Origin of the sequence: Kribbella amoyensis (assembly GCF_007828865.1) — a bacterium.
Classification (GTDB): domain Bacteria; phylum Actinomycetota; class Actinomycetes; order Propionibacteriales; family Kribbellaceae; genus Kribbella; species Kribbella amoyensis.
In genome coordinates this window covers 1,637,226-1,866,455 of record NZ_VIVK01000001.1, presented here as the reverse complement: position 1 = coordinate 1,866,455, position 229,230 = coordinate 1,637,226, and the positions used below count along the sequence as shown (strand labels likewise).

The window sequence follows — 229,230 nt, the reverse complement described above, 5'->3', positions numbered from 1 at the left end:
GAGGCCGGCGTGATGCAGGTGGTCGCGGTCACCGACCCGCTCGAGCTCGGGTTCGCCCGGCAGGCGATGGTCGGGATCAAGGCCGAGGGCGCGCTGGAGCCGATCGCCGCGAAGCTGGCCGAGATGGACGAGATCGAGTACGTGGTGATCACGGCCGGTTCGTTCGACCTGCTGGCCGAGGTCCTGGCCGAGAGCGACGAGCAACTGCTCCGGGTGCTGTCGGAGCGGATCCGCGCGATCGACGGTGTGAAGGTGACGGAGACGTTCGTGTACCTCAAGCTGGTCAAACAGACCTATTCCTGGGGAGTGCGCTGATCACCGTTCCGCTCTGGTCCGACACCGGGGAGCCGAGGCCGCCGCGGCCCGCGCTCCCGGGGGACCGGACGGCCGATGTCGTGATCATCGGCGCCGGCTACACGGGCCTGTGGACGGCGTACTACCTGGCGAAGGCGGATCCGGGCCTGCGGATCGTGGTCCTCGAGGCCGAGGTGGCCGGCTTCGGCGCCTCCGGCCGGAACGGCGGCTGGTGCTCGGCGTTGTTCCCGACCTCGACCAAACGCCTCGCCGCCAGGCCCGGAGCCGGCCGGGACGCCGCGATCGCGCTGCACCGGGCGCTCCAGGCCACGGTGAACGAGGTCGGCCTGGTCACCGCGGCCGAGGGCATCGACTGCGGGTACCACAAGGGGGGCACCGTGGTCCTGGCCCGGACGCCGGCCCAGCTCGCCCGGGCCCGCGCCGAGGTGGCCGCCGCGCCCGAGTGGGGTCCGGGCGACCTGCGCTTCCTCGAACCGGACGAGGTGGCCGAGCGGATCCGGGCCACCCAGGTGCTCGGGGCAACGTTCACCCCGCACTGCGCCGCGCTCCACCCCGGCCGGTTGGTCCGCGGCCTGGCCGACACGGTCGAGCGACTCGGCGTGACGATCCACGAGCAGACCACGGTGACCGAGCTCGCGCCGGGCCGGGCGACCACCCGGTACGGCGTGGTGAAGGCGGACGTGGTGGTCCGGGCGACCGAGGGATTCACGGCGCGGCTGGCCGGTCATCGGCGGACGGTCGCGCCGGTGTACTCGTTGATGGTGGCCACCGAACCGCTCGACGCGGCCACGTGGGACCGGATCGGGCTGGCCGGGCGGCCGACGTTCAGCGATTACCGGCACCTGATCGTGTACGGACAGCGCACGGCCGACGGGCGGATCGCGTTCGGCGGGCGCGGCGCGCCGTACCACCTGGGCTCGCGGATCGCGCCCTCTTTCGACGGCCGGAACCGCGTGTTCGCGGGGCTGCGGCGGGCGGTGACGGACCTGTTCGACGGGCTGGACGGGGTCGAGTTCACGCACGCCTGGGGTGGTCCGCTCGGGGTCGCGCGGGACTGGTTCGCGTCGGTCGGTCTGGACCGCGCCTCCGGCCTGGCCTGGGCAGGCGGGTACGTCGGCGACGGCGTGGCCACGGCGAACCTGGCCGGCCGGACCCTCACCGACCTGATCCTGGAGCGCGACTCCGACCTGGTCCACCTGCCGTGGGTCGGCCACCGCTCACCGGAGTGGGAGCCCGAACCGTTGCGCTGGCTCGGTATCAACGCCGGCCTCCGCGCGATGACGGCCGCCGACCTGGAGGAACGCGTGACCAAGCGCCCGAGCGTCGTGGCTCGCCTGGTCTCGCCCTTGATCGGCGGTCAGTGAACCAGGGCGTGCAGGCGGGTGAGCAGGCGGCCGAGGTGCGGGCCGTGCAAGAGGATCGCCTCGTCGTGCCAGGTGTCGACGAGTGGATTGTCGGTCCTGACGTGGATCGCGAGCTCCGGTAGCGAAAGGTCGTGGACCTGGGCCGGGTTCCCGGTCATGTCGACGACGGTCTGCAACAGCTCGGCGGTCTGGTGATCCCACAGGCGGTTGTCGGGGGCAACGTCTTCCGGGCGGATCAGCAACAGGTCGACGTCGCTGTCGAGATCACCGTCACCGCGCGCGGCCGCGCCGTACAGGCCGGCGTGGACCGGTGGGAGGGACCAGGTCGCGAGCTCGGCGCGCAGGCTCTGCACGAACGTGCCACGGAGCCCGGCCAGCAGTTCGACGGCCTGGGCCGCGAGGTGTTTGCGATTGAGGGTGTAGAGCAACGAATTGCCCGCCTCGGTGACGTGCACCAGCCCGGTCGAGGTCAACCGCTGCAGGACAAGGCGGACCCCGGCCACGCTGCCCACTCCGGCGAGACCGTGCACCTGCCGCCCGGACAGCCCGTGGTCGGCGCCGGCCAGGACCTCGAGCACAGCACCGTCGAGGGACGGCACCACTGTGCCGATCGGCCTACCGAAGTCCATCGAATCCCTCCAGAAAACCAGCCACCCGGTTACCCTAGTGATCGCTGTGACGGGACGCCTACTTTCCGTGATCGCTCAGCTTGATCCGTACGACCGGTTCGACCGCCCGGCAGGAGGTAGCCACCGCACCATGTCCACCGGCAACGACCCCTCCTCGGCCATCGTCGTCGGCGCCGGGATCGGCGGACTGACGGCCGCGGTCGCCCTGCGCCGGATCGGCTGGTCGGTCACCGTCCTGGAGCGCGCGCCGATCATCGCCGAGGTCGGGGCCGGCCTCACCCTGTGGCCGAACGCGGTGAGCGCCCTGGACGCCCTCGGGCTCGCCGACGCGGTCCGGGATCGCGCGGTCCGGACCGTCTCCCGCGGCAACGTCCGCACCTCGAAAGGCCGCTGGCTCCGGCGTAGCCACCCCGACGACGTCCGCGTCCTGGCGATCCACCGCGCCGCCCTCCACGACGTACTGCGGCGCGCGTTGCCCGAGTCGACGCTGCACACCGACGCCGAGGTGGTGTCGGTGGCCGAGGACGGCAAGGTGGTTTGCCGCTGCTCGGGCGAGGAGCACGACCTCGCCGCCGACCTCGTCGTCGCCGCGGACGGCGTGAACAGCGCCATCCGCCGATCACTGTGGTCCGGCGACCCCGTCTTCCAAGGGCGCAGCGTCTGGCGTGGGGTGACGCCGAGCGGTTCGGTCTGGCCGGTGGAGGAGTCGTTGTCGCTCGGCCGAGGCGAGCAGGTCGGCCTGCTCCCGTTGCCGGACGAGCGGGTGTACTGGTTCGTCATGGCGAACGCCGATCGCCCGAACCAGCTCTCCACCGACGAGCGGGCCGACGCCCTCCGCCACGTCGAAGGCTGGCACGACCCGATCCCCGAGCTCGTCCGCGCGACCCCGCCGGACCAGGTGCTGCACAACGACGTCGTCGACATCGACCCGGTACCGTCCTTCGTCCGCGACCGCGTCGTCCTCCTCGGCGACGCCGCCCACGCGATGCCCCCGGACCTCGGCCAAGGCGCCTGCCAAGCCATCGAGGACGCCGTCGTCCTGGCCGCCGCCCTCGCCGCCGACCCCGACACCACAGCAGCCCTGGCGAGCTACGACGACCAACGCCGGGCGCGCGTCCAGCCGATGGCCACAGCAGCCCGCGAATCCGTCCGGCGAACCGCCAACACCAACCCCCTGACCCACCTCGCCGTCACCCTCGCCGCCCGCCTGGTCCCCCCGAAAGCCTGGCGCAAAGCCACCGCCCGCTGGTCCGACTGGACCGCCCCACCCGTCCCGCAGCAGGAAAACAAGCGCTCTTGATTCTTTTTGGTGGGGGTGGGAGGCTCGGACGACTGGGCTGCTGAGGCAGGGAGTCGTTGGTGTCTTCTGAGGACGTACTGGCTGCTGTGCTGGCTGATCTCTGGGCTGAGAGTACTGAGCTCGACATGCTCGTCGGGGGGCTGGCTGCGGACGGTTGGGCTACGCCGACTCCTGCTGAGGGGTGGACGGTCGCTCATCAGATCGCTCACCTGGCTTGGACCGACGAGGCCGCGTTGCTGGCGGCGACCGACCCGGACGCTTTCCAGGAGACGCTGCGGAAGGCCGCCGCCAATCCGGCCGGGTACGTCGACGACGGGGCCGCGGAGGGCGCCGCTTTGCCGCCGGATCAGCTCCTGCCGTACTGGCGGGAGACGCGGGCCGAGTTGGCGGATGCGCTGAAGCAGGTTCCGGCCGGGACGAAGCTGGCCTGGTTCGGGCCGCCGATGAGCCCGGCTTCGATGGCGACCGCTCGGCTGATGGAGACGTGGGCGCACGGGCAGGACGTGGCCGACGGGCTCGGGGTGACCCGGCAGCCGTCGAGCCGGTTGCGGCACGTCTCGCATCTGGCGGTGCGGACCCGCGACTTCGCGTACCTGGTGCACGACCGGAAGCCGCCGGCCGCACCGTTCCACGTGGAACTGACCGGGCCCGACGACCAGGTGTGGACCTGGGGGCCGGAGGACGCCGAGCAGCGGGTGACGGGGCCGGCCCTCGACTTCTGCCTGCTCGCCACCCAGCGCCGGCACCGCGACGATCTCGCTGTCCAGGCCGTCGGGGCGGACGCCGAGGAGTGGCTCGGCATCATCCAGGCCTTCGCCGGGCTGCCCGGCCAGGGACGCGCCGCCGGTCAGTTCGGGTGACTCGATGAATGCCGGGAACCCGATCCGGATCGGGAACGCGTCCGGGTTCTACGGCGACCGGTTCAGCGCGTTCCAGGAGATGGTCACCGGCGGACCGCTCGACGTCGTCACCGGGGACTATCTGGCCGAGCTGACCATGCTCATCCTCGGCCGCGACCGGATGAAGGACCCGTCGCTCGGCTACGCCCGGACCTTCCTCAAGCAACTGGAGACCGGACTCGGCGAGGCGCTCGATCGCGGCGTCAAGGTGGTCAGCAACGCGGGCGGCCTGAACCCGTCCGGCCTGGCCGCCGCGATCCAGGCGCTCGCCGACAAGCTCGGCCTGCACCCCAAGATCGCGTACGTCGAGGGCGACGACCTCCTCGGCCGCACCGACGAACTCGGATTCGGCAAGCCGCTCACCGCCAACGCGTACCTCGGCGCCTGGGGGATCGCGGAGGCGCTGCAGTCCGGCGCGGACGTCGTCGTCACCGGCCGGGTCACGGACGCCTCCGTGATCGTCGGACCGGCGGCCGCGCATCACGGCTGGAAGCGGGACCAGTACGACGAACTCGCGGGCGCCGTCGTCGCCGGGCACGTGATCGAGTGCGGTTGCCAGGCGACCGGCGGCAACTTCGCCTTCTTCACCGAGCTGCCCGATCTGCGCCGGCCCGGGTTCCCGATCGCGGAGATCCACGCGGACGGGTCCAGCGTGATCACCAAGCACGACGGCACCGGCGGCGCGGTCACGGTCGACACGGTCAAGGCCCAGCTGCTCTACGAGATCACCGGCGCCCGGTACGCCGGACCCGACGTGACCGCCCGGCTGGACGCGATCGAGCTCGCCGCCGACGGGATCGACCGGGTCCGCATCACCGGGACCCTCGGTGAGCCGCCACCTCCGCAGTACAAGGTGTCGCTGAACAGTCTCGGCGGCTTCCGCAACGAGGTGGACTTCGTGCTCACCGGGCTCGACCTGGAGGCGAAGTCCGAGCTGGTCCAGCGGCAGCTCGAACTCGGGCTGCGGCTGAAACCGGCCGAGTTGAAGTGGTCGCTGACCTGGACGGAGCGGCCGAACGCGGAGACCGAGGAGCAGGCGAGCGTGCTGCTCCGGTGCACGGTGAAGGACCCTGATCCGAAGGTGGTCGGCCGCGCGTTCTCCAGTACGGCGGTCGAGCTGGCGCTGGCGAGCTACCCGGGGTTCCACGTGACCGCGCCGCCCGAGGACGGTTCGCCGTACGGGGTGTTCACGGCCGGGTTCGTGGACGTGGACGAGGTCGAGCACGTGGTGGTCCTGCCGGACGGGTCTCGCCGGGTGATCGAGCCGGCCACGCGGACCCTCGAGCTCGAACCGGTGGCGGACACCGAGTTGCCGGTCCCGTTGCCGATGCTGGTCGCCGCCGGACGGCCCGCGCGTTCGCTGACGCGGGAGGTCCCACTCGGCCGGATCGCGGGGGCGCGGAGCGGGGACAAGGGTGGGGACGCGAACGTCGGGGTGTGGGTGCGCAGCGAGACCGCCTGGCGCTGGCTCGCGAACACGTTGACGATCGGCCTGTTCAAGGACCTGCTGCCCGAGACCCGGCCGCTCCGCGTGACCCGATACGTCCTGCCGAACCTGTGGGCGGTGAACTTCGTGGTCGAAGGGCTGCTCGGGGAAGGGGTCGCGGCGCAGGCCAGGTTCGACCCGCAGGCCAAGGCGGTCGGTGAGTGGCTGCGGTCGCGGTACGTCGACGTCCCGGAGATGCTGTTGTGACCGCCGAGCGGGAGGCCCTGCGGGAGACGGTCCGGCGGTTCGTGGCGTCGGACGTTCTGCCGGAGCTGGCCGCTTGGGAGCGGGCTGGTGAGCTGCCGCGGGAGTTGCACGAGAAGGCGGGCAAGCTCGGCCTGCTCGGTGTCGGGTTCCCCGAGTCCGCGGGTGGTGGCGGTGGATCCCTTGCCGACGCGGTCGCGGTGGTCGAGGAGCTGCACTACGCCGGCGGATCGGGCGGACTGGTCGCGTCGCTGCTCACCGTCGGGATCGCCGCCCCCCATATCGTTGCCGCTGGCAATCAGGTGCAGATCGACCGCTGGGTCCGGCCGACGCTGGAAGGGCGACTGATCGGTGCGCTCGCGATCACCGAGCCGGACGGCGGATCGGACGTCGCCTCGCTACGGACGACAGCCCGGCGCGACGGCGACGAGTACGTGGTGAACGGGGCGAAGACGTACATCACCTCGGGGTGCCGAGCCGACTTCGTCACGACCGCGGTCCGGACCGGCGAGCCGGGTGCGCACGGGATCAGCCTGCTGGTGATCGAGCGGGGGACGCCCGGATTCGAGGTCTCTCGCAAGCTCGACAAGCTCGGCTGGCTCTGCTCCGACACGGCCGAGCTGTCCTTCACCGACGTCCGGGTCCCGGCGGCGAACCTGGTCGGTGCCGAGGGCACCGGCTTCGTCCAGCTCGCGCAGAACTTCGTCGCCGAGCGGCTGACGCTCGCGGTGCAGGCGTACGCCGGGGCCCGGCGCGCGCTCGATCTCACGGTGGCGTGGTGCCGTGATCGGGAGACGTTCGGGCGGCCGCTGATCTCGCGGCAGACGGTGCAGCACACGCTGACCGAGATGGCCCGGCGGATCGACGTCGCCAGGGTGTACGTGCACGAGGTGGTCCGGCGGGCCGAGGCCGGGGACGACGTGATCGCCGAGGTCTGCTTCGCGAAGAACACCGCCGTCGAGGCCGGCCAGTGGGTCTGCGACCAGGCCCTGCAGTTGCACGGCGGCCTGGGGTACATGCGCGAGGCGGAGGTCGAACGGCAGTACCGCGATCAGAAGATCCTCGCGATCGGCGGCGGCACCACCGAGATCCTGACCGGGCTGGCGGCGAGACGACTGGGGTTCACCGGATGACCGTGACCGAGAACCGTGAGGCCATGCTGGCGAAGCTCGCCGCACTCGACGCCGAGCACGCCAAGGCGCTGGCCGGTGGCGGCGAGAAGTACGTCGACCGGCATCACCGGCGGGGCAAGCTGCTCGCCCGGGAACGGATCGAGCTGCTGCTGGATCCGGACTCGGCGTTCCTGGAGCTGTCCCCGTTGGCCGGCTGGGGTTCCGACTTCACCGTCGGCGCGAGCCTGGTCACCGGAATCGGCGTCGTCGAGGGCGTCGAGTGCCTGATCACCGCCAACGACCCGACCGTCAAGGGTGGCGCGAGCAACCCGTGGACCTTGAAGAAGGCGCTCCGGGCCGACGAGATCGCCCGGGCGAACCGGTTGCCGGTGATCAGCCTCGTCGAGTCCGGCGGCGCGGACCTGCCGACGCAGAAGGAGATCTTCATCCCCGGCGGCGCGATGTTCCGCAACCTGACCCGGTTGTCGGCCGAGGGGATCCCGACGATCGCGCTGGTGTTCGGCAACTCCACCGCCGGCGGCGCGTACATCCCCGGCATGAGCGACTACGTGGTGATGGTCGACGGCGGTGCGAAGGTGTTCCTGGCCGGGCCGCCACTGGTGAAGATGGCGACCGGTGAGGACGCTGACGACGAGTCGCTCGGTGGAGCCGCGATGCACGCGCGGACGTCCGGCCTGGCCGACTACTTCGCCGTCGACGAGCCGGACGCGATCCGGCTCGGCCGGCAGATCGTGTCCCGGTTGAACTGGAAGAAGCTCGGTCCCGCGCCCGCCGCACAGTACGAGGAGCCGTTGTACGACGCGGACGAGCTGCTTGGGATCGTGCCGGGGGACCTGAAGATCCCGTTCGATCCGCGGGACGTGATCGCGCGGGTGGTGGACGGGTCGGTGTTCGACGAGTTCAAGCCGTTGTACGGCTCGTCGCTGGCGACCGGGTGGGCATCGCTGCACGGGTACCCGGTCGGCATCCTCGCGAACGCGCGGGGTGTGCTGTTCAGCGAGGAGTCGCAGAAGGCGGCGCAGTTCATCCAGCTGGCGAACCAGTCGAGCACGCCGCTGATCTTCCTGCACAACACCACCGGGTACATGGTCGGCCAGGAGTACGAGCAACGCGGCATCATCAAGCACGGCGCGCAGATGATCAACGCGGTCTCGAACTCGCGCGTCCCGCACCTCTCGATCCTGCTGGGCGCGTCCTACGGCGCCGGGCACTACGGCATGTGCGGCCGGGCGTACGACCCGCGCTTCCTCTTCGCCTGGCCGTCGGCGAAGTCGGCCGTGATGGGCCCGCAGCAACTCGCCGGGGTGCTCTCGATCGTGGCACGCGCCGCCGCGGCCGCGAAGAACCAGCCGTACGACGAGGACGGTGACGCCGCGATGCGCGCGTACGTCGAGGGCCAGATCGAGGCGGAGTCGTTGCCGATGTTCCTCAGCGGCCGCCTCTACGACGACGGCGTGATCGACCCCCGCGACACCCGCACCGTGCTCGGCCTCTGCCTCTCCGCCATCCACTCGGCCCCGGTGGAAGGCACCCGCTTCGACGGCGCCAACTTCGGCGTCTTCCGGATGTGATCCGCGTGATCAGCTCAGTGCTCGTTGCCAATCGGGGAGAGATCGCGCGCCGGGTGTTCCGGACCGCGCGGGCGCTCGGGGTGGAGTGCGTGGCCGTGCACTCGACCGCGGATGCGGAGGCGCCGTACGTCGGGGAGGCGGACGCGGCCGTTCACCTTCCAGGGAACACGCCTGGTGAGACGTACCTGCGGGCCGAGCTCGTCGTCGAGGCGGCTCGGCGGGTGGGGGCGGACGCGGTGCATCCCGGGTACGGGTTCCTGTCGGAGAACGCGGAGTTCGCGCAGGCGGTCCTGGACGCCGGGCTGACCTGGATCGGACCGCCGGTCGCGGCGATCTCGTCGATGGGGTCGAAGATCGAGGCGAAGAAGCTGATGGCGGCGGCCGGGGTTCCGGTGCTCGCCGAGCTGACACCCGCGTCGGTCGAGGCCACCGACCTGCCCGTGTTGGTGAAGGCGTCGGCCGGCGGCGGTGGGCGCGGGATGCGGGTCGTCCATCGGCTCGAGGATCTCGCCGCGGAGATCGATGCCGCATCCGCGGAGGCACTGTCCGCGTTCGGGGACGGGACCGTGTTCTGCGAGCGGTACCTCGCGACCGGGCGGCACATCGAGGTGCAGGTGCTCGCGGATCAACACGGCACCGTGTGGGCCGTCGGTGAGCGGGAGTGCTCGATCCAGCGACGGCACCAGAAGGTCGTCGAGGAGGCGCCGTCGCCGTTGGTGGAGCGGATCCCGGCGATGCGGGCGGAGTTGTTCGCCGCGGCCAGGACGGCAGCCGAGGCGATCGGGTACGTCGGGGCGGGCACGGTCGAATTCCTTGCCGACGACAACGGTGCCTTCTCCTTCCTGGAGATGAACACCCGGCTCCAGGTCGAACACCCGGTCACCGAGTCGACGACCGGACTGGACCTGGTCGCCTGGCAGTTCGCCGTCGCGTCCGGAGAAGCGTTGCCGCCGGAGCCACCGGCCGCGGTCGGTCACTCGATCGAGGTCCGCCTGTACGCCGAGGATCCCGCGAACGACTGGCAGCCGCAGACCGGACGCCTCCACCACTTCTTGTTGAGCGACCGCGTTGCCGAGTTCGGGCCGGGCGGATCGCGGGAGGAAGCGCCGTGGATCCGGGTCGACTCCGGCGTGGTCAGCGGGTCGGAGGTGTCCCCGTACTACGACGCGATGCTCGCCAAGGTGGTCGTCTGGGGTGCCACTCGGACCGAGGCCGCGCACCGGCTCGCGGCCGAGCTCGCGCGAGCCCGGATCCACGGCGTCCGGACGAACCGGGATCTGCTGGTCCGGATCCTGCGGCATCCGGCCTTCCTCGCCGGTGAGACCGACACCGCGTTCTTCGACCGGCACGGCCTCGACGCCCTCGCGGAACCCCTGGCGGACAAGGCGGCCGTGGAGCTGTCGGCGCTCGCGGCCGCGTTGGCCGACGCGGCGTACCGGCGGACCACGGCGCCGGTCCAGGGCCGGCTCCCGAGCGGGTGGCGGAACCTGGCGTCGCAGCCGCAGCGGAAGTCGTACGTTGCCGGGGACGTTGCGTACGAGGTCGAGTACCGGCTGACCCGGGACGGACTGGTTGCTTCTGGCAACGTCGTCTTGATCCGGGCCGAGGCGGACGAGGTGGTGCTGGAGCTCGAGGGGGTTCGGCGGAGGTTCGGCGTCGCGGCGTACGACGGGCTGGTCTGCGTGGATTCGTCGCTCGGGAGCGTCGCGTTGACGCCGGTCGAGCGGTTCCCGGATCCGGCGCACCAGCTCGCGGCCGGATCGTTGCTCGCGCCGATGCCCGGCACGGTGATCCGGGTCGGGGTCGCGGTCGGCGACGAGGTGAAACAGGGCGAACCGCTGGTCTGGCTGGAGGCGATGAAGATGGAGCACACCATCGCCGCCCCGGCCGACGGCGTGGTCGCCGAGCTGGACGTCGCGGCAGGTCAGCAGGTCGAGATCGGCACGGTTCTCGCGGTCGTTCGTGTACCAGGGGAGGATTGATGACTTTCACCGAGTCAGACGAACGCCGCGCACTGCGGTCGGCGGTCGGCGAGCTGGGGAAGAAGTACGGGTATGCCTGGTTCACCGAGAAGGCGCGGACCGGCGGGCAGACCACCGAGCTCTGGCAGGAGGCGGGCAAGCTCGGCTATCTCGGCGTCAACCTGCCCGAGGAGTACGGCGGGGGCGGTGGCGGCATGGCGGACCTGTCCATCGTGCTCGAGGAGCTCGGCGCGGCCGGGTGTCCGCTGTTGATGATGGTCGTGTCGCCCGCGATCTGCGGCACGGTGATCAGCCGGTTCGGTACCGATGAGCAGAAGGCGCGGTGGTTGCCCCGGCTCGCGGACGGGTCGGTCACGATGGCGTTCGCGATCACCGAGCCGGACGCGGGATCGAACTCGCACAACATCACCACCACCGCCCGGCGGACCCCGGACGGCTGGTCGTTGTCCGGGCGCAAGGTGTACATCTCCGGCCTCGACGTCGCCCAGGCGGTCCTGGTGGTCGGCCGGACCGAGGACGCGCGGACCGGGCGGTTGAAGCCGGCGCTGTTCATCGTGCCGACCAGGGCGGCCGGGGTCGAGTACCGGCAGATCGAAATGGACCTGATCAGCCCGGACAAGCAGTTCGCGTTGTTCCTCGACGATGTCGCGTTGCCTGCCGACGCGCTGGTCGGGTCGGAGGACGCCGCGCTGCTGCAACTGTTCGCGGGGCTCAACCCGGAGCGGATCATGGCGTCCGCGTTCGCCGTCGGGATCGGCCGGCACGCGCTCGACAAGGCGGTCGCGTACGTGAAGGAGCGCCAGGTCTGGAAGCAGCCGATCGGTGCCCACCAAGGCCTGGCGCATCCGTTGGCGCAGATCAAGATCGAGCTCGAGCTGGCCCGGCTGATGATGCAGAAGGCGGCCGCGCTGTACGACGCGGGCGACGACCTGGCCGCCGGGGAGGCCGCGAACATGGCCAAGTACGCGGCCGGCGAAGCGTGCGTCCGGTCCACCGACCAGGCCGTGCAGTCGCTGGGCGGCAACGGGATGACGGTCGAGTACGGCGTCGCCTCGCTGGTCGCCGCGGCCCGGGCCACCCGGATCGCCCCGGTCAGCCGGGAGATGATCCTCAACTTCGTCGCCCAGCACTCCCTGGGTCTACCGAAGTCGTACTGATGTCCGCCACAGTCTGACCACCACCGGAGCGCGTATCGCCGAGAGGATCCGCCGATGATCATCACCAGTGACTTCCCGCCCGTCGAAGTGCTCGACCTGCCGATCCACGACGCCGTCCTCGGCCGTGCCGCGGAGTACGGCGACCGGCCCGCGCTGGTCGACGGCGTGACCGGCCGCGAGATCACGTACCACCAGCTCGACCAGATGAGCCGGCGGATCGCGGCCGGGTTCGCCGAGCTGGGGATCCGGCACGGCGATGTGATCGCGCTCTACAGCCCCAACACGATCCTGTACCCGGCCGTGTTCTACGGGGCGACCCGGGCAGGTGCGACGGTGACCACGGTCAACGCGCTGTACACCGCGGACGAGTTGCACAAGCAACTGGTCGACTCGAAGGCGAAGTTGCTGGTGACGATTTCGCTGTTCCTGCCGGTGGCGACCGCGGCTGTCGCCGGGACCGACGTGGAGCAGATCTTCGTCTGCGACCAGGCCGAGGGGTACCGGTCGGTGCTGGAGCTGATTGCGAGCACGGGGCCGGAGCCGGTGGTGGAGATCGACCCGGCCGAGGACGTCGCGGTGCTGCCGTACTCGAGTGGGACGACGGGTGCGGCCAAGGGCGTGATGCTGACGCACCGCAACATCGGGACGAACATCTCCCAGGCGGAGATCACCATCAACGTGACCGAGGACGAGCGGATCATCGCGATCCTGCCGTTCTTCCACATCTACGGGCTGACCGTGCTGATGAACCTGCCGCTGCGGCTCGGCGCGACCGTGGTGGTGCTGCCGAAGTTCGACCTGGAGCAGTTCCTCCGCACCCTGGACGAGCAGAAGATCACCCGCGCCTTCGTCGCCCCGCCGGTCGTGCTGGCGCTGGCGAAACACCCGGCCGTCGACGGCGTCGACCTGTCCGCGCTGAAGTACGTGACCAGCGCCGCGGCACCGTTGGACGGTGAGCTGGCGGAGGCTTGCGCGAAGCGGCTCGGGCTGCACGCGGTACTGCAGGCGTACGGGATGACCGAGCTCTCGCCGGGGACGCATGCCGTTCCGCAGGACGACCAGGACCCGCCGCCCGGGGCCGTCGGCAAGCTGTTCCCGTCCACCGAGATGCGGCTGGTCGGTGCCGACGGCAACGATGTCGAGGACGGCGGCACCGGCGAGATCTGGATCCGCGGCCCGCAGGTGATGAAGGGGTACCTCGGCCGGCCGGCGGACACCGACGCCACCATCGACCCGGACGGCTGGCTGCACACCGGCGACATCGGCCGGGTGGATCCGCGCGGCTACCTGTACGTGGTCGACCGGGTGAAGGAGCTGATCAAGTACCACGGGTACCAGGTACCGCCGGCCGAACTGGAGGCCGTCCTGCTCACCGACGACCGGATCGCCGACGCGGCCGTGATCGGGGTGCAGTCCGAGGGCAACGAGGTCCCGAAGGCGTTCGTGGTACCGATGCCCGGCGCCACGCTGACCGAGCAGGACGTGATCGACTACGTGGCGGCCCGGGTGGCACCGTACAAGAAGGTGCGGCAGGTGGAGTTCATCGAAGCCGTACCGAAGGCGGCGTCCGGCAAGATCCTGCGCCGCGAGCTCAGAACCCGGGAGGCCGCGCGTGAGTGATGCGTTGCGGGCGCCTCAGCAGGACCGCAGCCGGGCCACCCGGCAGAAGCTGCTGGAGGCGTCGCTGGAGTCGCTGGCCGAGGTCGGCTACGCCGCGACCACGGTCGCCGTGGTCGCGGCCCGGGCCGGTGTCTCCCGTGGTGCGGCGCAGCACCACTTCCCGACCCGGGCAGACCTGTTCGCGGCGGCGGTGGAGTACATGACCGAGGTGCGGCTGGCCGAGATCCGCTCGCAGGCGGCCGCCCTGCCGGAGGGGGACGGCCGCACCGAGGCGATCGTGTCGATGCTCGCCGACGTCTACACGGGACCGCTGTTCCGTGCTGCGCTCCACCTGTGGGTCGCAGCGTCGACGGAGGAACCGTTGCGGCAGCAGATCGTGCGGCTGGAGTCGCACGTCGGGCGGCAGGCACACCGCGCGTTGCTGGAAGTGCTGGACGTGACCGAGCGGACGCCCGGGGTCCGCGAGACGGTGCAGGGCGTACTGGACATGGCTCGCGGGTTGGGGCTTGCCGATCTGCTGACCGACGACAGTGCGCGGAGGCGGGGGATCGTACGTCAGTGGTCGAAGATCCTGGACCAGGCGCTGGCGCACTGACCGGTTCGGCCTCTGGTCTACACGGCGCGGCGTTGGTAGACGGTGAGCAGGGTGCTGTCGCCGTACACCGTCGCTTCGCTGAGCGTCCACGCGGTCTTGTCGGGCGTATCGGTCCAGAGCCGGCGGCCGTGGCCGAGAACGAGCGGTGAGGCCATCAGGTGGATCTCGTCGACGAGGTCGAGGGCGAGGAGTCCCTGGGCGAGCTGAATGCTCCCGGCCACGGAGATCTCACCGTCGACCTCTTGCTTGAGCCGGGTCACCTCCTCCTTCAGGTCGCCAGACAGCACGGTCGTGCCTGCCCACTTGGGGTCGGTGAGGGTACGGGAGACGACGTACTTGGGCATGCTGTTGTACTTGTCGGCAAGCTCGCCCTCGTACTGGGGCCAGGCGCCGGAGAAGCCTTCGTAGGTCTTCCGTCCCAGCAGGAGCGCCGTGGCCCCAAGCGCTTCGGCCTCCTTGTATCTTTCGCCGTCTCCGCGGTCGAACTCGAAGGTCCAGTTCTCGTACCTGAAGTTCTCGCCGCCGGGTGCTTCCACGACGCCGTCGATGGAGATGAACTCGGTGAGCACGATCTTTCCCATCTCAGTTCTCCTTGATGAACGAGCGCAGCGCGGCGGCCAGCACGTCGGCGGTGGTCGAGTGCTCCGCACCGGGGACCGGCGCGAGGGTGGAGGTGGGCAGGTGCGCGGCGATGGCGCGGGAGCCCGCGGCCAGGGCCGGCCAGGTGTCGATCCCGTGCATCACCAGGACCGGGACGGCGATCCGCATCCACAGCTCGGGGCGCAGCGGCTTCCCGGAGAGGGTGTCGCCGACCTGACGGGCGTCATAGGCGATCGTGGGGGCGACGGCCTCCAGTCCGGCCCAGAAGTCCTGCTCGCGCATCCCGGCGACCATCTCCTCGGGCATCATGGCCGCGGCGGTCATGAACAGGGCGACCGCATCGCCCGGCCGGCCGGCGGCGACGGCCGCGTCGAGGCGCTCGACGTAGTCGTCGGGCAGCGGGGGACGAGTGTCGTCGATGGCCGCGTTCGGCTCGAACAGCGCGAGACGTGCGATCGGCACACCGTCCTGGGCGGCGTTGAGCGCGAGATTGCCGCCGGAGGACCAGCCGAACACGGTCGCCGGGCGCCCCTGACCGACCTGTTCGAGGATCGCCTCGAGGTCCTCGAACTCGCGCTCGACGACGTAGGGCGGGGTGTCGCCGCTCTCGCCGCGACCGCGCCGGTCGTAGTTGACGACCAGGAAGTCGTCGGCGAGCAGTTCCGCCGTCTCCTGGTTCAACGGGTTCGCGGCGCGATAGGCGGTCGAACCGTCGATCATGACGATCGGGTCGCCGGCGCCCCACGCCGTGTAGGCGATGGTGGTGCCGTCGGCGGAGGTGACGGTGCCATCTGGCATTGGAGTGGCCTTTCATCGGGTGCGCGGTGACGTTCACCGCACGCACACGACGCTATGAGCCGTCCGGATGCTCGGGCTTGTACAGAAGCGACAGTGGATCGGCAGTGGGGTCCGGCTGCCGCAGTTGGGTGGCAGTTCGGCCGATGAACCGTTGCAGGGAGCGGGCCAGGTGCGGCTGGTCGTAGTAGCCGAGCCGGTGCACGACATCCAGCGCGGGGACTCCCGCCCTGAGCAGCACCGCAGCCTCGCGCGCCCGTTCGATCTGACGGATCGCGCCCTGGGTGAGCCCGGTGGCCGCGGCCACGCGGCGCTGCACTGCCCGCGATCCGACCCGTGCGGCGCCGCCCCAGACCACGTCGTCCACGAGCGGATCACGCACCAGAACGCCGGCGCGTACCAGCTTCTCCACCAGCAACTCCGCGTCGTCGAAGTCGGGGATCTGCCACTCCTCGTCGCGCAGGCGGAACGTCCGTGCGGTCACGTGCGGACTGTCCCGGCCGCCGTCGACGAGCGCACCGATCGGGAGATGGGGCATCGAGGTGCCGTGCGCGAAGGTGATCCCGAACGACTCCGAGTCGCCCCCGGTCTCGGCACTCGACGCTCTCGTCTCCGGTCCGCTCACGGCGGCGTGCATGACGCCGCGCTCCTCCCAGAAGACCAGTTCCCAGGTCGACGTGGCGATCGAGGTCATCCGGTGCACGCCGGACGTGCGGCCGCGCCAGACCCGTGCGACGTAGGGCGAGTCCGACCCGCGATGGTCGCTCTCGATCGGCATGATCCACCCCCTGACTGATCACCGTGCTCGTACTGTACGAGGTGGCCTAGAGTCGCGGCGGGTGGTGATGCGGTGGTCCACCTTGGCGGCGAGAGCGTCGGGGTCGCATTCGGCCAGGTGGTCGCGGACGAGCAGGTGGATGAACGCGTACTCCCCGCGTCCGGTCCGCGACAACACGAAGCGATCCGCGGCGTACCGGAGAAACGCCCGGCGACGCCACGGCAGGTACCCGGTCCAGCGCAGCAACAAGCCGTGCAGCAGCCGCGACGTCGGACCGGCGAACAACGGCGGCCGCCGACGCCACGCCTTCGCGGCGACCACGCCGGCGATCACCCCGAGCACGCCCTCCGGCTCCGGCGCACCGAGCTCCGCGCCGAGTCCGACCGCGACCACGATCGCCGCCCCGAGTCCGGCGACCACCCACAGGTCCATCAGGTCCCGGCCGTCCTCGCGATCGCGGGAGTACACCAGGTGGTCCATCGGCAACGCCTTCACCAACCGGATGCCTTGGGCAACGATCAACCCGATGGCGACACCGCTGACGTACGCGCCTGGGCGATCGGTGACGGCGAGCACGACCCAGCTCCCGGCGGTGACCACGGCCAGCCGCAACAGCAACCACCACCTGCGCCGATCGCCGTGCGACACGATCAGCTCGACCCCGTACGACGCTCCGATCGCCGCTGCTTCGACGACCAGACCGAGCCAGGTCGGCAGGACGGTGAGCAACCAGATCGTGCCGAGGACCGCAGCGCAGCCTGCGACCACGCCGGCCATCACCATCACCGCCGCCAGCAGAAACGGTGGTCGCTCGGATCTCTCCCGGAACGTGCGCCACGGCCGTGGCCGAATGTGGACCAGCAGCAGACTCATCACCCCCACGGCCAGCCCTGCCGGCACGCCGTACAAGGCGGAGGCGGCGAGCGCCGAACCACCGACCAGCCCGGCGAAGAGCGCGGGGAGACACACCTTGTGGGCGAGCGAACCGACAGCGGGAAGGACCAGGCCGTACCAGCCGTTCGGGGTGAGCCAGCGCGGTACCGCGATCCGATCGCCGGCGCGACTCCGGGTCCACCACGCGAGGCACCACAACGAACGAACAGCGGTCCGCGCGTCGTACTGGGTGCCGACCGCGCGTTGCCGGGAGAGCACCTCCGCGACGTACGTGTCGAACAGCTCCCGCCGATGGTCGGCCACCGCACCGGCAGCGATCTCGCGAGCGTCGCGGCCCTGGTACGCGAGGGCCATGACGTTGAGCATCAGCGGTGAGTCGACCAGGTCCCACAGATCGTCGTCCTGTTCGACGGCGGCCCGCGCACCGGCCAGGTCGTCGCCGGCCGCGGTGAAGTAGTCGAGCACCTGTCGACGGCTCAACGGGCGGATCCGCACCGCGCCGTACAAGCTGAGCGGCTCGGGGAGTTGCTCGTAGTCCTGAATCCGGCAGGTGATCGCGAGCTGCCCGATCAGATAGCGCCGCCGGAGTTCGTCGAGTACTTGGGCGAGCTTGTCGCGGTAGGAGGGCGTGATCTCGTCGACCCCGTCGAGCAGGAGCGCCAAACGTCCCCGGCTGAGCCAGACCCGGCCGACCGGGGCCGGGATCTGGTACCGCGCATCCAGCTCGTCGAGCAACCAGGCAACGAAGTTCGCGAGCAGAGGACTGTCGGCAGGATCGTCGTCGTCCTCGGGCCGGGCAGGCGTCGCACCGGTCCACCCGGCGAGATCGACGAGCACGGGCAGAGGTTGCTCGTGGTCCCGGTCGGCCTCGTCGGCGAGAGAGCGAGCGAGGTCGAGAAGCAGCGTGCTCTTGCCCGAACCAGGGGCGCCGAGGATGACCATCGAGTCCTGCAACTCATCGAACGCGGCGGCGATGTCGGCGTCTTCGTGAACCTCCGCGACGGTGCTGTGCAGGGGTCTCACGAGCAGGTCGTACGGGCGGACGACGGCAGCCGAACTCTCGTCCAACGCGAGGGCCAACCGGGTACGGGAAGCGAGCGATCCGGCGAACCGCTGACGGTAGTACCGCTCGATGTGGGCCAGCGCGTTGGGGCGGTTACGCGGCTGGTCGGCGGACCGGGCGGTGCGGGTGACGATCCGCCGACTGCGGTACTCGATCACGCCGGTGAGGATCGCGGCGAGCCAGAGAATGCCGACCGCGGGCCACGTCCAGCGGACGTATTCGGCGAGGAAGTCGGGGGCGGTCCCACCGGTGCCGACGTTGATGGCGATCGGGAGCAGTACGAGCGTGAGCGAAACCGTGAAGACAAGAAAGCCAACCCGCAAAACCCCACGCATCCTCACCCCGCCGAGCGTACCGATCCCCAGGCTCCCCATAACCCACCGAAGGCGAGGGATGAGTACAACGGTCAGGCGGTAGATAGCTGGAGACGCGAGCAAGCTCGTAGCAGTAGTTGAAGCAGGCGGTCAGCCGAGCAGCCGCACCCGCCGCCGTCGCTGTCAACAGCAGCCGCCAGCACCCCAGTGCCGCCGCTCGCCTACCTCAACCACAACCGCGAGCTTGCTCGCGTACCCAACCAGGCAACGACCGACCGACAAACAACTGGCGGACCGAGGCAGCCGTACAACCAACCGCCAGCACGTGGCCGGGGACGCGAGCAAGCTCGCAGCAGACGTTGAGGTAGACAATCAGCCGAACAAACCACGCCGGCCGCCGCCGCCAGTACCCCAGTGCCGCCGCTCGCCTACCTCAACAACAACCGCGAGCTCGCTCGCGCACCCAACCACGCAACGACCGACCGACAAACAACTGACGGGTCCAGGCAGCTGTACAAGTCACCGCCTGCACGTGGCCGGGGATGTGAGTAAGCACGTAGTTGTTGGTGCCGGCAGCAAAGACCGCCAACCGCCTCAGTCCGCCAGTACCGCCGCAGTTCGGGTTGCCTCGCGTTCTTCCAGGCGGGTGTTCACCCGCGCCGCCAGTTCGTCGGGGTCGCAGTCGGCCAGGTGGTCGCGGACGAGGAGGTGGATGAAGGCGTACTGCTCGCCGGCGAGGCGGTCGAGTTGGCCTGTGGGGGCGAGGAGGTGGCGGTCGGCGGCGAAGCGGAGGAAGGCTCGGCGGCGCCAGGGGAGGTAGCCCGTCCAGCGGAGGGGTGCTCCGTGGAGGATTCGGGAGACTGTTTCGGTCAGGCGGTAGCCGACGACCTGCCAGCCTTGGGAGGCTGTTGCGCCGAGCAAGAGCCCGAGGAGTGGTTCCGGTCCGGTTCGCAGCTTGCCGCTCAGGATCGCGGCGACCACGACCGCCCCCACGCCCACCGGAATCACCCAGCGCGCGATCGCCCAGCGGAACCGCGGTCCGTCCACCCACTCGGTGCTCGGATCACGCGCGACCAACTGGTCCATCGGCAGTCTCGCGATCAGGCGTACCCCTTCCGCGCCCACCAGGCCGACGAGGAACGCCTCCAGCAACACCTCGGGCGTACTCACCCGGGCCAACGCCAGTCCGGTCAGTACGCACAACATCACCAGTCGCAGCCGGACCAGGTACTTCGTCGGCCGGTCGTCCCCGCCGACCAGGAAGACTTCCCGCAACGACGCCGCCACGACCCCACCCACCACGAGCAGAGTCGCCAGCCAAGTCGGCAGGATCGCGACCACTCCCGCACCGATCGCGGTCAGCGCGAGTCCGGTCAGTAGAGCACCACCAACGATGAGGGCCGCGATCGTCCCGACCGGACCCGGTGGACCCTCCCGGAAGACGCGCCACGTTCCGCGTTGCTGGATCAGCACGAGCGCGACCGCGCCCGCCGCGACCCCGGCCGGTACGCCGAACAGCAGTGTCGCCGTCATCGCGAACCCGGCCACGAATCCCGCGAACAACGCCGGCAGGCAGATCAGGTGGGCGAGCCGGCTGACTTCGGGCAGCACCATCCCGTACCAACCACCCGGCGGCAGGCGGCGCGGCAGCATGATGCGATCGCCTTCGCCCATCCGGGTCCAGCGAGCCAGGCACCACAGGGACCGCAGCACGGTCCTGGACGGGTACTGGCCGCTGCCGGACCGATGCCGGACCAGCACCTCGATCACGTACGTGTCGAACAGTTCGCGCCGATGGTCAGCGACCGCCCCCGAAGCCACCTCGCCGGCGGCGCGCCCTTGGTACGCGAGGGCGACCACGTTGAGCATCAGCGGTGAGTCGACCATGTCCCACAGCTCGGCGTCCCGCTCGACGGCGGCGCGCGCACCGGCCAGGTCGTCGCCGCCGGCGGTGAAGTACTCGAGCACCTGCGCGCGGCTCAACGGCCGGATCTGCACCGCGCCGTACAACCCGAGCGGCCGCGCGAGATCTTCGTACTCCTTCGTGCGCGACGTGATCGCGAGCTGGCTGACCAAATAGTTCTGCCGGAGCTGCTCCAGGATCGCGGTCAGCCGCTCCCGCTGACCGGCGGCGACCTCGTCCAACCCGTCCAGCAACAACGCGAGCCGCCCGTCCCGCAGCCACACCCGGCCGACCGGCGCGGGAATCCCGTACCGCGAGCTGCACTCGTCGAGCAACCAGCGAACGAAAGCCGCGAGCGGAGCAGTGTCCGCGGGATCGTCGTCCGTCGGCCGGCCAGGCGCGGTACCGGGCCCGGTCCACCCGGCGAGATCGATGAGCACGGGCACGGGGCGGGACGGATCAGCGTTCGCCTGGTCGAGGAGGGACCGGGCGAGGTCCATCAACAGCGTCGTCTTCCCGGCCCCAGGAGCACCCAGGACGAGCATCGAATCCTGCAACTCGTCGAAGATCCGCGCCACGTCCGTCCCCCGGCGCACGGTCCCGGACCCACTCTCCAGAGGCTGCACGAGCAGGTCGTACGGCCGAACCGCCTCCGGCCGTTCCTCGACCGACAACGCGAGCCGCAGCTTGGACCGAAGCGAGCCCGCCGACCGCTCGACGAGATACCGATCGACCCGGCCGAGCGCGTTGGGACGATTGCGCGGCTGATCGGCGGATCGCGCGGAAGTGGTCGCGAACCGACTCCGGTACTCGATGACACCGGTGACGATCGCGGCGCACCAGAGCAGGCCGATGACGGGCCAGGTCCAGTCGACGTACCTGGCGAGGAAGTCCGGGGCGGTACCACCGGTGCCGACGTTGATGGCGATCGGCAGCAGCACGAGCGTGAGCGAAACAGTGAAGACAATGACGGCAAACCTCAACAGCCCGCGCATCCTCACCCACGGAGCGTACCGACCCGCCGGGCCCCTGAACCCCAAGGTTTACCCAAATGGTCTAGGCCGCGGGCCGACTCCGGCCCAGGTGACGGCGACGCGAGCCCGCAGCTGAGGCGCCCGGCCGAGCCGAGCGGGGGACCGCCACCACTCACCAATGTCGGCTCCGACGTCAGGTCGGGGGTGCTCCTACGGTCCGACCTTGCAGGGGAACAGGAGTTGGTGAGTGGTGTGCGTCCGCGCTCACCCCTTGGGCCTGGCTTGCGTCCAGCCGGCGAACCGGGGTTCGTGGAATCGTTCGGTTTTCAGTTAAGTTGCGGTTTGTCATGACTACTGAGCGGATCGACCGGGCGAGTGTGGGGCTGCGGTCGGAGCGGGGTCCGATTCTGCTCGCGGTGATGTTGAGTATCGGGCTGGTCGCGATCGACGCCACGATCCTCGCGACCGCGGTGCCTTCGGTGGTCGAGGATCTTGGCGGGTTCACGCAGTTCCCCTGGTTGTTCTCGATCTACCTGCTCGCCCAGGCGATCTCGGTACCGATCTACGGCAAGCTCGCCGATCTGCGCGGGCGGAAGCCGATCATGTTGCTCGGGATCGCGCTGTTCGTGCTCGGATCGGTGCTCTGCGGATTCGCCTGGAACATGCCCGCGTTGATCGCGTTCCGGTTGATCCAGGGCCTCGGCGCCGGCGCGATCCAGCCGATGGGAATGACCATCGTCGGCGACATCTACACGGTCGCCGAGCGCGCCAAGGTGCAGGGGTACATCGCGAGCGTGTGGGGGATCTCGTCGTTCGTCGGGCCGACGCTCGGGGGTGTGTTCTCCGACTTCATCTCCTGGCGCTGGATCTTCTTCGTGAACATCCCGCTCGGGCTCGCCGCGGCGTGGGTGCTGCTGCGCCGGTTCGAGGAGAACGTCGCGTCGACCACGCGGCACAAGATCGACTACTGGGGCACGATCCTGCTCGCCGTCGGCGGTTCGCTGCTCCTGCTCGGGCTGCTCGAGGGCGGCGTGATGTGGAACTGGGACTCGGTCACGAGTATCGCGATCCTGGCCGTGTCCGCGGTGCTGCTGATCGCGTTCGCGCTGGTCGAGCGCCGGGCCGCCGAGCCGGTGCTGCCGATGTGGGTGTTCGGGCAACGCGTCCTGAACTCGGCGAACTCGTCCGCCCTGCTGGTCGGCGTCCTGATGATCGGCCTGTCCACCTACGTACCGCTGTACGCGCAGGGCGTGCTCGGGACGAGTGCCCTGGTGGCCGGGTTCGCGCTGGCCGCGATGACGCTGGGCTGGCCGATCGCGGCTTCGGTGGCCGGGCGGATCTACCTGCGGCTCGGGTTCCGGACCACGATGGTGTTCGGCGCGGCGATCGTGATCGTCGGCTCGGTGCTGCTGTTGACGGTGACCTCGGACAGCTCGGTGCTGTACCTCGCGTTCGCCTGCTTCGTGATCGGGATCGGGCTCGGCTTCTCGGCCTCACCGGGTGTCGTCGCGGCCCAGTCCTCGGTGGACTGGCGCAGCCGTGGCGTGGTCACCGGGGCCAACATGTTCGCCCGGTCGGTCGGCAGCGCGGTCGGCGTCGCCGTCTTCGGCGCGGTCGCGAACGCGGTGGTCGCGTCCCGCCTCGGCTCGTCCCACGAGGACCTGGAGAGCCTCCCGGGTTCGGTCCTCGCCCCGGCGATCCACGACGTGTACTACGGCGCCGCGGCGGCTGCGGTACTCCTCATCGTGGCCGTCCTCTTCATGCCGAACCGCGTCACCGAACACCCGCGGACCTGAGCGACTCCGCGCTCAGGGCGTCTTGCCGACCAGGGCGACCACCAGGCCCGCCGTGGTGAGGACGCAGAAGGTGGCCGCGAAGGTTCGGCCGAGCTTGGTGAGCGTGGACTTGCTCGGGGTGCGGCCGCTCTTGCGGAGGATCAGCAGGCCGATGACGGTGAGCGCGAGAGTGGCGAAGATCGGCAGGATGCCGGCCGCCCAGCCGTAGCCGAGGAGTTTGGCGTCGGCGGCCGCGGTCCCGAAGCGGTGCTCGATGGTGCTGAGGCGTCTCGGCAGCAGGAACGCGCCGCTCGCGATCCAGACGACGAGGACGTAGGTCAGGGCCGGCCGGGCGCCGCGGGAGAGGCGTTCGCGGAGTACGACGGCGGTGGCCGCGACGACGAACGGGAGGCCGCCCCAGCACCAGCCGAGCAGGCGGAGCGGGAGTTCGCGGTGACCGACGGTCCGGCCGAGGGCGCCGACGACGTCCTCACCGATGAAGCCGCCGCCGATTCCGCAACCGACGGCGACGCCGAGGAAGAGCAGCGCGGAGCGGGAGACGACGGGCGACGGTTTGGCTGCGGACACGGGTCGGCACTCTGCCACGGCCGCGGTCTACGTTGCTCGTATGCGTGAGGTGGATTGTGTCGGGGCGCTGATCCGGGACGACCGGCAGCGGGTGTACGTCCAGCGGCGGAGCGCGACCCGGCGGTTGCTGCCGGGAATCTGGGACATCGTCGGCGGCCATGTCGAAGCCGGCGAGACGCCCGAACAGACGCTCGCCCGCGAGGTCGAGGAGGAGACGGGGTGGAAGGTCCGCGAGATCCTGGCCCCGATCGCCGACTGGGAGTGGGAGTACGAGGGCCGCGTCCGCCGTGAACTCGACTACCTGATCACCGTCGACGGCGATCTCACCCGGCCCTGGCTGGAGGAGGGCAAGCACGACGCGAACGCCTGGGTCGGGCCGGACGACCTGGAGCTGCTGATGGTCGGCCGGACCGACGGGGACCGCCGCCTCCGCGACATAGTGGCCGCCACGGTCCGGACCAGGCTCACCGAACGCCTCCGCCTCGAACCGGTCACCGGACCAGGCGAGGTCCACACCGGACATGCGGAGGACCTGGTCCGGGTTTTCGCGGACCCGTGGGTGGCGCAGTGGTACGGCGAACCGTGGTCAGCCGCCCAAGCCGTACGCCGTGCCGCAGCGATGCAGCGTGGTTGGGAAGAGGACGGCGCGAGCAAGTGGATGGCGTACGAGCGGGACGGTGGCTCCCTGGTCGGGCGCGGCGGGCTCTCGCGGATCCCGGCCGGCTCCTCGGTCGCCGACCGCATCGCGGATCTGCTCCGGACCGCGCCCACCGGTGGGGAGGCGGTTGCGGCCGAGTGGACCGCTGGGCGGGTCGAGGTCGGGTGGTCCTTGGTCACCGAGGCGCGCGGACGCGGGTTGGCGACCGAGATCGGGCGGGCCGGGCTGGCGTACGCCTTCGAGACGCTCGGGGTCGCGTCGGTGATCGCTTTCACCGAGCGGCACAACGCGGCCTCGCGGGCGGTGATGGAGCGGCTCGGCATGACCGAAGTCGGCGAGATCGCCGCCGAGGGCCTGGCCGAGGGGTCCGCGGAACTCCGCCCGGACGCGCCGTTCGCCGTCTACCTGGCGGACCAGAACCGGACCTGAGCGGTCCTGCGGAGGACCGGCGGCGGGTTGTCCACAAGTACGGGACTTATCCACAGGGCCCAGAAATGGCTCCGCTGTGTGACCACCCAGGCGCGGCGGTCACACAGCGGAGTCGACCACCGTGGCGGTGGCTCGTGGTGAGGTTCGCGAGCCACCGGTTCGCCCGGCCCGAGGTGTCGGCCAGGAGGTGGTGGGTTGGAACGGCTGGGCGGCGGCGAGACAGGGACTCAGCCGCCGGCCCAGCCGGGCTGTGGGCGGTGCGGTCCGGAGCTGAGGAGTGCTCCGGACCGCACCTGGGGTTTCGCCCAGGGCTGAGGATTGCCCCGGACCTTTCCAGACGCTGCTCCTGGACGTGAGGAGTCTCCAGGTGCAGCCGCCAGGGCCTTGAGGAGGGACCCAGGCGCGATCAGGTGTCCGCTGTCAGTCCTGCGGACCGAGGAGGTCGTTCGTGACCCGGAGACCGGCGAACCGGCGCCGCATGGCCTGCTCGTACCGCGCGGCCAACGGCGCTTCCGCGACGTACTGCGCGATCACGTGCTCGCCGAACCAGACCCGCACCCTGCGGCGCTGCTGCCTGGCCGTCATCTCCGCGACTGTCACTACTTGCTCACCCCGTAACTCTCAGGCCTTGCAACCAGTTGGACTTACTGGTTGTCATGGCAGTAATGGTGCACAAGCCGACCGTGACCGCTCTAGGACCTGGAGAGGACCTTTGCCGGACCTCTTCCGGACCTCTGGCGGACATCTGGAGGACTGCACCTTGTCGTGGGGCATGAGTCGAGACAACGTCTCTTTCTGACGTGAACGGGAGGAACGATGGCGAGTAGGTTCGCGCCAAAGACGGTCCTGGCGCACCTGATCCAGCGCCGGAACCAGACCTACTCCGAGATCGTCGCCGAGTTCGTCGAGCTGGGTGGAACCATCACCGAGCGGCACCTGCGGCGGCTCGCATCGGGCGAGCGCGCAGGCACCACTCCTCAGACCCGGCGCACCCTGCAACGCATGTTCGGCAAGCCGGTCGAGGAGCTCCTCGCGCCGTACGTCGCCGAACAGGCCGCCCAGGTGGTGCCGGCACCTGCCGCGAGTGGACGGATCACGACAGGTACTGAGATGGAGGTTCTCGACATGGCTGCCAGCCGAGCACGGGCGTTCGCCCTCGCGGCCCAGTCCGGTCTCGGAAGCGAGGCCATGGAACAGGTGTACGACGACGTCCGGCACGTCGCCACGGCCTACCCGCAGCGCCCGCTGCCGGAGATCCTCGGCCAGCTGGTCGAGACCCAGGATCTGGTCTTCGCCCTGCTGGAGAGCCGGCAACGCCCCGAGCACCTGCGGCAGCTGTACTTCCTCGGTGGTGTCACCGGTGGTCTGCTCAGCAAGGCGTCGCACGACCTCGGCAACCCGCACGCCGCGATGACGCAGGCGCGGACCGCGTTCCTGTGCGCCGACAACGCCGACCACAACGGCCTGCGCGCCTGGGTCCGCGGTCTGCAGTCCCTGGTCTCGTACTGGGCCGGCAACCCGCACGACTCGGTCCGGTACGCCCAGCTCGGCGCCGGGTACGCCGAGCAGGCGAACAGCACCACCAGCGTCTGGCTCCCGGTGAGCGAGGCGCGGGCGTGGGCCGCGCTGGGCAACTCCGACGCCACCCGGGCCGCCCTCGAGCGGGCCGAGGAGGCGTGGACCTCGGTGCGCTCCGACGAGCTCGACGAGATGGGTGGCCTGTGCACCTTCGGCCGCAACCGGCAGCTGTACTACGCGGCCGACGCGCTCGCCTGGTTGCCCGGCGAGGTGGACACCGCCGAGCGGTACTCCAGCCAGGCCGTCGACGCGTACACGGACCAGTCGCACCCCGAGTGGGCCTTCGGCGACGCCGCCGGCAGCCACGCCGCGATGGCGATCACCCGGATCGTCAGCGGTGAGCTGGACGGGGCCGCGGACGCGATCGCGCCGGTGCTGACGCTGCCGACCGAGCGCCGGATCAACGGCGTGGTGCACTCCGCCCGCCGGGTCCACCAGGCGCTGCGGCAGTCCGGCCGGGCCGAGGACGCCCGGGAACTGCAGGAGGAGATCGAGAGCTTCACCCGGACGCCGATGCAGACGTTCCCGCGGTGAGGCCGCTCACCGGTGACGGCACCAGGCTGCGCGAGGTCCGGTCCGAGGACCTCGACGCCTATCTGGCCGTCGTCGGTGACGACCGGGTCACCAGCTGGCTGTCCTTCGACAGCTACGACCCGGACCGGGCCCGGACCAGTCTGGCGAGCATCGTCGACCGGTCGGCCCAGGAGGACCGCCCCGACTATCTGCTCGCCGTCACCCGCCTTGACGACGACCGGATGATCGGGTTCGTCCGGCTCGGCCCGACCGGTGTCCAGGCCGCCCACCTCGGGTACGCGATCGCCTTCGACCACTGGGGCCACGGGTACGCGACCGACGCGGCGCGGACGCTGCTCCGGTTCGCCTTCGAGGAGCTCGGCCTGCACCGGGTCAGCGCCGCGATCGGCCCGGAGAACCAGGGGTCCGTCAAGGTCGCCGAGCGGCTCGGCTTCAGCTACGAGGGCCGGATCCGGGACCACGTCTTCACCAACGGCACCTGGCGCGACTCGCTGCTGTTCTCGATCCTCGTCACCGAGTGGACGACCGCCTGACACCACCGCCCGACCGGCCCCCGGGTGACCGGGCTGGTGCGACTGGGGAGACTGGTCGTATGGCCGCCTCCAGTGCGCAACCCACCGAAGGCCTGCTCGACCCGGTCCGGGACGGGCTCGCCAAGATGATCATGACCAAGGTCGCCGGCCCGGATCCGCGGGCCGAACGGCACCGGGTGCACAACACCCCGGGGCCACGCTGGTTCGCGCCCGACCGCCCGATCCGCCGGGTCCACGGCGACGCGTCGATGTTCACCGGCGGACTCCGCGCGCTCCTGCTCCAGTCGCTCCACCCGCTCGCGATGGCGGCCGTGTCCGCCCATTCCGGCTACCGCGGTGACCCGTGGGGCCGATTGCGCCGTACGAGCTACTTCCTCGCGATCACCACGTACGGCGCTGCCGCCGACGCGGAGGAGGCCGTTGCCCGGGTCCGTGGGGTCCACCAGCGCGTCCGCGGGACCAGCCCGGACGGTACGCCGTACCGCGCGGGTGACCCGCATCTGCTGAAGTGGGTGCACCTGGCCGAGGTGGACAGCTTCCTGGCCGCGCACCAGCAGTACGGGGCGGACCCACTCGACTCGGCCGAGCAGGACGCGTACGTCGAGGACACGGCGCTGGTGGCTCGCGCGTTGGGCGTCGTGGATCCACCGACGACGCTCGTGGACCTGCGGCAGATGCTGGACGCGTACAAGCCGGAGCTGCGCGGGACCACCGAGGCACGGCAGGCGGCGCGGTTCATCCTGGTCCACCCACCGGTCCCGTGGGCCGCGCGACCGGCGTACGGGGTGTTGACGGCGGCCGCGGTCCGGCTGCTGCCCTGGTGGACGCGTTGGCCGTTGCGGTTGCCGTACCTGCCGTTGGCGGAGGCCACCGTGGTCCGCGCGGCCGGGGACGGGCTGACTCGGACCATCCGGTGGGCGTTGACCTCGCCGACGCTGGGTCATATCGACATATCCACACCCTGACCGGGTCGGCGTGCACGTTTTTGCGCGAGCCTGCGCACCCGGCGCACGGGAATGCCCGGTTCGCCGGTAGTTTGCTGCCATGTCACCGCGCCCGAATCCCGCACTGCCGCTGGCGACGCCGGCCGGGGTCGAGGTGCTGACCAGGATCCTCACCCAGGGCCCGATCCCGCGCGTCGAGATCGCCCGCCGGGCCGGATTGTCGCAGGCCGCGGTGACGAAGGCGGTCGCACCGCTGATCGAGGCCGGGTTCGTCACCGATCAGCCGGTCACGGCGCGGTCCGGTGAAGTGGTGGAGGCGCAGCTGGGGATCGGCCGGCCGGTGAGCCCGCTGACCGTGATCCGGAACAGCGTCTCGGTGATCGGGCTGAAGGTGACACCGACCGCGCTGATCGGCGTGACCACGGACTTCAGCGCCGGCATCATCACGGCACGCCAGCAACCACTCCCGGATCACTCGGTCGAGACAGTGCTGCAGCGACTGACCGATCTCGCGAGCGAACTGATCGGCACACTGGGCGACGATTCAGGTCCGCTGATCGGCATCGGCGTCGCGGTCTCGGGGGATGTGGACGCGGAGCACGGCGTCGTCCGGGACTCGCCGTTCATGGGCTGGCGGGACGTCGGAGTGGGCGAGCTGCTGACCGAGAAGCTCGGCGTACCGGTCGTGGTGACGAACGACGTGCGCGCGCTGACGGTGTCGGAGCACTGGTTCGGCGTCGGGGTGAACGCGGACTCGTTCGCGGTGGTGACGATCGGGTCGGGCGTGGGCTGCGGGCTGTACATCAACGGCGAGGTGGTGTCCGGGGCGCACGGCGTCTCGGGCGAACTCGGCCATCTGCCGCTGGCGCCTGGTGAGTTGGTGTGTACGTGCGGCCGACGTGGATGCGTCGAAACGGTGGCGTCCTCGGACGCGATCCTCAACCGCACCCGGGAAACCACCGGCCGGCCCGACCTGGATCTGTCCGGCGCGATCGAGCTGGCGCACGGCGGCGACGAGAACGCCCGCGAAGCCTTCGACCGAGCCGGCGAGGTGATCGGGTCCGCCCTCGCCGCGATGGTGAATCTGGTCGGCCCGGAGCTGGTGGTCATCGCCGGCGAAGGCGTGGCCGACTACGACCTGTACGAACAAAGAATGCGAGAAGCCTTCGCAGCCCACGCCTTCGGGGCGGCCGGAGACTGCCGCCTCATGCTCCGCTCCCACACCTTCAACGATTGGGCCCGCGGCGCAGCAGCAACAGTCATCCGCTCGTACGTCCGCGGCGAACAACCATTTCAGAGATAAGAACCTTCGAGAACTGCCCCGCTGAGGTAAGCAGTAAGAGATTCTGCGACCTGTAGCCGGGGACGCGAGCAAGTGTCCTGTGTCAACGTGGGTGGTTGGTTTGGGGTGTGAGTAGGCGTTGGAGTGCGTGGTGGTGGGTGGGTTGGTAGGGGGTGTGTTGTTGCCAGCAGTGCCAGATGATGTGGAGCCAGGCGCGGGCGAGGATGCGGACGGCGTGGGGGTGGGTGTGTCCGCGGTTGCGGGCTTGGTGGTAGAGGTTGGCGGCCCAGGGGTTGGTTTTGCGGGAGTCGGCGGCGAAGTCGCAGATGGCGTCGCGGAGTTGTTTGTCGGCGGCGAAGCGGTAGTGGACGGTGCGTTGGGTGCCTGATTGGCGGGTGGTGGGAGCGACGCCGGCCAGGCAGGTCAGGGCTTGTGGGGTGGGGTAGCGGGCGCGGCAGTCGCCGAGTTCGCTGAGTAGGCGGGCGGCGCGGATGGTGCCGGAGCGGGGCAGGCTGGTGAAGATGTGCGCGTCGGTGTGGTGGGCGAGTTGGGTGGCGATCTGGTCGTTCAGGGTGGTGATCTGGGTGTTGAGACAGGTCAGGACGGCGACCAGGGCGTGGGTGATGTGGCGGTTGGCGGTGCTGGCGGGGCCGGTGGTGCCGCGGGGTGCGGTGGTTAGCCGGGTGTGCAGGACGGCGGGGCTGGTGCGGCCGCAGTAGCCGGTCGAGCGGAGCCAGGCGGCCAGCCGGGTCGGGGTGAGCCAGTCGGCGCGGTCTTGGCAGTCGAACCGGGTCAGGAACCGCAGGCTGATCGGGGCGTCGATCCGGTTGAACAGTCCGACCGCGCCGGGGAAGTTGATCAACAGGTGGGCGCGTAGCTGGTTGGCCACGGCCACGCGGTGTTCGACCAGGTCTTTGCGGGCCCGGCAGGTCTGGCGCAGGGTGATCGTGGCGGGGCTGTCAGGGGTGAGTGGCCGCAGCCGGGCCCGGTCGGTGCGCAGGGTGTCGGCCAGCACGAACGCGTCGAACCGGTCGTCTTTGTTCCCGGCCGATCCGTACCGGCCGCGCAGGTTCCTCAACTGGTTCGGGCTGATCACCACCACGGTGAGTCCGGCCTCGAGCAGTGCCGCCACGACCGGGCCGTCACCGCGTTCGATCGCTACCTCGGCCACGCCCAGTTTCTGCAGCCGCTCGACCAGCCGCCGCAGCTGCGGGCCGGTGTTGGGAACCGTCCAGCGCTCACACTCGACACCGCGGCCATCGACCACCGCGACCGCATGATCATCACGCGCCCAGTCCAGACCGGCGGTCACACCGTTGAGTGGTTCCTCGGACAGGGTGTTTCTGGCAGACTCCACGTCAGCCTCCTCGCTGCTAGTCCCAGTGGGGAGGCACCCCTTTTGGGTGCGGGGTCCAGGCCACGACTGCCGCATCGCTCACTGTCGGCGCTCCACGGCGCAAAGCCCTGTCGACGGTCGGCATGACCCAGAAACCGCCGAACCCCGCACAACTTGCTCCGGACATCCCCCAGCATCCAGCTCGCACGGCGATGATCCGACGGCCCCCAGGGGTGCATCGGTAACCATCCACGGCCACCAACACCACCAGGGTCCACCAGTGAGCTCGCAGCAGTTGTTTAGGCAAGCGTTGAGGTTTAGCGCGCCCGAACGTGGCGGGCGGATGCGAGACACCACAGGCCTGGGTGGCGGGTTGTGTGATGGGTGGCGGGCTGTAACACGTCATTCATCAAACAACCTGGGGGTCAGCTGGGCGTACGACTGCTTCTCGCTTGTGGTCGGGCGCGCGAGTGAGCTCGCAGCTATTAGGTTGGCGGTGCGCGGGTGGTTGATCGACCACCCGCGCGCCTCCGCTTGGCCTGCTGCCCCGACAACTGCTGCGAGCTAGCTCGCGTGCCCAGCCCGAGACTGCGAACCTTGTTGCCGCCGACATCGAGGACCAGCCGCGAAATCCAGTCCTTGGTTATTCCTGAATCCGACCCTCAGCTTCGGGCTGCGGCCAGGACTTTTCGCCAGACTTTTTTGTAGGAGTCCAGGCCGTCTGGGGCGAGGGGGCCTGCTGGGCCGGCGGTGATGCTTACTCTTTCGGGGATGGTGCCCCAGACCGGGATGTTCTCGGAGGCGTACTGCTGCATGGTTTCCTGGTACGCCCTGGTGTAGGTGCGGGCCGAGCAGATGACCAGGCCGACTGGGGTTTCGTCCGGGACCAGGTCGAGGACTGCTTTGACTCGCGGGGTTTCGACGCCGCCGACCCTGGTCGGGATCAGCACGATGCGGGCGCGTTCCAGGGCCTTGTTCAGCAGCCTTTCGTGCGACGGCGGCATGTCGACGACGCCGATGCCCTCGGGTGGGACCTTGTCCAGGGCTTTGGTGAGCAGCCGCTCGGTCGGTGCCTCGGCGATCTCGATCCGGTCCAGGTTGTCGTCGTCGGACGCCTCGATCCAGTCCGCCGCGCTGCCCTGCGGATCAGCGTCGATGAGGGTGGCTGTGCGGCGGTTGGAAGATGCCAGCGCGGCGAGGTACACCGACGTGGTTGTCTTGCCGACCCCGCCCTTCAGTGCAGCTGTCACGATGATCATGGGACCGACGCTACCGGGTTTCGGCCGATTTCCGGCGTGTCGTCGGCGTTGCCCGTGGCCCCCGTGATAGTTGCCGGGGGCCTCGAACACCGTCCTCGGGTCTAGGCGACCGGCTTCCGGATCGACTCCACCACCGAGGTCAGGCCCTGCCGGCCGTGTCCTTCGGCGTCCGCTCGGGCGAAGAGCGCGGCCAGCGCACCCGGCATCGTCGTGTCCAGACCGTTCTGCGCGAACGTGTCGGCCAGGTGCTCGGCGCCGACGGCCTGCATGTGCAGGTTGTTCTGCTCGCCCGGGTACTCGCCGCGCTCGAGCTCGGTGGTGATCAGGTTGAGGAAACCCATCGGGCCGTCCTCGGTGACCTCGGTCAGCATCGTCGCGACGTACCCGCGGAGGCTGCCGAGGTCGACGCCCGCTGTACCGATCAGCGCGGCGGAGTAGAAGTAGCTGGTGAGTGTCGTCCAGAAGATGTTCAGCATGGCCTGGTAGAAGAGCATCGCCAGGCCCGGGTCAGACCCGACGTACTCGACCCGGCCGAGCACCTCCAGCGTGGCGCTGTGCCGGTCGAGCGAGTCCCGCGGTCCGCTGTAGAACGAGTACGCGGTGGGCTGGCCGATACCGGGCGGCGGGACCATGATGCCGCCGGTGACGAGGGTGGCGCCGTGGTCCGTGGCCCAGGTGCTGGCCGCGCGGAGACGTTCAGGGCTGTCGGAGCTGAGGTTGACGAGGACCTTGCCGGTCAGGTCCGCGTCGGCGACGGAGTCGAACATGGCGTTGTAGTCGACCTGGCTGATCACGATCAGGCTGGACGCCGCGACCGCCTCGGCCGCGGTGGGTGCTTCGACGGCGCCGGCCGTGACCAGGCGGTCGGCGCGACCGGGAGTGCGGTTCCAGACGGTGGTGGGGTGGCCGGCGGCGAGCAGGACCTCCGCCATGGTCGAGCCCATGGCGCCGAGGCCGATGACGGTGACTGCTTCTCGGGTACTCATGGCTCGATGCTCGGCGAGCGCGCTACGGATTCCCTACGGGTGTCGTTCGGGCTGGCTACTGTTGCGGCGTGTACTTCGAGGTGCTCGGGCCGCTCGTCGTGCGGACCGACGCCGGCGAGCCCGTCGTCGTGCCCGACACCAAGGTCCGCACGTTGCTGCTCGACCTGCTCGTACACCGCGGGCGGCCGGTGCCCGCGGACCGGCTGATCGACGACCTCTGGGGCGCCAAGCCGCCCCGCAACGCGATCGGGACGTTGCAGGCGCGGGTCTCGCAGTTGCGGACCGCGTTCGAGCGGGCCGAGCCGGGTGCGCGGTCGCTGGTCCGTCACGGCGCCGGTGGGTACACGCTGGACGTCCCGGAGGACGTTGTCGACAGCAACGAATTCGAGCGGCTCCGCGGAAACGGCGAGCTCGCGGCCGCCCTCGGGCTGTGGCGGGGACCCGCGTACGCCGATGTGGTGGACGCCGAGTTCGCGAGGACGGCCCGGGATCGGCTGGAGGAGCTGCGGCTGACGACGCTCGAGGATCACCTGGAGCTCCGTCAGACCCAAGGGGACGAGGTCCTCGGCGAGGTGGTCGCGCTGGTCTCGGACCATCCGTTGCGCGAGCGCCTTCGCGGGATCCAGCTGCGCGCGCTCTATCGGGCCGGTCGCCAGGACGAGGCGCTGCGGGCCTTCGCCGAGCTGCGCGAGCTCCTCGCGGACGAGCTCGGCGCGGATCCCGGTCCGGAGCTGGCCGCGATCCACGAGGCGATCCTCCGGCACGATCCCGGTTTGTCGGCTCAGCCGCGTTCGACCGTGCCGATGCCCCTGGATCACCTCATCGGTCGCGACCAGGCAATGAAGGACGCCGCCCAATTCCTCAAGACCAACCGGCTGGTGACCCTGATCGGTCCGGGCGGCGTTGGCAAGACGCGGCTCGCGGTCGAGCTAGCGACCAAGGCGACGGCGTACTGGGTCGAGCTGGCCGGTGTCGGGGCGGCTGACGTGGTGGGCGCTGTCGCTGCGGTGGTCGGGGTACGGGACGACAGCTCGGACCTGCCGGCCCGGGTCGGGCAGGCGTTGCGATCGCGACCCGGTTTGGTTGTCCTCGACAACTGTGAGCACCTGCTCGATGCGGCGGCCGACACCGTACGCCAACTGCTGGCCGAGGTCCCGGAGATGCGGGTGCTGGCCACGAGCCGGGAGGCGCTCGGGCTCGTGGGCGAGCGGCTGTTCGAGGTTGTCCCACTCGACGACGACTCGGCGGCCGAGTTGTTCACCGCTCGCGCGATCGCGGCCGCCGGGGTCGTGGACGACGCCGAGGCGGTCACCGCGATCTGCCGGCAGCTCGACGGGATCCCGCTCGCGCTCGAGCTGGCCGCGACCCGGGTCCGCGGACTCGGGCTGGCGAATCTCGCCGCCGGGCTCGACGACCGGTTCCGCCTGCTCGCCGGCGGTCGGGGCGTACCGGAGCGGCAGCGGACCCTGCGGGCGACGCTCGACTGGAGCTGGGAGTTGCTCGGTGCGGACGAGCGGACGATGTTGCGCCGGCTCGCGGTCCACGCCGACGGCTTCACCCTCGAGGCGGCCGCGGAGGTCGGGGACCAGCCGGCCGAGTTGGTAGGGCGACTTGTCGACAGGTCGCTCGTGGTCCCCACCGGCGACCGGTACCGCCTGCTCGAGTCCGTCGTCGCGTACGGCCAGGAGCGTCTCGCCGAAGCCGGTGAGACCGCCCGGACCAGGACCAGGCACGCGGCGTACTACGCGGCCCTCGCCGAACGCGCCGAGCCCCAACTTCGCGGCGACAACCAGTGCACCTGGCTCGAACGCCTCGACCAGGAGAGCGCCAACCTCCGCCTCGCCCTGCAGTACGCCTCACCACAGCAAGCCCTCCGCCTGGTGAACGCGGCCGCCTGGTACTGGTACCTCCGCGGCCGTCTCGGCGAGGGCCGCCGCGCCCTCGCGACCGCGTTGGAGCGGAACCCGGATCCCAGCCCAGCCCGGGCCGCCGCGATGGTCTGGCAGGTCGGCTTCACCGCCACGGCCGCCGACGGCAGCAACCTCACCGAGGCCAGCGAGAGCGCGCTCAGCTCGTACGACGAGTTCGACGAGCCGATCGGCCAGGCACGAGCACTGTGGTTCCTCACCGCGACGCAATGGGCGTACGGCGATCCGGAGCTGCTGATGCGGCGGATCGACCAGGCGATCGCGACGTTCACCCGGGCGGGCGACAAGTGGGGGCTCGCGGCAACGTTGAGTACCCGGGCCCAGCTCGCGATCACGCACGCGGATCTCCCGGCGATGCGGCGGGACGGTGAGGAGAGCCTGCGACTGTTCGGCGAGATCGGTGACGGCTGGGGACGCCTGCAGGCCGGGTACGCGTTGATCGTCGCGGCCGAGATCACCGGCGACTACCCGAAGGCCACCGGGTACCTGCAGGAGTCGCTGCGCTTGGCGGAGTCGCTGGGACTGTGGACCGAGGTCTCGTTCCGTACCTCGGGTCTCGGCCGGATCGCGTTGCTCACCGGGGACTACGCGCGCGCCGACGAGTTGCACGAGGCGGCTCGGCGGATCGCGATCGAGCACTCGAACAAGTCCGCCGAGGAGTACGCCGAGGTCGGGCTCGGGCTGGCCGCACGACGCCAGGGCCGGCTGGACGAGGCCGAGGAACGGCTGGGGAAGTGGCTGACCTGGCTGACCCAGGTCGGCGGGATCGCGGGAGTCGCCTTCGTCACGGCCCAGCTCGGCTTCATCGCCGAACAACGCGGCGACCACGAACGGGCGGCCGAGCTCCACGAACGCGGCCACCAGGCGGCGCGGGAGCTCGGCGACGAACGCGCGATCGCGCTCGCCCTGGAGGGCCTGGCCGGGGCGAAGGCGGCCGCGGCCCTGTCCCGACCGGACGACGCCTCAGCCGCGGTGTTCACCGAGGCCGAAACCCTGCTGGCCGAGGCCGAGGCTCTGTTGGCCGAGGCGGAAGCGCTCCGGCGGGCGGTCGGTCTCCCGTTGCCGCCCGCGGAGCGGTTCGACGTCGATCGGATCGCCGGGGTTATTTCCCGAGCCAGGCGTCGACCTTCGCCCGGTTGTCGTTGACCCACTTCTCGGCCGCGGCGTCCGGGCTCAGCTTGTCCTCGGCGATGTACTTCGCCACCTGGTTCTGGTCGTCGTTGGTCCAGCTGAAGTTCTTCACCAGCTCGTACGCCGGGCTGCCGGAGTCGGCGAACTTCTTCGCGACGATCTTGTCCAGGTCGTACGCCGGGTAGTCGCAGGCCACCTTCGCCGGGTCCGCGTCGCAGCCCTTGGTGTACGCGGGCAGGTCGACCTTGACCAGCTTGAGCTCGTTGAAGAACCACTGCGGCTCGTAGAAGTAGCCGATCACCGGCTTCTTGTTCTTCTCCGCGTCCCGGAACGCCTGGATCAGCGCGGTCTCGCTGCCGGCGTAGACGACCTTGTAGTCCAGCTTGAGGTTCTTCACCAGCGCCTCGTCGTTGGTGACGAAGGACGGGTCGCCGTCGAGCAGCTGGCCCTTGCCGCCGGACTCGGTGGTCTTGAACAGCGCGGCGAACTTGTTCAGGTTCTTCCAGTCCTTCAGTTCCGGGCGCTCGGCGGCCAGCCACGGCGGCAGGTACCAGCCGATCACGCCCTTGTTGCCGGACGGCCCGACGACGACGGCGACCTTCTGCTCGTCGACGTACTTCTTCTTCAGGTCCTCGTGGCCCCAGTTCTCCAGCACCGCGTCGACCTCACCGGTGCCGAAGCCCTGCCAGGAGATCTCCTCCTTGAGATTCTTCTTCACCACCTTGCAGCCGAGTTCCTTGGTCGCCACGTACGCGACGACGGCGGCGTTCGCCTCGTAGCCGACCCACGGGCTGACGGCGAGGTTGAAGCTGCCGCACTCCTTGCCACCACCGGCCTCGGGCTGCTCGGCGTCGCCGACCTTCGCACCACCACACGCGGCCAGGCTGAGTGCCAGCGCCGTCAGTACCCCGACGGAGCGGAGCTTCTTGGTCACCACTTGTCTCCTCCGACTGTTCCTCTGAACTTCCGCGGCCGGGCTGCGGCCTGCGTGATGCGGTCGAGCATGACGCCGAGCAGGACGATGGCCAGGCCGGCCGCGAGTCCCTTGCCGTACAGCTCGCTCTGCGCGAAGCCGGCGGCCACGTCGTACCCGAGGGCGCCGGCGCCGACCAGGCCGCCGACGACGACCATCGACAGCACGTAGATGAGGCCCTGGTTGACCGCCAGCGTGATCGCCCGGCGGGCCACCGGCAGCTGGACCTTGCTGATCACCTGCCAGCTGCTGGAGCCGACCGAGTTCGCCGCCTCGACCGTCGCGACCGGGACCGCGCGGATCCCGTCGGCCACGATCTTGGTGGTCACCGGGACCGCGAACACGACGGCCGCCGCGATCGCGGTGAACCGGCTGGTGCCGAACAACGCGAGGAACGGCACCAGGTACACGAACGGCGGCATCGTCTGTCCCGCGTCCAGGACCGGCCGGATCCAGCTGTCGATCCGCTGGTTCCGCCCCGCCCACACACCGAGAACGAGGCCCACGGCAACCACAACCACGGTCGCCAGCAGCGTCGACGCGAGCGTCACCATCGCGTCGTGCCAGACCCCGGTCCCGACCAGCAGGCCGAGGCACGCCGCCGCCGGAACCGCGGCCCGCCAACCGCCGAGCACCAACGCGAGCAGCACGACCACGACCGACACGAGCCACCACGGCGAATCGGTGAGCAGTGTCTGGAGCGGATTGAGTACGCCGGTGGTGACCGCGTCGCGGACGCCGTAGGTGAAGCCGCCGAAGACGTCCTGGACCCAGGTGGTCACGTCGGTCGCGACGACCGCGATCCGGGAGCCGACGTCCGCCGTGGCCGGGAACTCGGCCGCCCACACGTACGTCCGGGAGAACCAGATCGCCACCAGTACGCCGGCCGCGCCCGCGCCGAGCAGGGCCTTGCGCCGGATGCTCGCGGTTCGCCAGGGCCGGTCGCCCGCGGCGGTGGTCACCCGGTCGAGCACGATCGCGAGCACGACGATCGCGAGTCCCGCGTTGAACGCGACCCCGACGTCGAGCGTCTGCAGCGCCTTCAGCACCGTCTGGCCGAGACCGGGCGCGTCGATCAGCGCGGCCACCGTGACCATCGACAACGCGGCCATGATCGTCTGGTTGATCCCGACCACGACCGTGCTGCGGGACAGCGGCAGCTGCACCTTCGTCAGGGTCTGGCCGCGGGTGGAGCCGAGCGACCGGGCCGCCTCGACGCTCTCGGTCGGCACCGAGCGCAGCGCGTGCGCGGTCAGCCGGACGACGGGCGGCGCCGCGTAGATCACGGTCGCGATCGTCGCCGCGGCCGGGCCGATCGCGAAGAACAGCGTCAGCGGCGCGAGGTATACGAAGGTCGGCAGCGTCTGCATCAGGTCGAGCACGAGCTTGGTGACCCGGAACATCCGGTGCGACAACCCGGCCCAGATCCCGAGCGGGATCCCGACCAGCAGCGCGAGCAGCACCGCGGCGAGGGTCAGGGCGAGCGTGTCCATACTCTGCTGCCACAGCCCCTGCAGGCCGACGAACGTGAGCCCCGCGGCGGTCAGTACCGCGACCTTCCAGTTGCCGAACGCCCATGCCAGATACGCCGAGACCGCGACCACGCCGAGCCAGCCGATCACCGGCACGGGCCGCCCGTACGACGGCTGGGCGATCACGTCCTGCAGCAGCACCACGAACTGGCCGACGGCGACCCGGATCGTGTCGAAGACGACGTTCCCGGAGCCGAGGACGTCGGCCTGTTCGGTCAGCCAACGGTGCAGCCGGGTGGTCTCCTGGCCGCCGAGGACGAGGGTGTCGATCCCGCGGAGCAGGAAGAACGCGGCGAGCCAGCCGACCAGCAGGATCCCGACGAGGACCGCACGCCGCGGCCGCCGGACCTCGAGCTCGACGGACCCGGTGATCGCCGCCATCAGGCGGGGTCTCGCCGGTCCGGACCGCGGACCGGGTCCACCGGACGGCCGGCTTCACCCTGAGTTCCGAGCCGCGCGTCGACCGGCGCAGTGACTCCGGCATCGACCCGGGCGCCGGCCGGCAGGTCGAGGCGGCGGCCGGACTCGGGTGCCTTGTCGGCGACGACGGCGAGGATCTCTTCGTCGCCGACCACGCCGAGCAGTTGCCCGTCGGCGACCACCTTGACCGGGCGGTCCGCCTCCAGCACCAGCCGGGTCGCCTCGCGGACCAGCACGTCGGGACCGAGCTCCGGCCCGTCGAGCTGCTCGTCCGGGCGCGGCTGCCGCACGATCCAGCGCAGCGTCAGCACGTCGGCGCGCGGGACGTCCCGGACGAACTCGCGGACGTAGTCGTCGGCCGGTGCGCCGACCAGCTCGTCGCCGGTCCCGAGCTGGACGGGGGCGCCGTCGCGCAGCAGCAGGATCCGGTCGCCCAGCTTGAGCGCCTCGGACAGGTCGTGGGTGATGAACACCATGGTCTTGCCGACCTCGCGGTGCAGCCGGACCACCTCGGTCTGCATCTCCCGCCGGATCAGCGGGTCGAGCGCGGAGAACGGCTCGTCGAAGAGCAGCACGTCCGGGTCGTTCGCCAGCGCGCGGGCCAGGCCGACGCGCTGCTGCATGCCGCCGGACAGCTGCTCGGGGTAGAAGTTCTCGTGTCCGCGCAGGCCGACCAGGTCGATCACCTCGTGCGCGCGGCGCCGGCGGTCCGGCTTGCTCTCGCCGCGGATCTCCAGGCCGTACGAGACGTTGTCGATCACCTTGCGGTGCGGCAGCAGGCCGAAGTGCTGGAAGACCATCGAGAACTTGCTCCGCCGCAGCGTCCGCAGCCGCTTCTCGTCGGCGGCCCGCAGGTCCTCGCCCTCGAACACGATCCGGCCCGCGGTCGGCTCGATCAGTCGGGTCAAGCAGCGGACCAGGGTCGATTTGCCGGAGCCGGACAGCCCCATCACGACGAAGACCTCACCGGGTGCGACGTCGAAGCTCAGGTCCCGGACGGCCGCGGTACAGCCGGTCCGCCGGTACAGCTCGGCGCGGCTCAGGCCGGCCAGCTCGGGGCGGTGCGGAACCCGGCCCGCCTTCGGCCCGAAGACCTTCCACAGACCTTCGATCGACAGCAGCGCGTCGGCGCCGGCCTCGGGAGACTCGAGCTGAGCGGTCACAGTGTTCACCCTCGCGTCCCGGGGTCGTCGTGAACCGCGACTGTACCGAAACCATGGTTCCCCGGTCGGCCCCCGGGTGTCTTCGGAGTCAACCAGTCCCGGGTCAGGGCTGGTACGGCGGCGCCTCGCCCCAGCCCCAGCGCGGTACCGGTGCCTCCGGCGGCGGGGTCACCCCGGGCTGCGAGTTCGCCAGCGCGATCCGGGTCCCCCACTCGACGTACGCGACGAAGGCGGACCGGAACTCGGGATCGTCGGGCAGCCCGGCCGGGTCGGCGCTGGCCGCGATCAGGGCGGCCCAGCGAGCGCGCTGCTCCTCGGTGAGGCCGAGGTTCAGGTGGTGGGAGAGCATCGCCGGGTACCCGCCGAGCTCTTCGGTGTACCGCTTCGGGCCGCCGAACACCTCACCGAGCCAGATCGTCACGTGCTCACGGTGCTGCGGGCTCATGTGCGCGAACACGGGCGCGAGCAGCGGATCCTCGAGGACCCGGTCGTAGAACTCCTCGGTCAGCCGCCGGAACGCCTGCGCCCCGCCGGCCCACTCGTACACGGTCGGTGTGCTCACCTTGATCCCCTCCTGAAGCCCGCGAGGTAATCATGTAATCAGGCGGCCGGTTCGAGCAAGGCCCCCGCGATCTCCACCTGGACCGGCTCGATCCTCGTCTCGCCGGCTTCGACGTCCCAGAGAACGTTCTGCAGGATCCGGCCGAGCGTCCAGCTGATCGTGCGGTCCCGTTCCAGCCCGACGATCTCGGTCATCAGGTCGAACCGCCGCCGGATCGCCCGCGGCAGGTCGCCGCTCGCGACCAGGTCGTCCCACCGGTTCTTCAGCGCCGCGAACACCTCGAACCCCGGGTCCCCGGCCAACGGCTTCGGGTCGATCACCAGCCACGGCGCCCGGTCGGCGGCGAGCACGTTGTCGTAGTGCAGGTCCCAGTGCAGCAGCCGATCACCCGGTTCGGTCGCCACCTCGGCCAGCGCGGCCGCGCATCGGTGGGCGAGCTCGCGATCGACCGGATCCGCCAGCTTCGGGATCAGCGTGGGTGCGTCCGCGAGCATCTCGGCCGCGACGTCCCCGAGTCGGCGGACGACGGCCGGAGCCGGTACCGCGGTCAGCCGGGCGAGCAACTCGGCCAGGATCCGGGTCGCCTCCTCGTGGTCCGGGACGTCGCTGAGGGTCCGCAGGTGGAGTCGCTCGATCAGCAGGGTGGCCGTCGACCGGTCGTCCTTGAGTACGCGCACCACGTCGTCCGGGTTCCAGGTCCGCAGGGCGAGCGCCTCCTCGGCGTTCTCCTCGTTGAACGGCTGGAGTTTGAGGACCGCGGAGGTCCCGTCGATCTGGCGGACCGGCAGGACGAGCGAGCCGGCGCCGTGCATGGACGGCCCGTCGAGGGTGAGCTCCCAGCGGTCCAGGTACTCGGTCGCCTGCTCGGGTAGAGCCTCGAGCCAGGCCCGCGTGGTCTCGTCGCCGCCGTAGCTGTCCCGCAACGTGGGCGGAATCACGAAGGAGTTCATCGGTCAGCACAGTAGGGGTTCGGGCCCGTGGTGTGCTTGGGTTTTCGCGTGATCAATGCGGAGATGGCGCGCCGGCATCGGCAGGTCCAGCTGGTCGTGGGACTCGTGTACGTCGGGCTGCCGCTGGCGTTCCTCGGCCTGGTGCTGTGGATGGCGTCGACGGCCGGCTCGGCGGCGTGGCTGGGCGCGGTGATCCCGGTGGCGATGCTGGCCGCCGGGCTCGTGCTGCGGAGGCGGCATCGGTACCAGCCGCAGCTCTGGGGCGTGGTGGGCGCGTTGTTCGGCGCGATCGCCGGGTTGGTGCTGACGCTGTTCCCGGTCGCCCTTGGCGTGTACTGGCTCGCGTTCCTCTTCCTGCCGGGGATGTGGCTCGGCATGGTCATCGGCGTCGCGCTCGCCCGGTACGCCGAGCGCGTGCTGCTGGTCCCGCTGGAGCCAGGGCTCGCGGACACGCCGTACGAGCTGGGCTTCCGGTTGCGGGGCGTGCGGCTGACCACCTTGACGCTGGGGAAGTCCACCGTGTCGATCAAGGGGCAGCCGGTCCTGCGGGCGGCGCGGAGCGGGCTCACCTCCGACGACCTCGGCCGGACGTATCCGCTGAGCAAGGTGACCGGGGTCTTCGAGGTGGAGCTGAGCGGGGCCGAGCGGCTGAAGTTCCCGATTTCGTTGCCCTACGCACCGATCGGTACCGCCGGACCGGCCGTCATCCTGCAGGCGTCCGGCCAGGACTGGGTGCTCCCGACGGACCAGGCGGCGACGTTGGCGGAGATGCTGAACCGTCGGATCGCCGCCGGCACGACCTAGTCGCGCGAGTCGGTCCAGCTCATCGCCAGGGCGAAGCCGAGGTCGTCGTACCGGGCGCCGGGAAACACCTCGTCGTGGACCTGCCGGAACTGGTCCCGGGTCAGGTACACGTCGCTGGCAAGGTGGTCGAGCGTTCGCCGCCGCGCCGGAAACGGTTCAGCCGGCGTTGCGGAGATCGGCGGCCGGGTGCATCGCCGGGCGTGCGGACGGATCGCTGGTCGGCTCGGTGGTCGGGCCGCTGAAGAGCTGGCGGATTCGTGCCTCCGCGATCGCCTCGGCGCCGACGACCGCGACCCGCGGGAGGCCGGACCGCTCGGTGTCGCGGACCTTGCGGCGCATCCGGCGGCCGCGCAGGGTGAGCAGCCGCCACCGGTTCACCAGGCCGCGCTGGATCAGCGAGGCGCGCAGTTCCGTCATCGCCGGGGTGCGGACGATCGCGTCGACCACCGCGTCCAGGTCGAGCCCGGTCGCGGGGACGGCGTCGAGCACGGCGCGCTCCAGCTCGTTCGAAGCGGTCGGGCTGAGCACCGTGACCCGGCGGGCCGGGCTGATCGCGATCGCCCGGTGCTGGATCAACGTCAGCAGCGTGGTCAGCGCCGCCCGGCGGGGTCCGCCGCACAAGTAGGCGAGCTGGCTGAGGTCGAGCGGATTCTCCGTGAGCATTCCGAACACCTCCTCGACTCCGGCGGTCCGACGCCGCCGGTTCCTGCCCCTTACGACGGAGCTCCACCGCTTCCGGTTGCGTACTGCGACGAACCTTACAGACAGCGACGAATTCGGATCAGGACGTGGCGGACTCGCGTTCCTTGCGGGCGGTCTCGGCCTTCTCGGCCTGCCAGCCGTCCTCGTTCTTGCCGAGCCGCCAGTAGCCGGACAGCGAGACCCGGTCGCGCGCCAGGCCGCGGTCGGCGAACAGGTTGCGCCGGATCTTGTACACGAACCCGGCCTCACCATGGACGAACACGTGCACGTCCCCCGGTGGGAACTCCAGCGACGTCACCGCCTCGACCAGCCGCTCGCCTCGCTCCACGCCCGCACCGGCCCGGTGGTACCAGGTCAGGTCGACCTCGCCGAAGCCACCGAACTTCTGCTCCTCCGACTCGTCCTCGACCTCGAGGAACACCTTCGCCTTCGCCCCGGCCGGCAACGCCTCGATCGCGGAACCGATCGCTGGCACCGCGCTCTCGTCCCCCACCAGCAGGTGCCAGCCGGCCTCGGCGTCCGGCGCGTACGCCCCGCCCGGCCCGTTGAACCACAGCTTGTCGCCCGGCTGCGCGCTCGCGGCCCACGGCCCGGCGATCCCCTCGTCCCCGTGGTGGACGAAGTCGATCGCCAACTCCTGCGCGGCCTCGTCCCACGACCGGACCGTGTACGTCCGCATCGTCGGCCACTGCTCGGCCGGGAACTCCTCGCGGACGACGCCCATGTCCAGGGGATCCGGGTACTCGACGCCGGGCTTCGGGAACAGCAGCTTCACGTACCGGTCGGTCATCCCGTTGTCGGTGAAGTCGGCACAGCTGAGCACGACCCGGATCATGTGCGGCGTGACCCGCTCGGTCCGGCGCACGACGGCCAGCTTGGCGCGACGGTTACGGGGTGCGGGTGCTGGTCTGCTGCTCACGCGACCACGGTCCTCTCGGCAGGGCGGAAACTTAGGCTCACCTAACTCACCATAACCGACCCGGGAAAAGCGCCGGCCGGGCGTCGGCGGTCACGGAGTGTTCACCTGGTCGTTGCCTTCAGCCCGCTTCACCGACGAGGCCGCGGGTGATCGTGGTGCGATGACCTCGGTGTTCGGGACCGCGCGGCGACCGGCGTACACGGTGACCAGGACGGACGAGCAGGGCCGGCCGATCTCGCTGGACCTGCGTGCGCCGGGCGGCAATTCGGTGCTGTTCACCGGTGGACCGGGGATGGGCAAGACGCTGGAGCTCGACCGGGCCCAGCAGCTCGCCCAGGAGAACGGCTGGACCTGTGTCCGCGTGAAGGCGGCGCCGCGGGAGCCGCTGGAGGACCGCTTCGTCCGGGCGATGAACGAGGACCTGGGCGATCTCCGGAAGCGGTTCGGGCACCGGGCCGCCCGGCAGCTGAAGAAGATGCTGAAGGAACTGATCCCGCGCAACCGCAACCGGCAGAACGGCGCCGAGGTCCGCGTCAGCCCCTTCGTCGTGCCGGCCATCCAGTTCGTCGGCAAGACCCAGTGGGACGCCGGACCAGGGGGCTCCGTCGGCACCTCGATCAACCAGCTCGCCGACCGGCTGGGCGACCTGGCCGCCCAGAAGAACCAGCCGGTGATGCTGATGATCGACGACCTCGACGTCGCCAGCGACCGCGACCTGGCCGCGGTGACCGAACTCTCCGAGCACCTCGAACGCACCGGCAGGCCGATCTACCTGATCGGCGCCGGCGGCGAGATGACGATGAGCCGGCTGATGAGAGCCTCCGGCGGGGTGTCCGGCATCGCGACCGAAGCGGCCCGGCGCTTCGACATCCGCGAGTGCAAACCACTGACCGCCGACGAGCTCGCCCCGGCAGTCGTCGAACCACTCCGGCAGGCCGGCATCCAGTACGAGCAGGAAGCAGTGACGAACCTCGTCAACGCAGCCGGGGGCAGCCCCAGCCGGCTCCGCGACCTGGCGGACAGCGCAGTACAGCTCGCCCAGCAGCCGGACGGCCTCACCACCGAGGTGGCGAAGACGGCGACCGCGCGGGTGTACGCCCAGTCGCGGGTCGTGTACCAGGCAGAGTGGAACAACTGCTCCCCCGCGGAGAAGGACCTCCTGGCGAAGGTTTCGCTGCGCGGCTCCCGTGGGGTGTCGATGCAGGGCGAGATGCGCAAGGCCGGCGAGGACAGGTGGCAAACGGTCGACGCCGCTCGCGCACAGCTCGTCGCGCGAGGGTTGCTCCGGGAGAGCCCGAACGGGGATCGCGTGACCGTGTCCGATCCCGGTATGCGCGACTGGGTCGAGACCCGCATCGGGGTTTCGGCCGCGCAAACGGGAATCGCAGCAGCCGGATCGCAGGCGCCGGTATTGGAGCAGCCCCGAGGACGTCACGCGGAGACGGGCAAGACCTCGCCTCGCACCGTCGGGAACACGACGTTCACGGTCAATCGCTGACAGCAGCCGGAGTCATCGGTACTCAGCATCGCGGCCGGCACCAGCATGGTCGGGCCGCGAAGGCCCTGCTCAGGAACGCGCGCTCTCGTAGAAGCTCGACTGGGGCCGAGCTCCAGATTTCGAAATACGATCAACGTATAGTACTATACGAGATGTGGCTACTAGGCCGTCAGCGTTGATGCCGATCTTCCGCTCGGAGGCCCAGGCGAGGATCCTCGCCTGGCTGTTCCTCGTGCCGGACCGCGAACAGCCCATCGCGACGCTGGCGCCGGTCGCTGGTGTTGCGCAGCCCAACACACTGCGTGAGGTGAACCGGCTCGTAGAGGGAGGACTGCTGCGCGAGCGGCGGGCCGGGAACACCCGGCTGGTCGCCGCCAATACTGACAGCCCCTACTACGAGCCCTTGATGCAGATTCTCGGCCGGGCCTACGGACCGGCCGTCGTGGTACCGCGAACACTGACGGACATCCGCGGCATTGAGCGAGCCGTGATCATCGGCTCCTGGGCAAGGCGCTACCAGGGTGAGGCCGGACCTCCCCCGAACGACGTGGACGTGATCGTGGTTGGCTCCCCCTCGCCGCGCGAACTGCGCCGGGCCAACGCGCGGCTGGAGGAACAACTCGGCGTACCGGTCCAGCTGACCGTCGTCAGCCCGGAGGACTGGGCCGGGCAATCCACCGGTTTTCTCCGGAACGTGCACAGCAGCCCTCACCTGACCGTCCTTGACAACAGCGGAGCCGAAAAGTGAACGCAGCAGCCCAGGCGACGATCGCGAGCCTGATCAGTGCAGGTGAGATCGAGCGCGTCTTGGCCGACCAGGAGGTTGTCGCAAACCTCCTGCGGCAGGCGGGCAACCACCTGCGTACAGCAGCCGCAGGTGCCGACGCCGACGATCCCGAAGGCGCGTTCCAACTGGCCTACGACGCATGCCGCAAGACCTGCCTCGCGCTGGTGATGGCCACCGGTCTTCGGCCGAAAGGCCAGTCCGCCCACGTTGCGACTTTCGCGGCCGCGGGAGCGATCGCGGCCACCTTCGGTGGCCGTCAGATCGTCACCGACGCAGGCCAGCTGCGCTACGTTCGCCACGGTGCCGAGTATCGGGCCGAAACCGTCAGTGCTGCCGACGTCGCCGATGCCCTCGCGATCGGGGACGAGCTGATCCAGGCGCTCGAACCCGCCATCGATCGGATACTCCACGCCTCACCGTGAGTCGCTGCGCCGACGCAGCGCACGCCCGGCCGGCCGGCGACAGAGGTACGGCACAACTTTGCAGGTCGTACTGACCGATCACCAGTACTGGAACAGCCGCCAGGCTCAGCAGCAGTCGGCGTCGCCGGGTCGAGCAGCAGCCTTTGCCCTGCCAGGCCTGGACGCCTTCGCGGGCGGCGACGACCGCGATGATCAGAGCCGCGACGGGGTCGATCCAGAACCAGCCGAGCGTCGCGTTCAGCAGCAGACCGAGCAGGAGTACCGCCGAGAGGTAGGTACAGAGCGGAGTTTGCGTGCCATCGGCAACGACCGCGTTCGAGTTGAGCGCCCGCCCGGTCCGCCGTTGGGCTGTTGAGAGCACCGGCATGATCAGAAGCGAGGCGATCGTGAGCCCGATCCCGACCCGCGAACCGTCCGGGGCGTCCTGGGTGATGAGAGCGCGCGTGGACTCGACGGCGATGTAGGCGGCCAGGGCCAAGAAGGAGATCGCGATGGCCCGAAGCGCCTGCCGCTCGCGCGATTCCGGAACCGGGTGGCGGAACTGCCAGAGAATGATCAGCCCACTGGCGACCTCGACGACCGAGTCGAGCCCGAACCCGACCAGCGCGATCGAACCGGAGACGGCGACGACGAAGGAGCCGCGCGACACCGTCGCCGGGTCCGCCGACCACCTCGCATTACGAGAGCACGGCGACGGAGGAGTCGCGGGTGGGCTTCTCCGTTGCCGTGCCGACCGGCCTCACGGCCAGATGGACGTGACCCATTCGGGGTGGTCGATGAAGGGGTTCCGGTTGTGCTGCCAGTTGTCGTAGATGACCTGGTTGCGGCGCTTCTCGAAGGCGTCCGGCGGGTCGGCGGCGCTCCAGGCTTTCAGGACGGAGATCTTGCCCATGTACGGCGCGGAGCCGTTGTTCACCGAGTCGTTCGGCTCGAGGTTCGGCCAGCCGTCGCCGCCTTCGTATCGGACCGCCATGTACAGGATCATCCGAGCCACGTCACCGCGTACCGCGGCCCGCGGGGCGAACGAGTCGCCGTCGACCGTGCAGCCCGAGCACTCGGAGACCGCGGATCCACCGTTGTCGAAGTCGAGGTTCCCGCGAGCCGAGTTGACCGACACGTCTTCGGGGCGGAGGTGGTGGACGTCGGTACCAGGGCCGGTCGCGGTGCCGAAATCGCCGTGGGACTTGGCCCAGACGTGTTCGCGGTTCCAGTCGTTGGCGCCGCCGCCGTTGGTCGACTTGCTCTGCGAGCGGCCCGAGTAGAGCAGGATCACGTTGTTCGCGTTCGCGGGGTCCTGGTCGGTGTCCTTGAGCGCGTCCCACACCTGGTCGTACGAGAGCTTGGTCTGGTTCGAGATGATCGAGTGCAGCGCGGACTTCAACGCCGGCCCGGTCTTGCCGATCGCGCTCGCGTAGTAGTCGCCGGGATCCGGGCCGGGATCCGTCCCACCTCCGGTCCCACCGCTGAACGCCGTCCCGTCCTTCAGCCCGGCGTGCGAGAAGTACGCCGCCAGGGTGCCGGTGACGGTGAGCTTCTTGCCCATCAACCCCGGGTTCGACTTGAGCCCGTACTGCGCGCGGAAGGCGCTCGGGATCTGGACGTACAGCATGCTTCCCGTACTCGTCTGGCTCGCGCTGTCGGCGAGGGCCAGGGCGTAGTCGTTCGGGAAGGAGCTGCGGACGACGGTGGAGGTCGCGGTCGGCTGTCCGACCACGTACCCCTCGACCGTGCCGACGGAGCCGTCCTGTCGTTGCAGGGCGGACGCGACGGTGAGATTGGCCGTGGTCGCGGCGGGCGCGGGGGTGATCCCGACGCCGAGCAGTGCCAGCAGGACACCAAGGACCAGGACGGGGCGGAACGTACGACGATCGGGGCGGAAAGCTCTCACGGCGGATCTCCCACGGGGCGGTGGAATCACGGACAGTGTGGAACGCTTCGCCGGTCAGTCTGCCCGATTGGACCGGTCCGGAACACCCGGCAACGGAAATGTTGTCCGACGATCCGGCGAAGTCCGAGTGGCAACATGCGGTCTCGACACGCGGACCGCACCCTTGGTCAGTCAGACTTCAGCTTCAGCACCTTGCCCGAAAAACTGCTGGGGAAGTGGGAGCGAATGCGTTTCAAGGGGAGATCGCTGTCGTTGGCGGTCGCCGCGGTGTCGGTCAGCGTCGGCGGGGTGGTGCTCGCCGGTCAGCCGTCGGTGGCCCAGCCGCTCGATACGACCGTCGCGGTGGCCGATCCGGCACTGACAGCCGCACGAGCGATGAAGGAGGAAGCCGCCGCCAGCGCGCCCGACGGGCCGCAGACGGCACTGGAGAAGAAGTTCAGCCAGGTCGACGACTACGCCACGAAGGCCGGTGGTCTGGGCGTCTACCTCGACAAGGCGACCGGGAAGTACGTGGTCCGGATGCCGCGGACGGCGAAGGCCACCGCGAAGTCCGTCCGCGTCGCCGGCGCCGAGACCGGGGTCCAGCAGAGCCGCACCACCGAGGCCGAGCTGACCGCGGTTCGTACCGAGCTCGAGGGCCGGCAGTGGAAGTCCGGGGCGAAGAAGTACAGCTACGGATTCCACTACGACGCTCAGCGCGACAAGGTGTCGGTGACGACGAACGCACCGGCCGCGGTGATGCAGCCGCTGCTGGCGAAGTACCCGGCGCTGCTGGAGGCGAAGTACGGGAACGTGGGCCGGGACACCCGGCAGAGCGACCCGGCTCCGCACCGCGGCGGCGCCTCGATCACCAACGGCACCAGCGTCTGCACCAGTGGCTTCACCATCACCTCGACCGCGCGGTACATGGTGACGGCGGGCCACTGCTTCGCACAGGGGCAGCGGGTGTACTCCAGCGGCGGTGAGCAGCTCTGGGGCACGGTCCGGAACCGGGCGAGTTTCCCGTACTACGACTTCGAGGCCATCGGTGGCGGCACCTACGGCTCGGTGATCTACGTCGGCAACTCGACCGGTCGCACCATCCTGGTCAGCGGCGCGTCCGACCCCGCGGTCGGTGCGGCGTACTGCCGGAGCGGCCAGACCACGTACGAGAAGTGCTCGCAGGTGGTGACCAGCCTGCACGCGCAGTTCTGCGACGAGTCGGGCTGTACGCCGGAGCTGATCTCGTACGAGGGACCGGCCGGTCAGGGTGGTGACTCGGGTGCCCCGATGTACCAGTACGTGAACGGCACGGTCCAGATTCGCGGCATGCACATCGCGCACGCGAACGAAGTGCAGTACGCCGAACGCTGGACGACGATCAGGTCGGTCTTCAAGGCCTCGATCGCCATCAAGTAGGACCCCGGGGTCAGCTGGTCATCACTTCAGCTGCACCGTCCAGGGACCGCCCTGGACCTCGGTCGCCGCACCGCCGTCGGCCGGGTTGAACACCTTGGTGGCGTAGAGCTGGTAGCTCCCCGCCGCCAGCCGCTCGCCGGTCTGCGTCGATGCCGCACCGCATCGGCGCAGACTGACGGTGGCCTGGTACTTCGCCGACTGCCCGGGCTGCAGCTTGACGGTCTCACCCACCCCACGAGCCGGCACCGGTACCGCGACAACCACCCCCTGCCGCACCACGGTGACGTCCGACTTCCCCGCGACCGCGTCGACCGGAGCGGTCCCCGCGTTGGTCACCTCGACGTCGATCGTCGCCAACTCCGGCGTGGGGCCCGCCTTCAGGTCTCCGACCGCCGCGAGCCGCAACGGCGCATCCGCCCGCGGCTCACCACTCACCGCGCCACCGCACCCGCTGATCGCGATCCCCAGGCCCTGCTCGCCCGACGCCACCGGCGGCTCGTCGCTGACGAGGTTGGGCACCACGGCCACGGCCGCGGCCGCGATCACGGCGGCGGTCGCCAGTCCCGACGCGGCCACGATGATCCGGCTCCGGCGCCGCTTGGCCCGGATCCGGCCGACCAGCTGCTGCTCACCCAGGTCGACGGTGTCGCGCCCCTCGGCCGCCACACCTTCGAGGAGGTCCCGCAGGTCCTTCGACGTCATCGCACACTCTCCTCTGTCACGCCCAGCTGCGAGGCCAGCCTGGTCCGAGCGTCGGCCAGGTGGCGTTTCACCGTGCCCTCGGCGCACCCGAGCTGGTCCGCGATCTCGAGGACGGTCAGGTCCTCGTAGTACCGCAACACCACACAGGCGCGCTGCTTGGGTGACAGGCCGGACAGTGCTTGGCGTACGGCGTTGGCGTCGACCAGGTGGTCGTCGCCCTGGACCGGTTCGTCCGCGAGCAGGTGGCGGGTGTCGTTCCAGCGTTTCGCCCGCCGGCGCTCGTCGACGTACAGGTTCAGGATGACGCGGCGCACGTACGCCTCGAGCTGGTCGATGTCGGTCCCCAACCGCAACCGGCCGAAGACGCGCAGCAGAGCCTCCTGCACCAGGTCGCCGGCCGTGGCCGGGTCCCCGGTGAGCAGATAGGCGTGCGCGCGCAACGCCGGGCCGCGGACCGCGACCAGCTCGGCGAACGTGCTTTCCCAGTCAGCCACAGCACCGTCCCTCGATGTTCCTGTCGCCAAGCTAGACGACCGACGGGTCGGGTGCGTTGGGGGAGGAGTTTGAGCCGGTGGGGCGGGGAGCGCGATGGTCGGATGACCGCGCTCGGCCCGCCCCACCTGGGTGTATGGGCCCCCATCAGCTCCCGGCTGGCCGCCTTGAGCTGCTCTGCCCATCCACCAGTGAGGCGCTACTGGCGGGCAGCACCTCACCGTCCGGTGAGAGCCGGCCCGAGGGCCGGCTTGAGGGGCGTGGTGCGGACGCCGCTACGGACCGTACTCAGTCCGGGACAGAAAGTCCATGGCTCAGCCGAAGCCGTCTCACAGTGCCGACACTTGACTGACCCGGCAGCCACCCGCCACCAGAGTTGGTCATCTCGTACCCGGGGTCAGGCGCCGGCGCTGATGTGCAGGATCGCGTCGGCGCCGTCGACGGTCGCCTGGTCGAGTGGGAAGTACCCCTGCTCCGGGGTGGTTTCGGTGCGCGTCCGGGCGGGCGGGACGTCCTTGGCCGGGATCAGCCCCCAACTCGTGGTCCGACTTTGCAGGAAGCTCTCGTACGTATCCGGCGCGGGCTCGCCGAGTCCGACAGCCTCACTGCGCCCCAGACTGCCGGCGACGAACGCGTACTGCCTGCCCACCAACCGCGCCACGATGGAGCCGGCGGAGGACCAGGTGTAGTCCATCCCGCCCAGCCGCCAAGCACTCGTGTTCCGCTGCAGATGAAGGTTGTTCGCGAAGACCAGGGTCCCACCACGACCGGCCTCGACCCGACGGATGTCGAGAAGGTTCTGCGCCATCAGAGCATCGCGAACACTGGACAGCCGGGAGATCCGCTCCTGCTGTTCAAGGCGCTCCGCGGACTGCTTGTGATAGCGCAGCAGACCGAGCCCCGTGGTCAGGTGCGTCTCCGCCCGGTACCAGTCGGCGCGCGAGGTCTTCGCGATCAGCTCGGGCGCCCGCGTGTAGAGCACCGTGAGCAGGTCGTCGGCGATCACCCGCAACCGATCCGCCTCAGCACTGTCACCGGGCGAACTGGCCGGATCCATGATCGCCTCGGTACAACTCCACCGCTCGTCCGGACCGGCAAGTCCGGCGACGTCGAGCTCGAGTCCCAGGTAGTCCCGCCCGAATTCGAGATACCGCCGCGGACTCGGCGCACTCATCATCTCGGTCGCCGCGTCGAACCCGTGAAACCCCACCCGCCGCTCCACTGGCACCCCCGCGTTGTACTCCCGCAGCCAGCGAACCAGCGCCCGATTCGTCTCCAACTCCCCGAAAGTATGCGAGAACCCGTCCCGCATCACCGCGTCGAGATCACCGATCCCGGTGCGGACGAAGTCGTCCACGAGCAACGCGGCAACCCGATCCGTCTCCAAGGCGATCGAGCTGAACCCGGTCTCGACCAACCCCGCGAAAACCTCGTTCCGAACCCACCCGAAAGCCGGCTCCTGATGAGTCGGCTCCCCGAACCCCAACAGCTCACAACCCGCACCGACGAAGGCACTCATGTCCCGATCCATAAGATTCAACCTTATCGTTGAACCTTGATGTTGAGACTTTTCGCAGATCGTCAGACTCTGCCACGTCGCCAAAGCATCGAACCGTTACTCATCCCGCAAGCGGTCAACTACCTTGTGTGATCGGCATTATTGTGTGGATATCGGTAGATTAGTGCCGATATCGGCAGTAGAACGAGGTGCTGAGATGGACCTTTCTCGACCAATCACCACAGTCATCACCACGCTGGACGGCCCCGTACTCACCGTTCTGGCGCGAACCACCCAGCCACTCACCGGGCGAAAGGTCCACCAGTTGGTCGGCGGTGGCAGCGAAACCGGGATCCGGAACGCGCTCCGGCGACTAGCGACGACTGGTCTGGTCAGTGCTACCGAGGTCGGAGCCAGCACGGCGTACCTGCTCAATCGCGACCACCTGGCAGCGCCGGCCGTGCTGGAACTCGCCGACCTACGCCGCCGGCTCATCGTGCGAATCCAGACCGAGATCGAGGCCACCTGGTCAGCCCGGCCGCTGCACGCGAGCTTGTTCGGTTCGGTGGCGCGAGGTGATGGCGATCTGCGGAGCGACATCGACCTTCTAGTCGTTCACGAGTTCAGCCAGTCGCCGCCGGACTGGGACGAACAACTCGGCTCCTTGGCTGAACAGGTCCAGCTGTGGACCGGGAATCATCTGCAGACCTATGCGCTGACCAGCACCGAACTGCTGACCCACATCACGACCGGAGAGCCGATCGTCAAGGACTGGTTGCGCGACTGTGTCACCGTCTTCGGACCGGACTTCCGAAATCTCCGACGTCAGCTCACCTCCGGGGCGATGCCTCAGTGACGACGCGAGGCGGCCGGACCGAGGACTGCAACCGCGCCCAAGCAAGCGTCAGGCTCAGCCAAGCACGCGCGTTTCTCGATGTCGCCCAACTCGTCGGCGCCGAGGACGACGAGCTTGCCAACGACAACGTTGCTGCCGCCCTCGCCGTGCTGGCAGGCATCGCTGCGGCGGACGCGGCATGCTGCGCATCGCTCGGCAGACGGTCGCGAGGACAAGATCACCGCCAGGCCATCCAACTGCTTGCCCAAGCAGGGTCTGAAGGCAAGGCCATGTCTCGGGCGCTTGTGCGACTGCTCGACGTCAAGGACAACGCGCACTACGGAATGGTCTACGTCGGACCTCAACAGGCCAGGAACGCGATCCGGAGCGCGACCACGCTCGTAGACGGTGCCGCTCGACTCCTGGCTCCCTGACGCAGAGTTTGGATGGAGGACGTTTGATCCGGTGTCCTCTGCGATCCAGGGATCGATACTGCCCACGGCATGAGACGCGCGGGCGGATACTCTCTGCTGCCCCACCGCCGCGCCCGGAATCACCGCACGGTCAGCCACTGCGTCCATACCGCGAGTGCTTCTTCGGGGCCCTGTCGGCCGACGCCGATTCGGAATCGGTCTGCTGGGACCTGGGTCAGGTCGGAGCGGTAGATGCTCGCCGGGAGCAGCAGGACGCCCGCTTCGGTGACCAGGTTCGCGCACATCGCCTCGACGCCGTCCGCGCCGAGGTACCGGGGGAAGCAGACGCATCCACCTTGCGGCGGCTTCCACTCGAACAACTCCGGGAAGCGGCCGAAGAACGCGTCGAAGCTCGGGACGTTCGCGGCCACGATCCGGCGGTTGCGTTCGAGCAGGTGATCGCGGGCCCGCAAGGCGATCAGCGCGAGGATCTCGCTCGGCCCGGAGTTGCAGATCGAGGTGTAGTGCTTGGCTCGTTCCAGCCGGTCCAGCAGCGCCGGATCACGGCAGGCGATCCAGCCGATCCGGAGACCGGGCAGCCCGTACGCCTTGGACATGACGTTCAGCGACACCGCGGCCGGGGACAGGTCGACGGCCTGCGGCAACGACGGCCGGTCGAGCTCCAGCCCGCGGTACACCTCGTCGCTGAACAAGATGATCCCGCGTTCGTCGCACAACCGGACCAGCCGCAGCCAGGTGGCGGGATCGGGGACCGCGCCGGTCGGGTTGTTCGGGAAGTTCACCGAGACCAGGCGGGTGGTCGGCCGGAGCGCGGCCTCGATCGCGTCCACGTCGAGCGCCCAGTCGTCCTCGGACCGCAGCGCGACCCCGGTGACCTCGGCGACCGACAACGGGATCGTCTCCGCCGCCTGGTAGTTCGGGGTGAGGACGACCGCGTGATCGCCCGGCCCGAGCAGCACGCGCATCGCCAGGTAGATGGCCTCCTCGGCGCCGGCGAAGCAGAGCACGTCCTCGGCGGCGACCTGCTCGTACGTCGCGGCGATCTCCTCCCGCAACGCGGGCAGCCCGCGGGTCTCGGTATAGCCGAGCTCGAGCGCCTCCCAGCGGCGCCGGCCGTCGTCGTCGGCCAACTCGAGCAGGTCGGCCATCGGCAGCGTCTGCGCGTCCGAGGCGGTCAGGTGGTACCGGGCGCTGAACTCCCAGCGCGAGAAGTACGTCTCCAGCTTGAAGTCGGGCAGCATCGGGTCAGGCGGCGGCCGGTTCACGGCTGTCGTCGCGGCGGGCCCGGCTCAGACCGAACAGCAGCAGACCGATCGAGATCGCGGCGACCACCACGTACGTGATCAGGCCGCCGATGCCGTCCCAGGTGGTGTGCAGCGCGACGGCCACGGCGTACAGGCCGAGGAAGGCGAGGAACCTCTTGCCGGTCGGCTCGACCACGAACCGCCACAGACCCCAGCAGGTCAGGCCGGTCCAGGCCGCGTGGCCGGCCGGGGAGAGCAGGCCGCGGACGAACAGGGTCTCCTCGGCAGCCCCCACGTTGCCGCCCGACTTCAGCAGCGCGACGAACGCGTAGCCCATCGTCTCCAGGACCGCGAACCCGGTGCCGACCGCGACACCGATCACGATGCCGGTGCCGATCGAGTGCCGGTACCGATGCCCGAAGAAGAGCACCAGCGCGATCGGCACGATCAGCTTGGCCGCCTCCTCGATCATGCCGACCCCGAGCATCGGCAACGCACCGAGCCGCCGCATCGCGTCGTACTCGAGCAACCCGGCGACGACCACGCCGATGACGCCGCCGAACACCAGCGAGCCGCTGAGCGTCGGTCCGTCGATCAGCCACTGCCCACCCCGGCCGGCCGCGAACGTGACGAACGTCAGCGGTACCACCAGCGCACCGAGCAGGATCATCGTCGGGAAGAGATTCGGGTTGCTGGTGTCGGTGAGGACGGCGAGCACCAGCAGGTACAGCACCGCCCCGACGACGAACGTCCCGACCCAAGCCCACCTACGCACCACCTGTGGCCCCCTCATGAACCGATAGTGCACCCAGGAAGGCGGGAAAGCAGCCGTTCGGCGCAAGGTGGGCGACAACTCTTCGTGACAGATCGACTACGGAATCGGCTGGCGCGCATGCGTCATGTCACAGGGACGGCAGCTGTGGACAGGGCATACCGGCGGTCGTGGCCCGCAGACTCCTTCGGAAGAGGTGCCTGCCCCCAACCTCTCGAAGGAGCCCATCCATGTCCTCCCCCGTGAAAAGTGCCGCCATCCTCGCGGCCGCCCTGGCCTTGGGCAGTACGACGATGCTCCAGGCCACCGCCGCGCCACCGGGAACCCCGGCGACGCCCGCATCCGCCGCGGCGTCCGGCGGTACCTCGCAGAAGGTCACCCTGATCACCGGTGACGTCGTCGAGGTCACCGACGCCGGTGCCGGCCGGAAGGCGGCGAGCGTCCAGCCCGCCGCCGGTCGTGAGCGGATCGCGTTCCACACCGTCGAGGTCGACGGCGGACTGCGCGTCCTGCCGAGCGACGCGGTCCCGTACGTCTCGTCCGGTGTCCTGGACGTCGACCTGTTCGACGTCGAGGAACTGCTCGCCGACGGGTACGGCGACTCGGCGACCGGCAACCTGCCGCTGATCGTCCGGTACACCAGCGGCGCCCGGACCCGGTCCTCGCTGCCCGGGACGACGACCACCCGGTCGCTCGACTCGATCAACGCGGCGGCCGTCAAGGCGACCAAGTCCGAGCTGACGAACCTCTGGGACTCGCTCAAGCCGGCGCAGAACGCCCGGGCGCTCGACCAGGGCGTCAGCAAGGTGTGGCTCGACGGCCGGGTCCGCCCGGTGCTCGACAAGAGCGTCCCGCAGATCGGCGCCCCGGCCGCCTGGCAGGCCGGGTACGAAGGCAGCGGCGTCGAGGTCGCGGTGCTCGACACCGGCGTCGACTCCACCCACCCGGACCTGGCCGGCAAGATCCAGCAGGCCCAGGACTTCTCCGGCAGCCCGACCGGCCCGGTCGACCACTTCGGCCACGGCACTCACGTCGCCGCCACCATCGCCGGGACCGGCGCGGGCGCGAACGGGACTCGCAAGGGCGTCGCGCCGAAGGCGGACCTGTTGGTCGGCAAGGTGCTCGGCGACGACGGCTACGGCTACGACTCCTGGATCATCGCCGGGATGGAGTGGGCCGCGGCCGAGGGCGCCAAGGTGGTCAACATGAGCCTCGGCGGCGGCGCCACCGACGGCACCGACCCGCTCAGCCAGGCGGTCGACGACATCACCGCCCAGACCGGCACGCTGTTCGTCGTGTCGGCCGGCAACGAGGGCCAGGACCAGTCCATCGGTACGCCGGGTGCGGCCGCCTCGGCCCTGACCGTCGGCGCCGTGGACCGCAACGACCAGCTGGCCGACTTCTCCAGCCGCGGCCCGCGTCTCGGTGACGACGGCCTGAAGCCGGAGATCACCGCGCCGGGTGTGGACATCGTCGCCGCGCGCGCCGCGGGGACCGCGATGGGCGCGCCGGTCGACAACCTCTACACGGCCGCCTCCGGTACGTCGATGGCCGCGCCGCACGTGGCCGGGGCCGCGGCCCTGCTGGCCCAGGCGCACCCGGACTGGACCGCGGACCAGCTGAAGAACGCACTGGTCAGCACCGCGAAGACCACGCCGGACCTGAGCGTGTACGCGCAGGGCGCCGGCCGCGTCGACGTGGCCCGGGCGATCCAGCAGAAGGTGTACGCGACCGGTGTCGCCGACTTCGGCCTCGCCGGCACCGCCGCCACCAGGACGGTGACCTACCACAACACGGGTGACGCGCCCGTCACGCTGACCGTCACCGTGGACGTGGACAACCTCGACACCAAGCAGCCCGTGACCGACGGGATCACCGCGCCGTCGACGGTGACGATCCCGGCCGGTGGCACTGCCGACGTCCCGGTCGGGCTCGACCCGGCCAAGCTGGGCCGCGGCCTGTACAGCGGCTGGATCGTTGCCACCGGCACCGATGGCGTCAGCACCCGGACCGCGGTCGGCGCCTTGCGGGCCGGCCCGAAGCACAAGGTCACCCTGCGCGCCGTCGACCTGGACGGGCAGCCGACCGGCGTCCCGGTGGTCTCGCTGTACGGCGACAACTCCCGCTCGGACTCGCTCGCCTGGATCCCCGACGGACAGTCGTTCACCGCCGAGGTGGAGGAGGGCAACTACCTGCTGCACTCCATCGTCGACAGTGGTGGCGCGCAGGACGAGAAGGTCAGCCTGTTCACCGACCCGAACGTCATGGTCACCAAGGACACCGAGATCGTCATCGACGCCCGGAAGGCGGCCCCGATCACGATCCACACGCCGAAGCCGTCGGAGCAGCAGGCGATCCTGAGCTACTACGTGCACCGGCAGTACCCCAACGGCCGCCGGATCAGCCACGGCGTGATGCACTTCAGCACCCTCCAGCAGCTCCTGGTCACGCCGACCGCGAAGGTCCGTGACGGCAGCTTCGAGTTCTCCTCGCGCTGGCAACTGGTGGCGCCGCTGGTCCAGGCCTCGGTCCAGGGCGTCAGCGGTCCGCTCGACATCAACCTGCTGCACCAGTCGCCGTCGTACGAGGGCAAGCGCCGGTTCAGCCTGGTCGCGGCGACCCCGGACCTGAAGAACGTCAAGGGCGCGGTGGCCGTGATCGACTCCAGCGAGGACGGCTGGGGCAACGGCAGCGAGAAGCAGCAGATCGCGGCCGCGGCCCAGGCCGGGGCGGCAGCAGTGATCCTGGTCCGTCCGGCCGACTGGTCGGCGTGGACCGTCTGGCGTCCGGTCGGCGATCGCGAACCGATCCCGGCGATGGTGACGACCGCGAAGGACGGCACCAAGCTGGTCACCCGGGCCAGGGCCGGCCGGGCCACCATCGACCTGACCCTGACCACGTCCAGCCCGTACCTGTACGACGTCCAGCAGGTCTCGGCCGGGCAGATCCCGACCAAGATCGACTACACGGTCAGCCCGTCGAACAGTGCGCGGGTGACCACCTCGTACCGCGACAACGGCGGCTTCCCGTGGGCCAAGGAGCAGCGGTTCGGCTGGCGGCCGTGGCAGGAGTACGCGTGGAACGACTCCCAGCGGTTCGTCGAGACCCCGAAGGTGCGCGAGGAGTGGGTGACCGCGGGTGACTCGCTCTGGCAGCACCGGGTCCACCACCTCTACACCTGGGACACGATGAACCCGCTGAACGGCGGACTCACCACGCTGCCGCGGAGCTACGCCAAGGGCACGTCGTCGGAGAGCTGGTTCGAGCCGGTGGTCCGTCCGGCCGCGGCGCCGGGCATCGTCTCCACCCGGACCGGCGACCGGCTGTCGCTGCGGATCCCGGCGTTCGTGGACGCGGCCGGGCACTACACCGTCGGCGAGACCACCAAGGCGTCGGCCGTACTGAAGCAGAACGGCGCGGTGGTGGCCGAACTCCCCGACGCGTGGGAGGACGTGGTCACCAGCAGCGGCGACGCGGCGTACCGGCTGGAGCTGAACACCGAGCGGATCGACACCACGGGTGAGTGGAACTGGGCGACGAAGACCCAGACCGCGTGGGACTTCCGGTCGAAGAAGGTGGCCGAGGACCAGGCCGTGGCGCTGCCGCTGCTGCAGGTCGACTACGACGTCCCGGTCGATCTGAACGGCAAGGCGCTCGGACTCGTCCCGCACGTGCTCGGGCTGAAGGTCCGCCAGCAGGCCGGGGCGCCGGCACCGCGGTCCACCTCGCTGCGGACCGAGGTCTCGTTCGACGAGGGCACGACCTGGCGCAAGGTCGCCACGGTCGGCGCGTACGGCCAGTACGTCGCGATGATTCCGGCCGGCAAGGGCACGGTGTCGTTGCGAGTGGTTGCCGGGGACAACGCCGGTAACAAGGTCACCCAGACGGTGATCAGGGCCTACGGGCTGAAGTAGTACCCCGTTGATGGAAGCCCGGGCCGGGAGCAGCCGGCCCGGGCTTTCGCCTGCTCAGAGCCACTTGCGTTTGGCAGCCTGGAACGCGAGCCCGGTCCGGGTGTCGACGCCGGCCAGCGCCATCATCCGGTCGAGCCGCCGCTGCACGGTCCGGCGGCTGATCCCGAGCTGCGACGCGATGGACTTGTCCGGGACCCCGGCGACCATCAGCGACAACAGGAACCGCTCCGAGTCGTCCAGCCCCTCGACCACCTCGTCCTGGTCGGACTGCAGCCGTACCGGGGTCGCGGCCTCCCAATGCGTCTCGAAGAGCGCGAGCAGGGCGTCGAGGAGCTGGCCCCGGTTGATCACAGCGGCGGTCGGCTGACCGATCCCGAGCTCCTCGTCCCGGACCAGGGGACACACCGCGGTCGCCCGGTCCACGATCGCGAGCCGGACCGGGAGCGTGGGCAACGTCCGCGCCTCCTCGCCCCAGCTGACGCCCTCGGCGATGGTGTCCAGCTCGCCCGGCGTCTCCAGCAGCGCCCGCTCGTAGATCGCCCGGTACCGGACACCGCGGCTGAGCGCGCCGTACTCCTCGGTGTTCTCGGCGCCCTGCATCGCCAGCGGGTTCGCCCGGCAGAACCAGAGGATCTCCTCGCGCGCCGACTCCTGCAGATCGCGCAGGCGTTCGCGCAGGGCCTCGGCGCCGACCAGGACCTCGACCAGGTGGTGGGCGTCCCGGCGGCCGGCGCTGGCGCGGAACTCCTCGCTCAGCGCGGCCACGGTCTGCCGGGCCGACTCGAGCGACTCCTGCCGGCGGAGCAGCGTGGTCCCGAGCGCGACGTCCGGTGGCAGCGGCCGGAAGACGGGATCGTCGCCCGGCTGGACCGCGACCAGCCCCTTCGCCTGCAGCCGCTGGAGGACCTCGTGCGCGTCCGGCTGGGTCAGCTTCGCCACCTCGGCCAGGTCCGCGGCCCGGGCGACGGACAGTCCGACCAGCAGCCGGTACGCCTGCTCCTCGTGCGGATCGAGCAGAGCCTCTTCGTGCACCGCACACCTCCCGTGGTCCAGCACAACCTATGCAGCCGCTGCCGCCCTGGCGAGCGGGAATGTCCAGCATTCGGCACAGCTGAGCCACGAGCGATCCGTCCTGACGGATGGCACCAAAGTGCCATCACGTTCGCCGGCCGGGCCCGTCCCCACCGTGAATGGCCAGAAGCTCACCGCCCGAGCCCACCGAGAGAGAACGACATGACCGTGACCGACTACGCCGGAGTCCTCGGCCTCGTAGCCGCCGCCCTCGTCGCCTTCTGGATGCTCACCGGCACCCACGGCCCGCGAGCGAGCGCCCGCCACTCCGCCCCGCCCACCGACGAACCGCACCAGCCGATGGCTTCGGCCGGTGCCGCTCGTCATCGAGCCACGTCAGGAGGCCTGCTGCAGCGGATCCTGCGCTGACGTCCGGTCGGTCGAGTCGGGGCGGGCCTTCAGCTTGCTCGCCTGGTAGTAGATGAAACCGCCGTACGCGTACATCCCGAGGCCGAGCGCCGCCATCCCGGCGATGATCGGCCACTGCCAGACCGACGGCGCGTACAGGGCCAGGAACCAGACCTTGGCCGGGTTCTCCGTCAGTTTGAAGACCGCGGGCACGATCGCCTGCGGGAACAACGGGATGGCGCCGAAGCCGAGGCAGAAGTTCGCCAGGTGCCGCTTCGCGCGCGGTAGCTGGTCCAGCTTGGCCGTCCAGGAGGACTTACCCGTCTGCTCGCCCGTCGTACGGCCGTGCCGAAGCAGGGTGACCAACTCGGGACCGCGCTGGTCCAGCCGCTCCGCCGCGGCCTTCCCGCCCCACCACCACGCGAGTACCGCGGACGCCAGGCCGACCGGGACACCCCACCAGGACGCGAACAGCGCCACGACGAGTGCGGGGGCCGCGGTGAGCGCGATCAGGACGATCATCACGTACGCCAGGCCGGTCGCCTCGCCCGCGTTCTCGCCGGCGTTCAACGGGTTGCCGGACCGCTTGTGCGCGTCCGTGGTCGGCACCGCGGCGTAGACCGACGAGAGGACGATCAGTCCCGCGGCACCGCCGAGGAGGGCGGGGACCACGGTGAGCACGATCGGCCAGGTGTCGGTCCCGGACCACCAGGTCAGCAGCACGCTGATCAGGGCGACCGGCGGTCCGAAGACGAGCAGGAACGCTCGCTGCCGAGCCCGGACGTCCGGCAAGGAGGATCCGGGCACCATCAGCGTCGACCAGTACGCCGTGCCGTCCGCGCCGTACAGGTTGGCGAACATCGAGCCGCCCATGATCACGGCGGCCGCACCGGCCCACGGCAACATCGCGTTCCAGCCGACGGCGAGCGGCATCATGCAGAAGAACAGGCCGTACGCGATGGCGAAGACGGCACGGTGTCCGTAGAGGAGATCGCGCGTCCACGACCGCACCTCCTTGGCCCCGGCGGCACCCGACGCACTCGATGCGGTGAGCAACCGGCGAGGACGTACGCCGGAGCGCGTGGCCGTGGTCCGCCGGACGAGCAACGCGGACCAGCCGGTGAACATGGCCCCGGCGAGTACCACCAGGCCAGCGAGGCACGCCAAGCTGTGCAGCCAGTCACCGCGACCGGCGGACTCCACGGCCACCAAACCCCAACCGGACGGGGCGATCCGGGCTCCACTGGCCATCGCGCCCTGCACGTCGGTGGTGATGTACGCCGCGATCAACGCCCAGCCCTGCGCGGTGAACGCCAGGATGAATGCGTTGACGAGCGCGGCCAAGATCGCGCCGGTCCGCACCTGCAGGAGTAGGCCGTACACCGCGACGGCGAGGCGGGAGAGGAGTACGAAGCACAGCAACTGCAGCAGGATCGCCGGGATCGCGATCAGCAGGGCGCCGATCGACAGCTTCGCACCCGCGACCGCCAGGCTGAGCAGCGCGACCAGGCTCACCGCGGGCGCGACACCGGCGAGTGCGGCGGACAGCAGACCGGCCGACAACGTGCGCGGCGGCAGCGGGAGCATGGTGAAGTACTCGGGTTTGACGGTCTCGTCCCCGCCACCGGCGAAGAGCGGACCCACCACCCAGCCGAGCATCCAGACCGCGAGCGCGACGACGAGCAGGTCGTTGTCGCCGCCGGCGGAGACCCAGATCGTGCCCCCGGCCAGCACCAGGCCGACGACGGCGCCGCTCGCGATCCAGCTGACCCTGTTCTGATCGCGCAGGTCGTGCTGGAGCGTTGCCAGCCGCATCCGGACCAGGGTGTCGGCGGTCGAGGTCAGGCCGACAGCCACGTCAACCCCTCCGCACCGCGCGTCGACGCGCCGACCAGGGACACGAACGCGTCCTCCAGCGATCCGCCCGCCTGCACCTCGGAAACGGTGCCAGCGGCAACGACCTTGCCGCCGGAGACGACCGCGACCCGGTCACACAGCTGCTCGACCAGGGCCATCACGTGACTCGACATCACCACCGAGCCACCGCCCGCGATGAACCGGTTGAGGATGGTCCGGATAGTAGCGGCCGACACCGGGTCCACCGCCTCGAACGGTTCGTCCAGGACGAGCAACCGCGGTGCGTGCAGCAGCGCGACCGCGAGGCCGAGCTTCTTCCGCATGCCGGTCGAGTACCCGATGACCTGCTTGTCGTCCTCGCCGTCCAGCTCCAGCACCTCGAGCAACTCGGCCGCCCGGGCCGCGACCTCGTCCCGGTCCAGCCCGCGCAACAACCCGAGGTACGTCAGCACCTCCCGGCCGGTCAGCCGCTCCGGCATCGCCAGCCCGTCGGGGAGTACCCCGACCAGCGCCTTCGCCTCCTCCGGCGAGGCCCACACGTCGACCCCGAAGACCCGGGCCGTCCCCGCGTCCGGCCGCAACAGCCCGACCGCCATCGACAACGACGTGGTCTTCCCGGCCCCGTTCGGCCCGAGCATCCCGAAGAACGACCCACGCGGTACCACCAGGCTCAACGAGTCGACGGCCCGCTGCGCCCCGAAAACCTTCGTCAGCCCATCCAGCTCGAACGCCGCACTCTCCACAGCCGGCTTCCTTCCACTCCACGACCAGGCAGCCGAACTGTCTCACCCACCACCCCCCACCAGCGTCAACCTCCAGACGGACACCCCAGATCACCACCCAGCGGGAGGTGCGGTCAGGCCATCCAGAGCGGCTGGACCTCCCAGTCCCGGGGGAAGCCCATACCGGCGACCGGCGAGAGGTTGCCGGTCACCGGAAAGGTACGGACGTGAGCAAGCAGCGCGCGAGGCCAAGTGCTGTCCGGGACGACTGCTTCGGACAGGTAGGCGGCGACAGCCAGGCTCGAGTAGACCTTGTCCGTCGGCACCGCACCGGCAAGATGCTCCAGCCCCGGACCGACCTGGTGGCGGTTGAACCGACGGATCTTGTAGGTCATCGAGCGGTTCCACAACCGCGCGTGATGCGCGGACACGTTGCGTAGGTAGTTGACCGCCTCCAGCCAACTGCCGACCAGGCCGCCGCCCTTGACCCTGAACTCTCCGGCGATCGCGGTCCGGTCCTCCGGCCGCATCAGGTTGAAGAGCCTGACCAGGGCTCCGAAGGTGAGGACCTCGACGGCGATCCAGACCGGCAGCTCGCGGTACTTGTGCAGGTTGTGCCGGATGAAGTCCTCCCGGCCCGCGTCGCGAAGAGACCGGTCGTAGTTCCGCAGCCAGATCTGATGCCGCGTCTCACGCCGCCCGCCGCGACCGACCAGTTCCCGGCAGGCGGACCCGTCGAGCGAACCGATCCGCAGATGGCCGAAGGCGTCCCGGTCGCCGAGAACAGAGGCGATCTTGGTCCGCAACCCGATCTCGATCGTCTCGATCGCATCGAGGACCAGGAGCCGCAGGTCCCGGTCGAACCGCCAGAGGCTCGCCACCTGGTCGAAGGTGGTGCCGGCCGCGATCGTGTCCGCCCGGTAGTGCGCCGGACTGGCGACAGCCGCTGCTCGGCCGGGAGCAGCTCGCGGAACGGGTAGACGTAGGCCGACAGGCGGTAGTAGCCCACGCCCTTCAGCAGTTCGAGTGCGGCGGCCTCGTCGTCGATCTCTAGTCCGCGGCTGCGCAGGAGCTCCAACTGTTGGTCGTACGAGAGATGCGGTTTGGTGTAGGGGACTGCCACCGGTCGGACGCTCCAAAAGAAAACCGGCCCTTGCAGCCTTGACGGCTAGCAGCGGGACCGGTGTTGATGACCACAGCGTAACAGAGCGTGGCGATGAGCCCCACCGCCGAGGTCCGGGAAAACAAAAATCCCGGTCCAAAGACCGGGACTGTTGTGCGCGAGGGGGGAGTTGAACCCCCACGCCCTTTCGGGCACACGGACCTGAACCGTGCGCGTCTGCCTATTCCGCCACCCGCGCGCTGGTTGCTTCTGAAGTGCCATCTGCAACCGAGTGAGAACACTAGCATGCCTTTCGGTGGACTCTTGCATTGCGGGTTGGGTCGAACCTCCCGATACGATCGATCGTCGTACCTGTGTGCGCACCGACCTTGGTGGGTGCGGCGTGCGGCGAGCCTCTGGAGGGCGCCGTACCGCAAGCACGATCGTTGGACCCAGCCGACGACCGACCGTGGAGGAGGACGCGTGCGACCGCTGCAGCGCTTCGAGCGACGCCTCGAGGGCATCGTGAGCGGTGTCTTCGCGCGCGCGTTCAAGGGAGACGTGGAACCGATCGAGCTCGCCGCCGCACTCAAGCGTGAGATCGACAACACCGCGCGGATCCTGTCCCGGGACCGCCGGCTGGTGCCGAACCACTTCAAGGTGGAGCTCGGCCCGGACGACTTCGAGCGGCTGAACGCGTACGGCCGCACCCTGAACCACGAACTGGCGAACGAGCTGCGTGATCATGCCGACATCCAGCGGTACACGTTCTCCGGTCCGGTCGAGATCGAGCTCACCCAACGCGACGACCTGCCGACCGGCAAGTTCCACGTGGTCAGCTCGACCCAGGGATCGCCGAACCGGCGCCCCCAGCCGCCGCAGCAGCAACCGCCCGCGCCGGCTCCGTACCCGAACGACGGGCAGACCGTGATGCAGAGTGCCCCGCCGCCGCCTCCCGGACCGCCGCCGGTCCGCCGGGGGCACCCGCAGGTCGCGCTCGAGGTGAACGGCCGGCGCCGTCCGATCAACCCGCCGGGTGTGGTGCTCGGCCGGGGGACGGACGCCGACATCCAGATCAACGACCCTGGGGTGTCCCGGCGGCACGCCGAGATCCGGCTGATGCCGGAGGGTCCTGGCGGTGTGCGGGTGGTGCTGGTCGATCTCGGCAGCACCAATGGCACGCTGGTGAACGGCCGCCGGACGGCCGAGGCCGAACTGACCGACGGATCGACCGTGAGGATCGGGAACACGACCATGACGCTGCGTTTGGTGGACGAGCCGATCGCCCAGCCGCCGAGCAGCGGGTGGTGATCGACCTTCCATGTCGGAACTGACACTGACCCTGATCAAACTGGGGTTCCTGGCCCTGCTCTGGATGTTCGTCCTCGCGGTGCTCTCCGTGATCCGGTCGGACCTCTTCGGCGCCAAGGTGGACAGCCGGGCGATGGCCCCGGCCGTCCAGCAGAACGGCCGCACCCCGAAACCGGCGAAGCCCGCCAAGAAAAAGAAGGGCACGCCGGGGTCGGTCACGATCGCGGACGGCCCGCAGGCGGGGGTCGGCGCGACGCTGACCGCCGAACCGGTGGTGATCGGCCGCGGCTCGGACTGCCAGATCCGGCTCGACGACGACTACTCCTCCACCCGGCACGCCCGGGTGTTCCAGTCCGAGGGCCAATGGTGGGTCGAGGACCTGGGCTCCACCAACGGCACCTATCTGGACGGTCAGCGGGTGACCCGCCCGGTACCGGCCGAGATCGGCGGGTCGATCCGGATCGGCCGGACCACGCTGAACATCGCGAAGTAGGCCCTCCCCATGACCTTGTCGCTCGACTACGCCGCCCTCTCCGACGTCGGACGGGTCCGCCGCAACAACGAGGACTCCGCGTACGCCGGTCCCCACCTGCTGCTGCTCGCCGACGGAATGGGCGGCGCCGCGGCCGGTGAGGTGGCCAGCTCCGCCGCCGTCCAGGTGATCCGCAAGCTGGACAAGCCCGGCATCTCCGGCGAGGACATGATCGAGGCCCTCGCCGGCGCCGTGCACCGCGCCAACGAACGGCTCTCCGAGCTGGTCGAGGAGGACCCCGAGCGCGAAGGCATGGGCTCGACCGTGACCGCGCTGATGTTCGACGGCGAGCAACTCGGCCTGGCCCACCTCGGCGACTCCCGGGCGTACCGGATGCGGGACGGTCAGCTGCAGCAGCTGAGCCACGACCACACGTTCGTCCAGTCGCTGGTGGACGAGGGCCGGATCTCCGCCGAGGAGGCCTTCACCCACCCGCACCGGAACCTGATCCTCCGCGTCCTCGACGGCCGGCCGGACTCGGACCCGGACCTGGGCATGCTCGACGTCCGGGCCGGCGACCGGCTGATGCTGTGCAGCGACGGACTGCCCGACTACGTCAGCGACGAGGTGATCGCGGCGTCGATGGCCGACGGGACGCCGGACTCCGTCGTGGTCGAGCTGATCACCCACGCGCTCGAGGCGGGCTCGAACGACAACGTCACCTGCGTCGTCGCCGACGTGGTGGAGACCGACCCGGGCAGTGGGACCACCCCGCAGCTCGTCGGCGCCGCGGCCGAGCTGGCCCAGGGGTCGACCGGCCGGGGTGAGCCGACGATCGCCGTCCGCGGTGGCGCCGGCGAGGAGGGCGCCGGTGGTTCCGCGGCCGGTGCCGAGGAGCTGGACCCGGAAGAGCTGCGGTACGCCCCGCGCGCGCCGAAGCGGTTCCTCTGGCTGCGCCGGCTCGCCGTTCTCGCCGTGGTGGTCGCGTTGATCGGCGGCGGCGCCTGGTTCGCGTACGGCTGGACCCAGAAGCAGTACTACGTGGGGACCGACGGCGACTACGTGGCCATCTTCAAGGGCGTCGACCAGGAGATCCCCGGGCTCACCCTGTCGAACGTGTACGAGAAGCAGGCGCTGCAGGTGGACAAGCTCCCGACGTACAGCCGGGAGCAGGTGGAGGGCAACATCCAGGCCGACGACCTCGGCGCGGCGAAGCAGATCGTCAGCGAACTGCAGCGGACCGCGGAGGAGTGCGCCGCCAAGCAGAACCCGAAGCCGTCACCGCGTCCGTCCACGCCGCCGGCCTCCGGCAAGCCGCCGGTCTCGGTCCCGCCGAAGCCTCCGGCGACCACGCCCGCGGCGACGCCGGGCGCGAGCACCACGCCGGGCGACGGGACGACCGGCCCTGACGACTGCGACGGGGTCCGATGAGTATCGCGTCCACCTCGATGATCCAGATCATCCCGCGCAGCCGGCGCGGGGTGGAGCTGATGCTGCTCATCATCGCGATCGCGGTGTCGGTCGGCGCGTACGTCAACATCGGCCTCACCGTGCAGGACAAGGTCCCGGCCAGCACCGGGTACTACGCCGCCGGGATCGGCCTGCTCGCGCTGATCGCCCACCTCGCCCTGCGCTACCGGGCGCCGTACGCCGATCCGGTGCTGCTCCCGTGCGCGGTGCTGCTGAACGGCCTCGGGGTCGCGATGATCCACCGCGTCGACCTCGGTCTGCAGGCGGCCGCGGAAGCCGCCGGCCGGGAGCCGCGTGGTCCCGCTGCGCCGCAGCAGATCACCTGGACCGCGGTCGGCATCATCCTGTTCCTGGTCGTGATCCTGGTGATCCGGGACCACCGTCGGTTGCAGGCGCTGACGTACACCGCGGGCCTGGCCGGTCTGGTCCTGCTGATCCTGCCGCTGGTCCCCGGACTCGGCGTCGACATCAACGGCGCCCGGATCTGGGTCCGGCTGGCCGGGATGTCGTTCCAGCCCGGTGAGTTCGCCAAGCTCTGCCTGGTTGTCTTCTTCGCCGGCTACCTGGTGGTCAAGCGGGACGTGCTGACCCTGGCCGGGCACCGGTTCCTCGGCCTGGACCTGCCCCGGGCCCGCGACCTCGGCCCGATCCTGATCGCCTGGGGCGTCAGCCTCGGCGTGCTGATCTTCGAGAAGGACCTCGGCTCCTCGCTGCTGTTCTTCGGGCTCTTCCTCTTCCTGCTCTACGTCGCGACCGAGCGGGCCGGCTGGCTGCTGATCGGCGGCCTGCTGTTCGCCGGCGGGGCGCTGTTCGCGTACTCCACCTTCGGCCACGTGCAGAAGCGGGTGGCCGACTGGCAGGACCCGTTCCAGGAGGTCGGCGGCCAGGTCTCGAACGCGCTGATGGGCCAGGCCTGGGGCGGCGTGCTCGGCCGCGGGCTCGGCCAGGGCCGGCCGGAGATCCTCGGCTTCTACGGGCAGAGCGACTTCATCATCTCCTCGTTCGCCGAGGAGCTGGGGCTGACCGGGATGATCGCGATCATCCTGGTCTTCACGCTGATCGTGGAGCGCGGCCTGCGCACCGCGCTCGGCTGCCGGGACATCTTCGGCAAGCTGCTCGCGACCGGTCTGGCGATGTCGTTCGCGGTGCAGGTGTTCGTGATCGTCGGCGGGGTGACCGGACTGATCCCGCTGACCGGTCTGGCCACGCCGTTCATGGCGCTCGGCGGGACCTCGCTGGTGGCGAACTGGGCGATCGTCGCCCTGCTGCTGCGGATCAGCGACCAGGCCCGGCGGCCGCAGACCCCCGCGGCGCCGGTATCCGACGACACGATCGCCATGGCGGTGCAGAAGCAGTGAACTCAGCGATCCGACGACTGGCCGTGGCGGCGATCATCCTGATGCTCGCGCTGATGGCGAACTCGACCTACCTGCAGGCGTTCCGGGCGAACGACCTGAACGGCCGCAACGACAACCGCCGGGTCCGGGACGCGCAGTTCTCGGTCGACCGGGGCGCGATCCTGGTCGGCAGTACGCCGGTCGCGCAGAGCAAACCGTCGAACGACCGGTTCGAGTTCCAGCGCTCGTACCCGGACCAGATCGCCACGGCGTACGCGCCGGTGACCGGGTTCTACTCGTACCTGTACGGCCGGGCCGGTGTCGAGCTGACCTACAACTCCGAGCTGAACGGGTCCGACCCGTCGCTCGCGTTCCGCCGCGTCGTGGACGTCCTGACGAACCGTCGTCAGCAGGGCGCGAGCGTCTCGCTCACGCTGAACGCGGCCGCCCAGCTCGCGGCGTACTCCGGGCTGTCCGGCAAGAAGGGCGCGGTCGTCGCGATCGAGCCGAAGACCGGCAAGGTACTCGCGCTGGCGTCCCGGCCGTCGTACAACCCGAACGACCTGGCCAGCCACGACCTGGACAAGGTCGGCGCGACCTGGAAGAAGCTCAACGAGGACAAGACCAAGCCGCTGTCGAACCGGGCGATCAAGGAGCTGTACCCGCCGGGTTCCACCTTCAAGCTGGTCACCGCGGCGGCGGCGCTGTCGAGCGGGAAGTACAACCCGGACAGCAAGGTCCGCTCGCCCGCGTTCCTGGAGCTGCCGCAGACCACGGTCGGCCTGGTGAACGAGGACCGGAAGAACTGCGGCGGCAGCGACAACGCGACGCTCACCGTGGCGCTGCGGTACTCCTGCAACACCGCGTTCGGCACGATCGGCCTCGATCTCGGCGCGGACGCGCTCCGCGAGCAGGCGGAGAAGTTCGGTTTCGGCGAGCGGCAGTTGCCCGAGCTGGGCGCGGCCGCGAGCCGGTTCCCCGCCGACCCGAACGCGCCGCAGACCGCGCAGTCCGCGATCGGTCAGTTCGACGTCCAGGCGACCCCGCTGCAGATGGCGATGGTGTCGGCCGGGATCGCGAACGGCGGCGACGTGATGAAGCCGTACCTGGTCCAGAACGTCAAGACGGCCGATCTGAAGACGGTGTCGGAGACCAAGCCGGAGTCGCTGCACCAGGCGGTGTCGCCGGAGGTCGCGAGCAAGCTGACCCAGATGATGGTCGACGTCGTCGAGAACGGCACCGGCAAGGCAGGCCGGATCAACGGCGTCCAGGTGGCCGGCAAGACCGGGACCGCGCAGACGTCGCCGGAGCGGCCGCCGTTCGCCTGGTTCACCGCCTTCGCGCCGGCCAACGACCCCCAGGTCGCGGTCGCCGTGATGATCGAGGACGCGAACGTTCCGCGCACCGACATCGCCGGTGGCACGCTGGCGGCGCCGATCGCCAAGAAGGTGATGGAGGCGGTGCTGGGGCAATGACGACGATGCGGAATGATGCCGTGACAGTGCGTCGAGCGAGCGGGGGTTCACGGGTGGCCAGGGCTACCGTGGGCAGATTGAGTGTGTTTTGGCCAGTAATTGACCGCGCAGCTTGGAAGGCAGAGCAATGACATCGCAGGCACGTCTCGTCGGCGGGCGCTACGAAGAGGGCGACCCGCTGGGCCGAGGTGGGATGGCCGACGTCCGCAAGGGTGTCGACAACCGGCTCGGGCGCACGGTCGCGATCAAGCGGCTCCGCGTGGATCTGGCCAGCGACGCGACCTTCCAGGCCCGGTTCCGGCGCGAGGCGCAGTCCGCCGCGTCGCTCAACCACCCGACCATCGTCTCGGTCTACGACACCGGCGAGGAGCCGGACCCGAACGGCTCCGGCGTCACCATCCCGTACATCGTGATGGAGTACGTGGCCGGCAAGACCCTGCGGGACCTGATCCGCGAGGGCCGCAAGATCATGCCGGAGCGGGCGCTGGAGATCACCTCCGGCGTGCTCGAGGCGCTCGACTACAGCCACCGGGCCGGCATCGTGCACCGCGACATCAAGCCCGGCAACGTGATGCTGACCCCGCAGGGCCAGGTCAAGGTGATGGACTTCGGCATCGCCCGTGCGGTCGCCGACACGTCGTCGACGATGACCCAGACCGCGGCCGTCATCGGCACCGCGCAGTACCTCTCGCCGGAGCAGGCCCGCGGCGAGACCGTGGACGCGCGGTCCGACCTCTACTCGACCGGCTGCCTGTTGTACGAACTGCTCACCGGCCGGCCGCCGTTCGTCGGTGAGTCGCCGGTGTCGGTCGCCTACCAGCACGTCCGGGAGCAGCCGGCTCCGCCGTCCTCGTTCGACCCCGACATCCCGCCGGAGGTCGACGCCGTCGTCCTGAAGGCGCTGGCGAAGAACCGCGAGGACCGGTACCAGAGCGCTTCCGAGATGCGCCAGGACATCCACCGGGTGCTGTCCGGCCAGCAGGTCACCGCCCCGATGGCCGCCGTCGCCGAGACCCGCGCGATGGCCGGTACGGCGGTCGCCGCCGCGCCGACCCAGGCGTACCGGCAGGGTGCGGGCGACGACCTGCTGCCGCCGGACGACGGGATGGACGAGGCCGAGGCGGCCCGGGCCCGGCGCAACCGCGGCCTGGCGTACTTCCTGCTCGGCCTGGCGATCGTCGCGGTCGCCGTGGCCGCGTACCTGATCATCACGAACATGGGCAAGGACGACACCAACGGCGGCGGGACCACCCCGCAGCAGGTCGCCGTCCCGTCCGTGGTCGGGCAGACCCAGGCGGCGGCGACCGCGCTGCTCAAGGAGAAGGGCCTGACCGCCACGGCGACCACGCAGGCCAGCACCGAGGTCCCCAAGGGCCAGGTCATCTCCCAGGACCCGACCGCCGAGACCATGGTCGACCCGAACACGGCCGTCAAGCTGATCGTCTCCGGCGGACCGAGCACGTTCCCGGTCCCCGACGTGGTCGGGCTGTCCGAGTCGCAGGCGCGGAACAAACTGGAGGACTCGGCCGGCAACTTCAAGGTCGCCGAGAAGACCGAGGTGACCGACAGCGAGCAGGACAAGGGCAAGGTCCTCAAGATCAGCCCCGAGGGCAGCCCGCAGCCGCCCGGCACCGTGTTCACGCTGACCGTCTCCAGCGGTTCGGTGAAGGTCGAGGTCCCGGACGTCACCAAGCAGACCGCTGACGATGCTGCCAACACTCTCAAGGAACTCGGCCTCGAGGTCGGCTACGACGAGGCGCAGGACGCGAACGCGCGGGAAGGCACCGTACTGAAGCAGAGCGTCGCCCCGCAGAGCAAGGTCGCCAAGGGCACGAAGGTGATCCTGACGATTGCCAAGAAGCCCGTGGAGCCGACCCAGCCGACGCCCACGCCGACCCCGACGCCGACCGACACCCCGGACAACCCGGAGTCACCGCCGACCATCGGCTTCCCCGGTGGCGGGGCCGTGACCGGCCGCCAGCCGTGACCCTCTGATCGACGAACGAAGAAGACCGCGGATCCCCGACTCGGGATCCGCGGTCTTCTGCTTGTTCCGGCCCGTCAGCTGACGACGGGCGCCATCCCGGCCGAGCGGGCGACCGCGTCGGGGTCGCCGCAGATCGTCAGCCAGTTGGCGAGCATCCGGTGCCCGCCCTCGGTGAGCACCGACTCGGGGTGGAACTGCACACCCTCCACCGGAAGATCCTTGTGCCGGGCCGCCATGATCACGCCGGCCTCGGTCCGCGCGGTGACCTGGAGCTCGGCCGGCACGCTGTCCTGCGCGATCGCGAGCGAGTGGTACCGGGTCGCGGTGAACGGCGACGGCAGGCCGGCGAGCACGCCGGCGCCCTCGTGGAAGACCTGGCTGGTCTTGCCGTGCAGCAGCTCGTCGGCGCGGCCGACCACCCCGCCGTACGCGACCCCGATCGCCTGCAGGCCGAGGCAGACCCCGAAGATCGGCACCCGGCCGCCCTGCTCACGGACGATGTCCACACACGCGCCGGCCTCCTCGGGCGTCCCGGGACCGGGCGAGAGCAGCACCCCGTCGTACTCCGCGGCCTGCTCGGGCGTCACCTCGTCGTTGCGCAGCACCGTGGTGTCCGCCTGCAGCTGCTGCAGGTACTGGACCAGGTTGTAGACGAAGGAGTCGTAGTTGTCGACGACGAGGATCCGCGGCATGCGGACCATTGTGGCAGGCCGCTGACCGCGTGGTCAGCGGCCGCTGCTGGTCGGACTGGCCGACGGGGTCCGCTCGAACCCGGGCACGGTCGCGCTCTGCAGGTCCAAGGTGCCCTCGTAGGCCGGCATCGCGACGTTGGACTCGTTCTTCACCTCGTACCCGAGCTGGAACTTCACCACGTAGTCCTGCAGGTTCTCGATGTACTTCGAGTCGTTCAGCGCCCGTTGCAGCTTGCGCCGGTCCCCGATCGCGGTGATCTTGTACGGCGGCAGGTACGGCACGCCGTGCAGGACGACCGAGTTCCCGACGCACTTGATCCCGGTGGTGGAGATGACCCGGTGGTTCTGGATCGAGATCGCGTCCGCGCCGCCGGTCCAGAGCGCGTTCACCACGGCCTGGATGTCCTGCTGGTGGATCACCAGCCAGTCGGCGTCGACGTCCGGGTTGTCCTTGACCACCTCGGGCGGGGCGTCCTTCAGCGTCACGGTGAGCCCTGGTCCGGTCACCGGCGTGGTGCCGACCGCGACGGAGAGATCCTTGAGCTGCTTGGCCAGCTTCGGCTCGATCGAGCCTTGTTGCGTCTGCAGCTTCTCGATGTCACCGCTCAGTGCGGCGTGCTGCCGGGTCAGGGTGGCGCTCCGGCGGCTTTGTTCTTCCACGAGGCCGGCCAGCGTAGTGTTACGACTAGGACGGAGATCAGTGCCTCGGGCGTTGGTTGCACTGGTCGCGAAGAGCAGGCCGGCGCACAGCAGCGCCACCGGCGCACCCGCGCGCCAGAGCGAAATACGCCGCAGCCTGCTCACCCGTGAACCCCTCGTTTCCGTCTGCACTACGCTAACCGAGGCCAGACCCCGTCCGTGTGGCTGGTGACAGCCTCGCGAACCGAGGCGGCACCACTCACCATAGTGTCCGCTACAAGGAGCCAAGCCGTGCCCGAGTCCAGCAGTCGTAACAAGAAGAAGTCGACCGCGGAGAAGCCGCAGAAGACTCCGAAGAAGCCGCGCACCACCAGCCGGCCGTGGGTGGCGCCGGTGATGCTGGGCTGCTGGCTGCTCGGCCTGATCTGGCTGGTCGTCTTCTACGTCGCCGGCCAGGACATCCCGTTCATGAACGACCTGGGCAACTGGAACCTGCTGATCGGCATGGGCCTGATCGCGGTCGGCTTCGTCGTCTCCACCCAGTGGATCTGACGCTCTGACAGCGCTTTCACAGCGGACCTGAATCGGCCATCGGGCGCGGCCGGTTCGGGTCCGCTGCTGTGCTTGTGGACAGCCGTGGTCGGCCGGACGAGCGCCGGATCGGCCGAGTTATCCACACCCGTATCCCCAGCTGTGCACAGATTTGGCGCGACTTGTCCCCAGGTTGTCCCCGGGTTTTGAACCGATTCGGGCCGAAATCGCCGAAATCTGTGGATTGTTGAGGTTTGATCACCGACTTGTCCACAGCTGGGGAGGACCGGGATCGACGGCCGGTCGGCGTCGGCGTACGGTCGGAAGGGCCTGGGGGACGCACCCGCACGGGAGACAAGGGAGGGTCTCGCGATGTTCGTTCAGGTCATTCAAGGCCATGTGAGGGACGCCGAGCAGGTACACGCCGCGCTCGACCGCTGGGTGGAGGAGCTGGCGCCGGAAGCGAGCGGCTGGCTGGGGACGACGGCCGGAGTGACCGACGACGGGGAGTTCATCGCCCTGGCCCGGTTCGAGTCGGCCGAGGCCGCGGCACGCAACAGCGACCGTCCGGACCAGGACGCGTGGTGGCGCGAGGCCGCCGCGTTGTTCACCGAGAACGTCACGTTCCACAACACCGACGACGTGATGACGGATCTACCCGGTGATCCCGACCGGGCCGGGTTCGTCCAGGTGATGCAGGGCCGCGGCTCCGATCCGGACCGCGCCCGCGAGCTGATGAGCGAGGACTCCGACGAGTGGGCCGAGTTCCGCCCGGAGATCATCGGCAGCGTCGCCGCGCAGTACGACCAGGGCGAGTACACGATGGCGATGTACTTCACCTCCGAGGCGGAGGCGCGCGCGGGCGAGAAGAAGGAGGTCCCGCCCGAGCTGCAGCGGCAGATGGACGAGATGGACAAGCTGGCGATCGGCCAGCCGGCCTTCTTCGACCTCAAGCACCCGTGGCTGTACTCGCCGAGCTGAACGCGGCCCGGAGCGGACCGAAGTCCGCCGGGAAGGCGTGACCGAGGCCGGTGAGCTTCTCGATCGTCAACCCGGACGACGTCAGCTGCCCGGCCGCCTCGTCCACCACCTCGACCAGGTCGTCGTCCGTCCCGATCAGCACGACCGCCGGGGCCAGTACCCCGTGCGCCTCCGCGGGCAGCGACCGCAGCGCAGGCGCCAGCACGACCACGCCGGCCACCGGGACCGGCGTACCGGTGAGCGCCCAGTCGAGGGCGACCCGGCCGCCCGCCGAGAAGCCGGCCGCGATCGTCGGCAGATCGCGGAGTTCCAGCGGCAGTTCGGCCAGCACCCGGGCGATGTCCTCGCGCGCCTTCTCGGGGTCCGGCCAGGTCCGGTACATCGGCGACATCAGCTGCGACGACTCGACGCAGACCAGCGCGTACCCGAGCTCGAGGACGCCGGCCCAGTCGCGAGCCGCGTGCATCGAGCGTTGCCCCGCACCGTGCAGGGCCACGACCAGCCCGGTCGGTTTCGCGGCCGGGAGGGAGACGTGCGGCGGAGTCGGGTCGGCCGTCCGGCGGGTCTCCGACACCTCGACGATCCGCTGGAACTCCGGCCGGTCCTGGAGGTCGGCCAGGTCGTCGTCACCGACCAGGATCTGCTCGGCCCACCAGGCTCCCGCGTCGCTAGCGTGCCTCAGGGCGTCGAGGGCCGCGTCCGCCTGGCCGCTCGCGCCGAGCAGGCAGGCGCGGAGGTGGGCGAGTTCGGCGAACCACGGCGCGAGGTCCTCGTCGGCGGCGTCCAGTACCGCCAGCGCGTCGGTCGGCCGGCCCTCCTCGTAGAGGACCTCGACGCGGTCGACGAGCTGGTCGTAGCGAGCTTCGGCGGTCTCCATCCCCTGATCCTGACAGGCGGTCAGGTCTCTACGTAGGGATATACGTAGACAACTACGTAGCCTTCTGCGTATAGTTCTACGTAGGAGGAGAGAGATGCCGAACAAGACGATCTATGTGTCCGACGACGACCTGGCCCTCTACAAGCGCGCCCAGGAGATCGCCGGGAACCTGTCTTCGGCCATCTCGACCGCGCTCCGGCGCTACGTCGAGGTGGAGGAAGGCCGGCTGGAGGGCTACGACGAGATCACCCTGCGGGTGGGTCGCGGCGCCGGCCGCAAACAGCGGTTCGTCGGCGTCCTGATCGCCGAGGGCGGCCGGTCCAGCAAGTCCGGCTACGAGGCGTTCAAGGTCTACCGCAGCCGGACCGGCAAGTTCGTCCTGCACGCCGACCGGCGCCAGCAGTACCAGACCGGCGGCAGCGCCAATCCCGAAGGCGCCACCGGCTGGCGGGCCTGGCTCGGCGACTGGAGCTCGGACCAGTCCTGGAGCATGGCGCAGGGCGAGGCGACGCTGGACGTGATCGACACCGTCGAGCAACTGCGCGACCTGATCCCGGCGGACCTGTACGTCCTGGTCGAGGAGGCCGCCCACCAACCGGCGGTCGAGGACCTGGACATCTGACCCATCCCCTGACCACGCACTGAACAGCACCACCCGAACCGGCGGCCGACGGCCGCCCGGGTAGCCGAGTACGCCCTCTCTCGTCTCCCCACACCTCATCGCCGGGCGCGAGCCTGCCCGGAATCACTTCCCATCACCCCCGGCCGGCGCGAGCCTGCCCGAAACCAAGCGAGGAACCATGTCAGCAGCGATCGAGGTCCGCGGACTGCGCAAGTCCTACGGCGACAAACTCGTGCTCGACGGCATCGACCTGACCGTTGCCAAGGGCACCATTTTCTCCCTGCTCGGCCCGAACGGCGCCGGCAAGACCACCGCGGTCCAGATCCTGTCCACGCTGAGCACCGCCGACGCCGGCGAGATCCGGGTCGACGGGACGGACCTGCACCAGGACCCGGAGGCGGTCCGGGCCGCGATCGGCGTCACCGGCCAGTTCTCCGCGGTCGACGGCCTGATGACCGGCCGGGAGAACCTGATCCTGATGGCCGACCTGTACCACCTCGGCCGGAGCGAGGCGCGCCGCCGGGCCGACGAACTGCTGGAGCGGTTCGACCTGGTCGAGGCCGGCGGGAAGATGGCGATGACGTACTCCGGTGGGATGAAGCGCCGGCTCGACCTGGCGATGACGCTGGTCGGCCGGCCCCGGATCATCTTCCTGGACGAGCCGACGACCGGGCTCGACCCGCGCAGCCGGCACGACATGTGGACGATGATCCGCGACCTGGTCGCCGGTGGCGTCACGGTCTTCCTCACCACCCAGTACCTGGAGGAGGCCGACGAGCTGGCCGACCGGATCGCCGTCCTCGACCACGGCCGGCTGGTGGCACACGGCACGGCCGCGGAGCTGAAGCGGCTCGTCCCCGGCGGCCACGTCCGGCTGCGGTTCACCTCGCCGGCCGAGTTCGCGCTGGCCGGTCAGGCGCTGCCCACCGCGGTGGCGAACTCCGAGTCCCTGGTCCTGCAGGTCCCGAACGACGGCAGCGTGCACTCGCTGCGCGACCTGCTGGCCCGGATCGACGACGCCTCGCTCGAGGTCGACGAACTCACGGTCCACACCCCCGACCTGGACGACGTGTTCTTCGCCGTCACCGGTCAGTCCACCCAGCACGAAGCGGCTCTCAGCACAGACGGGACGACGAAATGAGCTACGCACTCCAGGACACCGCGACCATGCTGCGGCGCAACCTGCGCCACGCCCAGCGGTACCCGGGCATCAGCCTCGGCACGCTCGCGACCCCGGTGGTCATGCTGCTGCTGTTCGGGGTCGTGTTCGGCAAGACGTTCAAGGCCGGTCTCGGCGGCGACGGGTTCGACTACATCGACTTCCTGGTCCCCGGGCTGCTGCTGGTCACGGTCGCGTCCGGGACGATGTCGCCCGCGATCGGGGTCTGTATGGACATGACCGAGGGCATCGTCGCCCGGTTCCGGACGATGGCGATCTTCCGGCCGGCCGTGCTGGCCGGGCACGTGCTGGGCAGCGTGGTCCAGACCGTCGCCGGCCTCGCCCTGATGATCGGCTTCGGGCTGCTGATCGGCTTCCGCTCGAACGGATCAGTACTGGACTGGATCCTGGCGATCGGCTTGCTGATCGCGTGGACCTTCGCGCTGACCTGGTTCGCGGTGGCGCTCGGGCTGATCAGCAAGACGCCCGAGGGCGCGAGCAACATCATCCTGCCGATCAACCTGGTGTTCCCGTTCCTGAGCTCGACGTTCGTGCCGCTGGACTCGCTGCCGGCCGGCCTGCGCTGGTTCGCGGAGTACCAGCCGTTCACGCCGGTGATCGAGACGCTCCGGCACCTGCTGCTCGGGACGCCCAGCGCCGCCGGCAACGGCTGGCTCGCGATGGCCTGGTGTGTCGCCGTCGGCATCGTCGGCTATGCGTGGGCCCAGAAGAGCTACAACAAGGGGACCGCGGCCTGATCTTCGCAGCGCGGAACCGCCGGCGACCACCTGGTCGCCGGCGGTTCGGTGTCAGGAGGGCGCGCCGAGCTGGTTCGCGCGGGTCCGGATGTGGCCCGGGACGAGCAGGTCGCAGTCCGGGTTCGTGACGGGCTCCTCGGCGACCACGCGGAGCGGGATGACGCCGGTCCAGTACGGGAGGTCGAGGTCCTCCTCGTCGTCGTTGGCCGCACCCGCCCGGGTCTTCACGGACGCCTCGGTGAGGGACAACGCGAGCACCGAGGTCTTGGCGAGCTCCTTGCGGTTCGGTGGCCGGGTCGCGGAGGAACGGCCGGGGACCAGGTGGTCGACGATCCGGTTGAGGCCGTGCAGCTTCTCGTCCGGATCGGTGACGAGCCGGGGAACGCCGAAGATCACGGCCGACCGGTAGTTGACCGAGTGGTGGAACGCCGACCGGGCCAGGACCAGGCCGTCGGCGTGGGTCACGGTGACGCAGATCGTCTGCTCCGGCGCGGCCACCACACTCCGGGCAGCCACCGAGCCGTGCAGGTACAGGGTGCCGTCCGGCCCCAGGTCCAGGTCGACGCCGTACGCCGTGGGCAGGACGACCGGGGCGTCGTCGACGACCACGCCGAGGTGGCAGAACATGCCGTCGCGCAGGACGTCGTGCAGCGTCTCGCGGTCGGTCGCAGCGCGTTCCTTGGAGCGGCGCAGGGAGGTCCGGGCGGTCGGCTGCAGCGGCGTCGTGATGGTCATGTGGTCGAGCCTGGCAGCGCAGTGGCATGCTGGCACGGTCCATTGCCGAGCGAATCAGGTAGTCCACTTGGACATCTCGTTGCCGTTGACGGTCGACCGGTCCGCGAGCACGTCGTTGCACCTGCAGGTCGCCGAGCAGTTCCGCGCGGCCGTCCGGGACGGGCGGCTCCAGGCGGGTCACCGACTGCCGTCGACCCGGGATCTCGCGAAGCAGCTCGCCGTCTCCCGGTCCGTCGCGCAGGCGGCGTACGACCAGCTGCACGCGGAGGGGTGGATCGCGGGACGGACCGGCTCGGGCACGTACGTCGCGGACGTCGTACCGCTGCAGCCGGCGACCCGGCAGCGTCCTCGGCCGATCGAGTCAGAGGGACCGCGGTTGCTCAGCCTGCGCCCGGGCATCCCGTACATCGAGCCGCGCGTGGACGCCGGTTGGCGGCGCGCCTGGCGCGAGGTGTCCGCGCAACCGCCGCCCCGTGGGTACGACGAGGCCGCGGGGTCGCCGGCGTTGCGGGCGGCCCTGGCCGAGCACGTCGGCCGGGTTCGCGGGATCGCCTGCGGACCGGAGAACCTGCTGATCACCAACGGCACCACGCACGGACTCCGGCTGCTGCTCACCGTGACCCAGCAACGCGGTCAGCGGATCGCGATCGAGGATCCCGGGTATCTCAACGCGGTCGTCGCGGCCCGGGACCACGGGCTCGAGATCGTGGACGTCCCCGTCGACGCGGACGGGCTCCGGGTCTCGGCCCTGCCGGACGACGTGGCCGCCGTGTACGTCACGCCGTCCCACCAGTACCCGCTCGGCGGCCGGCTACCTGTTGCCCGACTCAACGAACTCGTGCGCTGGGCAAGGCGGACCGGGGCAACGCTGATCGAGGACGACTACGACAGCGAGTTCCGGTACGACGTGGCGCCGTTGCCCGCGCTCGCCCAGCTCGACCTGGACCGGGTCGTCCACCTCGGCACGCTGTCGAAGATGCTCAGCCCGGCGCTCCGGCTCGGTTGGCTCGTGGCCTCCGCCGAGACGGTCGACCGCCTCGCCGTGGCTCGCGCGGCCACCGGCGACTGGCCCGGCTGGCCGATGCAGGCGGCGCTGCTCGCGATGCTCCGTGACGGGTACTTGGACCAGGTGGTTCGCCGGCATCGTCGTCTCTACGCGGAGCGCCGCAATCACACCTGCACCACGCTCGCGGCGTACGGCAGCATCATCGGCCAGGACGCGGGGCTGCACATCACGTTGCTGCTGCCCGACGGGATCGACGACCAGGCCGTGGCCGACCGGGCTCACCGAGCCGGGCTGGTCGTCGCCCCGTTGTCGGAGTACCGCCGGACGATCCCCGGTCGCCCTGGTCTCGTGATCGGCTACGCAACGCCGACCGACGAGGACTTCACCAGGGCCCTGGGGATCCTCACCGAGGTGCTACGGGCGTGACGGGTTCTCCCGGAGCGGCGGTTGGACGACGGGCTTGTCGCCGTCCCAGGTGAGTTCGGAGAGCCACATCGTCCGCCCGGGCGGATCGCTGCCGACGCTCGCCGGGTCCCACGCGTGGTAGACGAACCAGTACCGGTTGTCCTTCACCAGCACCATGTTGTGCCCCGGGCCGGCGGCGTCCTCGCTCGTGGTGAGGATCGGGTCGCCGGACTTGTTGCACGGACCGGTGGGGGACTCGCAGAGCGCGTGACCGACGGCGTAGTCGGCCTTGTCGAACGCGTTCGCGGAGTAGAACAGGTGGAACTTGCCCTCGCGCTCGACCAGGTACGGCGCCTCGACCAGGTTGCCCTCCCAGGGCAGGTCCTGCTTGATCAGCCGGGTGGTCTCGCCGACCAGGGTGAGACCGTCGTCGGAGAGCTGGGAGACGTAGATCCAGGTGTCGACACCGATCGCGTTGCCGTCGTTCTTCCAGTACAGCCAGCGCTTCCCGGTCGAGTCCTGGAACGGGCTCGCGTCGATCGAACCACCCTCGTCCGGCTGGCAGACGAGGGGCTTCGTGGATTTGTCGACATAGGGACCTTCGGGCTTCTCGGCCACCGCGACGCCGACGCACTGACGGCCGGACGCGTCGTCCGCGGTCGTGTAGTACATGACGTACCGGCCGGCGCCGTGCACCGCGACCTCGGGCGCCCACACCTTGCCCGGCGTGGACCAGTCCGGCAGCGACGGCAGCGCGTCACCCACCTGGTCCCAGGACACCAGGTCCGTGGACTTCAGCGTCTGGATCTTGCCCAGCGAACCGTTGGTGGCGAAGGCGTAGTAGCCGCCGTCCACCGCGATCACGTGGGGATCGGCGAAGTTGTTGTCGTAGACCGGGTTGGTGAAACCCATCCTCATCCCTTCCGGAGTGCCGTCGGCCGCGGCACCGCCGGGGCTGTCACCACCGCAGCCGGCCAGACCGGTCAGGCCCAGCAGCAACAGCAGCGACAACCCCGATCGGCGCAGCATCACTTGCTCTCGTAGAACCGCAGGTAGTCGAACGTGGCGACCGGTGCCGGGTTCGCACCGGTGAACTCACCGTGAGCGTAGAGCCCCAGCTTCGGGGTCTCGCCGGCCGGCAGCACCCATGACGCGCCCCAGGTCCACGACTTCCCGTCGACGCTGGTACCGGCCCGGAACACGTTCTCGCCGGCCGCGTTGCGGTGGTACGCGAGCCGCATCCACAGGTCCGTGGCCGACCGCCCGATCGCGGCGCCGCCGTAGCTGGTCGCGCCGTCGGACTCCCGGGCGACGAGCTCCCGGCCGAACTCGGTCTGCCGGGTCCGCCAGATCGCCACGTTGCCGAGCCGGGCGAAGTCGTTGTCGTTGCGGTACGCGATCATCCCGGCCTGCTGGTAGTTGCGGATGTCGCCCTCACCCAGGTCCAGGTGGACCTTGGTCTCCGCGATCCACCGGTCCCCGGCCGGGGCCTGGTGGAAAAGCAGCCCGGCGTTGTTGCCCGCGCCGACCATGTCCGCGTTCTGCAGCGGCCACGACAACTTGCCGTCAGCAACTACCGCCTTGGCGTCCGGCCGCAGCCAGGACCACGCGGGCCCGAGGCCACCGTCGAACTCGTCGGCCGCGAGCAGCTTGCCGGTCTTCGGTCCCGGTGCCAGCTCGCGGACCGGCTTGGCGACCGCGCGCACGGTGAGGTTGTCGAGTTCCGCGGTACCGATCCAGCGGACCGGGGCCGCCTTGAGCTTCAGCCCCGGGACCGCGAGCCGAGCCTCCGCGTACAGGTCACCGAGGCCGCCCGAGTCGTTCACCCGGGCCGTGACCACGCCGTCGGCGACCTGGACGCTCAGCCTGTTCCACTGCGACCGGTCGAAATCGGCGGGCAGGACAGCGGACGCCGTCTTGCCACCGGCCACCACGGTGACCTTGTTCCCCGTCACCGACACGACCACGGACCCACCGACCACGGTGGTGAAGCTGTTCCCGAGCCGCACGTCGGCGTCGACGCGGACCGAACCGGAAGGCGCGTCCTTGCGGGTCGACGCGGCACCACGGATCGATGCGGTGGCACCGCCCAGCGAGTCACCAGCTTGCCGAGTCGCGCCGAGCAGGCCGCCGTCCGGGTCGGTCGAGTCGATGCCCGCACCCGAACCCGTCACCGGCGCCGGCTGCGCGGTGTCCGACGGACCGAGACCCGCGCGGGTCCGCGGCCAGCCGTCGATCCAGTCGATCCGGTCGATCAGCATCGGCCGCCGGTTGATCCCGAACGGGTTGGTCAGCCACGGTGTCTTGCGGTCGATGGCGTGGTAGACGATGTGGTCCTGGCCGGCCGCGTCGGTCATGAACGCGTGGTGGCCCGGACCGATCCACTTGTTGCCGTTCTGCGTGATCACGGTGGTGCCGCCGACCCGGGACTCGTCCATCCGGACGCCGTTCGCGTCGACGAACGGACCCTTCGGCGACTTGGACCGGCCCGCGAACACGGAGTACCCGGTGGTCGGGCCGGCGCAGCAGTTGCTGGACGAGCCCATCAGGTAGTACCAACCGTCGCGGTAGACCACGTACGAGCCCTCGTACCGGTCGCCGACGGTGACCTGGGTCGGCGCACCGACCGCCTGCAGGCCGTCAGGGGTGACCTCGGTGACGTGCAGGCCACCGTAGAAGCCGCCGTAATACAGGTAGCGCTTGCCGTCGGCGGCGGTGAGCAGGGCCGGGTCGATGGTGCCGAAGTAGCCGCCGTTGCCGTCCGGCTTCGGGGTCACGACCGGGCCGTCGGTCGCCGTCCACGGTCCGGCCGGCGTCGGCGCCGTGGCCACGCCGATCGCGGGATCGCCACCAGGGTTGGCGGCCGTGTCGGTGACGGTGAAGTACATGACGTACCGGCCGCCGAAGTACCGGATGTCCGGCGCCCAGAAGAACGATCCGGGCGCGGCCCACTTCGGTTTCGTGCTGTCGGAGAACACGGTCCCGAGGTACTCCCAGGACCCGAAGTCCTTGGTCCGGGCCATGTGCATCAGCCCGAACGGTCCGCCGGAGACCAGCGGGTCGGAGGTGGCGTAGGCGTACCAGTAGCCGTCGCGGCCCTGGATCACGGCCGGATCGGCGAACGTGTCGGCGAAGCTCGACGAGATCGCGTTCGTCGTCTTCACCTGCGGATCTGGAGCTGCGGTCGAGGTGGTGGCGGCCGTGGTACCGGCGGCCATCGCGGCCACGGCACAGGCCACGGCGAGGAATCTTCCAGGAGGCACGGGCGGGGTCTCCTTCCAGAGGGTGGGGTCAGCCTTTGATGCCGCTGCGCGCGACACCTTCGATCACGTAACGCTGGACGAAGATGTAGAGGATGAGGACCGGGACCGACGCGATGGTGGCGCCGGTCATGATCACCGGGTAGTCGGTCGTGTAGGCGCCCTGGAGCAGCTTCAGACCGGGTTGCAGGGTCAGCCGCTCGGGCGAGAACAGCACGTAGAGCGGCCAGATGAAGTCGTTCCAGTTGGCCAGGAACGACAGCACCGTGAGGGTGGCGATCGCGGGTTTCGCGTTCGGCAGGATGATCCGGGTGAACACGGTCCACGCGTTCGCCCCGTCGATCATCGCGACCTCCTCGAGCTCCCGGGGCAGGGCGAGGAAGAACTGCCGCATGAAGAACACCCCGAACGCGCCGGCCGCGCCCGGGACGACGAGCGCCCAGAGCGTGTCGAGCCAGGCCAGCTTGTCCATCAGCAGGTAGTTCGGCATCAGGAAGACGAACCCGGGCACGAACAACGTCGCCAGGATGACGACGAAGATCGGCTTCTTGAACCGGAACTCCATCCGGGCCAGCGCGTACCCGGCCATCGACGCGACCAGGACCACCAGACCGGCGTGCAACGAGGCCGCGACCAGCGAGTTCAGGAACCAGCGCAGGACCGGGTTCTGGCCGCCGACGGTCAGCACCTCGCCGTACGCGCGGCCGGTCGGCTCCTGCGGGACGAGCGTCGGCGGCACCTGCTGGGACTCGCCGATCGTCTTGAACGAGGTGATCATCATCCACAGCAGCGGCGCGACGAACACCACCGTCAGCACGACCACCAGGACCCAGAACACCGGGGACTGCCGCCGCCTCATGACTTGCGCTCCCTCAACAAGGCGAAGTTGATCAACGAAACGATCGCCAGACAGGCCGCGAGCAGGTAGCTCATCGCCGTCGCCTGGCCCATCCGGAACTGCGACAGGCCGGTGTCGGCGATCACCATCAACGCGGTTCGGGTGGTGTCACCCGGTCCGCCCTGGGTGACCAGGACCGACTGGCCGAACATGTTGGCCGAGGCAAGCACCGTGATCGTGACGACGAAGGCGACCACCGGCCGCAACCCCGGCAACGTGACGTGCCGGAACTGCTGCCAGGTGTTCGCGCCGTCCAGCGCGGCCGCCTCGTACTGCTCGGCCGGGATGTCCTGCAACCCGGCCAGGTAGATCACCGCGTTGAACCCGATCGTCCACCACACCGTCATCCCGACCAGCGCGACGAACGCCCACGGCTGGTCGTTGGTCCAGCCGATCTCCGGCACCCCGAACAGCCCGAGGAAGGCGTTCAGGATGCCGAAGCTGGTGTCGAGGATGTAGCGGAACATCAGCCCGACCACCGCGACCCCGAGCACGTACGGCGCGAAGTACACGGCCCGGAAGAACGTCCGGCCCGGGAACCGCCGGTTCAGCAGCACCGCGAGACCGAGCGGCAGGGTGACCAGGAACGGGACCGAGGCGACCGTGAAGATCGCGGTCGCCCGCATCCCGTGCCAGAACGGTTCCGCCGTCGTCGACAACGGGTCGAACAGGTCCTTGTAGTTCTGCAGCCCGACCCACGGTTTGCCCGGCAGCTGGAAGTCCCAGTCGTGCAGGCTCATCCAGAAGCCGAAGATCGCCGGCCCGACCACGAACAACAGGAACAGCACCAGGTACGGCGCCAGGAACAGGTACGGCGTGGCCCGCCCGTACCCGCGGACGGCGCCACTGCTCCGGCGTACGCGGGTGCGGGGTGCGGCGACGGCGTCAACCGCCACCGGTCAGGCTCCGTACTTCTTGCGGTTGGCCTCGAGGATCTTGTCCGCCCGGGCGGCCGCGTCGGCGAGCGCCTTGCCCGGCTCGGCCTTGAGCAGCACGGCCTCGTTGACCGCCTTGTTCAGCTCGGCCAGCGCGTCGCCGATGCCGGGGACCGGCGGCGGGAAGTGCAGGTCGTCGATCTGGGTGGCCAGCGACGCCTGCTCCGGCAGCGCCTTGAACTCGGCCGACTCGCGGACCTGCTTGCGGGCCGGCACCTGGCCGCCCTTGGCCCACTCCAGCGACTTCTGGCTGACGTAGTTGACGAACACCCGGGCCGCGGTGGACTTGTTCTCGTCCGGCGTCTTCAGCTTCGGCAGGCAGAACTGGTGCGAACCGGCCCACGCCGCGTTGGTCCCGCCGATGTTCGGGATCGGGGCGACCCCCCACTGCAGGCTGGTCTTCTCCTTCAGCGTGTTGATGTTCCAGATGCCGTTCCAGTTGAACGCGGTCTTGCCGTTCTGCAAGGCGATCGCGTCCGCGTCCTGGGCGACGTTCTTCGGGCTGTGGCCGTTCTTCACCAGGTCGACGAACCACGACAGCGCCTTCACGCCCGGCTCCTCCTGCCAGACCGTCTTGGCCGAGTCGGGGCTGAACAGGTCACCGCCGAACTGCCAGATCAGTGCCTGCACGCTGAGCACACCGGTGAACTGGAACGGCGACGCCCAGTGTCCCTGCATGCCCTTGCCCTTCAGCGCTTCCAGGGCGGCGGCGTACTCGTCCGCGGTCGCCGGCGGCTTGGCCGGGTCCAGGCCGGCCTTTTCCATCAGCGTCTTGTTGTAGAAGAACCCGAGCGGGTGCACGTCGAGCGGGATGCCGTACCGCTTGCCGTTGTACTCGCCGGCCTTCCAGACGACCTCGGCGAAGTCCTCCTGCTTGAGCTCCAGCGCCTTGGCGACGTCGTCGAGCGGCTCGATCACGTTCCGGGCGGCGTTGGTGGCGAGCGAGTCGACGTGCATGATCGCGACCGCCGGGCCCCGGCCGCTGCTCACCGCGGTGGGCAGCTTGGTGTAATAGTCGGACCACTGCATCACGGTCATCTTGACCTTGATGTTCGGGTGCTCGCTGTTGAACTGGTCCACCAGCTTGCGCATGAACGGGCCGTCGCCGCCGGTGAACCCGTTCCAGAAGTCGAGTTCGACGTTCGGGCCCTCGTAGCCCTTCGCGCCGCCGTCGCCGGTGGCGGACGCCGCGCCGCCGGGCTTGCCGGCCGAGCCGGCGCCACAGCCGGCCAGGACGCCGGTGGCGCCGAGCGCGCCGATGCCACCGAGCACGAGTCGCCGGTTGATGGTGTTCACCGTGTACCTCCAGGGGAGAGCCTGATCAGGTGCCACGAGGCCGGAGCCAGCGTGGCGCGGCAGATGCCGTTGTCGATGCCGGTCCCGTCGACCGGCCGGGGCACGACCCGGTCGGGCTCGTCGGCGGTGTTCACCGCGGCCCGGTCGTCGTCGTACAGCCCGAGGTGCTCGATCACGTCGAGGTCACCGAGGGCGTGCAGCGGTACCTCCAGGTCGACCTGGTCGGTCTCGCTGCGGTTGACCACGAAGAGCGCCACCTCACCGGTGCTCTCGTCGTAGGTCGCCGTGCTCCACAGCGCCGGGACCCGCCCGTACGCCGCGGTCTCGATCATGGGTCCGTCGATCTCGGTCCGCAGCACGGTCGGACCGGCGTACCGGGCGGTCAGCGCGAACGGGTGGAAGATCGTCTGCCGCCAGGCCCGGCCACCGGGTTCGGTCCGGATCGGGCCGATCACGTTGACCAGTTGCGCAAGGCAAGCGATCTTCACCCGGTCGGCGTGCCGGAGCAGGGTGATCAGCAGGCTGCCGACCACCACCGCGTCGTCGACCGAGTAGGTGTCCTCGATCAACGGGCTCACCTCGCGGACGTCGAGTCCGAGCTCGCCGGGGAAACGCTGCTGGTACCAGACGTTCCACTCGTCGAACGACAGGGTGATCTCCTTGTCGCTGCGCTTGAGCGCCTTGACGTGGTCGGCGGTCGCGACGATCGAGGTGATGAAGCGGTCCATCTCCTCGGCCGACGCGAGGAAGCTCGCCTGGTCGCCGTTCTTCGGCTCGTAGTACGCGTGCAGGCTGAGGTGGTCGACCAGGTCGTAGGTGCGCTCCAGGACGGTGCGCTCCCAGTCGCCGAAGGTCGGCATCTGCGCGTTGCTGGACCCGCACGCCACCAGCTCGAGCGTCGGGTCCACCCGGCGCATCGCGTTCGCGGTCTCCTCGGCCAGCCGGGCGTACTCGTCGGCGGTCTTGTGGCCGATCTGCCAGGGCCCGTCCATCTCGTTGCCGAGGCACCAGACCCGGATGTCGTGCGGTTCCTTGGTGCCGTTCGCGATCCGGCGGTCGGGCAGCTCGGTGCCGGCCGGCAGGTTGCAGTACGAGAGCAGCTCGACGGCCTCCTTGATCCCGCGGGTACCGAGGTTGACCGCCCAGATCGGGGCCACCTCCGCCTTCCGGGACCAGGCCACGAACTCGTCGGTGCCGAACTGGTTCGGCTCGATCGCGCGCCAGGCCAGGTCGAGCTTGCGCGGCCGGTCCTGCTTCGGGCCGACGCCGTCCTCCCAGTCGTAGTTCGAGACGAAGTTGCCGCCCGGGTACCGGACCGTGCTGACGCCGAGCTCGCGGACCAGCTCGAGCACGTCCTGGCGGAACCCGTCCGCGTCGGCGGTCGGGTGGTCGGGCTCGTAGATGCCGGTGTAGACGCAGCGGCCCATGTGCTCGACGAACGAGCCGAACAGCCGCCGGTCCAAGGCGCCGACACCGAACGCGGGATCGACCGCGAGACGTGCCACCAGTGGTCCTCCAGGTTCCGTTTACAACGTTTGACGTGGATTTCTACAACGATTGACCTCGGCTGTAAAGAGGTGACCACCGGCTCTGGTGGTTAAGACCCGAATCGTGATCGACTGCGGTCGTCGCGGAGTGCTCGGGCCACTCTGGAGCGTGATCACCGGCGGACCGCGCCGGTCCCGCGCCGTCCCGCGGTACGGCGTGGCAGACTCGGCTGGCGGAACTCGGGAGGGGAGGAGAGCGGATGGCGATCAGGCTGAGCGATGTCGCGGCGCGCGCCGGGGTCTCGGTGAAGACGGTCTCCAACGTCATCAACGACTACCCGCACATCACCGAGCAGACCCGGGCCAAGGTCGAGGCGGCGATCGCGGCCCTCGGCTACCGGCCGAACGTCAGCGCCCGCTCCCTGCGCAAGGGCCGTTCGGACTTCATCGCGCTGGCGATCCCGGAGATGGCGTCGCCGTACTTCGCGGAGCTGGGCGCGGCCATCTCACGTGCGGCCAAGCGCCGGGGTATCACTGTCCTGATCGACCAGACCGAGGGCGAGGCGGAGGCCGAGAAGCTGGTCCTGGACGGGATGCGCGGCCAGCTGATCGACGGCATCATCTTCTCGCCGATCACCACGGCGCCGACCCGGATCGACCTGGCCGAAACCGCGAAACCCCTGGTCCTGTTGGGTGAACGGCACGCGGGTGGCGGGCTCGACCACGTCGCGGTCGACTCGGTACAGGCCTCGTTCGACGCGACCACGCACCTGATCTCGCTCGGTCGTCAGCGGATCGCGGCCATCGGTGTCGGCGGTGGCGCCGGGACCGGATCGGTCCGGCGCAAGGGGTACCGCCGGGCTCTCAAGGCGGCCGGACTGCCGCACGATCCGAGCCTGGAGCTGGCCGGCACCGGGTACCACCGGGACGACGGCGCCGCCTCGATGCGCGAGCTGCTGACCCTGCCCGATCCGCCGGACGCGGTGTTCTGCTTCAACGACCTGCTCGCACTCGGCGCCCTTCGGACCCTGGCCGAGGCGGGGTTGAAGGTCCCGGACGACGTGGCCGTGGTCGGGTTCGACGACATCGAGGACGGCCGGTACCACTCGCCCTCGCTGACCACGATCTCGCCCGACAAGGAGTGGCTCGCGGACAACGCGGTCGCTCTTCTGCTCGACCGCATCGCCGGTACGGGCGAAGCCGCCCGCTGCGACCTGACCGTCCCGTACACCCTGCAGATCCGCGAGTCGACCTGCGGCTGAAACCCTGCCGCCGTCGGTCCGCTCCTCAGTTCTGGGCGAGGCCGGCCAGTCTGCCGGCGAGGGCCCGACGGAACGCCGGCACGTTGGCGAGGATGCGGAGGACGGCGTTGCGGAGCGGCCGGAGGGCGGCGGGGGCGGTGGCCAAACGGGTCAGGCGGCCGGCCAGGGAGACCACCTCGAGCGCCTCGGCCCGGCTGGCGGCCGCGTAGGCGTCCAGGTCGGCCTCGTCGCCGTTCTTGAGGGCTGTGGACAACGCATCGCCGAGAGTCACGGCGTCGCGCAGACCGAGGTTCATCCCCTGACCACCGGCCGGGCTGTGGGTATGAGCCGAGTCACCGGCGAGCAGGACGCGGCGGTCGCGGTACCGATCGGCGACGCGCTCGTGGATGCGGAACCGCGATCCCCAGATCACCTCGGTGACCCGGACCGTCGTACGCTGCGGCCCGCGGGCGTTGAGCAACTGCTGGGTGTACGCGAGGTCGGGCTGTTCAGGAGCGTCGCCGACCTCGGCGACCAGGCGGAACGAACCGTCCGGCAACGGTGCCGACACCAGGATCCCGGCCGTCGAGAAGAACAGCAGCACCTGGTCCGCCGGCAGCCCGCTCTCGACCCGGACGTCGGCCAGGCTGAACGACAACTCGAGCGTGGTCCCCGCAGCGGTCCCGAGGCCGGCGAGGTCGCGGATCGTGCTGTTCATGCCGTCCGCGGCCACGACGTACCTGGCCCGGACCTCGTCGCCGGTGTCGAAGCTGACCACCGCACCCTCCGCGTCCTGGGTCACCCCGGTCGCGGTGTACGGGCGGTGGACCTGGCCACCGAGCTCCGTGAGCCGGTCGAGCAGCACGTCCTCGGTGACGTTCTGCGGGATCATCAGCGTGTACGGATACTTGGTCGGCAGCCGGTCGAACCACACCGGGACCAGATCCCGGTCGCGGTCGCGGATGGTGAACCGCTTGGCCTGGATCCCGAGTCCGGCCAGCCGCTCGGCGACCCCGATCCGCTCCAGCATCTCCAGCGTCCGCGCATGCACGACGGCGGCGCGTGAGGTGTTCGCGCCCGCCGCTTGCCGGTCCACCACGGTCACGTCGTGGCCGTGCCCGGCAAGGGTCGCGGCGACCGCCAGCCCAACCGGGCCCGCGCCCACGACCAGTACGTCGGTCCGCTCCGGAAGTGTCGTCATCGGTCTCACTCCTGTCAGGTCAACAACTGTTGGCCAACGCTTGTTGACTTGACTGTACGTCGCCACTCCTTGGAGGTCAACAAGCGTTGACCTAGGCTGGGGACATGACCGAACAGACCGGGCGACGGCGGACCGCGGACCAGACCCGGGCGGTGATCCTGACCGCGGCCCGCGAGCGGTTCGCCGCCGACGGGTACGAGCGCGCGACGATCCGGTCGATCGCGGCCGACGCGGCGATCGACCCCGCGATGGTGATGCGCTACTTCGGCTCGAAGGAGAAGCTGTTCGCCGCGGCGGCCGAGTTCGACCTGCGGCTGCCCGATCTCACCGAACTGCCGCGCGACGAGCTGGGGGCGCGGCTGGTCGAGCACTTCCTGGACCGCTGGGAGGGCGACGACACACTGATGGCGCTGCTCCGGGCGAGCGTCACCAACGAGGCCGCCGCCGAGCGGATGCGGCAGATCTTCGCTGGCCAGCTCGGCCCGCTCATCGCTCACCTGCACCCAGGCGACGCGGGCGATCCGGCCGCCGCTGTCCGCGCGGGGCTGCTCGCCACCCAGACGCTCGGCCTCGCGCTCTGCCGATACGTCCTGCCGATCGGCCCGGTCGCCGACCTGCCCAGGGCGACGGTCGTCGCGTGGATCGCACCAGTGGTCCAGCGCTACCTCATCGCGCCTGACCCGACCGCCTGAAACGCGGAACCGGCCGCTCCCGCGGGCGGGGACGGCCGGTCCAGGCGCTACTGCTGTGAGGTGTGCGCGCGATTGCGCCGGCGTTTCGTGTCCTGCAGGAAGAGCCAGGCCACGGCGGCACCGGTGACGAAACCGCCCAGGTGACCCTCCCAGGAGATGTTCGGGAAGGTGAAGGAGATGACCGCCGTGATCGCGATGTAGACCAGGATCCAGGTCACGTCCATGCCCCGGGCCCGGCTGATCACGAGCAGGGCGCCGACCAGGCCGAGGACCGCGCCCGAGGCGCCGAGGGTCGCGCTGAGCGGGCTACCGAGGATCCAGACCGCGACGCCGCCGCCGAGCGCGGACAGCAGGTACAGGATGGTGAAGCGGAGCCGGCCGAGCATCTGCTCCAACGGCGGGCCGACCTGGTAGAGCATGAACAGGTTGGCGAAGATGTGGAACAGCTGGACATGCAGGAACGCGGAGGTCAGCAGCCGCCACGGCTCGGTCTCCACCAGCGCGGGGACCAGGACGAAGTCGTTGACCAGGTTGCGCTCGCCGGCCCGGACCACGATGAAGACCAGCAGGTTGAGCGCCAGCATCACCATCGTGACGACCTGGGTGTTGCCGCGGGCGATCCCGCCGAGGGACGTCCGGGTCCGCGGTACCGACTTCACGCCCGCGGAGAAGCAGTCCGGGCACTGGAAGCCGACGGCCGCGCTGTTCATGCAGGCCGGGCAGATCGGCTTGTCACACCGCTGGCAGCGCACTCCCGCGGGCCGATCCGGGTGCCGGTAGCAGACGGTCTCGGTCAACGCCGGTCCTCTCTGGCTGAGTCACGCGCGGCCCGTCGCCCGAGCAGGCTGCTCGGGCGTCCGGGCCGATCGGACAGCCGGCCGGGTGGTCACCCGCCGGCCAGGGGAATCAACTGTTCCGGGTCTCGATCACGACGCTGTTGATGACGACCGGCTCGAGCGGGCGGTCGCTCTGGTCGGTCTTGGTGGTGGCGATCGCGTCGACGACCTTCTTCGACTCGTCGTCGGCGACCTCGCCGAAGATCGTGTGCCGGCGGTTCAGGTGCGGGGTCGGCACCACGGTGACGAAGAACTGCGAGCCGTTCGTGCCGCGGCCGAACTGGATGCCCGCGTTCGCCATCGCCAGCAGGTACGGGCGGTCGAACTGCAGGTCCGGGTGGATCTCGTCGTCGAAGCTGTAGCCCGGCGAGCCGGTCCCGGTCCCGAGCGGGTCGCCGCCCTGGATCATGAACCCGTCGATCACCCGGTGGAAGATCAGCCCGTCGTAGAACCGCGCGTTGCTCGGCTGGCCGGTCTCCGGGTCGGTCCACTCCTTGGTGCCGTCCGCCAGTCCCACGAAGTTCTTCACCGTCGTCGGCGCGTGGTGGGGGAACAGCCTGATCACGACGTCGCCCTTCGTCGTCTTCAGGGTCGCGAACAGTTCTTCGGCCACGGGAGTCACTCCTCATCGGTTACGACTGACGTCCTCGATCCTGTCACGGGGCACCAAGAGGACCGGCACCGACCGGCCGAGGGGCCGATGGACAGCGCTTCCCAGCCGATCGGCGCGGTCCGCCGCCCGGTTTATCGGCTGGGTACGACGTACGATGCAGACGAAGCCGGATTTGTCCAGAGCCGTACAGGTCGTCCATTCCGCCGATGGGCCGACGGAAAGCCCGCGCCGCGGGCGACCACCGAGGAGGAACCGTGGGTTTGTTGAAGTCCAAGGGCAGGGTCGAGACCGCGAAGGACCGGGTCCGGCCGCTCGCCGAGTCGGCATCGCACAAGGTCGGGCCGGTCGCCGGCCAGGTCCGGGACCACATCGGCCCCGCGGTGGACACCGCACGGGAGAAGGTGTCGCCGTACGCCGAGAAGGCCGTCGAGAAGGGCGCCACCCTCGCGCAGTCCGCGGTGGAGAAGGCCAGCCCGGTGATCGACGACGCGCTGAGCAAGGTCGGCCCGGCCACCGAGCACGCCGCCGAGAAGGCGCGGGAGCGGCTCAACGACGACGTCCTGCCGAAGGTCACCGCGGCCCTCGCGACGCTGGCCGCGGCCGCCGAGCCGGTGGTCGAGGAGGCGGGCCGCCGGGGCAAGGCCACCAAGGCCGCGCTCAAGGGTGAGCTCGAGGTGCCGAAGAAGAGCCACAAGCTGCGCAACGTGGTGCTGTTCCTCGGGTTCGGCGCACTGGCCGCCGCCGCGGTGAAGAAGCTGCTCACCCCGCCCGAGCCGGCCTGGCAGTCGACCCCGACCAGTGGCCGCGACTACAGCTCGGCACCCGCCGGGTCGAGCTCGCGCCCCGCGGACAAGCCGGCGGCCTCCGCGCCGACCGCCGCGAGCAAGCCGGCCGAGGCCAAGACGGACACCTCGCCGTCGAACGGCAAGACCGACGCCGAGGCGAAGAGCGACGCCAAGGAGGAGGAGGAGGAGGCCAAGGCCGCCGCCAACGGCGCCGCGAAGAAGGCCACCACGGCGCGCAAGTCGACCGGCTCGAACAGCGCGAAGCCGTCCGACAGCTGACCACCCACGCACCGCAACGGCGAAGGCCGCGATCCCCTCGGGGTTCGCGGCCTTCGTTTGTCCCGGACCGGGAGATTGCTGTCACCTGATCAGCAGTTCCCCGTCGTCAGCTCTGCTCGGGGCGCCCGTCCTTCTCCTCGGAGCGCTCCGGCTCCGCCTCGTGGTCGGCCGACCTGGTGGTGGAGATCCGGCCGGCCGAGAGCAACTGGGTGGCGTACCGGTGAGTGATGCAGGGGTAGCTGCTGCCGCAGTGCCGGCAGTGGGCGTCGTTGCGGTGCAGCCAGGGCAGGACGCCGAAGCGCTTGATCCAGGTCAGGGGCTCACGGTCGGGGGCGTGCAACTTGAGCGCGGACCGGGCCGCGTCCTGGATCTCGGGCGCCGACCATTCCTCGGCGCTCTTGTTCATCAGGGCACTCAAGTCCGGGTGGTCGGAGCCGGTGGCGGGGGGATCGGCAGGGGACTTGGTCATCGTTGGTCTCCGGGCAGGGGTGGCCGAGGCGGGGCGTGTCCCGGCCAGCTGAAGCGAATGTTTCAAGCGTGTCAGTCTGGTCGCTGCCTGCGACACTAGCGCCTGCGCGGCCTACTCCTGCCACTGCCGGGCGGTACCTGCGAGTAAGGGTTTCGTCAGGTCCAGAAGTTCTCCAGGGCGACCCTGGCCTCGAGCTCCAGCAGGTGCCGTTTCCGCGGGATCCCGCCGCCGAAACCGACCATCTTGCCGCCTGCGCCGACCACCCGGTGACAGGGCACCACGACGGCGTGCGGGTTGCGGTTGCAGGCCACGCCGACCGCCCGGGCCGCGCCCGCGTCGCCGACCGCCTTGGCCACCTCGCCGTACGTCCGCATCTCGCCGTACGGGATCCGCCGGAGCTCGGCCCAGACGGCGCGCTCGAACGCGGAGCCGGCCTGGGTGGAGATCGGCAGGTCGAAGTCGGTGAGCTCGCCGGCGAAGTACGCCTTGAGCTGCTCCTGGGTCGCGGTCAGCACGTCGTCGGGCTCCACGCTCGGCTCCACCTCGACCGCGCCGAACCGGAGCCGGCACAACCCGACCTCGTCCACCGCCAGGGACAGGTCGCCGACAGGGGAGTCGATCACGATCCAGCGCATGGACCCATCCTCTGCCGTCGCACCGACACTTTCCTCCCACAGTCGGCAGAATGAGCCTCAAGCACCGCAACCGGGCGAAGCCTGCACACAGGGTCACCCAATGTCCTCGCCCGATCACACCCGGTTGTGCTATGTCTGATACGCCGCCGCACCTGGCGGAACCGCCCGGTCGCTCATCCCTGGCACCGGGCCCGGCGAACGAGGGGTTCACGTGACCGGACCGACCGCGGCGGACCCATCGGGGCGGCCCGGCGCCGAGCAACGGCCCGCCGGCGGCGGCGACCTGCCGTCGTACCAGCCGGACTCCTACCTCGCCCACCGGTACCAGCCGCCGCCGTTGCAGATCCCCTCGTACCAGCCGAACGCGTACGACGGTCCGCCGACCGTGCCCCCGACCGGGGCGGCGCAGGTCCCGGGACCGGGGGACCAGGATCCGGCCAAGCCGCCGCAGCCGCCGCTCGACCGGTGGTTCACCTCGGAGCAGGCGATGGGGCTTGGCGCCTCGATCCTGATCGGGCTGGTCACCGTGATGAGCTGGGCCACCGCCTGGTCGGACTGGCACTCGTACCGGATCGTCGAGGCGGTCCGGGACGACCAGGACAAGCTAGACCAGGCCGACCTGATCGCCGGCTCGTTCGGCATCGTCGCCGCGCTCGCCCTCGCCGCGGCCGCCGCGGTGTTCATCGTCTGGCTCTGGCGGGTCCGCTGGAACGCGGAGATGTTCTGCCGCGGCGAGCACCGGCTGACCCGGGGCTGGGTGCTCGGCAGCTGGATCTGCCCGGTGCTGAACCTCTGGTACCCCAAGCAGGTGGTCGACGACATCGTCGCCGCCAGCGATCCGCGGACCTCCCCGCACGTCACGACGCTGCGGGGCATCCCCGGTACCCGGCTGGTCTGGGCCTGGTGGCTCACCTGGGTGGTCGGCCTGGTCCTCGACAACGTCACCCAGCGGACCGTGCTCGACCAGGACACCGACCTCGGCACCCTGCTGCAGAACGGGATCCTCTCCAGCATCTCGGCGGTCAGCACGACAGCGGCGGCGGTCCTCGCGGTCCTGCTGATCCAGCGCGTCAACGACCTGCAGATGCGTCGGCCGTGGACGCCGTGGTGGGCGTTCGAGCCGTCACCGGAACCACCTGTTCGGTAAACAAAACCGTCACGCCCCGTCCATTCGGTCGTTACCAATGGTGATGGCCGTTGGAAAAGAACGCGTTAAGTCGACACCCTCCGTGCTGGCCCCGACTCCCCACGGGTACTTACCTCGTGGTATCAATGTGGCTCGGTCACGCGGGGGCAGGTTACGACCGAAACGCCGAACAGACGGAGTTCCAGCAACGCGAGGGACGCGAGACGTGAGCCACCCGCAAGCAGCGGTCCTGACCGCTGTCCAGGACAACGAAGACGAGTGGCAGCCGCATGCCGCCGAGGAGTTCCAGGAAGTCGGCACGGTCGGCAAGATCGCGATCGGCCTGCTCGGCGCCTCGACCGTCACCCACTTGCTGGCCACCTGGTCGGACTGGAACACCTACGGGGTCGTCAACCAGTACCTCGGCGGCGGACTCAACGTCGACGATGCGGACCTGAACCGCGCCGACACGATCTCCCGGCTCACCTCGATCCCGAACGTCGTCGTCTCGGTCGCCGCCGCCGTGGTCTTCGTGATCTGGCTCTGGCGGGCCCGGGTCAACTCCGAGGTGTTCTGCCAGGCCGATCATCGCCGCGGCCATGGCTGGGTCCTGGCCAGCTGGTTCTGCCCCGGACCGAACCTGGTGTTCCCCAAGCAGATCGTGGACGACGTCTGGCTCGCCAGCGATCCGAAGACCCCCGTGTACGCCGACGACCTGCGCCGGCTCAGGACGCCCCTCCTCACCAAGGTGTGGTGGTGCACCTGGGTCGGCGCTCTCGCGTTCGACGTGGTGATCCGCCGGTTCCTGATGTGGATGGACCCGACGGTCGGCACCCTGCGCGGGATCGCGCTGGCCGGGACCGCGTCGCTGCTGCTGACCGTGATCTCCGCGGTCGGCGCGACGCTGATCATCCGCAAGATCAACGACATGCAGACCAGCCGCGAGTGGATCCCGTGGTGGGACCAGCGCGAGCCGAAGCTGACCGCCGTCCCGACCTACGCCGACGACGACACCTCCGAGCAGCCGGCCGTCTCCGAGCCGATCGCGGCGCCGCAGCTGCGGCTGGAGCGCTCGCCCGAGTTCGTCGCTCCCACGCCCGCCCCGGCCCCGGCCGAGGAGGAGGCGCCGCAGTGGAGCCCGTTCGCCTCGGTGGTGGAGACCTGGCAGGACAACGGCGGCCAGGACACCCAGCAGTTCAACGCGGTCGAGACCTGGCAGGAGGAGCGCGGCCCGGTCGAGGAGGCCACCCCGTCGTACCAGCAGACCGCCGCGGGCCTGGACGCGCCGAGCTGGTCGACCCCGTCGAGCCCGTACCAGCCGGCCGAGAACGACGTGCTCTCCGCGCCGCTGCCGAGTTGGCAGGCCGAGACGGTCACGCCGCCCTCGCTGTCCGTGGTCCAGCCCGACCCGTACGCGTACCAGCCGGCCCCGACCACTCCGGAGTTCGTCCAGCCGGCCTACGACCAGCCGGCGGCGTACGACCAGCCGAAGCCGGCCGCGCCCGAGTTCGTCGAGCCGGCCCAGCCGTCCTGGTCCGAGTCGTACTCCGAGCAGCCGTACTCGTACCAGAGCTCGTCCGACTACCTGACGTCGTCGGCGCCGATCCCCGCACCCGAGCCGGAGCCCGCACCCGTTGCGCGCGCTGGTCGCCGGGCCGCTCGGGTCGCGGTGGACAGCCCGTCGACGATCCAGCCGGCCGTGACCTCCTCGCACTACCAGGAGCCGGCCCAGTCCGAGCCGGACGACTACCTGACCCCGTCGAAGCCGCTGCCGCCGGTCCCGGCGTACGAGCCGGAGCCGACGTACACACCCGAGCCGACGTACTCCGCGTACGACGCTCCCGCGGAGTCGCCGAGCGCGGAGCCCACGTCGTACGGCACCGACTACGGCACCTCATACCAGTCCGGCCAGACGTACTCCGAGTACGGCTCCTCCCCGTCGTACGACTCGTATAGCTCGACCTACGACCAGTCGTCCGCCTCCTACGGATCGACCTCGTACAGCGACAACGGGTACGGCTCGGAGACCTACAGCGACTACAGCCCGAACTACACGCCGGAGTCGTACTCGGCCGACTACTCCACGGACTACGGCTACCCGCAGGAGCCTGCGGCTCCGCAGTACCAGCAGCAGACGCCGTACTCCTACGAGCCGGCCCAGCCCCCTGCGCAGCACCAGCAGGAGGAGCCGGAGTCCGCCACCGTCCCGAGGACCCACCCCCGCCGCCGCTGGGTCTGACCCGTGAGCGGCACCCTCCCGAAGGCCTGATCCCACCCCCGGGGTCAGGCCTTTCCTCTTCGACCGGCCGTGACCGGGGAAGCTGGTGCCATGACCGATCCGCATCCCGCGCTCGCGCTGACCGACGAGGTCCGGACCGCGCTGGCCGAGGGCCGGCCGGTGGTCGCGCTGGAGAGCACGATCATCAGCCACGGCATGCCGTACCCGCAGAACGTCGCGATGGCGGTCGAGGTCGAGGGCATCGTCCGCGAGCACGGCGCGATCCCGGCGACCATCGCCGTCCTGGACGGGACACCGCGGGTCGGCCTCGGCCCGGACGGCCTGGAGAAGCTGGCGAGTGACCCGGACGTGGTCAAGGTCAGCGTTCGCGATCTCCCGTACGTCGTCGCGCGGGGTCTGCACGGGGCGACGACAGTGGCCGCGACCATGCGGCTCGCGGCGATCTCGGGCATCCGGACGTTCGTCACCGGCGGCATCGGCGGCGTCCATCGCGGGGCCGAGCTGACGATGGACGTGTCGGCCGACCTGACCGAGCTCGGCCGGACCGACGTCGCGGTGGTGAGCGCCGGGGTGAAGAGCATCCTCGACATCGGTCTGACCCTGGAGGTGCTGGAGACGCTCGGCGTGCCGGTGCTGGTGGTCGGCCACGACGAGTTCCCGTCGTTCTACTCGCGCTCCAGCGGGTACGGCGCGCCGCTGCGGGTCGGGTCCGCGGCCGAGGTGGCCGGGGTGATGCGGGCGAAGTGGGACCTCGGGATCGAGGGCGGCCTGGTGGTGGCGAACCCGATCCCGGCCGCGGACGAGATCCCGGCCGCGGAGATGGCCGGCGTGATCGACCGGGCGCTGGCCGACCTGGACCGGCTCGCGATCCGCGGCAAGGACGCGACGCCGTACCTGCTCGGCCGGATCGTGGAGCTCACCGGCGGCGCCAGCCTGACCGCGAACATCGCCCTGGTCCGTGCGAACGCCCGGCTGGGCGCGGCGATCGCGACCGCGTACGCCACTCCGGTGGATCGGTAAGCGGATTCCGTCATGTTTTAGGGTGGGCTGAATGAACCTCGCCTTCTCCACCCTCGGTTGTGCCGGTGACCCCCTCGACGCGGTCCTCGAACTTGCCAAGAGCAACGACATCCGCGGGCTGGAGCTGCGAGCGGCCGACGACGAGTTCACCTCGGTCCGGCTGACCGCGGCCGAGCGGCGGGAGCTGCGGCAGCGGATCGAGGACGCCGGTCTGGAGATCCTCGCGGTGAACAGCTACGTCCACCTCTGCGGGATCGAGGAGCAGCCGCTCGACGCCCATCTCGAACTGGCCGCCGACCTGGGCGCTCGCGGGGTCCGCGTGTTCATGCGCGACGACGCCGGCGACGGACAGGGTCACGACTCGCCGTCCCCCGGTGAGCTGCGCGCGATGGACCGGGTCGCGCGGGCGCCGAAGGACGCGCGCATCCTGCTGGAGACGCACGACACGCACAGCTCGGGCGCGAGCATCGCCGCGTTCTGCGAGCTGCTCGACCGCGAGGTACCGAACCACAACGCCAAGGTCATCTGGGACGCCGCGCACACCTGGCGGACCGGCGAGCGCCCCGCCGAGTCGCTGGACCTGCTCCGGCCCTGGCTCGACTTCGTCCAGATCAAGGACAGCGATTCCACCCAGGCGTTCAAGCCGGTCCGGATCGGCGCCGGCGACTACCCGATCGCCGAGTTGCTCACCGCGCTCGCCGGCACGGAGTACTGGCTCTCCCTCGAGTGGGAGCGCAAGTGGCACGCCGAGTTGCCGCCGCTCGACGAGGCGCTGGTCGCCACTCGCGCCTGGTTGGAGCAGAGCGCCACGGACTGAGATTTCCCCGTGCCGGCGCCGACTACGGAGGGTAGGGTTCCTGCGCGAGCAACTACGGTTTTGGTGCAGTCCGGTAAAGCGCATGACATCCGGTAGTAGTCGCTCGTCATCAGTGGATGAAGGTCCGTACGGGGGACCTCGAAGAAGGTTAGGACTCGAGCATGCGTGATCTGGTGCACGGCCGGCGGTGGTCTCGATGAGCCCGCGCGCGGTGGACAAACGGGCCCGGCCCGGTAACGAAGGCAGCTTGGCGACCGTCGAGCCGGCGGCCGATCTGGCCGAAGTGGTGGACGTGGAGTTCGCTGAGATCGTCACCGAGCCGCTCACAGCGGAAAAAGGCTGAGAAAGGCGGCCGGGTTCTCGCCCCGGCCGCTTTCAGTTCCGCAGCAGCAGTGAGACGTCGCCGAACTCGTGCCACAGGTACCGGCGTTCCAGCGCGGCGTCGTACGCGCGTTGCACCACGTCACCGCCGACCACGGATTCGAGCAGGAGCAGGTGGGACGCCTCGGGCGCGTGCATGCCCGTCACCAGGCCGTCCACGATCGCGGCCGGCCGGTCCGGACCGAGGACGAGATCGGTCCAACCCTGGGCAGCGACCACTGACCCGTCCGGTCGAGCGGCCGTCTCGATCGCGCGGACGGCGGTCGTCCCCACGGCGATCACCCGGCCACCGTTGCCCTTCACCCAGTTGACCAGCCGCGCGGTGTGCGCCGGGACGTCGTACCGCTCGGGCAGCGGTGGTTCATGGGACTCGGGCGAGGACACTCCGCAGTGCAGCAGGATCGGCGCGATCAGTACCCCGGCCGCGGGCAGGTGGCTCACCAGTTCGAAGCTGAACGGGCGACCGGCACTCGGCATCTCCGCCGAGCCCGGCTGGTTCGCGAACACGGTCTGGTACAGCGCGAGCGGCCACTGCCGGTCCACGTACTGGTACGTGATCGGGCGGCCGTGGCGTCGCAGGTAGCCGACCACATCCGGAACCGGTGGCTGCGCTGTCCACAACCGTGTCAGCCCCGGCTGGTACGGCGCGAGCAGGGTGAGCACGCCTTCGGGGAGCTCGACCCGATCGCCGGCGGCCGCGTCGAACATCGGCGAACCACCGCTCCGCAGTTCGACCACCCAGGTGCCGTCGTCCAGCGCGGTCGAGAAGTGCACCGCCACCGGTGCGACCCCGGATCCCGTGATCCACTGGCCGTCCACCGCGGCCGCCAACGTCGCCGAGGTGTTCACCAGCAGCAGGTCACCCGGGCGCAGGTGGTCCCCGATCCGGTCGAACCGGGTGTGCGTGACGGTCGACCCCTCCGCGACCAGCAGCTTCACCTGGTCCCGGGCGAGCCCGTGGGCCTCGGGTGGTTCGACCGCGTTCAGCTCGTCCGGCAGCGTGAACCTGGTGTGCGGCCGCACCCTCACGGGGTCACCGCCGTCGCGAAGTCGGCCGCTCGGTACCGCCCGCTGGCCGGCCGGTTGTCCAGCAGCCGCAGGAACGCCGGTACCACGGTCGCCGGTTCGGGCCGGTCCGAGATGTCCTCACCAGGGAACGCCGCCTGGTGCATCGCGGTCCGCAGATCTCCAGGATCCACGGCGTACACACCGAGTTCGGGGTGCTCCGCGGCGAGTACCCGGGTCGCATGGTCGAGCGCCGCCTTCGCCGAGCCGTACCCGCCCCAGCTCTCGTACGCCTCGACGGCCGCGTCGGAACTGATGTTGACCACCAGCCCAGCGGCGTCGGCCAACTCCGGCAGCAGCACCTGCGTCAACGCGATCGGCGCGATCACGTCCACCTCGTAGACGCGCCGCAACTCGGTCAGGTCGGCGGCCGCGAGTGGTTGCAACGGGCTCGGGCCGAGGTAGCTCGCGTTGTTCACCAGCAGGTCGAGCCGACCGAGCTCACCGACCGCGGCGGCCAGGTCGGCCCGGTGCTCGGGATCGGTGACGTCGCCGGCCAGCGGCACCACGTCGGTCTTGGCCGCCAGCGCGTCGGCGGCGGTCTTCAGCGCGTCCGCGCCCCGGGCGTCGATGATCAGCGTCCAGCCTCGCTCGGCCAGCCCGTGCGCGAGCGCGAGACCGAGACCGGCCGAGGCACCGGTGACGAGGGCGACGGGTCGGGTCAGTGAAGGAGTCATGTCCGCCACTCTCATCGCTCAAGCGCACTTGAGGTCAAGAGTGCTCGGAAGTTACCCGCAGGCTGTGGAAAACCTTGTGGACGAAGTCCTACGGCAGCAGGATCCCCGGACTCAGGATGCCGCCCGGATCGACGGTCTGCTTGACCGCTCGGAGGACGTCGAGCGCGAGCGGACCGATCTCGGCCGCGTACGCGGCGCGGTGATCGGTACCGACGCCGTGGTGGTGGGTGATCGTGCCGCCCGCATCCGCGATCGCCTGGTTCGTGGCCGCTTTCGCGGTCCGCCACTGGGCGACCGGATCGTCGGTCTGCGCGGACACGACGGTGAAGTAGAGCGATGCACCCGTCTCGTACACATGGGACACGTGGCAGAGGACGAGCGGCGGCGTGCCCTGCTCGGACAGCGAGCTGACCAGCGCATTCGTGACGGCCGCCTTCAACGCAGGCAGGCTGGACCAGAACCCGGCCGTCTCCAGCGTCTCCACCAGCGCACCCTCGTCGAGCAAGGGATCCCGCAGGTACGGACCGCGGTACCGGCCTTGGCGCCACGTCTCACCCGGGCCCTCACCCAGCGACTCGCCGCCCGCGTCCCGCAGGGCCGCGGCCGTCCCCGGATCGACGGGTCCGTCGAATCCGATGATCGCGAGGACCCCACCGGTCCCGGCGCCGCCGAGCACGTTGGGATCGGCCAGGTTCACCGCGGTCTCGGCCTCGTCGGACAGCCGCAGCACGGTCGGCAACGGACCGTCCTGGGCCAGCCGGCGGATCACGGTGAGGCCCTCGTCGAAGGACGCGAACTTCCAGCCCTCGAAGGACCGCTCGGCCGGCCGCGGACGGATCCGGACCAGCACCGAGGTGATGATCCCGAGCGCGCCCTCGGAGCCGAGGAACAGCTGCCGCAGATCGGGACCGGCGGCCGACATCGGAGCCCGGCCGACCTCGATCGTGCCGCGCGGCGTGGCCACGGTCAGCCCGACCACCATCTGGTCGAACCGCCCGTACCCGGCCGAGGACTGCCCGCTCGACCTGGTCGCGGCGTACCCGCCGATGCTCGCGCCCTCGTACGACTGGGGGAAGTGGCCGAGTGTGTACCCGTGTTCGGCGAGCAGCGCTTCGGCCGCCGTCCCGCGGACGCCGGCACCCAGCCGCGCGGTCCGGGAGATCTCGTCGAGCTCGGTGAGCCGGTCGAGCCGGCCGAGGTCGATCGCGACGAACCGCCGATCCGGGGCGAGGCCACCGACCACCGAGGTGCCACCGGCATACGGGACCACCGCGACTCCCCGCTGATCGCAGACCTCGAGCAGCGCGACCACCTCGTCGTGCGAGCCCGGGAAGACCACGGCGTCCGGCATGTCCGACGTATCGCCCGCCCGATGCCGGAGCAGGTCGGGCGTGGAGTAGCCCCGGGTATGTGCCCAGCGCGTCTCCAGGTCTGTCCGCACGTGATCTGCGCCGAGGACATCGGCCAGGAGCTGCTCGAGGTCGGTCGCCAGGCCCGGCCGGTCCACGGGATCGACGGGCGCCACGGCCGGCCCTCGGACGCCGAGTTGCTTGAGCGCCTCGACCGCGGCGGCGGGCAACTCGGCCCGGTACGCCGGGTCGCCCCAGCGGCCGGACGTGAGGTGCACCACCGGGAGGTCGGACTCGGTCATCGAAGACTCCTCTTCGACCGGCTGCGGAGGTAGCGTCTCGCGGGAGTGGAACCCCCTGAATCCCACTCCCGCGAGGCGTTCCGGGACGCCGGTGTCGCTGATACACTCTGACGTGTGATGTCTCAGCGTAGCAGCGATGTGGATCCTGTGGCGACCGACGAGCCGGCGCCGACCCGGCCGGCTCCGGCGAACGCGATCGGCGAGGAGCGGATCCTCGACGCGGCGTACGAGCTGCTGCTAGCGATCGGGATGCGCCGGATGACGATGGCCGACATCGCCCGGCACGCCGAGGTCTCCCGGGCCACTCTCTACCGCCGCTGGCCGAACGTACAGGCCGTGGTCGCCGCGCTGATGACGCGGGAGTGGACCACCGCGCTGGTGTCGGCGTTCCAGCCGGACGCGGTCGACGGCCGGGCCCGGCTGGTCGAGGGCGTCGTCGAGGTGGTGGCCCGGACCAGGACGCACCCGCTGATGCGCAAGATCATCGAGCTCGATCCCGAGTTCCTCACGCCGTACCTGCTGGAGCGGCGGGGGAGCAGTACGGTCGCGCACCTCGCCCTGGTCGAGGAGGGGATCAAGGCCGGCCAGGCGGACGGTTCGATCCGGGCCGGCGATCCGGACTGGCTGTCCCGGCAGATCATCCTGGTCTCGCTGGCGTCCGCGGTGTCCGGCCCGGTGCTCGCTTCCGCCGACGAGTACCCGCACCTCGACGAGGAGCTGCGGGTGATGCTGAGCAGGTACCTGGCGCCATGATCGCCGTGGGCAACGCCAGCCTGAACGCGGCTCGCCGGACCCGCGAGCTCGACTGGCTGGACACGGCCGGCGCGGTGGACGTGCTGGTGATCGGCGGCGGCGTCACCGGCGTCGGGGTCGCGCTGGACGCGGCCGCCCGTGGTCTGACGGTTGCCCTGGTGGAGAAGCACGACCTCGCGTTCGGGACCAGCCGGTGGAGCTCGAAGCTGGTCCACGGCGGACTGCGGTACCTCGCCTCCGGGCACGTCGGCATCGCGTACGAGAGCGCGGTCGAGCGGGGCATCCTGATGAAGACCACGGCGCCGCACCTGGTCCACCCGATCCCACAGGTCGCTCCGTGGTTACCGGAGGCGAAGCTGGCTCAGGCTGCGATGCTGCGGTCCGCGTTCCTCGGTGGTGACGTGCTGCGGACCTTCGCGCACACCTCCGACGACCACCTGCCCCACTCTCGGCGGATCAGCTCGGCGGAGATCCTGCGGTACGCGCCGACGCTGCGACCGTACGGACTCCGCGGCGGCTTCCTGACGTGGGACGGGCAGCTGTACGACGACGCCCGGCTGGTCGTGGCGATCGCGCGGACCGCTGCGCAGTACGGCGCGCGGGTGCTGACGTACTGCGCGGCCGAGGAGGTCACCGGATCCGGGGCGGTCGTGGTCGACCAGGTTTCCGGCCGGCGGATCGACGTGGCCGCGCGGATGGTGATCAACGCGGCCGGGATCTGGGCCGACCAGGTCGCGTCGGGGATCAAGCTACGACCGAGCCGGGGGACGCACCTGGTGTTGCCGCAGTCCGCGTTCGGTGGGTTGTCGGCCGTGCTCACGGTGCCGGTGCCGGGGGAGCTGCGGCGCGTGGTGATGGCGATTCCGGCGCCCGACGACCGCGTGTACGTGGGGCTGACCGACGAGGAGGCGCCTGGTCCGGTCAGCGACGTGCCGCAGGCGACCGACGCGGAGATCGACTTCCTGCTGTCCACGATCAGCTCGGCCGTCCGGACACCGTTGACGCGGGCGGACCTGCTCGGCTCGTACGCCGGACTGCGGCCGCTGCTCGATACCGGGCATCACCGGGGGGAGGACCGGACCGCGGACATCTCCCGGCGGCACGCGGTGATCACCGGCGAGGACGGGCTCGTGACGATCGTCGGCGGCAAGCTCACCACGTACCGGCGGATGGCGCAGGACGCGCTCGACAAGGCGCTCGCCCAGTCGACGGTCGAGGTGCGGCGGCCCTGTCTGACCCATCGCATCCCGCTGGTCGGTGCGGCCGATCGGGTCACGCTGACGAACGTCGAGGCGCCGACGCGGTTCGTCCAGCGGTACGGGGTGGAGGCGCCCGAGGTGATCGCGGGGGATCGCTCGTTGCTGGAGCCGGTGGCGCCGGGGCTGGCGACGACGCGGGCCGAGTTCCGGTTCGCGGTACGGCACGAGGGCGCGTTGACCGAGGACGACCTGCTGGATCGGCGGACGCGGCTCGGGCTGTCCGCGGCCGATCGGGAGCTGGCGCTGCCGGCCGCGCGGGACGCCTTCGCCTCGGTGTGACGTTCACACTTCGATCAGGGCTGGGTGGTTTGACGCTTCTGGCACTGTGGACAACCTGCCGGGGATCGTCCCGGGGGCTGTACTTTGTCGGTATCCGGCGACCTGGGGAGGTGGGACATGAGTCAGCCGTATCCGGGCGCGTACCACGGCGGACCGCCGACGGTCCCGGTCGCCCAACCGCGCTACCGGTCGCTCCGCCGGACCGCGATCGTCAGCGTCGTCCTGATGGGGCTCACAGCGCTGGCGGCCGTGCTGCAGTCGACCGCCCTGTGGACGTCGTACGACGAGGTGAAGCGGCTCATCTACGGCCTGCTCTCCGAGGACGAGCTCGACCGCGGCCTCGAGTCGATGACGGGCGCCGGTCCGCTGCTCGACCTGTCCGGTTATCTGTTCCTGGCGACCGGGATCGCGTTCCTGATCTGGCTGTGGCAAGCCCGGGAGAACACCGAGATCCTGCGGCCGGCAGCCGCGTACCAAGGTGGCGCCCGGCCTGCGGAGCACCGGCATGCCCAGGGCTGGATCGTCGGCGGCTGGGTCTGCCCGATCGTCCAGTTCTGGTATCCGCTGCAGGTGGTGGAGGACGTGGCCACCGCGAGCGAGCCGACGCACCAGCCCGGCATGGTGCAGACGAGCCGGGTGCGTACGTTGCTGTACACGTGGTGGGCCGCGTGGGTCGGCTTCTGGGTGGTGCTCGTCGGCGGTGGCGGGGTCACGCTGATCAGCTTCGTCGGCTGGATCATCCGGCTGGCCGACCGGGTCAGCGCCGCCGACGCGACCGACGACTACGTGGACATCTACGACCTGCAGAGCTTCATGGTCCGGGTCGCGCTCGGGGTGAACATCGGCTTCACGCTCGCGACCGTCCTGCTGATCGCGGCCGGCGTCGCGATCTCGGTGCTGCTGTTCCGGATCACCCGGTGGCAGGACGACCGGATGGCGGCGACGGGCGGGGTCCCGCTCGGTCCGACGCTGCCGGCACACTCCCCGTCCCACCTGCCGAATCCGCACGCGCAGCAGACCGGCGCACCGCAGTACGCACCGCGGCCCGCGTTCCCCAGCTACAGCCCACGGCAGCAGACCGGCCAGGAAACCTACGGCCCGGAGGCGTACGGCGGGGGACCAGGTGGCCACACCTACGGACCAGGCCCGTACCGCGGTTCGTCGGGGTACCTGCAGCCGTCGAGCGGTGCCTCCGTCGGGCCGTCGATGCCCAACCCGGCTCCGTACGGGCCGGGCGGGTACGGCGGCACCACCGGCTCGAGCCCGACCCAGCGACCACCGGCGGACGACCCGTCAGCTCCGCCACCGCGAGCCGACCATCCGACCGGGCCGACGTCGACCAACAACCCGAGCGAGAAGCCCCACCAGCCAGGGGGAGCGACGCCCTGGCAGCCGCCGCACTGACGGATCAGGGGGTGAGGCGGCAGAGTACTGCGGTCGCGTCGTCGTAGCGCTTACCGCGGAAGCCGACCGGGTCCGCGGCGAGCTCGTGCTCGCGGACCCGATCGATCAACGCCTGGGGACCGTCGCCTTCGAGCACGCCGAGCAGCTCGTCCCAGCTGTGCCCGTACCGCTCGGAGTACCGCGCCGCGCCGTCGGTCAACAACGCGGCCACCTCGACCTCGACGCGATCCGTCGAACCGCCGACCGCCTCGTACGCCGCCTTCGGTTCGGTACTCGCGACCCAGAATCCGCCGGTGTGGTTCCGCATCCGGCGGACGGTCGCGAGGCTGTAGTCCGGCAGGAAGTCGATCCGGTCGTCGGCAACCACCGTCACCCGGCCGTCAGGCGCGCGGAGCAGTACCGGCGAATCCGCGAGTACCAGGTGCTCCACCGCCTCGGACCCAACTCGCACCATCGCGACGGTCGACGACGGGCTGTCCGGGTTGGTCAGGTCGCAGGTCCCGGCATGCTCGGCGCCCACCGCCGCGATCGCCTCGGCCAGGACATCCGGCAGGGAGGCCCGGGACCGGCCGAGCAGCGGCGCCACCAACGCTCCACCGAGCTGCGCGACCAACCACGCCACGTCGTGCCGGCACCCGGATTCCACCCCGGCCGGCGCGGTCGCCCCGTCCAGCACCACCACGAAATCCGGGCCTGCCAGCACCAGATCCTCGTTCACCGACGGCGCCTGCCGATCAGGCGCGGCCACGCAAGCCGACCGAATCTCCACGCCGCCATTCAACCCTGGGTCATCCACAGGGTCCGATCATGGGGTCCGGCGGTGGGGGCCGGTCGCTGGATCAGACCGCCCGTTCGACCGCGGGACGGGCCGACCAGGTGTCGTGCAGGGACTGGTCGAGGTCGATCGTGGACTTCCAGCCGAGGTGCTTCTCGATCAGGCTCGTGTCGGCCTGCTGCCACGGGACCGAGTCGGCGGGCGACCCGGCGTGCCCCGCGTGCACCGTGCCCTCGACCACCTTCGTGTCGGTCCCACTCAGTTCCACCAGCCTTTGGACGACGTCTCGCGCCAGCGTCGCCCGCCCGGATCCCACGTTGAGCACCGGCGGCAACTGATCCGGCGCCGTCGCCACCGCGACCACGGCCTCGGCGACGTCCCGGACATCCACGTAGTCCCGCCAGGCCTCCAGCGATCCCATGTGCAGGGTGTCCGTCGTCCCCAGCTGGCGAATCACCCGGCCGAGCAACGTACTCGGCGGCGATCCCGGCCCGGTGATGTTGAACGACCTGAGCACGACCGCGTCGGCCCCGTTCCGCTGCGCCCGGAGTACCAGCTCGGAGCCGGCCAACTTCGTGAACCCGTACGCAGCACCCGGTCGCAGCTCCGCCTGCTCGTCCTGGCTCGTCCCGCGCGGCGCCCCGCCGTACTCCGCGGCGGAGCCGATGTGGACGAGGCGGGCGTTGTTCGCGGTCCGGTGCATCGAGGAGAGGAGCGCCTCCACGGCGACCACGTTTCCCCTGGTCAGGGTCAGGGTGTCGCCGTGGGTCGCGGCGGCGGCGTTGATGATCACGGTCGGCTTGTACATCCCGAGCTGGGCATCCAGGGCATAGCAGTGCCCCGTGGCCAGGTCGAAGCGCCGATGCGGGTCACCCGTCCTGCGGGTCATCCCGCGGTACTCGATCCCGCGCTCCGCGAGCAGTGCGCAGATCCGGGTCCCGACGAACCCACCGGCGCCGAAAACCATCACCCGTTCTGATCCGGTCACGCCGCCCATCCTGCCCGTTGACGTTGACGATCCCCTGAACTTTGTCCGTCGGGGTCGTCACAATGCTCAGTGACGCAGACACCCGCAGGCCGGCGTCCGACCCGGCCGGAGAGGAGTACCGTGGCCGACCGGCTGCACGGACGCCCTGCCCCCGCGACCGAGTCCACGATCCGCGACTGGGACGACGCCGACCCGTCCGGCCAGACGTACACGCGGGTGCTGTTCGTCGACTCCGACCTGACCGAGATCCAGAACACCGGCGGCGTCTTCGAGGAGTGCACGTTCCGCGGGGTCCGGTTCAACGCGTCCACCCACACCGACGCGGCGTTCGTGAACTGCACGTTCGTCCGCTGCTCGTTCTTCGACACCACGTTCACCCGGTGCAAGTTGATGGGCAGCTTCTTCGACGACTGCACGTACAACCTGTTGAAGGCCGATGGCGGCGACTGGTCGTTCGCCGGACTCCCGGGCGCGGATCTGCGCGGGACGGAGTTCACCGGGGTCCGGTTGCGCGAGGCCGACCTGACCGGGGTCCGGGCGAGCAAGGCGGTCCTGCGGGACGTTGACCTGTCCGGCGCGATGCTGCACCGGTCCGACCTGTCCGGGACCGATCTGCGCGGCTCGGACCTGTCCACGCTCGATCCGCTCACCGTCGAGCTCAAGGACGCGATCGTGGACCTCACCCAGGCGATGGTGATCACCCAGTCCCTCGGCCTCGACGTCCGGCCCTGAAATCCACTATCCCCAGGTTGGTCCACAACCTGTGGATAACCTTCCACTCTCCGTACTGACCCACCGGTCACCTGAGGCGGACCAGGGGTCGCGCGGCCCGCTGGACGAACACCGGCCGCGGCGAAACCACCGTACGCCGATGTCGTGCGCGCGGGCGACCACGGCTGATCACCAAGGCGCCGTGATCCACAACGTCCACGGGTGCCGTCAGGGTCCGCGTCCGCGTGAGCGCCTGGAGCCCGGCCGCGAAGCCCACTCCGGCGAAGGCGCCCAGGCTGTTCGCGACGAGATCGTGCAGCTGACAGGACCGGCCGAGCTGCGGCACCAACGCCTGGACCGCCTCGACCGAGGCCGACAACCCGATCCCGGCCGCGATCCCGTCGGCCGGTCGTCCACAGGCCAGGGTCAGCATGCCGGCCGCCGGTACGAACAGCAGGATGTTCAGCAACCCCTGGATCGAGGTCAGCCCGCCGGTCGTGGCGAGCTGCGTACCGCACTCGCCCAGACGGTTGAGCCGGTTGTTCGTGGGGCTCAGGGTCGCGGCCAGGACCAGCGCGAACGAAGCCGGCACCAGCAGCGAAGCGAGCCGCGGCACCACCCCGTCCCCACGGCGCCGAACCGCGGACAGCGCGACCGGCAGCGCCATCCCGGTGAGAACGAGCCACGTGTCCAACAAGTGCGGGATACCGCGATAGGTCTCGAGCACGCGTCTGGGTCCTCCGTCGTCGACCGATTGCACGCGCGACCGACCGGACCCCGCGTGAGCACAACGTCAGTGGTTCGTCCCGATGACTTCCTGATCAGACGATCTGCTGACGGGTCACCCGCTCGCTAGAGAACTCCTGACATCGCAAACAGATAGTGCACTCTCCGTGACATTCCGTACCCGAACTGTCACCACAATTTGCTAGCCCCCGGCAACAACCCCCGTTGCCCCCAGCAACCGCCCTGTGGAAAACCCCACCACCCACCAAACTGACCCCATGGCCGACACCTGTACCTTCTGCGCCATCGCCGCCGGAGAAGCCCCGGCAAGGTTCGTCTACCAGGACGCCCACGCCTGCGCCGTTCTCGACATCAACCCGCTCCGCACCGGCCACACCCTGGTCCTCCCACGCCGCCACCTCCGCGACCTGACCGACGACGGCGCCGCCGAGGCCTTGGCAACGCTAGGCCCGGCACTCCACGAGACAGCGAGCCTGCTCACCGGCAACCTCGGTGCGGAAGGCATCAGCGTTCTGCTGGCTAGCGGCGCTGCGGCCGGCCAGGAGGTGTTTCACCTGCACTTCCACCTGGTGCCGCGATACAGCGGCGACAAGCAGTTGACCGATCACACCCCCGACGCCGCCGCCCGCCATACCCTCGACGAGACCCACCGCGTACTCGTCGGATCTGCCGACCTGTGAAGCGGGTGGTGGTGGTTGGGTGTGCTGGTAGCGGGAAGTCGACCTTGGCGAGAGAGTTGGCCGCTCGTACGGACTTGCCGTTGGTCGAGCGGGATGGGCTCGGACCGATGGGGTCGGCCGAGTACCTGGAGGCGCTCGGTGGGTTGGCTGGTCGGTCGCGGTGGATCCTGGACGGGGCGCCGTACTACCTGGACGACCTCATCTACCGAGCCGCCGACACCGTGCTCGTCCTCGACTACCCGAAGCACCTGGTGATGTGGCGCGTCCTGAAGCGAACCCTCGCCGTCGAACTCCTCCGCCGCCCCAGCGGCGCCCACCACCCGAACCCCGCAGCCCTCTGGCGAGACGAGACGCACCCACTCCGCTGGGCCTGGACCTCCCACCAAGCCCGCCACCAGGAAGCCCAAGCCCTCACAACCCGTACAGACCTCCCCACCACCGAGGTCGTCCACTTCACCCACCCACACCAAGCAGCCCGCTGGCTCAGCGAACAGTGATGACAGACCCCGGCGGCAGCGATCATGCTGGGATGGTTGAACGACATTCTCGCCCTGTGCCTGGCGGCCGGGCTTTCTTCCTGACCGAGCGGCTCTGGAAGTTGGCGGAAGGTCTTCCGACCGAGTCGGTACCGATCGAGAGCATCCGGGAGTTCGACGAGGACTGCTGGTTCGGCGGCCGCGCGGTCACCTGCCGGATGGTCGCCGAGCATGCCGACCGGATCCAGAAGGCCGACCTCCGGTACCCGGTGATCCTGTCGTCGGACGGGCGCCTGATGGACGGCGGCCACCGGATCTCCAAGGCCTGGTTGAGCGGCTCGACCACGATCGACGCGGTCCGGTTCAGCGTCGATCCGGAACCGGACCACGTCGAGTGGGAGTCTGCGACCTAGATTCCATCAGCCGACGGCGTCGGGCGTGTTCCGGGCGTGGAACGCGGCGGCCAGTTCGGTGCGGTTGGCGATGCCGAGCTTCTGGTACGCGTGCGCCAGATGCGTCTTGACGGTGCCACGCGAGATGAACAGCCGATCGGCGATCTGCGGGTTGGACAGCCCCTCGGCGGCGAGCTCGACAACCGAGTTCTCCGTCGGGGTGAGACTTTCCCACCCGGTGTCGGGGCGGTCGCGCGTACCGTGCATCCGGCGAGCGAGGTCGACGGCATCGAGGCCGAGCTTGGCTCCCTGACGAACCGCCTCGTCATTGGCCGGGTCCGCGATCAGCTTCTCCAGTTGGGGATCGAGCGGAGTCCGACGAGCGAGGTAACCGTGGTCGGCGCGAGCGGTCTGGGCGGCCGTCGCGAGCACGACGGCGAACTCGGCGGTCCTCCGTGAGTGAGCCAGGGCCGCGATGTTCTCCAGGCTGTCGATCACGTCGAGCGTCAACCCGGCGTCCGACCGGAGACGAAGCGCCTCTTGGTGCCGGGAGTACGCGGTGGTGTTGTCGGACGTGAGGAAGGCGGCCTGCTCCAGCACGTCGGCCCGGACGCGCGGTCGGCTGGTCCCATCGGTGGCCGCCGTCGCCTCGGACAGCGCGGCCATGGCGTGCTCGGCGTCGCCGGTGAGCCGGAGTGCGGAGGCGAGTTCGAGCTGGGTCTCGGCGAGGCTGACCCGTGAGTCGAGGGCACCGCGTTCGGCGAGACGGATGCCGCGCCGGCACCAGTCGATCGCGGTGGCGTGGTCCCCTTCCCAGGCGGCGATACGGGCCCGGGTCAGCTCCCATCCCGGAACGAGTGTCGGACCGTCGATCCGCTCGATGAGCGAGCTGATCGCTTCGATGGCCCCGTACGCGTCGGCGATCCGCCCGCGCAACGCGAGGAGTTCCGCGTGAACGACGGACACCTGGCCGATCCGGTGCAGGTCGTGCAACGGCCGGGCGCAGTCCACCGCCTCCTGGGCGATCTCGATCCCTCGGTCGAGGAACCCGGTCCGCGCGTGAGCCACGGCCTGGTACCCGAGGGCTGTCGCGGCAACCCCGCGGTCCCCGTGATCGCGCAAGGTCGAAGCCGCCGGCGTCAGGTGTTCGAGCCCCGCGGCGTACTCGTCGTCGAGGCAGTGCAAGATGCCCAGCAACACCCGTGACGCGCACTCGTTGAAGACGTCACCCACCTCGGCGGCAGCGGCGCGGTTCTCCACAGCGAGTTGCCGCGCTTGCTCCGGGTCGTCGGCCAGGACGCTGAGGGCGAGCAGGATCCGGGCCACGCGAGCGGTGGAATCGTCGTCGTGCTCGGTGGCGACCTCCACCGCGCGAGCCAGGGCGCTCCGGACATTCGTACCCGGTGCCGCGGTGTCGGCGACCAGGGCCAAGGCGACTTCGGCACGCGCCTGAGCGGCCGATCGTTCGTCCACCCCGGCCCGGACGATCTGGGCCAGCAGCGAGATCCCCTCGGGACGCCGTGATTCCAAATGCCAGAACCACGCCAGCCCGATCGCGAGTTCGCGCGCGTCGACAAGACCGTCGCCGGCGATTCCCCATTCGACGGCCGCGACCAGGTTCGCGTACTCCGGCGCCAGCGCGACCCGCCACGCGTCCTTGTCCCCGTCTCGCAACGCCGCATGGCGCTCGACCACGACGCGATAGGCGGCCAGGTGGCGTCGGCGTACCGCATCCTCCTCGCCGGACTCGGCGAGCCGTTCCTGGGCGAACGCCGCGATGACGTCGAGCATCGAGAAACGGGCCGGACTTGTCCCCGGATCGGCGACCACCAGGCACGCGTCGACCAGCTCACGCAGACAGCGCAGTACGTCCATGGGGCCGAGATCGGCGTCGGCGCACACGGCCTGCGCCAGGTCGGCGGTGAACCCACGCCGGAAGGCGGCGAGCCGTCGGAACACCGCGCGATGAGCGTCATCGAGCAACTCGTAGCTCCACAGCACCGACCCCGCGAGACTCCGCAGCCGATACGGCGCACGCGACCCGGAATCCTCCAGCAGTTCCAGCGGCCGGCCGAGACGTTCGACGATCTCCTCGGTGGACAAGGTGGTCGTCCACCCGGCGGCCAGCTCCAACGCGAGCGGCAGCCGGTCGATGCGGTCGCAGATCGACCGCGTCCCACCCGGGCCAGGGCGCGAGGCCCCGATCGCGTCGGCGCGCTCGTCGAACAGGTGCAGCGCGTCCTCCAGGGTCAGCGGGCCGATGCGGTGCACACGTTCACCCGGTACGCCGACCGGTGTGCGGCTGGTCCCCAGTACGGCGATCGTCGGTGCGGCCGCGAGTAGTTCCTCGACGAGACCGCCCACCCCGGCGCGGACCTGTTCACAGTTGTCCAGGATCAGCAGGCCCCGGACCCCCTCGGCGGCGTTGATGATGGCGATCCGCTCCGCCCCGGGCGACACGCTGATCCCGAGCGCGCCGGCGACCGCGACGTCTACGGCAGCGTCGTCGCGGGTCTCGTCCAGGCCGACCCACCACACCCCGTCGGGCCAGGCGGCGGGCGCTTCGTCCCCGACCGTCGCGGCCAGCCGGGTCTTGCCGCTCCCACCCGGACCCGTCAAGGTCAGCATCCGGCCGGCCCGGAGCGCGGCCCGTGTACCGGCCAGGTCCTCGGCACGCCCCACGAAGCTCGTACCGAACCTCGGCAGGCCGTAGGTCGGCATCAGCGCAGTCCCCCGCGGTCGATCATGGCCAACATCCTCCACTGCCGGCGCCGATATCGGCCACCTGGCAGATCTTTCCGGGTCCGCGTCCGAGAAGACTCGTGGTCATCACCGAATGCGCCGGTCAGCGGCCCATCAACCAGGAGGAACAGATGTCCGAACGCAAGGTCTTCGCCAACATGACCGTCTCCCTCGACGGCCGGATCACCGGTCCGGGTGGCCTGGGCGACATGGCGCCGATCGTGCCGCACGCCATCACCGACCAGAGCCGCGACTCGCTGATCCGGTTGACCCAGCGCAGCAGCACCGCGCTCCTCGGCCGCGGCAACTACGAGGGCTTCGGCGGCTTCTGGCCGACCGTGATCGACATGGCCGACGCGGACCCGCGCGACCGCGAGTTCGCCAAGTACCTCGACGACGTGGAGAAGGTCGTCTTCTCCCACACCCTCACGGAGACGCCCTGGAACAACTCCCGCCTCGCGACGGCGTCCCTCGTCGACACCGTCCGCGAGCTGCGCACCCAGGAAGGCGGCGACATCTGGGTCATGTCCAGCAAGGACCTGCTGGCCCAGCTCCTCGCCGAGGACGAGATCGACCGCCTGGAGATCCAGGTAGCCCCCGAAATCGTCGGCAACGGCATCCGCTACTTCGAGGACGGCCTCAACCCGTCCTCCTGGACCCTCACCGACGTCATCACCTCCGACTCCGGCGCCATCTGGACCACCTACGACCACAAGAAGTAGCCCCACAACCCAGCAGGATGCGTATCGGGCGACGATACGCATCCTGCTTGTTCGGGTTGAGGTTCAGCCGGGGTGTGGAGATGCTGACACGGTGAAGGAACTCGAGACGTTCATCGTCGACGGCCGCGGCTGGCAGCGGGCGAAGACCCAGATCAGGCGCTGAACTGCAGCAACGTGATGGTGGAGACGAGCGAACTCGAACTCCTCAACCCTGAGTCGGCGTGTGGAACCATGCGGCCATGACGAAGGGCTACCGCTGCAAACACTTGTCGATCAACCTGCCGGACGAAGCTCCGGCGAGGACGGCGCCTCGGGCGCACTTGCCGGGAATCGAGGCTTGAGTGCGGGAAACGTGATGGTGGAGACGAGGGTGTGCTCCGTCAGGACATACCGGACAGATCTCTCAAGACATACCGGACTGGTTCTGAGGGTCTGGTGGCAGTGGCGTCGAGGCTGCGGCTGTGTCCAAAGCCCGGCTGGTTGTTACCGCGATCGAGATCGAAAGACGCAGCGTCGCCGAGGTCGCGGCCGCCTACGGCGTTGCCCGGTCGTGGGTCTACGAACTGCTGACCCGCTACCGCACCGACGGCGAAGCGGCGTTCGAGCCACGGTCACGCCGGCCCAAGACCAGCCCGACCGCCATACCGCAGTCGACGGTCGATCTGATCATCACGGTCCGCAAACAGCTGATCGAGTCCGGTCTGGACGCGGGTCCGGACACGATCGCCTGGCATCTACGGCACCACCACCAGGTCACGGTCTCGGTCAGCACCATCGCTCGCACCCTGACCCGCCAAGGGCTGGTGATTCCGCAGCCGAAGAAGCGCCCGAAGAGCTCCTACCTGCGGTTCGAGGCCGAACAACCCAATGAAACCTGGCAATCCGACTTCACCCACTACCCACTCGCCGACGGCACCGACACCGAGACCATCACCTGGCTCGACGACCACTCCCGCTACGCCCTGCACGTCTCGGCTCACCGGCACATCACCGGCCGAATCGTGCTCGACACCTTCAGGCAAACCGCAGCCAAGCAGGGGTTTCCCGCCTCGGTACTCACCGACAACGGCTTCGTCTACACCACCCGCTTCGCCGGCGGCCGCGGTGGACGTAACGGTCTGGAGACCGAACTACGCCGCCTCGACATCGTCCAGAAGAACTCCCGCCCCAACCACCCCACGACCTGCGGCAAGGTGGAACGATTCCAGCAGACGATGAAGAACTGGCTGGCCGCGCAACCTCAACAACCCGCCGGCCTGGACGAGCTCCAGGCACTCCTCGACACCTTCGTGCAGATCTACAACCACGCACGCCCGCACCGATCGCTGCCCCACCGCGCGACCCCGGCCACCGCCTACCACGCCCGCCCCAAAACCGGCCCCGGCACCGACCGCTCCACCGACACCCACTACCGCGTACTCCACGACATCGCCGACCCCGCCGGCAAACTCACCCTGCGCCGCGCCGGGCGCCTCCACCACATCCCCATCGGCACCGAGCACGCCCGAACCCCCGTCCTCAAGCTCGTCGACGACCCCCACATCCGCATCATCAACGCCGCCACCGGCGAACTCCTCCGCGAACTCACACTCGACCCCACCCGCGACTACCAACCCCTCGGCCGACCCCCAGGACCACCACCCAAAAACAGAAAACCGGACCCCAATCTGGGGTCCGGTCTGTCCGGTATGTCCTGAGAGATCACATGGTGGAGACGAGGGGACTCGAACCCCTAACCCCTGCCTTGCAAAGGCAGTGCTCTGCCAGTTGAGCTACGCCCCCGTGGGGGGTTTCAGCGGCCCGGGGTGACCGGGTCGACGGCCTCGGCCCAGAGGTCCTGCTCGGCGCGGGCCTGCTGGGTCTTCTTGTACGCGAAGTATCCACCGATGCTCGCCAGCAGTACCAGCAGAATCTTCTTCAGCACCGGGACTCCTCGGATCGGCGTCGATCATGAGTTGGGTGGGCCTAACTGGACTTGAACCAGTGACCTCTGCCTTATCAGGGCAGCGCTCTAACCGTCTGAGCTATAGGCCCGCGTTGCGGGGTTCGAACCCGGGAGAGATTACCGCACTCTGGCCCTGGTTCCCAAACCGGTTCCGATCGGCCTCACCGGGGAGGTGATCGGAACCGGATCCGGGGTCCTCAGTCCTCCGATGCCAGCGTGACTTCGAGGCCGCCCAGCAGGGTCGCCGCGATGTTGTAGAGGAACGATCCGAGCGTCGCGAGCGCGGTGATGATCAACACGTCCGCACACGCCAGCAGGGTGGTGAAGCCCATCACCTTGCCGGTGTTGATGTAGTTCTCGATCCGGAACGGCTCGGCCGACGGGGTGCCCAGGACCTCGGACACCGTGTTGTTGATGTTGTCGAAGACGCCGGCCGCGCCGATCGCCGACCAGACGATGAACACGGCCACCCAGAGCACGATGCCGAACGCGATGGAGAGCAGGAACGAGGTCTTCATCACCGACCACGGATCCAGCCTCGACAACCGCAGCCGGGCCTTGCGGACCTGGCCGCGCGACGTCGGACGCGGCGCGCTCTCGGCGGCGGCCTGCGGCTTGTCCTTCTCGGCGCTCGCGGCTTCCTTCACCGCGGCCGCCTTGTCGAGCACCGCCTGCTTCGCCGCGGTCACCCGGTCGCCGAAGGAGTCGGCCGTCTTGGCCTGCTTCGGCGCCGCGGACGGAGCCGACACCTTGCCGACCTGCCCGTACCCCTGCGCCGGCTGGCCCTGGCTCGGCGAACCGGCCGGGAACCGTGGCTCCGGCCGCCCCGGCGTACTCGGGCTCGACTGACCCGGGTTGGCCGTGGCGCCCGGGTGTCCGCCGCCCGGCTGCTGCGCGGCAGGGCGTACCGGGGGTTGCTGCGGCGGCCGCGTCGGCTTGGACGGGCCGCCCTGGTTCGCCGGGCGCTGCTGCGGGCGGAAGTCGGCGGACTGCTGGCCGTTTTGGGCGGGACGCGGCTGAGAGCCGTTCGCCCGCCCGTTGTTGCTACGACCGTTGGAGGTCGGTGCGGCCGGTGGGGTGGACGGCGCTTTCCCGTTGCCGCCCTGGGGCGACTGGGTCTTCGCGTTGTCCGCAGCCCCATCAGGCCATGTCGGCCTCGCGCGGTTGGTCATCAGCTGCCCTCCTGGCCGGCGTCGTCGTCTTCGACGGTAGCCGCGCCTTCGGCGTCAGTCGAATGGTGGTCACCTGACTGGACGCTCTCCGGGGTGGTTTCGGTTGTCGATCCGTCCACATCCTGGGCAGCCTCGACCGCCGCCTCGGCGGCTTCGAGCTCCTCCTCACTCACGGTGAGGTCGGTGTTGCGGGCGATCGCGACCACAGCGTCAGACTCCCCGACTCCGGCGAACTTCACACCCATCGTGTCCCGGCCCTTCACCGGCACGGTGTCCACCCGGCTGCGGACGACCTGGCCGCTGGACTTGATCGCCAGCACCTGGTCCTCGTCGCCGACGATGATCGCGCCGACCAGCGACCCGCGCTCGTCGTTCAGCTTGACCGCCTTGATCCCGAGCCCACCACGGCCCTGCTGGCGGTACTCCGCCACCCGGCTGCGCTTGGCGTACCCGGCGTCGGTGACCGTGAACACGTACTGCGCGTTCTCGTCGGCGTGCAGCCGGATCACCGACATCGACAGCAGCTCGTCGCCCGGCCGGAACTTCATCCCGGTGACGCCGGAGGTGGCCCGGCCCATCGGCCGCAGCTGCTCGTCGTTCGCGGTGAAGCGGATCGACTGGCCCTTCCGGGACACCAGCAGCAGGTCGTCCTGCGCGGTGGCCAGGTGGGCGCCGATCAGCTCGTCGTCCTCCTCGCGGAAGTTGACCGCGATGATGCCGCTCTGCCGGGCCGAGTCGTAGTCGGTCAGCGCCGTCTTCTTGACCAGGCCCTTCTTGGTCGCCAGGACCAGGTAGTCGGCCTGCTCGTAGTCCCGCAGCGTGAGGACCTGGGCGATCTCCTCGTCCGGCTGGAACGAGAGCAGCCCCGCGACGTGCGAGCCCTTCGCGTCCCGCGCCGACTCGGGCAGCTGCCACACCTTGGCCCGGTAGACCCGGCCCTTGGTGGTGAAGAACAGCATCCAGTGGTGGTTCGTGGTGGCGAAGAAGTGGCCGATCTCGTCCTCGGCCCGCAGCTGGGCCCCCCGGACCCCCTTGCCGCCGCGGTTCTGCACCCGGTACAGGTCGGTCTTGGTCCGCTTGGCGTAGCCGCCGCGGGTGATGGTCACGACGACGTCCTCGTCCGGGACCAGGTCCTGCACGGACAGGTCGCCGTCGGCCGCGATGATCTGGGTCCGCCGGTCGTCGCCGTACTTGTCGACGATCTCGGCCAGCTCGTCCTTGACGATGCCGCGCTGCCGGACCGGGTTGGCCAGGATGTCCTCGAGGTCGGCGATGACGGCCTCGAGCTCGTTCAGCCGGTCGGTGATCTTCTGCCGCTCCAGGGCGGCCAGCCGGCGCAGCTGCATGTCCAGGATGGCCTGCGCCTGGACGTCGTCGATCTCCAGCAGCGACATCAGGCCGCTGCGGGCCTCGTCCACGTCCGGGCTGCGCCGGATCAGCGCGATGACCTCGTCCAGCGCGTCCAGCGCCTTCACCAGGCCGCGGTACACGTGCGCCTGCTTCTCGGCCTCGCGCAGGCGGTACCTGGTCCGCCGCTGGATGACCTCGATCTGGTGGTCGATCCAGTGCGTGATGAACAGGTCGACGCTCAGGGTGCGCGGTACGCCGTCGACCAGGGCCAGCATGTTGCAGCCGAAGGTGTCCTGCAGCTGGGTGTGCTTGTAGAGGTTGTTGAGCACGACCCGCGGCTGGGCGTCCCGCTTCAGCACGATCACGAGCCGCTGACCGGTCCGGGACGAGGTGTCGTCGCGGATGTCGGCGATCCCGCTGACCTTGCCGGTGTTCACCAGCTCGGCGATCTTCTGGGCCAGGTTGTCCGGGTTGACCATGTACGGCAGCTCGGTGACGACGAGGCTGGTCCGCCCCTTGGCGTCCTCCTCGATGTCCACCACCGCGCGCATCGTGACCGAGCCACGGCCGGTCCGGTACGCGTCGTCGATGCCCTTGTAGCCGACCACCAGGGCGCCGTTCGGGAAGTCCGGGCCCTTGATGTGCTCCATGCACGCGGCCAGGATCTCCTCCTGGCTCGCGTCCGGGTTCTCCAGCACCCAGTTCGCCGCGCCCGCGACCTCGCGCAGGTTGTGCGGCGGGATCTGGGTCGCCATCCCGACCGCGATCCCGGCGGAGCCGTTGACCAGCAGGTTCGGGAAGCGGCTGGGCAGGATCACCGGCTCCTGCGAACGGCCGTCGTAGTTGGGCCGGAAGTCGACCGTCTCCTGGTCGATGTCGCGGACCATCTCCATCGCCAGCGGCGCCAGCCGGCACTCCGTGTACCGCATCGCGGCCGCGGGGTCGTTGCCCGGCGAACCGAAGTTGCCCTGGCCCTGGATCATCGGCGCCCGCATCACCCACGGCTGCGCCAGCCGGACCAGGGTGTCGTAGATCGCCGAGTCACCGTGCGGGTGGTACTGACCCATCACGTCACCGACGACACGCGAGCACTTGGAGAAGCCGCGGTCCGGCCGGTAGCCGCCGTCGTACATCGCGTAGAGGATCCGGCGATGCACCGGCTTCAGCCCGTCGCGGACCTCGGGCAGCGCGCGGCCGACGATGACCGCCATCGCGTAGTCGAGGTACGACTGCTGCATCTCGGTCTGCAGGTCGAGAGGCTCGATCCGGTCGTGGCCCGGTGAGGTGGGGGTCTCGGTCATTGGAAAGCTCGTCCCGTTCGATTCGGTACTGCGGGGTGGTGGGGCGCGGGCGGAACCCCGGCCGCGGCCGGCCGGGGTGGTCCGTCAGATGTCGAGGAAGCGGACGTCCTTGGCGTTGCGCTGGATGAAGTTCCGGCGCGCCTCGATGTCGTCGCCCATCAGCGTCGCGAAGGTCTCGTCGGCCCGAGCCGCGTCGTCCAGGGTGATCTGCAGCAGCACCCGGTTCGCCGGGTCCATCGTCGTCTCCCACAGCTCCTGGGCGTTCATCTCACCCAGACCCTTGTACCGCTGGATCGCGTTGTCCTTCGGGAACTTCTTGCCCGCCTCGGCGCCGGCCGCGACCAGGCCGTCCTTCTCCCGCTCGGTGTACGCGAGCTCGTGGGTGGCGTTGCTCCACCGCAGCTTGTACAGCGGCGGCTGGGCGGCGTACACGTGACCACGCTCGATCAGCGGCCGCATGAACCGGAACAGCAGGGTGAGCAGCAGCGTCCGGATGTGCTGGCCGTCGACGTCGGCGTCGGCCATGATCACGATCTTGTGGTAGCGGAGCTTCTCCTCGTCGAAGTCCTCGTGGATCCCGGTCCCGAGGGCGGAGATGATCGCCTGCACCTCGTTGTTCTGCAGGACCTTGTCGATCCGGGCCTTCTCGACGTTCAGGATCTTGCCCCGGATCGGCAGGATGGCCTGGAACTTCGGGTCCCGGCCGCCCTTCGCGGAGCCGCCCGCCGAGTCACCCTCGACGATGTAGACCTCGCACTCCTCCGGGTTCGTGCTCTGGCAGTCGGACAGCTTGCCCGGCAGGCCTCCGCCGCCGAGCAGGCCCTTGCGGTTACGGGCCAGGTCACGCGCCTTGCGGGCCGCGATCCGGGCACTCGCGGCCGCGGTCGCCTTGCGGATGATCTCGCGGCCCTCGGCCGGGTTCTGCTCGAACCAGGCGCCCAGTTTGTCGTTGACGACCTTCTGGACGAAACCCTTGACCTCGGTGTTACCGAGCTTGGTCTTGGTCTGGCCCTCGAACTGCGGCTCGCCCAGCTTGACCGAGATGATCGCGGTCAAGCCCTCCCGGATGTCGTCGCCGGTGAGCCTGTCCTCCTTCTTCTTGATCATGCCCTGGTCCTCGCCGAACGAGTTGACCAGCGAGGTGAGCGCGGCCCGGAAGCCCTCTTCGTGGGTGCCGCCCTCGTGCGTGTTGATCGCGTTGGCGAACGTGTGCACCGACTCCTGGAAGGACCCGCTCCACTGCATCGCGACCTCGAGACTCAGGGTGTCCTCGCCCTGCGCCGCCTCGAACGCGATCACGTCCCGGTGGACGGGCTCGCGGATCCCGGTCAGGTACTTCACGTAGTCGACCAGGCCGTCGTCGTACTTGAACGACTGCTCGACCGGCTGACCGTCCTCGGTGTGGTCCGGGCGCTCGTCCCGGATGATCAGCTCGAGGCCCTTGTTCAGGAACGCGTACTCGCGGAACCGGGTGGACAGCGTCTCGTACGAGTACGTGGTGGTCTCGAAGACGTCCGCGCTCGGCCAGAAGGTGATCGTGGTGCCGTTGGAGTCGGACGTACCGATCTCGGCCAGGTCCTCGTCCGGGTTGCCCACCGTGAAGGACTGCGTGTAGAGCTTGCCGCCCGTCTGCACGTCCACCTTGAGGCGCGTGGACAGCGCGTTCACCACGGAGACGCCGACGCCATGCAGACCACCGGAGACCTTGTACCCGCCGCCGCCGAACTTGCCGCCGGCGTGCAGCACGGTGAGCACGACCGTGACGGCCGGCTTGCCCTCGGACTCGACGATGCCGACCGGGATACCGCGGCCGTTGTCGACGACCCGGACCCCGCCGTCGGCGAGCAGGGTGACGACGATCTTGTCGCAGTACCCGGCCAGCGCCTCGTCCACCGCGTTGTCGACCACCTCGTAGACCAGGTGGTGCAGACCCCGTTCACCGGTCGACCCGATGTACATGCCCGGTCGCTTGCGCACCGCGTCGAGGCCCTCGAGGACCTGGATCGCGCTGGCGTCGTACTCCCGCTCCACCAGGGTGGACGGGATCGCGCTGTCGGGTACGACGGTGCCGATGGGGTCGGCGGACTGGTTGGCGTCGATCTCGGTCGGCTCGTCGGTCACCGGCTGTTGTCCTCCTCGGACCCCGTGTGAGCGGGGCATCGATGCACACTAGTAGCCGCCCCTACTGTGTTTATCGGTGCCCGATCAGTAGCAGCGGCCCTCTCAGTGCTCCCAGTCTACCTGTCGAGCGAAGCAGAACCGGCCATGAGGCGGCCGAAACTGTGGACAGGGCGTCTTTTCTCCCTCCCAGCCATGTCCCCCATCGTGCGAGGGGCCCTGAAAAGCGCTCACGGCCTCTCAGTGGCTTTCGACCGGCCCTCTGGTACCCGTCTCGGACCCGAGACCCGAGCCATCCCGGCCTCCCCGCACCCACCGGCCCCTAGGATGCCTGCCGTGGAAAGTCTCGACGACGTCATCGACGCCATGATCGCCGACCGGGTGATCCACCGGCACCGCCGCAAGTGGCTGATAGCCCTCGCAGTCGTCGTCGTCCTCGCCCTGGTCCTCATCCCCTTCGGCGGCTGGAAGAAGCACGAGGGTCGCGCGGTCCCGACCGTCGACGCCCCGACCACGATCGACGCCGGCCGGTTCGAGTTCGGCTTCACCAGCGCGAAGATCATCCGCAAGCCCAAGGGTGAGTACTCCGAAGCCGAGACCCGCGTGCAGGTGTACTTCGACCTCCGCAACATCGACGAGGAGACGAAGGAGAGCGGCTCCATCAGCGGCAAGATGCTGCAGCTGGTGCCGGCCGACGGGTCTGAGCCGATCCAGTCCAATGGTGCGAGCTGCCACGACGAACTGAATTACCGCGCTGTCTACGGTCTGCCGGCCGAGCCTTGCTTCGCGAAGTTCGACGTACCGGTCGACTTCGCCGAGAAGAAGCTCGAGATCGGAGTGCTCGGTGAGGTCTACACCTCGGCGAACCAGCTGGCCGGCGCGTCTGAGGGCGAGTACTGGCAAGGAGAGCGCCCCGTCAGCGTGGTCAGGGTGCCCGCGACGATCGAGACGGAGGAGGACGAATGAAGGTCTATCGTCCCGCGACCGTGGCCATCGGCGTCGTCCTCGTGCTGTTGGGTGGCATCGTGCGGCTCGGCGACCCCGATGCCGTTTTCGAGGATCCGAGCCGGATCGTCACCCACGGCGCCATCGGTGAGGACGTCGCCTACGGTGACTCTCAGGTGACGGTGACGCGGGTTGCCTTCACCAAGTCGTTCATCCCGCGGGACTCGTCCGACGCGAAGGTCGTTCAGACCAAGGGTGTCTTCGTCGCGGTCGAGTACGACGTCGTCCGCGGGGCCGACGACCCGGGGAGCACGAACGTGTCGCTCAAGACCGAGGCGGGCTCGGTCTACCGACCCGTGACCGAAGGCATCGATTCGGGGATACCCTTTCCCGCCGCGGGATTCGCCCAGACCGGCGGATTCGTGTTCGAGGTCAACCCGTCCGACCTCGCCGGCCTGACGTTCTACGTCGAACCGGTGCTCTTCTTCAACACCCTTGCTTACGACCTGTCGATCGATCTCGGGGTGCCCAGTGAGGACATCGCCCAGCGGTCGATCGAGCGTGCGGGCGAGGAGTATCTGCTGATCAAGCCGGAGATTCGGGTGGCATCGTGAAACTCTCCGACCGTGCGTTCCGGCTGACAGCGCAGGCAGCACTGCTCGTCACGCTCCTGGGGCTGAGCGCATTCCTGCTGTTGCGGACGTACCTCGGTGACGATGAGCGTGTCTTCGAGGAGGGCGCGGTCACCGAGGTGGTCTCGAAGGGCCCTGTGACGATCGACAACGTCACCTGGAAACTCGACTCGATGCAGCCGTACACGACGCTCGTCGACAAAGACAAGAAGGCGATCAAGCTCGACAACCAGGTAGCCGGCACCACGGTCGTCGTCGTCACGTCCGAGCTGACCGTGCTCGAAGCGCGGCGGTACAACGACGGCGGGTTCACCTGCGACGCGATGTTGCGGGACGACCGTGGCAACGTGTGGAAGTCCCAGTCCGTCTTCCGCGACTTCCCGCTGCCGACCTACTGCTCGGACAACGACAACCCCATCAAGCGCAACGAGCCGACGAAGATCGCGCACGTGTTCGTCGTACCGTCCTCCGCTGTACAGCACTTGACCGGAATCCAGGTCGAGTCCACCGAGGTCGGAGACTTCCGCAGGGTCCTGTTCACTTTCTGAGTTGCCGCTCGATCAGCAGCCAGGCACCTCTGTGCACCGTCTGCTGATCGAGCGGGTCAGCTAGTCGCGAGCGACTGCTTGCCCGGTGGCGCCGGCCTCCTTGGCCGCGGCGGCTTCAGCCCGACGCTGGGCTCCGACCGAGATGCACATGTCGAAGGCTGCGGCCAGTAGGGCGATCCGGAGGGTCTCGAAGACGACGTCCTTACCGAGCGACGCGATCTCGTGGTTCATCAGACCCCAGCGTTCACCGTGGACACCGATCAGTCGCTGGAAGCCGACGAAGGTCCAGCTGTCGGCCAAGGTCCAGATCGTGTAGGTCAGGCAGACGACGCCCAGGAAGACCGGACCGACGCGGACCAGCAGCCGGAATGCGTTCAAGGTCGGGTAGAACTTCTCCCGCAGCCCGCCGAGAACCAGGTTCGGTGCCTTGTTGGTCATTGCGACGATCCGGCCGACCGGCTGCTGCTCCTCGGCCGGCTGGACCCCGAGCCGGCGCTCGAGCCGGGTTCCTCGCAGCACACCGCCGCTGGACAGCACGCGATGGCCGAAGACGACCGTGGTGATGGCCAGCCACGTCAGTGGTTCGCCGACGCCCTCCTTGAAGAGCGGCCAGAGGGTCTCCCAGAAGCCTGCCCAGAGGAACTCGAGTCCGGCCGGCAACGGGATGTTGATCCCGGCGAAGAACTCCTTGGCCTTGTCCCACCAGTCGACCGTGAAGTACCAGAAGTTCCGCTCCGCGAGCCAGCCGGTGAACTCGTTCTTCGCCGGCGGGATCACCACCACGGTGATCAGCAGGAAGAACGCCTCGCTCCAGACTTGGAGGAACTTGGCCGGCCGGCTCGGCCAGCGATCATCGATCGCCTCGATCACGCGGCGAATGACCAGCAGCACCACGATCGCCGGCAGATAGCCCTTCCACTTCCCGTCGTTGATCTCGAAGAAGCCCGTTCCGGGCCCGTTGCCGAGTTGCACGATCGTGCTGACCGACAACTCGGAGATCCGCTCCTCGAGGAACCCCCAGGCAGACCAGACGGCAACCAGCGGAAGCAACGTGACCGACAACAGCTCCATCAGGTTCTGCTGTGTCGGGTCAGAGGTTTCTTCCTCCTGGTCGCTCGCCGCGTCCCGCCAGCGGAACAAGGACGTCGCGCAAGTACGGATCATGCCGACCGCGGCCGCGATCTGCGCGAGCACCCCGGCCGCGAACAGACCGAAGGCCAAACTCTTGTGCTGGTGCTCGCTCAGCCAGATCGCCGCGTTGATCGAAGCCCGGAATCCGACGTACCCGGCCAGGAACCAGGTCGCCAGGGGCAGCAGGTTGCGCCACCACAACCGGAAGGTGTCTCCGATCAGGTGGACCATCTCTCGGAGGCCATCGACGATCGTGCGCATCGCGCCCGATCCTAGGGGAGCACCGGGTCGCCCCGACAACCGCTCTCACCACGGCGTCGTCACGGCCCTCCAGCGGCTGGACGTCCGGAGCCACGACCTGCACAGAACCACCCGCGGAGGCGTAGATGGTGACCTCCGGCAACCAACTCAACCCGCTGCGTGGCGGAACGTGACTGAACGTAGGAGACGCCGGGTCAGCCGTAGGTGTCTCGGGGGCCTCGGCCGCCGCGGACTGTGCGGGGGCCTTTTCGCCAGGAGGGGACGTTGGGGCCTTGGACCTTGACCTGGGTGACGGTGCCTTCGCCCAGTTCCGCGTTGAGGCGGCGGACCAGGTCCGGGGCGAGGAGGCGGAGCTGGGTGGCCCAGGCGGTGGAGTCGGTGCGGACGGTGAGCTCGGTGTCCTGGTAGGTCTCCGGCTTGCAGTGTTCGGCCATTTCGGGGCCGACGATGGACGGCCAGCGGGCCATCACGCCGTGGACGGCGACGTCGACCTCCCAGCCCTGGTCGCGCATCAGGCGGTTCATCGTCGAGGTGAGGCGCTGGGGGTCACGGTCGTCGGGGCGGGCGCCGCTGACCTGGGGCTCGCCCGGGTGCCGGCGGCGGGACTTGCGGAACGGCCTGGTCGGACCGTTCTTGGCCGCGTTCGCCTTCAGCCGGCCGGCCAGGGACTTCGCCAGGTCCAGTCCCTGCTTGTCGTGCTCGGCTTCCTCCGTCGGCTCAGCACCGGGCAGATCGCTCTCAGAGCCGCTCTCAGAGGAATTCCGGGGTTCAGGCACGGTGGACCGTGCCCTCACCCACGTCGAAGCGCGCTCCGGACAGCTCCTCCGGTACGTCGGCGCCCACCGCCGCGGTCACGAGTACCTGCTGCGCGGGTGCCACCAATTCGGCGAGCCGGTTGCGTCGTTGCGAGTCCAGCTCGGCGAACACGTCGTCCAGGATCAACACAGGCTCACCCCCGTCCGCCTTCAGCAGCTCGTACGACGCCAGCCGCAGTGCGAGCGCGAAGGACCAGGACTCACCGTGACTCGCGTACCCCTTGGCCGGCAAGTCCCCGAGCCCGAGAACCACGTCGTCGCGATGCGGTCCGACCAGGGAGACGCCGCGGTCGAGCTCGTCCTGGCGCTTCTCCTGGACCGCCGCCATCAGCACCTCGGCGAGCTGCTCGCGGGAGGTGATCCCCGGTTCCAGCCGGACCGAGGACTTGTACTCCAGCCGCGCATCACCCTTGCCTCGGGCAACGGCGTCGTACGCGCTGGAGACCAACGGTCGCAGGGATTCCAGCAGCTCGAGCCGGGTCGCGAGCAACTCGGAGCCGGCCCGGGCGAGGTGCGAGTCCCACACCTCGAGGGTCCGCAGCTGGCCCTCGGCCGCGTTCGACCTGTTCTGCCGACGGGCCATCGACGCGCTCCGGAGCAACGAGTTCCGCTGCTTCAGGACGCGGTCGTAGTCCGAGCGAACTCCGGCCATCCGGGGCGACCGCAAAGTGAGCAACTCGTCCAGGAACCGGCGCCGCTCGGACGGATCACCCTTGACCAGCGCCAGGTCCTCCGGCGCGAACAGCACCGTGCGGAGGTACCCGAGCACCTCGCGCGGGCGGGGGACCGGGGAGCGGTTGATCCGGGCGCGGTTCGACTTGCCCGGGTTGATCTCGAGCTCGACGACCACGTCCCGGTCGTACTCGCCGCGGATCTCGGTCCGCACGATCGCGCGTGGCGCCCCGGCGCGGACCAACGGCGCGTCGGTCGCCACCCGGTGCGAACCGAGCGTCGCCGTGTAGTGGATCGCTTCGACCAGGTTGGTCTTGCCCTGGCCGTTCGGTCCGACGAAGGCAGTCACGCCCGGCTCGAGCCGGACCTCCGCCTGCGGATAGGACCGGAAGTCGACCAGACCGAGGGCGGTGACATACACCTCGGCGCTGTCTCAGTTCTTCGGCGGCGTGGCGTACGACGGGTCCTCGGCGCCCTTGACCGCGTGGCCGCCGAACTGGTTCCGCATCGCCGCGATCGCCTTCATCGCGGGGGAGTCCTCCTGCCGGGACGCGAACCGGGCGAACAACGACGCCGCGATCGCCGGCACCGGGACCGCGTGGTCGATGGCCGCCTCGACGGTCCAGCGGCCCTCGCCCGAGTCGTCGGCGTACCCGCGGATCTTGTCCAGGTGGGTGTCGTCCTTGAGCGCGTTCACCATCAGGTCGAGCAGCCAGGACCGGATCACGGTGCCCTCACGCCACGAGTCGAACGCCTCGGGCACGTTCTCGACGACGTCGGCCGCCTCGAGCAGCTCGAAACCCTCCGCGTACGCCTGCATGATCGCGTACTCGATGCCGTTGTGAACCATCTTGGTGAAGTGCCCCGCGCCGACCTTGCCGGCGTGCACGAAACCGAACTCGCCCTCGGGCTTGAGCGCCTCAAAGATCGGCATCACCGCACCGACCGTGTCGGCGTCGCCGCCGCACATCAGCGCGTACCCGTTCTCCAGGCCCCAAACACCACCGGAGACGCCGCAGTCGACGAACCGGATGCCCTTCTCGGCCAGTTGCGCGGCGCGGCGGGTGTCGTCGGTCCAGCGGCTGTTGCCGCCGTCGATCACGATGTCGCCCTCGGTGAGCAGGTCGGCGAGCTCGGTGATGACCGGGTCGATGGCCTGCACGGGCACCATCACCCAGACCACCCGCGGCTGGTCCGTCGCGGTGAGCTTGCCGACCATGTCGGCCAGGTCGGCGGCGTCGGAGATGTCCGGGTTGTGGTCGAACCCGATCACCGTGTGACCGGCGTTGCGAATCCGCTGGCGCATGTTGCCGCCCATCTTGCCGAGACCGACAAGGCCGAGCTCCATCGTGAATCCCCTTGTTCTGTTGGCTTTCCGCTTCGTCAGCTGTTCAGGCGGACCGGCATCAGCACGTACCGGAACTCGCTGATCGGCTCGCCGTCGAAGTCCGCCACACCGGTGAGCTCGGCGGGCTTCGTCGCCTGGGTGAACGCCAGATGGGCCACCGGTGTTCCGATCGCGCCGAGACCGTCCAGCAGGTACGTCGGGTTGAAGCCGACCGTGACCGGGTCGCCGACGACGCGGGCCTCGATCGACTCGGACGCCTGCGCCTCGTCACCGCTGCCGGCGTCGAGGGTGACCGAGTCCTCGCTGAAGGTCAGCCGGACCGGAGCGTTGCGCTCGGCAACGAGGGCGACGCGCTTGACCGCCTCGACCAGGGTCGCCGTGTCCAGCCGGACCCGGGTCGCGATCGCCGCGTCGGTCGGGATGATGCCGCGGACCTTCGGGAACTCGCCGTCCAGCAACCGGGTGGTCGCCCGCCGGTTCCCACCGGAGACCTGGCCCTCGAAACCTACGATGCCGTCGCCGGAACCGGGAGCCGCGAGCGACACGACGATCTCGGTACCGGTCATCGCCTTGGCGGTCTCGGCCAGCACCCGCGCCGGGACCAGGGCGGCCGCGGACGCGTCGGGGGACTCCGGGCTCCACTCCAGCTCGCGGATCGCCAGCCGGTACCGGTCGGTGGCGAGCAGGGAGATCGTGGGTCCCTCGATTTCGACCCGGACACCGGTCAGCACCGGAAGCGTGTCCTCGCGGCCGGCCGCGGTGACCACCTGGGACACCGCCTGGGCGAACACGTCGCTGCGGACGGTACCGCTGGCCGCGGGCAGGTCCGGCAGGGCCGGGTACTCCTCGGTGGGCAGCGTCTGCAGGGTGAACCGCGAGGTGCCGCAGGTGACCTGAGCCTTCGGGCCGTCCACCGCGACGTCGACCGGCTGGTTCGGCAGGCTCTTGGAGATGTCGGCCACGAGCCGGCCGGAGATCAGGCACCTGCCGGTGTCGGCCACCTGTGCGGGCACGGTGACGCGGACGGAGGTCTCGTAGTCGAAGCCGGACAGGGTGATCTGCCCTTCCTCGGCCTCGACGAGGAGTCCCGCGAGGATCGGGACACTGGGACGACTGGGCAAGCTACGCGCGGCCCAGGCCACCGACTCGGCCAGTACGTCGCGCTCGACGCGAAACTTCACCGCTGGGTGCCTCCTGTTTCGGCTGTGTGCCAGGCAGATCCTGCCACGGACAGATGTGATGTGCCCCCACCGGGCTTGACGTGGCGGTTCGGGTCGTCCTGTGTGGGCTTCGGTAGGTACTTCCAGGACCAGCCTGACAGGTCGAGCCGACAGTGCCCAGAACGGGCCGAAATCGGGAGTTTTCCCCAGGTTGGGCCGCCAGAACCATTTGTGGACTTTGGAACCTCTATAGATTCCATAGGGTTCTTCGCACCGGTGGATAGTGTGGAAAACCGCCGAGTTCGCAGGTCAGAGCACAGATGACCATGTGGATCCGCTGTGGATGATTCCCCGCTTGCCTTGGGACGCCTGGTGATGACGCTCGGTGTCCCCACAGCGAATCCACAGTGAACCCTCGTGTGTCCACCGGAATACCCACAGTTTTCCACAGCTGTGTCCCCAGGCTGTGTGGTTCGAGCGGCCGCGTCCGAGCGCCTGTCCAGCACGCTGTCGGAGGCGGTTCGGGTCATTGCTGCTTGGCCTGGTGCTTGATCCGGTTGGTCAGCTCGGTGACCTGGTTGAAGACGCTGCGGCGCTCGGACATCAGCTGCCGGATCTTCCGCTCCGCGTGCATCACGGTGGTGTGGTCGCGGCCGCCGAACTGCTGGCCGATCTTCGGCAGTGAGAGATCGGTCAGCTCGCGGCACAGGTACATGGCGATCTGCCGGGCGGTGACCAGGACGCGGCTGCGGCTGGATCCGCACAGGTCGTCGATCGACAGCCCGAAGTACGAGGCGGTCTGGCCCATGATCATGCTGGCCGTCACCTCGGGCTTGCTGCCCTCGGGGATCAGGTCCTTGAGCACGATCTCGGCCAGGCTCAGGTCGACCGGCTGCCGGTTCAGACTGGCGAACGCGGTGACCCGGATCAGGGCGCCCTCGAGCTCACGGATGTTCGTCTGCACCTTCGACGCGATGAACTCCAGCACCTCCGGCGGCGCGGTCAGCCGCTCGGTGGCCGCCTTCTTCCGCAGGATCGCGATCCGGGTCTCCAGGTCGGGCGGCTGGATGTCGGTGATCAGGCCCCACTCGAACCGGTTCCGCAGCCGGTCCTCCAGCGCCTCCAGCCGCTTCGGCGCCCGGTCGGAGCTGATCACGATCTGCTTGTTCGCGTTGTGCAGCGTGTTGAAGGTGTGGAAGAACTCTTCCTGGGTCTGGATCTTGCCTTCCAGGAACTGGATGTCGTCGATCAGCAGCACGTCGACGTCGCGGTACCGGCGCTGGAACTGGGACGCCTTGTCGTCGCGGATCGCGTTGATGAAGTCGTTGGTGAACTCTTCGCTGGAGACGTACCGGACGCGGGCGCCGGTGTACAGACTGCGTACGTAGTGACCGATCGCGTGCAACAGGTGGGTCTTGCCCAGCCCGGAGTCGCCGTAGATCAGCTGCGGGTTGTACGCCTTGCCCGGTGCCTCGGCGACCGCGACGGCGGCCGCGTGCGCGAACCGGTTCGAGCTGCCGATGACGAACGTCTCGAACGTGTACTTCGGGTTGAGTCGCGCCTCGCCCATCGCGTCGGTGGCCGGCGAGTTGGACAGCGTCGCACCCGGAGTGAGCGGCTTGCCGAGCGGTGAACCGAGCGGCTGCTGCTGGTGGAGCACCTCCGGCGGTGCGGACAGCGACGACTGCAGCGTCGGCTGGTACGCCCCGTCCGTCTGCAGCGGCGGCTGCGCCTGCGGGGCAGGGGTCGACTGCCGCGGCGGCTGGTACTGCTCAGGCTGGCTCGGCTGGTACTGCTCCGCCGGTTTCGGCGGGCTGTACTGCTCAGACTGGCTGTACTGCTCCGACTGCGGGGCCGGGCGGTACTGCTCGGGCTGGCTCTGGGTGTACTGCTGCTCGCCCTGGTTGTACTGCTCGGGTTGGCTGTACTGCTGCTCTTGCTGCGGCTGCTTGTACGGCTCGGGCTGTTGATACTGCTCCGGCTGCGACGGCTGGTACTGCTGCTCCGACTGCTGGGCCTGGTACTGCTCGGTCGGCGCGGGCTGCTGGTACGGCTCCGCGGGTGCCGGCTGGTACTGGTCGGGCTGCTGCACTGGTTGGTACGGCTGCGGCTGCTGGTACACACCTGGGGACAACATCTGCGGCGCCTGCTGCAGCGGCATGTGCCGCGGCGGCTCGTGCTGCGCCGGGGGCTGCTGCACCGGCGGCTGCTGCACCGGCGGCTGCTGCTGGACTGCGGGCTGCGGGGCCGGCTGGTTGAGCTCAGGGTCGAGGGACGGGTCGACGGTCACCGCGATCCGGATGCCGCGGCCGAAGCTCTCGCTGAGGATCCGCTCCAGATCGGGGCGGAGGCGGGTCTCCAACTGGCCGCGGGTGAAGTCGTCCGGCACCGCCACGATCGCGGTGCTCTCGTGCAGGGTGACCGGCCGGGAGTTCGTCAGCCAGGCCCGCTGGTTCGGGGGAAGACCGGCGAGGACCCTGGTCCACGCCTCGCCCAAGTCGTTCACTTCTGTCCTCACGTCCGCCTTCGCGGACTGGTCCTCGACCACGCGTTGCTCCCCGAATCCATCGCTGCGGTGGCCGGTGCCGCCTTGGGAAGACCCAGCTTGGCGCGACCTCTGTCCCGGCACCCGGCCACTGGGTGTGCAGCCGGTCGGCCGCACATCGCAATCGCTGGTCTCCTCAGCCGGTCATCCTCATTGTCCACAAAGTTGTCCACAGATGTGAACGAAGCGTGGAGCGGGTTGGTTACCGGTTGTGGGGCGCGGGACCTGTGGTGTGAGGGGCTGACGCTAACAAGTCCTGGCAGGCCGCTTCAAGCCGTCATCCACAGGCTATGGAGGCCAAATTGGGGGCAACCTGCGGCGTGTCGAGTGGACGCCGGAGCGTAGTCGTGATGCGAGTCCCACCCCTCGGAACCGATCGGGCCGGACTGTGACCGGCCTTTGACAGCCGGTGCGAGATGTGGATTCTCCACAAGGCTGTGGAAAACTATGGGGACGGCTGGTTTGACCTGTCCACAGGCGGCCACGTACCGTGGATCGGTCGGTGTTGAGCCGGCCGTTTCGTGCTGCGCTCCAGGCGGGACCATCCTCGGTCGGCATTCGCCGGCTTCGGGTTCTCGGGCGGTGTGCAGGACTGCACCAAGCGGCAGATCTATCAGTGGATTTGTCGACAAATGTGATCTCGAGTAACCGGAGTCATTCCAGTGAGCAAGCGGACGTTCCAGCCGAACAACCGTCGCCGGCACAAGAAGCACGGCTTCCGTCTTCGGATGCGCACCCGTGCGGGTCGCGCGATCCTCGCCTCCCGTCGCAGCAAGGGCCGTCAGCGGCTCGCGGCCTGAGCCGTCTGGCTGGACGTCTCGGTGACTGCCTCGTGCTGCCTGCGTCGCACCGGTTGCGCCGGTCCGACGACTTCCGTCGCGCCGTCCGTTCCGGACGGCGGGCGGGTCGGCGTGCCGTGGTGGTCCACCTGTTGTCTCAGGCCGGCCCTGACCAGGGCGGGCCTGCTCGTATCGGATTCGTGGTGAACAAGGCGGTGGGCAACGCGGTTCTGCGGAACCGGGTCCACCGCCGCCTACGCGCTGTGATGGCCGCGCGTCTGGCCGACCTGCCGCCGGGCAGTCTCACCGTGGTCCGTGCTCTGCCCGCCTCCGCTACGGCGTCGTACGGCGAGCTGGAGTCGGACGTGGACGGTGCGCTGCGACGCGTGCTGGAGCCACGATGAAGATCGCGCCCGTCAAGTACGGGCTCATCGGTTTCCTCAAGCTGTACCGGAAGTTCGTCAGTCCGATGTACGGCCAGGTGTGCAGGTTCTACCCCAGTTGTTCGGCGTACGCCCTGGAAGCGGTCGAGCGGCACGGTGCGGTGCGCGGTAGCTGGCTGGCGGCGAGGAGACTCGCCCGCTGCCACCCGTGGAACCCCGGCGGCTACGACCCCGTTCCACCCACAGATGTCGACCAGCGCGGAGAGACCCTCTCCGCCAACCAGCCCGGAGAGTCGGCGGACGCCGGGCCTGTGCAGCGAGGTGCTTGAGTGACTCTTCTGGCCATCCCTGAGCTCGCGTTGTGGGACGGGATCGTAGACCTGTTCAACGCGGTCATGACCCCGCTCTACTGGGCTGTCTCGGCCTTGCTGGTGGGGTGGCACCAGCTGCTCTCGCTGGTCATGGACCCGGACGGCGGCTGGACCTGGGCGCTGTCCATCGCCGGCCTGACCGTGGTCATCCGGACCCTGCTGATCCCGCTGTTCGTGCGGCAGATCCGCTCCAGCCGGAACATGCAGCTGCTGCAGCCGAAGATGAAGGAGCTGCAGAAGAAGTACGGCCATGACCGGGAGAAGCTCGGTCAGGAAATGATGAAGCTGTACAAGGAGACCGGGACGAACCCGTTCTCCTCGTGCCTGCCGCTGTTGCTGCAGTCGCCGATCTTCCTGGCCCTGTTCCGGGTGCTCGACTACGCGTCGAAGGGCAAGACGCACTCGAGCATCATGGATCCGTACGTCTCCTCGCTGCAGCACGCGACGATCTTCGGTGCGGAGATCTCGCAGACCTTCCTGAAGGCCAGCGGCCCCGGTGCGACGAACGTCAAGATCGTCGCCGTCGTGCTGATCATCCTGATGACCGCCACGATGTTCATCACCCAGCTTCAGCTGATGCGCAAGAACATGCCGAAGGAGGCCCTCGAGGGCCAGGCGGCGCAGATGCAGAAGATCATGCTGTACGTCTTCCCGGTCTTCTTCCTGATCGGTGGCTTCAACTTCCCGATCGGTGTGCTCATCTACTGGTTCGTCTCGAACCTGTGGACGATGGGCCAGCAGTTCTACGTGATCCGCCGCAACCCGGCTCCGGGCACCCCGGCGTACGACGCGATGGAGGCCCGCAAGCGCGAGCACAACCGGCGCGTGGGCAAGCCGGAGGACACCGGTCTGGCGACCGCCACCCTCGACGACGAGACCGGCTCGGACCGTCGGCCGGCCACCCGGCAGCAGCCGAAGCGGCAGTCCCGGAGCGACCGGAAGTCCGGCGGTGCCACCGGACAGAGCGCGTCGACGGCCGACAGCAATGGCCAAGCTGACGAGACGCCGAAGAAGCAGCCGGCGAAGTCCTCCGAGCAGCCTGCCAAGAAGGCGCCGGCCGCGAAGAAGGCGGGCAACGCCAAGCGTCAGCCGGCGGCGAAGTCGCGAGCGCAGCGGACCGCGCAGCAGAAGGCGGCGCAGAAGAAGTCCGGCGGGTCGGCGGCCGCGCGCAAGTCCGACAACTGAGCGCTGCGGCGGTACCCCCAGTTTTCCTTGCACTGTAAGACCTGGGTCCCGGTGGGGCGGACCTCGAATCACGAAGGAGTGGCCGTGAGCGACGGCATGCAGAACGCCGAGTCGGCGGAGAAGCCCGGCAAGTCCGCGGAGGACCGCGTGAAGGCGCTGGAGAACGAGAGCGACATCGCGGCCGACTACCTCGAAGAGCTGCTCGACATCGCCGATCTGGACGGCGACATCGATATGGACATCGACGGCGACCGGGCCGCGGTGTCGATCGTGGGTGCCGACCTGAGCGACCTCGTCGGCGAGAACGGCAAGGTGCTCGAGGCGCTGCAGGAGCTCACCCGGCTGGCCGTCTACCGGGAGACCGGTGAGCGGTCGCGGTTGATGCTGGACGTCTCGAACTACCGGGCGAACCGCAAGACCGAGCTGGAGCAGGTCGGCAAGAAGGCGGTCGAGGAGGCGAAGGCGAGCGGTGAGCCGGTCCGCCTGGAGCCGATGACGCCGTTCGAGCGGAAGGTCGTGCACGACGTCGTCGCGGCCGCCGGGCTGACCAGCGAGTCGGAGGGCGAGGAGCCGCGTCGCCGGGTCGTCGTCCAGCCTTCCTGACGCCGTCGTGGTCTGCTCGTGACCGGAGACGTTTCACGTGAAACCCCGCCGCTGGTGGAGGAGCTGTACCCCCGAGCGGCGGGCCGGCTGGCCGCGTACGCGGACCTGCTGGCCACCGAAGGAACTCTGCGCGGTCTGATCGGTCCGCGCGAGGTGCCGCGCCTCTGGGAGCGACACCTGCTGAACTGCGCGGTGCTGGAGCGCCTGATCCCCGAAGGGTCGACGGTCGCCGATATCGGGACCGGAGCCGGGCTGCCGGGGATCGTGCTCGCTCTCGTTCGTCCCGATCTCCGGGTGTCGCTCGTCGAGCCGTTGCTCCGGCGCACCACCTTCCTCGAGGAGGCTGTGGAGAAGCTCGATCTCACCAACGCCGAAGTGGTCCGGGCTCGGGCCGAGGACCTCGCGCCCGCGGAGTACGACGTGGTTGCCTCGCGTGCCGTGGCGCCGTTGGAGAAGCTGGCCGGGTGGTGCCTGCCGTTGTGTGCGGAGGGCGGCCTGATGCTGGCGATGAAGGGATCGTCCGCCGAAGAGGAACTCGCCGGAGCAGAACGCCGGCTGACGGCCCTCGGCGCGGAAGAATGGCACATCCACCAACTCGGGGATGGCGAACTGGCCCAGCCGACGACCGTCGTGAGTATTGTGGCCGGACGTGCTGCGCGGGGATCGAAGCACACAAGACGCGGGAGGTGAGGGGTTCGTGAGCCGTGCCCTCGGATGGCCTGAGAAGAGCACCGGTCACCCCCAGGTGTCCCAAGCCATCGGCTGGCCGGTCGAACCTCCGCAGTCCGTCACCCAGGTCCTCACAGATCCGGCACCGATCGTCCCGCCGAAGTCCACAGCACCTACCTCCGTCGATGGTGGGTCCGAGGCGGTCGTTGCCGACAGCCCCGAGTCCGCCGCTGGGGTGAGCTCTCCGTCCACTGCGGAGTCGTCGCCTGTGGATACCGAGTTGCCCAGAGCATCTAACTCGCCAGGCCCCGTGCCTGTGGATACTCCGGAGCCGACCGGAGCCGATCTTTCTGGAGGGCAGTCCGAGCCCGAGCCTTCCGTGGCGCCGGCGCCTGAGTTCACATCTCCCACTGCGTCTGGGTTCGAGGTGACGCCTTCGTCTGTGTCCTCGTCCCCGTCGTCCTCCGGGATCGAAGCGGTACCGGGCGAACTGGTGCCCACTCCTGCGAACGAGGCTGCTTCGGAGAGCGTGCCTGGTAGGGACTTCGGGCCGACTGGTGATCGGCCTGCTGCGTCCACAGCTCCTGTGGACAACATTCCTTCGGCGGGTTCGCCGGCCGAGTCGCGGGCGCCTTCGGCTCTGCGGATGGCGGCTTCGGCCGGCCTGGACGCGACGCTGCCGACGGTGCGTTCCGACGCTCCGGTTTCACGTGAAACGGGTTCGATCCGCGATACTGAGGAGCAGTACCCCGAGTCCCCACCCCCTGTGGATGACCACCCCCGGGAGACGCCCCCGTACACGGGAATTCATCCACAGAGGCCTGTGGATGAACCTGGGGGTAAACCCGCCCCGACCCCCACCGACATCCTCTTCGGGCCAAGTCCCGCACCTCTTGGAATGGGCGCCATGACTGCCGCACAGATCGCCGCGCGGGCCACTTCGGACGAGCTACAGCGACGACTGCTGGAGACCCCGATCGCCGCCGCCACCGAACGGACCCTGCTGGTGAACGAAGGACGCACGATGGGCCGCGAGTTCCCGCTGCCCCAGGAGACGAGGGTCTTCGTCGTCGCCAATCAGAAGGGTGGCGTGGGAAAGACCACGACCACTGTGAATGTCGCCGCGGGCCTCGCCCTGTACGGCGCGCGGATCCTCGTCATCGACCTCGACCCGCAGGGCAACGCGTCCACGGCGCTCGGCATCGAGCACGCGGAGGGGACCCCGGGCATCTACGAAGCGATCATCGAGGGCGAGTCGCTCGCCAAGCTGATCCAGCCCTGCGAGGAGCACCCGGGCATCAGTGTCATCCCGGCGACCATCGACCTGGCCGGCGCGGAGATCGAACTGGTCAGCATCGTGGCCCGGGAGAGCCGCCTGAAGCGCGCGCTCGACGCGCATCTGGCCGAGACGGCCGCCGCGGGTGAGAAGTACGACTACGTCTTCATCGACTGCCCGCCGTCGCTCGGTCTACTCACCGTGAACGCGCTGACCGCGGCCCGCGAGGTGCTGGTCCCGATCCAGAGCGAGTACTACGCGCTCGAGGGTCTGTCCCAGCTGCTCCGCCACATCGACATGGTGAAGTCGCACCTGAACCCGGAGCTCGACGTCTCGACGATCCTGCTCACCATGTACGACGCCCGGACGAAGCTTGCGGGAGAGGTCGCCGCCGAGGTGCGTGGCCATTTCCAGGACGCCGTACTGCGGACCGCGGTACCGCGCTCTGTCCGGATCTCCGAGGCACCGAGCCACGGCCAGACGGTGCTCGCGTACGACCCGGCGTCTGCCGGCGCGCTCTCGTACCTGGAGGCGTCGCGGGAGATCGCGATGCGGAACACCCCCTGACCGACGGCTGCACCGCGAAGGCCCGGGCCGTTGGTCCGGGCCTTCTTTGATCCCCACGGTTCCACGTGAAACGGGGGCTCTCACCGCGGGTGGGGGAAGGGTGTGCCGCCGATGTGTTTCACGTGGAACGGACAGTCTGGGCAACGCTGGCGGGTCGCTGGAATAGCGCCTGTTCACGTGGAACCGTGATGCGGACGAACCGCGGCGGCGGTGTTTCACGTGGAACGCGACACGAGATGGGTGGGGTCGGAGATGTTGGCGCGACAAGGACCGGCTACCGTTGCGCAGGCTAATTGTTTGGGAGAGGGTGGCCGGCGCTCCGCCGGGACCGCAGTCGCAGACCTCGAGGGAGTCGTATGAACACCAGGCTTGGACGTGGACTCGGTGCGTTGATTCCGAGCACCCCGGCTCCCGGCAGTAGTACGACCCTCGGCAGCAAGTCGAGCTCGATCCCCGGAGCGCCGCCGGCCAAGCCCGCCGAGCCCGAACTCGCCACCGTCCCCGGTGCGCAGTTCGCCGAGATCGACGTCGACAAGATCACCCCGAACCCGAAGCAGCCGCGCAGCGTCTTCGACGAGGACGCGATGGCGGAGCTCGTCCACTCGGTGAAGGAGATCGGCCTGCTCCAGCCGATCGTGGTCCGCCGCCTCGCCGGCGAACAGTACGAATTGGTGATGGGTGAGCGGCGCTGGCGCGCGACCCAGGAAGCCGGTCTGACCACGATCCCGGCGATCGTCCGGGAGACCTCCGACGACGTCATGCTCCGCGACGCGCTGTTGGAAAACCTGCACCGGAGCCAGCTGAACCCGCTGGAAGAAGCCGCGGCGTACCAGCAGATGCTCGACGACTTCGGCTGTACGCAGGAGGTGCTGGCGACGCGGATCGGGCGGTCCCGTCCGCAGATCTCGAACACCCTGCGCCTGCTCAAGTTGCCGGCGTCGGTCCAGCGTCGAGTCGCGGCCGGTGTTCTCTCCGCGGGACATGCGCGTGCCCTCCTTGGCCTGCCGAGCGGCGACGCGATCGAGCGGCTGGCGCAGCGGATCGTGGCGGAGGGGTTGTCGGTCCGGTCGGTCGAAGAGATCGTCGCGATGGGCGACATGAACGACGAACACCCCGCCCAGAACCGCCGCCGCAACAAGCCGGTCGCTCCGCGCTTGGTCGACCTGGCCGACCGTCTCTCCGACCGGTTCGAGACGCGCGTCAAGGTCGACCTCGGCAAGACCAAGGGCAAGATCACCGTCGAGTTCGCCTCCATCGACGACCTCGAACGCATCGTGACCCTGATGGACCCGAACAAGCCGCAGAGCTGAGCGCCGAAATCCGGCCCACCAGAGTTCTGTGAGCGGCCCTGAGAGCAAAATCGGTCCGGCGCGATTGGACCGGAAACTGCTCTCAGGGCGTCCTGGAGAACCACGATCGAGCCACCGATCGGCCGGACCGGCACTGAGACGAACAGCTTCCTGACCGACGCGATCGCCTTACAGCTCGTGGTCTGAACTGTCGCCAGGGGAGCCCATCCGCGAGGAGCTTGAGCTCGGCGCGGGGGACGCGACGGATGGCGCCATGTCGACCTATCGCGTCGTCGACTGGATGCGAGCGTCAACTCGCGTTCCGGTCAGAACCTCCAAGTCCTCGGCCAAGTCTTGGCGCCGGCCGAATCAGCGCCAGCGACGGGGCAGCCGAGTGCGCGCGGCCGAGACTGCGCGGACGGAGCGTGCGGACGTGGGTGTGCGGACTATGGCGTGGGGACGGCGTGGGGACTATGGCGCGCGTACGTGGGCAGGCGGACGACGGCGTGGGGACGGTGAGCGCGCGTACGTGAGCGCGCGTACGTGAGCGCGCGCACGTGAGCATGCGGAGGTGGGCCTGCGGAGGTGGGCCTGCGGAGGTGGGCCTGCGGAGGTGGGCCTGCGGAGGTGGCCTGCGGAGGTGGCCTGCGGACGGGGGGCCTGTGGACGGGGGGCCTGTGGACGGGGCCGCGCCACTCGGCTGCAAGGGCCGCAGCTGGAGGTGCGTGTTATTGGCGTGGCCGGCCTTCTCGGATCGGAGCGATCGCTTCGCGGTAGGCCGAGGTCCGAAGAATCGGCCGTGCGTCGAAGTGCGCCGATCTGGTCGGCCTGTTGGTGTGTACCGACGAGAACCCGATGGCCGTAGCCGCCGAGGCCGCGGGAACCGATCCGGACCGCTCGAGGTCTCCGTGGTCATCACCGGTGGCCCCGACGGGTTCGAGCCGGCCGTCCGGTATCGCGATCGCTCGGCCGACGTCACGGTGGCCTCGACGAGCTCCGGCTCTGCGATGAGGACGGACCTGGCGGTCGAGGGCTTGCGGAAGGAGATGGCGCCCCATCCAGTGCCGCAGGTTTGATGAGGGAGGCGATGTCGACTTGTCGCGTCGTCGACTGTCCGTGGGCGCCAACTGGTTGGCGTGGTCAGGACTGCACCCAGCCCCCATACAGGGGGAGTTGAGGCGCATCGACGGCCTTGCTAGCGAGTCGCGGAAGCCGTCCGCTCATTTCGCCTGGATCGCCGAACCCGTCGGCGTCGACGACGAGTTGCTGGCAGAGGCTCCTGGACCGGGCGGGCTCCTGACCAACCCGATCGCTTCAAGGCCACCGTGGTCTGGTCAGCCGATCGGGCAGCCGGTCGAGGAGGAGTTGGAGCTCGGCACCACGACGCATCGGCACCACGACGCATCGGCACACCACGACGCATCGGCACCACGACAGGTCGGCAAGGCGACGCATCGCCAACCCGGCACGGCGACTGCGGCGATGTCGACGTGGTGCGTAGCCGACTCCGCCCTTCCTTGTGTCGGCAACGCTCGAAGATGAGGCCGATCAGACGCTCGACGACGGGGCCACCGGTTCGTCGGGTTCTTGGTCTGTGCTCAGGCCGCAGACGCCGGACGGTGTCACGAAACCACGTGATCGACCCGGTCCAGCCGACCCGCTCAGCGATCACCGCGGCCGGCATGTCCGGCGTCCTGGCCAGCAACTGCCGTACAGCGTCTCGAACGGCGTGAACGCCGTCGGCCCTGCGGCACGCTCGTACTTCGGCGGCCGGTCCGAAGCCAACGCCCGCGCTACCGTCGACCTGCCAATCCCCAGATCCCGCGCAACCTGACGCCGCGGAACACCGTCCGCGACCAGCCGCCGGATCAGAGCCCAATCCTCCACCGAGATCACCCATCCAATCTGTCTGGATGGCCTCGTTCTGGACCGTCGCTATGGCCTCACTCTCAAGCTTCGTCGACACCTTGATAGCGACCACGCCCGGGGCCGGCGGCGTTGGCTGCAGGTACGCCGCCGATCACGCGATTGGTCGACTCGAATGCTGCAGACGATCTCGGCATCAAGCGCGCCTGGGTGGTGGGTCTCGTCGTGCACGAGTAGCGACGTTCGACTGGACAGGTCCGGATCGGCGCCGGCGGGTTGGGTTCGGCGAGTCAGGGCTTCGAACGTGCCAGGCCGGGTGCAGCGCGTTTGCCGCCTCGGGTGCAGCGCGCTTGCCCACCTCGCACCCTGCCCCGCCAACTCCGATCTCGATCTCGGTCGCGAGTCTGACTCACAGCGCCTATCGGGCGGACAGCGCCAAGTCGACATCTGACGCCCAACTCCGGTTCTCGGAGGCTGAAGGATGGTTCTGTCAGCGGGCTTGAGAGCCGTTCGCGGGGCGGTCGGTCTGGGCGGCTTTTGCTCTCAGGGCGTCCTGGAGAACTGGCTGTCGGCGAGAATTCAGCGATATGTCGACAAAGGCATTTGCGGTTCGTGCGGTTTCACGTGAAACGAAGGAGCCCTCGCAGCCGGGAGGGCTACGAGGGCTCGGGGGTGACCGGGGTCAGGCGGTGAGGTCTCGGTGGACTTTGCGTTCCGCGTAGAAGGAGAGGAAGGGGATGGTGCCGGCGATGGCAACCAGGAGGAGGTAGCGGAAGGACCACTTCACCCGGCGGGCGAGGTCGAGGGTCGCGAGCAGGTAGACGGCGTAGAGGAAGCCGTGCAGCGGGCCGATGAGGTTCATCGGGGCTTCGTTGTCGCCGATGTACTTGACGGGCATCGCGACGAAGGTGAGCAGGAGCAGCATCACGCCGACGACGTAGGCGAGCACCTGGTACCGGATCAGGGCGCTGTGTGTGGTCCGGGAGAGCTTCTTCTTCTGGCCGGCCGACGTGCTGTGGTCTGCGGGGGAGGTCACTCTGAAACGGTACCGGGTACCGCGTCGTCGTCCTCGTCCTGGTGGTCGGGATCACCCGGCCGGTTGGCGTCGACGACCATGCGGCCCCACATCCACAGAGTGAAGCCAGCGAAGAGCCACCACTGGAACGCGTACGCCACGTTGCGGAGGCCGGCGTGATCCGTCGGCGGGCTCGGGGGAGTCACCAGGGTCAGTCCGGCCGCGGGGGACGAACTCTGGTCGACCGAGGTGAGGACGACGAACGCGTCGTACACCCGGTAGTCGACGAGATCGACGATCGTGGGGATGCGGAGCGACGAGAGGACGCGGCCCTTCGCCGCTTCACCCGAGGAGTCCTGCGCTTCGGAGGCGGCGACCGCGCCCGTGAGGGACACGCTGCCGAGCGGCGCCTTGGCCGCTGGGTCGTCCACCGACGGCACCCACCCACGCACAACCATGACCGCGCCGGCCGCGCTCCCAGCGCCGGAGCCACCCGAGCCCGAGCCAGACCCAGACCCAGACCCCGAGTCACCGGCCGGAAGCATCACCGAGCTCACCACCCAGAACCCGGCCTGCCCGTCGTGCAAGCGGTCGGCAATGAAGATCTGGTCGGCCGCCGGACCCCAAGTCCCGGCAACCGTCACCCGCCGTGCCACCGCCTTGGCCGGCAACCCCGAGTCGATCGGGAACAGCGACTGCAGCGGGACCGGCGCGATCGCGGCCTGCTTCGCCGTCGCCTCCGCGGTCTTCGAGCGATACACGTCCAGCTGCCAGACGCCGAGGACCGACATCATCGCGGCGATCGCAACGGCGAGCACCAGCAGCGCGGTCCACCGCGGGGTCAGGATGGTCCGCCACAACGGCTGCGCCGGCGGAACGGCGGGAGTTTCCACGGGATCGGCGGTCGGCGCGACAGGCATCAAGACCTCAACGGGCAGCGGCCGCGGCCAGCAGGTCGCGGCACAGTACTCCGAGCTCCACCCCGGCCGCTTCGGCAGCGAGGGGGACGAGCGACGTCTCGGTCATGCCCGGTGCCACGTTCACCTCGAGGAACCACGGCACCCCGGCCGCGTCCACGACGAGGTCCGACCGCGACAGGTCCCGCAGGCCAAGCGCTTCGTGCGCCGTCACGGCCGCCTTCGCACACGCGGCCGCGACCTCGCTGTCCAGCCGAGCCGGAACGATGAACTGGGTGGCGCCGGCCGTGTAGCGGGCCTCGTAGTCGTAGAAGCCGGAGTCCGGCTGGATCTCGACGGGCGGCAGCGCGCGGGGTCCATCGCCGGTGTCGAGCACCGTGACCGCGACCTCGGTGCCGTCGACGTATCGCTCGATCAGCGCGACCGGGCCGTACGCGTAGCAGTTCACCATCGCCGACGGCAGCTCGTCCACGGAGCGCACGATCGACGCACCGAGTGCCGAACCACCTCGCGCGGGCTTGACCACCAACGGCAGCCCGATCTGCTGGATGACGGCCTCCATCAACGCGGCGGCGCCGAGCTCGCGGAACGTGTCGTGCCCGAGCACCACCGACTCCGGCGTACTCAGGCCGGCCGCGCGGACCATCGTGCTCGCCACCGGCTTGTCGAAGGCGGTCCGGCAGGCGGCCGCGGCGGCGCCCACGTACGGCACGTTGTAGAGGTCGAGGACCTGGCGGAGTGCGCCGTCCTCGCCGGTCACGCCGTGCAGGACCGGGAAGACGGCATCCGGCGGATCGTTGCGCAACCGGTCGACCAGGCTCGCGTCGACGTCGCGTTGTTCCACCTCGACGCCGACTCCGCGCAGCGCGTCGGCGACCCGCCGGCCCGATCGCAGCGAGACGTCCCGTTCGTGCGACAGCCCGCCGGCCAGTACCAGCACTCGACCCAGATCACTCATAGACAGTTCCCGATCACTCGTGGGCGATTCCGGCTCCGCGCCGGTCCCGAGGCCCATTCGAACGGTACCGCTATCCGCTCGTGGACCCACGGGCCGCCCGACCATCCCGCGCTCTCGCAGCGCGGGGCATCAGCTCAGCTCCGGGCCCGGAGCGTCGTAGTCGTGGCCGGCGCCGGGTGGCAGCGGGCCGAAGGTCTGCCGGAGCTCGAGCTCCTCGTTGATCACCGCGGCCAGCCGCGCGACACCTTCGGTGATCCGCTCCGGGGTCGGGTGACAGTAAGACAGCCGCATGCACTGGGAGCCGAAACCATCGGCGAAGAAGGCCGTTCCGGGGACGTAGGCCACCCGGGCCGTCACCGCGCGCGGCAGCATCGCCTTCGCGTCCAGGCCGTCCGGCAACGTCAGCCAGACGTAGAAGCCACCGCCCGGCTTCGTCCAGGTCGTTGCTGCTGGCATCTTCTCGGTCAGCGCCGCCAGCATCGCGTCGCGGCGTTCCCGGTACATCTCCTGGAACTGCTTCACCTGGCCGAGCCAGTCGTGCCGGCTCAGGTACGCCGAGATCGCCTGCTGGCTGAACACCGGCGGACACAGCGTCGCCGACTCCTGGGCGAGCACCAGTTTCTCCCGGACCGCGTGCGGCGCGACCGCCCAACCGACCCGGAACCCGGGCGCGAACGTCTTCGAGAACGAGCCGAGGTAGATCACGCCCTCCCGGTCGTCCGCGCGCAACGCCCGGTACGGAGCGCCCTCGAACCCGAGCAGCCCGTACGGGTTGTCCTCCAGCACCAGCAGGTCGGCGGCCTGGCAGATCTCCAGCACCCGGCGACGTCGCTCGGTGGAGAGCGAGACCCCGGCCGGGTTGTGGAAATTCGGGATCGTGTAGAAGAACTTGACCTTCTTGCCGGCCGCACGGACCGCCGCGATCGCCTGCTCCAGCGCCTCCGGCTGCACCCCGTCGTCGTCCATCGCGACGTGCACGACCTCACACTGGTACGCCCGGAAAACGCCGAGCGCGCCCACGTACGACGGGGCCTCGCAGATCACCACGTCGCCCGGATCGCAGAACACCCGGGTGACCAGGTCGACGGCCTGCTGGCTGCCGACGGTCACGACCACGTCGTCGGGATGCGCGTCGATGCCCTCCAGCCGCATCACGTCGCAGATCTGCTCGCGCAACACCGTGTCGCCCTGGCCGGAGCCGTACTGCATCGCGACCGCACCGCTCTCGGTCACCAGGTCGCGGACCGCGCCGCCGACCACGTCGAGCGGGAGGCCACCGATGTTCGGCATGCCACCGGCCAGCGAGACCACCTCGGGCCGGCTCGCGACGGAGAAAAGAGCTCGGATCTCCGAAGCCGTCATACCCTTCGTCCGTGCTGCGTACCGGTCGACGTAGTTGTCGAGGCGGGTCTGCCGGACATCGGGCAGGTCGTTCACGGAGCGGCTCCAAACGGGGTGATCGAGGGGAAGTCACCAGGCTACGCCGAGCCTCCGGCGCGCGCCGGGGCTGTGGATCGGCTTGACCTCTCACTACCATGCCTTATAGGGGCAGGTTCGACCATGCCGCGGACTGGCAGCTGAGACGGCGGCCGGTCGTCACCCGTCGCGGCACGACCTGGCGCACCGCGGAAGGCAGGATCGGATGAGCGTGGGCAAGGCGTTCGGCTGGACGCTCGGTGGACTACTCCTGGGCGTGCTCGCCGGGTTCGCCGGGGAGCTGTTCCGGCGACAACCGGCGGCCAAGGTGCAGCAGCGTTACGTCGCCCCCGAGGCGGCCGAGACACCCGACGTCCGGACCCCGGCTCCCGCCGCACGGTGAGAGGACGGCTGGACGCCTGATGGCCCGACGGCTGGAACCGTTGACGCTCGCCAATCTCGGTGACGTGCCGGGTCCGTGCCGTTCCTGTGTCTTCTGGGAACTCGATCCCGTCGCCGGCCGGCATGCCAGCCGCGCCGGCGACACCGAGCTCGAGAAGGAGGCCTGGCTCTCCCAGCTGCTGCTCGACTGGGGCAGCGCGGGCGTCGTGCTGACCGTCGACGAGGAGCCCGCCGGGTACGCGATCTACGCGCCCGCCGCGTACCTCCCGCGGATCCAGGCGTTCCCGACCGCACCCGTCAGTCCTGATGCCGTCGTGCTCGCGACCGGGCGGATCCTGCCGCGGTACCTCGGGACGGGGCTGGGTAAGGTCCTCGTCCAGGCCGTCGCCAAGGACGTGCTGAAGCGTGGGTTCCGGGCCGTCGAGGCGTTCGGTGACTCCCGCTGGGACGGACCGGGCTGCGTGTTCCCGACCGACTTCCTCAAGGCGGTCGGGTTCGGCGTGGTCCGGGAGCATCCCCGCAATCCCCGGCTGCGGCTCGATCTCCGCTCCACGGTTACCTGGCGGAGCGAGATGGAGGCCGCGGTCGAGAAGGTCTGGGGCGCGATCCGGCCGGAGCACGCACCACCGGCACCGGTGACGGTCCGGGACGCCCTTCTGCGCGACGACCCCCGCTGAGCAGCGGCCCGAAAGGACGGCAGCGATGGTGTTCCGGTTCCTCGCCGACGTGGTGATGGTGCTGCACGGGGCGATGCTGGTGTTCTTCGTGATCGGCGGCTTCCTGGCCTGGAAGTGGCGGTGGCTGATCTGGGTCCACCTGTTCATCGTGTTCTGGAACCTCGTCATCGTGCTGCTCGACTTCGGCTGCCCGGTGACCGCGCTGGAGAAGTTCTTCCGCCGCGAGGGTGGCGAGCAGCCGTACGTCGGCGGGTACATCGCGCACTACCTGGACGGCCCGGTCTGGCCGGTCGGCGGGACGCCCTGGGCGGAGCGGATCGGCTTCACCCTGGTCGTCATCTCGTACATCGGCTTCTTCGTCACCGGCCGGCGCCAACGCGAGCGGGTGACCACGGGAGTCTGAGTTCCGCGACTCGATCTAAGGGGCGGCTCAGTGGAGACCCCGACGTCATCGGCGACCTGCGGATCCCATACTGGTAGCCGTGTCCAGCGCGATCAGCACAGCCGACCCGGTCGAGACCTACCTCGACGGCCTGAGCCGTGCCCTCAGCGGTCCCGGTCGGCGCAAGGCAGACCTGCTCGCCGAGGCACGGGACAGCCTGGTCGATGCGACCGAGGCGTTCGAGTCCGACGGCCTGAGCCCGGCGAACGCGAAGCAGCAGGCGGTGGACGACTTCGGCACGCTGGCCGACGTGGTCCCCGGCTACCGCGCCGAGCTCGGGATCGCGCAGGGCCGGCGGACGGCGCTGATGCTCTGCCTGGTGATGCTGGCCCAGCCGATCGTGTGGAAACAGGGAGTCTGGGCCTGGACCCAGCAGCCGGAGTCGCCGACGGCGTTCATCGGCATCGTGAACCAGTTGGTGATGGTGGTCGGCTCGCTGGCGATCCTCGGCTCTGTCCTCGCGCTGGTGGGGACCGGGCTCGGGTTGCGGTACCCCGTGGTGCGGGACCAGGCGACCCGGGTGACCGCCTTGTTCGCGCTGGTGAGCTGTGTGACGGTCAGCGTGATGTCGATCTGCCTCGGTCTGTCCAGCAACGAACTGCACGGCTCCGCGCCCGGCGGCCTGCTGGTGGTCGGTACCTTCGTGCTGCTGCCGTTGACGATCGTCGGTCGCTCCGCGGCCCGCTGCCTCCGCCTCGCCTGATCTCTGTCTGACCTCCGCCTGGACCTCTGCCTCGCCTGACCGGCGGCCTCAGCTGGTCCGCGGCCGCAGTACGCCCTCGATGACGGTCCGGAACGTCTCCCACTCGCCCCGTCCGGTGGACAGCATCTTCTGACCGGCCGACGTCAGCTGGTACGTCCTGCGCTTCCGCCCGCCCACGGTGCTCCATTCGCTGGCCAGGTACCCCGCGCGCTCCAGCCGCCGCAGGGCCGGGTACAGCGTGCCGGTCGGCAGGTCCAGCTCGCCTCCGCTGCGTTCCTGCAGCGCCTCCATGATCGCGTAGCCATGCAGCGGTTCGTGCTCGACCACGGCCAGGATCATCGGGTCGAGGTGTCCACGGAGTGCGTCGGCCTTCATGTAGGCAGTCTACCCATACAGGTGTTACTGTCGAGAGGCGACATGTAGAAACGCTACATGTAGACGAACGATGTGGAGTGGAGATGACCGTCCCAACCCCCGCCAGACAGCCGGCGACCACCAAACCCGGGCTGCTGCATCGCGTGTCCGGCTGGGCGATGCGGCACGCCGGTCTCGCCATCGTCCTGTGGGTGATCGCCCTCGCCGCCGTGACGGTGGGCTCGTCGCTCGTCGGCGACACGTACAAGAACGACACCTCGCTGCCGGGCACCGACTCGCAGCGGGTGATCGAGGTCTTCCGCGAGCACCAGCCGCAGGGATCCACCGAGTCGATCCAGATCGTCCTGTTCGACGAGACCGGGCTCGCGAAGCCGGCCACGAAGGACCGGATCACCGCGATGCTCACCGAGCTCGGCGAGCAGCCGCACGTCGCGCAGGTCGCGGATCCCTTCCAGGGCAGGGGTTCCGTGGCCGAGGACGGCCGGACGGCGTACGCGACCGTGACGCTGGACGTCGCGGCGGCGGACATGCCGACCGAGGACGTGCGCACGATCATCGACAAGGCGCAGGCGATCGCGACCGACGGGCTGCAGGTCGAGCTCGGTGGTGACCTGGTCCGGTCCGCGGCCGAGGGCGAAGGCGGCGCGGCCGAGGGCGCGGGCATGCTGGCCGCGTTGGTGATCCTGGTCTTCCTCTTCGGATCGTTGCTAGCAGCAACTCTTCCGCTGCTGACCGCGGTGTTCGCGGTCGGCGCCACGCTCGGCCTGCTGGTCCTTGCCTCGCACTTCTTCACGATCCCTGACTACACGGCACCGGTGATGATGCTGGTCGGCCTGGGAGTCGGAATCGACTACGCGCTACTGATCTTCTCCCGCTATCGCAGCGAACTCCTGCGCGATGCGGAACGCCGCAAGGCCGCCGAACTCGCGCTGGACACCGCGGGCCGCTCGGTGATGTTCGCAGGATGCACGGTCGTCATCGCACTGCTCGGCCTGCTGGCGTTGGGACTCGGCGCTCTCCAGGGCGTCGCCCTTGGCGTCACGCTGACCGTCCTGATGACCATGCTCGCGGCAGTCAGCCTCCTGCCCGCACTGCTGACGCTCTTCGGCAAGCGGATCGAGCGCAGCGTTCGCAAGCACGCGGAGAAGGCACGGCGTACGCCGGGCGACGGCTGGCGCAAGCTGGCTACCCTTGTCCAGAAGGGCCCGTGGGTCCCGCTGGTCCTCGGTACCGCCGCATTGGTCGCGTTGTGCCTGCCCGCACTCGACATGCGCCTCGGTTTCGCGGACGCCGGCACCGACGCGCCGACGCAGACCACGCGCAAGGCGTACGACCTGCTGGCCCAGGGATTCGGTCCCGGCTTCAACGGGCCGTTGATCGTCGTGTCGGAGGGGACCCCGGCCGCGGCGGACGCGCTGAATCGTCAGCTGGCCAAGGATCCGGGCATCGCCGCGGTGACACCGCCTCAGTTGATGCCGGACGGCAAGGTCGCGACCGTGATGGCGTTCCCGAAGTCGGCGCCCCAGGACGCGGAGACCAGCGAACTGGTACAGCGGCTGCGGGACGACACGTTGCCGGCGTTGGCCCAGCAGACGCAGGCGACGTACCTCGTGGGTGGTGCGACGGCGGCGGCGGACGACTTCGCGAGTGCGGTGAGCCAGCGGTTGCCGATCTTCGTGCTGGTCGTGGTCGGGCTCTCGGCGCTGCTCCTGCTGGCCGTGTTCCGGTCGGTCCTGATCCCGCTCAAGGCGGCGATCCTCAACCTGCTCAGCATCGGTGCCTCGCTCGGCGTGATCACGTTGGTGTTCCAGCAGGGCTGGTTCGGTGCGCAGCCGGGGCCGATCGAGGCGTTCGTACCGGTGATGATCTTCGCGATCGTGTTCGGGTTGTCGATGGACTACGAGGTGTTCCTGATCTCCCGGATCCACGAGGAGTGGCGGCGGACCGGGGACGCGCAGGCCGCGGTCCGCGAGGGCCTGGCGAACACGGGCAGCGTGATCACGGCCGCGGCGGCGATCATGATCGTGGTGTTCGGGGCCTTCCTGCTCAGCCCGGGCCGGATGCTGCAGCAGTTCGGCCTGGGCCTGGCGACCGCGGTGCTGATCGACGCGCTGCTGATTCGCTGCGTCATCGTCCCCGCGGTCCTGCGCCTGCTCGGCAACCACGCGTGGTGGTTGCCGAGCCGACTCGACCGGGTGCTGCCGACGATCGCGCTCGAGCGGGACGAGCCGGCGCCGGTGGACCCGGAGAAGGCGCCGGTTCACTCGTAGCGGGAGCTCCACGGGCGGGCCTTGTAGATCTGGGCACCGGACAAGGTCCGCTTCGCCGCCGGCCCCGCGAACTCGACGGTGTCGGTGCACCACCCCGAGCGGCAGCCTTCCTTCGGCCGGGTCCTGATCAGCTGGCCGTTGGGCAGGCTGCCCACGCTCTTGATCGAGGCCTGGTCGTCACTGGCCAGGACCTTGCCGGTGGACTTGCTCACCCGGTAGATGCTCTCCGCGGTGGAGACCCAGAAGATGTCGCGGTTCTCCAGCGCGGGAGCGAGGTCGTGGCCACCGCCGTTCGGGAGCTGGATCACCCGGGACTTCTCCAGCTTCGGCGCGGCCGGCGTCCCGGTGACCTTCAGCGCGACCACCTGGTCGTTGCCGAGGGCCCAGAGCACCTTGTGGGTCGGGTCCCAGCTGACACCGTGGGCGAAGTTCAGCGGGAAGTTCACGTACTTCGCCGACGCGATGCCCTGGGACGCGGTGTACACCCGGATGAACCCGCCGCTGCCGCTCGCTGCCACGGCCACGTTGCCGTCCGGCAGGAGCTCGACGCTGTGCGGGCTCGCGGACGAACCGCCGACGTCGACGCCCCACAGCCGCTTCCCGGCCGGGTAGCTGATCAGGGCAGCCAGTCCGCGGGTGTCGGACACCACCGCCACGTACGCACCGCCACGCTTCCGCAGTTTCACGTCGGACGGCAGGCCCCAGGTGCTCGACATGCCGCCGAACCCGTTCGCGCCCGTCGGGGCCCAGGCCCACTTCTGCGCGGCCGCGGTGTTCCAGTTGGCGACCGCCGGGTCCATCACCCGGATCCGCGCCGCCTGGGTGTTCTCGTACTGCTGGTCGGTCAGCGCCACCATCCGCTCGGGCGCCCCGCGGGTCACGGCCGCCAGGTCGGACGGGAGGGCCACCGGCGGTGCCATGGTCCGGGCCGCCGAGTGGGCCGCGGCCGGTGCGACGCCCGGTCCGGCGGCGAGCGCGAGCAGGCCCGCGGCGCCGATCAGAACTCTGAACACGGTGCTACCACCTCAGGTCGATCCAATAATCACCTAAGGTAACGGCGCCGTCACCGTCGAGTGACGACCGACGCCGGATCGGCATCGAACAGAAAAGTGATCAGCCGGCCAGAATTCTCGCCGTCGCCGACCGGACGGGCCCGGATCAGACGGTGAGCTGGCCGAACCGGAGCATGCCGGTCGCGGCGTCCTGCTCCGGCGGCAGGTACACCCGCTGGATCGCGACCACGATCGCCTCGGCGATCACGTCGCGGAAGTTCGGGTCGGCGAGCCGGGACGAGTCGTGCGGGTTCGTCACGTAGCCGATCTCCAGCCGGACCGCGGGCATCTTGGTCCGGCGGAGCAGGTCCCAGGTCTTGGCGTGCGTCCGGCAGTTCAGCAGGTCGGTCCGGGCCACGATCTCGCGCTGGACCAGCCCGGCGAACTGCTCGCCCACGCTCGACGAGGCCCCGTGCAGGTCGGCGCCGTAGTAGTACGTCGCGACGCCCTGGGCGGCCGGGTTCATCGAACCGTCGGTGTGCAGGGAGACGCAGAGGTTCGCGTCGGTGTCGTTCGCGAAGGCGGCCCGGGTCAGCTCGTCCGGACCCTGGTCGCGGCCACGGGACAGGTACGCCCGGACCCCGGTGGCGCCGAGCCGGCCCTCGATCCGCGCGGCCAGGTCGTACGCGACGTCGGACTCCCGCAGTCCGAAGCCCTCCCAGCCGTAGTCGAAGCCGCCGTGGCCGGGATCGATCACCACGGTCTTGCCGGACAGCCGGGGCCCCGCGGCGCGGACGGCCTCGGAGGCGCGCAACGCGTCCGGACGGCCACCGGTCGCCATCGGACGGATCCGCTGCAGCGCCTTGAAGGTGGAGGGCCCACACGTACCGTCGGCCGGCAGCCCCATGTTCCGCTGGAACTCGGTCACCGCGCGCTGGGTGTCGGCGCCGAAGATGCCGTCGATGCGGGCGACGGCGAAACCCAGCTCCTGCAGCTTGGACTGCAGCGCCACCACGTCGTCACCGCTCAACGGGTGCGAGACGACGAACGTCAGCAGCCGGTCGCCCAGCCGCCAACGCGCGTCGTCGATCGCCCGGTAGGTCTGCGGGCCGACGATCCCGTCGATCATCAGTCCGCGTTGTTGCTGGAATCCCCGAACGGCTTGAGCCGTCGCCTCGTCGTACACGTAGTGCTCACCCGGTTGCAGCAGGCCGAGCCGCTGCAACTTCGCGATGATCTCGGCGACGGCTTCACCGCTGTCACCGATCCGGTAGATCGGGGCGCCGTGCGGGGCTTCCATCCAGTACTCCTTGCCGGTGCGGCGGAAACAGCACCCGGTGAGGGGTGCTCCAGGCAGTGCTCGGTCAGTCCGTGAAGGCGGCCAGTTCCTTCAGCAGCGCGGCCTTGGGCTTGGCGCCGACGATGGACTTGGCCAGCTCACCGTTCACGTAGACGTTGATGGTAGGGATACCGGTGACGCGGTAGTTGCTCGGGGTGACCGGGTTCTCGTCCACGTTCATCTTCAGGAAGGTGAGCTTGTCGCTGTGCTCCCCGGCCAGCTCCTCCAGGATCGGCGAGACCTGGCGGCACGGGCCGCACCACTCCGCCCAGAAGTCCACCAGGACCGGCTTGTCGCTCTTCAGCACGGTCTGCTCGAACTCGGCGTCGGTGACGGCGTTCATCTTCTCGCCCACGGGCGTTCTCCTCCAGCGGTTGGGACTCGGATCGGTGATCAGACGGAGACAGGCTCGGTGGCGGCCGCCTCGGCCGCGGTCTCGGCGTGCTCCAGCGTCGCCAGGTAGCGCTCGGCGTCCAGGGCCGCGGAACAGCCACTGCCGGCGGCGGTGATCGCCTGCCGGTAGGTGTGGTCGACCAGGTCGCCGGCGGCGAACACGCCCGGCAGGTTGGTCTCGGTGGTCCGGTCCTTGACCAGGACGTAGCCCTCGTCGTCCAGGTGCACCTGACCCTTGACCAGCGCGGAGCGCGGGTCGTGGCCGATCGCGATGAACAGGCCGGTGACCGGCAGCTCGCGGGTCTCCCCGGTGACGGTGTCGCGCAGGGTCACCGCGTGCACCTTGTCGTCGCCGTGGATCTGCGCGGTCTCCGAGTTCCAGGCGAACTCGAGCTTCTCGTTGGCGAACGCGCGGTCGGCCATGATCTTCGAGGCGCGCAGCTCGTCGCGCCGGTGGATCAGCGTGACCTTCTTCGCGAACCGGGTCAGGAAGGTCGCCTCCTCGACGGCGGAGTCGCCACCGCCGACGACCGCGATCTCCTGCTCACGGAAGAAGAAGCCGTCACACGTCGCACACCAGGAAACCCCGTGGCCGGACAGCCGGTCCTCGTCGGGCAGGCCGAGCTTGCGGTACCCCGAACCCATCGCCAGGATCACGGTCTTGGCCAGGTGCTCGGTCCCGGCGGAGTCGGTGACCACCTTGACGTCACCGGTGAGGTCGACCTTGACGACGTCGTCCGGCACCAGTTCGGCACCGAACCGCTCGGCCTGGGAGCGCATCTCGTCCATCAGCGCCGGACCCATGATGCCGTCCGAGAAGCCCGGGAAGTTCTCCACCTCGGTCGTGTTCATCAGCGCGCCACCGGCGGTGACGGAGCCTTCGAACACCAACGGCTCCAGGCGCGCACGCGCGGCGTACACGGCTGCCGTGTACCCCGCGGGGCCGGAACCGATGATGATCACGTTGCGGACTGTTGCCTCGCTCATGCAGGCGTTCCTCGTTCTCGTCGAGACTGGACGTCGTACTCAACGGATCCTAGAGGCCGACCATTCCCACGGTACCCACCGTGTCCGGAGCCGACGCCTCCGGCTCACCGAACGGGATCAGCGGTTGCGCAGCGTGATGGTGGTGTCGAAGAACGGGGTCGCGACCTTGCTGCCGGAGCTACAGCCGGTGACGGCGAACACCTGGATGTCCCGCGGTGAGCCGCCCTGCAGCCCGATCACGGTGGCCCGCTTGCCGTCGACCTGGGCCGGCTGGACCAGCTGGAGCTGCGGGTTCGGCCGGCCGGCGGCGAAGGTCTTCGCGCAGTCGATCTCGTCGGCGCTGCCGTGCAGGACCGGGCCGTTGGAGTTCTCCAGCCAGCGCTGGGCCGACGGGCCGACCTGCTCGGTACCGATGGTCGGCACCCCGGACGGGACGCCGGTCGGGGTGATTCCCGCGGCGCCGTCGTTGCTGTGGTCCGCGGTGGCGACCACGACGCCAACGCCACCGGCGGCGACCACGACCACGGCGGCCGCGGCGAGCAGCAGCTTGGGCAGGTGCCGGCGCGGCTCCTCGCGCAGCTGGACCAGCGAGTGCACGCCGACCGTGGACGAGCGCAGCACCGACTCGGAGACGATGACGGCGTCCAGGTGCTCGGCGACGTCGGCCGGCATCGGAACGTCGGTCCGGCCCTCGTCGGCGAGGTCCTCGGTCAGTTGCACCAGCGCGTCGTACGTCTGCTGGCAGTCCGGGCAGGCCTTCACATGCTCACGAGCACGATGGGCCTCGGCGGCCGGCAGCAGGTTCTCGATCAGGTCGGCGATGGTGTCCGTGTCCAGGTGCTCGAGGTGCTCACTGGTCGGCAGACCGGAATCGGTCATCGGGGACTCGCCCCCTCACGGGACGTGCGCGAAAAGTTCATCGGTGGAGTGCTCCGGTCGGCGACGGCTCGGGGGTCGCGAATGAGCGACTTCGCTTCGACGGGGTCCCGGTTCATTCGGTTCCCACTGATTCCGCGGCGGTCCCTGCGGTCTTCTTCGCCACCTTGCCGGCCGGGGCGGAACCACCCCGCGTCGTCTGCCAGTGCCGCAACAACGGCAGCAACTTCGCCCGGCCCCGGGCGCAGCGGCTCTTCACGGTCCCGGGCGCGCAGCCCAGGATCGCGGCCGCCTCCTCGATCGAGTAGCCCTCCATGTCCACCAGGACGAGGGCGCTGCGCTGGTCCGTGTTCAGCTGCTTGAGCGCGTTCAGCACGTCGAGCCGGCGTTCGCGGACCTCGGCCGGGTCCTCCTCGGCCGGGCCGGCCAGCTCGGCCGCGCGGTCCTCGTCCTCCGGCAGCGGATCGGCCGCGCGGACCTGCCGCCGCCGGATCCGGTCCAGACAGGCGTTCACCACGATCCGGTGCATCCAGGTGGTCACCTTGGCGTCACCGCGGAACGAGTCGGCCCGCCGGAACGCCGAGATGAACGCCTCCTGCAACGCGTCGGCCGCCTCCTCGGGCTCGCCGAGCGTCCGGATCGCGACCGCCCACATCCGGTCCCGGTGCCGCTTGACCAGGAACCCGAAGGTCTCCGGGTTGCCGGCCACATGCAGCCGCAGCAGCTCGTGGTCGTCCATCTGGTCGTACCCGCGCGGGCCGGCCGGATCACCTGCTCCGGGGGGCGGCCCGATCCGCGGGATGCCCGACCCCTGCGGGGTGGGGCTCGAATCGATCTCGGAGGTCATCGCTGGATCTTGACCTCCGAGATCTCACCGCGGTACCCGCTGCCTTCCTTCGGCAGCTTCGTCAGCCAGACCAGGACGTACCGGGTCTCGGCCGGGGCGGACGGCTTCAGCACGGCCGGCTCGGCCTCGACGGCGCCCTCGGCCTTGGCGACCGACTTCCAGCCACTGGCCGCGGTCGGTGAGGTGTTCGGGTCGTCCTTGGGCACCATCAGCTCGAGGTCGGTGTCGTCGCCGACCAGGTTGACGGTCACCTGGGACACCGGGGTCGACTCGCCCAGGTCGTACACGATGCCGACGCCGTCCTTGGTCCCGCCGAGGTCCGGGCGCCGCTTGTACGACATCGTCGTCCAGGTGGTGCTCGGCTTGCCGTCGTAGGTGTTCTTGACGTCCTCGGGGTGCTCCTCGCCGTTGCCGTCCGGCGGCGGGTCGAAGTCCTTCGCGGCGGCGATCTTGACGTCCTCGTTCGTCGGCGCCGGCGGGCCGGAGCTCTGCGTCGGGTCCGGCGCCGGGTTGTCGTTGCCCTGGTCCTTGTTGATCGCGCCCTTGACCAGGAACTGCGCCATCAGCACCACCGACAGCAACGCCAGGATCGCGAGCAGGATCAGGATCCGGCCGCCCCAGCTGCCGCGCGGCTTCGGCTCGTCCGCCGGTGGGCGGCGCCGGCCGTTGCCGTTCTGGCTCGGCGGTGCCTGCCGACGGATCGGCCGGGTCTCCGGCGCGGTCGCGTACGCCGCGTGCTCGGTCTGGCCGTTGCTCGACTGCGGCCGGCTCGGTGGGGTCGGGTCGAGGGCGGGCGGCGTCGGCGGGACCACCTGGGTGGCGTCGTCGATGCTGCCGTTCTGCCGGGCGATGGCGACCGTCTCGTCCATCTGGCTCGGCGGCTCGTGCGAGCTGCCGACCACTCCGGACAGTGCGGCGGACAACCCGGCCGCGCTGGAGATCGGGGCCGCGTGGTGCCGGGGGGCGTCGCTGAGCAGCCGGTCGGCGATGTCGTCCAGCGAGCGCGGTACGCCGGCCCGGACCTGCCGCGGGCTCAGCAGCCGGCCGTGCTCGACCGGCGCGGGCTGGAGTCCCCAGGCCGGAGCCGGACCGGGCCAGCGGCCGGTAAGAGAGCAGTACAGGAGCTCGCCGAGCGCGCGGACGTCCTGCTCGGGCGTACCCGGGCCGGTCGACCGGAGCGCAGCCTCGGTGGCCAGGCCGACCACCTTGATCGCGCCGGCGTCGGTGACGACCACGGTCGCGGGGCTGATCGAGCCGTGCGAGTACCCGGTGCGGTGCAGGTTCTCCAGCGCCTCGGACACCTCACGCGCGAGCCAGCCGGCCTGCTGGCCCGTCAGCGGTCCGGCGCCCAGCATCCGCTCGAGCGGCCGGCCACCGGCCCACTCACGGACGCAGTACGTCACGCCTTCGTAGATGTCGCAGTCGAGGACGCGGAGAAAGCGTGGGTCGTTCGCGGCCGCGGCCCGGCGGGCGGCGTCGAAGAGAGTGTTGGTCCGCGGGTCGCCGACCGGCAGGACGTCCACCACGACGGCCCTGCTGAGAACCTCGTCCACTGCTCGCCAGACCCGCGCACCGTCGATCTCCGCGAGCAACTCGGCGATCCGGTACCGTCCGGCGAGCAGGGCACCAGGACTGACGGTCTGGTTCGACACGGTGTCTCTCGCCCTCCTCGATGCACTGGTCGGCCTGCGTCTGGCGCCCCGGATCCCTCCGCGCGAACCCGGTCGCGATTGGCTGGCGGACCGATCGCAGCCCCCATGCTAGTGCCCCGCCCCGGCAGGTCGGGGTGCACGATCGCACAAGCCACCCGGATCAGCGCCGGCGGGACCTGCCGGGAAGCTTCGATGTGACCATGGACACCATGTCGGTGACCTCATGGATCCGCAACACCCGGGCCACGCCGACATAGACCGGCAGCATCACCACGGCCGCGATCGCGAGCTGGACCGCGGACAGCAGCGGGCCGTCCCAGTCGGTCACCTGGTCGAGCAGGAACAGCACGCCCCACGCGAGTCCGGCGCCGACCGCAGCCGCGATGATCATCGCCAGCATCGGCAACCCGATCCCGGCGCCCGGAACCCGCGGGACCCGGCGGGCCAGCACCCGGCGCGACAGCAGGACGGCCACCAGGTACGCCAGCGAGTACGCCGCGCCCAGGGCGACACCGCTGAACCGGAGGTGCTCCTGGCCCAGGACGAGCCGGACGCCGATCAGCGCGGCCGCGATGTTGGTTGCCGCGATCACGCACTGCAGGAAAAACGGGGTCCGGGTGTCCTCGAAGGCGTAGAAGGTGCGCAGCTGGAAGTACTGGATCGTGAACGGGATCAGGCCGAGCGCCAGCGCGACCAGGGTGTACCCCATCAGCTGGGTGTTGTCCGCACCGGCGCCGTAGCCGGTGATCACGGTCGTGATCGGGTGCGAGAACGCCACCATCGCGGCCGCCGCCGGGACCACGATCGCCAGCGTCTGCCGGATCGAGCGGGCCGACAGCCGGCCGACCTCGGTCACGTCGCCGTCCGACGCGAGCGACGACATCTGCGGCAACGCGGCCGTCGCCAGCGAGACGGTGACGATGCCGTGTGGCACCAGGACGATCAGCATGGCCGTGCTGTACGCGACCAGGCCGGCCTTGGCGCCGTCGCTGTCGGCGGCACTACCCGCGATCGCCAGCTTGGTGACCACGACCAGGGTGACCTGGTTGACCGCGACGAACAGGATGGTCCAGATCCCCAGCTTGGCGGTCCGGCCGAGCCCGGTCCCGCGCAGCCCGAACTTCGGCCGGTAGAGGTGACCGCTGGCGGCCAGGTACGGGAGCAGGACGAGCAACTGGATCGCGATCCCGAAGGTGTGGCCGAGGCCGAGCAGCAGTTCCTCGCCCCGGCTGAAGGTGGGCGGGTTGGCGCCGGACCGGTAGATCAGCAGGAAGACGACGATCGAGGCGCAGGCGACGATGTTGTTCGCGATCGGCGCCCACATCATCGGGCCGAACCGGCCGCGCGCGTTCAGCACCTGGCCGACCAGCACGAACGCGCCGTAGAAGAAGATCTGTGGCAGGCAGAGCCGGACGAACATCACCATCGACGCCTTCTCGGCGGCGAAGGACGGGTCGTGCAACTTGGCCGGCAGGTAGAGCTCGGCGATCTGCGGGGCCAGCAGGACGCAGCCGACGGTGACGACGGCCAGCACGACGAAGCCGAAGGTGAGCAGCCGGTTGGTGAAGTCCTGCCCGCCGTCGTCGTGGTTCTTGATCGCCCGGACCAGTTGCGGCACCAGGACGGTGTTGAAGACGCCCCCGGCCAGCAGGATGTACAGGCTGTTCGGGATCGTGTTCGCCGCGGTGAAGATGTCGCCGCGCAGCGCCGTACCGATGGCGGCCGCGAGCAGGGCGATCCGGACGAATCCGAGCAGGCGAGACAGCACCGTTCCGGCTGCCATCACCGCCGCGGAGCGCAGGGTGCGGTCAGCCATCCTTCGTACCGACTCCTTCTTTCAGGCTCTGCTGCGGTGAGTCCGACGGCTTCCCGCCGGATTCGGCGTCCGTCCCGGCGTCGGCGTCCTGGCCCGCCGGTGCGCCGCCCGCGCGGTCCGGGCCGATCCGGCCCGGGGTCACCGGGTCGAGCGGGTTCGGTTCGCCGGCGGTCTGCTCCTCGCCGGACCCGGTCCCCGTGTCGGCGGTCAGGTCCTGCGGGTCGATCGGTGCCGGGTGCAACGGGTCGGTACCGGCCTCGGGCGTCGGGTTGCGGCGCTCCGAGCGGATCCGCCGGTAGATCCGGACCAGCGAGGTACCGAACAGCAGCGCGACCGCGGAGCCGACCAGGATCCAGCCGACGCTGCCGTACTGCGCGGCCTGGATCACCAGCTCCTGGGACCGGCCGACCGGGAGCTGCTGCGCGGAGATGACCTGCGCGTTCGCCCGGATCAGACCGTTCTGCTCGGCGCTCGCGTTGATCTGGTACGTGGCCTTCTGGCCGGCCGGGATGAGCTTGGTCTGCAGCGGGTCGATCCGCAGGTCGGACCGGTTCGCGGAGGTGACCACGATGCCGACCCGGACGGACTCGTTCAGCTCGTTCGCGACGGTGAGCGGGAAGGTGCCCTTGCTGCCGGACAGGTTGACCTTGATCTCGCGGTGACCGCCGCGTTCACCGGCCGGGTTCGTGACCAGGTGGACCCGGCCGACCTGGCCGTTCACCGAGGTCAGCTCGACGGTGGCGAACCGCTGCGACTCGTCGGGGAACCCACGCCAGCCGGACGAGGCCGACCGCAGCAGCGAGCGGCGGAGGTTCTCGTCGGCCTGCTCCGGGTCGGCGAGCAGCGAGACGTACGTCGTGACCGCGTTGCCGAGCTGCTTGATCTGGTCCAGCTGGTTGTTCGTCAGCCCCGGCGTGGAGCGCGGGGTGTCGGGCGCCTTGGCGAGAGCCGGCTTCGCGCCCGGCGCGGCGGCTGCCTGGTCGATGGTGACCGGCCGGATCCACGGCAGCGCCAGATCCCGGGCCAGCGAGGTCGTACTGCGTCCGTCGTCGTCCCAGCCGCGCGGCGGTACTGCGACGACGGTGACGTCGCCCGTGCCGGTCGAGGCGAGCAACGCGGTCTCCGCGGCGAACCGCTGCTGGACCTGGATCGGCGACGTGGCCGTCCCCGGATCCGGGCCGCCCGCAGTCAGGCTCGAATCCGCGATCACGGTCCGGACCGACTTCACCGGTCCCTCGGGCGTGAGGACGTCGTACACCGGGGACTTGGCCAGGTCCGGCCGGGCGCCCGCGGACCACGCCGAGCTGGTGACCAGGTTGATGTCGTCGGCCTTCGCGCCGGCGTACCCGGTGGAGGCGGCGGCCAGGTTCTTGCTGGTGGCGGCACCGTTCTCGAGCCAGAGGCCGGACCGGAAACCGTGTGCGTCCCCGAGGTTGAACTGCTCGGTCGCGGAGCGGGCCTGGCCGACCAGGTCACGGAGCGGCTCACCGGAGTCGAGCAGGCTGGCCACCTCCGGGTCCCCGTACGGCAGCAGGACGACCGGGTTGCTGGCGCGGTTCGCATCGAAGGCACGCAGCCAGGCGGCCACGGTCGGGCTCTTGGTCCCCGGCTTGGTCTGGTTGTCCGGGCCGGTGATGCGGTAGCCCTCCCGCATCGTCCGGGCCTCTTCGAGCATCGCCGGATCGACCAGCCAGGTGACGCGTTGTTTCTGACCGAGGGCGAGCAGCCGGCCGAGCTGACCGTTCGGCGCCATCGAGTCGGCCAGCGACTCGTTCGCGAACCGGTCGCCGCCGAGCAGGGTCGGCCGGTGCCGGAGCGGGACCACCAGGGCGGTGTTCACCTTGCGCGGCATCGGCCTGGCCGGGACAACCGGCATGAGGGTGCGGCTGAGACCCGCGGAGACCCGGTCGCTCGGACTCGTGTTGCCGCGGAACCGGACGCCGACCGTGTACACGCCGCTGCGACCGGTGATGCCCCAGTCCTTCCACGGGATCACCAGGCGGAACGGGACCGACGCCTTCGGGGCCAGCGGCTGGGCGAACTCCTGGAAGCTGGTGGAGTCCGAGTTGTTCAGCCCTACGCAGTCGTTGCGCTTGGCGATCGGCTCGTCCGCCTCGGTCGCGATCGCGGCCAGCTGGGCCCGGGTGGACAACCGCTTGTCGTCGATACAGGCAGCGGCCTGCGAGTTGTCGAAGGTGGCGGTGCTGGTGTTGGTGATCCGGCCGGTGAGGACGACCTGGTCGCCGGGCTTCGGCGCGGCCGGGGTGAACGAGTCGATGGTCACGTCGACCACCGGGTCCTCGGCCGCCGCTCCGGCCCGTTCGGCCTGGGCCACTCCAGCGGCCGAAACCACTCCCGACGCAGCGATCAGCAGGCTCGCGCCCGCAGCCGCGGAGAGCCTCAGTCGCCGTCTCAACACGCCGTCACCGTAACCTAGTTTCCCGTGTCTCCTATCCCCGACCGCTCGGCCTCCTCCGGATCGTTGTCGGCGGTCCAGCGGAAAGGCGTCCAGACGTTGCTACAGATTGCCCCGGTGGTCGACGAGCTCGGTGCCCGCTTCGCTGCGGCCGGGCACGAGATCGCGCTGGTCGGCGGACCCGTCAGAGACATTCTGCTGGGTCGGGGGAGCAAGGATCTGGACTTCGCCACCTCCGCCCGGCCGGACGTCGTCGAACGCTTGCTGGCCGGCTGGGCCGACCATGTCTGGGACATCGGCAAGGCGTTCGGCACCATCGGATGCCGGAAGGGCGATTGGGTTCTGGAGATCACCACCTATCGGTCGGAGTCCTACGATCCCATCTCACGCAAACCGGCGGTCGAGTACGGCGACACCCTTGAGGGTGACCTGTCCCGGCGCGATTTCGCGATGAACGCGATGGCGGTGCTGCTGCCGTCGCACCAGTTCGTCGATCCGTTCGGCGGCCTGGAGGACGTGGCGAACCAGGTGATCCGGACCCCGGGCTCACCGGAGGCCTCGTTCTCCGACGACCCGCTGCGGATGATGCGGGCGGCCCGGTTCGCCGCGCAGCTCGGGTTCGTCCCGGACCCGCTGGTGGTGGCCGCGATGCGGGCGATGGCGGACCGGATCACGATCGTGTCGGCCGAGCGGGTCCGCGACGAGCTGGTCAAGCTGGTCTGCGCCGACCACCCGCGGATCGGGCTGGACCTGCTGGTCTCCACCGGGCTCGCCGACCACGTCCTGCCCGAACTGCCCGCGCTCCGGCTCGAGGTGGACGAGCACCACCGGCACAAGGATGTGTACGAACACTCGCTGACCGTGCTCGACCAGGCGATCGACCTGGAACCGCGGTTGAAGGCCGCCGACCCGGAGCTCGAGCTGCCCGACTTCGTGGTCCGGTTCGCCGCGTTGATCCACGACATCGGCAAGCCGAGGACCCGGAAGTTCGAGGGCGCCGGCAAGGTGACGTTCCACCACCACGACGTGGTCGGGGCCAAGCTCGCCAAGAAGCGGATGCGGGCGCTGCGGTTCAGCAACGAGCAGATCGACCAGGTCGGCAAGCTGGTCGAGCTGCACCTGCGCTTCCACGGGTACGGCACCGGCGAGTGGACCGACTCCGCCGTCCGCCGATACGTCCGCGACGCCGGTGCCCTGCTCAGCCGCCTGCACGTACTGACCCGGGCCGACTGCACCACCCGGAACAAGCGGAAGGCCGACGCGCTGCGCTCGGCGTACGACGACCTGGAGGAGCGGATCGCGCGGTTGCAGGAGCAGGAGGAGCTGGACTCGATCCGGCCGGACCTGGACGGCAACCAGATCATGACGATCCTCGGGATCGGGCCGGGCCGCGAGGTCGGCGAGGCGTACAAGTTCCTGATGGAGCTGCGGATGGAGCACGGACCGCTCGGCGAGGAGCGTGCCAAGGCGGAGCTGCTGGCGTGGTGGGCGCAGCGCTGACCGGGTTGTCCACAGCTCCGTCCACAGTTTCCACAACGCCTGCCCCATAACGGCTCCGCGCTCGTACTCTGTAGTCACCGAGCATCCGCAGACACCAGGGGGGTGGAGCCCGGTGTGGTGGTTGGTGGCTTTGATGAGTGGTGGCGCAGCGGCGTTGTCCGGTCGCTACCTGTGGGATCGGCGGGCGGCCCGGCGGAGTGACGGGGAGGAGCTGGACCAGATCCGCAAGCTCGCCGACGAGGACGTGACGCTGCTGGGCGAGGAGCTGAGCCGGCTCGACGCCCGGGTGGCCGGGCATCCGCTGGACGGTGACGCCCGGGTGGATTACCAGGTCGCACTGGATTCGTACGAGGCGGCGCAACGGGCGGTCCACGGGATCCGCCGACCCGAGGCGATCAGCGCTGTGACCGACGCGCTCGCCACCGGGCGGTACGCGATTGTCTGTGTCCAGGCGCGGGTCGCGGGCCGGCCGGTCCCGGAGCGCAGGGTGCCGTGCTTCTTCAATCCACAGCACGGTCCGTCGGTGACCGACGTGGTGTGGACGCAGCCGAAGCACGGTACGCGCACGGTCCCCGCCTGCGCGCAGGACGCGGCCCGGGTGAAGGCGGGTGAGGAGCCCGAGTTGCGGTACATGCAGTACGCGGGTCGCCGCGTCCCGTACTGGGAGGCGGGCGCCGCGGTCGCGCCGTACGGCAAGGGGTACTTCGCGAGCGGCGCGGGTGCGACGTACGCGGCGCTCTCCTTCGACAACGCGGTCGCCGGATCGTGGGTGCCGCACCCGGGTGGTGGTCACGGCGCGCACGGGCACGGCGGCTTCGACGGAGGTGGCGGCGACCTTGGGGGCGGTCATGGTGGAGGCCACGATTACGGCGGGGGCGGACATGGCGGAGGCCACGACTTCGGCGGGGGCGGCCACGATCTCGGTGGCGGTGGCGGTGGCGGTGGCGGTGGTGGTGACGGTGGCTGAGGGTCAGATCAGGTCGGGCGGCATCGCGGCGTAGGCCTTCGCGATCAGGTCGGCCGACACCCCGTCCGACTCGTACTCCGTGGTCCCGGCCGGCGTCGTGATCGCGCCGACCGGGAGCGCCGGGTCGATCGAGTTGGTCAGGTACGCCGCGTCGAAGGACCCGAGTTCGTCGAGCCGGACCGGCCGGGTCTCGCTCGGCGACCCGATCGCGGCCAGCCCGGTCTGGAGTACCTGCAGCGTGATCCCGGGAAGGACCGCCGCCTCGGGCCAGACGATCCGGCCCGCTCGCGCGAAGCACACGTTCCAGATCGACGCTTCGGACACGTGCCCGTTGCGGTCGAAGAACAGCGCGTCGTCGTGACCGGCCTGCTGCGCCTGGCGCCCGTAGTACACGAGCGAGAAGGTGCCGGTGTGTTTGAGGTGCGGCACCGGGCGTTCGTGCTCGACGGCGAGCAGTCGCGGTGATTGCGCGGTCGGCTCGATCGGCGCGGACACGGTGACCAGCAGGTCGGGTTCGACGGGGAGGCCCTGGTCCAGCCGGCTGCGTTCCCGGGTGAAGGCGGTGACCCGGACCGAGGCGTCCACCTGGCCGGCCCGGTCGAGCGCGCCGCGGATCCCGGTACGCAACCGTTCCTCGGTGACCCCGCGCCCGAACAGTTCGACCGAACTCCGATCGATCCGTTCCACGTGGAACGGAAGTCCCCGGACCCGCCCGGCCCGGACCTGGAGCGAGCTGAAGTGCCCGTAGCTGGTGGCCCGCAGCAGCCCTGGATCGATCGCGGTCAGCGGTGCGCCGTTCAGCTCCAGGTGATCCGTCACCCGTCCAGTCTCGCCGAACCAGTCCACCGGGACTCCTGGTCTACCCTCAGCCCGTGGACGTGTGGAGCATCATCGGCTGGGGCGGGTCGGCCCTGGTCGTCGTGTCGTTGTTGCAGACCCGGATCCTGCGCCTGCGGGTGCTGAACCTGATCGGCTGTCTGGTGCTGGTCGCGTTCAACCTCGTGATCGGGGTCTGGCCGATGGTCGGGATGAACGCGGTCCTGGCCGTCATCAACGTGGTGCAGCTCTACCGGTTGCTGCGGCACCGGCACGACCCGGACGAGTACACCGTGCTCGAGGTCAACGCCGGCGACGCGTACCTGCGGCACGTGATCGACGCGCACGGCCGCGACATCCGCAAGTTCAACCCCGACTTCACCGCCCCGGCCGCGCCGTACGCGTTCCTGGTCCAGCACGGCGACCGCACCGTCGGCGTCGTTCTCGCCCACGACGCCGGTGCCGGCCGCGCCCAGATCGACCTCGACTACGTGCTGCCCGAGTACCGCGACTTCACCCCCGGCGAGTTCGTCTACCGCCGCAGCGACGTCTTCACCGACCACGGCTTCCAGCAGGTGATGGCACCCCGCCGGATGCGCGAGTCCGCCTCCTACCTCAGCAAACTCGGCTTCCGCCGCGACGGCTCCGACCTCGTCCTCGACCTCCGCTGACCGGCGACGCGCACTTGGATAACTGCACTTCTTATACATACACTTCTTCATCATGCACAAACCCGAGCGGATCTTCGCCCGCGACCCGGAGTGGGCCCACCTGACCCGGTTCGCGACGACGTCGGTACCGCGGCCGCAGTTGGGCGTGGTCAGCGGTCGCCGCCGGCAAGGCAAGACCTATCTGGTGGAGGCGCTGGCCGAGCAGGCCGGCGGGTTGTACTTCGGCGCGACCCAGGCCGTCGAGGCCGAATCGCTCGGTCTCTTCGCGGCCGCGGTCGGGCGCCACCTGGACCTGCCCGCACCGCCCCGCTTCGACGGGTGGGACGACGCGATCCGGTACGTCTTCGCCCTGCCCGACTCGGCCGGGCCGGTGGTCATCGACGAGTTCCCGTACCTGAGCCGGATGTCGCCCGCGCTGCCGTCGATCCTGCAACGGGAGATCGACCGCGCCGCGTCGTCGGGCCGACGGACGAAGCTCCTGCTCTGCGGCTCCGCCCTGTCGGTGATGGGCGGGCTGCTCTCCGGTACAGCGCCCCTGCGTGGTCGCGCGAATCTCGAACTCGTCGTGAAGCCGTTCGACCACCGCCTCGCCGCGCAGTACTGGCAGGTGGACGATCCGCGGCTCGCGGTGATGTTGCACTCGGTGGTCGGTGGAACGCCCGCCTACCGGCGATTCGTCAACGACGACGGCCCTTCCTCCGTCCGGCGGTTCGACGACTGGATCCTGCGTACCGTGCTCAGCCCGGCCAGTCCGCTCTTCCGGGAGGCGCGGTACCTGCTCGAGGAAGAGACCGAGATCCGGGACAGCGCGCTGTACCACTCGGTCCTCGCAGCGGTTGCCAACGGCAACGGGACTCGAGGCGGAGTGGCCGGCTACGTCGGTCGCAAGGCCACCGACATCGGACATCATCTGTCGGTGCTCGAGGACAGCGGGCTGCTGCGTCGGGACCGGGACATCTTCAGATCCGGGCGGTCCTACTACCGGGTGGCCGAGCCGCTGGTCGTGTTCTACCAGGTGGTGATGCGGCCACAGTGGGGGCTGCTGGAGAGCGATCGCGCGGAGAACGTCTGGGCGGCGGCGCGCCCGCGGTTCGCCTCACAGGTCATCGGCCCGCACTTCGAGCAGTTGTGCCGCGAGTTCGCCATGACCGCGCCGGCGGACCTGTTCGGTGGTCTGCCCGGTGAGATCGGCGCCGGCGTCGTGGCGGATCGAAGCCGCCGGACCCAGCTGGAGATCGATGTGGTCGTGCTCGGTCCGGCCGAGGGCGGTCAGCGCCGGAAGCTGTTGTCTCTCGGCGAGGCCAAGTGGGGCGAGGTGATGAACCGGCGGCACGTCCAGCGCCTGGAGCGCGCGCGGGACCTGCTGGCCGAGAAGTTCGACACCAGCGAGACGGTCCTCGCCTGCTACAGCGGGGCCGGATTCGCCGACGACCTCGACCCGGAGGTTCGCAAGATCGGCCTGGCCGAGTTGTACGGGGCTAGCTGAGGGACTTGGTGAAGCAGCGGGAGGCTGGGTCGTTCTCGAACGGGGGATAGGCGGGGATGGGGGTGTAGCCGTGGTGGGTGTAGAGGGTGATGGCGGCTTGCTGTTGGCTGCCGGTTTCCAGGCGGAGGGTCCGTAGGCCCTGGGCGCGGGCAGCTGACTCGAGGCTGGTGAGCAGGAGGCGGGACAGTCCCCAGCCGCGGAAGGCGGGGTCGACGTAGAGGCGTTTGATCTCGCCGACGCCGGGCGTGATGGGCTGCAGGCCGATACAGCCGACCGGGGTGTCGTCGACCAGGAGCAGGGTGAACGTGATGTCGGGGTGGAGATCCACCTGGGGCTGGTCGTCGCCGTAGAGGGCAGCGAGCTCGGCTTGTTGTGCGGCGGTCAGGGCCAGCAGGGCAGGATCGGTACCCGCGGCCGGCCGGAGTTCGGCCCCATCGATCATGGCCGGACGGTAGCAATCTGCCGTGACGCTCCTGTTTCTGTTTTCTCTCTGCCCGATCGGCACGGCGTGAGGTCGACGGAGGCGGTCCGGCCCGTGCTGTGATGGACGCGTGCTGAAGGAGATCGCCGAGGGAGTCCGGGCCGGTCGGGTCGATCCGGTCGAGCTGGTGGAGCAGGCGTTGGCCCGGGCCGAACAGGCGACCGAGCTGAACGCGATCGTCCAGCTCGACGCGGACGGCGCGCGAAGAGCGGCCGCGCAACTGCTCACCGGGCCACTCGCCGGGGTGCCCGTGCTCGTGAAGGAGATCATCGAGATCGAGGGACTGCCGTACCGGTGTGGTTCCGCGACGATGGACGGGATCGGGCAACGCGATGCCGGTGTCGTCCGGCAACTCCGGGCCGCCGGGGCGATCGTGATCGGGCTGAGCCACACCCACGAGTTCGCGTACGGCTGCACGGGAACGTCGAACCGCGTCGGCCCGTGCCGGAATCCGCACGACCTCACCAGGATGACCGGTGGCTCCAGTTCGGGAGCGGGCGCGGCAGTGGCGGCCGGTGTCGTACCGCTGGCGATCGGCACCGACACGGCCGGATCCGTACGCATCCCGGCTGCGCTGTGCGGCGTGGTCGGGTTCAAGCCCGCGTACGCGACGTTGCCGGTGGACGGTGTGTTCCCGCTCGCGCAGAGCCTCGACCACATCGGAGTGCTGACAACCACAGTCGCCGACGCCGCGTACGCGCTCGCTGCCCTCACCGGCGAGGAACTGCCGGCAACCACGAAAACGGCACCGCGACTAGGCGTGGTCGTCAACGCGGAGTACCTCGACCACACCCCCGAGGTCGGCGCCGCTTGGTCGGCCGCGCTTGCCCGGTTGGAGAGCGCGACCTTGGTCGACGTGCGGTTGCCCGATTGGGCGGAGACCTTCACGGCCGCGGCGGACCTCCAAGGCCCGGAAGCGGCCGCGAACCACCTCGGCCGTTCGATCGACCTGTACCAACCCGACGTGCGCGAACGCCTTCGGGAAGCAGCAGAGGTCCCGCAGGCTCGCTACGAAGCCGCTCGGGAGAAGGCTGCCGTGATCACCGCAGCCCTGCAAAGCACCCTCGACCAGGTGGACGCGATCCTGACCCCGACCGTGCTCACCACGGCCCCGCCGATCGATGCCATGGACAACGACGAGAAGACCGTACGAGCCCAGATCCTCCGCACCACCCGACTCGCCAACCTGACCGGCTACCCCGCCGTCACCCTGCCGATCCCCACCACGGGACTCCCCGTCGGCCTCCAGGTGATTGCCAAGAGCAACGCAAAGGCAGCCGACGTGGCGTGCTGGATCGAACTGGCCCTCCAACAAACCTAGAGCTTGCGGAGCAGCTCCAGGGCCTCGATCGAATGGTCGACGAGCTCCTCGGCGGTCGTCGGGCGGTCGTCCTCGGGCAGGCCGGACCACTCGATCGCGAGGTCCTCGGCGTACGCGAGCCAGGCGTGCACCCGGAGGTACTCGCGGGACCCCGGCTGGTCGGCCACCTCGGGCGTCCCGAGGTAGGTGAGGACGCGCCGGGTCAGGCCGGCCCGGGTGTCGTCGTAGACCTTGACCGCGATGTCGTCACCGCCGGCGGCGCCGCGGACGAAGGAGATGTACGCCTCCCGCCGTCGCTCGATGAACGCGACGAACTGGGTCAGCATCTCCCGCAACTGCTGCTCGGGCGGCAGGGACGCGTCCGGCTTGGTGACGCGGAGGAGCCGGCGACCGGCCGCGGAGATCACCGCGACGTAGTAGTCCCGCTTGCTCGGGAAGTAATGGAAGAGCAGCCCGCGGGAGATTCCGGCCTCGCCCGCGATCGCGTCGATCGACAGCTCGTGGATCGGCCGGGTGCGCAACATCATCAGGCCGATCTTGACGAGTTGCTTCTTGCGGTCCTCTGCGGTGAGGCGGTGCTCCATCTGTTGAGCATTGCTTAGCGGCTGCGCTACGGTCAAGAGAACCGAAGGAGTCGTGATGGGTTTCGAACCGTCCGCCCGCGCGCAGGAGCTGATCGGCCGGGTCGAGCTGTTCGTCCGGACCGAGATCGAGCCGGTCGAGGCCGAGCTGCACGCCGCGATCCGGGTGGCCGACGATCCGTGGCAACCGCGCCCCGAGCTCGAGGACCTACGGGCGAAAGCACGCGAGCTCGGCCTGTGGAACCTGTTCCTCCCCGTCGCCGAACCGGGCAACGAGCAGTACGGCGACGGCCTGAGCAACCTGGACTACGCCCCGATCGCCGAGCTCACCGGCCGGTCCTTCGTCGCCCCGTACGTCTTCAACTGCAACGCGCCCGACACCGGCAACATGGAGGTCCTGCTCAGGTACGGGACTCCCGAGCAGAAGCAGCGCTGGCTGGAACCGTTGCTCGACGGCACGATCCGGTCCGCCTTCTGCATGACCGAGCCGGACGTCGCCTCGTCGGACGCGACCAACATGGCGGCGACCGCCATCGTCGACGGCGACGAGGTGGTGCTGAACGGCCGCAAGTGGTGGAGCACCGGCGTCGGTCACCCCGCTTGCGAGTTGCTCATCTTCATGGGCCTCACCGATCCCGACGGCCACCGGTACGCCCGGCACACGATGGTCCTGGTCCCGCGGAACGCCCCCGGCGTCAAGGTCGAGCGGCTGTTGCCCGCGATGAGCCGGTACGACGAGCCGTTCGGCCACGGCGAAGTGTCGTTCACCGACGTCCGGGTGCCGGCGGCGAACATCCTGGTCGGGCCGGGCCGCGCGTTCGAGATCGCCCAGGGCCGGCTCGGTCCGGGCCGGGTGCACCACTGCATGCGACTGATCGGCCTGGCGGAGAAGGCGCTCGAGCTCGCCCTGGTCCGGGGCACGAGCCGGACCGCGTTCGGCAAGCCGCTGGTCAACCTGGGCGGTAACCGGGAGCGGATCGCCGATGCCCGGATCGCGATCAACCAGGCCCGCCTGCTGGTCCTGCAGACCGCGTGGCTGCTGGACACCCAGGGACTCGAGGGCGCGCTCAGCGAGGTGAGCCAGATCAAGGTGGCCGTGCCGCGGATGGCGCAGGACGTGATCGACATGGCGATCCAGCTGCACGGTGGCGGCGGGCTGTCCGACGACTTCCCGCTGGCCGCCGCCTGGACGAGTGCACGGTCCCTGCGACTGGCGGACGGGCCGGACGAGGTGCACCGTGGAGTTGTCGCCAAGGTCGAGCTGGCGAAGTACAAGCAGGAGGCGTAGTGAGCAGGGTTCTGGTCACCGGGGGCGCCAGCGGGCTCGGGCTCGCGCTGGTCCAGCAATTCGTTGCTGAGGGCCACGAAGTGCTGAGTACCGACGTGGCCGCGGAGGCGTCGGCCCCGGCGGGCGCACAGTACCGGCGGCTGGACGTGCGCAGTGCCGAGGACTGGGCGGCAGCGGTCACCTGGTGCGAGCAGAACTGGGGCGGCCTGGACCTGCTGCTGAACAACGCCGGGATCGCCACCGGCGGACGGATCGACGTCGAGTCGCTGGACGAGTGGGACCGGGTCGTCGACATCAACCTGATGGGCGTGGTCCGGGGCTGCCGGGCGTTCACCCCGGTCTTCAAGCGGCAGCGCTCCGGCCACATCGTGAACACCGCGTCCGCGGCCGGCTTGGTCCATCCGCCGATGATGAGCTCGTACAACACCGTCAAGGCCGGCGTGGTCGCGCTGTCCGAGACGCTCTCGCACGAACTGCACCCGTACGACGTGACCGTGTCGGTGGTCTGCCCGTCGTTCTTCCGGACCAACCTGGCGGACTCGATCCAGGGCGAGGACACCGCGATGTGGACGGCCGCGCGGCAGCTGATCGAGAAGTCGCCGCGGACCGCCGAGGAGATCGCGGCGGCGGTGATCATCGGGATCGGCATGAAGCAGTTCCTGATCATCCCGGACCGGCCGGCCTTGCTGGCCTGGCGGACGAAGCGGTTCGCCCGGCCGTTGTACGACCGGCAGATGCGCCGGATCGCCGAGCGGGCCCGGGTCCGGGCCGAGGGTCAGGTGCCGTCGGCCGGGGACGAGTGATGGCCCAGGGTTCCGTCGAAGGGGCGCGCGAGGTCCGGGCCGAGGACGCGTTCGACGTCCCGGCGGTGGACGGCTGGCTGCGGTCGCACACCGAGCTGCCGGCCGGGCTGCCCGAGGTCCGGCAGTTCTCCGGCGGCGCGTCCAACCTCACCTATCTGCTGCGGTATCCGGGCCGCGACCTGATCCTGCGGCGCCCGCCGGCCGGTACGAAGGCGAAGAGCGCGCACGACATGGGCCGCGAGTACCGGATCCAGGCCGCCCTCGCGCCGGTCTTCCCGCACGTCCCCGCTATGGTTGCCCACTGCAACGAGACGGACCTGCTCGGCTCCGGCTTCTACGTGATGGAGCGGATCGCCGGGACGATCCCGCGCCGGTCAGAGCTGGGGGTCGACCTGACTCCGGAGCAGACCCGGCAGCTCTGCTTCACCGTGTTCGACACGTTGATCGCCCTGCACCAGGTGGATCCGGCCGCGGCCGGCCTGACCGAGCTCGGCCGTGGCGAGGGGTACGTCGAACGGCAGGTGACCGGCTGGTCCGAGCGGTACCGCAAGGTGAAGACGTGGAACGTGCCCAGCTACGCGAAGGTGATGGACTGGCTCGCGGCGAACCAGCCGGCCGACGTCCGGATGTGCGTGATCCACAACGACTTCCGGCTGGACAACGTCGTCCTCGCGCCCGACGATCCGCTCCGGGTCGCCGGTGTCCTCGACTGGGAGCTCGCGACCCTCGGCGACCCGTTGATGGATCTGGGCGGCGCGCTCGCGTACTGGGTCCAGGCCGACGACGATCGCGCGTTCCGGCGGTTCCGGCTGCAGCCGTCCGACGTGCCGGGCATGCTCAGTCGCGACGAGATCGTCCGGTACTACTGCGAACGAACCGGGCTGGAGCCGGCGAACTGGGCCTTCTACGAGGTGTTCGGGCTGTTCCGGCTGGCGGTGATCGCGCAGCAGATCTACTACCGCTACCACCACAAGCAGACCCGGAATCCACGGTTCAAGAGCCTGTGGTTACCGGTCAACCTGCTCGAACGGCGCTGCCGCCGGATCATCGGCCGGGCCTGACATGGGCGCGATCTACCTGGTCCGGCACGCGCAGGCCTCGTTCGGCAAGAGCGACTACGACCAGCTGTCGGAGCTCGGCGAACGCCAGGCGGCGGTCCTCGGGCAGGCCCTCGACGCTCGCGGGATCAAGCCGGAGCTGGTGGTCCGCGGCTCGATGCGCCGGCATGCCCGGACCGCGGAACTGGCCCTCGCGGCGGCCGGGATCGACGGGGACGTGCTGGTGGATCGCGGGTTCGACGAGTTCGACCACGACGAGGTGATCGTGGCGTACAAGCCGGCGTACCGGCGACGCGCTGTCCTGCTCGCCGACCTGGCCCGGACCGGGAATCCGGGGCGCGCGTTCCAGCGGATGTTCGCGGAGGCGACCGCGCGCTGGATCGAGGGCGGCGACGGGTACTCCGAGAGCTTCGCCGGGTTCCGCGACCGCGTGGACGAGGCGGTACGCCGGACCGCCGAGCAGGTCGGCAAGGGGGAGACCGCGGTCGTGTTCACCTCGGGTGGCCCGATCGCGGCGGTGGTCAGCCGGTTGTGGCCGGGCGGTGACGAGCTCTGGTCCCGGCTCAATCCCGTCACCGTGAACACGGCGATCACCAAGCTGACCGTGGGGCGCACCGGGCTTACCGTGGTCAGCCACAACGAGCACGGCCACCTCGACGGCACCGACCTGCTGTCCTACCGATAGGGCGACGATGCGACGCAATCTGTCCAAGGTGATGCGGTACGCGTCGTTGCCGGTGCTGAAGGGGCTGATCTGAGATGCGCTGGGGTCTGACCGTGCCGCTGACCGGTGTCCCGTTGCGGGAGCACCGCGCGTTGATCGCCGAGCTGGCCGAGCTCGGGTACACCGACCTGTGGTCCGCCGAGGTGGCGGGTGCGGACGCGTTCACGCCGTTGGTGCTCGCGTCCGAGTGGGACGAGCGGCTCCGGCTCGGGACGGCCGTCGTTCCCGTCCACACCAGAGGGCCGGCCGCGTTGGCGATGAGCGCGGCGACGCTCGCGGATCTCGCGTCCGGCCGGTTCGTGCTCGGGATCGGGGCCTCCTCCGAGACGATCGTGACCGGCTGGAACGGGATCGCCTACGACCCGCCGCTGGCCCGGACCCGGGACGTGCTGCGGTTCCTCCGGCAGGCGTTCGCCGGGGAGAAGGTGGACGGCGAGTTCGACAGCTTCACGATCCGGCGGTTCCGGCTGGAGAAGGCGCCCGACGTCGCCCCGGCGATCATGCTCGCCGCGCTCCGGCCGCAGATGCTCCGGCTCGCCGCCCGCGAGGCCGACGGCGCGATCACCAACTGGCTCTCCCCGGGCGACGTCCGCCAGGTCCGCGCCGAACTCGGGGACGACAAGGAGCTCGCGGCCCGGATCTTCGTCTGTGCCACCGAGGACACCGAGATGGCCCGCAACCTGGGCCGGTACCTGATCGCCACCTATCTCACCGTGCCCGGGTATGCCGCCTTCCATGACTGGCTGGGTCGCGCCGAGGCCCTCGCCCCGATGCACGCCGCGTGGAAAGCGGGGGACCGGAACGCCGCGATGGCCGCCGTTCCCGAGTCCGTCATCGACGACCTGGTCGTGCACGGTTCGCCGGAAGACTGCCGGGCCCGCATTCGCGAGTACCTCGACCACGGGCTCGACACCCCGATCATCGCCACTCTGCCGACGGGCGGCAGTCTCGTGGAAGTCGCCCGCTCGCTCGCTCCGTGAGGGTCAGGTGGTCCGGGCTTCGAGGACGGCGAGGTCGCGCTCGGCGTACAGGCGGTGCTCCCACTCCTCGCTGAGGACGGCGCCCAGGCAGCGCTTGACGGGGAAGCTCTCGGACTCGGGGTAGCCCGGTTTCTCGACCGGTGTCGTGGTGCCGGCCAGTTGCTCGTCGGTGAGCTTCGCCAGGACTTCCCGGACCGTGGCCTGGCGCTCGGCGCGAAGGACGAGGACCTCGTCGAGCGACGGCCGGACGGTGCGGTCCCGCGGTACGCCGGGGCTGTCGGGCATGTCGTCGTGCGGCAGGTCCAGCGGGTGCCACGGACTCGGGTCGCCCAGGAACGCGCGGCGGACCCAGGCGTCGGTGGCGAAGACGAGGTGCCGCTGGGTCTCGATGAAGGACCACTCCTCGTCGACCTGTTCGTGCAGCAGGTCCGGGTCCAGCCGACGGGCCCTCTCGACCGTCCCGGCCCACAGCCGCTCGAGGATGTCCCACGCCTCGCGGTAGCCGGCGGCGTCGGCCGGCCGCATCTTCGCCCGGTCCGGGTACCGCCGGTTCAGCTCGGCCTCGATCAGCGGAGCCACGTCGACGCCGTTGACGACCAGCTTGCGGATCCAGCCGTCGAGCTCCAGGTCGACCAGCGCGCCGCGGACCACGACACCGCTCAGATCGACGAGCCGGAATCGCGCGTTGCTCAGGTCGACGTCGTGGAACCGCGCACCCGTCAGGTACACGTCCTCGAACCGGGATCCGCTCAGGTTCTCCTGGGTGAAGTCAGCCACCCGCTCACTCTGACCGGCCGTGGCCACCAGGTCCAGCCTGGGCTGTCGGCGGTTTGGCCGGCAGCCGGAGCGTGAACGTGGACCCGTGACCGGGCCGGCTGGTGACCGTGACCGTCCCACCGTGGAGCTCGACCAGGTGTTTGGTGATCGCGAGGCCGAGCCCGCTGCCGCCGGTGGCCCGGGACCGGGAGTGGTCGGCCCGGTAGAAGCGGTCGAAGAGGTGGGGCAGGTGTTCGGGGGCGATGCCGGTGCCGTTGTCAGTGACGGTCAGGTGATACGCGTCGCCGACCCGGCGGATCCCGACGACGACCCGCCCGCCCGACGGGGTGAAGCGGATGGCGTTGGAGACCAGGTTTCCGAGGGCCTGCCGGACACGGGCGCTGTCGACGATCGCCGGGGTCGGGCCCTTCGTGTCGGTGGCGAGCGTGACTTCGGCGCGTTCGGCGGCCGGGCGATGCGCGGACACCACCTGGGTCGCGAGGTCGGTGAGATCGCGCGGGGCCGGGTGCAGCCGGAGCTTGCCGGCGTCGGCGAGCGCGAGCTCCTGCAGGTCTGCGACCAGGTGTTCGAGCAAGCCGGTCTCTTCGAGCAGCGAGCCGACGAGCTCGCGGTCGAGCGGGACGACGCCGTCCTCGGACGCGACCAGGTAGCCCTTGATGTTGGCCAACGGGGTCCGCAGCTCGTGGGCCACGTCGCTGACCATCGCCTTGCGCTGGTGGTCGTGCCGCTGGATCGACTCGGCCATCGCGTTGAAGGCGTGCCCGAGCCGGGCCACCTCGTCCCGGCCGTTGACCGGGACCCGGGCCGCGTGATCGCCGCCCGCCATCCGTTGCGCGGCGCCGGTGAGCGCGAGGATCGGCCGGACCAGGCGGCGCCCGGCGAACACCATCACCAGGCCCGCGATCAGCAGAACGCCGAGCGCGGTGGCCGCCGTACGCGCGAGCCCTTCCGCGGAGAACACGTTGAACGCCGACTTCGACCCGAGGAACAACCGTGCCTCCGGAGCGACGTACGGCGCCAGCGCCTCGGAGCGCGCCGCCGTCGTACAGCTGACGAACTCCGCGCTCGGCTCGAGCGTGCCGTCGGGCGGGACCACGACCTTCAGGTTCTCCGGCGGGAAGCTGGTCAGCGTGTACTGCTGGCCGGCCCGGTCCAGGCAGCTGGTCGCCTTCGTCACCTCGGTCGCGTTCACCGCCTTCGCCTTTGCACTCGGCTCGTACAGGCCGGGCGGGAGACAGGGATCGTTCGCCGGGGTGCCCACGGACCGGACCGCCTGGTTGACCGGGACGCCCTCCGACGTCGTGCCGGACTCGACCACGACCCGGGGTCCTTCACCCGTCTTCGTCACGGTCGCGTTCCGGCCGGCGGCGCGGTAACAGGCGGCCGCCTGGTCGGCGAGGGCGTCGCGGTCACGGCGTTCCTCGTCGGTGAGACCCCAGGACTGGCCGGGCCCGAACGTCGGGGCGATCGCCATCGCCGCGCCGGCCTTGGCAACCTGCATCCGGGCGCTCACCGAGGCCGCCTTGGAGAACACCGCGGTGCTCTGGCCCGCGACGTCGACGGTTGCCGCCGGCACCGAAGGGAGCTCGGGCGCGGCGCCGAGGACGCGGGCCGAGTCCGCGATCACGGCGCCGTCGGTCCCGGTCAGCGCGATCCGGCGGCCGGTCTGGTCGGCCAGGTCGTGCACCAGCTGGCCGACACCGGACCAGGACGCGTGGTCCTCGGCGTACGAGCTCAGCCGGGAGTAGATCTCGCCGTCGACCTGGAGCTGGGAGATGTTCGTGTCGATCTCGCCCTGCAGCTGTTCCGACGTGCTGTACGTGGCGATCACCGCGGTGGCGATGACGGCGCCGAGCGCGACGGCGAGCGACAACCCGAGGAACCGGACCAGCACACTACGACGCATCGCGCACCACCTTGTCGGCCAGCTTGTAGCCCACGCCGTAGACGGTCTTCAGGTACGCCGGCGCGGTCGGGGCCGGCTCGATCTTCTTCCGCAGGTTCATCATGTGCACGTCGATCGTCCGGTCGAAGACGTAGTGGTCGAAGCCGAACGCGTGCTCCAGCAACTGCTGCCGGGTGAACGCGCGCCCCGGGGAAGCGGCCAAGCAGGCGAGGATCTTGAACTCCGCCGGGGTCACCTCGACCAGCCGTCCGTCCAGCCGGACCTCGTGCCGAACCGGGTCGATCTCCAGGTCACCGACCCGGTACACCTCGCCCTCGGCCCGGCTGCGGGTCCGGCGGAGCACGGTCCGGACCCGGGCCACCAGCTCGCGCGGGTTGTACGGCTTGGTCAGGTAGTCGTCGGCGCCGAGGTCCAGGCCGAGCAGCAGGTCGTCCTCGGTCGATCGCGCGGTCAGCATGATGATGGGTACGTCCGCGTCGTCGCCCTGCCCGGCGCGGAGTACCCGGCAGACGTCCAGGCCGTCCACCTTGGGCATCATCACGTCGAGCACCAGCAGGTCGGGACTGCGCCGGCGCGCCTCGTCGATGGCGGCCCGCCCGTCGTGCACGACGACGGTCAGATGCCCCTCCCGCTCGAGGTACCGCCGGATCAGCTCCGCTTGCTTCCTGTCGTCCTCGGCAACAAGAATCCGCGCTCCCATGGCCTCACAGTGACCGATTTTCATGAGAATCCGATGAAGAACGGCTGAGAGCATCGGGTGCTGATCGGTCCTTCACAGGTTCTTCACCGCCCCGGCGGCACGCTCGCTGACCATGAAGACCTCCAGAACTGCGCTCGCCCTGGTCGCGGTGCTCGCGCTCGCCGGCTGCGGCACGAACGACCCCGGCGCGGCGCCGCAGGAAGAGAACAAGGACAAGAGCCCGCTCGCCGAGTACATGGGGGAGGGCTACTCCAGTGCGCCGGTCGGCGGGATGACCCGGGTCGCGGTCCGGGCCGGCGGGCCGGAGTCGTCCGAGGAACAGCTGGCCAAGCAGCGCAAGGTCGAGGAGGCCACGGCCGGCTGTATGAAGGCAGCCGGCTTCGAGTACGTCGCGGTGCCGCCCGAGCAGCAGGAGAAGTCCAAGTTCGACGACGCCTTCAACCTGCCGCCGGACAAGTTCGCCGAGCAGTACGGCTACGGCATCAGCACCATCGACTGGTCCAAGCCGGCCGGCGAGGACGACAGCAACCCGAACACCAAGATCCGCAACGGCCTGTCCGCGACCGCGAAGAAGGCCTACGACAAGGCGCTCAACGGCCAGCTCGGCGACGGGAACATGATCGCGATCCCAGCCGACGGGAAGGCGAACAACGCCAAGCGGCCGACCGACCTCGGCTGCCGCGGCCAGGCCGCCGAGCAGGTGTTCGGCAAGGGGCAGGACAAGGTCGACTCGTTCAGCAAGTTCGAGTCGCTGTTCAAGGACCTCGAGGCGTTGCGGAAGCGGGTCGAGACCGACCAGCGCGTCGTCGAGGCCACCTCGGCCTGGTCCGACTGCCTCGCCGATGCCGGTCACGCGGGCTTCGCCAAGCCGGACGACCCGCGGACCAAGGTGAGCCAGAAGCTCGACGAGCTGATGGGCACCAAGAACCAGCCGAACGGCAAGAGCGTCACGGTCGGCCCGCCCTCGTTCGACAAGGTGGACTCGCAGAAGCTGGCCGAGCTGCGCAAGTTCGAGATCGAGCTGGCCAAGGCGGACCAGGGCTGCAAGGCGAAGGGGTACGAGGAGACCGCCAAGCAGGTGCGGTACGAGAAGGAGAAGGAGTTCGTCGAGCAGAACAAGGCCGAACTCGAGCAGTTCCGCGACGCGATGGCGGAGCGGTGACCGCGACCCCCAAGTCGCGTCGGCGGGTCCTGGTCGGGGTGTCGGTGGTCGCGGCCGCGTCGCTCGGCGTCGGGGTCGCCGCCGGCAGCCGGATCCAGTCGCCGGAGGACGCGGCCGCCAAGACCGCGCCGCCGGACGCGTCGCAGATCACCGTGCCGGTGGAGAAGAAGGCGTTGTCCAGCAAGGTGGTCTCCCGCGGCGACACGTCGTTCGACGGGGCGGTCAACGTCCGGGTGGAGACCAGCGGGCTGGGTACTCCGGCCGTGGTGACCGGCAAGGTCCCCGCCGTCGGATCGACGATCAGCGAGGGCAAGGTGCTGCTCGAGATCGCTGGCCGTCCGGTGATCGGGCTCGCCGGGACGCTGCCGATGTACCGAACCCTGAGCCCTGGGAGCCGGGGACCGGACGTGCTGCAGTTGGAGCAGACGCTGGACCGGCTCGGGTTCGACCCGGGCACGGTCGACACCAAGTACGACGGCGCGACGGCCCGGGCGGTCGAGGAACTCTACGAGACGGTCGGCTACGACGCCCCGGAACCGGAGCAGCCGCTGACCCAGGCCGTGGAGGGTGCGGAGAAGGCCGTCGACCAGGCGAAGAACGCGCTGAGGCAGGCGCAGGCCGCGTTGAAGCAGGCGAAGGCCACGCCGGGCAAGAAGGACCACAGTGTCGAGCAGGGCCAGGTCGACGACGCGAAGGAGAACCTCGACGACGCCGAGTCCGACCTGTCCGAGGCGGAGTTCAAGGCCGGGACGCCGTTGCCGGTGTCCGAGGTGGTCTTCGTCAAGACGCTGCCGCGCCGGGTCGACGAGGTGAAGGTCGAACGCGGCGGCACCGTCAACGGCGTGGTGATGTCGGTCAGCGGCGCCTCGCTCGTCGTCACGGTCAAGGTGGACGCGGAGACCAAGGAGCGGCTCAAGGTGGGGATGGCGGCGAGCTTCGACCTCGGCGACGGCACCACCGTGCAGGCCACCGTCCGCCGGATCACCCGGAACGCGGACAAGTACGACGTCGTGGTCGCGCCCAGGTCGCTGACCGCGGCCCAGCTCGAACGGCTCCGCGAGGCGAACGTCCGGGTGACGATCCCGGTGCAGAGTACGAACGGCAAGGTGCTCGCGGTCCCGGTCGCCGCGTTGTCGGCCGGCTCCGACGGTACGTCGCGGGTCGAGGTACTGCGGGAGGGCAAGGTCGAGCTGGTCCCGGTGAAGGTCGGGCTGTCCGCGGACGGGTTCGCCCAGGTGACCCCGGCCGGCGACGCCAAGCTGGCCGAGGGCGACCAGGTGGTGGTGGGCCGATGAGCGCGACCGCGGTGGCGATTCCGGCGCCGGTGGTGGAGATGATCGGCGTCCGCCGGTTCTTCCCCGGACCGCCCGAGGTGCAGGCGATCCGCGAGATCGACCTCACCATCGGCCAGGGCGAGTACCTCTCGATCGTGGGTCCGTCCGGCTCGGGCAAGTCCACGCTGTTGCACCTGCTCGGGTTGCTCGACAACCCGTCCGGCGGCGTCTATCGCCTGGACGGCGTGGACACGTCGAAGCTGCGGGAGCGGCGTCGCGCGGTCCTGCGGGGCGAGCGGATCGGGTTCGTCTTCCAGTCGTTCCACCTGCTCGACCACCGGACCGTGCTGGAGAACGTGGCGCTCTCGATGGTGTACGTCGGGGTGCCGCGGCGCGAGCGGATGACCCGGGCGCGGGCCGCGCTGGAACGAGTCGGGCTCGCGCATCGGATGGAGTTCGCGCCGACCACGTTGTCGGGCGGGGAACGGCAACGGGTCGCGATCGCGCGCGCCCTGGTCGCCGAACCGAGCCTGCTGCTCGCCGACGAACCGACCGGCAACCTGGACAGCGCGAACGCGGAGGCGATTCTCGAGGTGTTCGACGAGCTGCATTCCGAGGGCATGACGCTCGCCGTCATCACCCACGACGACCATGTCAGCCGCCGGGCCCAACGCCAGGTCCGGATCGTCGACGGGACGCTCCGATGGTGACCCCCCAGACCGGCCCCCCGGATCCCGCCGGCGGGCCGCCCACTTCCCCGCCCACCGCCGGTCGTGCTCGCCGGGCCTTCGCTCGGCTACGGCTGACGGCGGGACGGGGCAGCTCCGGCCGTTCCTCGCGGCGGCGGTTGACGCGCGGGCCCGCGGTACGGGACCTGCTCGACGAGGCCTTGGCCGGGGTGGCGGCGCGGCCTACTCGGTTGATCCTGACCACGTTGGGGACCGTGCTCGGGATCGCCGCGTTGGTCGGAACCGTCGGGCTCGGGCAGACCGCGGCCGGGCAGATCACGCAGCGGTTCGACCTGGCCGCGGCGACGCGGGTCGTGGTGGCGCCGGACGACAACGGCCAGGAGGGCGAGGCAGCGACGCAGCTGCCGTGGGACGCGCCGGACCGGATCAGCCGGTTGAACGGTGTCGACGCCGCCGGCACCGTCAGCGCTCTCGAGGTCGGCGACGACCTGGTCCACAGCGTCGCCGGGCTCGAAGGCCAGAAGAACGGTCACGCGCTGCCGATCCTCGCCGGATCCGCCGGACTCTTCGACGCGATCCGTTCGAAGCTGAGGACCGGCAGGACCTTCGACGCCGGCCACGACGCCCGCGGCGACCGGGTCGTTGTGCTCGGCAAGCATGCGGCCGAGAAGCTCGGCATCAACCGGGTGGACGCGCAGCCGGCCGTGTTCATCGGCGACCAGGCGTACACCGTGATCGGCATCCTCGACGCGGTCAGCGGCCGGGCCGAACTGCTCGACGGCGTGATCATGCCGAACGGCACCGCCCAGGAGGCGTACGGGCTGGAGTCCCCGGACGCGGTGGAGATCCGGACCCAGGTCGGCGCGGCTCAGCTGATCGCGGGCCAGGCACCGGTCGCGATCGACCCGAACAATCCGGGCTCGCTCCAGGTCGACGCGCCGCCGGTCCAGGGCGCCGTCCGCAAGGGCGTCGAGTCGGACCTGAACGCGCTGTTCCTGTTGCTCGGCGCGGTCGCGTTGCTCGTCGGCGGTCTCGGCATCGCCAACGTCACCCTGCTGTCCGTGCTGGAACGGGTCTCCGAGATCGGTCTGCGCCGAGCCCTCGGAGCCGCGCGAAGACACGTGGCCGGGCAGTTCCTGGTGGAGAGCGTGATCGTCGGCTTCCTCGGCGGACTGCTCGGTACCGCGGTCGGCGTGCTGCTCACGGTCGCGGTCTCCTGGATCCGCGACTGGACGCCGATCCTGGACACCCGGCTGTCGCTCGGTTCGCCGTTACTGGGTGCTCTGATCGGGCTGATCGCCGGCACCTACCCGGCCTGGAAGGCCTCCGCGATCCAGCCGATCACCGCGCTCCGGGGCACTTAGCCGCCAGTACAGCACCGCGGTCAGGGCGAACCCGAGCACGATGAAGAGCAGCACCGGGTACGACTTGCCGGTGTCGGGCAGGATCACCGCACCGAGGGCGGCGGCCGACACCTGCGCGACGTTGAAGATCATGTCGTAGATCGAGAAGACCCGGCCGCGGTAGACGTCGTCGACACCCGTCTGGACGAGGGTGTCGACGCTGATCTTCACGCCCTGCGAGCAGAACCCGGTGAGGAACCCGGCCACCACGATCGCCGGCTGCGTGTAGAGCGCGCCAGGGAACGCGGTGACGACAGCGGCCGCGGCGAAGAGCACGGTGATCCAACGGCGCAACGTCATCACCCGGGTCGCCCACGGAGTCACCAGAGCGGCGAGGAACAGCCCGGCCCCGACCGTCCCGGTGGCCAATGCCAACGCGCCGAACGCCTGGTCCAACTGGTCCGGTCCGTAGAACTCGTTGCGGTACAGCAGGATCATCGCGACCGTGATCAGGCCGAAGAAGAACCGGAGCGAACCGATCGCGGCCAGTCCGAGCGCGGCCTGCCGGCGTTCGCGCAGATGCCGGGCACCGTCGACGAGCCCGGAGGCGATCCCGCGGACCGCCTCGAGGACGCCCGGCTCGTCCCCGGTCAGATCCGGGCCGAGTTGGTGCCGCCCGAGCCGCAGGGCGAGCAGGGCCGCGCAGAGGTAGACGGCGGACGTCGTCCCGAGCACGGCGAGGTCGGAGTCCACGATCAGCTTGATCCCCGCGCCGACCCCGCCGCCGACGAGGAAGGCCGCGGTCCCGGAGGTGGGCGTGACCGCGTTCGCCATCACCAGCTCGTCCGCGTCGACCACGTGCGGCAGGCCCGCGGACAGGCCGGAGAGCAGGAACCGGTTGACGCCCAAGGTCAGCAGCACGGCCAGGTAGAACGGGATCCCAGCGTTGCCCAGAGCAACGATCGCGCCGACGACCAGGACCAGGCCGGCCCGGGTCAGGTTGGCGCCGAACAGGATCTGCCGGCGGGACCAGCGGTCCAGCAGCACGCCGGTGAACGGGCCGAGGATCGAGTACGGCAGCAACGCGACCGCGAAGAGGCCGGCGATCGCCGCCGCGTCCGGGGCGCGTTCCGGCGAGAACAGCACGTACGAAGCGAGCGCGACCTGGAACACCCCGTCACCGAACTGCGACGAGAGCCGGACGGCGAACAACCGCCGGAAATCACCCCGCCGCAGCAGCCTGCCCAGATCCCGGATGAACTGCACGCCTGCACTGTAGACGCTTCGGCCTGCCTTGGACGGTGGCGGCGGTGGTCAGGTGAGGTGCAGGCGTTCGGCCGCGGTGACACCGCGCCGGTTCACCGGAACGACGCCGGCGACCTTGCCCAGTCCGTGCAGCGGCATGTTGCCGTAGATGGTCTCGGTGCGACCGGCCGGGACGACGTAGGTCTCGTGCCAGATCCCGACCTTGGCGCCCTGGTACGACAGCCGGTAGAAGTTCGTCCAGGCCGGACGGTGGGCGCGGCCGGGGTCGGCGGCGAACGCCTGCAACTTCTCGAACGACTCCCAGTACTGGATCATCGTCGAGTCCCGCAGCCCGAAGAAGTTCCGGAACCCGAGCAGCCCGCTGTCCGGATCGGCGGTCAGCTCGCGCAGCATCGGCCCCATCGCCCGCGCCACCGGCAGCCACTGCTTCAGCGCCCGCCAGGAGTTGACCCGCATGCCGATCAGGAACACCACCAGCTCGCCGTCGTACACCGCGGTCTGCCGGCCCTCGATCACGCTCATGATCCCCTCCTCGATTTGGATACTCCCCCTTCCCAATATTGGAAAGTTATACTCTCCAAAAGTCAAGGGAGGTACCGACCCGATGTGGATCGCCGAACTGTCCCGCCGGACCGACGTCCCGGTGCCGACGATCAAGTACTACCTGCGTGAAGGCCTGCTCGCGCCCGGTGAATCCGTCGGCGCGACCCGGGCCCGGTACGGCGAGGAGCACATCCGCCGGCTCCGCCTGATCCGCGCCCTGGTCGAGGCCGGCGGACTCAGCCTGGCCCGGGTCCGCGGTGTGCTGGCGGCGGTCGACGAGGAGGAACGCGAGCTGCACGAGGTCCTCGGCGCGGCCCACGCGGCGTTGCTCCCGGAGCACCTGGTCGCCGAGGACACCACGCTCGACCGCGTGGACCGGCTGATCAAGGACCGCGGCTGGCACGTGGATACCGGGTCACCCGACCGCGTCCTGCTCGCGGGGGCGCTCGACGCGTTGGAGCGGGTCGGGTACCACCTCGACGACGCTCTGCTCGACGTGTACGCGACCGCGGCCGACGAGGTCGGTACGGCGGACGTCGCCCATCTCCCCTCCGGCGAGGACCGGCCGCGGACCGTCGAGTCGACCGTCATCGTCACCGCACTGGGCGCGCCCGTACTCCTAGCCCTCCGCCGCCTCGCCCAGCAGAACGCTTCCGCCGAACGCTTCGGCCATCGGCACTGACTCAACCCCGCTGACGAACCTCGTGCCGGTACGCCTCCAGCCGATCGGCCAGCTCGACAGGATGACCGAGCATCGGGAAGTGGCCGCCCGGCGTCTCGTCCGGCTCGGCACCGAGCCGTTCACGCGTCACGCGGCGGAGGAAGTCGGCCGGGAAGAGCAGGTCGTTCGTAGCGATCACCGCACGCGTCGGGACGTCCGGCCACGCCGTCATCGGACTCGGGTCGTCCATCGGCCGGCCCGACTGCGGCCGCAACTGCCGGGTCGCCTCGGCGGCGAGGTCGGCGGGCAGGTCCGCGAAGAACGTGTCCACCGATTCGTCCTCGACCGACGGGTACGCCGTGTTCACCCACCACTGCGTCGCCGACTCACCGGGTGCCGGGACCACCGCCGCGACCAGGACGAGCAGCTCCACGTCGAGCCGGTCGCACACGACGGGCGCCGTCATCCCGCCCAGCGAGTGCGCGACCAGGGTGACCCGCTCGTGGCCGCCGACCGCGCCGACGATGGCATCGCAGTACGCCGAGAGCCCGGCGGTGTCGTCGTCGCAGGGCAGCTCGACCTCGATCACGGTGTGCCCGCGGTCGCGGAGCTCGGCGGTCAGCGGGTGCCAGTGGTACGGCGTGCAGCCGGCGCCGGGAATCAGGGCGAAGGTCATGCACTGCACCTTAGGGTGGGCCGATGGACCGGCGAAGCTCGTTTCCGCACTTCCTGGCGATCACGACGCGCTGGAAGGACAACGACGTCTACGGCCACGTGAACAACGTCGAGTACTACAGCTTCTTCGACACGGTGATCAACGAGTTCCTGATCCGGTCCGGTGGGCTCGACATCCATCGCGGCCCGGTGATCGGGTTGTGTGTGGACTCGCAGTGCACCTTCAAGCAGGCGCTCGCGTTCCCGGACACGGTGGACGCGGGACTGCGGGTCGCCAAGCTGGGGAACTCGAGTGTCACCTACGAGATCGGGCTGTTCCGGAGCGGAGCCGCGGAGCCGGCCGCGCTCGGACGGTTCGTGCACGTGTTCGTCGATCGCGAGCAGCGCCGGCCGGTCCCGATGCCGGCCGACCTGCGCGCCGCGTTGGGAGGAATCACCGGATGATCGTCCGTGGCGCCGTCCTGCGGGAGATGGGTCTGCCGGCCCCGTACGCCGAGTCGCGGCCGCTGCGGATCGAGGAGCTCGAGCTCGCGCCACCCGGACCGGGGGAGCTGCTGGTCCGGATCCGGGCGGCCGGGTTGTGCCACTCGGACCTGTCCGTGATCGACGGATCGCGGCCGCGGGTGATGCCGATGCTGCTCGGCCACGAAGCGACCGGCGAGGTGGTGATCTCCGAGGCGCCCGGATTCGCGCCGGGGGACACGGTCGGGTTCGCGTTCGTCCCGGCGTGCGGCGGGTGCGACCCGTGTGCGGAGGGGCGGGCCGCATTGTGCGAGCCGGGGGCCGCCGCGAACACGGCCGGCGCGTTGCTCGGTGGATCGCAGCGGTTGTCCGGCGTCCACCATCACCTCGGCGTGTCCGGGTTCGCCGACCACGCGGTCGTGTCGGCCCGGTCCGCGGTCCCGGTGGATCCCGCGTTGCCACCCGAGATCGCGGCGTTGTTCGGGTGCGCGGTGATGACCGGAGTGGGTGCTGTGGTCAACACGGCCCAGGTGCAGGCGGGACGTAGTACAGCGGTGTTTGGGCTCGGCGGTGTCGGGTTGTCGGCGTTGCTCGGGGCCGTTCTGGTCGGTGCGCATCCGATCGTTGCCGTGGACGTCGTTCCGGAGAAGCTGGCGCTGGCCGAGTCGCTGGGTGCGACAGCGGTCGTGGATGCCCGGTCGGACGACGTGGCAGAGCAAGTCCGAGAGGCGACGGGCGGCGGCGCGCAGTACGCGTTCGAGACCGTCGGGAGTGCCGCTGTGCTGGCGCAGGCGTACGCGGCAACGCGACGGGGCGGCACCACTGTCACGGTCGGGCTGCCGCATCCGTCGCAGCAGCTGAGCATCCCGGCCGTCTCACTCGTCGCCGAGGAACGCACGCTGAAGGGCTCGTACCTCGGCTCGGCCGTGCCCGGCCGGGACATCCCGCGCTACATCAGCCTGTACCGCGCGGGGCGGCTCCCCGTGGATCGGTTGCTGAGCGCCACCGTCACCCTGGACGGGCTGAACGAGGCCTTCGACACCCTGGCCGCGGGAGCCTCGATCCGCCAGGTGCTGGTGCTCTAGTCCTTCTTGAGGTTGCCCTCGGCCACTTCGCGGAACGTCTCGCTGCGCTCGCGGGCCTGCGGGGTGAACTCGTCGCCGAAGTCGTCGGCGTCGAAGATCCGCCGCAGCTCCAGGCCGGAACTGTTGCCGCTGTCGGCCTCGAAGCAGCGGCGGGCCCACTCCTCCGCCTCCTCCCGGGACGCGACCTGGATCAGCGCGAACCCGGCCACCAGTTCCTTGGTCTCCGCGAACGGGCCGTCGATCACCCGGGGCTTGCCGCCCTGGCTCTGCAGCCGGAAGCCCTGCGAGCTCGGCGCCAGACCGTCACCGGCGAGCAGGACTCCGCGCTCGGCCATCTCGGCCATCACCGTGGTCATCTTCTCGATGCTGTCCTCGCCGGGCATCTCGCCGGCCTCGTACTCGTCGCTCGCCTTGAACATCATCAAGTACCGCATGGACAGCCCCTCCGTCACCCGTGGTCGAGCCGCCATCATCGCGTACCGGCGGGTCCGGGAAACGTAAATTCGTGACCAGACCGTGTACACGGCGGCAACCTGTGCGGCAGGCTACCGAAAGTGCGCGCCCACGCACGACAAGTGAGGCAACAAATGGAGTCCCTGAGGAGGACCCCCATGCAAAGCAGGTTCCGCCGAACCGGTGCCCTCGTCGGCACCGGTGCCGTTCTGTTCGGAGCGCTGGCCGTCGTGGCCGGCAACCAGGCAGACGCCCAGGAAGGTCCGACCGCCGCCCCGCTGGACCAGGTACTCGGTGAAAAGATCCAGGGCCGTGCCGCCCTCGCCAAGCTGCAGCCGCGGCTGGCGGAAGTGGCCGAGCTCAACGGGATCGCCGAGCAGCAGTTGCAGCGGATCCTGGCCACCGACAAGACCAGCTGGCTGGACGAAGCCGGCAAACTCTTCTACCGCGAACCCGTCGCCACCCAGGCCGAGAAGGCAGCCGCCTCCGCGTCGCCCCGGTGGGCGAAGCAGGCCGTCGCCGGTGCGACCGGCCCGGCGTTCGAGTTGCACAGCAAGCCCGGGTCGAACCGGGTGATCTACCTCGACTTCGACGGCCACACGATCAAGGGAACCGCCTGGAACACCGGCGGCAAACCGGCCACCGTCAACGTCACGCCGTACGACACCGACGGCAACGCGAGCAACTGGAGCACCGCCGAGCAGGACGTGGTCCGCGACGTCTGGGCCCGGGTCGCGGAGGACTACGCGCCGTTCGACGTCGACGTGACCACGCAGGCGCCGGCCGAATCCGCGATCACCCGCTCGGGCTCGTCCGACCAGCAGTACGGCACCCGCGTGGTGATCGACCCGACCACCTGGTACCAGTCCGGCTGTGGTTGCGGCGGCGTCGCGTACGTCGGCGTCTACGACAGCACCAGCCAGCACGCGTACTACCAGCCCGCGCTCGTGTTCACCAAGGGCGTCGGGACCGGCGCGAAGAACATCGCCGAAGCGGCCGCGCACGAGGCGGGGCACAACATCGGCCTGAGCCACGACGGCACCGCGTCCCAGGGGTACTACGCCGGCCACGGCGCGTGGGCCCCGATCATGGGCGTCGGCTACTCCAAGGCGATCAGCCAATGGAGCAAGGGCGAGTACTCCGGCGCGAACAACAAGGAAGACGACTTCGCCGTCGCCGGCCAGAACGGTCTCGCGCTGCGGGCCGACGACCACGGCAACACCACCGGTACCGCGACCACGGTCGCCGTCGGCGCCACCACGAAGGGCGTCTACGCCACGGACTCCGACGTCGACTACTTCAAGGTGAGCATCGGGACCGCCGGGACGTACACGTTCGCCGCGAACGCCGCCGCCAGCGGTGCGGACCTGGACATCAAGCTGCAGCTGGTGAACTCCGCCGGCACCGTGATCGCGACCGCGAACCCGGCCTCGGGTCAGTCGAACTCCGCGACGCCGACCGGGCTGAGCGCGAGCATCAAGCAGCAGGTTGCCGCCGGCACCTACTACCTGAAGGTGGACAACGTCGGCTACGCCGATCCGCTGACCACCGGCTACAGCACGTACGGCAGCCGCGGCGCGTACTCCGTCCGCGTCACCGCCGGCTGACCGCAGGACCGACTCGGGTCGCCGCTCTCCTGGTGAGAGCGGCGGCCCGGTCGACGTCTCGCCGTACGACACCGACGGCGACCCGGCGGTCTTCGGTACGGCCGAGCAGGACGAGGTCCACGAGGTGTGGGCCCGGTCAGTCGCGGTCGATGGGGCGGCAGCTGGTTTGGTCCTGCCGGGACAGGTGGCCGCCTCGGCGCGGGGTGTCGCCGCTCGCGCGGTCGGAGCCGGTGGCCTCCCGTGGTGAGGTCTGGCCGAGGCCGACGTCGAGGGTTTTCCGAAGGTCCTGGCGGTCGCGCCAGAAGGTGGTTTGCTGACGGACGTACTGGGCGGCCGCCTGGTCGGCTTCGGCACCGGCCAGGGGAGACATCCGGAGATCGAGGTGGTCGTCCGGGTCGAGGTCGGAGATCTGTTCGAACGGACCCTTCAGGGTGGCGGCGATCTGCGTGACGACCGCGGCCTGGTGGCCCTCCGGGACCAGGTCGGGCAGGTCGCTGGAGGCGTAGACGAGCTCGGCGGCGACGCGGAACTTGTCCTCGGCGTTGACCACCGCCATCCGACGCATCACCTCGTCGCCCGGGAGATCGGCGCGACGGCCGATGGCGGACGCGAGTACTTCCGCCGCCGGCACGAACTGCGGGTACGACCGGTCCGCGCGAACGGATTTCAGTCCGGGCGCGATCTGCTCCAGGCCGAGCTCGTCGATGTACGCGTCGAGGGCGATCCGCTTGTACGCCTCGGTCACGCCCTCGTCCAGGGTGGCGACGGCCGGTTCCTGGTACGCGTCGAACGCCATCCCGTGGGACGTGCCGCGCCCGGCGAGCAGGTGGACGTTCTCGTGCAGGACGACGCCGAGGGCATCCCGGTACTGCTCCAGGTCGGCGTCCGACGAAGCCCGGCCGGCCTTGGCGAACATGTCCTGCAAGGTCTGGGTGACGTCGCCCCGGTACTCGATCGCGCCGTCCCACCTGGCGTACGCGCGGATGTTGGCCTTGCTCTTGTCCTGACTCGCGGGGAGCGGGTGAACCTCCTTGTTCCACGAGGAGTGATGGGCGTCGGAGATCGCGACCGCAGCCTGAGCCTGGGCCGCCATCAGCTCGTCGTAGCTGGAGACCGGCGTCATCGGCCGCCGTCGACCTCAGTTCCTTCGCCCTCAGCTCCGTCGTCAGGGCCGTCCAGGGTGAGCGTGTCGAGGAGGCGGACGAGCGAGGTGTTCAGGTCGAGGATCGCGCCGCGTTCGAAGACGTCGGCGGTCTCGGCGATGGTGGCGATCTGGTCGATGCCGGCCCGGATCCGCTTGATCCTCTCCGCGGACGTGCCCTGGCTGGTCCGGGCGTGCGTCTGGATCTGCACCGCGGCGGCCATCTCCGCCGAGACGGGCCGCTGGGACCGGGCCACGGCGTCCTGGAGGGAGGCGACCAACAGGTGAGCGGCCTGCTGGTCGGCCGGCGAGTCGAGTGAGTCGGCCAGCGTACGGAGCCGGTCGACCTCGCTCTCGAGGGCCGCCGCGTCGAGTGACCGGGCGCTGACGAGCACCTGGCCGTAGACAGCGTCGAACTGGTCGTAGTCCATGTCATCAGTATCGGGGTCCACCGGGATCAGCCGCCCCGTCCTGTCCCTCGCGGGCTCCGCGCGGCGGGCGACGCACACGGTGCGGCAGCCGTCGGCCCGGCTGTTGGTTTGCGCGAGCCGGGTGGGGCGAGGCCGGCGAAGGCCTGTGTGAAAGGAGTGGTGGGCCGGTCGCAATGCTCGCTGGGCGGCGTGGTGATGCGGTGGCGATGCTCGCTGGGCGGGGCGAAACGGTCGTAGGTGCTGGTGATCTCGGCGTCGAGGCGGAACAGGACTCGGTGGGCGATGGAGCGTGACCGGGTCGCGGCGTCGGCGCGTGGGAGTGGCTCGGAGTCGGCGAGTGCCGCGAACCCTGCGCGCAAGGTGTGCTCCAAATTCAGCCGGACCTCGTGCTCCTGCGGGGCCGGAACCACGGACGGCAGCTGGCTCGACCGGTAGACCAGGTCGCTCACCATCGGCCACTGGCCCTCGGCGGTCTCGCGGTTCAGCTGATCCAGGGTGGATCCCGGCGGCAGACCGGCCCGCTGATCCAGGTCCGCGGTGAGCAGCTCGACCGCTGGGACGAACGCCTGGTACGACGGCTCGGCCGTGACCCGCTCGATCCCGGGCGCCACCTGATCGATACCGAGCTCGGTCAGGTACGCGTCGAGCCGTCGATGCGCCCACACCTCGGCAACCCCTTCCTCGAGGGCTCGGCTCCCTGGTTGGCGGAAGGCGAGCCGCGCCGCCTCCTGGGTCGCCCCGGCGGGACCGAGGAAGTGGGACTGCTCGTGCAACACGGTTAGGAGCGCCTCGCGATACCGGAGCAACGCCTCGGGCGACTGCTGGTCACCCGTGCGGGCGTACAGCTCGCGCAAGGGTTCGAGGATGCACTCGCGATCCAGGTGCAGCGTGCCGTCCCAGTTCGCCAGGCCGAGGATGCCGTCTCCGGCCTCGACGACCTGGCCGTTCCACGCGGTCCGGCCCGCGCCGGACACCGCGATCGCCGCGTCCGCATGCACGGCCAGCAGCTCGGTCAACGTGCGCGGTGGATCGGCCACCCCACCTCGGCCGGAGTTGTGGTCGTGCAGTGCCGCCGCCACCGCGTCGTACGTCGTGCTCATGGGCGCTGCGCCGTGGCGAGGCGGACGAGGGCGTCGGCCGATCGGCGGAGATTGGTCTGCTCCCGGGGATCCTCACAACTCGCCGCCCGCTCGCGGAGTTGGCGGATCAGCCATTCCGTCCGCTCCGGCCGAGCTCCCGGAATCTGCTCGTGGTCCATCCCTGACCTCCCTGACGAGTTGGTGTCTCGGCAGGGAAGGTACGGAGATCGGGCCTTCGCTCAGCGACGAATTCGCGAGCTGTGGAAAACTGTCAGGACCGCGAGTGCTCGAGCCCGTCGGCCAGCACGACCAGCGGCTCGGTCATCTTCAGCAACGTGAACCGCTCACCCGGATCGTCCACGCGTTCGGCGATCTTGCGGATCCGGTTGATCGCCCGCTGGACCCGGTTCAACCGCTCCGTCACGGATCCCTCGTCCACCTTCGCCTCGGCGGACAGCACGGAGACCTCCTGGAAGGCCTGCCGGTACGCCGGGGACGCGGGCGGCGGCGCGGTCCGCCGGACCATGGCGAGCAGGTCGGTCAGCGCGGCCAGGTCGGTGGACGCCTCCTCCCGCTCCGACCGCAGCTCCACCTGATCGGCGAGCAGGGCCAAGCGGGACACCTCGGCGGCCAGTCCGTCCACGTCCAGCCGCGCCTCGAGGCACGCCTGTTGCACCGCATCGTAAGCAGAGCGGAACTCGTCGTACCTCACAGTGAACAAACCTAGGGCAAAACGCGGTCCGACGGCGAGACACGGACCTCGCCCCGGTGAACGGCCGGCGAAGAATGTCAGAAAAGGGTGGGCGGACCGGTCGGAGCGGGCTCCGGGAGCGGTTCGAGGGCGGGCACCCGGGTCCGGACGTCGTCGTGGAACCGGCGCGCGAGATTCAGCGCGTCCACGTTGTCCGGGGTGTGGATGAAGACTGTGGGTGACCGTCCTTCGGTCAGCCAGGACGCGGCCAGGTCGGCCCAGCCCTGCCAGCCCGCGGCGGTCTCTTCGGGGTCGTCGCGGCCGATGTACCGGACGATCGGGGTCGCGGTCAGGGCGCGGGTGCGGCGGGTGACGCGCGGCTTGTTCGTCCATGCTTCGCGCTCGCCGTTACTGGTCGGCGGGCGGCCGAACAAGGTCGTGGTGTCGAACGGGATCCACTCCGCGTCGACTCGGGCGAGCACGCGTTCGAGGAGGGCGGCGGACCGTTCGTCGTCGAAGAAGGCGGGGTGGCGGACCTCCACGGCGTACCGGTGGGTGCGGGGGAGGCGGTGCAGGAACGCGGCGAGGGTGCCGAGATCGCTCGGTGCGAAGGACGCCGGGAGCTGGATCCAGAACGCGTGGGCGCGCGGGCCGAGGGGTTCGAGAGCGCTGAGGAAGCCGGTGAGCTCGGGGTCGGCGTTGCGGAGGCGGCGTTCGTGCGTGATCGTCTTCGGGAGCTTGACCACGACGCGGAAATCGGGCGGGGTCTGGTCGGCCCAGCCCTCGACGGTGGCGCGGGTCGGGGTGGCGTAGAAGGTGGTGTTGCCTTCGACCGCGGTGCACCAGGTGGAGTACGTGCGGAGGCGGTCGCGGGCGCCGAGATCCCAGGCGGGGTGGGACCACATCGCACAACCCACGTGAAGACGCACGGGGACGAATCTAGTGCGGACGGTGGGGAAGTACAGAAAGATGCGCCGGCCGGTCGGGGCCGGCCGGCGCGGGTGGTCAGCGTTCTACTTCGCCCTTGATGAACTTCTCGACGAGGTCGCGGCAGACGTCGTCGGCGTACTGCTCGGGCGGGGACTTCATGAAGTACGAGGACGCCGAGAGGATCGGGCCGCCGACGCCGCGGTCCTTGGCGATCTTGGCCGCGCGGATCGCGTCGATGATGATGCCGGCCGAGTTCGGCGAGTCCCAGACCTCGAGCTTGTACTCCAGCGACAGCGGGACGTCGCCGAAGTTGCGGCCCTCGAGCCGGATGAACGCCCACTTGCGGTCGTCCAGCCAGGCCACGTAGTCGGACGGGCCGATGTGCACGTTGCGGTCCTCGATCTCCTCGCGCAGCTGCGAGGTGACCGACTGGGTCTTGCTGATCTTCTTGGACTCCAGCCGCTCCCGCTCGAGCATGTTCTTGAAGTCCATGTTGCCGCCGACGTTCAGCTGGTACGTCCGGTCGACGGTGACACCGCGGTCCTCGAACAGCTTGGTCAGCACCCGGTGCGTGATGGTGGCGCCGATCTGCGACTTGATGTCGTCGCCGACGATCGGCACGCCCGCCGCGGTGAACTTGTCGGCCCACTCCTTGGTGCCCGCGATGAACACCGGCAGCGCGTTCACGAAGGCGACGCCGGCGTCGATCGCGCACTGGGCGTAGAACTTGGCCGCCTGCTCCGAGCCCACCGGCAGGTAGCAGACCAGGACGTCGACCGCGGCCTCGCGCAGCGCGGCGACGACGTCGACGGGCTCGGCGTCGGACTCGGTGATGGTCTCGCGGTAGTACTTGCCCAGCCCGTCCAGGGTGTGACCGCGCTGCACCGTGACGCCGGACGGCGGCACGTCGCAGATCTTGATCGTGTTGTTCTCGCTGGCGCCGATGGCGTCCGCGAGGTCCAGCCCGACCTTCTTCCCGTCGACGTCGAACGCGGCGACGAACTGCACGTCCCGAACGTGGTAGTCGCCGAACTGGACGTGCATCAGACCGGGGACGCGCTCCTCAGCCTTCGCGTCGCGGTAGTAGTGCACGCCCTGGACGAGCGAGCTGGCGCAGTTGCCGACACCGACGATCGCTACCCGGATCGCAGTCATCTGGAACTCCTTAGTTGGGGGGTGTTGCGGGCGGTTGATGGTCAGGGGACCGCTGCTGCCGCCGTTCGCCGTCGATCAGCTCGTTCAGCCAGCGCACCTCGCGCTCGGCCGACTCCAGGCCGTGCCGTTGCAGCTCGAGGGTGTACGCGTCGACCCGCTCCGCCGTCCGGCTCATCGCCGCCCGGAAGTTGGCCAGCCGCTCCTCCATCCGGGCTCGCCGGCCCTCGAGGATGCGCAACCGGGTGGCCGGGTCGGTCCGGCCGAAGAACGAGAAATGGACACCGAACGTGTCGTCCTCCCACGCCGACGGCCCGACGTCGCGCATCGCGTGCGCGAAGTGGTCCTTCCCGTCGGCGGTGATCGTGTAGACGATCTTCTGCCTGCGACCGTCCGGCGTACCGGCGTCGGCCGAGATCAGGCCGTTGCGGAGCATGGCCTTCAGGCACGGGTAGAGCGACCCGAACGACAGCACCCGCCCCCACCCGAACTGGGCGTTGACGCGCTTGCGGAGCTCGTAACCGTGCATCGGCGCTTCATGCAGCAAACCGAGTACGGCGAGCTCCAGGACCCCACTGCGGTTTCCCATCAACCCACCTCCCTCGGTCTAGTTTGTCATGACCTGATGTATCGGTTCGATACATCGTGCTGTCACGATAGGCGCGGTGTCAGCCATCCACAACTCATGACAAAGTCGACCTTTGTCAGTGCGGTCTCGCCGTCTCCGGCCCGAAACCTGTTACGTCAGGCGCCGATCTGCGTTAATCAGTCGACACCCAGGGTCGTGGTCCAGGAGCGGAGAGTCATGGCCGAGAGCCAGGCAAAGCACGCACGGCACGGTGCGGAGGGCGAGGGGCCGCTGGCCCGGATCGCCCTGCGCTTCACCGCCTTCACCGAGAAGTGGCTGCCCGACGCGTTCGGGTTCGTGCTCGTCGGCACCTTCGTGGTGCTGGTGTTCGGGCTGGTCACCGGTGAACCGCTGCTGAAACGCCCGGACGACCCGGCCGCCACGAAGGGGTATGGCCTGGTCGACGCGTGGGGGCTCGGGTTCTGGAGCCTGATCACGTTCACGCTGCAGATGGCGATGATCATCATCGGCGGGTACGCCGTGGCGACCAGCGGTCCGGTGGCCCGGCTGATCGCGCGGCTGGCCCGGATCCCGCGGAGCCCACGGTCCGCGGTCGCGTTCGTCGCCGCGGTCGCCATGCTCGCGTCGTACCTGAACTGGGCGTTCAGCCTGATCTTCGCGGCGATCCTGGCCAAGGAGGTCGCCCGGAACGTGCCGAAGGCGGACTACCGGGCGCTCGGCGCGATGGCGTTCCTCGGCCTCGGCACCGTGTGGGCGCAAGGGCTGTCCGGCTCGGCCGCCCTCCAGGTGGCGAGCGCGACCAGCAGCCCGGCCCCGGTCCAGGACGTGATCCGGGAGAGCGGCCGGGCGAGTGGCGTGATCCCGCTGAGCGACACCATCTTCACCTGGCAGGCCCTGGTCGCCACGCTCCTCGTGTACTGCGTGGGCGTGGCGATGGCGTGGTTCGTCGCACCCGGCGAGGGGAACTCGCGAACCGCCGACGACCTCGGCATCGAGCTCAGGCCGCTGACGGGCCGCGGTTCGGCGTACAACGGGCAGCGCGCCGACGGGGAGCAGCGCCGGCCGGGGGACTGGCTGGAGCACTCACCGTTGTTCAGTCTGCTCGTCGTCCTGCTCGGCGTCGTCTACCTGTTCCGGTACTTCGAGGGGAAGAGCTTCTTCAACGCGCTCGACCTGAACACGGTCAACCTGATCCTCTTCCTGCTCGCCCTGCTGCTTGCACTGGCGGCCGTGGCGGATGGCCCGCGCGGTCCGGGACGGCGCCCCGGCGGCGGCCGGCGTCCTGCTGCAGTTCCCGCTCTACGGCGGCATCTTCGGGATGATCGCGTACACCGGGATCTCCGCGCGGCTGGCCGGGTGGTTGGTGCAGGCAAGCAACCAGGTGCTCTTCCCGCCGCTGGTCGCGATCTACTCGTGCGTCCTCGGCATCTTCGTCCCGAGCGGCGGCAGCAAATGGGTGATCGAGGCACCGTACGTGCTCGAGGCGGCGAACCAGCTCAAGGTGGACGCCGGCTGGATGGTCGTCGTGTACGACCTGGGCGAGGCGAGCGCGAACCTGCTACAGCCGTTCTGGATGCTGCCGACGCTGGCCATCCTCGGCCTCAAGGCCCGCGACATCATGGGCTACACCTTCACCCTCTTCCTCGCCTGCTTCCCGACCGCCCTGATCGCCGTCACCCTCCTGGCACCACACGTGACCGGCTGATCACCGATGGTGAGAGGGTCATGCGCCGATGACCGGCGGTAGCGCTACGATCCGGTGCGGATTCGGGCCCGTTACCACAGCACCCTTAGTCTGGGTCGCAATGACTTCAGCGAGATCTCGAGGAACCACACAGTGAGTGAAGCTCGTAGGAAGGCCGCCCCGTCCCGCGCGCGCCGCAAGAAACACTGGGCCCTGCGCACCCTGGGCTGGCTCCTCGGTCTCTTCTTCGTCGGCATCATCGGCGCCGCCGCGGTCTTCTTCATCGGGTACCAGATGACCGACATCCCGGACCCGAACAAGGAGTTCAAGACCAACACGACGACGGTGTACTACGCCGACGGGAAGAACGTCCTGGGGACCTTCTTCGACCAGAACCGCAAGTCGGTTCCGCTCAACCAGGTCCCCAAGACCGTTCAGGACGCCGTCACAGCCGCCGAGGACCGGACCTTCTGGACCAACCCCGGCATCTCCCCGTCCGGCATGGCCCGCGCGGCGTTCAACATCGCGCGGGGTGAGCAGCTCCAGGGTGGTTCGACGATCACCCAGCAGTACGTGAAGATCATGTACCTGACCCAGGAGCGGACCTTCTCCCGGAAGTTCTCCGAACTGTTCATCGCCACCAAGCTGAGCCGGCAGACGGACAAGAAGGAGATCATGGAGGGCTACCTCAACACGATCTACTTCGGTGAGGGCGCCTACGGCATCTCCGCGGCCGGCGACGCGTACTTCAGCAAGCCGGATCCTCGGCAGCTGAAACCGAACGAGGCCGCGCTGCTCGCGACGGTCCTCAACAACCCCACTGTCTTCGACCCCGACGACAAGTCGGCGGCGACGCAGAAGCGCCTGCTCGACCGCTACCGGTATGTCCTGGACGGCATGCGTCAGTCCGGCACGATCTCCGAGGCGAACGCGGCGGAGTGGAGCAAGAAGCTGCCGCCCCTGAACAAGAAGAAGAAGAGCCCGCGGTTCGCCGGCACCAAGGGCTTCCTGCTCGACATGGCCCGGCGAGAGCTGGTCAAGAACGGGTACAGCGACGACGAGATCGTCGGTGGTGGCCTGAAGGTCAAGACCACCTTCGACTACAAACTCCAGATCGACGCGGTCCGGGCTGTCTTCAGCAAGAACCAGCCGAAGGGCCCGAACGAGCTGCACGTCGGGCTCTCCTCGGTCCGGCCGCAGACCGGTGAGCTGGTCGCCATGGTGGGTGGTCTCGACTACGTCAAGAACCAGCTGAACTGGGCAACGGCCAAGGCGCGGCCGGGCTCCTCGTTCAAACCGTTCGCCGTCGCCGCCGCGTTGAAGGACGGCAAGGACCTCGAGCAGCGGTTCCAGGGTGACGGGCCGATCGAAATCCGCGGCGGCAAGTACGACAACGAGCTCGGCGAGGACTACGGGCCGGTCAGCCTGCTGACCGCGACCGAGAAGTCGGTGAACACCGCCTTCTACGACCTGGTCGACAACGAGATGGAGAACGGCCCGAGCAAGGTCGCAGACATGGCCGAGGCGGCCGGGATCCCGAAGATCCCCGAGGCCGACCGGGACGCGCCGGCGCTCGTGCTGGGCCCGAACGCCTACGCTTCGACGGTCGACATGGCCAGCGCCTACGGCACCTTCGCGGCGAACGGGACGCGCATGCCCGTGCACGTGATCAAGGAGGTCCGCGACCAGACGGGCGCGGTGACCTGGTCGGAGAAGACGAAGATCAAGGGCGTCCCGGCGATCGACCCGGAGATCGCGAAGGCCACGAGCTACGCGATGCAGCAGGTGGTCGAGGCCAAGGGTGGCACCGGCACGCGGGCCAAGCAGCTGGACCGCCCGGCAGCGGGCAAGACCGGCACCGCCGGTGGTCTCGCGGTCGAGAAGCGCCGCGCGAACGCGAAGTGCAAGTGCGACAAGTACGAGGACGGCGACGACACCCTGACGTCCTGGTGGGTCGGTTACACGCCGGAGCTGTCGACGGCGGTGCTGTACCGGGCCGGCAAGGAGGGCGAGTCCGACCTCGACCCGTTCAGCGACGATCCCGCCTTCTTCGGTGGGAACTACCCGGTGAAGACCTGGCTGGACTTCATGGAGCCTGCGCTGGAGAACAAGCCGGTCCAGGAGTTCGACCAGCCGGACGAGGACAGCCTCGGAACGCCGACTCCGACCTTCACGCCGACGCCGACGAATACGCCGCCGCCTTCTACTCCGCCGACTACGCCGCCTTCGACGCCGCCGAGTACACCGCCTTCTACTCCGCCTTCGACGCCGCCGACGACTGAGCCGACGAAGACGAAGCCGACGAAGACTCCTGGGCGGCCTACGTTCCCGACCTTCCCGACCGGGCCACCGGACACTCCGGAGACTCCGGCCGGTGCGGATCCGACCAACGGGAACGATCCACCGACCCGGGGCTGACCCCTTGAGCGGCCGATTCGCAGCTGTCTGCGGATCGGCCGCTTTGCGTTGGCGGGCGAGCGAGGGGATCACTCGGGAGCTATGAGGCACGATGGTGGGGTGGCTCGGGGCGGCGGCGACTGGTTGAGGGTGTGGGGTGGGGTCCGTGGTTGAGCGGGTGGCGGACGAACCGCAGCCGCCGCACCGGCGGGCCCGGCGAGCTCGGGACCTGACTTCGGTCGGACTCCGGCGGTTCCTGCCGGACGGGATGGCGCGGGAGTCGCTCGGCTGGTGGCTGGTCACGCGGGCCGGGATCTTCCTGATCGCGGTGTCGGCGCCGCTGTTGTTCAACCGTGGGAGCGACTACCCGGACGTCTGGCGGGCCTGGTTGCAGTGGGACGTCTGGCACTTCAAGGCGATCGCCGAGTTCGGGTACGCGAACGGGGAGCCGTCCGGGGCGCCGTTGGCCGCGTTCTTCCCCGGGTTGCCGATGCTGATGCGGGCCGCGAGCTGGCTCGGGATCGGGTACGTCGGTGGCGGGGTGCTCATCTCCGCGATCGCGAGCGCGGTCGCCGGGATCTACCTCGCCCGGCTCGCGCAGTACGAGTTCCCGCACGCGCTGCGGTTCGGGCCGACGGCGGCGCTGATCTGGTTCACCGCACCGGTCGGGGTGTTCCTGGCCGCGCCGTACACCGAGGCGCTGTTCTGCGCGTTCGCGTTCCCCGGGTGGCTGGCGGCTCGGCAGGGGAAGTGGGGCCGGGCCGCGATCCTGGTGGCGCTGGCGGCCACGGTGCGGGTGTCCGGGATCTTCCTCGCATTCGCGCTCGTGGTCGAGTTCGCGACGTCGAAGCGCCGGGACTGGAAGAAGCTGCCGTGGCTCGCGTTGCCGGCCGTGCCGGTGCTCGGGTTCATGGCGTACCTGAAGCAGGTGCACGGGTCCTGGTTCGCCTGGCAGGAGGCGCAGGAGAAGGGGTGGGCCCGCGAGTTCACGATGCCGTGGACCTCGCTGATGCACACGTTCGAGGCCGCGACCAAGGGCCACTTCCCGGCGGATCGGACCGACTGGACCTGGATGTTCCGGGCCGAGCTGGTCGCGTTGGCCGTCGGCCTGATCCTGCTCGTCTGGTTGCTCTGGCGTCGGTCCTGGGGTGAGGCCGCCTGGGTCGGCAGCACCATCGCGGCCTTCGTCACGTCGTATTGGGTCTACTCGCTCACCCGGGCCACGTTGCTGTGGTGGCCGTTGTGGATCGGGCTCGCGGTGCTGGCGAACCGAAGACCCTGGCTCGGCCGGCTCTACTTCGCCCTCGCGATCCCCCTGGCCGTGATCTGGTCGTGCGCGTTCTTCACCGGTCGCTGGGCCGGCTAGTCCCGTACCCGATACGCGAACCGCCTCGGCGCCGTCGTCCCGTACGGCGTGACCACGGCGACCGTGAGTTCGTGGGTCCCCGGGGTGAGGTCGAGCGCCCACTCGTCGTTGTACGGCGAACCGCTCACCCGGATCCCGGTCCCGTACGGGTGCCGATGCGCGAACCGGACCGTGGGACGTTCGACGGTGCCGCCGAGTCCGGTGGAGATCGCGGCCAGGTCGGGGTGGACCGACGCGCCCGTCAATCGCGGTGTCCGGATCACCCGCATCCCCTGGAACACGGCCGCGAACGGCGGTACGGCCGGGACGGCGCCCGTGGTCGAGTACGAGGCGAAGTACGTGAACCAGGACGCGGCCTGCTGGTCGGTCAGGGGCTCGACCGATCCGGCCGGGACGAAGGCGGGCGGCTCGGCCAGGGCCTGGAGCTCGCGGATCCCGAGCGGGGTACCGCCGGCATCGATCCAGTACGCGCCGTTCTGGCCGTCGAGCAGGACCCAGCGATCCAGTTCGTCGATCCACGCCTCGCTGACCACGTGGCCGCGGCCGACCCCGACATGGTGGTTCGGCTGCCGCAGATCGAGCCGGCGGGCCGGGATCCCGACGGCGTTGAGGGCCTGACTGAGCACGATCGAGTACTCGACACAGGCGAATCGCGCACCGGCGTCGACCCGGTCGAGCACGGTCAGCGCGTCCGGGTCCTCGACGTGGTCGTTCGCGTGGTCCCACCGGTCGTGCACCCATTCGAGCAACCGGACGACCGTCTGCCAGGCGGAGCCGGGGACCACCTCGGGCAGACGGTTGCGCAGGGCATCCACCCGGGCGGGGTCGATCGCGTACAAGGTCAGCTCGATCGGTGCTGCGTCCGGCCAGTCGAGCAGTTCGAGCGTCGGCGCCGGGATGTTCGCGGCCATCCGGTGCTGCCAGTCCGGCCACTCCGCGTCGGCCCCGAACACCTTCTCCAGCTCACCGTCGAACAACTCGGGCTGACTGAACCCCCCGTCGATCGCCTCCACCAACAGCGCGACCGCCCGGGCATCGCCGATCCGGCGCGCGGCGAGGGCAGCCGATGGAGCCCAAAGGTGGGTCCACCACTGCCCGTCGCCGCGCAGCTCGCCGACCAAGGCCAGCAGGAGCTGGTCCTCCTCGGCTCGTACGTACTGCTCGGCACGGAGCCGCAGCTCGGCGAGATCCCTGGGCGGCAGGTCGTCCACAAGTTCGGTCACCCGCCCATCATCGCCGCTCCCCGGTGAGGGCTAGGACCTGGCGCAGACGACCGGTCGAGCGGGGAGGTCACCGGAGGCCAGGTACGCGACGACCGAACTGTCGACGCAGTCGTTGCCGTACTCGCCGAAGAGGCCGTGCTTGCGGGCGTCGGTGACGGTCAGCACGCTGGATCCTCGGAGTGCACGCTGTAGTTGGGCGGCGTTGGCGTACGGCGTCCGGGGATCACCGTCCGCGGCGACGATGAGGGCGGGCACCTTGGTGTCGACCCGCGTCGGCTGCTCCTTCGGGGCGGTCGGCCAGAAGGCACACGGTGACGGTGCGCGGGTCAGGGAGCCGAAGACGGGCTCGTCCTGCCGATGCCGCTGGATGTCGCGCCAGTAGGTCCGCAGATCCCGGGAGACAGCGCGGTCGGCACAGGCGATCGCCAGTTGCCCACTGACCATTTGCGAGAGCGCCGGCGTCAGCAGGAGCGCCAGCAGACCCGCCAGCTCCTCGCCGGCCTCCACCGGACCGCGCGTGGCCGCGAGCAACGTCCGCACCGTCCCGGCAAGGTGTGCCCGGGCCGGATCCCGGTCGTCACCGAGGGACGCGAACAGCAGCACCGGTACGACCCCGTCGTCCAGCGTGTGCTCCCCGACGCGCAGACCACGCTCCGCCGCGACCCGCTGGATCGAGCGCACCGTCCTCAGTACCTCGTCCGCCGTTCTGCCGAGCCCGTACGAGGAGTGCCGCGCGCCCGCCCACGTCGCCCACGCCCGCAGCGCCGCCTCGTTGACCGGTCCCGCGTTCCGCAACATGCCGGCCCCGTACGTCGCCGGATCGAGCGGCCCGTCCAGCACCATCCGATCCACCCGAGCCGGGAACATCTCCGCGTACACCGCGCCCAGGTACGTCCCGTACGAGTAGCCCAGGTACGAGATCTTCCGTTCCCCGAGTGCGCTCCGGACCCGGTCCAGGTCGCGCGCGGTCTCCCGGGTACTCGCATGCGGCAGGTACTCGGCCGCGTTCTCGGTACACCGCGCGGCCATCGACGCCTGCAACCGGGCGGCTCGGTCGAAGCTCGCGCGGTCCGACCCGGCGGACCACGGCCAGCCCGCCTGCGGGACCTTGCAATCCAGCGGCGTACTGCGCCCGACGAACCGCGGATCCAGGCCGATCAGGTCGTACCGCGTGCCCGCCTCGCGCATCGCGGGCCGGAGCCGCAGCGGCATCCCGAGTCCCGGCCCGCCCGGTCCACCGTCGTTCAGCAGCATCGTGCCGATCCGGTCGCCGGTCGCGGGCAGCCGCGACATCGAGAGGGTGATCTTCCGGCCGTCCGGTCGCCGGTAGTCCAGGGGTACGTCCAGCTCACCGCACTCGGCGCCGGCCTGGTCCAGCTCGGCGCCCTCGGTGTCCTCGGCGTCGCGTTGGCACTGGTGCCAGCGGATCTTCGCTTCCTCCGCCGCGGCCGGGACGGCGAGTGGAACGGTCAGCGGCACGGCCAGCAGGCCGGCCACGATCGGCGCGATCAACAGCTTCATCGGGTCCTCCTCCAAGGTCGTTTCGACCCTAGGAAGACCGGCGGCGCCGCACCCTGGCTCTACCGCCCGGCTGAGGGTGGCGCGGACGCTACCCTCGCCCGCACGTCTCGGGATATGGACTCTTCCGGACCGAGGCAACCTATCCCGGAGGTTGTTCGTCAGTACGGGTGGAAGGGGTGGTAGTCCGGGCGGGGACGCCACCCCTCCCTCTTCTTCACAGTTGTCCGGCGGAACCTCTCAGGGGCAGGTTCCGCCGGAGAACCTGGTCGAACGAGCCGCGGCGACCCACCGGTCGCCGCGGCTCTTCGCGTCAGCCGTAGTTGCGCTCGATCGACTGCGACGGCGTCGGGGTCGGCTTGGCCTCCGCGACCCGCTGGTCGCTTGGGTGCGTCCCGGCCTCGATCCCCTTCAGGGTGCCGAGCAGCTCGATCTCGGACAGCGTCACCCCGCTCGCCCCGGCCGCCGGCGTCAGCACCAGCCGGTACTGGGTGTACGCCTTCGGCGCGGTGACGCTGAACGACCGGGTGTACGCCGGGAACGCCCAGGTCTGGCCGGTCCGTTCGTCGACCTTGGTCCAGGTGGTCCCGTCGTTCGAGCCCTCCAGCTTCCACGCCGACGGCGCCGCGCCGGTAGTGCCGCTGGTCAGCGTGTACATCGTGACCGGGCGGCCCTGCTGCAGCTGAACCGTCACGGTCGGGGTGGCCCCGGTCAGCGTGACCTGCTTGGTGGAGTCGTTGTCGGTCAGCGCGGACACGTCCGCCCCGCCGGCCGCGACCACCGCGCCGTCGTCCTCGGTCGAGTCCCGCCACGTCATCGGGTCCTCGCCCGGCTTCGTGATCGACGGCGGGGCGTCGTTGCGGCCGCTGCCCCAGCTGGCCGGCCGGTCGGTCAGCTCGAACTCGATCTTGCCGCCCTGGCCGATCAGGTCGTGCGGCAGCGCGGTCGAGGTCCACTTCTTGCCGTTGACTTTGACGCCCTTCACGTACTTGTTCGCGGCGCTGTTCTCCGGCGCGCTGACGACGAGCTTCTTGCCGTTCGGCAGGTTCACCGTCGCCTTGGTGAACAGCGGCGACCCGATCGCGTACGTCGGCGAGCCCACCTGCAGCGGGTAGAAGCCGAGCATGCTGAACAGCCACCACGCGGACATCTCGCCGTTGTCCTCGTCGCCGGGGTAGCCCTGGCCGATCTCCGAGCCGAGGTACAACCGGTCCAGCACCTCGCGCACCTTCTCCTGGGTCTTGGCCGGCTGACCCGCGAAGTTGTACATGTACGCGATGTGGTGCGACGGCTGGTTCGAGTGGCCGTACTGGCCCATCCGGACGTCCCGGGCCTCGAGCATCTCGTGGATGGCGCCGCCGTACCCGCCGACGTGGGTGGCGTCCTCCGGGGTGGTGAAGAACTCGTCCAGCTTCTTCGCCAATCCGTCCCGTCCGCCGTACAACGCGGCCAGGCCGGCGCCGTCCTGCGGGACCGAGAAGGCCATGTTCCACGCGTTCGTCTCGGTGTAGTCGTGACCCCAGTCGCGCGGGTCGAACGTGCTCGGCGAGTTGCCCCAGACGCCGTCCGGGTCCTTGCCCTGGAAGAACCCGAGCGCCGGGTCGAACAGGGTGACGTAGTTCCGGGCCCGGTTCAGGTAGTACTGGTAGTTGTCCAGGTACTCCTGCTTGCGCGGGTCGTTCTTCTTCGCCGCGTCGTACAGCGCCTTCGACATGTTCGCGATGCCGAAGTCGTTGATGTAGCCGTCCATCGACCAGCTGAAGCCCTCGGCCGTGGTGTTCGCGGTGTACCCGTTGAAGGTGGACCGGTCGAGCCCCTTGCGGCCGACGTTCGCGGTCGGCGGGCGGGCGGCCGCGTTCTTCAGCGCCGCGTCGTAGGTCGCCTCCAGGTCGATGCCCTGGACGCCCTTGAGGTACGCGTCCGCGAACGCGACGTCGGAGCTGGTGCCGACCATCAGGTTGGCGTAGCCCGGTGAGGACCAGCGGGAGATCCAGCCGCCGTCCTTGTACTGCTGGACGAACCCGTTGACCAGGTCGTCCGCGGTGTCCTGCGAGAACAGCGCGTACGCGGGCCAGACGGTCCGGTACGTGTCCCAGAAGCCGTTGTTCACATAGGTCTGGCCCGCGACGATCTTGGACCCCGTGGTCGTCGGGGTGTCGGTGCCCACCTTCGGCGAGACCGGCGACGCGTACGTGATCACCGGCTTCTTCGCGGTCCCGGTGTTCTCCGAGCCGTTGTTCGGGTAGAGGAACAGCCGGTACAGGTTCGAGTAGAGGGTGGTCAGCTGGTCCGCGCTGGCGCCCTCGACCTCGACGGTGCGGAGCTTGGCGTCCCACAGCTTCCGCGCGGCCGCCTTCACCTTGTCGAACTTGCTGTCCGCGCCGAGCTCGAGCTCCAGGTTCTTCTTCGCCTGCGCCGTACCGATCAGCGAGGTGGCGATCCGGAGCTGGACCTGGGTCACCTTGGGGTCGAACGAGAAGTACCCGCCGACGTTGGCGCCGCCGCCGTCCGCGAGCTTGCCCGAGGCAACCACCTTCTGGTCGACCACGCCGTACACGAACAGCCGGCCGGCGCCGGTGGACAGTCCGCTCTTCACGTCGCTGTACCCGGTCACGACGCCGGTCTCCGGGTCGAGCGTCAGGCCGCCGTTGTTGTTGACGTTGTCGAACACGAGCGACGCCTGGCCGGCCGGGAACGAGAACCGCAGCATCGCCGCGTGGTCGGTCGGGGCCAGCTCGACCGCGTTGCCGTTGTCGAACGTCACGCCGTAGTAGTACGGCCGGGCGATCTCGTTGTCGTGGCTGAACGCCCACGCCCGCGCGTCGCGATCGGCGGTCGGCTTCGCCGCGGTCGACGGCATCACCTGGAACGTCTGCCGGTCACCCATCCACGGACTCGGCTCGTGGCTGATCGAGAGCGCCTCGAGCTGCGGCTTGTTCTCGGCGTTGTTGCCCTTGGCGTAGTCGTACAACCAGGAGGTCGAACCCGCGTTCGTCACCGGGGTCCAGAAGTTGAACCCGTGCGGCACCGCGCTCGCCGGGATGTTGTTGCCCCGCGAGAAGCCGCCGGTCGCGTTCGTCCCGCGGGTCGTCACGGCCAGGTCCGACGGGTGCTTGGCCGCGGTCTTGCGAGCCGCCTCGTCCGGGTTCTCCGCCTTCGCGATCCGCACGTCGTCGATCCAGCCGCGGAAGTCGGACGGCCCGGACGGCTTGTCGTACCCGACCAGGATGCGCGTCACCGTTTTGCCGGCCGCCACCTGGCCGAGGTCGGCTTCGACGTTGTTCCACTGGTTCGTGGACAGGCCCTTCGCGTCGCCCTGACCCCGCGGACTCAGCTCGAATCCGTGGTGGTCCTTCGCCTTCAGGTCACTCAGGTACGTGCCGTCGGAGAACGCGAGATCGAGCGCGGCGAACGTACTCGGGTAACTCAGGTCGCCCTCGACGTGCTCGGGGAAGATCTTGTACGACAGCCGGGTGTCCTTGCCGACCTTCAGGTCCACGTCGGCGATCTTGTTCCAGGTGTACCCGCGGCCCTCGGCGGTCTGGTGCCCGGCGTACCGGAACGACTTCACCCCGGTGAACCCGACCCGGGCGCGCGCGTTGTACGCACTGGTCGGACCGGAGTCGAGCCGGGACTCGGCCGTCTCACCAGGAGGCGGCAACGGGGCGCCGTTCGACAGGTACCAGTCGGCGAGCTGGACGATGTTCTCGCCGTGGTTCTGGGTGATGTCCAGCTTGTAGAAGGAGTACGCCGTCTCGTTGGCGACGGTGAACTCCTTGGTCTGGAACCGGTTCTCGAAGTCCTCGTTCGTCCGGGTGTCCAGCGTGGTCCAGGTGCTGCCGTCGTTCGAGCCGAGCAGGGTCCAGTTCTTCGGGTCGCGGCCGTCGGCGTCGTTGGCCGAGGTCAGCGCGTACTTCCGGATCGTCACCGGCTGCGAGGTCTGGTACGTCAGCCAGCCGGTCGGCTCGAACACCAGCCACTTGGTGAACTTGTCCCCGTCGGCCACGTTCGACGCGATCTCACCGCCGCCGGTGTTCTCGCCGTTCGCCGTCACCCTGGTGACCTTGTCCATCTCGCTGCCGCCGATCCCGGTCGGCGTCGGGCCGCGGACGCCGTCGGCCCGCGGCTTCCCGTCCGGCCCGGTCTCGACCGCGTCGGTGTACCCGGGCTGCGGCTGGCCCGGCTCGAAGGAGGTGAAGTAGGAGGCCCCACTCGCGACCGGCTGAGAACCGGCCTGGGTCTCGGTGGGGACGGAGGCGCTCGCTGACGTCATGGCAGACATTGTCACAACAAGCCCGAGAGACGTGACGAGCCCCAGTGGGCGGCGGAGTTTCATCTACGGCTCCTTGCACGGCAGGACGGCCCCCGGCAGCCGGATCCACGGCCCCCGCGCACCGCAACGGTCACGCGGCCCCGATGACAAGGTTGTCAGCCCGCGTCGTCGGCATCCTCCCGCTCTGGTGACTTTGGGTCAAGACGTCGTCGCACTGCGTCTGCGAATCTGCAGCACTCATCAACCTTGCCGCCTCCTGCGCGGCTGAGCGTTGGCCCCGCGCGGAACGCTGCGACTCGGCGTGATGGTGAGTGGTGCGGGTCCGGCGGGTAGGTTGACGGCATGGCTGAGGCGACTGCGGAACTGGCAGAGACCGAGCGAGTGCTGGTGACCGGAGCGTCCGGGTTCATCGGCCGGGCGGTGGTCGCCGCGCTGCGGTCCCGCGGAGTACCGGTCACCGCGGTCGATCGGGAGCCGCCCGCGGCCGAGTGGGACGACGGTGTCACGGTCGTGACCGGGGACCTGGCCGAGCAGGAGGTCTGCATCGCGGCGTTCGAGACGCGGCCGCGGTCCGTGATCCACCTGGCCGCGCTGACCTCGGTGCTGCGGTCGGTGGACGCGCCGATGCGGACCTTCGCCGAGAACGTCACCATCACGCAGGTCCTGCTCGAGCTGTCCCGCGGCAGTGGGGTGGACCGGTTCGTGCTCGCTTCCACCAACGCGGTGGTCGGCGACGTCGGAACCGAGACCATCTCCGCCGAGCTGCCGTTGCGCCCGCTGACGCCGTACGGGGCGACCAAGGCCGCGTGCGAGATGCTGCTGTCGGCGTACTCGGGGAGCTACGGGCTCGCGACCGCGGCGCTGCGGTTCACCAACGTGTACGGGCCGGGCATGTCGCACAAGGACAGCTTCGTGCCGCGGATGATGCGGGCCGCGCTGACGGACGAGGGCGTCCGGATCTACGGGGACGGCAAGCAACGCCGCGATCTCGTCTTCATCGACGACGTGGTCGCCGGGATCCTGCTCGCGCTGGACAAGGCGTTCGACGGTCGCGCGATCGTCGGCTCGGGGACGTCGGTCTCCGTGCTCGAACTGGTCGAGACGGTGCGGGCGGTGACCGGGTGCCCGGTGCCGGCCGAGCACGTGGACGCGCCCGCGGGGGAGATGCCGGCCGTGGTGGTCGACGTGGCCCGGAGCGCGGAGACGCTCGGGTACCGGCCGACCGTATCGCTCGCCGACGGCCTGGCCCGCACCTGGCAGTACTTCCGCGACCAGTGATCGCCCAGCTCAGAAGGCACTGGCTGCTCCTGCTCCTCCTGGTGGCGGGGGCGGTTCTCCGAGTGCTGGCGACGATCGCGTACCGGCCGGCGATCATCTACGTGGACTCCGTGCACTACCTGGAGAACATGCGGTCGCTGAAGCCGGACCAGCTCAACCCGATCGGCTACTCGGTCCTGCTGCGCCCGCTGGTGGAGATCGGCGGTCTCACCACCGTCGTGATCGTCCAGCACGTCGTCGGTCTGCTGCTCGGCGTCGCGATCTACGCGCTGGCCCGGCGGCTCGGCGTGTACCGCTGGCTCGCCGCACTGGCCGCGGCGCCGCTGCTGCTCGACGCGTACCAGGTGCAGATCGAGCAGAACATCATGGCCGAGACCGCCTTCGACGTCCTGCTGGTCGCCCTGCTCTGGGTCCTGCTCGGCTGGGGCGTCCCCAACTGGAAGCGGGCCGCTCTCGCCGGACTGATCCTGGGGGCTGCGTTCGCCCTCCGCACGATCGGCGTCACGCTGGTCGTCGCCGTCCTCCTGTACCTGGTGGTGGTCGGCGCGGCCTGGCGGACCAGTGTGTGGCGGGTGGTCGTCCGGAGTGCGGCGATGCTCGCGGCGTTCGCGATCCCGTTCGGCGCGTACGTCGGGTACGTCCACGCCGAGACCGGGCGGTGGGCGATCTCGGGCGCCGAGAACCAGGTCCTGTACGGCCGGACCGCCGTGGTCGCGAACTGCGCGAAGCTGCCGCTCGACGAGGGCACCCGGCTGTTCTGCCCGAAGGAGCCGCTCGGCGAACGGATGGGCGTCGACAGGTACGCGCACAACCGGTACGGCGACCCGAACTGGCCGGGCGAGCTGCCGCCGGGGACCACGAAACCGCAACTGGCCAAGGAGTTCAGCGGCATCGTCCTGCGGCACCAGCCGTTCGACGTCGCGTGGGCGGCGGGCAAGGACTTCCTCAAGGGGTTCGCGCCGACCCGGACCACGTCGCCCGACGACGTGCCGTTGGAGCGCTGGCAGTTCCAGCTCAGCTACCCGAATCTCCAGGACGAGAAGACCGCGCAGGCGTCCGAGAAGTTCGGCGGGATGGAGCCGCACGTCAACAAGGGCCCGGCCACGGTGCTGCGTGCCTACCAGCTGAACGGCGGATTCACGCCCGGCCTCGTCCTCGGGATCGCAGGCCTGATCGCGTTGGCCGCCGCGTTCGGGGTCGGCCGGGCCAAGCAGTCCCGGCTCCGCGCCGCCGCGTTGTTGCCGGTGAGTGCTGCCGTGGTGCTGCTGCTCGGGTCCGCCGCGTTCGAGTTCTCCTGGCGCTACCAGCTGCCCGGCCTCGTACTGTTCCCGCTCGCCGGTGCGCTCGGACTGACGGCCCTGCTCGGTCGGAGCCAGCAGCGCCCACCACTCGCGGCGTACCCGGACAAGGTGGACTCCGAGGCGCTGGACGACTTCAAGGACCGGCACGGCGACCCGGCGTTCGCTCCGCTCGTCGTGGTGATTGCCGCTTACAACGAGGCGGGCGGGATCGGTCCCGTGCTCGCGAACATGCCGAAGACGTGCTCCGGTCTCCCCGTGGACGTGCTGGTCGTGGTCGACGGAGCCGAGGACGACACGGCCGAGGTGGCCGCCGCGCACGGGGCGTACGTCTGTGCCGCACCGGTGAACCGTGGCCAGGGGGCCGCGCTGCGCCTCGGGTACCACCTGGCCGCGCAGGGCGGTGCGCAGTACATCGCGACCACGGACGCGGACGGGCAGTACGACAACGACGAGCTGCCCGTGTTGCTGCAGCCGATCCTCGAAGGGCGGGCCGACTTCGTCACCGGGTCCCGCCGGCTCGGCCAGGAGGACGCGGACAGCCGGCTCCGCTGGGTCGGGGTCCGGGTCTTCGCGGTGCTGGCGTCGATCCTGACCCGGAAGAAGCTGACCGACACGTCGTTCGGCTTCCGGGCGATGCGGGCCGGGCTCGCGTGCTCGGTGACGTTGCGCGAACCGCAGTACCAGTCGTCCGAGTTGCTGCTCGGCGTCCTCGGGACCGGTGGCCGGGTGGTCGAGCTGCCGATGACGATGCGGCGCCGCGGCGACGGGTCCAGCAAGAAGGGCCCCGGCCTGGTGTACGGCGCGAACTACGCGCGCGTCATGACCGGGACGTGGTGGCGGGAGTACGTGCTGCGGCCGGCTTGGCGAACACGTACCGGTCGAACAGCACGAACTTCAGGATGAACATCACCCCGTAGGTCGCCAGGAAGGTCGCGCTGACCAGGATCGTCTGCCAGGTGTGCGAGGCGATCCGGTCCCGCAGCCAGTGGTCCGCGGCACTGGTGGCCGCCGCCGCCGCGAGCGCGGTCACCACCACGATGATTGCGTACGGCAACAGTTCGCGGGTCCGGTCGGCGCGGCCGGTCCGGCCCCAGGCCCAGCGCCGGTTGAGCACGTAGTTCGGCAGCGCGCCGGCCAGGAAGGCGATCACGCTGGCCCACAACGGCCGGGTCCCGAGCCAGTAACACAGCACGAATGCCAGCTCGCTGATCACGCCGGCGATCACCGACGAGGCGGAGTACTTCGCCCAGAGCAGGACCCGGAACCGCGGCCGGGTCACGCCGGTACCCGGGCGACCGCGAGCACCGTCTGACCGAACGGCACCCGGACCCGGCGCTCCACGGCCCGGGTCACCGGGACCACGAAGCGGTCGTAGATCGACACCAGCCGCGGGTTCGGGCTGGTACTGCCGCCGCGCCGGACGGCCGCCCACCAGGCGATCCCGCCGAGCAGGTTCACCGGTTTGGCCAGCTCGACCTGGAGTCCGGCGCGGGTGATCGCGTCGGCGAGGGTCGAGGGCGTGTACCGGCGGACGTGGCCGACCCGGCGGTCGAACTCGCCGTACAGCTGCTGGTACCCGGGCACCCAGAGCACGATGGTGCCGCCGGGAACCACCAGGCCGGCCAGTCCGCGCAGCGCGCCCGCGTCGTCCTCGATGTGCTCGAGCACGTTGATCGCGATCACCGAGTCCACCGGCTTGTCCAGGCTCAGCTCACCGCCCAGGGCGAGCTGGCGCGCCTCGACCTCGGGCCGGTGCGCGAACCGCTGACCGAGCAGCTCGACCGCGCCCGGATCGGCGTCGGTCAGCACCAGCCGGTCCAGCTCCTGGCCGGGCAGCTCGGTGAACTGCGCGGCGAACTCGCCCAGCCCGGCGCCCACCTCCAGCACCGAGCGGCCGCAGTGCGGCGCGATCAGGCCGAACTGGTAGCGGCGGTATCGCGGCTGGTCGGCGCCACCCTGCTCGAGGTCGCGCCCGGTCGCGTTGGTGAAGGCACCGGCATGTTCCTGCATTCGCCCCATTGTGCCTGGTCCGCCTGCCGGCGCGCCCGCGGCGGTTCCGGGACCGGGATTCTCAGTGAACTCCCAGGTGGCAAAGTGGAACTCATCACGTTAGCCGAACCGCCGAACAGGATAGAAAAGAACAGGACAGCAACTTTTTCCCTTCCGAAGGTGGCTCTCTGTGCGGGTACTGGTCCTGGGTGGTGATGGCTACCTAGGGTGGCCGACAGCGCTGCATCTCTCCGATCGCGACCACGAGGTCGCGGTCCTCGACAACTTCGCCCGGCGCGGCTACGACACCGAGCTGGGCGTCCAGAGTCTGGTCCCGATCCAGGACCTCGACACCCGGGTGGCCGCCTGGCAGGAGGTGTCCGGCCGGCAGCTCACCCAGTACACGGGTGACCTGATGGACGCCGACTTCGTGTACCAGGTGCTGCGCGAGTTCCGGCCCGAGGCGATCGTGCACTTCGCCGAGCAGCGAGCCGCGCCTTACTCGATGATCGACCGGGCGCACGCGGTCTACACGCAGCAGAACAACGTGATCGGCACGCTCAACCTGATGTACGCGATCGCCGAGATCGACCCGGGCATCCACCTGGTCAAGCTCGGCACGATGGGCGAGTACGGCACGCCGAACATCGACATCGAGGAGGGCTGGCTCGAGGTCGAGCACAACGGCCGCAAGGACCGGATGCTCTACCCGAAGAAGCCGGGCTCGTTCTACCACCTGAGCAAGGTGCACGACTCGCACAACCTGGAGTTCGGCTGCCGGATCTGGGGGCTGCGGGTCACCGACCTCAACCAGGGCGTCGTGTACGGCCAGCAGACGCCGCAGACGGTCCAGGACCCGCGGCTGGCGACCCGGTTCGACTACGACGCCGTCTTCGGCACCGTACTCAACCGCTTCGTCATCCAGGCCGTGCTCGGTGAGCCGCTGACCATCTACGGCGAGGGCGGCCAGACCCGGGGCGTGCTGGACATCCGGGACACCGTCGAGTGCGTCCGGCTCGCCGTGGAGAACCCGGCCGACGCCGGCGAGTTCCGCGTCTTCAACCAGATGACCGAGAGCTTCTCGGTGGCCCAGATCGCGCAGACGGTGGCCGAGTGCTTCCCCGGCCCGGTCCAGGTCGAGCACCTGGAGAACCCGCGGGTCGAGCAGGCGGAGCACTACTACAACGTCAAGCACACCGGCCTGGTCGGCCTCGGCCTGCAGCCGCACCTGCTGTCGGAGACGCTGATCGAGTCGATGTTCGACATCGTGTCCGCCAACAAGGACCGGGTCGACCTGGCCGCCCTGCTCCCGACCGTGCGCTGGCGCGGCGGGCTCAAGGACGGCTGATTCTCACCGGGTCGCCTACTTACCGGGTCGCCGCGACCAGCACGGTCGGCAGGATCGCGAGGAAGCGGTCGCGGTGACCCCGGTCGGCCTGTTCGGCCAGCCAGGTGTCGGCGTCGTCGCGGGTGATCAGCGCCTTGCCGACGGCGGCCGACGCGGCGGACTCCAGCTGCCGCGCGAGCAGTCGGTGGTCGGTGATCACCTGGTTGTGGACGACCACGGCCGGGTCGTGGAAGCCGGTGTCGAGCAGCCAGTCCCGGAAGCTCCGGGCCGCCCGCGGCGCGACCGACCGGGACTCCAGGCCGAGCAGGACGACGTCGGCCATGTCCTGGTCGCTGCTGTCGAGCAGGAAGAACCCGTAGTCCTGCCCGACGAGGACCGCACGCCCACCTGGCCGCAGCACGCGGTACGCCTCGGCGAGTGTCGGTAGCGGGTCCGCGAGCAGGTGGAACAACCGCGCCGCGCGGTACCCGTCGACGGACTCGTCCTCCAGCGGCAGCCGGTCGGACGTGCCGATGTGGATGACCGCGTCCGGTGTCCGGGCCCGCGCGGTGCTGACGGCATCGGGGTCCGAGTCGACCCCGATCGTCTTGATCTGCGCCCGGCACAACTCCGCGACAGCATGTCCGGCTCCGCAGGCCACGTCGACACAGGTGTCCCCGGGCGCCAGGTCCAGCAGCCGGTACGACTCCGCCCGCAGCCCCAGCGCGCCGGTGGTCTGCTCGATCCGATCCAGAAAGCTCAGCTCAGCCATGGGACCACGCTGCAACTTCAGGTGAACCTGAAGTCAAGCCACCCGATTCAGTCCATCGAAACCCGGTCGAAGGTGGTCGTGGTGTAGCGGACGTCCACCCCGACCTCGTCGCCCACGGCCGGCGGTGCGACCGACGACGGCAGGAACAGCATGCTGGCCTGCATGTGCGGCGGCTCGGCGAACCAGCGCTGCTTCCCCTCGATGGTGAATGGCGACAACGCCATCCCGGCGGCGTCCAGGCTCCCCTTCGCCATCGCGATCGCGCGCTGCCGGACGCTCGCGGCCGCGGTCGGTGCCTCGAGGCCGACGCCGTGCGCCGTCCCGCCCGAGACGACCAGGATGTGCCCGTCACCGCTGACCCGACGCTGCCTGTACCCGACCCGTTCGCCGCGGCGGACCGAGTGCACGTCGAGCACGGTCGCCTTGACCGAGAGCGCGCCGCGGTCGCCGAGCCACAGGCCCGTGCCCATCCGGAGCCGGACGTTGTCGCCGATGTCGGCCAGCTTCTGCGCCGGGACGTGCGAGACCCAGAGCGGACCCGGCCGGACGGCGAGTGCCGCCTTGCCCAGTTCGTTGGCCTCCCGCAGGTTCGCCGACGTACCGCCCGCGCCCATCGGGAAGTGCAGCGACCAGCCCTCGAACCGGATCCGGTCGAGCGCGTTCAGCAGCATCGTGTGCCGCAGTTCGCGGGCGCCGATACCGTGCCGGCGCATCGAGGTCTGGACCTCGATCAGGACCCGGCTGCCGGGCGGGATCGAGACCAGGTCGGCCAGCCGGCTGACCGTATGGATCACGTTCTTGCCCTGCGGGATCTCGAGGAAGGGCCGCCACGGCGACAGCACGACCACGTCGTCGCGGTAGTCCTGCGGGACCTCGTTGTACGTGCCGACGGCGACCGTCTGCGCGCCGAGGGCCCGCGCCTCGGCCAGCAGCCGGAGGTTGCCGAAACCGTAGCCGTTGCCCTTGGCGACCGGGACGACGTCAGGGTTCCACGTGGAACGGAGATGTTCGCGCCATCGATCGGAGTCGACGTGCAGGGTCAGGGGCATGGTGTCAACGCCGTCTCATGTAGAGGTCGAATGCGGTGTAGAGCGCCTTGTTCAACGGCAGATCCCACTCACCGACGTACTCGACGGCCTCGCCGCCGGTGCCGACCTTGAACTGGATCAGCCCGACGTGCGAGTCGTTCGGGTCCAAGGTGTCGGTGATGCCCCGTAGGTCGTACACGGTCGCGCCCGCCTCGAGCGCGTCCGACAGCATCCGCCACTGGATCGCGTTCGAGCCGCGGACGTCCCGCTTGGCGGTCGAGCTGGCCCCGTAGGAGTACCAGCTGTGCTCGCCCACCCGGATCCAGATCGTCGAGGCGACCAGGTCCCCTTCGTGGTGGGCGTTGTAGAGCCGGAAGTCGCAGACCTCGGCCGGCTGGTTCGCCAGCGCGGCCTGCATCTTCTCGAAGTACGGCAGCGGCCGCGGGGTGAAGTGGTCCCGCTCGGCCGTCTCGACGTACAGCTGGTGGAAGGCCTTCAGGTCGGCCGGGGTCCCGAGGGTGACCTCGACGCCGAGCTTGTCGGCCTTCTTGATGTTGCGGCGCCAGAGCTGGTTCATGCCCTTGAGCACGTCGTCCGGCGTGCGACCGGCCAGCGGCACCTGGAACACGTACTGCGGCTGTCCGGCCGCGAACCCCTCGCCGACGCGCGGCGCCTTCCACCCCAGCGCCCGCAGTTGCGCGGTGACGGTGGCGCCGGACGGCTCGATCACGTCCGCCCGGACGTCACCCAGCTTGGGCTGCTGCCCGCCGGCGATCGCGTCCTTGATCGTCTTCGCGGTCCACCGCCGGGTCGCCACCGGCGGGCCCATCCGGAGTCCGAACGCGCCCTGCGCCTGGGCGTGCTCGGCGAGCGGCCGCAGGTACCGGCCGAGGTCGATCGCGTCCCAGTCGATCACCGGCCCCTCGGGCAGGTACGCGAGGTAGCGCTTCACCTTCGGCATCTGCCGGTACAGCACCAGCGCGACGCCGACCAGCTGGTCCGGTGCCGCCGGGTCGAACCATCCGAGCGACTCGGCCTTCCACTCACTCTTCACCGCCGCCCACCCGGGGGTCTGCAGGAAGCTCGCCGACGGCTGACTCGCCAGATAGGCGGCGTGCTCCTCGGCGGAGATGGTCCGGATGCTCAAGTCACTCACGGTCGGTCAGGTTACCGGGCCTGAGCGCGAGACCCCAGTTGAGCAAGAGTTCCGGACCCCGTACTTCGGAACGCCTGGCGCCCGCGATCGCGCCGCGAGCCCCGGGCGTCCTCCGCGGTCAGGACTTCACGTGCTCCAGCGAGACCTCCCACAACCGGGTGGCCGCCTCGGGGTCGAGCGCATACGGCGCGACGCCGGTGTTCTCGCTCGGGACGTTCGGCAGCGCCTCGTTGGTGTCCTCGAAGTACCGCACGGTGACGCCCTGGGCGAGCGGCGAACCGGCCAGCAGGACCGAGGTCTCACTGGAAGAGAAACGTAGACTGTTAACCGGAGGCTTCTCCGGTTGGATTCCAGTTAAGCGGCGCTGCCTCCGTTGATCGACCGGGCGGTCTCGTCCGCTAGGTTCGGGGCACAGCCGGGCGAGGAGGGATGGGGATGACGACGACGGGGGGCCGTCCGCTCCGGGCGGACGCGCAGCGGAACCGCGAGCTGCTGCTGTCGACGGCCGTCCGGGTCTTCTCCGAGTGCGGACCGGACGCCCCGCTGGACCAGATCGCGAAGCAGGCCGGCGTCGGCATCGGCACGCTGTACCGGCACTTTCCGACCCGGGACGCGCTGATCGAGGCGGCCTACCGCAATGAGCTGGCAGTGGTCTGCGACGCGGCCGCCGAACTGCTCGAGGCCATGTCCCCGGTTGATGCCACCCGGGCGTGGATGGACCGCTTCATCGACTACATGACCCGCAAGATCGGGATGGCCGATGCCCTCCGTGCGGTGATCGCGGCGGGCGCCGACCCGTACGCGCACAGCTTCGAGCTGCTCGGCGGTGCGGTCCGCTCGCTCCTGGAGGCGGGCGCGGCCGCCGGGGAGCTCCGGGCCGACGTGCGCGCCGACGATGTCCTCGTCAGCCTGTCCGGCGTCGGGCTCGCGGCCGGGTCCAACCGGGAACAGGCCGGCCGGCTGCTGGACCTGCTGATGGACGGGCTGCGCTACCACCCGACCGCTTGACCGCGCTCTACCGGCGGCGGGCACGGACGAGGTACCGGCGATCGTGGACGACCAGCGGGCCCTCGGTCCGCAGGGTGTGGTCGAGCCGGCGCAGCGCGGTGTCGTACCGGTCCAGGTCGAAGTCGGGGATCTGCCAAGGAATCGCGCGGAGCTGGAACACGACCGCGCCGATGTCGTGCAGGACGAACTCCGGGAACTCCTCGGCCGCCTCCAGGATCTCGAACCCCGCGTCGGCCAGCGCCCGGACCGCGCCCTCGCCGGTGAACGAGCCGGGCGGGATCGGCGGCGGCGCCCCGAGGATCTCGTTCAGCTCCGCGTCGTTCCCACTGCCGACCTGCTGCGTGACGAGCAGTCCACCGGATCGCAGCACCCGGGCGAGATCGGGTACGTCGAGGCGGCCGTGCCGGTTCAGTACGACGTCGACGCCGCCGTCCTCGACCGGAAGCTCCTCGCCGGCAGGATGCTCACGGACCTCGACGCCGAGCGGGCCGAGCCGGTCCCGCGCGATCGGCACGTTCGGCGCGTACCCCTCGGTGGCGATGGTTGCTTTGGGCAATGGGGCGAACGACGCGAGCAACTCGCCGCCCCCGGTGTCGATGTCGAGCAACCGGACGTCCGGGCCGAGCGCGGCGGCGGCCACCTCGGGGTACGACCAGGACGGCGAGGCCGACGACGCGCGCCCTTCCAGCCAGCGGAAGTCCCAGCCGCTGAACCCCGCGGACACGGCTTCCTCGACCAGTACCTCGTACGGCTTCATGACCGTCAACCGTAGGGAGGCGGGCCGCGGTCGGTCCATCTGATTTGCTGACCGGCATGGGTGTGGCACTGGTAACTGGTTCGACCTCGGGGATCGGCGCGGCGACGGTCCGGCGGCTCGCGGCCGACGGGATGACGGTCGTGGTGCACTCGCGCTCGTCGCGGGACGAGGGCCTCGCGTTGGCGGCCGAGCTGGGTGGGACGTATCTGCAGGCCGACCTCGGCGACGACGAGGAGGCGGCCGGCCTGGTCCCGCGCGTGCTGGCCGAGTACGGGCGGCTCGACGTCCTGGTGAACAATGCGGGATCAGTTGGCCGGTACCGCACGACGACCTGGCCGGACTGAGCGCGACCGACTGGCGCAAGCTGCTCGACGTCAACCTGGTCGCCCCGTGGCTGCTGTGTACCGCGGCCGTGCCCGCGCTGCGCGAGACGGGTGGGTCGATCGTCAACGTCACCAGCCACGCCGGCGTCCGGCCGAAGGGGAGTTCGGTCGCGTACGCCGCGAGCAAGGCCGCCCTCAACCACACGACCAAGTTGCTGGCGGCCGCACTCGGTCCGGACATCCGGGTGAACGCGGTCGCACCCGGCCTGGTCGACACCCCACTCACCGCCGACTGGACCGCAGCCCAGGAGCTGTGGCGGACCGCGAGCCCGATGGGCCGAGCCGCTCAGCCGTCCGACGTGGCAGACCTGATCGCCGCGATCATCGCGAACCAGTACCTCACCGGCGAGGTGATCCTCCTCGACGGAGGCCTCAACCTACGCTGACCTTGGCCGCGCTGGCCTCAAGCTGCGCTGGCCTCAAGCTGTCAGTGGCGGTGGCCTGTTCTGTCGGCCGGCTTCCTTACGATCGGCGGATGCCGTCGGTGCTGGGGAGTTCGCTGGGGCCGGACTTCCGGCGGTTGTGGACGGCGTTCGCGGTGAGCGCCGCGGGCAGCGCGATCGGTGCTGGCGCGCTGCCGTTGGTTGCGGTGCTCGTGCTCGACGTCAGCACCTTCCAGGTGTCCATGCTCGCCGCGGTGTCCGCCATCGCGGGGGCCGCGATCGCGTTGCCGTCCGGGTCCTTCATCGAGCGCCGGCACAAGCGCCCGGTGATGATCGGTGCTGATCTGGTCCGGTTCGCGGCGTTGGCGAGCGTGCCGATCGCGGCCGCGTTCGGAGTGCTGACGTACGCGCAGTTGTGTGTTGTCGGGGTCCTGCAGTCGGCAGCGATGATCGCGTTCACCGCGGCGAGCGGCGCGCATCTGAAGGCGCTGGTGCCGGCCGACGGACGGGCCGAGGCGAACAGCCGGTTCGAGTCGACGAGCTGGATCGCGCTGAGTGTCGGCCCACCGATCGGCGGCGCGCTGGTCGGGCTGATCGGGGCGACCCTGACGCTGGCCGTCGACGCGGCGTCGTTCCTGCTGTCCGCGCTGGGCATCCGGCGGATCCGGCAGCCTGAGCCCGAGCCGGTCGCCGGGAAGGGCAAGCCGGACTTCCGCGCGGGCTGGCGGTACCTCCTCGGCCATCGCGGTCTGCGGGCGCTGTTCTGGAACACGCAGTTGTTCGGTGGTCCGGTGATGATGGTGTCGCCGCTGCTCGTCATCTTCATGCTCCGCGATCTGCAGCTGGCGCCCTGGCAGTACGGCCTCGCCCTCGGTGCACCTTGTCTCGGTGGCGTCGTCGGAGCCTGGCTGGCTCCTCGGTTGACACGCCGCTGGTCCCTGCACCGGATGCTGCTCGTCTTCGGCGTACTCCGCGCGCCCTGGCTGCTGTTGTTGCCTTTGGCAACGCCCGGGGTAGGCGGGTTCGTCCTGATCCTGGTCGCGCAGACCGGGATGCTGGTTGCCGCCGGCGCGTTCAACCCGTCGTTCGCCACTTACCGGATGGAGCAGACCGAGGACGGTCACCTGGCCCGGGTCCTCGCCTCGTGGTCGATCACCTCGCGGTCCGTGCAGCCGGCGTTCATGGCGCTGGGTGGTGCGCTGGCCGGGCTGATCGGGATGCGCGGGGCGTTGCTGGTCGCCGGGTGCTGTTGTCTGCTCAGTGTTTGCGCGCTGCCGTGGCGTGTCGCTACACCAGCCCCATCGCCTGAGCGAGCCTGAGTGTCTCCGCCATCACGCCGTCGGGGTGCGCCGCGAGGTACGTGACCGCCTCGTCCGGCGGCAGGACGAGGACCTCGACGACCTGCTCGCCGTCCTCGGGGTTGCCCGGTTCCGCGTCGACGGCGACGTCCGCGACGACGGTCGCCCAGTAGGAGACCGGATGCGGCAGATGCGGACGGTACGGCTCGGGGCGCCGGTGGTCGGCCCGGTGCGCGCCCAACCAGATCGGGTCGCTGAGCAGGGTGGCGCCGGCTTCTTCGAGGAGTTCGCGCCGGGCCGTCTGCAGGATCGGCTCGTCCGGTTCGCGGGTGCCGCCGGGCAGGAAGCGCCAGCCGAGGTCGTTGCGGCAGACGACCACGCCGCCCTCGCTCCGTGCGACCACGTGGACGTTGCTGATCAGCTCGTCCGGCGGCTGCTCGGTACCGAACTGGACGTCCAGCTCGCCCCACGCCCAGTACCCGGGTGCGTACAACTCGGGAAAACGCTCAGCCCAACTCTGCATACGCTCGATTCTCCGATGCTGCTGTACCGTCCCGCCCATGGCGTCCGCCGCTCCTGATCCCGACAAGGCCCAGCGCACCTTCACCGGTCTGCTCTGGACCTGCTCGGTGCTGTGCCTGCTGATCGCCTTGTTCCTGGCGTCCGACATCGCCGGCTCGCACCAGCGGTACGGCGGTCTCGCCTGGGTCGGTGTCGTGGTCGCGGCGGCGATCGTCCTCGGTCTCGCCGTGGTCTACGCGGCCTGCGCGACCGGGCGGCTGAAGCTGAGCCGGATCGTGGTGGGCTCGCTGACCGTCTTCCACGTGACCACGCTGGCGGTGGTGGCCGCGGTCGGCGCCGACATCCTGATCCCGGATCGCGACACCGGTGCCCTCGCGCTGTTGCTGCCGTGGGGGATCACCTACTGGCTGCACAACCTCAAGGCAAAGGACACCTGACCTGCCGCGGTCAGCTCACAGGTGGGCACGCAGGTAGTCGATGTCGGCCTTCTGCCCGTGGTCGGCGTTCGGCGTCTCCACCACGACCGGCGCCCCGGCCGCGCGGACCACGGCGACGATCTCGGCCGGGTCGATCTCGCCTTCCTCGAAGTTGCTGTGCCGGTCCGCGCCGGACCCGAACGCGTCCCGTGACCCGTTCGCGTGCACCAGGTCGATCCGGCCGGTGATCGCCCGCACCTTGTCCACCACGGTCGCCAGCTCCTCGCCGCCTGCGTGGAAGTGGCAGGTGTCCAGGCAGAACCCGACGTTGTCGAGGTTGTCGTTGCCGGACGCCTGGACCGCCTCCCACAGCTGCCCGATCCGGTCCAGTTGCCGCGCCATCGCGTTGTCGCCGCCGGCCGTGTTCTCGATCAGCAGCGGGACGGGCAGCTCGGCGCGCTCGATGCACTTGCGCCAGTTGTCGAAGCCGGTCTCCGGGTCGTCGCCCTTGCCGACGTGGCCGCCGTGCACGATCACGCCCTTGACCCCGATCTCGGCGGCCTTGTCCAGCGTCTGCTGGAGCAGCTTGCGGCTCGGGATCCGGATCCGGTTGTTCAGAGTCGCCACGTTCAGCACGTACGGCGCGTGCACGTACAGGTCGACGCCGGCCGCCTCGGCCCGCTCCCGCAGCGCCTCGGCCCCGTCGGCGTAGGAGACCTTCGGCCCCTTCCACCCCTGCGGGTCACCGAGGAAGAACTGCACCAGGTCGGCCCCGCGGTCCGCGGCCTCCGCGAGCGGGTCCTCCTGATCGACATGCGCGCCAAGCTTCAGACTCATGGACCCACCCTAGGACTGGCCGCCGACAGTCCGGAAACGCCGTCAGCGGTTCCAGCCTTCGGAGCGGGTGACCGGGCGGGTCTCCTCGGCGGGCGGCTGCACCGGACGCCCCTCGAACTCGGTCGAGAGCACGACGTGGGTGTTCATCTCGCCGTGCTCGCCGAGCCGTTCGAACAGCCCTTCCAGGTGACGCATCGACGTCACCCGGACCCGGAGCATCGAGCACGAGTTGCCGCTCAGCTTGTGGATCTCGACCACCTCCGGGAAGTCCTCGGCCCGGGTCGTCTTCAGCAGACAACGGCCGGTCGTACACCGCATCTGCACGAACGCCGACAGCGGTTGACCGGCGCGGGCCGCGTCGACGTCGGCCCGGTACCCGGTGATCACGCCCGCCTCCTCCAACCGCCGGACGCGCTCGGCGACCGCGGGCGGGGAGAGGTTGACCCGTTTGCCCAGCTGGTTGAACGACAGGCGTCCGTCGGCCTGGAGTTCGGCCAGGATCTGCCAGTCGGTGGAGTCCGGTTCGCGCGACTGCAAGGTCATCTCTCCACAACACCTTCGACATCGCCGGTGCGCAAGGGAGAACGCCGTTCGTTTTGCCTTCTAGGGCGCGATCCCGCTTTCTAGCGTTGACGGCATGCTGATTCCTGTCGTTCTCGCGGCCGCCCTGATGAACGCCGCGATGGTCGCCGCCAGTGCGGTGAGCACGATCCTCGTCGCCGGTCACCTCGGCCCTTCGGTGGCCGGTCTGCCCAACACCGCGGGCGTCCTCGGCACCGCCGCCGGCGCCGTGATGGTGGGCCGCCTGACCGCCCGACTCGGACGCCCTCAGGCCCTGCGGATCGGGTACGCCGTCTCCGTGGCGGGTGCCGCTCTCACCGTGCTGGCCGCTGTGGGGGCACCGATCGCGCTGCTCTTCCTGGGAATGCTCCTACTCGGTGCGGGCAACGCGGCCGCCCTGTTGTCCCGGTACGCGGCCGCCGATGTCGTCACCCCATCACGGCAAGCCGCTGCGATGAGCACGGTCGTGTGGGCCAGTACTGCTGGAGCGGTTGGCGGGCCATTCCTCCTGGAGCCGTCGCAGCAGGTGGTGTCCGCGGCAGGGTTCCCCGCGATCGCGGGGGCGTTCCTGCTCGCCGTGATGGCCGCGTTCGCTGCGCTGGTCGCGGCTGCACGGATCAGGCCGGGTCGTATCTCTACCGACGCGGTTGCGGTCGACGGCCCGGCGTACCGGGGTGTGGTGGGCGTCCGCGGTACCGCTGTCGTCGCGGGGGCGGTGATGCTGGTCGGGCACCTGGTGATGGTGGCGATGATGACGTCGGTGCCGGTCCACGTTCACCAGCACGGGCAGGGGATGAGCGCGTTGGGGGTGATGCTGTCGGTGCACACGTTCGGCATGTTCGCGCTCGCGCCGGTGACCGGGTGGCTGATCGACCGGTACGGACCGCGGCCCGTCATGCTGGCCGGGCTCGTCACCGTCGCCGGTTCCGCAGTCGCCATCTCGGGCCCGGTCGGAGCCGCCTTCACGCCGGCGCTGTTCGTCCTCGGGTACGGCTGGAACCTCTGCTATCTCGGGGGCAGCGCACTGCTCAGCCGGACCGGGGTGGGGACAGCGGCCGCGCGAGCGAAGCGGGAGAGCCGGGTCGAGGCGTGGGTCTGGGGCGTCTCGGCGATCGCCACCGCGGCGTCCACCTGGCTCTTCGCCGAGGGCGGATTCCCGCTGCTGGCAGGCGTTTCCACGGTGCTGGCAGCGCCGCTGCTCGTGGTGGTCGCGGCGTACCGTCCGACGGTGCGGCGATCTGTCGACGCGGAGCGCAAGGCTGCCGCGGCACGTTGACCACGAGAAGCGACCGGATCGCGACTCTTTGTCCACAGTCGTCCACCGCCTGTGGACAAACGGCCGCGGCGGACGGGCTCGGAACAGGCCTGTGGATATGGTCAAGTCGACGTCCACACGCTGGTATTCTGTGAGCGTGGCCCGGTCCATCGACCGGGCTGCTTGCTTGGAGCCGACGGCGATTGTCGGCGCCGGGCACCCCGCATCGCCCTCCTGCCACGGAGAGACCGTGGCCGCCAAGTCCGAAGGAGGTGGAGTTCGCGCATGCGTCGTTACGAAGTCATGGTGATCCTCGACCCGGAGCTCGATGAGCGCACCGTGGAGCCGTCCATCGACCAGTACCTGAACATCGTCCGCAAGGAAGGTGGGTCGGTCGAGAAGCTCGACATCTGGGGTCGTCGCAAGCTCGCCTACGACGTCAAGAAGAAGGCCGAAGGCATTTACGCCGTCATCGACCTGACCGCCGAGCCGGCGGTCGTGAAGGAGCTCGACCGTCAGCTCACGCTGAACGAGTCGATCCTCCGGACCAAGGTCATCCGGCCGGACCAGCACTGATCCCTGGGGTCGTCAGCAGCCATCGGTACTGTCGGCACCAGCCGCTACCAATAGCTGTAGACACAGCCACACCCGAAAGCAGGAGGAACGGCAATGGCAGGCGAAACCGTCGTCACACTGGTCGGCAACCTGGTCGACGACCCTGAGCTCCGGTTCACCCCGTCGGGTGCCGCCGTCGCGAACTTCCGGGTCGCGTCGACGCCCCGGACGTACGACCGGCAGTCAGGTGAATGGAAGGACGGCGAGTCGCTGTTCCTGAGCTGCTCCGTCTGGCGGCAGGCCGCGGAGAACGTGGCCGAGTCGCTCCAGCGCGGCATGCGCGTGATCGTGCAGGGCCGGCTGAAGTCCCGCTCGTACGACGACCGTGAGGGCAACAAGCGCACGGTCTTCGAGATCGACGTGGACGAGGTCGGGCCGAGCCTGCGCAGCGCCACCGCCAAGGTGACCCGGGCGATGCGCTCGGGCCCCGGCGGCGAGGGCGGCGGAGGCGGCTTCGGTGGTGGCGGTGGCGGCAACCAGGGTGGGTACGGCGGTGGTGGCGGTCAGTCCGCGCCGCAGCAGAACGACCCCTGGGCGACCCCGCAGGGCGGTGGCGGCCAGTCCGCCCCGCAGAACGACCCCTGGGCGAGTCAGGGTGGCGGCGGCTCGATGGAAGAGCCTCCGTTCTGACCCGTCCCGGGACCAACCAGTCAGAGTGACCATTCCGGCACCCGTGCCGGGCTCTAGTAGGAGGAGAGCACCACAATGGCCAAGATCATTCGGAAGCCGAAGAAGAAGGTCTGCGGCTTCTGCAAGGACAAGGCGACCTACGTCGACTACAAGGACACCGCGCTGCTGCGCAAGTTCATCTCGGACCGCGGCAAGATCCGCGCCCGCCGGGTGACCGGGAACTGCGTGCAGCACCAGCGCGACGTCGCGACCGCTATCAAGAACGCTCGTGAGGTGGCCCTGCTGCCGTACACGAGCACCGCTCGCTGAGGGAGGTCCGGACCATGAAGCTCATCCTGGCGCAGGAGGTCGAGGGCCTCGGAGCCCCCGGCGACATCGTCGAGGTCAAGGACGGCTACGGCCGTAACTACCTGGTGCCGCGCGGCCTGGCCATCGGCTGGACCCGGGGTGCCGAGAAGCAGATCCTGACGATCAAGCGGGCGCGCGACGCCCGGGCGATCCAGGGCAAGGAGCACGCGAGCGAGGTCAAGAACCAGCTCGAGCAGCTCGCCGTCAAGCTGGACGTCAAGGCCGGCGACACCGGCCGCCTGTTCGGCGCGGTCACCCCGGCGGACGTCGCCGCGGCGATCAAGTCCGCGGGTGGCCCGCTGGTGGAGAAGCGCGCGATCGCGATCGCGACGCCGATCAAGTCCACCGGCAAGCACCAGGTCTCCGTGCAGCTGCACCCGGAGGTCGCCGCGACCGTCAAGCTCGAGGTCGTCGCCGCCTGACGGCACCTCCCGCAAGACACCGAAGGCCCGTTCCCCTTGGGGAGCGGGCCTTCCGCGTTGTTGCCTGGGTGCCGCGGGCTACTGCTGGACGGGGGTCGGCCAGTCGGACGGCTGGGGATCGTTGCTGCTGCCCTCGTTGGGTTTCGCGACGGTCGGTTGGGCCTCGGGCATCGGGTCCGACGCCCCACCACGGTCGTCGACGGGCGCAGCGATGGTCGGCCAGTCCGAAGGCG

The 229,230-nt window shown here is 69.8% G+C and carries 211 protein-coding genes, 3 tRNA genes and 3 pseudogenes (2 of these 217 running past the window's edge); 106 read left to right on the top strand and 111 right to left on the bottom strand.

Going from position 1 to position 229,230, the window contains the following annotated elements; genetic code table 11:
• Together FB561_RS08930 and FB561_RS08925 are read left to right on the top strand one after the other, a co-directional pair.
• Positions 1-315: the 3' portion of an Lrp/AsnC family transcriptional regulator gene (locus tag FB561_RS08930; RefSeq protein WP_238334727.1), read on the top strand. 168 nt of this gene lie to the left of the window's left edge; 315 of the gene's 483 nt are visible here — the last part of the coding sequence; its start codon lies off the left edge, out of view; the stop codon is at positions 313-315.
• Between the two features lie 80 nt (positions 316-395).
• On the top strand, positions 396-1,679 hold the full coding sequence (locus FB561_RS08925; protein WP_238334726.1) for an NAD(P)/FAD-dependent oxidoreductase: 1,284 nt from the start codon (positions 396-398) through the stop codon (positions 1,677-1,679).
• Here the strand turns inward: FB561_RS08925 and FB561_RS08920 are convergent.
• Positions 1,673-2,308: a hypothetical protein gene (locus tag FB561_RS08920; RefSeq protein WP_145804906.1), complete on the bottom strand. Its 636-nt coding sequence runs from the start codon at positions 2,306-2,308 to the stop codon at positions 1,673-1,675. The genes FB561_RS08925 and FB561_RS08920 overlap by 7 nt on opposite strands.
• Before the next feature lie 130 nt (positions 2,309-2,438).
• Here FB561_RS08920 and FB561_RS08915 point away from each other — a divergent pair, with 130 nt between their 5' ends.
• The 9 genes from FB561_RS08915 to FB561_RS08875 are packed head-to-tail and all read left to right on the top strand — an operon-like array spanning position 2,439 to position 14,255.
• On the top strand, positions 2,439-3,608 hold the full coding sequence (locus tag FB561_RS08915) for an FAD-dependent monooxygenase (protein ID WP_145804905.1): 1,170 nt from the start codon (positions 2,439-2,441) through the stop codon (positions 3,606-3,608).
• A gap of 59 nt (positions 3,609-3,667) precedes the next feature.
• A complete protein-coding gene (locus FB561_RS08910) occupies positions 3,668-4,468 on the top strand; it encodes a TIGR03084 family metal-binding protein (RefSeq protein ID WP_238334725.1) in 801 nt (266 codons plus the stop codon).
• A 4-nt stretch (positions 4,469-4,472) separates the two neighbouring features.
• On the top strand, positions 4,473-6,200 hold the full coding sequence (locus tag FB561_RS08905; RefSeq protein ID WP_145804904.1) for an acyclic terpene utilization AtuA family protein: 1,728 nt from the start codon (positions 4,473-4,475) through the stop codon (positions 6,198-6,200).
• A complete protein-coding gene (locus FB561_RS08900) occupies positions 6,197-7,330 on the top strand; it encodes an acyl-CoA dehydrogenase family protein (protein ID WP_145804903.1) in 1,134 nt (377 codons plus the stop codon). The genes FB561_RS08905 and FB561_RS08900 overlap by 4 nt, the downstream gene beginning before the upstream one ends.
• Positions 7,327-8,901: an acyl-CoA carboxylase subunit beta gene (locus tag FB561_RS08895; protein ID WP_145804901.1), complete on the top strand. Its 1,575-nt coding sequence runs from the start codon at positions 7,327-7,329 to the stop codon at positions 8,899-8,901. Before FB561_RS08900 ends, FB561_RS08895 begins: the two co-directional genes overlap by 4 nt.
• Positions 8,902-8,906: 5 nt before the next feature.
• Positions 8,907-10,883 carry an acetyl/propionyl/methylcrotonyl-CoA carboxylase subunit alpha gene (locus FB561_RS08890; RefSeq protein WP_145804898.1) on the top strand — a complete coding sequence of 659 codons (1,977 nt, stop codon included), beginning with the start codon at positions 8,907-8,909 and terminating at the stop codon, positions 10,881-10,883.
• Positions 10,883-12,040 (top strand): acyl-CoA dehydrogenase family protein, encoded by a 1,158-nt coding sequence (locus FB561_RS08885; protein ID WP_145804897.1) that lies wholly within the window; start codon positions 10,883-10,885, stop codon positions 12,038-12,040. The genes FB561_RS08890 and FB561_RS08885 overlap by 1 nt, the downstream gene beginning before the upstream one ends.
• A gap of 54 nt (positions 12,041-12,094) precedes the next feature.
• Positions 12,095-13,660, top strand: coding sequence for an AMP-binding protein (locus FB561_RS08880; protein ID WP_145804895.1), 1,566 nt, complete (start codon positions 12,095-12,097; stop codon positions 13,658-13,660).
• Entirely contained in the window at positions 13,653-14,255 is a 603-nt protein-coding gene (locus FB561_RS08875; RefSeq protein WP_145804893.1) for a TetR family transcriptional regulator, read from the top strand. Before FB561_RS08880 ends, FB561_RS08875 begins: the two co-directional genes overlap by 8 nt.
• Positions 14,256-14,272: 17 nt before the next feature.
• On the opposite strand, the gene FB561_RS08870 is transcribed toward FB561_RS08875, so the two are convergent.
• The 5 genes from FB561_RS08870 to FB561_RS08850 form a co-directional block, all read right to left on the bottom strand.
• A complete protein-coding gene (locus tag FB561_RS08870; RefSeq protein WP_145804891.1) occupies positions 14,273-14,836 on the bottom strand; it encodes a dihydrofolate reductase family protein in 564 nt (187 codons plus the stop codon).
• A 1-nt stretch (position 14,837) separates the two neighbouring features.
• The gene (locus tag FB561_RS08865) at positions 14,838-15,653 is read right to left on the bottom strand and encodes an alpha/beta fold hydrolase (protein WP_145804889.1); all 816 of its coding nucleotides are present in this window, start codon (positions 15,651-15,653) and stop codon (positions 14,838-14,840) included.
• A gap of 52 nt (positions 15,654-15,705) precedes the next feature.
• The gene (locus tag FB561_RS08860; protein WP_145804887.1) at positions 15,706-16,428 is read right to left on the bottom strand and encodes a helix-turn-helix domain-containing protein; all 723 of its coding nucleotides are present in this window, start codon (positions 16,426-16,428) and stop codon (positions 15,706-15,708) included.
• Between the two features lie 18 nt (positions 16,429-16,446).
• The gene (locus FB561_RS08855; protein ID WP_238334724.1) at positions 16,447-18,708 is read right to left on the bottom strand and encodes an NACHT domain-containing protein; all 2,262 of its coding nucleotides are present in this window, start codon (positions 18,706-18,708) and stop codon (positions 16,447-16,449) included.
• A gap of 585 nt (positions 18,709-19,293) precedes the next feature.
• Entirely contained in the window at positions 19,294-21,543 is a 2,250-nt protein-coding gene (locus tag FB561_RS08850; protein WP_238334723.1) for an NACHT domain-containing protein, read from the bottom strand.
• Between the two features lie 380 nt (positions 21,544-21,923).
• On the opposite strand from FB561_RS08850, the gene FB561_RS08845 reads away from it, so the two are divergent.
• On the top strand, positions 21,924-23,372 hold the full coding sequence (locus FB561_RS08845) for an MDR family MFS transporter (RefSeq protein WP_145804882.1): 1,449 nt from the start codon (positions 21,924-21,926) through the stop codon (positions 23,370-23,372).
• A gap of 12 nt (positions 23,373-23,384) precedes the next feature.
• Here the strand turns inward: FB561_RS08845 and FB561_RS08840 are convergent, their stop codons facing one another.
• On the bottom strand, positions 23,385-23,939 hold the full coding sequence (locus FB561_RS08840) for a hypothetical protein (protein WP_145804880.1): 555 nt from the start codon (positions 23,937-23,939) through the stop codon (positions 23,385-23,387).
• A gap of 40 nt (positions 23,940-23,979) precedes the next feature.
• Between FB561_RS08840 and FB561_RS08835 the strand changes: the two genes are divergently transcribed.
• Positions 23,980-25,026 (top strand): GNAT family N-acetyltransferase, encoded by a 1,047-nt coding sequence (locus tag FB561_RS08835; protein WP_145804878.1) that lies wholly within the window; start codon positions 23,980-23,982, stop codon positions 25,024-25,026.
• 420 nt (positions 25,027-25,446) lie between these two features.
• Here the strand turns inward: FB561_RS08835 and FB561_RS37775 are convergent, their stop codons facing one another.
• Positions 25,447-25,611, bottom strand: a complete 165-nt coding sequence (locus tag FB561_RS37775; protein ID WP_170284607.1) for a hypothetical protein — start codon at positions 25,609-25,611, stop codon at positions 25,447-25,449.
• 231 nt (positions 25,612-25,842) lie between these two features.
• Here FB561_RS37775 and FB561_RS08830 point away from each other — a divergent pair, with 231 nt between their 5' ends.
• From FB561_RS08830 to FB561_RS08815, 4 genes are all read left to right on the top strand, one after another.
• Complete coding sequence (locus FB561_RS08830) at positions 25,843-27,138, top strand: NsdA family TPR-like regulatory protein (RefSeq protein WP_145804876.1); 1,296 nt, start codon at positions 25,843-25,845, stop codon at positions 27,136-27,138.
• A complete protein-coding gene (locus FB561_RS08825) occupies positions 27,135-27,671 on the top strand; it encodes a GNAT family N-acetyltransferase (protein ID WP_145804874.1) in 537 nt (178 codons plus the stop codon). Before FB561_RS08830 ends, FB561_RS08825 begins: the two co-directional genes overlap by 4 nt.
• 59 nt (positions 27,672-27,730) lie before the next feature.
• A complete protein-coding gene (locus tag FB561_RS08820; protein WP_145804872.1) occupies positions 27,731-28,636 on the top strand; it encodes an oxygenase MpaB family protein in 906 nt (301 codons plus the stop codon).
• Positions 28,637-28,715: 79 nt separating this feature from the next.
• Entirely contained in the window at positions 28,716-29,918 is a 1,203-nt protein-coding gene (locus FB561_RS08815) for an ROK family transcriptional regulator (RefSeq protein ID WP_145804870.1), read from the top strand.
• An 82-nt stretch (positions 29,919-30,000) separates the two neighbouring features.
• On the opposite strand, the gene FB561_RS08810 is transcribed toward FB561_RS08815, so the two are convergent.
• The 3 genes from FB561_RS08810 to FB561_RS08800 all read right to left on the bottom strand — a co-directional run bounded on the left by FB561_RS08810 (position 30,001) and on the right by FB561_RS08800 (position 33,478).
• Entirely contained in the window at positions 30,001-31,254 is a 1,254-nt protein-coding gene (locus FB561_RS08810; RefSeq protein WP_145804868.1) for an IS110 family RNA-guided transposase, read from the bottom strand.
• 641 nt (positions 31,255-31,895) lie between these two features.
• Positions 31,896-32,492: a ParA family protein gene (locus FB561_RS08805; protein WP_145804866.1), complete on the bottom strand. Its 597-nt coding sequence runs from the start codon at positions 32,490-32,492 to the stop codon at positions 31,896-31,898.
• Between the two features lie 101 nt (positions 32,493-32,593).
• Entirely contained in the window at positions 32,594-33,478 is an 885-nt protein-coding gene (locus tag FB561_RS08800) for an NAD(P)-dependent oxidoreductase (protein WP_145804864.1), read from the bottom strand.
• Positions 33,479-33,546: 68 nt separating this feature from the next.
• Between FB561_RS08800 and FB561_RS08795 the strand changes: the two genes are divergently transcribed.
• Positions 33,547-36,552 carry an AfsR/SARP family transcriptional regulator gene (locus tag FB561_RS08795; protein ID WP_145804862.1) on the top strand — a complete coding sequence of 1,002 codons (3,006 nt, stop codon included), beginning with the start codon at positions 33,547-33,549 and terminating at the stop codon, positions 36,550-36,552.
• Here the strand turns inward: FB561_RS08795 and FB561_RS08790 are convergent.
• The 5 genes from FB561_RS08790 to FB561_RS08770 form a co-directional block, all read right to left on the bottom strand.
• Positions 36,509-37,471: an ABC transporter substrate-binding protein gene (locus FB561_RS08790; RefSeq protein WP_238334722.1), complete on the bottom strand. Its 963-nt coding sequence runs from the start codon at positions 37,469-37,471 to the stop codon at positions 36,509-36,511. The genes FB561_RS08795 and FB561_RS08790 overlap by 44 nt on opposite strands.
• Complete coding sequence (locus tag FB561_RS08785) at positions 37,468-39,423, bottom strand: ABC transporter permease subunit (protein WP_145804858.1); 1,956 nt, start codon at positions 39,421-39,423, stop codon at positions 37,468-37,470. The genes FB561_RS08790 and FB561_RS08785 overlap by 4 nt, the downstream gene beginning before the upstream one ends.
• Positions 39,423-40,625, bottom strand: a complete 1,203-nt coding sequence (locus FB561_RS08780; protein ID WP_145804856.1) for a quaternary amine ABC transporter ATP-binding protein — start codon at positions 40,623-40,625, stop codon at positions 39,423-39,425. Before FB561_RS08780 ends, FB561_RS08785 begins: the two co-directional genes overlap by 1 nt.
• A 103-nt stretch (positions 40,626-40,728) precedes the next feature.
• Positions 40,729-41,187 (bottom strand): group II truncated hemoglobin, encoded by a 459-nt coding sequence (locus tag FB561_RS08775; protein ID WP_145804854.1) that lies wholly within the window; start codon positions 41,185-41,187, stop codon positions 40,729-40,731.
• 38 nt (positions 41,188-41,225) lie between these two features.
• On the bottom strand, positions 41,226-42,137 hold the full coding sequence (locus FB561_RS08770; protein WP_145804852.1) for an aminoglycoside phosphotransferase family protein: 912 nt from the start codon (positions 42,135-42,137) through the stop codon (positions 41,226-41,228).
• Between the two features lie 48 nt (positions 42,138-42,185).
• On the opposite strand from FB561_RS08770, the gene FB561_RS08765 reads away from it, so the two are divergent.
• Positions 42,186-42,941 (top strand): MFS transporter, encoded by a 756-nt coding sequence (locus tag FB561_RS08765; protein ID WP_145804850.1) that lies wholly within the window; start codon positions 42,186-42,188, stop codon positions 42,939-42,941.
• Between the two features lie 156 nt (positions 42,942-43,097).
• Here the strand turns inward: FB561_RS08765 and FB561_RS08755 are convergent, their stop codons facing one another.
• Together FB561_RS08755 and FB561_RS08750 are read right to left on the bottom strand one after the other, a co-directional pair.
• Positions 43,098-43,613 carry a TIGR04222 domain-containing membrane protein gene (locus FB561_RS08755; protein ID WP_272952539.1) on the bottom strand — a complete coding sequence of 172 codons (516 nt, stop codon included), beginning with the start codon at positions 43,611-43,613 and terminating at the stop codon, positions 43,098-43,100.
• 109 nt (positions 43,614-43,722) lie between these two features.
• Complete coding sequence (locus FB561_RS08750; protein ID WP_145804846.1) at positions 43,723-44,562, bottom strand: siderophore-interacting protein; 840 nt, start codon at positions 44,560-44,562, stop codon at positions 43,723-43,725.
• A gap of 160 nt (positions 44,563-44,722) precedes the next feature.
• On the opposite strand from FB561_RS08750, the gene FB561_RS08745 reads away from it, so the two are divergent.
• The 3 genes from FB561_RS08745 (at position 44,723) to FB561_RS08735 (ending at position 47,269) form a co-directional block, all read left to right on the top strand.
• Positions 44,723-46,060, top strand: coding sequence for an AAA family ATPase (locus tag FB561_RS08745; RefSeq protein WP_145804844.1), 1,338 nt, complete (start codon positions 44,723-44,725; stop codon positions 46,058-46,060).
• 178 nt (positions 46,061-46,238) lie between these two features.
• On the top strand, positions 46,239-46,808 hold the full coding sequence (locus tag FB561_RS08740) for an ArsR family transcriptional regulator (RefSeq protein WP_145804842.1): 570 nt from the start codon (positions 46,239-46,241) through the stop codon (positions 46,806-46,808).
• Positions 46,805-47,269, top strand: a complete 465-nt coding sequence (locus tag FB561_RS08735) for a hypothetical protein (protein ID WP_145804840.1) — start codon at positions 46,805-46,807, stop codon at positions 47,267-47,269. The genes FB561_RS08740 and FB561_RS08735 overlap by 4 nt, the downstream gene beginning before the upstream one ends.
• Here FB561_RS08735 and FB561_RS08730 read toward each other — a convergent pair.
• Together FB561_RS08730 and FB561_RS08725 are read right to left on the bottom strand one after the other, a co-directional pair.
• Positions 47,172-47,918, bottom strand: a complete 747-nt coding sequence (locus FB561_RS08730) for a cation efflux transmembrane domain-containing protein (RefSeq protein WP_145804838.1) — start codon at positions 47,916-47,918, stop codon at positions 47,172-47,174. The genes FB561_RS08735 and FB561_RS08730 overlap by 98 nt on opposite strands.
• 90 nt (positions 47,919-48,008) lie before the next feature.
• Positions 48,009-49,157 carry an endonuclease gene (locus FB561_RS08725; protein ID WP_170284605.1) on the bottom strand — a complete coding sequence of 383 codons (1,149 nt, stop codon included), beginning with the start codon at positions 49,155-49,157 and terminating at the stop codon, positions 48,009-48,011.
• A 225-nt stretch (positions 49,158-49,382) separates the two neighbouring features.
• On the opposite strand from FB561_RS08725, the gene FB561_RS08720 reads away from it, so the two are divergent.
• A complete protein-coding gene (locus tag FB561_RS08720) occupies positions 49,383-50,555 on the top strand; it encodes a S1 family peptidase (protein ID WP_145804836.1) in 1,173 nt (390 codons plus the stop codon).
• A 21-nt stretch (positions 50,556-50,576) separates the two neighbouring features.
• Here FB561_RS08720 and FB561_RS08715 read toward each other — a convergent pair whose 3' ends face one another.
• The 3 genes from FB561_RS08715 to FB561_RS08705 form a co-directional block, all read right to left on the bottom strand.
• Complete coding sequence (locus FB561_RS08715; protein ID WP_145804834.1) at positions 50,577-51,257, bottom strand: hypothetical protein; 681 nt, start codon at positions 51,255-51,257, stop codon at positions 50,577-50,579.
• Positions 51,254-51,751 carry an RNA polymerase sigma factor gene (locus tag FB561_RS08710; RefSeq protein WP_145804832.1) on the bottom strand — a complete coding sequence of 166 codons (498 nt, stop codon included), beginning with the start codon at positions 51,749-51,751 and terminating at the stop codon, positions 51,254-51,256. Before FB561_RS08710 ends, FB561_RS08715 begins: the two co-directional genes overlap by 4 nt.
• A 395-nt stretch (positions 51,752-52,146) precedes the next feature.
• Positions 52,147-53,268 carry an erythromycin esterase family protein gene (locus tag FB561_RS08705; protein WP_272952538.1) on the bottom strand — a complete coding sequence of 374 codons (1,122 nt, stop codon included), beginning with the start codon at positions 53,266-53,268 and terminating at the stop codon, positions 52,147-52,149.
• 145 nt (positions 53,269-53,413) lie between these two features.
• On the opposite strand from FB561_RS08705, the gene FB561_RS08700 reads away from it, so the two are divergent.
• Together FB561_RS08700 and FB561_RS08695 are read left to right on the top strand one after the other, a co-directional pair.
• Entirely contained in the window at positions 53,414-54,103 is a 690-nt protein-coding gene (locus FB561_RS08700; protein ID WP_145804828.1) for a nucleotidyltransferase domain-containing protein, read from the top strand.
• On the top strand, positions 54,100-54,516 hold the full coding sequence (locus tag FB561_RS08695; RefSeq protein ID WP_145804826.1) for a DNA-binding protein: 417 nt from the start codon (positions 54,100-54,102) through the stop codon (positions 54,514-54,516). The genes FB561_RS08700 and FB561_RS08695 overlap by 4 nt, the downstream gene beginning before the upstream one ends.
• A 119-nt stretch (positions 54,517-54,635) precedes the next feature.
• On the opposite strand, the gene FB561_RS08690 is transcribed toward FB561_RS08695, so the two are convergent.
• Together FB561_RS08690 and FB561_RS08685 are read right to left on the bottom strand one after the other, a co-directional pair.
• Entirely contained in the window at positions 54,636-55,757 is a 1,122-nt protein-coding gene (locus tag FB561_RS08690; RefSeq protein WP_145804824.1) for an aminotransferase class I/II-fold pyridoxal phosphate-dependent enzyme, read from the bottom strand.
• A 4-nt stretch (positions 55,758-55,761) separates the two neighbouring features.
• Entirely contained in the window at positions 55,762-56,553 is a 792-nt protein-coding gene (locus tag FB561_RS08685; protein ID WP_145804822.1) for a PrsW family intramembrane metalloprotease, read from the bottom strand.
• 209 nt (positions 56,554-56,762) lie between these two features.
• Between FB561_RS08685 and FB561_RS08680 the strand changes: the two genes are divergently transcribed.
• Entirely contained in the window at positions 56,763-60,446 is a 3,684-nt protein-coding gene (locus FB561_RS08680; protein ID WP_145804821.1) for a S8 family serine peptidase, read from the top strand.
• Positions 60,447-60,500: 54 nt separating this feature from the next.
• On the opposite strand, the gene FB561_RS08675 is transcribed toward FB561_RS08680, so the two are convergent.
• Complete coding sequence (locus FB561_RS08675) at positions 60,501-61,478, bottom strand: helix-turn-helix domain-containing protein (RefSeq protein WP_145804818.1); 978 nt, start codon at positions 61,476-61,478, stop codon at positions 60,501-60,503.
• 201 nt (positions 61,479-61,679) lie between these two features.
• Between FB561_RS08675 and FB561_RS08670 the strand changes: the two genes are divergently transcribed.
• Complete coding sequence (locus FB561_RS08670; protein WP_145804816.1) at positions 61,680-61,886, top strand: hypothetical protein; 207 nt, start codon at positions 61,680-61,682, stop codon at positions 61,884-61,886.
• On the opposite strand, the gene FB561_RS08665 is transcribed toward FB561_RS08670, so the two are convergent.
• The 4 genes from FB561_RS08665 to FB561_RS08650 all read right to left on the bottom strand — a co-directional run bounded on the left by FB561_RS08665 (position 61,854) and on the right by FB561_RS08650 (position 65,805).
• A complete protein-coding gene (locus FB561_RS08665) occupies positions 61,854-63,722 on the bottom strand; it encodes a hypothetical protein (protein WP_145804814.1) in 1,869 nt (622 codons plus the stop codon). The two genes, FB561_RS08670 and FB561_RS08665, sit on opposite strands and share 33 nt — an antisense overlap.
• On the bottom strand, positions 63,707-64,465 hold the full coding sequence (locus FB561_RS08660) for an ABC transporter ATP-binding protein (protein WP_145804812.1): 759 nt from the start codon (positions 64,463-64,465) through the stop codon (positions 63,707-63,709). The genes FB561_RS08665 and FB561_RS08660 overlap by 16 nt, the downstream gene beginning before the upstream one ends.
• Positions 64,466-64,578: 113 nt before the next feature.
• Entirely contained in the window at positions 64,579-65,748 is a 1,170-nt protein-coding gene (locus FB561_RS38950) for an Abi family protein (protein ID WP_145804810.1), read from the bottom strand.
• A tRNA-Leu gene (locus FB561_RS08650) sits at positions 65,722-65,805 on the bottom strand. The genes FB561_RS38950 and FB561_RS08650 overlap by 27 nt, the downstream gene beginning before the upstream one ends.
• A gap of 224 nt (positions 65,806-66,029) precedes the next feature.
• On the opposite strand from FB561_RS08650, the gene FB561_RS08645 reads away from it, so the two are divergent.
• From FB561_RS08645 to pknB, 6 genes are all read left to right on the top strand, one after another.
• Positions 66,030-66,857 carry an FhaA domain-containing protein gene (locus tag FB561_RS08645; protein ID WP_170284603.1) on the top strand — a complete coding sequence of 276 codons (828 nt, stop codon included), beginning with the start codon at positions 66,030-66,032 and terminating at the stop codon, positions 66,855-66,857.
• A 10-nt stretch (positions 66,858-66,867) separates the two neighbouring features.
• Positions 66,868-67,350: an FHA domain-containing protein FhaB/FipA gene (locus FB561_RS08640; RefSeq protein WP_145804806.1), complete on the top strand. Its 483-nt coding sequence runs from the start codon at positions 66,868-66,870 to the stop codon at positions 67,348-67,350.
• A 9-nt stretch (positions 67,351-67,359) separates the two neighbouring features.
• Positions 67,360-68,760 carry a PP2C family protein-serine/threonine phosphatase gene (locus FB561_RS08635; protein WP_145804804.1) on the top strand — a complete coding sequence of 467 codons (1,401 nt, stop codon included), beginning with the start codon at positions 67,360-67,362 and terminating at the stop codon, positions 68,758-68,760.
• Positions 68,757-70,157, top strand: coding sequence for an FtsW/RodA/SpoVE family cell cycle protein (locus tag FB561_RS08630; RefSeq protein WP_145804802.1), 1,401 nt, complete (start codon positions 68,757-68,759; stop codon positions 70,155-70,157). The genes FB561_RS08635 and FB561_RS08630 overlap by 4 nt, the downstream gene beginning before the upstream one ends.
• Positions 70,154-71,611 carry a peptidoglycan D,D-transpeptidase FtsI family protein gene (locus FB561_RS08625; RefSeq protein ID WP_145804800.1) on the top strand — a complete coding sequence of 486 codons (1,458 nt, stop codon included), beginning with the start codon at positions 70,154-70,156 and terminating at the stop codon, positions 71,609-71,611. The genes FB561_RS08630 and FB561_RS08625 overlap by 4 nt, the downstream gene beginning before the upstream one ends.
• Before the next feature lie 127 nt (positions 71,612-71,738).
• Positions 71,739-73,598, top strand: coding sequence for a Stk1 family PASTA domain-containing Ser/Thr kinase (gene pknB, locus FB561_RS08620; protein WP_145804798.1), 1,860 nt, complete (start codon positions 71,739-71,741; stop codon positions 73,596-73,598).
• 74 nt (positions 73,599-73,672) lie between these two features.
• Here pknB and FB561_RS08615 read toward each other — a convergent pair whose 3' ends face one another.
• On the bottom strand, positions 73,673-74,290 hold the full coding sequence (locus FB561_RS08615; RefSeq protein WP_145804796.1) for an aminodeoxychorismate/anthranilate synthase component II: 618 nt from the start codon (positions 74,288-74,290) through the stop codon (positions 73,673-73,675).
• A gap of 33 nt (positions 74,291-74,323) precedes the next feature.
• Positions 74,324-74,950: a DUF881 domain-containing protein gene (locus FB561_RS08610; RefSeq protein WP_238334721.1), complete on the bottom strand. Its 627-nt coding sequence runs from the start codon at positions 74,948-74,950 to the stop codon at positions 74,324-74,326.
• Between the two features lie 270 nt (positions 74,951-75,220).
• On the opposite strand from FB561_RS08610, the gene FB561_RS08605 reads away from it, so the two are divergent.
• Together FB561_RS08605 and FB561_RS08600 are read left to right on the top strand one after the other, a co-directional pair.
• Positions 75,221-75,481 (top strand): cell division protein CrgA, encoded by a 261-nt coding sequence (locus FB561_RS08605; RefSeq protein ID WP_145804791.1) that lies wholly within the window; start codon positions 75,221-75,223, stop codon positions 75,479-75,481.
• A 351-nt stretch (positions 75,482-75,832) separates the two neighbouring features.
• Complete coding sequence (locus FB561_RS08600) at positions 75,833-76,441, top strand: hypothetical protein (protein ID WP_145804789.1); 609 nt, start codon at positions 75,833-75,835, stop codon at positions 76,439-76,441.
• Here FB561_RS08600 and FB561_RS37765 read toward each other — a convergent pair.
• Positions 76,410-77,318 carry an alpha/beta hydrolase gene (locus tag FB561_RS37765; protein ID WP_170284602.1) on the bottom strand — a complete coding sequence of 303 codons (909 nt, stop codon included), beginning with the start codon at positions 77,316-77,318 and terminating at the stop codon, positions 76,410-76,412. The two genes, FB561_RS08600 and FB561_RS37765, sit on opposite strands and share 32 nt — an antisense overlap.
• A 94-nt stretch (positions 77,319-77,412) precedes the next feature.
• On the opposite strand from FB561_RS37765, the gene FB561_RS08590 reads away from it, so the two are divergent.
• The 3 genes from FB561_RS08590 to FB561_RS08580 all read left to right on the top strand — a co-directional run bounded on the left by FB561_RS08590 (position 77,413) and on the right by FB561_RS08580 (position 79,857).
• Positions 77,413-77,940, top strand: a complete 528-nt coding sequence (locus tag FB561_RS08590; RefSeq protein WP_145804787.1) for an EXLDI protein — start codon at positions 77,413-77,415, stop codon at positions 77,938-77,940.
• Positions 77,941-78,118: 178 nt separating this feature from the next.
• Positions 78,119-79,081 (top strand): ABC transporter ATP-binding protein, encoded by a 963-nt coding sequence (locus FB561_RS08585; protein WP_145804785.1) that lies wholly within the window; start codon positions 78,119-78,121, stop codon positions 79,079-79,081.
• Entirely contained in the window at positions 79,078-79,857 is a 780-nt protein-coding gene (locus tag FB561_RS08580) for an ABC transporter permease (protein WP_145804783.1), read from the top strand. Before FB561_RS08585 ends, FB561_RS08580 begins: the two co-directional genes overlap by 4 nt.
• A 51-nt stretch (positions 79,858-79,908) precedes the next feature.
• Here the strand turns inward: FB561_RS08580 and FB561_RS08575 are convergent, their stop codons facing one another.
• Positions 79,909-80,592 carry a pyridoxamine 5'-phosphate oxidase family protein gene (locus FB561_RS08575; protein WP_145804781.1) on the bottom strand — a complete coding sequence of 228 codons (684 nt, stop codon included), beginning with the start codon at positions 80,590-80,592 and terminating at the stop codon, positions 79,909-79,911.
• 67 nt (positions 80,593-80,659) lie between these two features.
• On the opposite strand from FB561_RS08575, the gene pdxR reads away from it, so the two are divergent.
• Positions 80,660-82,024: a MocR-like pyridoxine biosynthesis transcription factor PdxR gene (gene pdxR / locus FB561_RS08570; RefSeq protein ID WP_238334720.1), complete on the top strand. Its 1,365-nt coding sequence runs from the start codon at positions 80,660-80,662 to the stop codon at positions 82,022-82,024.
• Here the strand turns inward: pdxR and FB561_RS08565 are convergent.
• Genes FB561_RS08565 through arfA form a run of 6 tightly spaced genes read right to left on the bottom strand, consistent with a single transcriptional unit; the run spans position 82,013 to position 89,897 of the window.
• Positions 82,013-83,032 carry a glycoside hydrolase family 43 protein gene (locus tag FB561_RS08565; RefSeq protein ID WP_145804777.1) on the bottom strand — a complete coding sequence of 340 codons (1,020 nt, stop codon included), beginning with the start codon at positions 83,030-83,032 and terminating at the stop codon, positions 82,013-82,015. The two genes, pdxR and FB561_RS08565, sit on opposite strands and share 12 nt — an antisense overlap.
• Positions 83,032-85,266: a family 43 glycosylhydrolase gene (locus tag FB561_RS08560; RefSeq protein ID WP_238334719.1), complete on the bottom strand. Its 2,235-nt coding sequence runs from the start codon at positions 85,264-85,266 to the stop codon at positions 83,032-83,034. The genes FB561_RS08565 and FB561_RS08560 overlap by 1 nt, the downstream gene beginning before the upstream one ends.
• A gap of 28 nt (positions 85,267-85,294) precedes the next feature.
• Positions 85,295-86,122, bottom strand: a complete 828-nt coding sequence (locus tag FB561_RS08555) for a carbohydrate ABC transporter permease (protein WP_145804775.1) — start codon at positions 86,120-86,122, stop codon at positions 85,295-85,297.
• Complete coding sequence (locus FB561_RS08550; protein ID WP_145804773.1) at positions 86,119-87,057, bottom strand: carbohydrate ABC transporter permease; 939 nt, start codon at positions 87,055-87,057, stop codon at positions 86,119-86,121. The genes FB561_RS08555 and FB561_RS08550 overlap by 4 nt, the downstream gene beginning before the upstream one ends.
• Before the next feature lie 3 nt (positions 87,058-87,060).
• On the bottom strand, positions 87,061-88,392 hold the full coding sequence (locus FB561_RS08545; RefSeq protein WP_145804771.1) for an ABC transporter substrate-binding protein: 1,332 nt from the start codon (positions 88,390-88,392) through the stop codon (positions 87,061-87,063).
• Positions 88,389-89,897 carry an arabinosylfuranosidase ArfA gene (gene arfA / locus FB561_RS08540; protein ID WP_145804769.1) on the bottom strand — a complete coding sequence of 503 codons (1,509 nt, stop codon included), beginning with the start codon at positions 89,895-89,897 and terminating at the stop codon, positions 88,389-88,391. Before arfA ends, FB561_RS08545 begins: the two co-directional genes overlap by 4 nt.
• Before the next feature lie 242 nt (positions 89,898-90,139).
• Here arfA and FB561_RS08535 point away from each other — a divergent pair, with 242 nt between their 5' ends.
• The gene (locus FB561_RS08535; RefSeq protein WP_145804767.1) at positions 90,140-91,141 is read left to right on the top strand and encodes a LacI family DNA-binding transcriptional regulator; all 1,002 of its coding nucleotides are present in this window, start codon (positions 90,140-90,142) and stop codon (positions 91,139-91,141) included.
• Positions 91,142-91,166: 25 nt separating this feature from the next.
• Here FB561_RS08535 and FB561_RS08530 read toward each other — a convergent pair whose 3' ends face one another.
• On the bottom strand, positions 91,167-92,321 hold the full coding sequence (locus FB561_RS08530) for an FAD-dependent oxidoreductase (RefSeq protein ID WP_145804765.1): 1,155 nt from the start codon (positions 92,319-92,321) through the stop codon (positions 91,167-91,169).
• Positions 92,322-92,425: 104 nt separating this feature from the next.
• Here FB561_RS08530 and FB561_RS08525 point away from each other — a divergent pair, with 104 nt between their 5' ends.
• Positions 92,426-93,013 carry a TetR/AcrR family transcriptional regulator gene (locus FB561_RS08525; RefSeq protein ID WP_145804763.1) on the top strand — a complete coding sequence of 196 codons (588 nt, stop codon included), beginning with the start codon at positions 92,426-92,428 and terminating at the stop codon, positions 93,011-93,013.
• Positions 93,014-93,060: 47 nt separating this feature from the next.
• On the opposite strand, the gene FB561_RS08520 is transcribed toward FB561_RS08525, so the two are convergent.
• Positions 93,061-93,810 (bottom strand): rhomboid family intramembrane serine protease, encoded by a 750-nt coding sequence (locus tag FB561_RS08520; protein WP_145804761.1) that lies wholly within the window; start codon positions 93,808-93,810, stop codon positions 93,061-93,063.
• A gap of 109 nt (positions 93,811-93,919) precedes the next feature.
• Positions 93,920-94,462, bottom strand: coding sequence for a peptidylprolyl isomerase (locus tag FB561_RS08515; RefSeq protein ID WP_145804760.1), 543 nt, complete (start codon positions 94,460-94,462; stop codon positions 93,920-93,922).
• A gap of 254 nt (positions 94,463-94,716) precedes the next feature.
• Here FB561_RS08515 and FB561_RS08510 point away from each other — a divergent pair, with 254 nt between their 5' ends.
• Entirely contained in the window at positions 94,717-95,526 is an 810-nt protein-coding gene (locus FB561_RS08510; protein ID WP_145804758.1) for a hypothetical protein, read from the top strand.
• Between the two features lie 106 nt (positions 95,527-95,632).
• Here FB561_RS08510 and FB561_RS08505 read toward each other — a convergent pair whose 3' ends face one another.
• Together FB561_RS08505 and FB561_RS08500 are read right to left on the bottom strand one after the other, a co-directional pair.
• Positions 95,633-95,995, bottom strand: a complete 363-nt coding sequence (locus tag FB561_RS08505; protein ID WP_238334718.1) for a hypothetical protein — start codon at positions 95,993-95,995, stop codon at positions 95,633-95,635.
• Positions 95,996-96,150: 155 nt separating this feature from the next.
• Entirely contained in the window at positions 96,151-96,630 is a 480-nt protein-coding gene (locus tag FB561_RS08500) for a methylated-DNA--[protein]-cysteine S-methyltransferase (RefSeq protein WP_145804756.1), read from the bottom strand.
• 211 nt (positions 96,631-96,841) lie between these two features.
• Here FB561_RS08500 and FB561_RS08495 point away from each other — a divergent pair, with 211 nt between their 5' ends.
• From FB561_RS08495 to FB561_RS37760, 5 genes are all read left to right on the top strand, one after another.
• Positions 96,842-97,777: a DUF4328 domain-containing protein gene (locus FB561_RS08495; RefSeq protein WP_238334717.1), complete on the top strand. Its 936-nt coding sequence runs from the start codon at positions 96,842-96,844 to the stop codon at positions 97,775-97,777.
• Positions 97,778-97,982: 205 nt separating this feature from the next.
• Positions 97,983-99,995, top strand: a complete 2,013-nt coding sequence (locus FB561_RS08490; protein ID WP_145804754.1) for a DUF4328 domain-containing protein — start codon at positions 97,983-97,985, stop codon at positions 99,993-99,995.
• 90 nt (positions 99,996-100,085) lie between these two features.
• A complete protein-coding gene (locus tag FB561_RS08485) occupies positions 100,086-101,015 on the top strand; it encodes a pseudouridine-5'-phosphate glycosidase (protein ID WP_145804752.1) in 930 nt (309 codons plus the stop codon).
• Between the two features lie 31 nt (positions 101,016-101,046).
• Positions 101,047-101,832, top strand: coding sequence for a sugar phosphate isomerase/epimerase family protein (locus FB561_RS08480; protein ID WP_145804750.1), 786 nt, complete (start codon positions 101,047-101,049; stop codon positions 101,830-101,832).
• A 196-nt stretch (positions 101,833-102,028) separates the two neighbouring features.
• Positions 102,029-102,175, top strand: a complete 147-nt coding sequence (locus FB561_RS37760) for a hypothetical protein (RefSeq protein WP_170284601.1) — start codon at positions 102,029-102,031, stop codon at positions 102,173-102,175.
• 32 nt (positions 102,176-102,207) lie between these two features.
• Here the strand turns inward: FB561_RS37760 and FB561_RS08475 are convergent, their stop codons facing one another.
• The 3 genes from FB561_RS08475 to FB561_RS08465 form a co-directional block, all read right to left on the bottom strand.
• A complete protein-coding gene (locus FB561_RS08475; RefSeq protein WP_145804748.1) occupies positions 102,208-103,242 on the bottom strand; it encodes an S-adenosylmethionine:tRNA ribosyltransferase-isomerase in 1,035 nt (344 codons plus the stop codon).
• Positions 103,239-103,955, bottom strand: a complete 717-nt coding sequence (locus FB561_RS08470) for an SDR family NAD(P)-dependent oxidoreductase (protein WP_145804745.1) — start codon at positions 103,953-103,955, stop codon at positions 103,239-103,241. The genes FB561_RS08475 and FB561_RS08470 overlap by 4 nt, the downstream gene beginning before the upstream one ends.
• Before the next feature lie 88 nt (positions 103,956-104,043).
• Positions 104,044-105,606 carry an FAD-binding oxidoreductase gene (locus tag FB561_RS08465; protein WP_145804743.1) on the bottom strand — a complete coding sequence of 521 codons (1,563 nt, stop codon included), beginning with the start codon at positions 105,604-105,606 and terminating at the stop codon, positions 104,044-104,046.
• 117 nt (positions 105,607-105,723) lie between these two features.
• On the opposite strand from FB561_RS08465, the gene FB561_RS08460 reads away from it, so the two are divergent.
• From FB561_RS08460 to FB561_RS08450, 3 genes are all read left to right on the top strand, one after another.
• Positions 105,724-106,359 carry a TetR/AcrR family transcriptional regulator gene (locus FB561_RS08460; protein WP_145804740.1) on the top strand — a complete coding sequence of 212 codons (636 nt, stop codon included), beginning with the start codon at positions 105,724-105,726 and terminating at the stop codon, positions 106,357-106,359.
• On the top strand, positions 106,356-107,897 hold the full coding sequence (locus FB561_RS08455) for a glycerol-3-phosphate dehydrogenase/oxidase (protein ID WP_145804738.1): 1,542 nt from the start codon (positions 106,356-106,358) through the stop codon (positions 107,895-107,897). Before FB561_RS08460 ends, FB561_RS08455 begins: the two co-directional genes overlap by 4 nt.
• A gap of 117 nt (positions 107,898-108,014) precedes the next feature.
• Positions 108,015-109,301 carry a DUF4328 domain-containing protein gene (locus FB561_RS08450; protein WP_145804736.1) on the top strand — a complete coding sequence of 429 codons (1,287 nt, stop codon included), beginning with the start codon at positions 108,015-108,017 and terminating at the stop codon, positions 109,299-109,301.
• Between the two features lie 4 nt (positions 109,302-109,305).
• On the opposite strand, the gene FB561_RS08445 is transcribed toward FB561_RS08450, so the two are convergent.
• On the bottom strand, positions 109,306-110,070 hold the full coding sequence (locus FB561_RS08445) for a protein phosphatase 2C domain-containing protein (RefSeq protein WP_145804734.1): 765 nt from the start codon (positions 110,068-110,070) through the stop codon (positions 109,306-109,308).
• 70 nt (positions 110,071-110,140) lie between these two features.
• The gene (locus FB561_RS08440) at positions 110,141-111,064 is read right to left on the bottom strand and encodes an NAD-dependent epimerase/dehydratase family protein (protein ID WP_238334716.1); all 924 of its coding nucleotides are present in this window, start codon (positions 111,062-111,064) and stop codon (positions 110,141-110,143) included.
• A 120-nt stretch (positions 111,065-111,184) separates the two neighbouring features.
• Between FB561_RS08440 and FB561_RS08435 the strand changes: the two genes are divergently transcribed.
• The gene (locus FB561_RS08435) at positions 111,185-111,796 is read left to right on the top strand and encodes a pentapeptide repeat-containing protein (protein WP_145804731.1); all 612 of its coding nucleotides are present in this window, start codon (positions 111,185-111,187) and stop codon (positions 111,794-111,796) included.
• Positions 111,797-111,863: 67 nt separating this feature from the next.
• On the opposite strand, the gene FB561_RS08430 is transcribed toward FB561_RS08435, so the two are convergent.
• Positions 111,864-112,502, bottom strand: coding sequence for a VanZ family protein (locus FB561_RS08430; RefSeq protein WP_145804729.1), 639 nt, complete (start codon positions 112,500-112,502; stop codon positions 111,864-111,866).
• Between the two features lie 277 nt (positions 112,503-112,779).
• Here FB561_RS08430 and FB561_RS08425 point away from each other — a divergent pair, with 277 nt between their 5' ends.
• The 3 genes from FB561_RS08425 (at position 112,780) to FB561_RS08415 (ending at position 114,091) form a co-directional block, all read left to right on the top strand.
• Positions 112,780-113,202 carry an HIT family protein gene (locus FB561_RS08425; RefSeq protein WP_145804727.1) on the top strand — a complete coding sequence of 141 codons (423 nt, stop codon included), beginning with the start codon at positions 112,780-112,782 and terminating at the stop codon, positions 113,200-113,202.
• Between the two features lie 107 nt (positions 113,203-113,309).
• On the top strand, positions 113,310-113,699 hold the full coding sequence (locus FB561_RS08420) for a P-loop NTPase family protein (protein WP_145804725.1): 390 nt from the start codon (positions 113,310-113,312) through the stop codon (positions 113,697-113,699).
• A 56-nt stretch (positions 113,700-113,755) separates the two neighbouring features.
• Complete coding sequence (locus FB561_RS08415; RefSeq protein ID WP_202880569.1) at positions 113,756-114,091, top strand: hypothetical protein; 336 nt, start codon at positions 113,756-113,758, stop codon at positions 114,089-114,091.
• 6 nt (positions 114,092-114,097) lie between these two features.
• Here FB561_RS08415 and FB561_RS08410 read toward each other — a convergent pair whose 3' ends face one another.
• Complete coding sequence (locus tag FB561_RS08410; protein ID WP_145804721.1) at positions 114,098-116,791, bottom strand: helix-turn-helix transcriptional regulator; 2,694 nt, start codon at positions 116,789-116,791, stop codon at positions 114,098-114,100.
• 152 nt (positions 116,792-116,943) lie between these two features.
• Here FB561_RS08410 and FB561_RS08405 point away from each other — a divergent pair, with 152 nt between their 5' ends.
• Positions 116,944-117,534 carry a dihydrofolate reductase family protein gene (locus FB561_RS08405; protein WP_145804719.1) on the top strand — a complete coding sequence of 197 codons (591 nt, stop codon included), beginning with the start codon at positions 116,944-116,946 and terminating at the stop codon, positions 117,532-117,534.
• A gap of 461 nt (positions 117,535-117,995) precedes the next feature.
• A complete protein-coding gene (locus FB561_RS08400) occupies positions 117,996-119,231 on the top strand; it encodes an IS481 family transposase (RefSeq protein WP_145804717.1) in 1,236 nt (411 codons plus the stop codon).
• A gap of 9 nt (positions 119,232-119,240) precedes the next feature.
• Here FB561_RS08400 and FB561_RS08395 read toward each other — a convergent pair.
• The 6 genes from FB561_RS08395 to gyrB all read right to left on the bottom strand — a co-directional run bounded on the left by FB561_RS08395 (position 119,241) and on the right by gyrB (position 125,462).
• A tRNA-Ala gene (locus tag FB561_RS08395) sits at positions 119,241-119,316 on the bottom strand.
• A gap of 10 nt (positions 119,317-119,326) precedes the next feature.
• Positions 119,327-119,458, bottom strand: a complete 132-nt coding sequence (locus tag FB561_RS38540; protein WP_238334715.1) for a DLW-39 family protein — start codon at positions 119,456-119,458, stop codon at positions 119,327-119,329.
• 36 nt (positions 119,459-119,494) lie between these two features.
• Positions 119,495-119,568 (bottom strand) — tRNA-Ile (locus FB561_RS08390).
• A 108-nt stretch (positions 119,569-119,676) separates the two neighbouring features.
• Positions 119,677-120,651: a DUF3566 domain-containing protein gene (locus FB561_RS08385; RefSeq protein WP_145804714.1), complete on the bottom strand. Its 975-nt coding sequence runs from the start codon at positions 120,649-120,651 to the stop codon at positions 119,677-119,679.
• The gene (gene gyrA / locus FB561_RS08380; RefSeq protein ID WP_145804712.1) at positions 120,651-123,302 is read right to left on the bottom strand and encodes a DNA gyrase subunit A; all 2,652 of its coding nucleotides are present in this window, start codon (positions 123,300-123,302) and stop codon (positions 120,651-120,653) included. Before gyrA ends, FB561_RS08385 begins: the two co-directional genes overlap by 1 nt.
• A gap of 84 nt (positions 123,303-123,386) precedes the next feature.
• Positions 123,387-125,462, bottom strand: a complete 2,076-nt coding sequence (gyrB, locus tag FB561_RS08375; protein ID WP_420371340.1) for a DNA topoisomerase (ATP-hydrolyzing) subunit B — start codon at positions 125,460-125,462, stop codon at positions 123,387-123,389.
• Positions 125,463-125,747: 285 nt separating this feature from the next.
• Here gyrB and FB561_RS08370 point away from each other — a divergent pair, with 285 nt between their 5' ends.
• The 3 genes from FB561_RS08370 to FB561_RS08360 are packed head-to-tail and all read left to right on the top strand — an operon-like array spanning position 125,748 to position 127,545.
• Complete coding sequence (locus FB561_RS08370; protein WP_238334714.1) at positions 125,748-126,386, top strand: hypothetical protein; 639 nt, start codon at positions 125,748-125,750, stop codon at positions 126,384-126,386.
• Positions 126,383-126,979, top strand: coding sequence for a DUF4352 domain-containing protein (locus tag FB561_RS08365; protein ID WP_145804706.1), 597 nt, complete (start codon positions 126,383-126,385; stop codon positions 126,977-126,979). Before FB561_RS08370 ends, FB561_RS08365 begins: the two co-directional genes overlap by 4 nt.
• The gene (locus FB561_RS08360) at positions 126,976-127,545 is read left to right on the top strand and encodes a hypothetical protein (RefSeq protein ID WP_145804704.1); all 570 of its coding nucleotides are present in this window, start codon (positions 126,976-126,978) and stop codon (positions 127,543-127,545) included. Before FB561_RS08365 ends, FB561_RS08360 begins: the two co-directional genes overlap by 4 nt.
• A gap of 60 nt (positions 127,546-127,605) precedes the next feature.
• Here the strand turns inward: FB561_RS08360 and FB561_RS08355 are convergent, their stop codons facing one another.
• The 6 genes from FB561_RS08355 to dnaA all read right to left on the bottom strand — a co-directional run bounded on the left by FB561_RS08355 (position 127,606) and on the right by dnaA (position 135,438).
• Complete coding sequence (locus tag FB561_RS08355; RefSeq protein ID WP_145804702.1) at positions 127,606-128,937, bottom strand: hypothetical protein; 1,332 nt, start codon at positions 128,935-128,937, stop codon at positions 127,606-127,608.
• A 194-nt stretch (positions 128,938-129,131) separates the two neighbouring features.
• Complete coding sequence (locus tag FB561_RS08350) at positions 129,132-129,713, bottom strand: DciA family protein (RefSeq protein WP_145804700.1); 582 nt, start codon at positions 129,711-129,713, stop codon at positions 129,132-129,134.
• Complete coding sequence (gene recF, locus FB561_RS08345; protein WP_145804698.1) at positions 129,706-130,845, bottom strand: DNA replication/repair protein RecF; 1,140 nt, start codon at positions 130,843-130,845, stop codon at positions 129,706-129,708. Before recF ends, FB561_RS08350 begins: the two co-directional genes overlap by 8 nt.
• A gap of 12 nt (positions 130,846-130,857) precedes the next feature.
• Positions 130,858-131,772: a phosphogluconate dehydrogenase (NAD(+)-dependent, decarboxylating) gene (gnd, locus tag FB561_RS08340; protein ID WP_145804696.1), complete on the bottom strand. Its 915-nt coding sequence runs from the start codon at positions 131,770-131,772 to the stop codon at positions 130,858-130,860.
• 35 nt (positions 131,773-131,807) lie between these two features.
• Positions 131,808-132,953 (bottom strand): DNA polymerase III subunit beta, encoded by a 1,146-nt coding sequence (gene dnaN / locus FB561_RS08335; protein WP_145804694.1) that lies wholly within the window; start codon positions 132,951-132,953, stop codon positions 131,808-131,810.
• Between the two features lie 505 nt (positions 132,954-133,458).
• The gene (dnaA, locus tag FB561_RS08330) at positions 133,459-135,438 is read right to left on the bottom strand and encodes a chromosomal replication initiator protein DnaA (protein WP_238334713.1); all 1,980 of its coding nucleotides are present in this window, start codon (positions 135,436-135,438) and stop codon (positions 133,459-133,461) included.
• Positions 135,439-136,139: 701 nt separating this feature from the next.
• Between dnaA and rpmH the strand changes: the two genes are divergently transcribed.
• From rpmH to FB561_RS08290, 8 genes and pseudogenes are all read left to right on the top strand, one after another.
• Positions 136,140-136,277 (top strand): 50S ribosomal protein L34, encoded by a 138-nt coding sequence (gene rpmH, locus FB561_RS08325; RefSeq protein WP_077018336.1) that lies wholly within the window; start codon positions 136,140-136,142, stop codon positions 136,275-136,277.
• Between the two features lie 32 nt (positions 136,278-136,309).
• Positions 136,310-136,660, top strand: a complete 351-nt coding sequence (gene rnpA / locus FB561_RS08320) for a ribonuclease P protein component (protein WP_145804690.1) — start codon at positions 136,310-136,312, stop codon at positions 136,658-136,660.
• Positions 136,657-136,968 carry a membrane protein insertion efficiency factor YidD gene (gene yidD, locus FB561_RS08315; protein WP_145804688.1) on the top strand — a complete coding sequence of 104 codons (312 nt, stop codon included), beginning with the start codon at positions 136,657-136,659 and terminating at the stop codon, positions 136,966-136,968. The genes rnpA and yidD overlap by 4 nt, the downstream gene beginning before the upstream one ends.
• Before the next feature lie 66 nt (positions 136,969-137,034).
• Positions 137,035-137,955, top strand: a pseudogene (gene yidC / locus FB561_RS08310) (membrane protein insertase YidC); the annotation flags it as partial.
• Between the two features lie 324 nt (positions 137,956-138,279).
• Positions 138,280-138,798: a Jag family protein gene (locus FB561_RS08305; protein WP_475422031.1), complete on the top strand. Its 519-nt coding sequence runs from the start codon at positions 138,280-138,282 to the stop codon at positions 138,796-138,798.
• A gap of 18 nt (positions 138,799-138,816) precedes the next feature.
• Positions 138,817-139,488 carry a 16S rRNA (guanine(527)-N(7))-methyltransferase RsmG gene (rsmG, locus tag FB561_RS08300; protein WP_145804684.1) on the top strand — a complete coding sequence of 224 codons (672 nt, stop codon included), beginning with the start codon at positions 138,817-138,819 and terminating at the stop codon, positions 139,486-139,488.
• A gap of 886 nt (positions 139,489-140,374) precedes the next feature.
• On the top strand, positions 140,375-141,310 hold the full coding sequence (locus FB561_RS08295; protein ID WP_170284600.1) for a ParA family protein: 936 nt from the start codon (positions 140,375-140,377) through the stop codon (positions 141,308-141,310).
• 356 nt (positions 141,311-141,666) lie between these two features.
• Positions 141,667-142,620, top strand: a complete 954-nt coding sequence (locus tag FB561_RS08290; protein WP_145804682.1) for a ParB/RepB/Spo0J family partition protein — start codon at positions 141,667-141,669, stop codon at positions 142,618-142,620.
• A 1,647-nt stretch (positions 142,621-144,267) separates the two neighbouring features.
• Here the strand turns inward: FB561_RS08290 and FB561_RS08285 are convergent.
• The 5 genes from FB561_RS08285 to FB561_RS08265 all read right to left on the bottom strand — a co-directional run bounded on the left by FB561_RS08285 (position 144,268) and on the right by FB561_RS08265 (position 148,792).
• A complete protein-coding gene (locus tag FB561_RS08285; protein WP_238335150.1) occupies positions 144,268-144,486 on the bottom strand; it encodes a helix-turn-helix domain-containing protein in 219 nt (72 codons plus the stop codon).
• Between the two features lie 661 nt (positions 144,487-145,147).
• On the bottom strand, positions 145,148-145,501 hold the full coding sequence (locus FB561_RS08280; protein ID WP_238334712.1) for a DUF3817 domain-containing protein: 354 nt from the start codon (positions 145,499-145,501) through the stop codon (positions 145,148-145,150).
• On the bottom strand, positions 145,498-146,400 hold the full coding sequence (locus tag FB561_RS08275) for an SURF1 family protein (protein WP_145804680.1): 903 nt from the start codon (positions 146,398-146,400) through the stop codon (positions 145,498-145,500). Before FB561_RS08275 ends, FB561_RS08280 begins: the two co-directional genes overlap by 4 nt.
• 7 nt (positions 146,401-146,407) lie before the next feature.
• Positions 146,408-147,355, bottom strand: a complete 948-nt coding sequence (locus FB561_RS08270) for a D-alanine--D-alanine ligase family protein (RefSeq protein ID WP_145804678.1) — start codon at positions 147,353-147,355, stop codon at positions 146,408-146,410.
• Positions 147,356-147,484: 129 nt separating this feature from the next.
• The gene (locus FB561_RS08265) at positions 147,485-148,792 is read right to left on the bottom strand and encodes an aminotransferase-like domain-containing protein (RefSeq protein ID WP_145804676.1); all 1,308 of its coding nucleotides are present in this window, start codon (positions 148,790-148,792) and stop codon (positions 147,485-147,487) included.
• Between the two features lie 205 nt (positions 148,793-148,997).
• Between FB561_RS08265 and FB561_RS37755 the strand changes: the two genes are divergently transcribed.
• From FB561_RS37755 to FB561_RS08250, 4 genes are all read left to right on the top strand, one after another.
• Entirely contained in the window at positions 148,998-149,174 is a 177-nt protein-coding gene (locus FB561_RS37755; protein WP_170284599.1) for a hypothetical protein, read from the top strand.
• A gap of 19 nt (positions 149,175-149,193) precedes the next feature.
• Positions 149,194-149,850, top strand: coding sequence for a GNAT family N-acetyltransferase (locus FB561_RS08260; protein WP_145804674.1), 657 nt, complete (start codon positions 149,194-149,196; stop codon positions 149,848-149,850).
• 25 nt (positions 149,851-149,875) lie between these two features.
• Positions 149,876-150,253: a DUF2784 domain-containing protein gene (locus FB561_RS08255; RefSeq protein WP_145804672.1), complete on the top strand. Its 378-nt coding sequence runs from the start codon at positions 149,876-149,878 to the stop codon at positions 150,251-150,253.
• Positions 150,254-150,332: 79 nt separating this feature from the next.
• Entirely contained in the window at positions 150,333-150,995 is a 663-nt protein-coding gene (locus FB561_RS08250; RefSeq protein ID WP_238334711.1) for a permease prefix domain 1-containing protein, read from the top strand.
• A gap of 48 nt (positions 150,996-151,043) precedes the next feature.
• On the opposite strand, the gene FB561_RS08245 is transcribed toward FB561_RS08250, so the two are convergent.
• On the bottom strand, positions 151,044-151,370 hold the full coding sequence (locus FB561_RS08245; RefSeq protein ID WP_145804668.1) for a PadR family transcriptional regulator: 327 nt from the start codon (positions 151,368-151,370) through the stop codon (positions 151,044-151,046).
• An 83-nt stretch (positions 151,371-151,453) separates the two neighbouring features.
• On the opposite strand from FB561_RS08245, the gene FB561_RS08240 reads away from it, so the two are divergent.
• The gene (locus tag FB561_RS08240) at positions 151,454-153,640 is read left to right on the top strand and encodes an MMPL family transporter (protein WP_145804666.1); all 2,187 of its coding nucleotides are present in this window, start codon (positions 151,454-151,456) and stop codon (positions 153,638-153,640) included.
• Here FB561_RS08240 and FB561_RS08235 read toward each other — a convergent pair.
• From FB561_RS08235 to FB561_RS08195, 9 genes are all read right to left on the bottom strand, one after another.
• Positions 153,631-154,653, bottom strand: a complete 1,023-nt coding sequence (locus FB561_RS08235; protein WP_145804664.1) for a DUF6528 family protein — start codon at positions 154,651-154,653, stop codon at positions 153,631-153,633. The two genes, FB561_RS08240 and FB561_RS08235, sit on opposite strands and share 10 nt — an antisense overlap.
• 145 nt (positions 154,654-154,798) lie before the next feature.
• Positions 154,799-155,932: an N-acetylmuramoyl-L-alanine amidase gene (locus FB561_RS08230; protein ID WP_145804662.1), complete on the bottom strand. Its 1,134-nt coding sequence runs from the start codon at positions 155,930-155,932 to the stop codon at positions 154,799-154,801.
• A gap of 64 nt (positions 155,933-155,996) precedes the next feature.
• Positions 155,997-156,314, bottom strand: a complete 318-nt coding sequence (trxA, locus tag FB561_RS08225) for a thioredoxin (protein ID WP_202880823.1) — start codon at positions 156,312-156,314, stop codon at positions 155,997-155,999.
• Positions 156,315-156,364: 50 nt separating this feature from the next.
• Positions 156,365-157,351 carry a thioredoxin-disulfide reductase gene (gene trxB / locus FB561_RS08220; RefSeq protein ID WP_145804658.1) on the bottom strand — a complete coding sequence of 329 codons (987 nt, stop codon included), beginning with the start codon at positions 157,349-157,351 and terminating at the stop codon, positions 156,365-156,367.
• A gap of 117 nt (positions 157,352-157,468) precedes the next feature.
• The gene (locus FB561_RS08215) at positions 157,469-158,230 is read right to left on the bottom strand and encodes an anti-sigma factor family protein (protein WP_145804656.1); all 762 of its coding nucleotides are present in this window, start codon (positions 158,228-158,230) and stop codon (positions 157,469-157,471) included.
• Between the two features lie 112 nt (positions 158,231-158,342).
• Positions 158,343-159,074, bottom strand: coding sequence for an RNA polymerase sigma factor SigM (gene sigM / locus FB561_RS08210; protein ID WP_238334710.1), 732 nt, complete (start codon positions 159,072-159,074; stop codon positions 158,343-158,345).
• Positions 159,071-160,726 (bottom strand): protein kinase family protein, encoded by a 1,656-nt coding sequence (locus FB561_RS08205; protein ID WP_145804654.1) that lies wholly within the window; start codon positions 160,724-160,726, stop codon positions 159,071-159,073. The genes sigM and FB561_RS08205 overlap by 4 nt, the downstream gene beginning before the upstream one ends.
• A gap of 160 nt (positions 160,727-160,886) precedes the next feature.
• Entirely contained in the window at positions 160,887-162,542 is a 1,656-nt protein-coding gene (gene murJ / locus FB561_RS08200; protein WP_145804652.1) for a murein biosynthesis integral membrane protein MurJ, read from the bottom strand.
• On the bottom strand, positions 162,535-164,961 hold the full coding sequence (locus tag FB561_RS08195) for a hypothetical protein (protein ID WP_202880567.1): 2,427 nt from the start codon (positions 164,959-164,961) through the stop codon (positions 162,535-162,537). The genes murJ and FB561_RS08195 overlap by 8 nt, the downstream gene beginning before the upstream one ends.
• A 33-nt stretch (positions 164,962-164,994) precedes the next feature.
• Between FB561_RS08195 and FB561_RS08190 the strand changes: the two genes are divergently transcribed.
• Both FB561_RS08190 and FB561_RS37750 read left to right on the top strand, forming a co-directional pair.
• Positions 164,995-166,458 (top strand): CCA tRNA nucleotidyltransferase, encoded by a 1,464-nt coding sequence (locus FB561_RS08190; protein ID WP_420371355.1) that lies wholly within the window; start codon positions 164,995-164,997, stop codon positions 166,456-166,458.
• Positions 166,459-166,591: 133 nt separating this feature from the next.
• Positions 166,592-167,425, top strand: coding sequence for a hypothetical protein (locus FB561_RS37750; protein WP_170284598.1), 834 nt, complete (start codon positions 166,592-166,594; stop codon positions 167,423-167,425).
• A gap of 3 nt (positions 167,426-167,428) precedes the next feature.
• Here the strand turns inward: FB561_RS37750 and FB561_RS08180 are convergent, their stop codons facing one another.
• Positions 167,429-168,244 (bottom strand): aminotransferase class IV, encoded by an 816-nt coding sequence (locus FB561_RS08180; RefSeq protein WP_170284597.1) that lies wholly within the window; start codon positions 168,242-168,244, stop codon positions 167,429-167,431.
• 53 nt (positions 168,245-168,297) lie between these two features.
• Here FB561_RS08180 and FB561_RS08175 point away from each other — a divergent pair, with 53 nt between their 5' ends.
• The gene (locus tag FB561_RS08175; protein WP_145804647.1) at positions 168,298-168,912 is read left to right on the top strand and encodes a YgjV family protein; all 615 of its coding nucleotides are present in this window, start codon (positions 168,298-168,300) and stop codon (positions 168,910-168,912) included.
• Positions 168,913-168,964: 52 nt separating this feature from the next.
• Positions 168,965-170,398, top strand: a complete 1,434-nt coding sequence (locus FB561_RS08170) for an ATP-binding protein (protein WP_145804645.1) — start codon at positions 168,965-168,967, stop codon at positions 170,396-170,398.
• Here the strand turns inward: FB561_RS08170 and FB561_RS08165 are convergent.
• Entirely contained in the window at positions 170,391-170,840 is a 450-nt protein-coding gene (locus FB561_RS08165; RefSeq protein ID WP_145804642.1) for a GNAT family N-acetyltransferase, read from the bottom strand. The genes FB561_RS08170 and FB561_RS08165 overlap by 8 nt on opposite strands.
• 109 nt (positions 170,841-170,949) lie before the next feature.
• Here FB561_RS08165 and FB561_RS08160 point away from each other — a divergent pair, with 109 nt between their 5' ends.
• Positions 170,950-172,200: an amidase gene (locus FB561_RS08160; protein ID WP_238334709.1), complete on the top strand. Its 1,251-nt coding sequence runs from the start codon at positions 170,950-170,952 to the stop codon at positions 172,198-172,200.
• Here the strand turns inward: FB561_RS08160 and FB561_RS08155 are convergent.
• Positions 172,197-172,784, bottom strand: a complete 588-nt coding sequence (locus FB561_RS08155) for a TetR/AcrR family transcriptional regulator (protein ID WP_145804640.1) — start codon at positions 172,782-172,784, stop codon at positions 172,197-172,199. The two genes, FB561_RS08160 and FB561_RS08155, sit on opposite strands and share 4 nt — an antisense overlap.
• 55 nt (positions 172,785-172,839) lie before the next feature.
• On the opposite strand from FB561_RS08155, the gene FB561_RS08150 reads away from it, so the two are divergent.
• The 5 genes from FB561_RS08150 (at position 172,840) to FB561_RS08130 (ending at position 177,634) form a co-directional block, all read left to right on the top strand.
• A complete protein-coding gene (locus tag FB561_RS08150; protein WP_145804638.1) occupies positions 172,840-174,069 on the top strand; it encodes an acyl-CoA dehydrogenase family protein in 1,230 nt (409 codons plus the stop codon).
• Entirely contained in the window at positions 174,069-174,872 is an 804-nt protein-coding gene (locus FB561_RS08145) for an SDR family NAD(P)-dependent oxidoreductase (protein WP_145804636.1), read from the top strand. Before FB561_RS08150 ends, FB561_RS08145 begins: the two co-directional genes overlap by 1 nt.
• The gene (locus FB561_RS08140) at positions 174,872-175,933 is read left to right on the top strand and encodes a phosphotransferase family protein (RefSeq protein WP_145804633.1); all 1,062 of its coding nucleotides are present in this window, start codon (positions 174,872-174,874) and stop codon (positions 175,931-175,933) included. The genes FB561_RS08145 and FB561_RS08140 overlap by 1 nt, the downstream gene beginning before the upstream one ends.
• A 1-nt stretch (position 175,934) precedes the next feature.
• Positions 175,935-176,615: a histidine phosphatase family protein gene (locus FB561_RS08135; RefSeq protein WP_145804632.1), complete on the top strand. Its 681-nt coding sequence runs from the start codon at positions 175,935-175,937 to the stop codon at positions 176,613-176,615.
• 74 nt (positions 176,616-176,689) lie between these two features.
• On the top strand, positions 176,690-177,634 hold the full coding sequence (locus tag FB561_RS08130) for an LLM class F420-dependent oxidoreductase (protein WP_145804630.1): 945 nt from the start codon (positions 176,690-176,692) through the stop codon (positions 177,632-177,634).
• Between the two features lie 3 nt (positions 177,635-177,637).
• Here the strand turns inward: FB561_RS08130 and FB561_RS08125 are convergent, their stop codons facing one another.
• The 3 genes from FB561_RS08125 to FB561_RS38945 are packed head-to-tail and all read right to left on the bottom strand — an operon-like array spanning position 177,638 to position 181,017.
• On the bottom strand, positions 177,638-178,411 hold the full coding sequence (locus tag FB561_RS08125) for a DinB family protein (protein ID WP_145804628.1): 774 nt from the start codon (positions 178,409-178,411) through the stop codon (positions 177,638-177,640).
• Between the two features lie 4 nt (positions 178,412-178,415).
• Positions 178,416-180,317, bottom strand: a complete 1,902-nt coding sequence (locus FB561_RS08120) for a sensor histidine kinase (RefSeq protein ID WP_145804626.1) — start codon at positions 180,315-180,317, stop codon at positions 178,416-178,418.
• Entirely contained in the window at positions 180,307-181,017 is a 711-nt protein-coding gene (locus FB561_RS38945) for a response regulator transcription factor (protein WP_272952535.1), read from the bottom strand. The genes FB561_RS08120 and FB561_RS38945 overlap by 11 nt, the downstream gene beginning before the upstream one ends.
• A gap of 112 nt (positions 181,018-181,129) precedes the next feature.
• On the opposite strand from FB561_RS38945, the gene FB561_RS08110 reads away from it, so the two are divergent.
• From FB561_RS08110 to FB561_RS08095, 4 genes are all read left to right on the top strand, one after another.
• Complete coding sequence (locus FB561_RS08110) at positions 181,130-182,179, top strand: hypothetical protein (RefSeq protein WP_145804624.1); 1,050 nt, start codon at positions 181,130-181,132, stop codon at positions 182,177-182,179.
• Complete coding sequence (locus tag FB561_RS08105; protein WP_145804622.1) at positions 182,176-183,474, top strand: peptidoglycan-binding protein; 1,299 nt, start codon at positions 182,176-182,178, stop codon at positions 183,472-183,474. Before FB561_RS08110 ends, FB561_RS08105 begins: the two co-directional genes overlap by 4 nt.
• Positions 183,471-184,163, top strand: a complete 693-nt coding sequence (locus tag FB561_RS08100) for an ABC transporter ATP-binding protein (protein WP_145804620.1) — start codon at positions 183,471-183,473, stop codon at positions 184,161-184,163. Before FB561_RS08105 ends, FB561_RS08100 begins: the two co-directional genes overlap by 4 nt.
• Positions 184,164-184,300: 137 nt before the next feature.
• Entirely contained in the window at positions 184,301-185,506 is a 1,206-nt protein-coding gene (locus FB561_RS08095; RefSeq protein WP_238334708.1) for an ABC transporter permease, read from the top strand.
• Here FB561_RS08095 and FB561_RS08090 read toward each other — a convergent pair.
• Both FB561_RS08090 and FB561_RS08085 read right to left on the bottom strand, forming a co-directional pair.
• Positions 185,414-186,751 carry an MFS transporter gene (locus FB561_RS08090; RefSeq protein WP_145804617.1) on the bottom strand — a complete coding sequence of 446 codons (1,338 nt, stop codon included), beginning with the start codon at positions 186,749-186,751 and terminating at the stop codon, positions 185,414-185,416. The two genes, FB561_RS08095 and FB561_RS08090, sit on opposite strands and share 93 nt — an antisense overlap.
• Before the next feature lie 48 nt (positions 186,752-186,799).
• The gene (locus tag FB561_RS08085; RefSeq protein WP_145804614.1) at positions 186,800-187,273 is read right to left on the bottom strand and encodes a DUF4188 domain-containing protein; all 474 of its coding nucleotides are present in this window, start codon (positions 187,271-187,273) and stop codon (positions 186,800-186,802) included.
• An 82-nt stretch (positions 187,274-187,355) separates the two neighbouring features.
• Here FB561_RS08085 and FB561_RS08080 point away from each other — a divergent pair, with 82 nt between their 5' ends.
• The gene (locus FB561_RS08080; RefSeq protein ID WP_145804612.1) at positions 187,356-187,976 is read left to right on the top strand and encodes a MerR family transcriptional regulator; all 621 of its coding nucleotides are present in this window, start codon (positions 187,356-187,358) and stop codon (positions 187,974-187,976) included.
• Position 187,977: 1 nt separating this feature from the next.
• Here FB561_RS08080 and FB561_RS08075 read toward each other — a convergent pair whose 3' ends face one another.
• The gene (locus FB561_RS08075; RefSeq protein ID WP_145804610.1) at positions 187,978-188,631 is read right to left on the bottom strand and encodes an alpha/beta fold hydrolase; all 654 of its coding nucleotides are present in this window, start codon (positions 188,629-188,631) and stop codon (positions 187,978-187,980) included.
• Positions 188,632-188,654: 23 nt separating this feature from the next.
• Here FB561_RS08075 and FB561_RS08070 point away from each other — a divergent pair, with 23 nt between their 5' ends.
• Both FB561_RS08070 and FB561_RS08065 read left to right on the top strand, forming a co-directional pair.
• Positions 188,655-189,074: an acyl-CoA thioesterase gene (locus FB561_RS08070; protein WP_145804608.1), complete on the top strand. Its 420-nt coding sequence runs from the start codon at positions 188,655-188,657 to the stop codon at positions 189,072-189,074.
• On the top strand, positions 189,071-190,177 hold the full coding sequence (locus FB561_RS08065) for a zinc-dependent alcohol dehydrogenase family protein (RefSeq protein WP_145804606.1): 1,107 nt from the start codon (positions 189,071-189,073) through the stop codon (positions 190,175-190,177). The genes FB561_RS08070 and FB561_RS08065 overlap by 4 nt, the downstream gene beginning before the upstream one ends.
• Here the strand turns inward: FB561_RS08065 and FB561_RS08060 are convergent.
• Positions 190,174-190,611 carry a YciI family protein gene (locus FB561_RS08060; protein ID WP_145804604.1) on the bottom strand — a complete coding sequence of 146 codons (438 nt, stop codon included), beginning with the start codon at positions 190,609-190,611 and terminating at the stop codon, positions 190,174-190,176. The two genes, FB561_RS08065 and FB561_RS08060, sit on opposite strands and share 4 nt — an antisense overlap.
• A gap of 177 nt (positions 190,612-190,788) precedes the next feature.
• On the opposite strand from FB561_RS08060, the gene FB561_RS08055 reads away from it, so the two are divergent.
• Complete coding sequence (locus FB561_RS08055; RefSeq protein WP_145804602.1) at positions 190,789-192,237, top strand: zinc-dependent metalloprotease family protein; 1,449 nt, start codon at positions 190,789-190,791, stop codon at positions 192,235-192,237.
• 136 nt (positions 192,238-192,373) lie between these two features.
• Here FB561_RS08055 and FB561_RS08050 read toward each other — a convergent pair whose 3' ends face one another.
• The 8 genes from FB561_RS08050 to FB561_RS08020 all read right to left on the bottom strand — a co-directional run bounded on the left by FB561_RS08050 (position 192,374) and on the right by FB561_RS08020 (position 198,250).
• Positions 192,374-193,360, bottom strand: coding sequence for a hypothetical protein (locus tag FB561_RS08050; protein WP_145804600.1), 987 nt, complete (start codon positions 193,358-193,360; stop codon positions 192,374-192,376).
• Positions 193,357-193,809, bottom strand: coding sequence for a hypothetical protein (locus tag FB561_RS08045; RefSeq protein ID WP_145804596.1), 453 nt, complete (start codon positions 193,807-193,809; stop codon positions 193,357-193,359). Before FB561_RS08045 ends, FB561_RS08050 begins: the two co-directional genes overlap by 4 nt.
• A 26-nt stretch (positions 193,810-193,835) precedes the next feature.
• Positions 193,836-194,909, bottom strand: coding sequence for a hypothetical protein (locus tag FB561_RS08040; protein WP_145804594.1), 1,074 nt, complete (start codon positions 194,907-194,909; stop codon positions 193,836-193,838).
• A complete protein-coding gene (locus tag FB561_RS37745; protein ID WP_170284596.1) occupies positions 194,906-195,067 on the bottom strand; it encodes a hypothetical protein in 162 nt (53 codons plus the stop codon). Before FB561_RS37745 ends, FB561_RS08040 begins: the two co-directional genes overlap by 4 nt.
• Positions 195,068-195,159: 92 nt before the next feature.
• Entirely contained in the window at positions 195,160-195,600 is a 441-nt protein-coding gene (locus FB561_RS08035; protein ID WP_145804592.1) for a hypothetical protein, read from the bottom strand.
• Between the two features lie 77 nt (positions 195,601-195,677).
• Positions 195,678-196,508, bottom strand: a complete 831-nt coding sequence (locus tag FB561_RS08030; RefSeq protein ID WP_145804590.1) for a DUF72 domain-containing protein — start codon at positions 196,506-196,508, stop codon at positions 195,678-195,680.
• Positions 196,509-196,584: 76 nt separating this feature from the next.
• Positions 196,585-197,664: an inositol-3-phosphate synthase gene (locus FB561_RS08025; protein WP_145804588.1), complete on the bottom strand. Its 1,080-nt coding sequence runs from the start codon at positions 197,662-197,664 to the stop codon at positions 196,585-196,587.
• 10 nt (positions 197,665-197,674) lie between these two features.
• Entirely contained in the window at positions 197,675-198,250 is a 576-nt protein-coding gene (locus FB561_RS08020) for a PadR family transcriptional regulator (RefSeq protein ID WP_145804586.1), read from the bottom strand.
• Here FB561_RS08020 and FB561_RS38525 point away from each other — a divergent pair.
• The 4 genes and pseudogenes from FB561_RS38525 to FB561_RS08005 form a co-directional block, all read left to right on the top strand.
• Positions 198,200-199,423, top strand: a pseudogene (locus tag FB561_RS38525) (TIGR00366 family protein); the annotation flags it as partial. The gene FB561_RS08020 and the pseudogene FB561_RS38525 sit on opposite strands and share 51 nt — an antisense overlap.
• A gap of 64 nt (positions 199,424-199,487) precedes the next feature.
• Positions 199,488-199,955: a TIGR00366 family protein gene (locus FB561_RS38520; protein WP_238334707.1), complete on the top strand. Its 468-nt coding sequence runs from the start codon at positions 199,488-199,490 to the stop codon at positions 199,953-199,955.
• 132 nt (positions 199,956-200,087) lie between these two features.
• Entirely contained in the window at positions 200,088-202,352 is a 2,265-nt protein-coding gene (locus tag FB561_RS08010; RefSeq protein WP_238334706.1) for a transglycosylase domain-containing protein, read from the top strand.
• Positions 202,353-202,497: 145 nt separating this feature from the next.
• Complete coding sequence (locus FB561_RS08005) at positions 202,498-203,697, top strand: mannosyltransferase family protein (protein ID WP_238334705.1); 1,200 nt, start codon at positions 202,498-202,500, stop codon at positions 203,695-203,697.
• On the opposite strand, the gene FB561_RS08000 is transcribed toward FB561_RS08005, so the two are convergent.
• The 3 genes from FB561_RS08000 to FB561_RS07990 form a co-directional block, all read right to left on the bottom strand.
• Positions 203,694-204,920 carry a transglutaminase domain-containing protein gene (locus FB561_RS08000; protein ID WP_145804582.1) on the bottom strand — a complete coding sequence of 409 codons (1,227 nt, stop codon included), beginning with the start codon at positions 204,918-204,920 and terminating at the stop codon, positions 203,694-203,696. The genes FB561_RS08005 and FB561_RS08000 overlap by 4 nt on opposite strands.
• 30 nt (positions 204,921-204,950) lie before the next feature.
• Positions 204,951-206,441 (bottom strand): alpha/beta hydrolase, encoded by a 1,491-nt coding sequence (locus tag FB561_RS07995; protein ID WP_145804580.1) that lies wholly within the window; start codon positions 206,439-206,441, stop codon positions 204,951-204,953.
• Positions 206,442-206,751: 310 nt separating this feature from the next.
• Positions 206,752-210,711 carry a GH92 family glycosyl hydrolase gene (locus FB561_RS07990; RefSeq protein ID WP_238334704.1) on the bottom strand — a complete coding sequence of 1,320 codons (3,960 nt, stop codon included), beginning with the start codon at positions 210,709-210,711 and terminating at the stop codon, positions 206,752-206,754.
• A gap of 342 nt (positions 210,712-211,053) precedes the next feature.
• Here FB561_RS07990 and FB561_RS07985 point away from each other — a divergent pair, with 342 nt between their 5' ends.
• Together FB561_RS07985 and FB561_RS07980 are read left to right on the top strand one after the other, a co-directional pair.
• Complete coding sequence (locus FB561_RS07985) at positions 211,054-211,989, top strand: NAD-dependent epimerase/dehydratase family protein (protein ID WP_145804576.1); 936 nt, start codon at positions 211,054-211,056, stop codon at positions 211,987-211,989.
• Between the two features lie 62 nt (positions 211,990-212,051).
• Entirely contained in the window at positions 212,052-214,193 is a 2,142-nt protein-coding gene (locus tag FB561_RS07980) for a glycosyltransferase family 2 protein (RefSeq protein ID WP_238334703.1), read from the top strand.
• Here the strand turns inward: FB561_RS07980 and FB561_RS07975 are convergent.
• Together FB561_RS07975 and FB561_RS07970 are read right to left on the bottom strand one after the other, a co-directional pair.
• Positions 214,108-214,569, bottom strand: a complete 462-nt coding sequence (locus FB561_RS07975) for a GtrA family protein (RefSeq protein WP_145804572.1) — start codon at positions 214,567-214,569, stop codon at positions 214,108-214,110. The two genes, FB561_RS07980 and FB561_RS07975, sit on opposite strands and share 86 nt — an antisense overlap.
• Positions 214,566-215,300 (bottom strand): class I SAM-dependent methyltransferase, encoded by a 735-nt coding sequence (locus tag FB561_RS07970; protein WP_238334702.1) that lies wholly within the window; start codon positions 215,298-215,300, stop codon positions 214,566-214,568. The genes FB561_RS07975 and FB561_RS07970 overlap by 4 nt, the downstream gene beginning before the upstream one ends.
• A gap of 169 nt (positions 215,301-215,469) precedes the next feature.
• On the opposite strand from FB561_RS07970, the gene FB561_RS07965 reads away from it, so the two are divergent.
• A complete protein-coding gene (locus tag FB561_RS07965; RefSeq protein ID WP_145804568.1) occupies positions 215,470-216,627 on the top strand; it encodes an NAD-dependent epimerase/dehydratase family protein in 1,158 nt (385 codons plus the stop codon).
• A gap of 19 nt (positions 216,628-216,646) precedes the next feature.
• On the opposite strand, the gene FB561_RS07960 is transcribed toward FB561_RS07965, so the two are convergent.
• The 4 genes from FB561_RS07960 to FB561_RS38940 all read right to left on the bottom strand — a co-directional run bounded on the left by FB561_RS07960 (position 216,647) and on the right by FB561_RS38940 (position 219,815).
• A complete protein-coding gene (locus tag FB561_RS07960) occupies positions 216,647-217,378 on the bottom strand; it encodes a methyltransferase domain-containing protein (protein WP_145804566.1) in 732 nt (243 codons plus the stop codon).
• Between the two features lie 47 nt (positions 217,379-217,425).
• Positions 217,426-218,427: an alanine racemase gene (locus FB561_RS07955; RefSeq protein ID WP_145804564.1), complete on the bottom strand. Its 1,002-nt coding sequence runs from the start codon at positions 218,425-218,427 to the stop codon at positions 217,426-217,428.
• 4 nt (positions 218,428-218,431) lie between these two features.
• Positions 218,432-219,562, bottom strand: coding sequence for a lipid II:glycine glycyltransferase FemX (locus FB561_RS07950; protein WP_145804562.1), 1,131 nt, complete (start codon positions 219,560-219,562; stop codon positions 218,432-218,434).
• A gap of 118 nt (positions 219,563-219,680) precedes the next feature.
• Positions 219,681-219,815 carry a hypothetical protein gene (locus FB561_RS38940; RefSeq protein WP_272952534.1) on the bottom strand — a complete coding sequence of 45 codons (135 nt, stop codon included), beginning with the start codon at positions 219,813-219,815 and terminating at the stop codon, positions 219,681-219,683.
• Positions 219,816-219,997: 182 nt separating this feature from the next.
• Here FB561_RS38940 and FB561_RS07945 point away from each other — a divergent pair, with 182 nt between their 5' ends.
• Positions 219,998-220,570: a TetR/AcrR family transcriptional regulator gene (locus FB561_RS07945; RefSeq protein ID WP_145804560.1), complete on the top strand. Its 573-nt coding sequence runs from the start codon at positions 219,998-220,000 to the stop codon at positions 220,568-220,570.
• Between the two features lie 7 nt (positions 220,571-220,577).
• Here the strand turns inward: FB561_RS07945 and FB561_RS07940 are convergent, their stop codons facing one another.
• Entirely contained in the window at positions 220,578-221,327 is a 750-nt protein-coding gene (locus FB561_RS07940; protein WP_145804558.1) for a class I SAM-dependent methyltransferase, read from the bottom strand.
• Between the two features lie 56 nt (positions 221,328-221,383).
• Here FB561_RS07940 and FB561_RS38930 point away from each other — a divergent pair.
• Together FB561_RS38930 and FB561_RS07930 are read left to right on the top strand one after the other, a co-directional pair.
• A pseudogene (locus FB561_RS38930) lies at positions 221,384-222,096 on the top strand (SDR family NAD(P)-dependent oxidoreductase).
• An 89-nt stretch (positions 222,097-222,185) separates the two neighbouring features.
• Positions 222,186-223,412 carry an MFS transporter gene (locus tag FB561_RS07930; protein WP_145804556.1) on the top strand — a complete coding sequence of 409 codons (1,227 nt, stop codon included), beginning with the start codon at positions 222,186-222,188 and terminating at the stop codon, positions 223,410-223,412.
• Here FB561_RS07930 and FB561_RS07925 read toward each other — a convergent pair.
• Complete coding sequence (locus FB561_RS07925; RefSeq protein WP_145804554.1) at positions 223,381-223,914, bottom strand: NUDIX hydrolase; 534 nt, start codon at positions 223,912-223,914, stop codon at positions 223,381-223,383. The two genes, FB561_RS07930 and FB561_RS07925, sit on opposite strands and share 32 nt — an antisense overlap.
• A gap of 37 nt (positions 223,915-223,951) precedes the next feature.
• Between FB561_RS07925 and FB561_RS07920 the strand changes: the two genes are divergently transcribed.
• Positions 223,952-224,350 (top strand): hypothetical protein, encoded by a 399-nt coding sequence (locus tag FB561_RS07920; RefSeq protein ID WP_145804552.1) that lies wholly within the window; start codon positions 223,952-223,954, stop codon positions 224,348-224,350.
• Between the two features lie 15 nt (positions 224,351-224,365).
• On the opposite strand, the gene FB561_RS07915 is transcribed toward FB561_RS07920, so the two are convergent.
• Together FB561_RS07915 and FB561_RS07910 are read right to left on the bottom strand one after the other, a co-directional pair.
• The gene (locus FB561_RS07915; protein ID WP_145804550.1) at positions 224,366-225,166 is read right to left on the bottom strand and encodes a deoxyribonuclease IV; all 801 of its coding nucleotides are present in this window, start codon (positions 225,164-225,166) and stop codon (positions 224,366-224,368) included.
• Between the two features lie 42 nt (positions 225,167-225,208).
• Positions 225,209-225,709 (bottom strand): Lrp/AsnC family transcriptional regulator, encoded by a 501-nt coding sequence (locus FB561_RS07910; protein ID WP_145804548.1) that lies wholly within the window; start codon positions 225,707-225,709, stop codon positions 225,209-225,211.
• A gap of 94 nt (positions 225,710-225,803) precedes the next feature.
• On the opposite strand from FB561_RS07910, the gene FB561_RS07905 reads away from it, so the two are divergent.
• The 5 genes from FB561_RS07905 to rplI all read left to right on the top strand — a co-directional run bounded on the left by FB561_RS07905 (position 225,804) and on the right by rplI (position 228,997).
• Positions 225,804-227,003, top strand: coding sequence for an MFS transporter (locus tag FB561_RS07905; protein ID WP_145804546.1), 1,200 nt, complete (start codon positions 225,804-225,806; stop codon positions 227,001-227,003).
• 264 nt (positions 227,004-227,267) lie between these two features.
• Positions 227,268-227,558, top strand: a complete 291-nt coding sequence (gene rpsF, locus FB561_RS07900) for a 30S ribosomal protein S6 (RefSeq protein ID WP_145804544.1) — start codon at positions 227,268-227,270, stop codon at positions 227,556-227,558.
• A gap of 93 nt (positions 227,559-227,651) precedes the next feature.
• Positions 227,652-228,227: a single-stranded DNA-binding protein gene (locus FB561_RS07895; protein WP_145804542.1), complete on the top strand. Its 576-nt coding sequence runs from the start codon at positions 227,652-227,654 to the stop codon at positions 228,225-228,227.
• Between the two features lie 75 nt (positions 228,228-228,302).
• Positions 228,303-228,536: a 30S ribosomal protein S18 gene (gene rpsR / locus FB561_RS07890; protein ID WP_012924539.1), complete on the top strand. Its 234-nt coding sequence runs from the start codon at positions 228,303-228,305 to the stop codon at positions 228,534-228,536.
• A 14-nt stretch (positions 228,537-228,550) separates the two neighbouring features.
• Positions 228,551-228,997, top strand: a complete 447-nt coding sequence (rplI, locus tag FB561_RS07885) for a 50S ribosomal protein L9 (protein ID WP_145804540.1) — start codon at positions 228,551-228,553, stop codon at positions 228,995-228,997.
• Positions 228,998-229,075: 78 nt separating this feature from the next.
• Here the strand turns inward: rplI and FB561_RS07880 are convergent, their stop codons facing one another.
• On the bottom strand, positions 229,076-229,230 hold the 3' portion of the coding sequence (locus FB561_RS07880) for a hypothetical protein (protein WP_145804538.1). 145 nt of this gene lie beyond the right edge of the window; 155 of the gene's 300 nt are visible here — the last part of the coding sequence; the start codon falls outside the window, past its right edge; the stop codon is at positions 229,076-229,078.

Bases quoted from the DNA above. Each gene is read 5' to 3' on its own strand.
- FB561_RS08920 (WP_145804906.1), bottom strand. From the start codon at position 2,308: ATGGACTTCGGTAGGCCGATCGGCACAGTGGTGCCGTCCCTCGACGGT.
- FB561_RS08915 (WP_145804905.1), top strand. From the start codon at position 2,439: ATGTCCACCGGCAACGACCCCTCCTCGGCCATCGTCGTCGGCGCCGGG.
- FB561_RS08905 (WP_145804904.1), top strand. From the start codon at position 4,473: ATGAATGCCGGGAACCCGATCCGGATCGGGAACGCGTCCGGGTTCTAC.
- FB561_RS08895 (WP_145804901.1), top strand. From the start codon at position 7,327: ATGACCGTGACCGAGAACCGTGAGGCCATGCTGGCGAAGCTCGCCGCA.
- FB561_RS08885 (WP_145804897.1), top strand. From the start codon at position 10,883: ATGACTTTCACCGAGTCAGACGAACGCCGCGCACTGCGGTCGGCGGTC.
- FB561_RS08880 (WP_145804895.1), top strand. From the start codon at position 12,095: ATGATCATCACCAGTGACTTCCCGCCCGTCGAAGTGCTCGACCTGCCG.
- FB561_RS08870 (WP_145804891.1), bottom strand. From the start codon at position 14,836: ATGGGAAAGATCGTGCTCACCGAGTTCATCTCCATCGACGGCGTCGTG.
- FB561_RS08865 (WP_145804889.1), bottom strand. From the start codon at position 15,653: ATGCCAGATGGCACCGTCACCTCCGCCGACGGCACCACCATCGCCTAC.
- FB561_RS08860 (WP_145804887.1), bottom strand. From the start codon at position 16,428: ATGCCGATCGAGAGCGACCATCGCGGGTCGGACTCGCCCTACGTCGCA.
- FB561_RS08845 (WP_145804882.1), top strand. From the start codon at position 21,924: ATGACTACTGAGCGGATCGACCGGGCGAGTGTGGGGCTGCGGTCGGAG.
- FB561_RS08835 (WP_145804878.1), top strand. From the start codon at position 23,980: ATGCGTGAGGTGGATTGTGTCGGGGCGCTGATCCGGGACGACCGGCAG.
- FB561_RS37775 (WP_170284607.1), bottom strand. From the start codon at position 25,611: ATGACGGCCAGGCAGCAGCGCCGCAGGGTGCGGGTCTGGTTCGGCGAG.
- FB561_RS08830 (WP_145804876.1), top strand. From the start codon at position 25,843: ATGGCGAGTAGGTTCGCGCCAAAGACGGTCCTGGCGCACCTGATCCAG.
- FB561_RS08820 (WP_145804872.1), top strand. From the start codon at position 27,731: ATGGCCGCCTCCAGTGCGCAACCCACCGAAGGCCTGCTCGACCCGGTC.
- FB561_RS08815 (WP_145804870.1), top strand. From the start codon at position 28,716: ATGTCACCGCGCCCGAATCCCGCACTGCCGCTGGCGACGCCGGCCGGG.
- FB561_RS08805 (WP_145804866.1), bottom strand. From the start codon at position 32,492: ATGATCATCGTGACAGCTGCACTGAAGGGCGGGGTCGGCAAGACAACC.
- FB561_RS08800 (WP_145804864.1), bottom strand. From the start codon at position 33,478: ATGAGTACCCGAGAAGCAGTCACCGTCATCGGCCTCGGCGCCATGGGC.
- FB561_RS08785 (WP_145804858.1), bottom strand. From the start codon at position 39,423: ATGGCGGCGATCACCGGGTCCGTCGAGCTCGAGGTCCGGCGGCCGCGG.
- FB561_RS08770 (WP_145804852.1), bottom strand. From the start codon at position 42,137: ATGAACTCCTTCGTGATTCCGCCCACGTTGCGGGACAGCTACGGCGGC.
- FB561_RS08745 (WP_145804844.1), top strand. From the start codon at position 44,723: ATGACCTCGGTGTTCGGGACCGCGCGGCGACCGGCGTACACGGTGACC.
- FB561_RS08740 (WP_145804842.1), top strand. From the start codon at position 46,239: ATGCCGATCTTCCGCTCGGAGGCCCAGGCGAGGATCCTCGCCTGGCTG.
- FB561_RS08720 (WP_145804836.1), top strand. From the start codon at position 49,383: ATGCGTTTCAAGGGGAGATCGCTGTCGTTGGCGGTCGCCGCGGTGTCG.
- FB561_RS08715 (WP_145804834.1), bottom strand. From the start codon at position 51,257: ATGACGTCGAAGGACCTGCGGGACCTCCTCGAAGGTGTGGCGGCCGAG.
- FB561_RS08705 (WP_272952538.1), bottom strand. From the start codon at position 53,268: ATGAGTGCCTTCGTCGGTGCGGGTTGTGAGCTGTTGGGGTTCGGGGAG.
- FB561_RS08690 (WP_145804824.1), bottom strand. From the start codon at position 55,757: ATGCTGCCCGACTTCAAGCTGGAGACGTACTTCTCGCGCTGGGAGTTC.
- FB561_RS08685 (WP_145804822.1), bottom strand. From the start codon at position 56,553: ATGAGGGGGCCACAGGTGGTGCGTAGGTGGGCTTGGGTCGGGACGTTC.
- FB561_RS08680 (WP_145804821.1), top strand. From the start codon at position 56,763: ATGTCCTCCCCCGTGAAAAGTGCCGCCATCCTCGCGGCCGCCCTGGCC.
- FB561_RS08670 (WP_145804816.1), top strand. From the start codon at position 61,680: ATGACCGTGACCGACTACGCCGGAGTCCTCGGCCTCGTAGCCGCCGCC.
- FB561_RS08640 (WP_145804806.1), top strand. From the start codon at position 66,868: ATGTCGGAACTGACACTGACCCTGATCAAACTGGGGTTCCTGGCCCTG.
- FB561_RS08635 (WP_145804804.1), top strand. From the start codon at position 67,360: ATGACCTTGTCGCTCGACTACGCCGCCCTCTCCGACGTCGGACGGGTC.
- FB561_RS08630 (WP_145804802.1), top strand. From the start codon at position 68,757: ATGAGTATCGCGTCCACCTCGATGATCCAGATCATCCCGCGCAGCCGG.
- pknB (WP_145804798.1), top strand. From the start codon at position 71,739: ATGACATCGCAGGCACGTCTCGTCGGCGGGCGCTACGAAGAGGGCGAC.
- FB561_RS08615 (WP_145804796.1), bottom strand. From the start codon at position 74,290: ATGCCGCGGATCCTCGTCGTCGACAACTACGACTCCTTCGTCTACAAC.
- FB561_RS08600 (WP_145804789.1), top strand. From the start codon at position 75,833: ATGTTCGTTCAGGTCATTCAAGGCCATGTGAGGGACGCCGAGCAGGTA.
- FB561_RS37765 (WP_170284602.1), bottom strand. From the start codon at position 77,318: ATGGAGACCGCCGAAGCTCGCTACGACCAGCTCGTCGACCGCGTCGAG.
- FB561_RS08590 (WP_145804787.1), top strand. From the start codon at position 77,413: ATGCCGAACAAGACGATCTATGTGTCCGACGACGACCTGGCCCTCTAC.
- FB561_RS08585 (WP_145804785.1), top strand. From the start codon at position 78,119: ATGTCAGCAGCGATCGAGGTCCGCGGACTGCGCAAGTCCTACGGCGAC.
- FB561_RS08580 (WP_145804783.1), top strand. From the start codon at position 79,078: ATGAGCTACGCACTCCAGGACACCGCGACCATGCTGCGGCGCAACCTG.
- FB561_RS08575 (WP_145804781.1), bottom strand. From the start codon at position 80,592: ATGACCATCACGACGCCGCTGCAGCCGACCGCCCGGACCTCCCTGCGC.
- FB561_RS08565 (WP_145804777.1), bottom strand. From the start codon at position 83,032: ATGCTGCGCCGATCGGGGTTGTCGCTGCTGTTGCTGCTGGGCCTGACC.
- FB561_RS08555 (WP_145804775.1), bottom strand. From the start codon at position 86,122: ATGAGGCGGCGGCAGTCCCCGGTGTTCTGGGTCCTGGTGGTCGTGCTG.
- FB561_RS08535 (WP_145804767.1), top strand. From the start codon at position 90,140: ATGGCGATCAGGCTGAGCGATGTCGCGGCGCGCGCCGGGGTCTCGGTG.
- FB561_RS08530 (WP_145804765.1), bottom strand. From the start codon at position 92,321: ATGACGACACTTCCGGAGCGGACCGACGTACTGGTCGTGGGCGCGGGC.
- FB561_RS08525 (WP_145804763.1), top strand. From the start codon at position 92,426: ATGACCGAACAGACCGGGCGACGGCGGACCGCGGACCAGACCCGGGCG.
- FB561_RS08505 (WP_238334718.1), bottom strand. From the start codon at position 95,995: ATGACCAAGTCCCCTGCCGATCCCCCCGCCACCGGCTCCGACCACCCG.
- FB561_RS08500 (WP_145804756.1), bottom strand. From the start codon at position 96,630: ATGCGCTGGATCGTGATCGACTCCCCTGTCGGCGACCTGTCCCTGGCG.
- FB561_RS08485 (WP_145804752.1), top strand. From the start codon at position 100,086: ATGACCGATCCGCATCCCGCGCTCGCGCTGACCGACGAGGTCCGGACC.
- FB561_RS08480 (WP_145804750.1), top strand. From the start codon at position 101,047: ATGAACCTCGCCTTCTCCACCCTCGGTTGTGCCGGTGACCCCCTCGAC.
- FB561_RS37760 (WP_170284601.1), top strand. From the start codon at position 102,029: ATGAGCCCGCGCGCGGTGGACAAACGGGCCCGGCCCGGTAACGAAGGC.
- FB561_RS08470 (WP_145804745.1), bottom strand. From the start codon at position 103,955: ATGACTCCTTCACTGACCCGACCCGTCGCCCTCGTCACCGGTGCCTCG.
- FB561_RS08465 (WP_145804743.1), bottom strand. From the start codon at position 105,606: ATGACCGAGTCCGACCTCCCGGTGGTGCACCTCACGTCCGGCCGCTGG.
- FB561_RS08460 (WP_145804740.1), top strand. From the start codon at position 105,724: ATGTCTCAGCGTAGCAGCGATGTGGATCCTGTGGCGACCGACGAGCCG.
- FB561_RS08455 (WP_145804738.1), top strand. From the start codon at position 106,356: ATGATCGCCGTGGGCAACGCCAGCCTGAACGCGGCTCGCCGGACCCGC.
- FB561_RS08450 (WP_145804736.1), top strand. From the start codon at position 108,015: ATGAGTCAGCCGTATCCGGGCGCGTACCACGGCGGACCGCCGACGGTC.
- FB561_RS08425 (WP_145804727.1), top strand. From the start codon at position 112,780: ATGGCCGACACCTGTACCTTCTGCGCCATCGCCGCCGGAGAAGCCCCG.
- FB561_RS08420 (WP_145804725.1), top strand. From the start codon at position 113,310: ATGGGGTCGGCCGAGTACCTGGAGGCGCTCGGTGGGTTGGCTGGTCGG.
- FB561_RS08410 (WP_145804721.1), bottom strand. From the start codon at position 116,791: ATGCCGACCTACGGCCTGCCGAGGTTCGGTACGAGCTTCGTGGGGCGT.
- FB561_RS08405 (WP_145804719.1), top strand. From the start codon at position 116,944: ATGTCCGAACGCAAGGTCTTCGCCAACATGACCGTCTCCCTCGACGGC.
- FB561_RS08385 (WP_145804714.1), bottom strand. From the start codon at position 120,651: ATGACCAACCGCGCGAGGCCGACATGGCCTGATGGGGCTGCGGACAAC.
- gyrA (WP_145804712.1), bottom strand. From the start codon at position 123,302: ATGACCGAGACCCCCACCTCACCGGGCCACGACCGGATCGAGCCTCTC.
- gyrB (WP_420371340.1), bottom strand. From the start codon at position 125,462: ATGCCCCGCTCACACGGGGTCCGAGGAGGACAACAGCCGGTGACCGAC.
- FB561_RS08370 (WP_238334714.1), top strand. From the start codon at position 125,748: ATGCCTGCCGTGGAAAGTCTCGACGACGTCATCGACGCCATGATCGCC.
- FB561_RS08365 (WP_145804706.1), top strand. From the start codon at position 126,383: ATGAAGGTCTATCGTCCCGCGACCGTGGCCATCGGCGTCGTCCTCGTG.
- FB561_RS08355 (WP_145804702.1), bottom strand. From the start codon at position 128,937: ATGCGCACGATCGTCGATGGCCTCCGAGAGATGGTCCACCTGATCGGA.
- gnd (WP_145804696.1), bottom strand. From the start codon at position 131,772: ATGGAGCTCGGCCTTGTCGGTCTCGGCAAGATGGGCGGCAACATGCGC.
- yidD (WP_145804688.1), top strand. From the start codon at position 136,657: ATGAAGATCGCGCCCGTCAAGTACGGGCTCATCGGTTTCCTCAAGCTG.
- FB561_RS08295 (WP_170284600.1), top strand. From the start codon at position 140,375: ATGACTGCCGCACAGATCGCCGCGCGGGCCACTTCGGACGAGCTACAG.
- FB561_RS08290 (WP_145804682.1), top strand. From the start codon at position 141,667: ATGAACACCAGGCTTGGACGTGGACTCGGTGCGTTGATTCCGAGCACC.
- FB561_RS08275 (WP_145804680.1), bottom strand. From the start codon at position 146,400: ATGCCTGTCGCGCCGACCGCCGATCCCGTGGAAACTCCCGCCGTTCCG.
- FB561_RS08270 (WP_145804678.1), bottom strand. From the start codon at position 147,355: ATGAGTGATCTGGGTCGAGTGCTGGTACTGGCCGGCGGGCTGTCGCAC.
- FB561_RS37755 (WP_170284599.1), top strand. From the start codon at position 148,998: ATGAGCGTGGGCAAGGCGTTCGGCTGGACGCTCGGTGGACTACTCCTG.
- FB561_RS08260 (WP_145804674.1), top strand. From the start codon at position 149,194: ATGGCCCGACGGCTGGAACCGTTGACGCTCGCCAATCTCGGTGACGTG.
- FB561_RS08255 (WP_145804672.1), top strand. From the start codon at position 149,876: ATGGTGTTCCGGTTCCTCGCCGACGTGGTGATGGTGCTGCACGGGGCG.
- FB561_RS08245 (WP_145804668.1), bottom strand. From the start codon at position 151,370: ATGAAGGCCGACGCACTCCGTGGACACCTCGACCCGATGATCCTGGCC.
- FB561_RS08240 (WP_145804666.1), top strand. From the start codon at position 151,454: ATGACCGTCCCAACCCCCGCCAGACAGCCGGCGACCACCAAACCCGGG.
- FB561_RS08230 (WP_145804662.1), bottom strand. From the start codon at position 155,932: ATGGAAGCCCCGCACGGCGCCCCGATCTACCGGATCGGTGACAGCGGT.
- trxA (WP_202880823.1), bottom strand. From the start codon at position 156,314: ATGAACGCCGTCACCGACGCCGAGTTCGAGCAGACCGTGCTGAAGAGC.
- trxB (WP_145804658.1), bottom strand. From the start codon at position 157,351: ATGAGCGAGGCAACAGTCCGCAACGTGATCATCATCGGTTCCGGCCCC.
- FB561_RS08215 (WP_145804656.1), bottom strand. From the start codon at position 158,230: ATGACCGATTCCGGTCTGCCGACCAGTGAGCACCTCGAGCACCTGGAC.
- sigM (WP_238334710.1), bottom strand. From the start codon at position 159,074: ATGACCTCCGAGATCGATTCGAGCCCCACCCCGCAGGGGTCGGGCATC.
- murJ (WP_145804652.1), bottom strand. From the start codon at position 162,542: ATGGCTGACCGCACCCTGCGCTCCGCGGCGGTGATGGCAGCCGGAACG.
- FB561_RS37750 (WP_170284598.1), top strand. From the start codon at position 166,592: ATGAGTGGTGGCGCAGCGGCGTTGTCCGGTCGCTACCTGTGGGATCGG.
- FB561_RS08170 (WP_145804645.1), top strand. From the start codon at position 168,965: ATGCACAAACCCGAGCGGATCTTCGCCCGCGACCCGGAGTGGGCCCAC.
- FB561_RS08165 (WP_145804642.1), bottom strand. From the start codon at position 170,840: ATGATCGATGGGGCCGAACTCCGGCCGGCCGCGGGTACCGATCCTGCC.
- FB561_RS08155 (WP_145804640.1), bottom strand. From the start codon at position 172,784: ATGGAGCACCGCCTCACCGCAGAGGACCGCAAGAAGCAACTCGTCAAG.
- FB561_RS08150 (WP_145804638.1), top strand. From the start codon at position 172,840: ATGGGTTTCGAACCGTCCGCCCGCGCGCAGGAGCTGATCGGCCGGGTC.
- FB561_RS08140 (WP_145804633.1), top strand. From the start codon at position 174,872: ATGGCCCAGGGTTCCGTCGAAGGGGCGCGCGAGGTCCGGGCCGAGGAC.
- FB561_RS08135 (WP_145804632.1), top strand. From the start codon at position 175,935: ATGGGCGCGATCTACCTGGTCCGGCACGCGCAGGCCTCGTTCGGCAAG.
- FB561_RS08130 (WP_145804630.1), top strand. From the start codon at position 176,690: ATGCGCTGGGGTCTGACCGTGCCGCTGACCGGTGTCCCGTTGCGGGAG.
- FB561_RS08120 (WP_145804626.1), bottom strand. From the start codon at position 180,317: ATGCGTCGTAGTGTGCTGGTCCGGTTCCTCGGGTTGTCGCTCGCCGTC.
- FB561_RS38945 (WP_272952535.1), bottom strand. From the start codon at position 181,017: ATGGGAGCGCGGATTCTTGTTGCCGAGGACGACAGGAAGCAAGCGGAG.
- FB561_RS08110 (WP_145804624.1), top strand. From the start codon at position 181,130: ATGAAGACCTCCAGAACTGCGCTCGCCCTGGTCGCGGTGCTCGCGCTC.
- FB561_RS08100 (WP_145804620.1), top strand. From the start codon at position 183,471: ATGAGCGCGACCGCGGTGGCGATTCCGGCGCCGGTGGTGGAGATGATC.
- FB561_RS08085 (WP_145804614.1), bottom strand. From the start codon at position 187,273: ATGAGCGTGATCGAGGGCCGGCAGACCGCGGTGTACGACGGCGAGCTG.
- FB561_RS08080 (WP_145804612.1), top strand. From the start codon at position 187,356: ATGTGGATCGCCGAACTGTCCCGCCGGACCGACGTCCCGGTGCCGACG.
- FB561_RS08075 (WP_145804610.1), bottom strand. From the start codon at position 188,631: ATGACCTTCGCCCTGATTCCCGGCGCCGGCTGCACGCCGTACCACTGG.
- FB561_RS08070 (WP_145804608.1), top strand. From the start codon at position 188,655: ATGGACCGGCGAAGCTCGTTTCCGCACTTCCTGGCGATCACGACGCGC.
- FB561_RS08065 (WP_145804606.1), top strand. From the start codon at position 189,071: ATGATCGTCCGTGGCGCCGTCCTGCGGGAGATGGGTCTGCCGGCCCCG.
- FB561_RS08060 (WP_145804604.1), bottom strand. From the start codon at position 190,611: ATGCGGTACTTGATGATGTTCAAGGCGAGCGACGAGTACGAGGCCGGC.
- FB561_RS08055 (WP_145804602.1), top strand. From the start codon at position 190,789: ATGCAAAGCAGGTTCCGCCGAACCGGTGCCCTCGTCGGCACCGGTGCC.
- FB561_RS08050 (WP_145804600.1), bottom strand. From the start codon at position 193,360: ATGACGCCGGTCTCCAGCTACGACGAGCTGATGGCGGCCCAGGCTCAG.
- FB561_RS08045 (WP_145804596.1), bottom strand. From the start codon at position 193,809: ATGGACTACGACCAGTTCGACGCTGTCTACGGCCAGGTGCTCGTCAGC.
- FB561_RS08040 (WP_145804594.1), bottom strand. From the start codon at position 194,909: ATGAGCACGACGTACGACGCGGTGGCGGCGGCACTGCACGACCACAAC.
- FB561_RS37745 (WP_170284596.1), bottom strand. From the start codon at position 195,067: ATGGACCACGAGCAGATTCCGGGAGCTCGGCCGGAGCGGACGGAATGG.
- FB561_RS08025 (WP_145804588.1), bottom strand. From the start codon at position 197,664: ATGACTGCGATCCGGGTAGCGATCGTCGGTGTCGGCAACTGCGCCAGC.
- FB561_RS08020 (WP_145804586.1), bottom strand. From the start codon at position 198,250: ATGGGAAACCGCAGTGGGGTCCTGGAGCTCGCCGTACTCGGTTTGCTG.
- FB561_RS38520 (WP_238334707.1), top strand. From the start codon at position 199,488: ATGGCCCGCGCGGTCCGGGACGGCGCCCCGGCGGCGGCCGGCGTCCTG.
- FB561_RS07995 (WP_145804580.1), bottom strand. From the start codon at position 206,441: ATGAAGCTGTTGATCGCGCCGATCGTGGCCGGCCTGCTGGCCGTGCCG.
- FB561_RS07990 (WP_238334704.1), bottom strand. From the start codon at position 210,711: ATGACGTCAGCGAGCGCCTCCGTCCCCACCGAGACCCAGGCCGGTTCT.
- FB561_RS07985 (WP_145804576.1), top strand. From the start codon at position 211,054: ATGGCTGAGGCGACTGCGGAACTGGCAGAGACCGAGCGAGTGCTGGTG.
- FB561_RS07970 (WP_238334702.1), bottom strand. From the start codon at position 215,300: ATGCAGGAACATGCCGGTGCCTTCACCAACGCGACCGGGCGCGACCTC.
- FB561_RS07960 (WP_145804566.1), bottom strand. From the start codon at position 217,378: ATGGCTGAGCTGAGCTTTCTGGATCGGATCGAGCAGACCACCGGCGCG.
- FB561_RS07955 (WP_145804564.1), bottom strand. From the start codon at position 218,427: ATGCCCCTGACCCTGCACGTCGACTCCGATCGATGGCGCGAACATCTC.
- FB561_RS07945 (WP_145804560.1), top strand. From the start codon at position 219,998: ATGACGACGACGGGGGGCCGTCCGCTCCGGGCGGACGCGCAGCGGAAC.
- FB561_RS07940 (WP_145804558.1), bottom strand. From the start codon at position 221,327: ATGAAGCCGTACGAGGTACTGGTCGAGGAAGCCGTGTCCGCGGGGTTC.
- FB561_RS07930 (WP_145804556.1), top strand. From the start codon at position 222,186: ATGCCGTCGGTGCTGGGGAGTTCGCTGGGGCCGGACTTCCGGCGGTTG.
- FB561_RS07925 (WP_145804554.1), bottom strand. From the start codon at position 223,914: ATGCAGAGTTGGGCTGAGCGTTTTCCCGAGTTGTACGCACCCGGGTAC.
- FB561_RS07920 (WP_145804552.1), top strand. From the start codon at position 223,952: ATGGCGTCCGCCGCTCCTGATCCCGACAAGGCCCAGCGCACCTTCACC.
- FB561_RS07915 (WP_145804550.1), bottom strand. From the start codon at position 225,166: ATGAGTCTGAAGCTTGGCGCGCATGTCGATCAGGAGGACCCGCTCGCG.
- FB561_RS07910 (WP_145804548.1), bottom strand. From the start codon at position 225,709: ATGACCTTGCAGTCGCGCGAACCGGACTCCACCGACTGGCAGATCCTG.
- FB561_RS07905 (WP_145804546.1), top strand. From the start codon at position 225,804: ATGCTGATTCCTGTCGTTCTCGCGGCCGCCCTGATGAACGCCGCGATG.
- rpsF (WP_145804544.1), top strand. From the start codon at position 227,268: ATGCGTCGTTACGAAGTCATGGTGATCCTCGACCCGGAGCTCGATGAG.
- FB561_RS07895 (WP_145804542.1), top strand. From the start codon at position 227,652: ATGGCAGGCGAAACCGTCGTCACACTGGTCGGCAACCTGGTCGACGAC.
- rpsR (WP_012924539.1), top strand. From the start codon at position 228,303: ATGGCCAAGATCATTCGGAAGCCGAAGAAGAAGGTCTGCGGCTTCTGC.
- rplI (WP_145804540.1), top strand. From the start codon at position 228,551: ATGAAGCTCATCCTGGCGCAGGAGGTCGAGGGCCTCGGAGCCCCCGGC.